The 223,932-nt window shown below is 72.3% G+C and carries 218 protein-coding genes and 3 tRNA genes (1 of these 221 only partly in view); 120 read left to right on the forward strand and 101 right to left on the reverse strand.

All coding sequences use genetic code 11. The features are described from left to right. The 12 genes from dnaA (at position 1) to ACULK4_RS00060 (ending at position 12,321) form a co-directional block, all read left to right on the forward strand. Entirely contained in the window at positions 1-1,485 is a 1,485-nt protein-coding gene (dnaA, locus tag ACULK4_RS00005; RefSeq protein WP_445963872.1) for a chromosomal replication initiator protein DnaA, read from the forward strand. 525 nt (positions 1,486-2,010) lie between these two features. Further along, entirely contained in the window at positions 2,011-3,165 is a 1,155-nt protein-coding gene (gene dnaN, locus ACULK4_RS00010) for a DNA polymerase III subunit beta (RefSeq protein WP_445963873.1), read from the forward strand. Between the two features lie 65 nt (positions 3,166-3,230). Continuing rightward, a complete protein-coding gene (gene recF, locus ACULK4_RS00015; protein ID WP_445963874.1) occupies positions 3,231-4,469 on the forward strand; it encodes a DNA replication/repair protein RecF in 1,239 nt (412 codons plus the stop codon). Next, on the forward strand, positions 4,462-4,941 hold the full coding sequence (locus ACULK4_RS00020; protein ID WP_445963875.1) for a DciA family protein: 480 nt from the start codon (positions 4,462-4,464) through the stop codon (positions 4,939-4,941). The genes recF and ACULK4_RS00020 overlap by 8 nt, the downstream gene beginning before the upstream one ends. A 123-nt stretch (positions 4,942-5,064) precedes the next feature. Further along, positions 5,065-7,059: a DNA topoisomerase (ATP-hydrolyzing) subunit B gene (gene gyrB / locus ACULK4_RS00025; RefSeq protein ID WP_445963876.1), complete on the forward strand. Its 1,995-nt coding sequence runs from the start codon at positions 5,065-5,067 to the stop codon at positions 7,057-7,059. Positions 7,060-7,156: 97 nt separating this feature from the next. After that, positions 7,157-9,754 carry a DNA gyrase subunit A gene (gyrA, locus tag ACULK4_RS00030; RefSeq protein WP_445963877.1) on the forward strand — a complete coding sequence of 866 codons (2,598 nt, stop codon included), beginning with the start codon at positions 7,157-7,159 and terminating at the stop codon, positions 9,752-9,754. Positions 9,755-9,759: 5 nt separating this feature from the next. Beyond that, the gene (locus ACULK4_RS00035; RefSeq protein ID WP_336572385.1) at positions 9,760-10,164 is read left to right on the forward strand and encodes a DUF3566 domain-containing protein; all 405 of its coding nucleotides are present in this window, start codon (positions 9,760-9,762) and stop codon (positions 10,162-10,164) included. Between the two features lie 100 nt (positions 10,165-10,264). After that, positions 10,265-10,338, forward strand: a tRNA-Ile gene (locus ACULK4_RS00040). A 40-nt stretch (positions 10,339-10,378) separates the two neighbouring features. After that, a tRNA-Ala gene (locus ACULK4_RS00045) sits at positions 10,379-10,451 on the forward strand. Between the two features lie 228 nt (positions 10,452-10,679). Continuing rightward, a complete protein-coding gene (locus tag ACULK4_RS00050; protein ID WP_445963878.1) occupies positions 10,680-10,898 on the forward strand; it encodes a hypothetical protein in 219 nt (72 codons plus the stop codon). 163 nt (positions 10,899-11,061) lie between these two features. Then, positions 11,062-11,865 carry a class I SAM-dependent methyltransferase gene (locus ACULK4_RS00055; protein ID WP_445963879.1) on the forward strand — a complete coding sequence of 268 codons (804 nt, stop codon included), beginning with the start codon at positions 11,062-11,064 and terminating at the stop codon, positions 11,863-11,865. A gap of 12 nt (positions 11,866-11,877) precedes the next feature. Further along, complete coding sequence (locus ACULK4_RS00060) at positions 11,878-12,321, forward strand: NUDIX hydrolase (protein ID WP_445963880.1); 444 nt, start codon at positions 11,878-11,880, stop codon at positions 12,319-12,321. A gap of 86 nt (positions 12,322-12,407) precedes the next feature. Here the strand turns inward: ACULK4_RS00060 and ACULK4_RS00065 are convergent, their stop codons facing one another. Both ACULK4_RS00065 and ACULK4_RS00070 read right to left on the reverse strand, forming a co-directional pair. Beyond that, entirely contained in the window at positions 12,408-12,653 is a 246-nt protein-coding gene (locus ACULK4_RS00065; RefSeq protein WP_445963881.1) for a hypothetical protein, read from the reverse strand. 544 nt (positions 12,654-13,197) lie between these two features. Beyond that, positions 13,198-13,743 carry a hypothetical protein gene (locus tag ACULK4_RS00070; protein WP_445963882.1) on the reverse strand — a complete coding sequence of 182 codons (546 nt, stop codon included), beginning with the start codon at positions 13,741-13,743 and terminating at the stop codon, positions 13,198-13,200. A gap of 121 nt (positions 13,744-13,864) precedes the next feature. Between ACULK4_RS00070 and ACULK4_RS00075 the strand changes: the two genes are divergently transcribed. Beyond that, positions 13,865-14,404, forward strand: a complete 540-nt coding sequence (locus ACULK4_RS00075; RefSeq protein WP_445963883.1) for a peptidylprolyl isomerase — start codon at positions 13,865-13,867, stop codon at positions 14,402-14,404. Between the two features lie 10 nt (positions 14,405-14,414). Next, entirely contained in the window at positions 14,415-15,272 is an 858-nt protein-coding gene (locus ACULK4_RS00080; protein ID WP_445963884.1) for a rhomboid family intramembrane serine protease, read from the forward strand. 222 nt (positions 15,273-15,494) lie between these two features. On the opposite strand, the gene ACULK4_RS00085 is transcribed toward ACULK4_RS00080, so the two are convergent. Continuing rightward, the gene (locus ACULK4_RS00085) at positions 15,495-15,734 is read right to left on the reverse strand and encodes a cell division protein CrgA (RefSeq protein ID WP_445963885.1); all 240 of its coding nucleotides are present in this window, start codon (positions 15,732-15,734) and stop codon (positions 15,495-15,497) included. 71 nt (positions 15,735-15,805) lie between these two features. Between ACULK4_RS00085 and ACULK4_RS00090 the strand changes: the two genes are divergently transcribed. The 3 genes from ACULK4_RS00090 to ACULK4_RS00100 are packed head-to-tail and all read left to right on the forward strand — an operon-like array spanning position 15,806 to position 17,438. Then, positions 15,806-16,630, forward strand: coding sequence for a class E sortase (locus ACULK4_RS00090; protein ID WP_445963886.1), 825 nt, complete (start codon positions 15,806-15,808; stop codon positions 16,628-16,630). After that, positions 16,618-16,791, forward strand: coding sequence for a hypothetical protein (locus tag ACULK4_RS00095; RefSeq protein WP_445964157.1), 174 nt, complete (start codon positions 16,618-16,620; stop codon positions 16,789-16,791). Before ACULK4_RS00090 ends, ACULK4_RS00095 begins: the two co-directional genes overlap by 13 nt. Further along, on the forward strand, positions 16,788-17,438 hold the full coding sequence (locus ACULK4_RS00100) for an aminodeoxychorismate/anthranilate synthase component II (RefSeq protein ID WP_445963887.1): 651 nt from the start codon (positions 16,788-16,790) through the stop codon (positions 17,436-17,438). The genes ACULK4_RS00095 and ACULK4_RS00100 overlap by 4 nt, the downstream gene beginning before the upstream one ends. Here ACULK4_RS00100 and pknB read toward each other — a convergent pair. The 9 genes from pknB to ACULK4_RS00145 form a co-directional block, all read right to left on the reverse strand. Next, entirely contained in the window at positions 17,423-19,117 is a 1,695-nt protein-coding gene (pknB, locus tag ACULK4_RS00105) for a Stk1 family PASTA domain-containing Ser/Thr kinase (protein WP_445963888.1), read from the reverse strand. The genes ACULK4_RS00100 and pknB overlap by 16 nt on opposite strands. A gap of 34 nt (positions 19,118-19,151) precedes the next feature. Beyond that, complete coding sequence (locus tag ACULK4_RS00110; protein ID WP_445963889.1) at positions 19,152-20,840, reverse strand: protein kinase domain-containing protein; 1,689 nt, start codon at positions 20,838-20,840, stop codon at positions 19,152-19,154. Beyond that, a complete protein-coding gene (locus tag ACULK4_RS00115; RefSeq protein ID WP_445963890.1) occupies positions 20,837-22,291 on the reverse strand; it encodes a peptidoglycan D,D-transpeptidase FtsI family protein in 1,455 nt (484 codons plus the stop codon). Before ACULK4_RS00115 ends, ACULK4_RS00110 begins: the two co-directional genes overlap by 4 nt. Continuing rightward, a complete protein-coding gene (locus tag ACULK4_RS00120; RefSeq protein WP_445963891.1) occupies positions 22,288-23,685 on the reverse strand; it encodes an FtsW/RodA/SpoVE family cell cycle protein in 1,398 nt (465 codons plus the stop codon). Before ACULK4_RS00120 ends, ACULK4_RS00115 begins: the two co-directional genes overlap by 4 nt. After that, a complete protein-coding gene (locus ACULK4_RS00125) occupies positions 23,678-24,910 on the reverse strand; it encodes a PP2C family protein-serine/threonine phosphatase (protein WP_445963892.1) in 1,233 nt (410 codons plus the stop codon). Before ACULK4_RS00125 ends, ACULK4_RS00120 begins: the two co-directional genes overlap by 8 nt. A 3-nt stretch (positions 24,911-24,913) precedes the next feature. Next, a complete protein-coding gene (locus ACULK4_RS00130) occupies positions 24,914-25,447 on the reverse strand; it encodes an FHA domain-containing protein FhaB/FipA (protein ID WP_445963893.1) in 534 nt (177 codons plus the stop codon). Beyond that, positions 25,444-26,190, reverse strand: coding sequence for an FHA domain-containing protein (locus ACULK4_RS00135; protein ID WP_445963894.1), 747 nt, complete (start codon positions 26,188-26,190; stop codon positions 25,444-25,446). Before ACULK4_RS00135 ends, ACULK4_RS00130 begins: the two co-directional genes overlap by 4 nt. 98 nt (positions 26,191-26,288) lie before the next feature. Beyond that, complete coding sequence (locus ACULK4_RS00140; protein WP_445963895.1) at positions 26,289-28,808, reverse strand: glycoside hydrolase family 65 protein; 2,520 nt, start codon at positions 28,806-28,808, stop codon at positions 26,289-26,291. After that, on the reverse strand, positions 28,805-29,551 hold the full coding sequence (locus ACULK4_RS00145) for an HAD-IA family hydrolase (RefSeq protein WP_501043393.1): 747 nt from the start codon (positions 29,549-29,551) through the stop codon (positions 28,805-28,807). Before ACULK4_RS00145 ends, ACULK4_RS00140 begins: the two co-directional genes overlap by 4 nt. A 338-nt stretch (positions 29,552-29,889) precedes the next feature. Here ACULK4_RS00145 and ACULK4_RS00150 point away from each other — a divergent pair. Beyond that, positions 29,890-29,976 (forward strand) — tRNA-Leu (locus ACULK4_RS00150). Positions 29,977-30,133: 157 nt separating this feature from the next. Continuing rightward, a complete protein-coding gene (locus tag ACULK4_RS00155) occupies positions 30,134-30,808 on the forward strand; it encodes a phosphatase PAP2 family protein (RefSeq protein WP_445963896.1) in 675 nt (224 codons plus the stop codon). 174 nt (positions 30,809-30,982) lie between these two features. Here the strand turns inward: ACULK4_RS00155 and ACULK4_RS00160 are convergent, their stop codons facing one another. From ACULK4_RS00160 to ACULK4_RS00175, 4 genes are all read right to left on the reverse strand, one after another. Beyond that, complete coding sequence (locus tag ACULK4_RS00160) at positions 30,983-31,516, reverse strand: YbaK/EbsC family protein (RefSeq protein WP_445963897.1); 534 nt, start codon at positions 31,514-31,516, stop codon at positions 30,983-30,985. 32 nt (positions 31,517-31,548) lie between these two features. Then, positions 31,549-32,472 carry a gamma-glutamylcyclotransferase family protein gene (locus tag ACULK4_RS00165; protein WP_445963898.1) on the reverse strand — a complete coding sequence of 308 codons (924 nt, stop codon included), beginning with the start codon at positions 32,470-32,472 and terminating at the stop codon, positions 31,549-31,551. A 112-nt stretch (positions 32,473-32,584) separates the two neighbouring features. After that, positions 32,585-32,971: a DUF2255 family protein gene (locus tag ACULK4_RS00170; protein ID WP_445963899.1), complete on the reverse strand. Its 387-nt coding sequence runs from the start codon at positions 32,969-32,971 to the stop codon at positions 32,585-32,587. 114 nt (positions 32,972-33,085) lie between these two features. Then, positions 33,086-33,808 (reverse strand): SOS response-associated peptidase, encoded by a 723-nt coding sequence (locus ACULK4_RS00175; protein WP_445963900.1) that lies wholly within the window; start codon positions 33,806-33,808, stop codon positions 33,086-33,088. Positions 33,809-34,033: 225 nt separating this feature from the next. Between ACULK4_RS00175 and ACULK4_RS00180 the strand changes: the two genes are divergently transcribed. After that, positions 34,034-35,794, forward strand: coding sequence for an LVIVD repeat-containing protein (locus tag ACULK4_RS00180; RefSeq protein WP_445963901.1), 1,761 nt, complete (start codon positions 34,034-34,036; stop codon positions 35,792-35,794). A gap of 51 nt (positions 35,795-35,845) precedes the next feature. On the opposite strand, the gene ACULK4_RS00185 is transcribed toward ACULK4_RS00180, so the two are convergent. Continuing rightward, positions 35,846-36,502 (reverse strand): DUF305 domain-containing protein, encoded by a 657-nt coding sequence (locus tag ACULK4_RS00185; RefSeq protein WP_445963902.1) that lies wholly within the window; start codon positions 36,500-36,502, stop codon positions 35,846-35,848. A 156-nt stretch (positions 36,503-36,658) separates the two neighbouring features. Between ACULK4_RS00185 and ACULK4_RS00190 the strand changes: the two genes are divergently transcribed. Further along, positions 36,659-37,843 carry a low temperature requirement protein A gene (locus ACULK4_RS00190; RefSeq protein WP_445963903.1) on the forward strand — a complete coding sequence of 395 codons (1,185 nt, stop codon included), beginning with the start codon at positions 36,659-36,661 and terminating at the stop codon, positions 37,841-37,843. A gap of 13 nt (positions 37,844-37,856) precedes the next feature. On the opposite strand, the gene ACULK4_RS00195 is transcribed toward ACULK4_RS00190, so the two are convergent. The 5 genes from ACULK4_RS00195 to ACULK4_RS00215 form a co-directional block, all read right to left on the reverse strand. After that, positions 37,857-38,030 carry a hypothetical protein gene (locus tag ACULK4_RS00195; protein WP_445963904.1) on the reverse strand — a complete coding sequence of 58 codons (174 nt, stop codon included), beginning with the start codon at positions 38,028-38,030 and terminating at the stop codon, positions 37,857-37,859. Positions 38,031-38,129: 99 nt separating this feature from the next. Next, positions 38,130-39,140, reverse strand: a complete 1,011-nt coding sequence (locus ACULK4_RS00200; protein ID WP_445963905.1) for an SDR family oxidoreductase — start codon at positions 39,138-39,140, stop codon at positions 38,130-38,132. Next, entirely contained in the window at positions 39,137-40,444 is a 1,308-nt protein-coding gene (locus ACULK4_RS00205) for a DNA polymerase domain-containing protein (protein ID WP_445963906.1), read from the reverse strand. The genes ACULK4_RS00200 and ACULK4_RS00205 overlap by 4 nt, the downstream gene beginning before the upstream one ends. 9 nt (positions 40,445-40,453) lie before the next feature. Next, positions 40,454-41,449 (reverse strand): hypothetical protein, encoded by a 996-nt coding sequence (locus ACULK4_RS00210; RefSeq protein WP_445963907.1) that lies wholly within the window; start codon positions 41,447-41,449, stop codon positions 40,454-40,456. Between the two features lie 63 nt (positions 41,450-41,512). Then, positions 41,513-41,968: a hypothetical protein gene (locus tag ACULK4_RS00215; protein WP_445963908.1), complete on the reverse strand. Its 456-nt coding sequence runs from the start codon at positions 41,966-41,968 to the stop codon at positions 41,513-41,515. 221 nt (positions 41,969-42,189) lie between these two features. Between ACULK4_RS00215 and ACULK4_RS00220 the strand changes: the two genes are divergently transcribed. Together ACULK4_RS00220 and ACULK4_RS00225 are read left to right on the forward strand one after the other, a co-directional pair. Beyond that, the gene (locus ACULK4_RS00220; protein ID WP_445963909.1) at positions 42,190-42,681 is read left to right on the forward strand and encodes an Hsp20/alpha crystallin family protein; all 492 of its coding nucleotides are present in this window, start codon (positions 42,190-42,192) and stop codon (positions 42,679-42,681) included. A gap of 62 nt (positions 42,682-42,743) precedes the next feature. Then, positions 42,744-43,403: a BON domain-containing protein gene (locus ACULK4_RS00225; RefSeq protein ID WP_445963910.1), complete on the forward strand. Its 660-nt coding sequence runs from the start codon at positions 42,744-42,746 to the stop codon at positions 43,401-43,403. Between the two features lie 56 nt (positions 43,404-43,459). Here ACULK4_RS00225 and ACULK4_RS00230 read toward each other — a convergent pair whose 3' ends face one another. From ACULK4_RS00230 to ACULK4_RS00245, 4 genes are all read right to left on the reverse strand, one after another. After that, positions 43,460-44,704: a cytochrome P450 gene (locus ACULK4_RS00230; protein ID WP_445963911.1), complete on the reverse strand. Its 1,245-nt coding sequence runs from the start codon at positions 44,702-44,704 to the stop codon at positions 43,460-43,462. A 71-nt stretch (positions 44,705-44,775) separates the two neighbouring features. After that, positions 44,776-45,093, reverse strand: a complete 318-nt coding sequence (locus ACULK4_RS00235) for a CDGSH iron-sulfur domain-containing protein (protein ID WP_445963912.1) — start codon at positions 45,091-45,093, stop codon at positions 44,776-44,778. Beyond that, positions 45,090-46,202 carry an iron-containing redox enzyme family protein gene (locus ACULK4_RS00240; protein ID WP_445963913.1) on the reverse strand — a complete coding sequence of 371 codons (1,113 nt, stop codon included), beginning with the start codon at positions 46,200-46,202 and terminating at the stop codon, positions 45,090-45,092. The genes ACULK4_RS00235 and ACULK4_RS00240 overlap by 4 nt, the downstream gene beginning before the upstream one ends. A gap of 96 nt (positions 46,203-46,298) precedes the next feature. Beyond that, a complete protein-coding gene (locus ACULK4_RS00245; protein ID WP_445963914.1) occupies positions 46,299-47,390 on the reverse strand; it encodes a trans-sulfuration enzyme family protein in 1,092 nt (363 codons plus the stop codon). 80 nt (positions 47,391-47,470) lie between these two features. Here ACULK4_RS00245 and ACULK4_RS00250 point away from each other — a divergent pair, with 80 nt between their 5' ends. Next, entirely contained in the window at positions 47,471-48,388 is a 918-nt protein-coding gene (locus ACULK4_RS00250) for a DNA-3-methyladenine glycosylase family protein (RefSeq protein WP_445963915.1), read from the forward strand. Between the two features lie 27 nt (positions 48,389-48,415). Here the strand turns inward: ACULK4_RS00250 and ACULK4_RS00255 are convergent, their stop codons facing one another. Then, on the reverse strand, positions 48,416-48,778 hold the full coding sequence (locus ACULK4_RS00255; protein WP_445963916.1) for an ArsR/SmtB family transcription factor: 363 nt from the start codon (positions 48,776-48,778) through the stop codon (positions 48,416-48,418). A 90-nt stretch (positions 48,779-48,868) separates the two neighbouring features. Here ACULK4_RS00255 and ACULK4_RS00260 point away from each other — a divergent pair, with 90 nt between their 5' ends. Continuing rightward, positions 48,869-50,236 (forward strand): NAD(P)-binding domain-containing protein, encoded by a 1,368-nt coding sequence (locus ACULK4_RS00260; RefSeq protein ID WP_445963917.1) that lies wholly within the window; start codon positions 48,869-48,871, stop codon positions 50,234-50,236. 253 nt (positions 50,237-50,489) lie between these two features. On the opposite strand, the gene ACULK4_RS00265 is transcribed toward ACULK4_RS00260, so the two are convergent. Both ACULK4_RS00265 and ACULK4_RS00270 read right to left on the reverse strand, forming a co-directional pair. Beyond that, positions 50,490-50,906, reverse strand: a complete 417-nt coding sequence (locus ACULK4_RS00265) for an arsenate reductase ArsC (RefSeq protein WP_445963918.1) — start codon at positions 50,904-50,906, stop codon at positions 50,490-50,492. A gap of 21 nt (positions 50,907-50,927) precedes the next feature. Continuing rightward, the gene (locus tag ACULK4_RS00270; protein WP_445963919.1) at positions 50,928-51,860 is read right to left on the reverse strand and encodes a metalloregulator ArsR/SmtB family transcription factor; all 933 of its coding nucleotides are present in this window, start codon (positions 51,858-51,860) and stop codon (positions 50,928-50,930) included. A 123-nt stretch (positions 51,861-51,983) separates the two neighbouring features. Here ACULK4_RS00270 and ACULK4_RS00275 point away from each other — a divergent pair, with 123 nt between their 5' ends. From ACULK4_RS00275 to ACULK4_RS00285, 3 genes are read left to right on the forward strand one after another with little or no spacing between them, the layout of a single operon-like run. Beyond that, positions 51,984-52,820: a universal stress protein gene (locus tag ACULK4_RS00275; RefSeq protein WP_445963920.1), complete on the forward strand. Its 837-nt coding sequence runs from the start codon at positions 51,984-51,986 to the stop codon at positions 52,818-52,820. Between the two features lie 2 nt (positions 52,821-52,822). After that, positions 52,823-54,262, forward strand: coding sequence for an MBL fold metallo-hydrolase RNA specificity domain-containing protein (locus ACULK4_RS00280; RefSeq protein WP_445963921.1), 1,440 nt, complete (start codon positions 52,823-52,825; stop codon positions 54,260-54,262). Positions 54,263-54,291: 29 nt separating this feature from the next. Further along, positions 54,292-54,732, forward strand: a complete 441-nt coding sequence (locus ACULK4_RS00285; protein WP_445963922.1) for a pyridoxamine 5'-phosphate oxidase family protein — start codon at positions 54,292-54,294, stop codon at positions 54,730-54,732. Positions 54,733-54,814: 82 nt separating this feature from the next. Here ACULK4_RS00285 and ACULK4_RS00290 read toward each other — a convergent pair whose 3' ends face one another. Next, positions 54,815-55,696, reverse strand: coding sequence for a carbohydrate kinase family protein (locus ACULK4_RS00290; protein WP_445963923.1), 882 nt, complete (start codon positions 55,694-55,696; stop codon positions 54,815-54,817). Positions 55,697-55,803: 107 nt separating this feature from the next. On the opposite strand from ACULK4_RS00290, the gene ACULK4_RS00295 reads away from it, so the two are divergent. Together ACULK4_RS00295 and ACULK4_RS00300 are read left to right on the forward strand one after the other, a co-directional pair. Next, positions 55,804-56,007: a hypothetical protein gene (locus ACULK4_RS00295; protein WP_445963924.1), complete on the forward strand. Its 204-nt coding sequence runs from the start codon at positions 55,804-55,806 to the stop codon at positions 56,005-56,007. Positions 56,008-56,073: 66 nt separating this feature from the next. After that, the gene (locus ACULK4_RS00300) at positions 56,074-57,045 is read left to right on the forward strand and encodes an acetylxylan esterase (protein ID WP_445963925.1); all 972 of its coding nucleotides are present in this window, start codon (positions 56,074-56,076) and stop codon (positions 57,043-57,045) included. Positions 57,046-57,191: 146 nt separating this feature from the next. Here the strand turns inward: ACULK4_RS00300 and ACULK4_RS00305 are convergent, their stop codons facing one another. From ACULK4_RS00305 to ACULK4_RS00315, 3 genes are all read right to left on the reverse strand, one after another. Then, positions 57,192-57,407, reverse strand: a complete 216-nt coding sequence (locus tag ACULK4_RS00305; RefSeq protein ID WP_445963926.1) for a hypothetical protein — start codon at positions 57,405-57,407, stop codon at positions 57,192-57,194. 202 nt (positions 57,408-57,609) lie between these two features. Further along, entirely contained in the window at positions 57,610-58,095 is a 486-nt protein-coding gene (locus ACULK4_RS00310) for an SRPBCC family protein (RefSeq protein WP_445963927.1), read from the reverse strand. Further along, the gene (locus ACULK4_RS00315) at positions 58,092-58,448 is read right to left on the reverse strand and encodes an ArsR/SmtB family transcription factor (protein ID WP_445963928.1); all 357 of its coding nucleotides are present in this window, start codon (positions 58,446-58,448) and stop codon (positions 58,092-58,094) included. Before ACULK4_RS00315 ends, ACULK4_RS00310 begins: the two co-directional genes overlap by 4 nt. Before the next feature lie 160 nt (positions 58,449-58,608). Between ACULK4_RS00315 and ACULK4_RS00320 the strand changes: the two genes are divergently transcribed. Next, positions 58,609-59,715, forward strand: a complete 1,107-nt coding sequence (locus tag ACULK4_RS00320; RefSeq protein WP_445963929.1) for a phospholipase D-like domain-containing protein — start codon at positions 58,609-58,611, stop codon at positions 59,713-59,715. Between the two features lie 144 nt (positions 59,716-59,859). Then, on the forward strand, positions 59,860-60,528 hold the full coding sequence (locus tag ACULK4_RS00325) for a GAP family protein (protein ID WP_445963930.1): 669 nt from the start codon (positions 59,860-59,862) through the stop codon (positions 60,526-60,528). Positions 60,529-60,607: 79 nt separating this feature from the next. Here the strand turns inward: ACULK4_RS00325 and ACULK4_RS00330 are convergent, their stop codons facing one another. Then, a complete protein-coding gene (locus tag ACULK4_RS00330; protein ID WP_445963931.1) occupies positions 60,608-62,347 on the reverse strand; it encodes a molybdopterin-dependent oxidoreductase in 1,740 nt (579 codons plus the stop codon). A 124-nt stretch (positions 62,348-62,471) separates the two neighbouring features. Here ACULK4_RS00330 and ACULK4_RS00335 point away from each other — a divergent pair, with 124 nt between their 5' ends. Together ACULK4_RS00335 and ACULK4_RS00340 are read left to right on the forward strand one after the other, a co-directional pair. Then, positions 62,472-63,308 carry a DNA/RNA non-specific endonuclease gene (locus ACULK4_RS00335; RefSeq protein WP_445963932.1) on the forward strand — a complete coding sequence of 279 codons (837 nt, stop codon included), beginning with the start codon at positions 62,472-62,474 and terminating at the stop codon, positions 63,306-63,308. Positions 63,309-63,358: 50 nt separating this feature from the next. Next, positions 63,359-64,942: an FAD-dependent monooxygenase gene (locus ACULK4_RS00340; RefSeq protein WP_445963933.1), complete on the forward strand. Its 1,584-nt coding sequence runs from the start codon at positions 63,359-63,361 to the stop codon at positions 64,940-64,942. A 15-nt stretch (positions 64,943-64,957) separates the two neighbouring features. On the opposite strand, the gene ACULK4_RS00345 is transcribed toward ACULK4_RS00340, so the two are convergent. After that, complete coding sequence (locus ACULK4_RS00345; protein ID WP_445963934.1) at positions 64,958-65,335, reverse strand: hypothetical protein; 378 nt, start codon at positions 65,333-65,335, stop codon at positions 64,958-64,960. A 95-nt stretch (positions 65,336-65,430) separates the two neighbouring features. Here ACULK4_RS00345 and ACULK4_RS00350 point away from each other — a divergent pair, with 95 nt between their 5' ends. The 6 genes from ACULK4_RS00350 to ACULK4_RS00375 all read left to right on the forward strand — a co-directional run bounded on the left by ACULK4_RS00350 (position 65,431) and on the right by ACULK4_RS00375 (position 72,119). Next, a complete protein-coding gene (locus ACULK4_RS00350) occupies positions 65,431-66,396 on the forward strand; it encodes an EamA family transporter (RefSeq protein ID WP_445963935.1) in 966 nt (321 codons plus the stop codon). A 75-nt stretch (positions 66,397-66,471) separates the two neighbouring features. Next, positions 66,472-67,398 carry an NAD(P)-binding domain-containing protein gene (locus tag ACULK4_RS00355; protein WP_501043346.1) on the forward strand — a complete coding sequence of 309 codons (927 nt, stop codon included), beginning with the start codon at positions 66,472-66,474 and terminating at the stop codon, positions 67,396-67,398. A 67-nt stretch (positions 67,399-67,465) separates the two neighbouring features. Then, on the forward strand, positions 67,466-68,137 hold the full coding sequence (locus ACULK4_RS00360) for a hypothetical protein (protein ID WP_445963937.1): 672 nt from the start codon (positions 67,466-67,468) through the stop codon (positions 68,135-68,137). Positions 68,138-68,206: 69 nt separating this feature from the next. Beyond that, on the forward strand, positions 68,207-68,575 hold the full coding sequence (locus ACULK4_RS00365) for a DUF2834 domain-containing protein (RefSeq protein WP_445963938.1): 369 nt from the start codon (positions 68,207-68,209) through the stop codon (positions 68,573-68,575). A gap of 43 nt (positions 68,576-68,618) precedes the next feature. Further along, positions 68,619-69,284, forward strand: coding sequence for a DUF1349 domain-containing protein (locus tag ACULK4_RS00370; RefSeq protein WP_445963939.1), 666 nt, complete (start codon positions 68,619-68,621; stop codon positions 69,282-69,284). Positions 69,285-69,386: 102 nt separating this feature from the next. Next, positions 69,387-72,119 carry a cation-translocating P-type ATPase gene (locus ACULK4_RS00375; RefSeq protein ID WP_445963940.1) on the forward strand — a complete coding sequence of 911 codons (2,733 nt, stop codon included), beginning with the start codon at positions 69,387-69,389 and terminating at the stop codon, positions 72,117-72,119. Between the two features lie 15 nt (positions 72,120-72,134). Here ACULK4_RS00375 and ACULK4_RS00380 read toward each other — a convergent pair whose 3' ends face one another. The 3 genes from ACULK4_RS00380 to pdxR form a co-directional block, all read right to left on the reverse strand. Continuing rightward, positions 72,135-73,448 carry an FAD-binding oxidoreductase gene (locus ACULK4_RS00380; RefSeq protein ID WP_445963941.1) on the reverse strand — a complete coding sequence of 438 codons (1,314 nt, stop codon included), beginning with the start codon at positions 73,446-73,448 and terminating at the stop codon, positions 72,135-72,137. 135 nt (positions 73,449-73,583) lie between these two features. Continuing rightward, entirely contained in the window at positions 73,584-75,722 is a 2,139-nt protein-coding gene (locus tag ACULK4_RS00385; RefSeq protein WP_445963942.1) for a S9 family peptidase, read from the reverse strand. 167 nt (positions 75,723-75,889) lie between these two features. Further along, positions 75,890-77,389, reverse strand: a complete 1,500-nt coding sequence (gene pdxR / locus ACULK4_RS00390; protein ID WP_445963943.1) for a MocR-like pyridoxine biosynthesis transcription factor PdxR — start codon at positions 77,387-77,389, stop codon at positions 75,890-75,892. Positions 77,390-77,480: 91 nt separating this feature from the next. Between pdxR and ACULK4_RS00395 the strand changes: the two genes are divergently transcribed. The 10 genes from ACULK4_RS00395 (at position 77,481) to ACULK4_RS00440 (ending at position 88,193) form a co-directional block, all read left to right on the forward strand. After that, positions 77,481-78,140 carry a pyridoxamine 5'-phosphate oxidase family protein gene (locus tag ACULK4_RS00395; protein WP_445963944.1) on the forward strand — a complete coding sequence of 220 codons (660 nt, stop codon included), beginning with the start codon at positions 77,481-77,483 and terminating at the stop codon, positions 78,138-78,140. 334 nt (positions 78,141-78,474) lie between these two features. Next, entirely contained in the window at positions 78,475-78,654 is a 180-nt protein-coding gene (locus ACULK4_RS00400; RefSeq protein WP_445963945.1) for a hypothetical protein, read from the forward strand. Between the two features lie 122 nt (positions 78,655-78,776). Further along, positions 78,777-81,734: a helix-turn-helix transcriptional regulator gene (locus ACULK4_RS00405; protein WP_445963946.1), complete on the forward strand. Its 2,958-nt coding sequence runs from the start codon at positions 78,777-78,779 to the stop codon at positions 81,732-81,734. A gap of 93 nt (positions 81,735-81,827) precedes the next feature. After that, a complete protein-coding gene (locus tag ACULK4_RS00410) occupies positions 81,828-82,361 on the forward strand; it encodes a glutathione peroxidase (RefSeq protein WP_445963947.1) in 534 nt (177 codons plus the stop codon). A gap of 8 nt (positions 82,362-82,369) precedes the next feature. Beyond that, positions 82,370-83,020, forward strand: coding sequence for a DUF2461 domain-containing protein (locus ACULK4_RS00415; RefSeq protein ID WP_445963948.1), 651 nt, complete (start codon positions 82,370-82,372; stop codon positions 83,018-83,020). A 166-nt stretch (positions 83,021-83,186) separates the two neighbouring features. After that, a complete protein-coding gene (locus ACULK4_RS00420; RefSeq protein ID WP_445963949.1) occupies positions 83,187-84,167 on the forward strand; it encodes an ABC transporter substrate-binding protein in 981 nt (326 codons plus the stop codon). 38 nt (positions 84,168-84,205) lie between these two features. Beyond that, positions 84,206-85,201 carry an amino acid ABC transporter permease gene (locus tag ACULK4_RS00425; protein WP_445963950.1) on the forward strand — a complete coding sequence of 332 codons (996 nt, stop codon included), beginning with the start codon at positions 84,206-84,208 and terminating at the stop codon, positions 85,199-85,201. Beyond that, on the forward strand, positions 85,198-86,004 hold the full coding sequence (locus tag ACULK4_RS00430) for an amino acid ABC transporter ATP-binding protein (RefSeq protein ID WP_445963951.1): 807 nt from the start codon (positions 85,198-85,200) through the stop codon (positions 86,002-86,004). The genes ACULK4_RS00425 and ACULK4_RS00430 overlap by 4 nt, the downstream gene beginning before the upstream one ends. A 1-nt stretch (position 86,005) precedes the next feature. After that, complete coding sequence (locus ACULK4_RS00435) at positions 86,006-87,256, forward strand: M20 family metallopeptidase (protein ID WP_445963952.1); 1,251 nt, start codon at positions 86,006-86,008, stop codon at positions 87,254-87,256. A gap of 52 nt (positions 87,257-87,308) precedes the next feature. Beyond that, positions 87,309-88,193, forward strand: coding sequence for a MurR/RpiR family transcriptional regulator (locus tag ACULK4_RS00440; protein ID WP_445963953.1), 885 nt, complete (start codon positions 87,309-87,311; stop codon positions 88,191-88,193). Positions 88,194-88,213: 20 nt separating this feature from the next. Here ACULK4_RS00440 and ACULK4_RS00445 read toward each other — a convergent pair whose 3' ends face one another. After that, positions 88,214-89,749: a leucyl aminopeptidase gene (locus ACULK4_RS00445; RefSeq protein ID WP_445963954.1), complete on the reverse strand. Its 1,536-nt coding sequence runs from the start codon at positions 89,747-89,749 to the stop codon at positions 88,214-88,216. Then, on the reverse strand, positions 89,746-91,446 hold the full coding sequence (locus ACULK4_RS00450; RefSeq protein WP_445963955.1) for an MFS transporter: 1,701 nt from the start codon (positions 91,444-91,446) through the stop codon (positions 89,746-89,748). The genes ACULK4_RS00445 and ACULK4_RS00450 overlap by 4 nt, the downstream gene beginning before the upstream one ends. A 130-nt stretch (positions 91,447-91,576) precedes the next feature. On the opposite strand from ACULK4_RS00450, the gene ACULK4_RS00455 reads away from it, so the two are divergent. From ACULK4_RS00455 to ACULK4_RS00465, 3 genes are read left to right on the forward strand one after another with little or no spacing between them, the layout of a single operon-like run. After that, the gene (locus tag ACULK4_RS00455) at positions 91,577-93,142 is read left to right on the forward strand and encodes an SLC13 family permease (RefSeq protein WP_445963956.1); all 1,566 of its coding nucleotides are present in this window, start codon (positions 91,577-91,579) and stop codon (positions 93,140-93,142) included. 34 nt (positions 93,143-93,176) lie between these two features. Continuing rightward, complete coding sequence (locus tag ACULK4_RS00460) at positions 93,177-94,133, forward strand: cation efflux transmembrane domain-containing protein (protein WP_445963957.1); 957 nt, start codon at positions 93,177-93,179, stop codon at positions 94,131-94,133. 46 nt (positions 94,134-94,179) lie between these two features. Then, positions 94,180-94,707: a DedA family protein gene (locus ACULK4_RS00465; protein WP_445963958.1), complete on the forward strand. Its 528-nt coding sequence runs from the start codon at positions 94,180-94,182 to the stop codon at positions 94,705-94,707. On the opposite strand, the gene ACULK4_RS00470 is transcribed toward ACULK4_RS00465, so the two are convergent. From ACULK4_RS00470 to ACULK4_RS00480, 3 genes are all read right to left on the reverse strand, one after another. Beyond that, a complete protein-coding gene (locus tag ACULK4_RS00470) occupies positions 94,695-95,864 on the reverse strand; it encodes a hypothetical protein (RefSeq protein WP_445963959.1) in 1,170 nt (389 codons plus the stop codon). The genes ACULK4_RS00465 and ACULK4_RS00470 overlap by 13 nt on opposite strands. A gap of 85 nt (positions 95,865-95,949) precedes the next feature. Then, positions 95,950-97,686, reverse strand: a complete 1,737-nt coding sequence (locus tag ACULK4_RS00475) for an RNA polymerase sigma factor (RefSeq protein WP_445963960.1) — start codon at positions 97,684-97,686, stop codon at positions 95,950-95,952. A gap of 256 nt (positions 97,687-97,942) precedes the next feature. After that, entirely contained in the window at positions 97,943-98,893 is a 951-nt protein-coding gene (locus ACULK4_RS00480) for a carbohydrate kinase family protein (RefSeq protein WP_445963961.1), read from the reverse strand. 142 nt (positions 98,894-99,035) lie between these two features. Between ACULK4_RS00480 and ACULK4_RS00485 the strand changes: the two genes are divergently transcribed. Continuing rightward, positions 99,036-99,737 (forward strand): TetR/AcrR family transcriptional regulator, encoded by a 702-nt coding sequence (locus ACULK4_RS00485; protein ID WP_445963962.1) that lies wholly within the window; start codon positions 99,036-99,038, stop codon positions 99,735-99,737. A 126-nt stretch (positions 99,738-99,863) separates the two neighbouring features. On the opposite strand, the gene ACULK4_RS00490 is transcribed toward ACULK4_RS00485, so the two are convergent. The 3 genes from ACULK4_RS00490 to nucS form a co-directional block, all read right to left on the reverse strand. Next, a complete protein-coding gene (locus ACULK4_RS00490; RefSeq protein ID WP_445963963.1) occupies positions 99,864-102,656 on the reverse strand; it encodes an immune inhibitor A domain-containing protein in 2,793 nt (930 codons plus the stop codon). A gap of 217 nt (positions 102,657-102,873) precedes the next feature. Next, positions 102,874-103,566 carry an HAD hydrolase-like protein gene (locus ACULK4_RS00495; RefSeq protein ID WP_445963964.1) on the reverse strand — a complete coding sequence of 231 codons (693 nt, stop codon included), beginning with the start codon at positions 103,564-103,566 and terminating at the stop codon, positions 102,874-102,876. Positions 103,567-103,657: 91 nt separating this feature from the next. Next, a complete protein-coding gene (gene nucS, locus ACULK4_RS00500) occupies positions 103,658-104,353 on the reverse strand; it encodes an endonuclease NucS (protein WP_445963965.1) in 696 nt (231 codons plus the stop codon). Between the two features lie 70 nt (positions 104,354-104,423). Here nucS and ACULK4_RS00505 point away from each other — a divergent pair, with 70 nt between their 5' ends. Continuing rightward, the gene (locus tag ACULK4_RS00505) at positions 104,424-104,981 is read left to right on the forward strand and encodes a dihydrofolate reductase family protein (RefSeq protein ID WP_445963966.1); all 558 of its coding nucleotides are present in this window, start codon (positions 104,424-104,426) and stop codon (positions 104,979-104,981) included. 24 nt (positions 104,982-105,005) lie between these two features. On the opposite strand, the gene ACULK4_RS00510 is transcribed toward ACULK4_RS00505, so the two are convergent. Together ACULK4_RS00510 and ACULK4_RS00515 are read right to left on the reverse strand one after the other, a co-directional pair. Further along, complete coding sequence (locus ACULK4_RS00510; protein WP_445963967.1) at positions 105,006-105,488, reverse strand: hypothetical protein; 483 nt, start codon at positions 105,486-105,488, stop codon at positions 105,006-105,008. A gap of 59 nt (positions 105,489-105,547) precedes the next feature. After that, the gene (locus ACULK4_RS00515) at positions 105,548-106,858 is read right to left on the reverse strand and encodes an MFS transporter (protein WP_445963968.1); all 1,311 of its coding nucleotides are present in this window, start codon (positions 106,856-106,858) and stop codon (positions 105,548-105,550) included. Positions 106,859-107,267: 409 nt separating this feature from the next. Here ACULK4_RS00515 and tdh point away from each other — a divergent pair, with 409 nt between their 5' ends. From tdh to ACULK4_RS00530, 3 genes are all read left to right on the forward strand, one after another. Next, positions 107,268-108,311 carry an L-threonine 3-dehydrogenase gene (tdh, locus tag ACULK4_RS00520; protein ID WP_445963969.1) on the forward strand — a complete coding sequence of 348 codons (1,044 nt, stop codon included), beginning with the start codon at positions 107,268-107,270 and terminating at the stop codon, positions 108,309-108,311. Between the two features lie 2 nt (positions 108,312-108,313). After that, positions 108,314-109,507, forward strand: a complete 1,194-nt coding sequence (locus tag ACULK4_RS00525) for a glycine C-acetyltransferase (RefSeq protein WP_445963970.1) — start codon at positions 108,314-108,316, stop codon at positions 109,505-109,507. Between the two features lie 97 nt (positions 109,508-109,604). Continuing rightward, on the forward strand, positions 109,605-110,678 hold the full coding sequence (locus tag ACULK4_RS00530; protein WP_445963971.1) for a LacI family DNA-binding transcriptional regulator: 1,074 nt from the start codon (positions 109,605-109,607) through the stop codon (positions 110,676-110,678). Between the two features lie 27 nt (positions 110,679-110,705). Here the strand turns inward: ACULK4_RS00530 and ACULK4_RS00535 are convergent, their stop codons facing one another. The 3 genes from ACULK4_RS00535 to ACULK4_RS00545 all read right to left on the reverse strand — a co-directional run bounded on the left by ACULK4_RS00535 (position 110,706) and on the right by ACULK4_RS00545 (position 113,399). Beyond that, entirely contained in the window at positions 110,706-111,428 is a 723-nt protein-coding gene (locus ACULK4_RS00535; RefSeq protein WP_445963972.1) for a head GIN domain-containing protein, read from the reverse strand. A gap of 116 nt (positions 111,429-111,544) precedes the next feature. Next, the gene (locus ACULK4_RS00540) at positions 111,545-112,954 is read right to left on the reverse strand and encodes an MATE family efflux transporter (protein ID WP_445963973.1); all 1,410 of its coding nucleotides are present in this window, start codon (positions 112,952-112,954) and stop codon (positions 111,545-111,547) included. A gap of 70 nt (positions 112,955-113,024) precedes the next feature. After that, positions 113,025-113,399 carry a YccF domain-containing protein gene (locus ACULK4_RS00545; RefSeq protein WP_445963974.1) on the reverse strand — a complete coding sequence of 125 codons (375 nt, stop codon included), beginning with the start codon at positions 113,397-113,399 and terminating at the stop codon, positions 113,025-113,027. A gap of 100 nt (positions 113,400-113,499) precedes the next feature. On the opposite strand from ACULK4_RS00545, the gene ACULK4_RS00550 reads away from it, so the two are divergent. The 5 genes from ACULK4_RS00550 (at position 113,500) to ACULK4_RS00570 (ending at position 120,948) form a co-directional block, all read left to right on the forward strand. Further along, a complete protein-coding gene (locus ACULK4_RS00550) occupies positions 113,500-114,879 on the forward strand; it encodes a TrkH family potassium uptake protein (RefSeq protein WP_445963975.1) in 1,380 nt (459 codons plus the stop codon). Beyond that, positions 114,872-115,579 (forward strand): potassium channel family protein, encoded by a 708-nt coding sequence (locus ACULK4_RS00555; RefSeq protein ID WP_445963976.1) that lies wholly within the window; start codon positions 114,872-114,874, stop codon positions 115,577-115,579. The genes ACULK4_RS00550 and ACULK4_RS00555 overlap by 8 nt, the downstream gene beginning before the upstream one ends. Positions 115,580-115,648: 69 nt before the next feature. Then, entirely contained in the window at positions 115,649-117,664 is a 2,016-nt protein-coding gene (locus ACULK4_RS00560; protein ID WP_445963977.1) for a M13 family metallopeptidase, read from the forward strand. A 94-nt stretch (positions 117,665-117,758) separates the two neighbouring features. Further along, positions 117,759-118,667, forward strand: coding sequence for a serine hydrolase (locus ACULK4_RS00565; RefSeq protein ID WP_445963978.1), 909 nt, complete (start codon positions 117,759-117,761; stop codon positions 118,665-118,667). Between the two features lie 169 nt (positions 118,668-118,836). Further along, positions 118,837-120,948, forward strand: coding sequence for a multicopper oxidase family protein (locus ACULK4_RS00570; protein ID WP_445963979.1), 2,112 nt, complete (start codon positions 118,837-118,839; stop codon positions 120,946-120,948). Between the two features lie 73 nt (positions 120,949-121,021). Here ACULK4_RS00570 and ACULK4_RS00575 read toward each other — a convergent pair whose 3' ends face one another. From ACULK4_RS00575 to ACULK4_RS00590, 4 genes are read right to left on the reverse strand one after another with little or no spacing between them, the layout of a single operon-like run. Continuing rightward, positions 121,022-121,939 carry a carbohydrate ABC transporter permease gene (locus ACULK4_RS00575; protein WP_445963980.1) on the reverse strand — a complete coding sequence of 306 codons (918 nt, stop codon included), beginning with the start codon at positions 121,937-121,939 and terminating at the stop codon, positions 121,022-121,024. Positions 121,940-121,941: 2 nt separating this feature from the next. Beyond that, positions 121,942-123,153, reverse strand: coding sequence for a carbohydrate ABC transporter permease (locus tag ACULK4_RS00580; RefSeq protein ID WP_445963981.1), 1,212 nt, complete (start codon positions 123,151-123,153; stop codon positions 121,942-121,944). Positions 123,154-123,155: 2 nt separating this feature from the next. After that, positions 123,156-124,391: a sugar ABC transporter substrate-binding protein gene (locus tag ACULK4_RS00585; RefSeq protein WP_445963982.1), complete on the reverse strand. Its 1,236-nt coding sequence runs from the start codon at positions 124,389-124,391 to the stop codon at positions 123,156-123,158. 27 nt (positions 124,392-124,418) lie between these two features. Further along, positions 124,419-125,465 carry a LacI family DNA-binding transcriptional regulator gene (locus tag ACULK4_RS00590; RefSeq protein WP_445964151.1) on the reverse strand — a complete coding sequence of 349 codons (1,047 nt, stop codon included), beginning with the start codon at positions 125,463-125,465 and terminating at the stop codon, positions 124,419-124,421. 173 nt (positions 125,466-125,638) lie between these two features. Between ACULK4_RS00590 and ACULK4_RS00595 the strand changes: the two genes are divergently transcribed. Continuing rightward, on the forward strand, positions 125,639-127,621 hold the full coding sequence (locus tag ACULK4_RS00595) for a glycogen debranching N-terminal domain-containing protein (protein ID WP_445963983.1): 1,983 nt from the start codon (positions 125,639-125,641) through the stop codon (positions 127,619-127,621). 150 nt (positions 127,622-127,771) lie between these two features. On the opposite strand, the gene ACULK4_RS00600 is transcribed toward ACULK4_RS00595, so the two are convergent. From ACULK4_RS00600 to ACULK4_RS00610, 3 genes are read right to left on the reverse strand one after another with little or no spacing between them, the layout of a single operon-like run. Beyond that, on the reverse strand, positions 127,772-128,404 hold the full coding sequence (locus ACULK4_RS00600) for a TetR/AcrR family transcriptional regulator (RefSeq protein ID WP_445963984.1): 633 nt from the start codon (positions 128,402-128,404) through the stop codon (positions 127,772-127,774). Between the two features lie 15 nt (positions 128,405-128,419). Next, a complete protein-coding gene (locus tag ACULK4_RS00605) occupies positions 128,420-129,724 on the reverse strand; it encodes an ABC transporter permease (protein ID WP_445963985.1) in 1,305 nt (434 codons plus the stop codon). Then, complete coding sequence (locus tag ACULK4_RS00610) at positions 129,721-130,464, reverse strand: ABC transporter ATP-binding protein (RefSeq protein WP_445963986.1); 744 nt, start codon at positions 130,462-130,464, stop codon at positions 129,721-129,723. Before ACULK4_RS00610 ends, ACULK4_RS00605 begins: the two co-directional genes overlap by 4 nt. A 210-nt stretch (positions 130,465-130,674) precedes the next feature. On the opposite strand from ACULK4_RS00610, the gene ACULK4_RS00615 reads away from it, so the two are divergent. Then, positions 130,675-133,578, forward strand: coding sequence for an arylsulfatase (locus ACULK4_RS00615; protein ID WP_445963987.1), 2,904 nt, complete (start codon positions 130,675-130,677; stop codon positions 133,576-133,578). On the opposite strand, the gene ACULK4_RS00620 is transcribed toward ACULK4_RS00615, so the two are convergent. The 5 genes from ACULK4_RS00620 to ACULK4_RS00640 form a co-directional block, all read right to left on the reverse strand. Next, positions 133,575-134,240 carry a hypothetical protein gene (locus ACULK4_RS00620; protein WP_445963988.1) on the reverse strand — a complete coding sequence of 222 codons (666 nt, stop codon included), beginning with the start codon at positions 134,238-134,240 and terminating at the stop codon, positions 133,575-133,577. The two genes, ACULK4_RS00615 and ACULK4_RS00620, sit on opposite strands and share 4 nt — an antisense overlap. Positions 134,241-134,250: 10 nt before the next feature. Then, entirely contained in the window at positions 134,251-135,555 is a 1,305-nt protein-coding gene (locus ACULK4_RS00625) for a cation:proton antiporter domain-containing protein (RefSeq protein WP_445963989.1), read from the reverse strand. 176 nt (positions 135,556-135,731) lie between these two features. Beyond that, positions 135,732-137,267, reverse strand: coding sequence for an alpha/beta hydrolase (locus ACULK4_RS00630; RefSeq protein ID WP_445963990.1), 1,536 nt, complete (start codon positions 137,265-137,267; stop codon positions 135,732-135,734). A 172-nt stretch (positions 137,268-137,439) separates the two neighbouring features. Beyond that, a complete protein-coding gene (locus ACULK4_RS00635) occupies positions 137,440-137,847 on the reverse strand; it encodes an NUDIX domain-containing protein (RefSeq protein WP_445963991.1) in 408 nt (135 codons plus the stop codon). A gap of 48 nt (positions 137,848-137,895) precedes the next feature. Further along, the gene (locus ACULK4_RS00640) at positions 137,896-138,690 is read right to left on the reverse strand and encodes a polysaccharide deacetylase family protein (RefSeq protein WP_445963992.1); all 795 of its coding nucleotides are present in this window, start codon (positions 138,688-138,690) and stop codon (positions 137,896-137,898) included. 234 nt (positions 138,691-138,924) lie between these two features. Between ACULK4_RS00640 and ACULK4_RS00645 the strand changes: the two genes are divergently transcribed. From ACULK4_RS00645 to ACULK4_RS00675, 7 genes are all read left to right on the forward strand, one after another. After that, positions 138,925-140,310 (forward strand): glycine--tRNA ligase, encoded by a 1,386-nt coding sequence (locus ACULK4_RS00645; protein ID WP_445963993.1) that lies wholly within the window; start codon positions 138,925-138,927, stop codon positions 140,308-140,310. A 174-nt stretch (positions 140,311-140,484) separates the two neighbouring features. Next, a complete protein-coding gene (locus tag ACULK4_RS00650; protein ID WP_445963994.1) occupies positions 140,485-141,096 on the forward strand; it encodes a hypothetical protein in 612 nt (203 codons plus the stop codon). Positions 141,097-141,201: 105 nt separating this feature from the next. Then, a complete protein-coding gene (locus ACULK4_RS00655; protein ID WP_445963995.1) occupies positions 141,202-141,732 on the forward strand; it encodes a thioredoxin family protein in 531 nt (176 codons plus the stop codon). Continuing rightward, positions 141,729-142,469 carry a cytochrome c biogenesis CcdA family protein gene (locus tag ACULK4_RS00660; protein WP_445963996.1) on the forward strand — a complete coding sequence of 247 codons (741 nt, stop codon included), beginning with the start codon at positions 141,729-141,731 and terminating at the stop codon, positions 142,467-142,469. The genes ACULK4_RS00655 and ACULK4_RS00660 overlap by 4 nt, the downstream gene beginning before the upstream one ends. Continuing rightward, entirely contained in the window at positions 142,459-143,202 is a 744-nt protein-coding gene (locus ACULK4_RS00665) for a response regulator (RefSeq protein WP_445963997.1), read from the forward strand. The genes ACULK4_RS00660 and ACULK4_RS00665 overlap by 11 nt, the downstream gene beginning before the upstream one ends. Continuing rightward, positions 143,199-144,329: a sensor histidine kinase gene (locus ACULK4_RS00670; protein ID WP_445963998.1), complete on the forward strand. Its 1,131-nt coding sequence runs from the start codon at positions 143,199-143,201 to the stop codon at positions 144,327-144,329. Before ACULK4_RS00665 ends, ACULK4_RS00670 begins: the two co-directional genes overlap by 4 nt. A 104-nt stretch (positions 144,330-144,433) precedes the next feature. Then, positions 144,434-145,438, forward strand: a complete 1,005-nt coding sequence (locus ACULK4_RS00675; protein WP_445963999.1) for a DUF4190 domain-containing protein — start codon at positions 144,434-144,436, stop codon at positions 145,436-145,438. On the opposite strand, the gene ACULK4_RS00680 is transcribed toward ACULK4_RS00675, so the two are convergent. From ACULK4_RS00680 to ACULK4_RS00690, 3 genes are all read right to left on the reverse strand, one after another. Next, complete coding sequence (locus ACULK4_RS00680; RefSeq protein ID WP_445964152.1) at positions 145,435-146,115, reverse strand: GNAT family N-acetyltransferase; 681 nt, start codon at positions 146,113-146,115, stop codon at positions 145,435-145,437. The two genes, ACULK4_RS00675 and ACULK4_RS00680, sit on opposite strands and share 4 nt — an antisense overlap. Before the next feature lie 34 nt (positions 146,116-146,149). Continuing rightward, a complete protein-coding gene (locus ACULK4_RS00685; RefSeq protein WP_445964000.1) occupies positions 146,150-147,565 on the reverse strand; it encodes a glutamyl-tRNA reductase in 1,416 nt (471 codons plus the stop codon). Positions 147,566-147,633: 68 nt separating this feature from the next. Then, positions 147,634-148,347 (reverse strand): hypothetical protein, encoded by a 714-nt coding sequence (locus ACULK4_RS00690; protein ID WP_445964001.1) that lies wholly within the window; start codon positions 148,345-148,347, stop codon positions 147,634-147,636. A 176-nt stretch (positions 148,348-148,523) separates the two neighbouring features. Here ACULK4_RS00690 and hemE point away from each other — a divergent pair, with 176 nt between their 5' ends. The 14 genes from hemE (at position 148,524) to ACULK4_RS00760 (ending at position 160,748) form a co-directional block, all read left to right on the forward strand. After that, positions 148,524-149,684 carry a uroporphyrinogen decarboxylase gene (gene hemE, locus ACULK4_RS00695; RefSeq protein WP_445964002.1) on the forward strand — a complete coding sequence of 387 codons (1,161 nt, stop codon included), beginning with the start codon at positions 148,524-148,526 and terminating at the stop codon, positions 149,682-149,684. Then, entirely contained in the window at positions 149,681-151,192 is a 1,512-nt protein-coding gene (hemG, locus tag ACULK4_RS00700) for a protoporphyrinogen oxidase (RefSeq protein WP_445964003.1), read from the forward strand. The genes hemE and hemG overlap by 4 nt, the downstream gene beginning before the upstream one ends. Positions 151,193-151,305: 113 nt before the next feature. Beyond that, the gene (locus ACULK4_RS00705; RefSeq protein ID WP_445964004.1) at positions 151,306-151,788 is read left to right on the forward strand and encodes a YtxH domain-containing protein; all 483 of its coding nucleotides are present in this window, start codon (positions 151,306-151,308) and stop codon (positions 151,786-151,788) included. A gap of 19 nt (positions 151,789-151,807) precedes the next feature. Continuing rightward, positions 151,808-152,215: a phage holin family protein gene (locus tag ACULK4_RS00710; protein ID WP_445964005.1), complete on the forward strand. Its 408-nt coding sequence runs from the start codon at positions 151,808-151,810 to the stop codon at positions 152,213-152,215. Beyond that, positions 152,199-152,495 (forward strand): DUF3618 domain-containing protein, encoded by a 297-nt coding sequence (locus tag ACULK4_RS00715; protein WP_445964006.1) that lies wholly within the window; start codon positions 152,199-152,201, stop codon positions 152,493-152,495. The genes ACULK4_RS00710 and ACULK4_RS00715 overlap by 17 nt, the downstream gene beginning before the upstream one ends. Next, positions 152,476-153,195, forward strand: a complete 720-nt coding sequence (locus tag ACULK4_RS00720) for a GntR family transcriptional regulator (RefSeq protein ID WP_445964007.1) — start codon at positions 152,476-152,478, stop codon at positions 153,193-153,195. The genes ACULK4_RS00715 and ACULK4_RS00720 overlap by 20 nt, the downstream gene beginning before the upstream one ends. Before the next feature lie 26 nt (positions 153,196-153,221). Beyond that, on the forward strand, positions 153,222-153,731 hold the full coding sequence (locus ACULK4_RS00725) for an OsmC family protein (protein ID WP_445964008.1): 510 nt from the start codon (positions 153,222-153,224) through the stop codon (positions 153,729-153,731). A gap of 57 nt (positions 153,732-153,788) precedes the next feature. Continuing rightward, the gene (gene hemQ / locus ACULK4_RS00730) at positions 153,789-154,526 is read left to right on the forward strand and encodes a hydrogen peroxide-dependent heme synthase (RefSeq protein WP_445964009.1); all 738 of its coding nucleotides are present in this window, start codon (positions 153,789-153,791) and stop codon (positions 154,524-154,526) included. Next, positions 154,526-155,749: a ferrochelatase gene (locus ACULK4_RS00735; RefSeq protein ID WP_445964010.1), complete on the forward strand. Its 1,224-nt coding sequence runs from the start codon at positions 154,526-154,528 to the stop codon at positions 155,747-155,749. Before hemQ ends, ACULK4_RS00735 begins: the two co-directional genes overlap by 1 nt. Further along, positions 155,692-156,732, forward strand: coding sequence for a hydroxymethylbilane synthase (gene hemC, locus ACULK4_RS00740; RefSeq protein ID WP_445964011.1), 1,041 nt, complete (start codon positions 155,692-155,694; stop codon positions 156,730-156,732). The genes ACULK4_RS00735 and hemC overlap by 58 nt, the downstream gene beginning before the upstream one ends. A 14-nt stretch (positions 156,733-156,746) precedes the next feature. Next, on the forward strand, positions 156,747-157,544 hold the full coding sequence (locus ACULK4_RS00745; protein WP_445964153.1) for a uroporphyrinogen-III synthase: 798 nt from the start codon (positions 156,747-156,749) through the stop codon (positions 157,542-157,544). 161 nt (positions 157,545-157,705) lie between these two features. Further along, the gene (gene hemB / locus ACULK4_RS00750; RefSeq protein ID WP_445964012.1) at positions 157,706-158,701 is read left to right on the forward strand and encodes a porphobilinogen synthase; all 996 of its coding nucleotides are present in this window, start codon (positions 157,706-157,708) and stop codon (positions 158,699-158,701) included. After that, positions 158,701-160,098 carry a glutamate-1-semialdehyde 2,1-aminomutase gene (hemL, locus tag ACULK4_RS00755; protein ID WP_445964013.1) on the forward strand — a complete coding sequence of 466 codons (1,398 nt, stop codon included), beginning with the start codon at positions 158,701-158,703 and terminating at the stop codon, positions 160,096-160,098. Before hemB ends, hemL begins: the two co-directional genes overlap by 1 nt. Positions 160,099-160,283: 185 nt before the next feature. Beyond that, positions 160,284-160,748: a hypothetical protein gene (locus tag ACULK4_RS00760; protein ID WP_445964014.1), complete on the forward strand. Its 465-nt coding sequence runs from the start codon at positions 160,284-160,286 to the stop codon at positions 160,746-160,748. An 18-nt stretch (positions 160,749-160,766) separates the two neighbouring features. Here ACULK4_RS00760 and ACULK4_RS00765 read toward each other — a convergent pair whose 3' ends face one another. From ACULK4_RS00765 to ACULK4_RS00780, 4 genes are all read right to left on the reverse strand, one after another. Beyond that, positions 160,767-161,153: a DUF1304 domain-containing protein gene (locus ACULK4_RS00765; RefSeq protein WP_445964015.1), complete on the reverse strand. Its 387-nt coding sequence runs from the start codon at positions 161,151-161,153 to the stop codon at positions 160,767-160,769. Between the two features lie 75 nt (positions 161,154-161,228). Beyond that, a complete protein-coding gene (locus ACULK4_RS00770) occupies positions 161,229-162,062 on the reverse strand; it encodes an ABC transporter permease (protein WP_445964016.1) in 834 nt (277 codons plus the stop codon). Beyond that, on the reverse strand, positions 162,062-162,958 hold the full coding sequence (locus ACULK4_RS00775) for an ATP-binding cassette domain-containing protein (protein WP_445964017.1): 897 nt from the start codon (positions 162,956-162,958) through the stop codon (positions 162,062-162,064). The genes ACULK4_RS00770 and ACULK4_RS00775 overlap by 1 nt, the downstream gene beginning before the upstream one ends. A 97-nt stretch (positions 162,959-163,055) precedes the next feature. Then, entirely contained in the window at positions 163,056-163,829 is a 774-nt protein-coding gene (locus tag ACULK4_RS00780; RefSeq protein ID WP_445964018.1) for an isocitrate lyase/PEP mutase family protein, read from the reverse strand. Between the two features lie 72 nt (positions 163,830-163,901). Here ACULK4_RS00780 and ACULK4_RS00785 point away from each other — a divergent pair, with 72 nt between their 5' ends. Beyond that, positions 163,902-164,996: a serine hydrolase domain-containing protein gene (locus tag ACULK4_RS00785; RefSeq protein WP_445964019.1), complete on the forward strand. Its 1,095-nt coding sequence runs from the start codon at positions 163,902-163,904 to the stop codon at positions 164,994-164,996. A 19-nt stretch (positions 164,997-165,015) separates the two neighbouring features. Here ACULK4_RS00785 and ACULK4_RS00790 read toward each other — a convergent pair whose 3' ends face one another. After that, the gene (locus ACULK4_RS00790; RefSeq protein ID WP_445964020.1) at positions 165,016-166,227 is read right to left on the reverse strand and encodes a cysteine desulfurase-like protein; all 1,212 of its coding nucleotides are present in this window, start codon (positions 166,225-166,227) and stop codon (positions 165,016-165,018) included. 49 nt (positions 166,228-166,276) lie between these two features. On the opposite strand from ACULK4_RS00790, the gene ACULK4_RS00795 reads away from it, so the two are divergent. From ACULK4_RS00795 to ACULK4_RS00805, 3 genes are read left to right on the forward strand one after another with little or no spacing between them, the layout of a single operon-like run. Beyond that, a complete protein-coding gene (locus tag ACULK4_RS00795) occupies positions 166,277-167,209 on the forward strand; it encodes an LssY C-terminal domain-containing protein (protein ID WP_445964021.1) in 933 nt (310 codons plus the stop codon). Beyond that, positions 167,206-167,817 carry a hypothetical protein gene (locus ACULK4_RS00800; RefSeq protein WP_445964022.1) on the forward strand — a complete coding sequence of 204 codons (612 nt, stop codon included), beginning with the start codon at positions 167,206-167,208 and terminating at the stop codon, positions 167,815-167,817. Before ACULK4_RS00795 ends, ACULK4_RS00800 begins: the two co-directional genes overlap by 4 nt. A gap of 48 nt (positions 167,818-167,865) precedes the next feature. Continuing rightward, the gene (locus ACULK4_RS00805; RefSeq protein ID WP_445964154.1) at positions 167,866-168,939 is read left to right on the forward strand and encodes a serine hydrolase domain-containing protein; all 1,074 of its coding nucleotides are present in this window, start codon (positions 167,866-167,868) and stop codon (positions 168,937-168,939) included. Between the two features lie 29 nt (positions 168,940-168,968). On the opposite strand, the gene ACULK4_RS00810 is transcribed toward ACULK4_RS00805, so the two are convergent. Next, the gene (locus ACULK4_RS00810; protein WP_445964023.1) at positions 168,969-169,361 is read right to left on the reverse strand and encodes a hypothetical protein; all 393 of its coding nucleotides are present in this window, start codon (positions 169,359-169,361) and stop codon (positions 168,969-168,971) included. A gap of 46 nt (positions 169,362-169,407) precedes the next feature. On the opposite strand from ACULK4_RS00810, the gene ACULK4_RS00815 reads away from it, so the two are divergent. Next, positions 169,408-169,722: an aldehyde dehydrogenase family protein gene (locus ACULK4_RS00815; RefSeq protein ID WP_501043347.1), complete on the forward strand. Its 315-nt coding sequence runs from the start codon at positions 169,408-169,410 to the stop codon at positions 169,720-169,722. A gap of 13 nt (positions 169,723-169,735) precedes the next feature. Here the strand turns inward: ACULK4_RS00815 and trhO are convergent, their stop codons facing one another. Next, positions 169,736-170,635: an oxygen-dependent tRNA uridine(34) hydroxylase TrhO gene (trhO, locus tag ACULK4_RS00820; protein ID WP_445964025.1), complete on the reverse strand. Its 900-nt coding sequence runs from the start codon at positions 170,633-170,635 to the stop codon at positions 169,736-169,738. Positions 170,636-170,755: 120 nt separating this feature from the next. On the opposite strand from trhO, the gene ACULK4_RS00825 reads away from it, so the two are divergent. Beyond that, complete coding sequence (locus ACULK4_RS00825; RefSeq protein WP_445964026.1) at positions 170,756-171,292, forward strand: YbhB/YbcL family Raf kinase inhibitor-like protein; 537 nt, start codon at positions 170,756-170,758, stop codon at positions 171,290-171,292. 23 nt (positions 171,293-171,315) lie between these two features. Here the strand turns inward: ACULK4_RS00825 and ACULK4_RS00830 are convergent, their stop codons facing one another. The 3 genes from ACULK4_RS00830 to ACULK4_RS00840 are packed head-to-tail and all read right to left on the reverse strand — an operon-like array spanning position 171,316 to position 172,627. Further along, a complete protein-coding gene (locus ACULK4_RS00830; protein WP_445964027.1) occupies positions 171,316-171,537 on the reverse strand; it encodes a PLD nuclease N-terminal domain-containing protein in 222 nt (73 codons plus the stop codon). 32 nt (positions 171,538-171,569) lie between these two features. Beyond that, the gene (locus tag ACULK4_RS00835; RefSeq protein ID WP_445964028.1) at positions 171,570-172,208 is read right to left on the reverse strand and encodes a LysE family translocator; all 639 of its coding nucleotides are present in this window, start codon (positions 172,206-172,208) and stop codon (positions 171,570-171,572) included. Positions 172,209-172,243: 35 nt separating this feature from the next. Continuing rightward, a complete protein-coding gene (locus ACULK4_RS00840; protein ID WP_445964029.1) occupies positions 172,244-172,627 on the reverse strand; it encodes a VOC family protein in 384 nt (127 codons plus the stop codon). A 57-nt stretch (positions 172,628-172,684) separates the two neighbouring features. Here ACULK4_RS00840 and ACULK4_RS00845 point away from each other — a divergent pair, with 57 nt between their 5' ends. Then, complete coding sequence (locus ACULK4_RS00845; protein WP_445964030.1) at positions 172,685-173,788, forward strand: enoyl-CoA hydratase/isomerase family protein; 1,104 nt, start codon at positions 172,685-172,687, stop codon at positions 173,786-173,788. 80 nt (positions 173,789-173,868) lie between these two features. On the opposite strand, the gene sufU is transcribed toward ACULK4_RS00845, so the two are convergent. Next, positions 173,869-174,309: a Fe-S cluster assembly sulfur transfer protein SufU gene (sufU, locus tag ACULK4_RS00850; protein ID WP_445964031.1), complete on the reverse strand. Its 441-nt coding sequence runs from the start codon at positions 174,307-174,309 to the stop codon at positions 173,869-173,871. Further along, positions 174,309-175,613, reverse strand: a complete 1,305-nt coding sequence (locus ACULK4_RS00855) for an aminotransferase class V-fold PLP-dependent enzyme (RefSeq protein WP_445964032.1) — start codon at positions 175,611-175,613, stop codon at positions 174,309-174,311. Before ACULK4_RS00855 ends, sufU begins: the two co-directional genes overlap by 1 nt. A gap of 82 nt (positions 175,614-175,695) precedes the next feature. On the opposite strand from ACULK4_RS00855, the gene ACULK4_RS00860 reads away from it, so the two are divergent. From ACULK4_RS00860 to ACULK4_RS00870, 3 genes are all read left to right on the forward strand, one after another. Further along, entirely contained in the window at positions 175,696-177,234 is a 1,539-nt protein-coding gene (locus ACULK4_RS00860; RefSeq protein ID WP_445964033.1) for an MmgE/PrpD family protein, read from the forward strand. Between the two features lie 198 nt (positions 177,235-177,432). Next, positions 177,433-178,629: a bifunctional 2-methylcitrate synthase/citrate synthase gene (locus ACULK4_RS00865; protein ID WP_445964034.1), complete on the forward strand. Its 1,197-nt coding sequence runs from the start codon at positions 177,433-177,435 to the stop codon at positions 178,627-178,629. 115 nt (positions 178,630-178,744) lie between these two features. Then, the gene (locus tag ACULK4_RS00870) at positions 178,745-179,311 is read left to right on the forward strand and encodes an acyl-CoA thioesterase (protein WP_445964035.1); all 567 of its coding nucleotides are present in this window, start codon (positions 178,745-178,747) and stop codon (positions 179,309-179,311) included. Positions 179,312-179,338: 27 nt separating this feature from the next. Here ACULK4_RS00870 and ACULK4_RS00875 read toward each other — a convergent pair whose 3' ends face one another. Together ACULK4_RS00875 and ACULK4_RS00880 are read right to left on the reverse strand one after the other, a co-directional pair. Then, positions 179,339-180,499, reverse strand: a complete 1,161-nt coding sequence (locus ACULK4_RS00875) for an AI-2E family transporter (RefSeq protein ID WP_445964036.1) — start codon at positions 180,497-180,499, stop codon at positions 179,339-179,341. Between the two features lie 6 nt (positions 180,500-180,505). Further along, on the reverse strand, positions 180,506-181,024 hold the full coding sequence (locus tag ACULK4_RS00880; protein WP_445964037.1) for an SRPBCC domain-containing protein: 519 nt from the start codon (positions 181,022-181,024) through the stop codon (positions 180,506-180,508). 69 nt (positions 181,025-181,093) lie between these two features. On the opposite strand from ACULK4_RS00880, the gene ACULK4_RS00885 reads away from it, so the two are divergent. Next, a complete protein-coding gene (locus ACULK4_RS00885) occupies positions 181,094-181,489 on the forward strand; it encodes a hypothetical protein (protein WP_445964038.1) in 396 nt (131 codons plus the stop codon). A gap of 62 nt (positions 181,490-181,551) precedes the next feature. Beyond that, positions 181,552-181,911: a TfoX/Sxy family protein gene (locus ACULK4_RS00890; RefSeq protein WP_445964039.1), complete on the forward strand. Its 360-nt coding sequence runs from the start codon at positions 181,552-181,554 to the stop codon at positions 181,909-181,911. A 22-nt stretch (positions 181,912-181,933) separates the two neighbouring features. On the opposite strand, the gene ACULK4_RS00895 is transcribed toward ACULK4_RS00890, so the two are convergent. From ACULK4_RS00895 to ACULK4_RS00905, 3 genes are all read right to left on the reverse strand, one after another. Further along, positions 181,934-183,715, reverse strand: a complete 1,782-nt coding sequence (locus ACULK4_RS00895; RefSeq protein WP_445964040.1) for a phytoene desaturase family protein — start codon at positions 183,713-183,715, stop codon at positions 181,934-181,936. A 174-nt stretch (positions 183,716-183,889) separates the two neighbouring features. Further along, complete coding sequence (locus ACULK4_RS00900; protein WP_445964041.1) at positions 183,890-184,720, reverse strand: ABC transporter permease; 831 nt, start codon at positions 184,718-184,720, stop codon at positions 183,890-183,892. A gap of 170 nt (positions 184,721-184,890) precedes the next feature. Continuing rightward, entirely contained in the window at positions 184,891-185,871 is a 981-nt protein-coding gene (locus tag ACULK4_RS00905) for an ATP-binding cassette domain-containing protein (protein WP_445964042.1), read from the reverse strand. A 61-nt stretch (positions 185,872-185,932) separates the two neighbouring features. Here ACULK4_RS00905 and ACULK4_RS00910 point away from each other — a divergent pair, with 61 nt between their 5' ends. Together ACULK4_RS00910 and ACULK4_RS00915 are read left to right on the forward strand one after the other, a co-directional pair. After that, positions 185,933-186,973 (forward strand): helix-turn-helix transcriptional regulator, encoded by a 1,041-nt coding sequence (locus ACULK4_RS00910; RefSeq protein WP_445964043.1) that lies wholly within the window; start codon positions 185,933-185,935, stop codon positions 186,971-186,973. Positions 186,974-187,108: 135 nt separating this feature from the next. Continuing rightward, positions 187,109-187,528, forward strand: a complete 420-nt coding sequence (locus ACULK4_RS00915) for a VOC family protein (RefSeq protein WP_445964044.1) — start codon at positions 187,109-187,111, stop codon at positions 187,526-187,528. Between the two features lie 12 nt (positions 187,529-187,540). Here ACULK4_RS00915 and ACULK4_RS00920 read toward each other — a convergent pair whose 3' ends face one another. After that, on the reverse strand, positions 187,541-188,551 hold the full coding sequence (locus tag ACULK4_RS00920) for a LysR family transcriptional regulator (protein ID WP_445964045.1): 1,011 nt from the start codon (positions 188,549-188,551) through the stop codon (positions 187,541-187,543). Between the two features lie 195 nt (positions 188,552-188,746). On the opposite strand from ACULK4_RS00920, the gene ACULK4_RS00925 reads away from it, so the two are divergent. Then, positions 188,747-192,364: a proline dehydrogenase family protein gene (locus tag ACULK4_RS00925; protein WP_445964046.1), complete on the forward strand. Its 3,618-nt coding sequence runs from the start codon at positions 188,747-188,749 to the stop codon at positions 192,362-192,364. Positions 192,365-192,613: 249 nt separating this feature from the next. Then, positions 192,614-193,555 (forward strand): 1-phosphofructokinase family hexose kinase, encoded by a 942-nt coding sequence (locus tag ACULK4_RS00930; protein WP_445964047.1) that lies wholly within the window; start codon positions 192,614-192,616, stop codon positions 193,553-193,555. A 116-nt stretch (positions 193,556-193,671) separates the two neighbouring features. On the opposite strand, the gene ACULK4_RS00935 is transcribed toward ACULK4_RS00930, so the two are convergent. Next, a complete protein-coding gene (locus ACULK4_RS00935) occupies positions 193,672-194,154 on the reverse strand; it encodes an ATP-dependent zinc protease family protein (RefSeq protein ID WP_445964048.1) in 483 nt (160 codons plus the stop codon). 26 nt (positions 194,155-194,180) lie between these two features. Between ACULK4_RS00935 and ACULK4_RS00940 the strand changes: the two genes are divergently transcribed. Beyond that, positions 194,181-195,386: a RimK family alpha-L-glutamate ligase gene (locus ACULK4_RS00940; protein WP_445964049.1), complete on the forward strand. Its 1,206-nt coding sequence runs from the start codon at positions 194,181-194,183 to the stop codon at positions 195,384-195,386. A 14-nt stretch (positions 195,387-195,400) separates the two neighbouring features. On the opposite strand, the gene ACULK4_RS00945 is transcribed toward ACULK4_RS00940, so the two are convergent. From ACULK4_RS00945 to ACULK4_RS00955, 3 genes are all read right to left on the reverse strand, one after another. After that, positions 195,401-195,760 (reverse strand): GntR family transcriptional regulator, encoded by a 360-nt coding sequence (locus ACULK4_RS00945; protein ID WP_445964050.1) that lies wholly within the window; start codon positions 195,758-195,760, stop codon positions 195,401-195,403. 13 nt (positions 195,761-195,773) lie between these two features. Next, positions 195,774-196,211: an Lrp/AsnC family transcriptional regulator gene (locus ACULK4_RS00950; RefSeq protein WP_445964051.1), complete on the reverse strand. Its 438-nt coding sequence runs from the start codon at positions 196,209-196,211 to the stop codon at positions 195,774-195,776. Positions 196,212-196,317: 106 nt separating this feature from the next. After that, positions 196,318-196,935 carry a TetR/AcrR family transcriptional regulator C-terminal domain-containing protein gene (locus ACULK4_RS00955; protein ID WP_445964052.1) on the reverse strand — a complete coding sequence of 206 codons (618 nt, stop codon included), beginning with the start codon at positions 196,933-196,935 and terminating at the stop codon, positions 196,318-196,320. A gap of 132 nt (positions 196,936-197,067) precedes the next feature. Here ACULK4_RS00955 and ACULK4_RS00960 point away from each other — a divergent pair, with 132 nt between their 5' ends. The 3 genes from ACULK4_RS00960 to ACULK4_RS00970 all read left to right on the forward strand — a co-directional run bounded on the left by ACULK4_RS00960 (position 197,068) and on the right by ACULK4_RS00970 (position 201,437). Next, complete coding sequence (locus ACULK4_RS00960) at positions 197,068-198,774, forward strand: amidohydrolase (protein ID WP_445964053.1); 1,707 nt, start codon at positions 197,068-197,070, stop codon at positions 198,772-198,774. A 16-nt stretch (positions 198,775-198,790) separates the two neighbouring features. Beyond that, the gene (locus ACULK4_RS00965) at positions 198,791-200,245 is read left to right on the forward strand and encodes an APC family permease (RefSeq protein WP_445964054.1); all 1,455 of its coding nucleotides are present in this window, start codon (positions 198,791-198,793) and stop codon (positions 200,243-200,245) included. A gap of 373 nt (positions 200,246-200,618) precedes the next feature. Beyond that, positions 200,619-201,437, forward strand: coding sequence for an LLM class F420-dependent oxidoreductase (locus tag ACULK4_RS00970; protein WP_445964055.1), 819 nt, complete (start codon positions 200,619-200,621; stop codon positions 201,435-201,437). 43 nt (positions 201,438-201,480) lie between these two features. On the opposite strand, the gene ACULK4_RS00975 is transcribed toward ACULK4_RS00970, so the two are convergent. The 4 genes from ACULK4_RS00975 to ACULK4_RS00990 all read right to left on the reverse strand — a co-directional run bounded on the left by ACULK4_RS00975 (position 201,481) and on the right by ACULK4_RS00990 (position 204,174). Beyond that, positions 201,481-202,206, reverse strand: coding sequence for a hypothetical protein (locus tag ACULK4_RS00975; protein ID WP_445964056.1), 726 nt, complete (start codon positions 202,204-202,206; stop codon positions 201,481-201,483). 35 nt (positions 202,207-202,241) lie between these two features. Next, positions 202,242-202,967 (reverse strand): hypothetical protein, encoded by a 726-nt coding sequence (locus tag ACULK4_RS00980; protein WP_445964057.1) that lies wholly within the window; start codon positions 202,965-202,967, stop codon positions 202,242-202,244. Positions 202,968-203,041: 74 nt separating this feature from the next. Then, on the reverse strand, positions 203,042-203,773 hold the full coding sequence (locus tag ACULK4_RS00985) for a hypothetical protein (RefSeq protein ID WP_445964058.1): 732 nt from the start codon (positions 203,771-203,773) through the stop codon (positions 203,042-203,044). Between the two features lie 215 nt (positions 203,774-203,988). Then, complete coding sequence (locus tag ACULK4_RS00990; protein ID WP_445964059.1) at positions 203,989-204,174, reverse strand: hypothetical protein; 186 nt, start codon at positions 204,172-204,174, stop codon at positions 203,989-203,991. Positions 204,175-204,850: 676 nt separating this feature from the next. Between ACULK4_RS00990 and ddaH the strand changes: the two genes are divergently transcribed. After that, on the forward strand, positions 204,851-205,708 hold the full coding sequence (ddaH, locus tag ACULK4_RS00995) for a dimethylargininase (protein WP_445964060.1): 858 nt from the start codon (positions 204,851-204,853) through the stop codon (positions 205,706-205,708). 154 nt (positions 205,709-205,862) lie between these two features. Then, the gene (locus tag ACULK4_RS01000) at positions 205,863-206,480 is read left to right on the forward strand and encodes a Rho termination factor N-terminal domain-containing protein (RefSeq protein ID WP_445964061.1); all 618 of its coding nucleotides are present in this window, start codon (positions 205,863-205,865) and stop codon (positions 206,478-206,480) included. Positions 206,481-206,498: 18 nt separating this feature from the next. On the opposite strand, the gene ACULK4_RS01005 is transcribed toward ACULK4_RS01000, so the two are convergent. After that, positions 206,499-207,329: an alpha/beta fold hydrolase gene (locus ACULK4_RS01005; RefSeq protein WP_445964062.1), complete on the reverse strand. Its 831-nt coding sequence runs from the start codon at positions 207,327-207,329 to the stop codon at positions 206,499-206,501. A 221-nt stretch (positions 207,330-207,550) separates the two neighbouring features. On the opposite strand from ACULK4_RS01005, the gene ACULK4_RS01010 reads away from it, so the two are divergent. Then, entirely contained in the window at positions 207,551-208,321 is a 771-nt protein-coding gene (locus ACULK4_RS01010; protein ID WP_445964063.1) for a polyprenol monophosphomannose synthase, read from the forward strand. Positions 208,322-208,323: 2 nt separating this feature from the next. Here the strand turns inward: ACULK4_RS01010 and ACULK4_RS01015 are convergent, their stop codons facing one another. Further along, positions 208,324-209,109, reverse strand: a complete 786-nt coding sequence (locus ACULK4_RS01015) for an SDR family NAD(P)-dependent oxidoreductase (RefSeq protein WP_445964064.1) — start codon at positions 209,107-209,109, stop codon at positions 208,324-208,326. Positions 209,110-209,326: 217 nt separating this feature from the next. Between ACULK4_RS01015 and ACULK4_RS01020 the strand changes: the two genes are divergently transcribed. The 7 genes from ACULK4_RS01020 (at position 209,327) to ACULK4_RS01050 (ending at position 214,333) form a co-directional block, all read left to right on the forward strand. Continuing rightward, entirely contained in the window at positions 209,327-209,800 is a 474-nt protein-coding gene (locus ACULK4_RS01020; protein WP_445964065.1) for a hypothetical protein, read from the forward strand. 1 nt (position 209,801) lies between these two features. Beyond that, positions 209,802-210,152, forward strand: a complete 351-nt coding sequence (locus ACULK4_RS01025; protein ID WP_445964066.1) for a hypothetical protein — start codon at positions 209,802-209,804, stop codon at positions 210,150-210,152. 82 nt (positions 210,153-210,234) lie between these two features. Beyond that, positions 210,235-211,026, forward strand: a complete 792-nt coding sequence (locus tag ACULK4_RS01030; protein WP_445964067.1) for an MTAP family purine nucleoside phosphorylase — start codon at positions 210,235-210,237, stop codon at positions 211,024-211,026. Then, complete coding sequence (locus ACULK4_RS01035) at positions 211,023-212,144, forward strand: NAD-dependent epimerase/dehydratase family protein (RefSeq protein WP_445964068.1); 1,122 nt, start codon at positions 211,023-211,025, stop codon at positions 212,142-212,144. Before ACULK4_RS01030 ends, ACULK4_RS01035 begins: the two co-directional genes overlap by 4 nt. Beyond that, complete coding sequence (locus ACULK4_RS01040) at positions 212,141-212,824, forward strand: glycosyltransferase family 2 protein (protein WP_445964069.1); 684 nt, start codon at positions 212,141-212,143, stop codon at positions 212,822-212,824. The genes ACULK4_RS01035 and ACULK4_RS01040 overlap by 4 nt, the downstream gene beginning before the upstream one ends. Before the next feature lie 76 nt (positions 212,825-212,900). Next, positions 212,901-213,533 (forward strand): TIGR04282 family arsenosugar biosynthesis glycosyltransferase, encoded by a 633-nt coding sequence (locus ACULK4_RS01045; RefSeq protein WP_445964070.1) that lies wholly within the window; start codon positions 212,901-212,903, stop codon positions 213,531-213,533. Continuing rightward, positions 213,530-214,333 (forward strand): class I SAM-dependent methyltransferase, encoded by an 804-nt coding sequence (locus ACULK4_RS01050; RefSeq protein ID WP_445964071.1) that lies wholly within the window; start codon positions 213,530-213,532, stop codon positions 214,331-214,333. Before ACULK4_RS01045 ends, ACULK4_RS01050 begins: the two co-directional genes overlap by 4 nt. On the opposite strand, the gene ACULK4_RS01055 is transcribed toward ACULK4_RS01050, so the two are convergent. Both ACULK4_RS01055 and ACULK4_RS01060 read right to left on the reverse strand, forming a co-directional pair. Then, positions 214,228-214,668, reverse strand: a complete 441-nt coding sequence (locus tag ACULK4_RS01055) for a hypothetical protein (protein ID WP_445964072.1) — start codon at positions 214,666-214,668, stop codon at positions 214,228-214,230. The genes ACULK4_RS01050 and ACULK4_RS01055 overlap by 106 nt on opposite strands. Next, a complete protein-coding gene (locus ACULK4_RS01060) occupies positions 214,665-215,852 on the reverse strand; it encodes a molybdopterin-dependent oxidoreductase (protein WP_445964073.1) in 1,188 nt (395 codons plus the stop codon). The genes ACULK4_RS01055 and ACULK4_RS01060 overlap by 4 nt, the downstream gene beginning before the upstream one ends. 146 nt (positions 215,853-215,998) lie before the next feature. On the opposite strand from ACULK4_RS01060, the gene ACULK4_RS01065 reads away from it, so the two are divergent. Together ACULK4_RS01065 and ACULK4_RS01070 are read left to right on the forward strand one after the other, a co-directional pair. After that, entirely contained in the window at positions 215,999-217,438 is a 1,440-nt protein-coding gene (locus tag ACULK4_RS01065) for a hypothetical protein (protein WP_445964074.1), read from the forward strand. 193 nt (positions 217,439-217,631) lie between these two features. Continuing rightward, entirely contained in the window at positions 217,632-218,162 is a 531-nt protein-coding gene (locus ACULK4_RS01070; RefSeq protein ID WP_445964075.1) for a methyltransferase family protein, read from the forward strand. Here the strand turns inward: ACULK4_RS01070 and ACULK4_RS01075 are convergent. From ACULK4_RS01075 to ACULK4_RS01085, 3 genes are read right to left on the reverse strand one after another with little or no spacing between them, the layout of a single operon-like run. Then, a complete protein-coding gene (locus ACULK4_RS01075; RefSeq protein WP_445964076.1) occupies positions 218,128-219,231 on the reverse strand; it encodes a lactonase family protein in 1,104 nt (367 codons plus the stop codon). The two genes, ACULK4_RS01070 and ACULK4_RS01075, sit on opposite strands and share 35 nt — an antisense overlap. Continuing rightward, a complete protein-coding gene (locus ACULK4_RS01080) occupies positions 219,228-220,514 on the reverse strand; it encodes an alpha-hydroxy acid oxidase (RefSeq protein ID WP_445964077.1) in 1,287 nt (428 codons plus the stop codon). The genes ACULK4_RS01075 and ACULK4_RS01080 overlap by 4 nt, the downstream gene beginning before the upstream one ends. Further along, on the reverse strand, positions 220,508-221,284 hold the full coding sequence (locus ACULK4_RS01085) for a FadR/GntR family transcriptional regulator (protein WP_445964078.1): 777 nt from the start codon (positions 221,282-221,284) through the stop codon (positions 220,508-220,510). The genes ACULK4_RS01080 and ACULK4_RS01085 overlap by 7 nt, the downstream gene beginning before the upstream one ends. A gap of 181 nt (positions 221,285-221,465) precedes the next feature. On the opposite strand from ACULK4_RS01085, the gene ACULK4_RS01090 reads away from it, so the two are divergent. Further along, complete coding sequence (locus tag ACULK4_RS01090) at positions 221,466-221,678, forward strand: hypothetical protein (protein ID WP_445964079.1); 213 nt, start codon at positions 221,466-221,468, stop codon at positions 221,676-221,678. A 49-nt stretch (positions 221,679-221,727) separates the two neighbouring features. Next, the gene (locus ACULK4_RS01095) at positions 221,728-222,243 is read left to right on the forward strand and encodes a DUF1707 SHOCT-like domain-containing protein (RefSeq protein WP_445964080.1); all 516 of its coding nucleotides are present in this window, start codon (positions 221,728-221,730) and stop codon (positions 222,241-222,243) included. Between the two features lie 30 nt (positions 222,244-222,273). Here ACULK4_RS01095 and ACULK4_RS01100 read toward each other — a convergent pair whose 3' ends face one another. Next, a complete protein-coding gene (locus ACULK4_RS01100; protein WP_445964081.1) occupies positions 222,274-223,389 on the reverse strand; it encodes an NYN domain-containing protein in 1,116 nt (371 codons plus the stop codon). Positions 223,390-223,509: 120 nt separating this feature from the next. After that, on the reverse strand, positions 223,510-223,932 hold the 3' portion of the coding sequence (locus tag ACULK4_RS01105; RefSeq protein WP_445964082.1) for a DJ-1/PfpI family protein. 171 nt of this gene lie beyond the right edge of the window; the window shows 423 of its 594 coding nt (coding positions 172-594); its start codon lies beyond the right edge, outside the window; its stop codon occupies positions 223,510-223,512.

The following is a 223,932-nucleotide window of genomic DNA, read 5'->3' on the forward strand; positions in this document are numbered from 1 at the left end:
ATGACAGAACAGCCCATTTCCGACACGTGGGCCACGGTCCTCGAACGGTTGTCGGAAGATGAGGCGATCACGCCGATGCTCCAGGGGTTCCTGAACCTGGTCGAGCCGAAGGGCATCGCGGCGGGGACGTTCTACCTCGAGGTCCCGAACGACTTCACGGCGAGCATGCTCAACCAGCGCATGCGGGTCTCCCTCCTCTCCGCGATGAGCGCGATCGACGCGCCGTCGCCCGTGACCTCCTTCTACGTGGTCGTCAACCCCGAGCTCGAGGACACGCGCCAGGCGGAGGCGCAGACCGGGCTCGGCGCGGCGACCGGCTTCGGCGACGGAGTGGGCGTGGGAGTGGGCGGCCCCGGCATCGCGGCCGTCGACGGCGCACTCGACCCGGTGGAGATGCCGGCCTCGCATCAGTCGGTGTTCGAGACCGCCAACCCCGACCGACCGCGCGACGCGCGACTGAACCCGAAGTACTCGTTCGACAGCTTCGTGATCGGGCAGTCGAACCGCTTCGCGCACGCCGCCGCGGTGGCCGTGGCCGAAGCTCCGGCGAAGGCGTACAACCCGTTGTTCATCTACGGCGACTCGGGCCTCGGCAAGACGCACCTGCTCCACGCGATCGGCCACTACGCGATGAGCCTCTACCCGGGCATCCGCGTTCGATACGTCTCCTCCGAGGAGTTCACGAACGACTTCATCAACTCGATCGCGAACAACCGCGGATCGCTGTTCCAGCAGCGCTACCGAAACATCGACATCCTGCTCATCGACGACATCCAGTTCCTGCAGGGCAAGGCGGAGACGCAGGAGGCGTTCTTCCACACCTTCAACACGCTGCACGATCACAACAAGCAGGTCGTGATCACGAGCGACGTGCCGCCGAAGCACCTCACCGGCTTCGAGGACCGCATGCGCAGCCGCTTCGAGTGGGGCCTCATCACCGACGTCCAGGCGCCCGACCTCGAGACGCGGATCGCGATCCTCCGCAAGAAGGCGCAGAACGAGCGCCTCCAGGTGCCCGACGACATCCTCGAGTACATGGCCTCGAAGGTCTCGAGCAACATCCGCGAGCTCGAGGGCACCCTGATCCGGGTGACGGCGTTCGCGAGCCTGAACCGGACGCCGGTCGACATGCCGCTCGTGCAGACCGTGCTGAAGGACCTGATCACGGATGACACGGACAACGTCGTCGCGCCGGTCGACATCATCACGGTGACGGCCGACTACTTCAAGCTCACCGTCGACGACCTGTACGGGTCGAGCCGGTCGCAGGCGGTCGCGACCGCGCGCCAGATCGCGATGTACCTGTGCCGCGAGCTGACGAGCCTCAGCCTGCCGAAGATCGGCCAGCTGTTCGGGAACCGCGACCACACGACCGTCATGTACGCGAACAAGAAGATCTCCGAGCTCATGAAGGAGCGCCGCTCGATCTACAACCAGGTCACGGAGCTCACCGCGCGCATCAAGCAGCGGTCCCGCTACCGCTGATCGCCGTCGAGCGCCGAGGACGACCTCGGGAGTCGAGCAGCGGTGGAGCCGCGTCTCGAGACCCGGGCGGAACGAGACTCTCGATACGCGCTCGGCGCTACCCGACCAGCGGTTCGGCAGGGGTCCCGTTCGGCGTACCTGCGACCGCCCGAGCCGATTCCGCACAGGTGTGGAGAATCTGTGGATTGTTAACGAGCAACCGCGCCAGGCCTGTTGAGATCGGCGACCGGCCTGTGCACAACTCCGTACGCCCGTCGATGTCGGGATGCCGCATCCGCACGTGTCTCCACACCCCGTGCACAACCCCGAGGGCCCGGTTCGCCCGCCGTTGCAGGGATCACCGCACGCCATCCACAGTTTCCACACCGGTTAACACCGTTAAGAGATAGATGGTTAATCCGGGGAGCTCGACAACCTGGACGACGGCGCTGCGCTCGGACCCGGGTGGAGCCCGAAAAGCCCGACGACCCGGGTGACCGTGCGGATAGCATGGGACCCACCCAGCACCTCCACGACGGGAGAACCGTGAAGTTCCAGGTCAATCGCGACGTCTTCAGTGAGGCCGTGTCCTTCGCCGTCAAGCTGCTGCCGCAGCGCACGACCCTGCCGATCCTCTCGGGGGTGCTGATCCAGGCGAACGACGACGGCCTCGTCCTCTCCTCGTTCGACTACGAGGTGTCGTCGCGCACCGAGATCCAGGCCGACGTCGAGGAGCCCGGCACCGTGCTCGTGTCCGGCCGGCTGCTCGCCGAGATCGCGGGCCGACTGCCGAACGCACCGGTGAAGGTCTCGACCGAGGAGTCGCGCATCTCGGTCACGTGCGGTTCGGCGAGCTTCACCCTCCTCTCGATGCCGGTCGAGGAGTACCCCTCCATCCCGGAGATCGGCGAGCAGACGGGCGTCGTTCCGGCCGAGGAGTTCGCCTCGGCCGTCGCCCAGGTCGCGGTCGCAGCGTCGCGCGACGACGTGACCCCCGTCATCACGGGCGTGCAGCTCGAGGTGCGCGAGAACAACGTGAGCCTCGTCGCGACCGACCGCTACCGCGTCGCGATCCGCGAGATCGAGTGGGACGGCGGGGGCGTCGCCGGTGAGGGCGTGGAGTCGCTCGCCGCGCTCGTGCCCGCGCGCACGCTGCAGGAGGTCGGCAAGACGTTCGGCCACTCCGGCAACATCGCCATCGCGATCACCAGCCGCGACGACCGCGAGCTCATCGCGTTCTCCGCCGATCGGAAGACGGTCACGAGCCTGCTCATCAAGGGCAACTTCCCGCCCGTGCGCCGGCTCTTCCCCGAGACCGTCGACAACTACGCGGTCATGAACACGGCCGAGCTCATCGAGGCGACCCGGCGCGTGTCGCTCGTGCTCGAGCGCGAGGCGGCGCTCCGGTTCACGTTCACCGCCGACGGCCTGACGCTCGAGGCGATCGGCAGCGAGCAGGCGCAGGCGTCCGAGTCGGTCGACGCGATCCTCACGGGCGACGACACCGTCGTCTCGCTCAAGCCGCAGTTCCTGCTCGACGGCCTCCAGGCCGTTCCGAGCGAGTTCGTGCGCATCTCGTTCACGAAGACCGAGAATCCCAACAAGCCGGGTCCGGTGCTCATCACGAGCCAGACCTCGCGCGAGCAGGCCGGTTCCGACAGCTACCGTTACCTGCTGCAGCCGAACCTCCTGCTGCGCTGAACGGGCGCGCCACCGCTGTCGGCGGCGGCGGGTAGCGTGGGGGTTCGCAGGAAGGGAGCCGCACCGTGCACGTCGCCAGGCTCTCGCTCACCGACTACCGCAACTACCGCACGGCCGAGCTCGCCTTCGAGCGGGGCGCGACGGTCATCGTCGGGCGCAACGGCCAGGGCAAGACGAACCTCGTCGAGTCGATCGGGTACCTCGCCACGCTCGGCTCGCACCGGGTCTCGAGCGATCAGGCGCTGATCCGCTCCGGTGCCGACGCCGCGGTGATCCGGGCGGTGCTCGCGCACGGCGGCCGCGAAGTGCTCCTCGAACTCCAGCTCAACCGCCAGGGTGCGAACCGGGCGCAGGTGAACCGCGCGGCCGCGAAGCCACGCGACCTGCCGCGCTACGCGCACAGCGTGCTGTTCGCACCCGAAGACCTCGCGATCGTGCGGGGCGAGCCCTCCGTTCGTCGTCGCCTGCTCGACGAACTGCTGGTCCAGCGGTCGCCGCGGCTCGGCGGCGTCATGGCCGACTACGATCGCGTCCTCAAGCAGCGGAACTCCCTCTTGAAGAGCGCACGGGCACGCGGGCTCGGCGCGGCGCAGCTCACGACCCTCGACATCTGGGACGAACGGCTCGTCCAGCTCGGCGCCGAGCTCATCGACCGCCGCCTCGAACTCATCGACGAGCTCCGCGACCCGCTCGCGTCGGCCTACCGGTCGATCGTCGACGCCGACCACCGACCGGAGCTGCGTCCCGTGCTCTCGATCGACGGCGCCGATCCCGACGACGAGACCCCGACCGATGCCGCGAGCGACGCCGACGGCGAGGAGCCCGCCGCGCCGGCCGGTCGTGCCGTGACGGCCGAGCGCTTCGCCGCAGCCCTCACCGCGCTGCGACGCAAGGAGCTCGAGCGCGGCGTCACCCTCGCCGGACCGCACCGCGACGACGTGCTCCTGCTGCTCAACGGCCTGCCGGCCAAGGGGTACGCGAGCCACGGCGAATCGTGGTCGTTCGCGCTGTCGTTGCGGCTCGCGTCGGCCGAGCTGCTGCGCCGCGACTCGACGACCGGCGACCCGGTCCTGGTGCTCGACGACGTGTTCGCCGAGCTCGATCGACGTCGGCGCGAGCGCCTGGCCGCGGCGATCGGCGAGTACGAGCAGGTGCTCATCACCGCGGCGGTCCTCGAAGACGTGCCCGAGCAGCTCGCCGGCCGCGTCGTGCACATCGACGGCGGCCGGGTGCTCGATCCGCCGGGCGACGGCGGCGGGACGCGCGGTGCCGGCGCGCGCGAGACGGAGGCATCCGGTGTCTGAAGCCGCCCGCACCTATCAGCACTTCCGCGAGATATTCGGCGGCGAGCCCCGGATCCGCCCCGGCCGGGCGCGGACCCGCACGCGCGAGGCCACGGGCAGCGAGCCGTTCAGTCCCGGCCGCGACCCGAAGCCGCTCGGTGCGACGATCGACGCGCTCACCGCCCAGCTGGGGTGGACCGGCCCGCTCTCGCAGCACGAACTGCTCGCCACCTGGCCCGAAATCGCCGGCGACGAGATCGCCCAGCACTCCGAGCCGATCGGCATCGAGGGCGGCGTGCTGCAGGTGCGCTGCGAGTCGACCGCGTGGGCGACGCAGCTCCGGATGATGCGGTCCGAGCTGCTCCGGGCGATCGCCGATCGCCACCCGCACGCCGGCGTCGAGACCATCCGCTTCCAAGGCCCGGATGCCCCCACCTGGAAAAGGGGTCCCAGATCGGTTCCAGGGCGCGGTCCGCGCGACACCTACGGCTGACAGGGCAAAATCGGTCACTCGTGCTCTCTCGGGCCCGCAGATCGGCGCGGAGCGCCTTGGATCGTCCCCGTTGTTGATAGGATCAAGGGTCGCCAGTACGACGGTTTGGAGCCCGATTCACCCATGACAGCGGAACCGACGAAGGCCCAGCAGACGCCGGAATACGGCGCCGACGCGATCCAGGTTCTCGAGGGCCTCGAAGCGGTCCGCAAGCGGCCGGGAATGTACATCGGCTCGACGGGCCCGCGCGGCCTGCACCACCTCGTGTACGAGATCGTCGACAACTCGGTCGACGAGGCGCTCGCCGGCCACTGCGACACGATCGACGTGACGATCCTCGCCGACGGCGCCGTGCGCGTGGTCGACAACGGCCGCGGCATCCCGGTCGACATCCACAAGGCCGAGGGCCGCTCGACGGTCGAGGTCGTCCTCACGGTGCTGCATGCAGGCGGCAAGTTCGGCGGCGGCGGGTACGCGGTCTCCGGCGGCCTGCACGGCGTCGGCTCGTCGGTCGTCAACGCGCTCTCCTCGCGCCTCGAGGTCGAGGTCAAGCGCCAGGGTCACGTCTACCGGCAGTCGTATACGGTCGGCGTCCCCGATGCGCCGCTCGAGCAGGGCGAGGCGACGGATGCCACGGGCACCTCGATCACCTTCTGGCCCAGCGAGGAGATCTTCGAGACGGTCGAGTTCGACTACGAGACCCTTCGCGCGCGCTTCCAGCAGTACGCGTTCCTCAACAAGGGGCTGCGCATCAACCTGACCGACCTCCGCGAGATCTCGCAGATCTCCGACGGCGAGGAGGACGATCAGGGCCACCGCCACGACAGCTTCCTCTACGAGCGCGGCCTCGTCGACTACGTCGAGTACCTCAACCGCTCCAAGAAGACCGACCTCGTGAACGACGAGATCATCTCGTTCGAGGCGGAGGACACCGACCGGCACATCGCGCTCGAGGTCGCGATGCAGTGGACCACGGCCTACACCGAGTCGGTGCACACCTACGCGAACACGATCAACACCCACGAGGGCGGCACGCACGAGGAGGGGTTCCGCGCAGCGCTGACCACGCTCGTCAACCGGTACGCCCGTGAGAAGGGCCTGCTGAAGGAGAAGGACGCGAACTTCTCCGGCGAAGACGTGCGCGAGGGCCTGACGGCCGTCATCTCGGTGAAGCTCTCCGAGCCGCAGTTCGAGGGTCAGACCAAGACGAAGCTCGGCAACACCGAGGCGAAGTCCTACGTGCAGCGCGTCACGAGCGAGCAGCTCGGCGACTGGTTCGACCGGAACCCGAACCAGGCCAAGGAAGTCATCCGCAAGGCGCTGCAGGCGGCCACTGCCCGTCTCGCGGCCCGCAAGGCGCGCGAGGCCACCCGACGCAAGGGACTGCTCGAATCCGGTGGCATGCCCGGCAAGCTCAAGGACTGCCAGTCGAAGGACCCGTCGATCTCCGAGATCTTCATCGTCGAAGGCGACTCGGCCGGCGGTTCGGCCGTGCAGGGGCGGAATCCCGAGACGCAGGCGATCCTCCCCATCCGCGGCAAGATCCTGAACGTCGAGCGCGCGCGCCTCGACCGGGCGCTCGCCAACGCCGAGGTGCAGGCGATGATCACGGCATTCGGGGCCGGCCTCGGCGAGGACTTCGATCCCGAGAAGGTCCGGTACCACAAGATCGTGCTCATGGCCGACGCCGACGTCGACGGCCAGCACATCACGACGCTGCTGCTCACGCTGCTGTTCCGCTACATGCGCCCGCTCATCGAGCTCGGCTACGTGTACCTGGCCCAGCCGCCGCTGTACCGCATCAAGTGGTCGAACGCCGACCACGAGTACGTGTTCTCCGACCGCGAGCGCGACGCGCTCCTGACCGACGGCCTCGCGCAGGGCAAGCGCATCCCGAAGGACAACGCGGTGCAGCGCTACAAGGGCCTCGGCGAGATGAACCACCAGGAACTGTGGGACACGACCATGAACCCCGAGAGCCGCACGCTCCTGCAGGTGACCATGGACGACGCCGCCGCGGCCGACGAGATCTTCTCGACGCTGATGGGCGACGACGTGGAGTCGCGCCGCAGCTTCATCCAGAAGAACGCGAAGGACGTGCGCTTCCTTGACATCTGATCGCACGAGTCGCGGCGGCGGCTCGATCACGGTCGAGTAGCCGGCAGTTCCGGCCGGCGTATCGAGACCCACACAGGCAGAAACGAGATCCACGAGAATGACAGACGAGATCGGGACCGGCGAGGGCCACGGCATCCACGGCCGCATCGACCAGGTCGACCTGCAGCTCGAGATGCAGCGGTCGTACCTCGACTACGCGATGAGCGTCATCGTCGGGCGCGCCCTGCCCGACGTCCGCGACGGCCTGAAGCCCGTGCACCGCCGCGTGATCTACGCGATGTACGACGGCGGCTACCGGCCCGACCGGGCGTTCTCGAAGTGCTCGCGCGTCGTCGGCGACGTCATGGGCCAGTTCCACCCGCACGGCGATACCGCCATCTACGACGCGCTGGTGCGCCTGGTGCAGCCGTGGTCGATGCGATACCCCCTCGCGCTCGGCCAGGGCAACTTCGGCTCTCCCGGCAACGACGGCGCCGCCGCGCCCCGGTACACCGAGACGAAGATGGCCCCCCTCGCGCTCGAGATGGTGCGCGACATCGATGAAGACACCGTCGACTTCGGCGACAACTACGACGGCCGAACGCAGGAGCCGACCATCCTGCCGGCCCGCTTCCCGAACCTCCTCGTCAACGGCTCGGTGGGCATCGCGGTCGGCATGGCCACCAACATCCCACCACACAACCTCCGCGAGGTCGCGGCGGGCGCGCAGTGGTACCTCGAGCACCCGGATGCCACGCGCGAGGAGCTCCAGGAGGCGCTGATCCAGCGCATCAAGGGGCCGGACTTCCCGACCGGCGCGCAGATCCTCGGCACCAAGGGCGTCCTCGACGCGTACCGCACCGGTCGCGGGTCGATCACCATGCGTGCGGTCGTCAACGTGGAGGAGATCCAGGGCCGGACCTGCCTCGTCGTCACCGAGCTGCCCTACCAGGTCAACCCCGACAACCTCGCGATCAAGATCGCCGACCTCGTCAAGGACGGCAAGCTCGGCGGCATCGCCGACATCCGCGACGAGTCGTCGGGCCGCACGGGCCAGCGCCTCGTGATCGTGCTGAAGCGCGACGCGGTCGCGAAGGTCGTGCTGAACAACCTGTACAAGCACACGCAGCTGCAGGACAACTTCGGCGCGAACATGCTCGCCATCGTCGACGGCGTGCCGCGCACCCTGCCCATCGACGGCTTCATCGCGCACTGGGTCGACCACCAGATCGAGGTCATCGTCCGGCGCACGCGGTTCCGCCTGAACAAGGCGGAGGCCGACGCGCACATCCAGCGCGGCTACGTGAAGGCCCTCGACATGCTCGACGAGGTCATCGCGCTCATCCGCCGCTCGCCCGACGTCGAGCAGGCACGCAACGGGCTCATGGAGCTCCTCGGCGTCGACCAGCTCCAGGCCGATGCGATCCTCACGATGCAGCTGCGCCGTCTCGCGGCCCTCGAGCGGCAGAAGATCATCGACCGCCTCGCCGAGCTCGAGCGCGAGATCGCCGAGTACCGGGCGATCCTCGCCGACGAGTCGCGCCAGCGCGGCATCGTCTCGGAGGAACTCGCCGAGATCGTCGACAAGTTCGGCGACGAGCGCCGCACCCACATCCTGCACGGCTTCGACGGCGACATGTCGATGGAGGACCTGATCCCCGAGGAGGAGATGGTCGTCACGGTGACCCGCGGCGGCTACGTGAAGCGGACGCGCAGCGACAACTACCGCTCCCAGCACCGCGGCGGCAAGGGCGTCAAGGGCGCCCAGCTCCGGGCGGACGACGTCGTCGACCACTTCTTCGTCACGACGACCCATCACTGGCTGCTGTTCTTCACGAACCAGGGGCGCGTGTATCGCGCGAAGGCGTACGAGATCCAGGAGGGCGGCCGCGACGCGAAGGGCCAGCACCTCGCCAACCTGCTCGAGCTGCAGCCCGACGAGCAGGTCGCCGAGATCCTCGACATCCGCGACTACGAGGTCGCCAGGTACCTCGTCCTCGCCACCCGCGACGGCCTCGTCAAGAAGACCGAGCTCACCGCCTACGACACGAACCGCTCGCGCGGCGTCATCGCGATCAACCTCCGCGAGGGCGACGAGCTCGTGTCGGCGATGTTGGTCGACGAGCACGACGAGATCCTCCTCGTGTCGAGGAAGGGCATGTCCCTGCGGTTCGAGGCGACGGATGACGCGCTCCGCCCGATGGGCCGCGCGACGTCGGGCGTCAAGGGCATGAGCTTCCGCGCCGGCGACGAACTGCTGGCGGCATCCGTCGTACCCGGATCGACCGAGGCGGAGGCGGCCGAGGCCGTCGCCGCGCCCGCGGACGAGACCGGCCAGAAGGCGAGCCCGGCGGACACCTACGTGTTCGTGGTCACCGAGGGCGGCTACGCGAAGCGCACGCGCATCGAGGAGTACCGCAAGCAGCAGCGCGGCGGCCTGGGCATCAAGGTGGCCAAGCTCAACGAGGACCGCGGCACGCTCGCGGGTGCCCTCATCGTCTCGCGCGGCGACGAGGTCCTCGTGGTTCTTGCCAGCGGCAAGGTGGTACGCTCTGACGTCGCCGAGGTCCCGGCCAAGGGCAGGGACACGATGGGCGTGGTCTTCGCGAAGTTCGTCGCCGACGATCGCATCATCGCCATCGCGAAGAATTCCGAGCGGAATCTCGCGGTCGAGGCCGTCGAGACCGATGCGGCCGAGACCGCGGGAGAGGAGTGACCGTCATGAGCAGCGTCGCAGACAAGCTGGCCAAGAAGACCAACCGCAAGCCCCCGGGCAAGCAGGTGCGCCTGCGGCTGGTGTACATCGACTTCTGGTCGGCAGTGAAGCTGTCCTTCCTCGTGGCCGTGTGCCTCGCGGTCGTGAACATCGTGGCGTCGTTCCTCGTGTTCACGGTGCTCAGCTCGACCGGCATCTTCGAACAGGTCAACAGCCTCGTGCAGGACGTCGCGGGCGCCGGAACCGACCTGCGCACCTTCTTCTCGCTCGGCAACGTCATGGGCTTCGCGGTCATCGTCTCGCTGCTGAACCTGGTCGTGACGACCGCGCTCGGTGCCGTCATCGCAGTCCTGTACAACCTCAGCGTGAAGATCACCGGCGGCATCCTGGTCGGCTTCACGAACAGCTGACCAGGTGGTCGAGGAGGCGGGCCGGAGGGCCGCCGGCCGGGACCCGGCCCGATTCGGAGATTCTCGCAGCGTCGGGTAGTCTTTCCTTCGGCCGAAATTCGGGGATATAGCTCAGGCGGTTAGAGCGCTTCGCTGATAACGAAGAGGTCCGAGGTTCAAGTCCTCGTATCCCCACTCCGATAACTCCACAACCGGATGCCGCGGCATCCGCCCCGGGGCCTTAGCTCAGTTGGTAGAGCGCCTGCTTTGCAAGCAGGATGTCAGGAGTTCGAATCTCCTAGGCTCCACATCTCGTGACCCCCAGGTGAACGGCATCGTGATCGAGCCGGCGCCGACGCGCTGTCCGCGCCTGGTCTCGCCGCCCTCCCGCCCGCGCATGGCCTGAGATGCGGCCGGGCGGGAATCCGGCCTTCGCCTCGGAAAAAAATCTGTCGGCAGTGCATCCGTACGCGTGCTCGGAGCAGAAGCAATTGGTGAAGGGTGAACACCCACCCGCCGATAGAAGGAGAAGTCCAATGAAGCGCATCCTCGCCACCGGATTCATCGCCGGTCTCGCCACGTTCGGCTTCGCCGGCGCCGCCCACGCTGCGCCCGCCGACGCTGCCTGCTTCGGCCAGGTGCACAAGACCATCAACACCGAAGGCGCCCTCGGATTCACGGGGGTCGGTGAGGTCGTCAAGGCGGTCGGCGGCCAGCTCAAGAACGAGACCGCCCGCGGCATCTGCGGCGACTGAGCGGTTCGACGCTTCTCAGACCGTCGTCGGCGGCTCGGAACCCTCGTTTCCGAGCCGCTGACTCGTCTTCCGACGTCGTCGTCGATTCCCATCGGCATGCACCGTGTCCCGCGTGGATGGCTGCGCGTTCCGGCGATCGGCGCCGGTTGATACGGTCATGGCCATGGCTTCCGCCCCGCAGTCGCCCGGAATCGATTCGGAGATCGCCGACATCGCCGCCCGCCTCCGCGCGGCCGGCAGCGTCTTCGCCGCGGACGAGGCCGCCGTCCTGCTCGAGGCGGCGACGGATGACGCCGAGCTCGACTCGCTGCTGAAGCGCCGCATCGCCGGCGAGCCGCTCGAGCCACTCGTGGGCTGGGTCCGGTTCGGTCGCCTCCGGCTCACGGTCGGACCGGGCGTGTTCGTCCCACGACAGCGTTCGCTCATGCTGGCGCGCGCCGCGGCCCGGATCGCCCGGGCCCAGGCCGATCCGGTCGTGCTCGAACCCTTCTGCGGGGTCGCCCCGATCGCCGCCTCGGTCGCCGTCGCGGAGCCCGACGCCGAGATCCACGTCGCGGACGTCGATCCCGTTCCGCTCCGGTTCGCGCGCCGGAACCTGCCGGCCGATGCGAACGTGCACGTGGGAGCTGGGCTCACCCGGCTTCCCGTCGCGCTCCGCGGGCGCGTGTCCCTCGTGGCATCCGTGCCCCCGTACGTGCCCGACGGCGAACGACGCTTCGTCCCGCGGGAGGCGCTCGAGCACGAGCCGCCCAGCACCCTCTTCGCCGGTGCCGACGGCCTCGACCACGTCCGAGCGCTCGTGACCGACCTCGTCGGGTGGCTGCGTCCGGACGGGAGGGCGCTCATCGAGCTGCATCGGACGCAGTGGAGCGCTGCGGCGGAGCATGCGGCGGCCTGCGGTTGGCGGCCGTCGCGCCGGAACGGCTCCGACGGCCAGACGGTGCTGCTGGGGCTCGCGCCGGGGTAATACAGTGGCGGGATGGACATCCGCATCGCCGCGTACGGGGTCATCATCCGAGACGGCGCGATCCTGCTGTCCCACTGGAACGAGCACGGCCGGTCCGCCTGGACGCTTCCCGGCGGAGGCATCGAGGGCGCCGAGCACCCCTTCGACGCGGCGGTCCGCGAGATCCGCGAGGAGACCGGGTACGACGCCGAGATCGAGCGGCTCCTCGGAATCGACACCATGGTGGTCCCGGCGTCGAAGCGGCACCACGGCAAGGCACCGCTCTACGCCATGCGCATCGTCTACCGCGCCCGCGTCTCCGGCGGCGAACTCCGCAACGAGGTCGGCGGCTCGAGCGACGAGGCGCGCTGGTTCCCGCTCGACGCGATCCACGACCTCACGCGCGTGAGCCTGCTCGACATCGCGCTCCGCATGAACGCGGAGCCGCCCGCGACGGGCGTGCTGCCCAGGCGCTGACCGCACCGGTCCCGCAGACGGCGACGGCCCCGTCCGGCGAGCGGACGGGGCCGTGGCGATCGGGTCCAGCACGGCGGCCATGACGATCAGAGCGTCCGGGCCAGCAGTGCCAGTGCGGTGAAGTTCGAGTCGCGGAGGCGGTCGGCCTCGCGCTGCAGCTCGGCTCGGCGGCGCGGGTCCTCGCGCAGGCGTCGCGCCTCGGCGGCACGGCTCCACGCGAGCAGCGCGAGTCCGGCGCGGCGGGCGAGGCGCTCCTGGAGGCGGCCGGCGCCGGCGCGCACGGCCTCCGCCTGTTGAGCGGTCGAACGGGTGGCGGTGAGTGTCGTGTTCACGATGGTTCCTTCGTCGGATGTGGTGCGAACGGATGGCACGCGCGGGCGCGCGCGCCGGGAGGAGACGAGCGGGACCCATGTCGCCGCGCGCAGCCGACGGTCGCCCGTCGAGGGCGCCGATGCCGCGCGCACCGCGTCATGGGAGGAGAGGCCGGCGGCTCGGGTGCGTCGTCGACGCGGTCAGGCGAGCGGATGCCGGTGGGACGGGGGCCGGCTCGGAAGCGAGCGGGCGAGCGTCGTCAGGCGGGCGGGATTCCTGCGATCAGCGCTGGATGCGCGACGTCAGCAGGCCGCGAAGGGGGCGCCGAGGAAGGCGACCTCTGTGCGGATCGGGGTGTGAATGTGCCGGATCATCATCGTGGTCTCGCCTCCTCTCCTGTGCCATCGTGGCTGGCCGAGAAATGACACTAGCGGCATCCTTTCGGCTACCGCAAGAGGGAATTCGGAATCGGTCGAAGATCAGTGCCGGCCCTGAGCTCCGGGCGGCATGGCGACGGCCCCCGTCCGAATCATCGGGCAGGGGCCGTCGAGAAACCGTGGTGCGTCAGATCACCGGCGACGGGCTCGCGTTCGAACCGGACGACGTCGAGGACGCCGCCGGCTCGTCGTCGGCGACCCAGAGCTCGTCGTCGGCGCGGAACGTCTGCCAGACCGCGTAGGCCACCCCCGCGGCCGCGACGATGCCCGCCCCGATCGCGAGGTAGGTGCCCACGCCGGGACCCTGCTTCTGCTTCACGACCGCCGCCGCACGGGGCGACACGCGTTCGAGCGCACGCCGGACCCGCGTGTCGTTGGCGATGTCGCCGATCGACATCAGCGAGCCCAGTGCGGAGCCGAATGCGCGCTCCGCGGTCTCACCCGCTCCGCGGGCGACCGAACGCGCTTGCAGCAGGCCCGGACGGACGTAGCTCTCATATCCCGTGCGCACGCGCGGGGTGACCTCTTCCTGCGTCAGCAGGCCGAGCTGGTGACTCGCCTCGCGGGCTACCTTCGCAGCCCGATCGAGGACTTCCTGCTGGCCCCCCCACAGTTCCTCTGCACTGCTGCGCAGCCGCTTGAGTTCCTTCCGGCGCTTGCGTGACAGGCTCATCTCGACCTCCATCGTTGTGCAGCGAACTCCTCCATCCTGCCACCGAACCGGCTGGATGTGGGGTGGGAGTGCGGGGGGTTGCATACCGTGCCCCGAATCCCCACGTGAGAGAATCGTCGCTATGCCGAATCCCACCGCAGTCGCGACGATGACCACCAACCACGGCGACATCAAGGTCGACCTCTACGGGCACCACGCGCCGAAGACCGTCGAGAACTTCATCGGACTCGCGACGGGCGAGATCGAATGGACCCACCCCGCCACCGGCCAGAAGTCCACCGACCCGCTGTACGACGGAGTCGTCTTCCACCGCATCATCCCCGGCTTCATGATCCAGGGCGGCGACCCGCTCGGCCAGGGCGTCGGCGGGCCGGGCTACCGGTTCGACGACGAGATCAACCCCGAACTCGACTTCACCGAGCCGTACATGCTGGCGATGGCGAACGCCGGCATCCAGGGCGGCCGCGGCACGAACGGGTCGCAGTTCTTCATCACCGTCGGCCCGACGACGTGGCTGCAGGGCAAGCACACGATCTTCGGCAAGGTGACGGACGCCGCGAGCCAGGCCGTCGTCGACAAGCTCGCCGCAATCCCGACCGACGGCCGCGACCGTCCGCTCGACGACGTCGTGATCGAGAAGATCACGGTCGAGCGCCGCTGAGACGCCGGCGGTGAGCGAACCCGCGCCCGGGCGCGAGAGCTTCTGCTACCGGCATCCGGATCGGCAGAGCTTCGTGCTCTGCCAGCGGTGCGGCCGCACCATCTGCGGGGAATGCCAGACGCCGGCACCGGTCGGCGTGATCTGCCCGGAGTGCATGCGGGAGCAGCGCGCGACCGCCCCCCGCACGAAACCCGCAGTGCTGACCCGTGCCCGCGCCGCTGCCGAACGCGGCGCACCAGTCGTGACGTACTCGATCATCGGGGTGACGCTCGCGGTGTTCGTGCTGCAGCTCATTCCGGGACTCGCGCTGACCGACCGCCTGCTCTATGCCGGCGTGTACTCGCTGCCGTTCAACTTCGAGCCGTGGCGCATGATGACCGCGCTGTTCGTGCACTCGACGCAGCTGCTCTTCCATGTCGCGCTGAACATGTACACGCTGTGGATCTTCGGGCAGTTGCTGGAGGGGCTGCTCGGTCGGTGGCGCTTCCTTGCGCTCTACCTGATCTCGGGTCTCGCGGGCTCGGTGGCGGTGCTGTGGCTCGCCGATCCCCGCACGGGAGTGGTCGGCGCGTCGGGCGCGATCTTCGGCCTCATGGGCGCGTTCCTGGTCATCCAACGTCGTCTCGGCGGGAGGGCGACGCAGCTGCTCGTGCTCGTGGGCATCAACCTGGTGATCGGGTTCGTCCCGGGATTCAACATCTCGTGGCAGGCGCACCTCGGCGGCCTGATCGGCGGCGCGCTCGTCGGGCTGATCTACGTCGAGACGCGCAAGCGCGACCAGAAGGGCCTGCAGATCGGGCTGCTCGCGGCACTCGTGGCGGTGCTCGTCGTGCTGTCGTTGCGGTTCTTCTACCTGCCCCTGTTCTGACCTCGAGGCACAGCGCGGCGGAGTTATCCACAACGTTGTGCACAGTTGGGGAGAGTTACACGGGTGTGATTCCGCACGATGTCGGGAATTCCGCGCTTTCCCGTCGTCCACAGGGTGTGGATGGTGTGGAGAAACCTGTGGAAGGTGTGGATAACCCTGTGCATAGACATGAACGAAGCGGGGCGGATGCCGCAGCATCCGCCCCGCTCACGTCGTCGCCGGTCAGCGCCAGCGTGTGGTCATGAGGAAGCCGATGAAGGCGATGCCGAATCCCACCAGGATGTTCCACGAGCCGAGTTCTGCGACGGGGAGCGCACCCTGGCTGACGTAGAACACGATGATCCAGATCAGCCCGAGCAGCATGAAGCCGAACATCACGGGCTTGAACCAGACGGGGTTCGGCGCGTCCTCGCCGCTCGGCTGCTCCGCGCGAGCGGGCTTCGATGAATTCGTGCGTGCCATGCGGGAGATTCTAGTCGATCCGGCTGGAGCACTCGGAGACCGCACAACCGCGGGCGAATAGAATCGCCGGTATGCCCGGGCGCCTGATCGAGGACCGGGCCGATCCCGTCGAGACCGAGGAACGGCCCGCAGCGTCCGACGCGCCCGACGGGTCCGTCCGCCCGCGCGCCAGCATCGTCGGCATCGCCGGCGAACTCCTGGTCACCGCGGGCGTGCTCATCCTGCTCTTCCTGGGCTGGCAGCTCTGGTGGAACGACGCGATCATGGCCTCGCAGCAGTCCGACGCGGCATCCGACCTCTCGACGGAGTGGGTCGAGCAGGCCAGGGCCCAGCAGGCCGACGCACCGCTGCCCGCGGCAGAGGGCTTCGGCGACCCCGTCGTCGACACCACGGCGTACGGCAACGGCGAGGCCTTCGCCGTCATGTACGTGCCCAGGTTCGGCGAGGGCTCGCAGCGGGGCATCGCGGAGGGCATCGGCCTCGACGTGCTCAACAGCTACCAGCTCGGCGTCGGCCACTACCCCGACACGCAGATGCCCGGCGAGGTCGGCAACTTCGCGATCGCGTCGCACCGCAGTGCCTACGGCGGCGGCATGCACGAGATCGAGCAGCTGCAGCTCGGCGACGGCATCTTCATCCAGACGCGCGACGGCTGGTACACCTACCGGTTCCGCGACTTCGAGTACGTCACGCCCGACACCGTCGACGTGCTCGCCCCCGTGCCGCACCGCCCCGACCTCGCGCCGGCCGACCGCATCATCACGCTCACCAGCTGCAACCCGCTGTACTCGACGGCGGAGCGCATCGTCGCCTACGGCGTGCTGGAGTCCTGGCAGCCCGTCAGCGCCGGGCCGCCCGACGAGATCGCCGCGCAGGTCGCGGCGTGGGGGGAGTGATCGTGTACGCGGCGCTCTGGCGCATCCTTCCCGGACCCGTCTGGGTCCGCATCCTGCTGCTCGCGGTGATCGCCGCCGCAGCGCTGTTCGCGCTGTTCGCCTGGGTCTTCCCGTGGCTGGACGGCATCGTCAACCCAATCGACGTCACGGTGGAGCAATGACCCGGATCCTCGTCATCGACAACTACGACAGCTTCGTCTACACGCTGAACGGCTACCTGCAGGAGCTCGGCGCCGAGACCGAGGTCGTCCGCAACGACGACATCGCCGTCGCGGACGTGCCCGGGCGCATCGCCGAGTACGACGGCGTGCTCATCTCGCCCGGGCCCGGCAAGCCCGCCGACGCCGGCGTGTCGATCCCGGTCGTCGAGGCCGCGCTCGAGTCGGGTCAGCCGCTGCTCGGTGTGTGCCTCGGGCACCAGGCCATCGCCGAGGCGTTCGGCGCGACCGTCACCAACGCCGAGGAGCTCATGCACGGCAAGACGTCGCGCATCGTGCACGACGACAGCGCGTTCTACGAAGGCGTGCCGCAGCCGTTCACCGCGACCAGGTACCACTCGCTCGCGGTGGTCGACGGCACCGTGCCCGAAGAGCTCGTGGTCACGAGCCGCACCCAGGGCGGAGTGATCATGGGTCTCCGGCACGAGTCGGCGCCGATCCACGGCGTCCAGTTCCACCCCGAGTCGGTGCTGACCGAGGGCGGCTACCGGATGCTGGGGAACTGGCTCGCGGAGACCGGGCTCGCCGGGGCATCCGAACGCGCCCGCTCGCTGAACCCGTTGGTGCGGGTGTCTCAGCCGGCGCAGTAGACGAGTTCGACCTCGGACTTCTGCGGCACGTCGCCCGGCGCGAGGGACTGTCGCACGACCGGCGAACCGGGCTGCGACGGGCAGCTGCCGTCGGGCACGGGCACGGGCGTGAGCTGGAGCGTCGACGATCCGAGGTACGACGAGGCCGCCTGCAGCGACTGCCCGGTGAGATCGGGCAGCGTCACGTTCCCGCTCGAGACGACGAAGTTCACGGTCGACCCCGTCTCGACCGAGGAGCCCGACTCGGGATCGGTGGCGAGCACCGTTCCCGCCGCGACGGTCGGCGAGTTCTGGCGGGTCTCGCTGCCGGCGACGAGGCCGACCGCCTCGACGTCGGCCTTCGCCTGCTCGAGCGTCTTGTTGACCAGGTTGGGCACTGCGACGGCCTCTCGGCCCGTCGAGATGAACACCCGGATGGGCGTGCCCGTGTCGACGATCTCGCCCTCTCTCGGCTCGGTGCGGATCACCTCGCCGGCGGGCACGGTGTCGTTCGTCTCGTCGATCCGCGTGGCCGGCAGCGTGAGGGCCTGAAGCTCGTTCGCGGCCTCCTCCCACGTCGAGCCGGTGAGAGCGGGGACCTGTCTCGCATTGGACGGCAGGTCGTCGGCGGGCTGGAGGTTGAAGGCCCAGTACATCACCGCGACCACGATCACGACGACCGCGATGATGCCCGACCAGATCCAGATCGCCGGCGGACGGCGCTGGGTGCGCGTCATGGTGTCGTCCTCGGCGAGCTGGCGCAGGGCGAGTTCCGAAGTCGAGAGCGAGCCGGTGTCGGTGCCGAAGAAGAGGGCGGTCTCGTCGACCCTGCGCTTGGTCGGCACCCGCCCGGACGCCGCCTCCTCGACGTCGGCGCGGAACTCCGCCGCCGTCTGGTAGCGGATGTCGCGGTCCTTCGCGAGCGAGTGCAGGACGACGGTGTCGAGCGCGGGCGAGACCTTGGGGTTGATGACGCTCGGCTTGACCGGGCGTTCGCTGACGTGCTGGTAGGCGACGGCGACGGGGGTGTCGCCGCGGAACGGCGGACGGCCCGTGAGCATCTCGAAGAGCACGACGCCCGTGCTGTACAGGTCGGTGCGCGCGTCGACGATCTCGCCCTTCGCCTGCTCGGGAGAGAAGTACGACGCGGTGCCGAGGATGGCGGTGGTCTGCGCCACGGTGGTGGCGGAGTCGGAGACCGCGCGCGCGATGCCGAAGTCCATGACCTTCACCTGGCCGCCGGTGGTGATCATGATGTTGCCGGGCTTGATGTCGCGGTGCACGACGCCGGCGCGGTGCGAGTACTCGAGCGCCGTGAGCACGCCCTCGATGACCCGGGCCGCGGCGAGCGGCTCGAGGGGACCCTCGTGGATGATGTCCTTGAGCAGCCGGCCCTCGACGTACTCCATGACGATGAAGGGGAGCTGGACCTCGTGCCCCGAGTCGTCGCGGACGGTCTCCTCGCCGGCGTCGAAGACGCGCACGATCGTCGGATGCGCCATCCGGGCGGCGGACTGCGCCTCCTGCCGGAAGCGCATGCGGAACGACGGATCGGTCGCGAGTTGCGGCTTCAGGAGCTTGATCGCCACCTGGCGTCCGAGCCGGCTGTCGGTGCCGACGTGCACATCGGACATGCCACCGCGGCCGATGAGGGCACCCACGCGGTAGCGACCCGCGAGAATGCGACCTTCATCGTTCACGGTTCCTCCGATCGGTAGGGCTCTCGGGAGCGGACTAGGGCGTGACGGTGACCGGCGCGGCCGGGGAGAACGGAGAGTCGAGCTGACCGCAGAAGTAGCGGTAGGTCGCCTCGAACGACTGGCTGCCCGCCTGCACGTTGACGCTGGTCGTGCCGGGGCCGACGGGGCTCGGCGCGGTCGCGTCGCCGGTCACGGCGACCTCGTAGCCGCTGAGCTCCTGGCCGGAGGGACAGGTCGCCGCAGGCCAGCTCACCTGCACGATTCCGCCGGCTTCGACCTCGGTGGGGTTCACCGTCGGGGCGTTCGCCGGTGCGCTGGGCGTCTCGGGGGCGCCGAGGAAGGTGACCGTGATCGCGGAACCGACGGCGAGGGTGCCGCTGGGGTTCACGTCGGAGACGGTGTTCGCCTGCTCGGGCGAGGTCGCCGCCGCGCCCTCCTGCGTGGTCACGGCGAAGCCGGCCTGCTCGAGCTCGGCGCGGACCTCGTCGACGTTGCGGCCGATGTACGCGGCGCGGTCCACGACCACGGTCTGCGGCGCCTCCGTCGTCGGCGGGGGCGCCTCCGTCGTGGTCGGCGGGGCCGAGGTCGGCGTGGAGGCCGCCGGCGTGCTGCGGGTGGGTTCGGGCTCCTCGCCATTGTTGAGGGCGAGCGCGATCAGCGTGCCGATGAGCACCAGGGCGAGCAGGATGATGAGCACGATGAGCGGCCACGTCCACGGGCTGCGCTTCTTCTCGGGCTCGGTCTCCTCCTCCACGGTCTCGGTCGTGGTGACCGCTCCGCCGGCGGGGAGCACGGTCGTCGCCGCGGTTCCCGGACCGGCCTGCTGCGGCAGGAGCGCCGTGGCGGCGGTGGCTCCCGCCGCGGCGCCCAGGATCGCGGGCACCGCGGCCGCGGCGCCACGCACGTCGCCGCGACGCAGGGCGTTCGCCGCGCGCGACAGGTGGGCGGCCGTCTGCGGACGGTCGGCCGGGTTCTTCGCGATGCAGGAGTAGACGAGGTTGCGGACGGGCTCCGACACGGTGACGGGCAGGTCGGGCGGCGTCTCGTTGATCTGCGCCATGGCGATCGCGACCTGCGACTCGCCGGTGAACGGCCGGCGACCGGCCAGCGCCTCGTAGGCGACGATGCCGAGCGAGTAGATGTCGGTGGTCGGCGACGCCGGGTGACCGGACGCCTGCTCGGGGGACAGGTACTGGACGGTGCCCATGACCTGGCCGGTGGCGGTCAGGGGAACCTGGTCGGCGATCCGCGCGATGCCGAAGTCGGTGATCTTGACGCGCCCGTCGGGCGTGATGAGCAGGTTTCCCGGCTTGATGTCGCGGTGCACGAGCCCGGCCGCATGGGCGGCCTGGAGCGCCGCCGCGGTCTGGGCGACGATGTCGAGGACCTTGTCGGTCGGCAGGACGTGCTCGCGCTCGAGGATCGTGGACAGCGCCTCACCGGGCACGAGCTCCATGACGAGGTAGGCGCTGCCGTCCTCCTCGCCGTAGTCGAAGACGTTCGCGATGCCCTCGTGGTTCACGAGGGCGGCGTGCCGTGCCTCCGCGCGGAAGCGCTCGAGGAAACCGGGGTCGCCGAGATATTCGTCCTTGAGGATCTTGATGGCGACCTGCCGCCCGATGACGAGGTCGGTGGCCTGCCACACCTCGCCCATACCGCCGATGGCGATCCGGGACTGCAGTTCGTAGCGCCCACCGAAGGTGAGCCCTGCGCTCGGTCTCATTTGTTCAGCACCGCCTCTAGTACCTGTTTCGCAACCGGCGCGGCAATCGCGTTGCCGAACCCTTCCTGACCTAGTCCCCCGCCGTCTTCCACGAGGACCGTGATCGCATACTGAGGGTCGTCTGCGGGGGCGAACCCGGTGAACCAGAGGGTGTATGGATCGTCCTCGCCGTTCTCCGCGGTCCCGGTCTTACCGGCCACGCTGACGCCGTCTATTCTTGCATTACTCGCGGCGCCGTTCTCGACGCCCTGGACCATCATCTCGGTCATCGTGCGCGCCGTCTCCGCGCTGATCGCGCGGCCGAACTCCGCGGCCGAGAACTCCTCGATGGTGCGGAAGTCCGGAGCGGTGATCGCGTCGACCAGGTCGGGGTTCATGACGATGCCGTCGTTCGCGATCGCGGCCGAGACCATCGCCATCTGCAGCGGCGTCGCGCGGACGTCGCCCTGGCCGAATCCGGTGAGCGCGGTCTGGGGCTCGTCGGGGTCGGCGGGGTACGTGCTCATCGCCGTCGGGTTGGGAGTCGTGAAGTCCGAGTTGAAGCCGAACTTCTCCGCCTGGGCGCGGATGGCGTCGTCGCCCAGCTCGAGGGCCAGCTCGGCGAACGGGATGTTGCAGGACAGCCGGAGCGCGGTCGCGAGGGTGACCTCGGAGCCGCCGCCGCAGGTGCCGCCGCTCGAGTTGCGGACGACCGAGCTCGTGCCCGGGAGCGTGAACTCCGCCGGGTTGGGGAAGGTGCTGTCGGGCGTGTACTGCCCGGACTCGAGCGCCGCCGCGGTCATGACGAGCTTGAAGACCGATCCGGGAGGATTCATGTCGCCGCCGGTCGCTCGGTTGAAGAGCGGGTCGGCCGGGTCCTCGACGAGCGCCTGGTAGGTCTCCTCGACCTGCTCGCCGTTGTGGACGGCGAGGCTGTTCGGGTCGAACGTCGGCTTGGTCACCATCGCGATGATCCGGCCGGTCGCCGGCTCGGTCACGATCACGGCGCCGGTGTAGTCCCCGAGCGCGTCCCACGCCGCCTGCTGCGCGACGGGGTCGATGGCGACCTCGACCGAGGCGCCCATCGGATCCTGCCCGGAGATCAGACGGTTGAGCGAGTCGAAGAACTGCGAGTCGGACTGCCCGCTGAGCTCCGCGTTGAGCGAGAGCTCGAGGCCGGTCGCCTCGCCGTTCACGGGGATGAAGCCCGTCACGGGCGCGTAGAGCGGTCCGTTCGCGTAGATGCGCTGGAACTTGTAGTCGTCGTCGCTCGGCTCCGAGTACGCGATCGGATCGCCGCCGACGAGGATCGGGCCCCGCTCGACGGAGTAGCTCTCGTAGAGCGTCCGCGCGTTCCGCGGGTCGGCGGCGAGGTTCTCGGACTGCACGTACTGGATGACCGTCGTCGCGACGAACAGCGTGAGGAACATGAGGAGGGCGACGATGGTCACCCGCTTGAGTTCGCGGTTCATCCGTCGATCACCAGCCTCGGGTGGTTGCGGACCGTGTCGGAGAGTCGGAGGAGGAGGGCGACGATGATCCAGTTCGCGACGAGGGACGAGCCGCCGGCGGCCAGGAACGGCGTGGTGAGTCCGGTCAGCGGGATGACGCGCGTGACGCCGCCGACGACGATGAACACCTGCAGTGCGACGACGAACGAGAGGCCCACGCCGAGCAGCTTGCCGAAGTCGTCCTGGCCCGCGAAGCCGATGCGGAAGCCGCGTGCGACGAACAGCACGTACAGGGCGAGGATGATGAACACGCCGGCGAGGCCGAGCTCCTCGCCCAGGCTCGCGATGATGTAGTCGCTCTGCGGCACAGGGGTGAGGTCGGGCCTGCCCTGGCCGAGCCCGGTGCCGATGAGCCCGCCGTTGGCGAGGCCGAACAGGCCCTGCACGAGCTGGTACGACCCGCCCGCGGCGTCGTACACCTCGGGGTTGAAGGCGTCCAGCCAGTTGCGGAACCGGCCGTTGACGTACTCGAGGGTCTGGCTGGCGATGATGGCGCCGCCGAAGAACAGGGCGAGTCCCAGCACGACCCACGACAGCCTGCTGGTCGCGACGTACAGCATGACGAGGAACAGCCCGAAGTACAGCAATGCGGTGCCGAGGTCGCGCTGGAAGACGATGACCGACATCGACAGCGCCCACACGACGAGGAGCGGCCCGAGGTCGCGGGCGCGCGGGAACTTCATGCCGAGGAACTTGCGGCCGACCATCGACAGGGAGTCGCGGTTGCGCACGAGGTAGCCGGCGAAGAAGACCGCGAGGGCGATCTTGGCGATCTCGCCGGGCTGGAAGGTCGCGATGTCGCCGACCCCGATCCACACCCGCGCACCGCTCACCTCGCGCCCGAGGCCGGGCACGAGGGGCAGCAGGAGCAGGACGATGGCGATCAGGCCCGACAGGTACGTGTAGCGGAACAGCGTGCGGTGGTTGCGGAGCAGGAGGATCGTCGCGAGGCCCGCGATGATCGCGATCGCGCTCCACACGATCTGGCGGACCGCCGCGCTCTCCCACCCGCTGTCGCCGTACGCGATGTCGATGCGGTAGATCATCGCGATGCCCAGGCCGTTCAGCACCGTCGCGATGGGCAGCAGGAAGGGATCGGCGTCGCGGGCCACGAAGCGCATCGCGATGTGCAGGCCGAAGACGAGCGCCGACAGGCCCGCGCCGAGCAGGACCAGCTGGGTGTCCACCCTCCCCATGGCGCCCAGCTGCACGAGCACGATCGCTCCGGCGTTGATGATGCACGCGACGAGGAGGAGGCCGAACTCGAGGTTCCGCAGCTTCTGCGGCAGGCGGATGCGGCGCACGCTCTCGGTCGCGGGTGCGCGGTCGGCGGGACGGGTCGCTCGGTCAGTCAACGGATTCCTCCAGTCGCGACACGATCCGCACCGCCTCCTCGAGGCTGCCGGCGCTGATGGTCTGCTCGACCCGCTGCTGGTCGTAGGTCCGCAGCTCGGCGATGTCGACCGGCGTCTCGGAGTGCAGGCGGCTCAGCGAGATCGGGCCGAGGTCCTGCTGGATGCCCTGGTAGATCGCGACGCGCCCGTTGTACTCGCCCACGTAGTAGCGCGTCTGCGTCCACTGGTAGCCGACGAGGAACGCGGTGACGATCGCGCCGACGAGCAGGAAGATCCACAGTCCCCAGAACATCCGGCGCCGACGGCGGCGCCGCTCGTCCTCTTCGATCAGCTCGTCGAAGTACTCCTCGGAGTCGGGCTCGAAGTGCGTCTCCTGCACCGGGTGCGGACGGAACGGGGTGAGGCGGATGCCGGGCCGGCGCGCGGGCTCGGGCGTGCCGAACGCGAGCGGCGCCGCGGCGGATCCGACGACGAGCGGCGGCGTGTCGGGCGCGGGCGGGTCGCCGATGTCGACGACCACGACGGTGACGTTGTCGGGCGCGCCCCCGTCGAGCGACGCCTTCACGAGCCGGTCGGCGACCTGCTTCGCGCCTGCGTCGGACGAGAGCATCTCGTGGATCTCGTCGAACGGGACGACGCCCGACAGGCCGTCGGAGCACAGCATCCACCGGTCGCCGGGGTGGGTGTCGATGACGAGCGTGTCGACCTCGGGGGAGGACTCGACGTCGCCGAGCACTCGCATGAGCACGGAACGGCGCGGGTGCACCATCGCCTCCTCGGCGGTGATGCGGCCGGCGTCGACGAGTCGCTGCACGAACGTGTGGTCGGTCGACACCTGGCTGAGTTCGCCCGAACGGAGCAGGTAGACGCGAGAGTCGCCGATGTGGGCGATCACGACGCGGTCCTGCTGCACGAGCATGGCGCTGACCGTGGTGCCCATGCCGGTGAGCTCCGAGTGGTCGGCGACGGTCTCTTCGAGCGTGCGGTTCGCCGACAGGAGGGCAGCCTCGAGGGCGGCCCCCGCGTCGGCGGATGACGCGTAGTCGGTGTCGGCGACCTCGGAGATGCGGCGCGTGGCGATCGCGCTCGCGACGTCGCCGCCGGCGTGGCCGCCCATGCCGTCGGCGACGAGGAACAGGCGTCGACCCGCGTAGCCGGAGTCCTGGTTGTTGGAGCGGACCCGGCCGACGTGCGAGACCGCCGCGCTCGCCTTGACGCTGGCCATCGGCTACCGCCGCAGCTCGAACGTCGTCGCTCCGACCTTGACGGTGGCTCCGAGCGGAATGGGCGTGGGCACGGTGACTCGGGAGCCGTTGAGGAACGTGCCGTTGGTGGAGTCGAGGTCCTGGATCATCCACCGGCCGTTCCAGAGCATGAGCCGGGCGTGGTGCGTCGACGTGTAGTCGTCGCGGATGATGATCGCGGAGTCGCTCGACCGACCGATCGTGATCTCGTCGCGACCGAGGGGGAATTCGGCGCCGGCCTTCGCCCCCGATGTGATCACCAGGCGCGTCGCGTTCTCGGTGGTGGCGTCGCCGCCGTCCGGGGGCGCCGACGGGCGGTTCACTGCCGCGGTCGGGGCACCGGGACCCGCCGCGGCGGCGGGGGCCGGTGCAGCGCCGGCGGCCGCGGCATCCGGTTGCAGCTTCCGGACGCGCTGGCCGAACAGGTCGCTGCGCAGGGCGTACACGATGGCGAACACGAACACCCAGAGCAGCACCAGGAAGCCGAGCTGCAGGACGAGGAGGGTCAGTTCACTCATTCGGTCGGCCCCCAGAAGCCATCCGCGTTGCGGCGCTGGCTGGGGTCGACTCGGCGACCGACGGCGGTGTCGGAGGGATCGGCTTGGGCGAGCACCCGGAACACGATACGCGAGCGCCCGATGGTGATCACGGAGTCCGGCTCGAGCACGGCGTCCTTCACGGGGGCGCCGTTCAACTGCGTGCCATTCGTGGATCCGAGGTCTCGGACGCGGGCGCGCTGGCCGTCCCACTGCACCTCTGCGTGACGGCGTGAGGCGCCGGCGTCGTCGAGCGTGACGTCCGCCTCACTGCCGCGGCCGATGACCGTGCGGCCCTTCAGGAGCGGGAAGCGGCGGCCGTCGACGTCGAGCACCGGGGTCCAGGCGACGCGGCCCTTCACGTTCTGCGAGTCGACCTGCACCATCCCCTCGGCGAGGCCCGCGTCGGCCTGCAGGTCGATGCGGATGCCGCCGGCGAACTGGAAGCGCTGGCTCGCGGCGTGCTTCTGCACCAGGTCGACGAGCTCGTCGATCAGCGCCGGGCCGAGCGAGGTCATGCGCTCGTGGTCGGCCGGGGACATGCGCACCGCGAACCGGTTGGGCACGAGCACGCGGTCGCGCGACACGACCGCCGCCTTCGTGTCGATCTCGCGCTTCAGCGCGGCCGTGATCTCCACAGGCTGCAGCCCCGAGCGGAAGGTCTTCGCGAACGCGCCGTTGACGGCGCGTTCGAGACCCTTCTCGAAGTTGTCCAGTAGGCCCACAGGTCTCCCGTCCGGTCCGTGCTCGACTGACATGCTAGCCCGAGCGCATGCGATCGCGCCGGGGACGGCGCGGAACGATGCCGTTCCGCGACCTCCCGTCAGTCGAAGACGGACGCGGCCTCCTCCTCGTCGACGTCCAGCGACAGCGTCGGGATCGACGCCGTGAGCAGCGTGCCGTCGGCGCGTCGCGCGCCGCGCACGTTCTGCATGGTCGGTGCGCCGACGCGACGCGCGCCGTGCCCGTCGAGGGCGACCACCAGCGGGGCGCCGGGGGTGACGACGACACGCTCGCCACGCACCTCGAGGGGCACCGCGGCATCCGCTTCGCCCACCTCGATGGTGAACCGGACGGCCTCGGCCGTGAGGTCGACGCGGATGCGCGTGCCGCGCAGCGTGAGCCGGAACGAGAGCCGCTCCCAGCCGTCGGGAAGGCGTGGATCGAACGAGAACCGGCCGTTGTGGTCGCGGAACCCGCCGAAACCGGACACGAGGCCGGCCCAGACGCCGCCGGTCGATGCGACGTGCACGCCGTCGGCGGCGTTGTGGTGCAGGTCGGCGAGATCGACGAACAGCGCCGAGCGGAAGTAGCGCAGCGCGAGCTCGTGGTACCCGACCTCGGCGGCGATGATCGACTGCACGACCGCCGAGAGGGTGGAGTCGCCGGTGGTCAGCGGGTCGTAGTACTCGAAGTCGGCGAGCTTCTGCTCGGTGCTGAAGCGGTCGCCCTGGAGGTAGAGCGCGAGCACGACGTCGGCCTGCTTGAGCACCTGGAACCGGTAGATGACGAGCGGGTGGTAGTGCAGGAGGAGGGGAAGGCGGTTGTCGGGCGTGTGCTCGAGGTCCCACAGCTCCTTCTCGAGGAACGCCGAGTCCTGCGGGTGCACGCCGAGCTGCGCATCGAACGGGATGTGCATGTGCGCCGCGGCGCGACGCCAGCTCGCGACCTCGGCCGGTGTCACGCCGAGCCGCTCGACGAGCCGCTTGTGGCCTTCCGGGTCGTGCACCTGCAGGTTGTCGACGGCGGCGGCCGCAGCGGCGAGGTTCGCGCGGGCCATCACGTTCGTGTACAGGTTGTCGTTCACGACGGTGGTGTACTCGTCCGGCCCGGTGACGCCGTGGATGTGGAACACGTCGTCGGTGTTGGTGCGCCAGAAGCCCAGGTCCTCCCACATGCGCGCGGTCTCGACGAGGATGTCGATCGCGCCGCGCGCGAGGAAGTCCTCGTCGCCCGTGGCGGCCACGTACTGGCACAGCGCATAGGAGACGTCGGCGTCGATGTGGTACTGCGCGGTCCCCGCGGCGTAGTACGCGGACGACTCGAGGCCGTTGATGGTGCGCCAGGGGAACAGGGCCCCGCGCTGGTTGAGCTCGAGCGCACGGGCGCGGGCGGCGTTCAGCATCCGCTGACGGAACCGCAGCACGTTGCGGGCCACGATCGGCGCCGTGTAGCTGAGGAACGGCATCACGTAGATCTCGGAGTCCCAGAAGTAGTGGCCGCCGTAGCCGGAGCCCGAGACGCCCTTCGCGGCGACACCGCCGCCGTCGGTGCGCGCGGTCGCCTGCGCGAGCTGGAACAGGTTCCAGCGGGTGGCCTGCTGCAGCTCGGGCTGCCCGGCGATCTCGACGTCGGAGCGGGCCCAGTAGTCGTCGAGCCAGGTGCGCTGCTGTTCGAACAGCTCGGCGATGCCGATCTCGGCGCCGCGGTCGAGGGTGCGATCGCAGCGGTCGACGAGTTCGCGCGCGGGCACCTTGCGGGCCGTGTGGTAGCTGATCAGCTTGGTGATGCGGATCGGCACGCCCTTCTCGGCGCGGACCCGGTAGGTGTGCTTGGCGAGGTCGTCGCCGACCGAGCCGGTCTCGGTGTACTCGTTGTCGGTCGCGATCGAGTGCCGGGCGCCGACCGAGATCGCCATCTTGGAGTTCGTGCACTGGTACCCGAGGACGTAGTGCCCGCCCTGGCGGTGCTGCACGCGAGGCTGCAGCACGCGCTCCGTGAACGTCTCGGCCTTGCGCGGGTCGAATGCGCCGGGGGCCTCGGTCACCCCGGCGCGGTACTCGTCGCGGCCGTCCTGGCGGTTGAGGATCTGGCTGGAGATCGTCACCGCGGCGTCGGCGTCGAGCATCTCGACCTCGTAGTCGATGACGCCGAGGTGGCGGTCGGTGAAGCTCGTCATCCGGCGGCTCGTGATGAGCACGCGCTTGCCCGACGGGGTGCGCCACTCGATGCGACGGCTGAGCACGCCCAGCCGGAAGTCGAGCCGGCGCTCGTAGGCCATGATCTCGGCCTCGGTGATCACGAGCGGCTCGTCGTCGACGTACAGGCGGATGATCTTGGCATCCGGCGCGTTCACGATGGTCTGGCCGACGCGCGCGAAGCCGAAGGCCTCTTCGGCGTGGCGGATCGGCCACGTCTCGTGGAAGCCGTTGATGAACGTGCCGTGCATGTGGCCGTCGCGGCCCTCCTCCACGTTGCCGCGGAGGCCGAGGTAGCCGTTGCCCACCGCGAAGAGCGTCTCGGTGCGGCCCATGTCGTCGACGCCGAACTCGGTCTCGACGAGCGCCCACTCGTCGGTCGGGAAGATCGTGCGGTTCAGGGGATCGGTGTCGGCGAACCTCATGCGCGGTCCTCTCCGGTCTGCGGGTCGTGGAGCGGCGCAGCCGCGTCTCGTGACCCGGGGATCTCTTCGTTGCGTGCAGCGGATGCCGCGCCGGCGCGCTCGAGCGCCGGGAGGAGCTCGTCGAGCTCGTCGACGATCACGTCGGCGCCGAGCTCGGTCAGCGCGTCGCGCCCGACGCCGCGGTCGACGCCGATCACGAGTGCGAACGGGCCGGTGGCGCCGGCCTTCACGCCGGACTCCGCGTCTTCGATCACCGCGCACTCCTCCGGCGCCAGGCCGAGGAGCTCTGCGGCGCGCAGGAACATGTCGGGCGCCGGCTTGCCCGGGATGCCCTCGCGCGCGGCGACCGCGCCGTCGACGACGACCTCGAATCGGCCGTCGATGCCGGCGGCCGCGAGCACCGCGGGCGCGTTCTTCGAGCTCGACACCACGGCGACCTCGCCGCCGGCGCGCTCGATCGCGTCGAGCAGCGCGACGCTCGCCGGGTAGGGCCGCACCCCCTCTTCGGCGAGGGTCTCGTTGAACGCGTCGTTCTTGCGGTTGCCGAGGCCGTGCACGGTCTCGGCGCTCGCGGCATCCGTCACCTCGCCCTCGGGCAGCACGATGCCGCGGCTCGCCAGGAGCGACCGCACCCCGTCGTACCGCGGCTTGCCGTCGATGTACGCGTAGTAGTCGGCGTCGCGGTAGGGCTCGGCGCCGCGCTGTTCGAGGAACGGCGCGAACAGGCGCGCCCACGCGTGCATGTGCACGACCGCGGTCGGCGTGAGCACCCCGTCGAGGTCGAACAGCCAGCCGCGGATGCCGCCGAGGTCGACGTCGGCGGGGTCGACGGGCGCGCTGTCGCGCAGGCTCGCGCGATCGTCGCGGGGGTGGGTCACGGGCGATCCTTTCGATCGGGGGAACTGGTCGGGCGCCGGTGCCGGTAGTCAAGGCTATGCCCGCGCTCGGGGGCGGCGCGAGAGGCTCGGGCGACTCGGAGCGGTTGCCGAGGTCGTGCTGGTGTGGAGGGGGCGTGGCCGGACGCCACGCGGAGGTATGTTAGTCTCGGTTGGCTGGTTCGCGCCTGTGTACGAGTCGGTATGCGCAAGTGGCGGAATAGGCAGACGCGCACGGTTCAGGTCCGTGTGCCCGAAAGGGCGTGGGGGTTCAACTCCCCCCTTGCGCACCAGCGTCGGGAACGGCCCGGGTCATCGACCCGGGCCGTTCCCGTACTCCCGACACGTTCGACGTGATGGTCGGCATCAGGCACGTGCGAGTTCAGGAGTGCCCCGGGCGGCCCGGTCCGTGCTTCGGAGGCCGACCGCGGGGCGGCTAGGCTGCCGGGCATGCACCGGGTCCTCCGCTCGTTCGTCCTGCCGGGGCTGGGAGCGATCGCGGCGCTCGCCGCAGCCGGACGGGCCGCACGGCTCGTCGGCGGCGATGACCCGTGCGAGGACCGGGCGGTGCGCGCGCTCCAGGACGCCTTCGGCCACCGGCCCGACGACGATGACGGCGCGTCGGTCGACCCGCTCGAGCCTCGTGAGCTGCTCGATCGGGTCACCGGTCCGCTCTCGTGGTACTCGGGTGTGCCGCAGACGATCGCGAATGGGGCGTTCTGGTGCGGCGTGACGTGGTGGCTTACGCGCGACCGGCGCGGCGCCATCGCCCCCGGTGCGGCACTCGCGCTCGAGACCGCCTGCTTCGTCGGATCTGCGGCCCTCGTGGGAAGGCCGCGACCCGGTGGGGTGTGGCGGCCGGAGCGGCCCCACGCGACGTCGTCCTTCCCGTCCGGGCACACGGCGGCGGCCGTCGCGCTCCACACCACGCTCGCCGACCTGCTCGACCGGCACGGGGTCCGCGGGGCGCGAGTCCTCGGACCCCTGCTGCGGTACGTGATTCCCGGCGGCATCGCGTTCTCGCGGATCTACCGCGGGCAGCACCACATCTCGGACGTGCTCGCGGGGGTCCTGCTGGGGCGTTGGAGCGCCGCAGTGGTCCGGCGGGAGTCGCTCTCGCCATAGGGAACGGGCGCACTGCGGCCCTCGGACGGACGCGGGCGGATCCGCCCTCCAGCCTGCTCGGGTACCCGTGGCGCGCCGCGTGCGGGCCGCCTTGGACGCCGACCCCGCCCGGTAGTCGCCGCCGTCTGACCGACGAGGGGATCCGCGAGCCACGGGCGCCTCCCCGTCCCGGCGTCACCGTGCGAGCGCCAGCACCTCCGCGTTCGGCAGGGATGCGAGGTACGCGCCGGTCACGAGCAGCTTCGAGCCGCGGATGCCGCTGCCGATGATGAGCCGCTCGTGCGCCGCGACGGACTCGTCGACCAGGATCGCCCAGTCGTCGGGAAGGCCGATCGGCGTGATGCCGCCGTACTGCATGCCCGTGAGCCGCACGGCCTCGTCCATCGACGCGAACGACAGCTTCCGTGCGTCGAGGTGCCGTCGCACCACGCCGTTGATGTCGGCGCGATCCGAGCCCCGCACGAGCACGGCCGCGTACCACGTGCGGTCGCCGCGCCGAGCCTGCACGACGACGCAGTTCGCGCCGTCTGCCATGGCGATCCCGTAGTGCTCGCAGAACGCGGCGGTGTCGGCCAGGCCGGGATCGATCGCGGCGACGAGCACCGGGTTCGCCGCGGCATCCGTCGCACTGATCGCCGTGGCGGTGGGCGCCGAGAGGAGCTCGGGCGAATGGGCGGCGGGCGTGAAGTCGAGCGTTCCGAAGCGCATGCGGCGAGCGTACGACGGATGCCGCCGCGCGATCACCCGCGCTCGAGAGTTCCGACCATGAGCGAATCGGGCTCGAAGACGGCGCAGAGGACGACCCGATCGCCCGAGTCCCACTCGTCCTTCGACGGGACGAATCGCTCGACGGCCAGTACGGCTGCAGCTGGCGACTCGCCGACCGAATCCTCGAACGCCTGATCGCAGCGCTCCGTGGCGGCCGCCTCGATCGCGTCGGCCGAGTACGTCGCCGTCGGCAGCGATTCGACGTGGAGCACCTCGTACCCGTGCGGAGCCTCGCACCATGCGGTCAGCGCCACCCGGCCGTCGGAGTTGCTGAAGCAGTCGCCGACGGCGAGTTCGCGGATGAACACGGATTGCCCGAACGCGGCGGTCGAACCGTCCCACGCATCGATCCGTGGCATCCCGTCGGTCGCGCCGATCCACTCCCACGCGGTGGCCGTCACGCCGGAATGGGTCTGCACGTCCACCGGCACGAACAGGCCGGACTCGAGTGCGGTCTGCTCGCGGACGAACGCGTCCGCCGTCGAGGCCTCGAGGGTCAGGAGGAAGCCCGGGACCTCGCCGCCGGGCTCGAACTTCGCGGCGGGATAGCCGAGGCCCGAGTCGTACAGCAGGCCGTCGACGACGGCCCGGGTCGACGACTCGACATACTCCTTGATCTCGGCGTATCGCGACTCTCCGGGCATCGACGACCCGTATACGAACACGTGCACCGCATCGGTCGCGTTCGGCGAGGCCGCGTCAGGGGCGGCGGAGTCGCGAGGGAGACCGACGAACACGCTGACCAGGGCGACAGCGACGGCCGCGACGCCGGCCAGCGCGGACACCCCGGCCGGAGTCCACCACCTGCGATGCTCGGGATGCGCGGGGTTCTCGGGATCCGGCGGGCTCGCTGGCGCAGCGGCGTGCGCGGAGTCCGGCGGATCGGGGATCGACATGATGCACCTCGCGCACTGTTCGGACGTCGCACTCGGCGGTGGGTTCGTCGCTGCGGCGTAGGCCGGATGCGGTCATGATACGCCCGCGGCTGCCGCAGTCGCGTGAGCCGGGTCAGCCGCGCGGTTCGAGTCGCAGGGTCGTGGCGGCCGCGTCCGGGCCGACGACCGTCGCGACGATGCGCGGCGGGTGCGCGGCGTACTTCGCCCGGTACGCGGCATCCAGTGCCTCATGCGTCGCCGCCTCGGCTGCGGGGACGTCGACGAACGCCACGTCGTGCTCGACGCCGCCGGCTCGCACCCGGCCGGAGCCGCTCGCCTTCGCACGGCGGAACCAGCCGTTGTCGGGACCGTAGGCCGAGCGGACGAACAGTTCGTCGCCGACCCGGGCCGACCAGATGATCACGTACTTCCGCAGCGAGCCGTCGCCGCGGTGCGAGGACACCTCGATCTCCTCGGCGTCGCCGATGCGGGCAAGCTGCTCAGTGCCCCATGTCGTCATCGTCGCCCCTTCCCACCATCCGATTCTCGGCGCCCGGGTGCCGCGAGGCAACGGGAGCGGCTCGGCCCCGTCCCCGGCGCGCGCCACCGCCGTCGATGTCGCGCTGCGGGCCCCTCAGATCAGGGTCGGGTCGTCGCCGAGCGGCTCGATCAGGGTCGGGTCGTGCGGGTCGATGCGGCGGTGGTTGTTCACGCGCGGGTCGACCTCGTATTCGGTGATGGTCGGCGCGACCCGGTCGGACTGCGCGAGGAGGAAGTCGACCATCGCCTGCGCGTCGGCGGGCGTGAGCTTGGCGGGATCGAGGTAGTGGTCGATCGCGTCGAGGGGGAGGTACACCGGCATCCGGTCGTGGATCTCGCCGGAGGCGTCACGGGCCTCGCGCGTGATGATCGAGGTCGACACCTCCCACGTGTCGTCGTCGAGCTTCCGCGCCGTCGAGATGCCGGCCGCAGCGAGCAGCTCGTCGGGGCCGTGCAGGTAGTGGGCGCGCTTCCTGCCGGGCTCGCCCGTCCACTCGTAGTAGCCGCGCATGGGCACGATGCACCGGCCGGAGGCGAACGCACCCTTCCACAGCCCGTTGGTCGCGACCGTCTCGATGCGGCTGTTGAACTGCGGCCGCTTCGACTCCTTCATGAACGCCGGATGGAAGTTCCACCGGGCCGGCTCGAGGCGCCGCACGAACTCGCCGGTGTCGGACTTCGCACGTTCGCGCACGATGGGGATCGTGTCGGTCGGCGCGAGGCTGTACGACGGGCGCCAGTCGGCGAAGTCGTTCTCGGCGTCGAACACCGCGGTGAGGTCGTCGGCCTGCTGGGAGACCACGAATCGTCCGCACATGAGGGTCCTCCGATCGGGATGACGCGAGCCTACGCCGCGCCGCCGACGACCCGTCGAGTCAACATGAGCAATCCTCGGACAACGCTTGCTGACATCACGCGGATTCCTAGCTACGTTTGGACCAGAGATCGGCTCCCCGGGGCCGCGTGCCGCACGACGACGTGCGGCCCGTCCGTGTCATCGGGGGCCTTCGATCACGCAATGGAGCGAGAGAAGAGGGAACTGATGACCATCACCTCACGACGACCCGCCAGATGGCGCAGACGCGCCATCGCGGCATCCGGAGCGCTGATACTCGGCGCCTCGCTGATGACCGCCACGGCGGCCTCGGCAGGAGACGACCCGCGCGTCGACCTGCCCGCGGGATTCGACGACGCCGGGATCGCCGCAAGCGGCGTCGAACTCCTGGACAGCCTGCCGGTGCCGGCCGGGTTCGTCATCAACTCCGACCTGGCCTTCACGGGCGACAAGGCCATCGTGGGCAGCTTCTCGGGCTTCCAGGTCTTCGACATCTCCGACCCGGCGGCACCGGCCCTCGAGACGGCGTTCGTGTGCCCGGGCGGCCAGGGCGACGTCTCGGTCTACGGCGACCTGCTCTTCATGTCGGTCGAGGCGACCAACGGCCGTATCGACTGCGGCACCGCCCCGATCACGGATCCGGCTGCCGAGCGGTTCCGCGGCGTGCGCATCTTCGACATCAGCGATCTCAGCAATCCCGTGCAGCTGCCGGGCGTGCAGACCTGTCGCGGATCGCACACGCACACCGTCGTGACCGACCCGGATGACGCGGCCAACGTGTACATCTACAACTCGGGCACCTCGAGTGTGCGCTCGGCGCTCGAGCTCGAGGGCTGCGAGAACGCCGCGCTGACGACCGACCCGGTGACCGAGGGCGACCCGACGCAGTGGCGCATCGACGTCATCAAGGTGCCGCTCGCGGCGCCCGAGACGGCCGAGATCGTCAGCCAGCCGCGCATCTTCACCGATGTCGACACGGGCGCGTACAACGGCCTGCAGAACACGCTGCCGGGCAGCGCACAGCACCCGAGCGGCAGCACCTACTCGCCGACGCCGAACACCAACACGTGCCACGACGTGACGGCGTTCCCCGAGATCGGGCTCCTCGCGGGCGCGTGCCAGGGCAACGGCATCCTCGTCGACATCAGCGACCCGGTGAACCCGGTGCGCATCGACGCCGTCGCCGACACGAACTTCTCGTACTGGCACTCGGCGACGTTCAACAACGATGGCACGAAGGTCGTCTTCACCGACGAGTGGGGCGGCGGCACGGGGGCCCGCTGCCTGGAGACCCACCAGCCCGAGTGGGGCGCGAACGCGCTGTTCGACATCGTCGACGGCAAGCTCGAGTTCGCGAGCTACTACAAGCTGCCGGCTCCGCAGACGGCGCAGGAGAACTGCGTGGCGCACAACGGCTCGATCATCCCCGTGCCGGGCCGCGACATCATGGTGCAGGCGTGGTACCAGGGCGGCATGTCCATCCTCGACTTCACCGACACCGAGAACCCGGTCGAGATCGCGTACCTCGATCGCGGTCCGATCAGCGACACCGCCCTGACCCTCGGGGGCTACTGGTCGACCTACTGGTACAACGGCAACGTGCTCGGCAGCGAGATCGCACGCGGCTTCGACACGATGGAGCTCGTCGAGAGCGACATGATGTCGGCGAACGAGATCGCTGCGGCCGGTGAGATCGAGCTCGCCGAGTTCAACGCGCAGCTGCAGTCGATGCTCGAGCACGACCCGAGCTTCGCCGTCGCCCGGTCGTACGTCGACCAGGCCGAGCGAGCCGGCACCCTCTCGGGCGCACAGCTCGACAAGGTGAACAAGTTGATCGACAAGGCTGAGTCGACCAAGGCAGGTAGGTCGGCCTCCGGGCTGCTCACCGCCGCTGCGAGCGAGTCCGGCTTCCCGGCGGACTCCGACCTGGTGCAGGGGCTGAAGGCGCTCGCCGCCAGCCTCCGCTGATCCGACGGCGGGGAGGTCGGTGACCCGGCCTCCCCGCCACCGCACGACGCCCTAAGACGCGCGCTCGGCGAGCATGGACTGCATGCGCGCGATCTCGATGGCCTGATCGCCCTCGACGTGGCGTGCGAACTGCCCGATGGCCTGCTCCTGCCCGCCGTCCGAGGCCCAGAGGTCGGCGACCATCTCGAGGGCGCCCTGGTGGTGCTGGATCATGTACTCGAGGAAGAGCCGTTCGAACTCCTCGCCGTCGGCGGCCTCGAGTCGCTCGAGCTGCTCGTCGGTCAGCATGCCCGGCATGTCATGGGCGCCGCCGTGGCCGCCGTGCTCGTCCCGCAGCGGGGTGCCGCGCTCCTGCAGCCAGCCCGCCATGAGATCCATCTCGCCCTCCTGGCTGATGCGCATGCGCTCCGCCAGCAGTCGGATGTCGCGATCCGTCGTGCGCTCCTCGACCCACTCGGTCATCGTGATGGCCTGGTCGTGGTGCACGATCATCATCTGCATGAACTCGACATCCGCCTCGGTGTGGGCGGGCTCCTCGATGCCGGCGGCCTCCTCGGGCGACATCGTCCGGTTCGGCTCACCCGGCGCGCCGAGCTGCACGGTCGGGTTCGTGGCCTCCGGCGCCGCGGACCCGGCCGTGCAGCCGCTCAGGGCGACGCCGAGGACCAGCACTGCCCCGATGCGGATGGGTCGCTCGAATGCCGTCATGCCACTCCTTCGTGTGCGCGCCCGGCCGGGCGCCACGTCCATATAACGCGAAAACTCCCGCACATGCCAGCGGTGCGAGCGCCCGGCGGCGATGCGAGCCGACGGCCCTCGACGCGGCATCCGTCGCCGCCGGTCGGCAGGGTGCAGGATGGCGGCATGGCCTTCGGACTGCGTGCGGACGTGCTGCGCCCGGCCGACACGGATCGCGCGGAGCGCGTCACGTACGTCGAGCTCTTCTTCGACCTCGTCTTCGTGTTCGGCCTCAACCAGGTCGCGGCGTCCCTGGCGGAGAACCAGACGCCGCTCGGTGCGCTCGAGGGTGTGATCATGGTGTGCGCGCTGTGGTGGGTGTGGGTCTCGACGACGTGGGTCACGAACTGGCTCGACCCCGTGAAGCTGCCCGTTCGCGTGACGGTGATCGTGCTCGCCTTCATCGCGTTCGTCATGAGCACGTCGATCTCAGAGGCGTTCGGCGAACGCGCGTGGGTGTTCGCCCTGGCCTACGTCGTGCTGAAGCTCGGGCGCGCCGGGTTCATGGTCTGGGCCACCCGCCGGCACGACGAGCGGGTCGCCGACGACTTCACCAACGTGCTCGTCTGGGCGCTTGCGAGCTCCGCGTTCTGGATCGCCGGAGCCCTGCTGCCGCAGCCCCTGCAGCTGCCGCTCTGGGCCGCGGCCCTCGGGGTGGAGTTGACGGGAAGCCTCCGCGGATACCCGGTGCCCGGTCGCGGTCGCATGGAGATCGACCGGTGGGACGTCTCGGGCGGGCACCTCGCCGAACGGAGCGCGCTGTTCGTGCTCATCGCGCTCGGCGAGGGACTGCTCGTGACCGGGTTCGAGTTCGTCGGCGAGGACGCGACGCCCGACCGGGTCATCGCCGTGGCCATCGCGTTCGTCGCCGCCGCCTCGTGCTGGTGGATCTACTTCGACCACGGCGAGCGGATCGGCGCGGAGGCGCTGCAGGCGGCCGGTGCCCCGGGCCGGATGGCGCGCACAGCCTACGTCTGGGTGCACCTGCTCATCGTCGCCGGCATCGTGCTGCTCGGCGTCGGCGACAAGGAACTGCTCGGCAATCCGCACGAGCAGAGCGTCCCGGCGACCGTGGCGGTGCTCGGCGGTCCGATGCTGTTCCTGGTCGGGACCATGTTGTTCCGGCGGGTCCTCGAGCGGCGCTGGATGCGGGCGCAGCTCGCCGGGATCGTCGGGCTGGTCGTCGTGCTCGCCGCGGCGCCGTGGCTCGAGCCGCTGTCGACCGGGGCGCTCGCCGCCCTCGTGCTGGTGCCCACCGCGGCGGGCGAGACGATCGAGCGCTACCGTCGGCGCGCGCCCGAGGGCGGCTGAGCCGAGTGGGCGCTCAGCGCCCCCCGAACTCCTCCTGGTCGTCCTCGGGGTCGGCGACGTCCTCCATCACGTACTCGGCGTCGTCCTCGCCGACGCCCTCGGCCTCGAGCTCCTCCTCGTACTCGACCTCGGCCTCGCGGCCCTTGTCGTACCCGTGCCCGAACGGGTTGTCCATGTTGATGCTCATCGGCTTCCCTCCGTCATCGCGGACCGCGCCGGTCGTCGGGCGACCCGCGTGCAGACAGGCTAGTCCGGTGTACCGCGCGGTGGAACGGGTTGACCGGGATCAGCGTCGCGGCAGCGCGAGGATGCGCTCGAACGCGGCATCCGTCGCCGGGTCGACGACCTGCAGCTCGGGGCGCGCATCGTGGAACGCGATGATCTGCCGGGCGCCCTCGTCGAACGTGATCGTCGTGCGGAACTCCGGCACGAGCGCCTTCACCTTGCTGTTGTCGAAGACCATCGAGTGCGCCTTGTCGCCGAGCAGGCCCGGTCCCCACTCGGGGTGCACGGCGGCGATGGTCGCGGATGCCACGTGCACGAGCTCGGGATCGGGGACGCCCGCGGCATCCGCGAGCCAGCCGTAGATCTGGTTCCAGGTGGGCGCGTGGTCCCCGGTGATGTGGAAGCTGTCGCCCACGGCCATCGGGTTGCCGAGGAGGCCGACGAACGCGACGGCGAAGTCGGCGTGGTGGGTGATGGTCCAGAGGCTCGTACCGTCGCCGTGCACGACGACCGGCTTGCCCGCGCGCATTCGGGCGATATCGGTCCAGTGGCCGGCGGTGGGCAGCAGGGTGCGGTCGTAGGTGTGCGAAGGGCGAACGATGGTGGCGGGGAAGCCGCGCTCGCGGACGGCCGCGACGAGGAGGTCCTCGCACGCGATCTTGTCGCGCGAGTACTGCCAGACGGGGTTCACGAGCGGCGTGGACTCGGTCACCGGCAGCCGGCTCGGCGGGGTCTGGTACGCGGAGGCGGAGCTGATGAAGACGTACTGTCCGATGCGCCCCTCGAAGAGGTCGACGTCGGCCTGCACGTGATCGGGCGTGAACGCGGTGAACTCGCACACGACGTCGAACTCGAGCGGGTCGCCGCCGCCGTGCCCGAGGGCTTCGCGCACCGAGTCGGGGTCGCGGATGTCGCCGACCACCTGTCGCACGTCGGCCGGGAGCGGCCTCAGGCTCGACGACCCGCCGCGGTTGAGGACGGTCACGTCGTGCCCGACCGCCACGGCACGGGCGACGCACGCCGAGCTGATGACGCCGCTGCCGCCGATGAAGAGGATCCGCTTCGCGGTCATCCGCCCATGTTCCCACTTCGCACACCGTCTTCCGGTGGTGCGGCTTCGCGTCCTACTCGACCCGCGGGGGGGCCCGCGCGACCCGCCCAGGGGTCGTAGTCGACGAGGAGCGGCTCCTGCTCGGGACGTTCGCCCTCGGGGACGTGCTGCAGGTTGACGCGCACGCGGTACCAGAGCGAGCTCGACCCGCGCATGCCGTCGAGCATGACGTCGGCGGGGGAGAGGTGCGGGACCACGTCGGGATGCGCGGCCTTCCAGCGCTCGAGCGCGTCGACTGCCTCGGGCTTCGTCTCGGTGCGCGCGACCTCGATGAGCGGCATCCGGGACTCGCGTCGACCGGAGCCGCCCGAGCCGCCCGACCCGCGCGGTGCCTTCTCGGCGGGCCCGAGCTCGTCGGCGAGGCGCAGCAGTCCCTCGAGGCCGCCCGCCGCATCGTCGATGCCGGCATGCGGGTCGCCCCGCTCGGCGAACCGCTCGAGCACCGTCGCGACCGTGAACTCCTCCGGCCGCCGGGTGCGCACCTCGCTCCAGTCGAGCGGCGTCGACACCCGGGCGTCCGGCAACGGCCGGATCGAGTAGGCGGATGCCACGGTGCGGTCCTTCGCGTTCTGGTTGAAGTCGACGAACACGCTCTCGCCGCGCTCCTCCTTCCACCAGCGGGCGGTCGCCAGCCCGGGTGCGCGCCGCTCGACCTCGCGCGCGAGCGCCTCGGCGGCGAGCCGCACCTCCGGATACTCCCACTCGGGACGGATGCGCACGAGCAGGTGCATGCCGCGTGACCCGGACGTCTTCGGCCAGCCGACGAGTCCGTGGTCGTCGAGCACGTCGCGCGCGACCATCGCCACGTCGACGATCTGCGACCAGTCGACGCCGGGCATGGGATCGAGGTCGACGCGCAGCTCGTCGGGATGGTCGAGGTCCTCCGCTCGCACCGGGTGGGGGTTGAGGTCGAGGCAGCCGAGGTTCACGACCCATGCGAGGCCCGCGGCATCCCGCACCACCGCCTCCTCAGCCGACGTGCCCGACGCGTATCGGAGCGTGGCGGTGTCGATGAAGTCGGGGTGGTTCTCGGGCACGCGCTTCTGGAAGAACGGCTCCTTCGCGATGCCCTTCACGAAGCGCTTCAGCACCATCGGGCGCCCGCCGGCGCCACGGAGCGCGCCCTCGGCGACGGCCACGTAGTACTCGACGAGGTCGAGCTTGGTGAGGCCGGGCTCGGGGAAGACCAGCTTGCCCGGATGGCTCACGCGGACGTCGTGGCCCTCGACGTCGAGGACCACCGCGTCATCCTTCGCGGCCGCCACGACACCACACTATGAGGTGACGGATGCCGGAGCGAGGGGCACCCCGCCGTCGCCGCCGTGATCGGCGGGCCCGTCGCCCTCCCCGTCGGCGTCGCGGTCCGCGGCATCGGCCTCATCGTCGACCGGGACCGCCGCCGGAAGCAACTGGATCAGGATCGCCGCGGCGAGGCAGGACGCCCCCGCCAGGGCGATGAGGGACCCGGCCGGCGATGCGTCGCCAGCAGACCCGCCGAACGCGGCCGCGAGGTCCTCGCCGATCCCGATGCCCGCCCACCACAGGAAGAAGCTCGTGGCGTGGATCAGGAGCAGCCCGCCCGTGACCACGAGGTGCGCGTTCACCGTCCCGCGCCGTGCGCCGACGAAGGCGGATACGGCGGCCGCGACGGTGGCCAGCGTCGAGACGATCGCCCACGCGACCGGGCCGCCGTCGACGCCGCCCGGCCCCTCGCCGAGCACGAGGTAGATCTGCGAGGCGTCCAGCGCGGGCACGCGCGCGAGCGGGTTCCACAACAGCAGATGCAGAGTGCCGAGCGCGATGACGACGAGGTTCGCTGCGGCGAGCACCGCGATCGCGGTCGTCGTACGACCCGGCAGGGAGTCGTCGCGGCGATGCTCGGTCAGGCCGAAGACGATGAGCGCGTAGCCGCCGACCGCGGCAGCCAGCGCGATCAGGATGAGGAACGGCGAGCGCGCGGCACCCGAGAGCTGCACCGCGATGGGCGCCGCGACGGCCGCGGCCACTGCCACCGCCCGTCGCCATCCCGCCGGCTCCCCGGCAGTGAAGAGGAGGGCGACCCCGAGCGGCAGCGCGACCCACACCGCGGCGAACTCGAGCGCGTGCGACGCCGTCGCGACGATCGTGCGCCATTCCGCCGAGGCGAAACCGAGGACGCTGAGGTCGACCGACACGCTCGTCGCCGCGAGGATCACCGCCACGGCGAGGAACGACACGCCCGCGCGCGCGTGCCGACCCGCGAAGGGGGAGCGTCGCGGCAACCGGGCCATGGCGACCTCATCTCGTGCTCGACGGCGTGTGCCGCCGCTCCCAGACTGGCATGGATGCCGGCGTCAGGGAACCGTGCCCCGGTCGCGCGTCGTGCGCGCGTGGACCCACGGGTGAAGCACGTCGAGCTGGACCAGCACCGCCCCGAGCTCGACGAAGCCGAGCGCGAAGTACACGGCCTGCAGCGGACTGAACGGGATGTAGACCATCTGCACGAAGATCCAGGTCAGGATGCCGAAGCCCGCGATCGCCGACGCGACCATCGCCCAACGCATCCGCCGGGCGACCATCACGAACGCGACGGCCTGCGTGCCGCCGACGACGAGCGCGAGCGCGAGTCCGGGAACGAGCGTCGACGCGAACGGCGACCCCTCGAGGTAGGAGTCCGGGATCGCGATCGGCGACTCGCCGAGGTCGGCCAGCGACCCGGCGACCAGCATCGCGCCGCCCAGCATCGACGTGACGGCCGTGAACGCCAGCGCGGCCAGCAGAACGATCCGCGCGACACGCTGCAGCGACATCCGGCACCCCCTCGATGGGTTCGCTCGCCAGCATCCCGTCTCCGCACCCCGTCCGGGGGGACCAAAGCCCCGGCATCATCGGGCCTGCGCGCGCACCATGGAAGCAGCGGCCGGGCGCGGTGCGCGCGCGTCCACCTCGTGATCACCGACCGAGCCGACCGCATCCCACGAGCCGACCGCGGCGGCGACGGACGCCGCCGCACACCGAAGGAGGAGGGACCATGGCCCGAAATGTCATCCGCTTCGACCCGATCGCCGAGCTGGACGCCCTGCAGCGACAGCTGTTCTCGGGGAGCTGGCTGAACCAGACGCGGCGATCCGCGCCGACGACCGACATCTACACCGAGGACGACCAGAAGCTCACGGTCGAGGCGCACCTGCCCGGCTTCAGCGAAGGCGACATCGACGTGGACGTCGACCAGGGCGCACTCGTCATCCAGGCCGAGAAGCGCGAGAAGCAAGAGGACAAGGACAAGAAGAAGTACGTCGTCCGCGAGAGCAGCACGAGCTACTACCGGCGCATCGAACTGCCCGAGCTCGCCGACGAGGAGGCCGTCAGCGCCCACTTCGAGAACGGAGTGCTCCGTGTGACGGTGCCGTATCGTGCCCTGCCCAGCCCGCGCAAGGTCTCGATCACGTCCACGGGCGGCGAGTCCGCGGGCGGCGAGTCCCGCGGCGGTGAGCCTGGCGGCGGCGAGACGGCGACCGCCTGAGCACGGCACCACCGCGCGCCGCATCCGCACGGCACCACGACCGAGACGAGGGGGAGCACGACATGGCCGACCGGTACACCGACGACGAAGTGAAGATGTGGGTCGAGGAGGAACTCGACTGGACCCCCGGGCTCGACTGGGCCGGCATCGGCGTCTCCGTCGACGACGGCGCGGTGCGACTGACCGGGAGCGTCGCGAACCTCTGGGAGCACGCCGAGGCCGTGCGAGCCGCCGAACGCGTCCGCGGGGTGACGACGGTGGTCGACGATCTCGCCGTGAAGGAGGACCGCGACCGGGAGCCCGACGAGGACCTCGTCGCCCGTGCGGTGAAGCACGAGATCGCCGCGGCCGGACCGGGCGCCGCGTCGGTGCACGCCGAGGTGCGCGGTCGCACGGTGCTCCTGACCGGCGAGGTCGAGTTCAACGCGCAGCGGGAGCGCCTTCGCGGAGCGGTGAGCCGCATCCCCGGCGTGCACTCCGTCGAGAGCCGGATCGCCCTCCAGCGGAAGCCGTCCGCGGACGACACCGCGGAGCGGATCCGCAGGGCGCTCGTCCGGCACGCGGTGATCGACGCGAACCACGTCGACGTCGCCGCCGAGGGCACGACCGTGAAGCTCACCGGATGGGTGTCGTCGTACCTCGAGCGGGCGCAGGCGGAGGAGGCGGCGTGGGCGTCGCCGCACGTCGAGCACGTCGAGAACCACATCGCGGTGGTGCCGTAGCCGCGTCCGGACCAGCGGCGGCCCGGTCGCTCGGGGGACCGGCCGGGCCGTTCCGCTCAGGGGCGCATCTCGACGCGCATGCGGTCCATCGGCAGCGCCGGGATGTGCCGCAGGCTGATGCGGAGGTCCTGGTCGGGCACCGAGAACGGGCGCCTCGCGGCGAGTTGCGCGAACCGGGCGGTGAGCGCGATCGTGGCCGCTTCGCCCGGGCAGCGGTGACCCGTCGCGGCATCCCCGCCGCCCTGCGGCACGAGCGTGTTGGGGTCGCCGTCCCACCCCTCGAACCGCTCGGGGAGGAAGCGCCCGGGCTCGTCCCAGCTGCGGGGGTCGTGGTTGGTCGCGTAGAGGTCGAGGATGGCGCGCTCGCCGGGTTCGAACTCGCGCCCGCGCCACTCGAACGGCCGCCGCACGGTGCCCGCGATGACGGGGAAGAAGGGGTAGTGCCGGCGCACCTCGTTCGTGACGCGCGTCGCGGCGTCCGCATCGGACTCGACGACGGCGTGCCACTGCGGGTGCGTGTGCATGGCGTGCACCGTGAACACCAGGAACCGGCTGACCGCCACGATGGGGCGCAGCAGGTTGAGCACCTCGACTGCCGCGACCTCCTCGGGCAGCGGCGCGCCGTGGTCGTCGGAGCCGTCGGCGATGGTGCGGATCGCGGACGCGGGATCGGCGTGGACATGGGCGGCACGCACGTCGGCCACGAGTTCGGCGGCCCAGTCCTCCGCCCGGCGCCGTCGCACGCGCGCGGCCCAGTTGACCGGACCGATCGTGCTCGCGGCATCCACCATCGCGGCCAGCCGGCCCGCGAGCTCGCGGTCGTCGACGCGTTGGGCCGGCACGCCCGACCACGCGAGCGCGGCCCTCGTGAGCACGAGGTTGCCGACGTCGTAGAGCGGCACCTCGTGGCCGGCGTGCTCGGCTCGAACCCGGGCCCACTCGCGTTCGAACGCCTCGACGAGCCGCGCGACGCTCGCCTCGTCGAGCATGCGCATGAACATCGACTTGCGGTGCCGGTGCGGTTCGCCCTCGAGGGTCTGCATGCTGCCCTCGTCCTGCAGCAGGTGCTGCACCGACGACGGCATCGCGCGCTCGCGCGAGAAGCGGTCGTCCTCGTAGAAGACGGATGCCGCCTCGCGGCCGTGCATCACGACGGCTCGGGTCCCGGCCAGCCGTGCCTCGAACGCGTCGCCGTCGAGCTTCCGGAACCGGCGGGTGCCGTACAGGTACCCGTCCTTCAGGAACGCCAGCGTGTCGTCGGGGGCGGGTGAGCGGGGGATCACGGTAGGGGTGTCGCTCATCGTTCCACGGTAGGCCGGATCGACCCGGACGCGGCAAGGGGGTTGACGCGTGTCCGCCCGTGGACCCGGCTTCAGCGGGGTGCGTCGAGGGCGTCCCGCTCGGCGCGCTGCGCGGCCTCGACGGGCGTGAGCGGGTCCGCGAGCGTCACGGCGGGCGTGCGGGCGGGCGGCTCGGTGCGGAATCCGATCGTCCGATGGGAGCCGTCGCAGAACGGGCGGATCGCAGACGCACCGCACCGGCACAGGGCGATCGTCCGCCGCGGCGCCTCGACGGGGTCGCCGCGCTCGTCCACGAGGTCCACGTCGCCGCGCACGATGAGCGGCCCGTTCGCACAGGCCGTGACCGTGACCGGTCGAGCGGATGCCGCGCCGCGGGCCGCGCGGCTCATGGCAGGGGCATCCGCAGCGCCGATTCGCCGCGCTCGAACGCGTCGCGAATGCCGCCCCACAGCCGGCCGTCGATCGTCAGGCACGCCGACGCGCCGAAGAGGATGTCGTCGACGAGGGCCGGCTCGGTCTCGGCCAGGCCGCCTGCGAGGTCGTTCGCGGCGAGCTGCTCGTGCACGGCGTCGGCCTCGACGTGCTCGTCGAAGTAGTCGACCACGTCGTCGCCGAACCCGAGTCGCCGCAGTCCGCGCGCGTACGCCCGGCAGGGGATGGTCGAGGTCATCTCGTAGGCCGCGAGGTGCCCGACGATCGCACCGCGCCAGCGCCGGTGCAGGCCGAAGTACGACATGAGGTTCATCGACGTGTAGACCCGTGCGGGCACGTGGTCGGCGTACGCGCCGTACCGGTCGTCGAGTCCGGCGCCGCGAAGCGCCTTCGCGAAGATCGCCGCATGCTGCCGTTCGGGGCGACCATCGCCGTACTCGTCGGCCTGGATCTCGACGAGCGCGACCTTCGCCGGGCCGTGCAGGCGCGGGATCGCCCAGGAGTGCGGGTCGGCCTCCTTGAGCGTGTAGATCGAGCGGCACGCGAGCACCTCGAGCACCTGGTCGGCGGTCGCGTCGCGTTCGACGTAGGCGGACAGGCCCGGGCTGTCGTCGAGCGACACGAGCTCGGCGAGCGCCTCGGGCACGCCGCGAGTCGCAGCCGGCTGGGGCACGGCGCCCCGGAGCGCGATCTCGAACGCCCGCTCGAGGTCGCCTCGCACCTGCAGCAGCCTCGGCTCCCACTCCCAGCTGTCGGGCACTCCCTCGATGCCCCCGTAGTGCAGTTCGTAGAGGAGGAACAGCGCGAGCTGGATGTCGTCGTCGTCGAGCACGTCGCGCGTGCGCGCGAGGGCACCGGTGGCGCTCGCATCGACGAGGTCGAGGCCGGCGAGGCGCTGGTGGGTCATGGTGCGCAGCAGGGCGGCGCTGAGAGGGCCGCGCGGCGCGGGGGGCGCCATGGGGCGCATGGGGTCGGCCGCGACCGGGATCGCCTCGTCGGGCGTCTCCGGCTTCGGAATGCCGGTCCCGTTCGGCTCGATGGGCGTCGGCGCGTTCGTCAGTGTCACGCGGTCCCTCCTCGCCTTCGTCCCCCGTGTTCAACGTTACGACCGGCCCCTGAAGGCACGCAGGGGGTTGACCGCGTTTCCGCGCAGGTCTACCCCTCAGTCGACCGCGACGGGCGGGGCGGCGGCGTCGAGCGCGCGGCGCAGGTCGCGCACGAGGTCGCCGGGGTGCTCGAGCCCGACCGAGAGGCGCACGAGCCCCTCGGGGATCGTCTCGGCCTCCGACGGCCAACGCCGGCGGCGCTCGAGCGTGGACTCGACGCCGCCGAGGCTCGTGGCGTGCACCCAGACGCGCGTCGACTCGGCGACGCGCTCAGCGGCATCCGCCCCGCCTCGGACGACGATCGACACGATGGTGCCGAAGCCGGGGTAGCGCACCTCCTCGAGCGCGGGATGCCCCTCGAGCGCGTCGACGATCGCCCTCGCGGTCGACTGCATGCGCTCGAGCCGCACCGGGAGGGTGCGCAGCCCGCGCAGCGCGAGGAACGCCTCGAACGCGCCCGGGATCGCGCCGTTGAGCCGCCTCCGCTGCTCGATGCGGGCGAGCAGTTCGTCGTCGCGCCCGATCACGGCGCCCATGAGGACGTCGCTGTGTCCGGCGATCGACTTCGTGGCCGAGTGCACCGACAGGTGCGCGCCCGAGTCGAGCGGATGCTGCAGCAGCGGCCCCGCGAACGTGTTGTCGACCGCGAACAGGGCTCCGGCGTCGTGCGCGGCACGGCCGATCGCGTCGAGGTCGCCGACCTCGAGGGCCGGGTTCGTGGGGGACTCGATCCAGACGAGGTCGGCGCCGGCCGCGGCATCCGTCACCGCCTGGGTCTCGCGCACGTCGACGTAGCGGACCTCGACCTCGCGGGCGGCGGCCAGGTCGTCGAGCTGCCCGATGGTGCCCGTGTAGGAGTGGCGCGGGGCGACGACCACGCCGCGGGTCGGAACGAGGTCGAAGACCGCGGCGATCGCGGCGATGCCCGACGCGAACGACACGCAGCGGCCGCCCTCGAGTGCGCCGAGCGCCTCCTCGAACGCCGTCCACGACGGGTTGCCGTAGCGGCCGTAGGCGACGGGGCCGCCTGCCGAGTAGGTCGACGTGAGGTGCACGGGCGTGTTGAGCGGTCCGTCGGGCGTGCGCTCGGGGCGGCCGGCGTGCACCGCGAGCGTCTCGGGGTGGAGGGTGTCGTCGTCGTGGGTCATCGGGCTCCTCGGGTGGGTGCGTGCTGCAATCCTCGCCCATCGCCGGGTCGTGCGTCGGCGGGAGGGCGCAGACTGGAGTGGTGACCCCCGACCTCGCGCTCGACTGGCGGGCGCCGCACGAGACCGACGTGATGCAGACGCTCGGGTCGCTGCGGCGCGGGCCGGGCGATCCGACGTTCGCGCTCGGGCCCGACGGGTCGGTGTGGCGCACGTCGCTCACGGATGCCGGTGCGGCGACGCTGCGCGTGCGGCAGGTCGGTCGCGACCTCATGCGCGTCGAGGCGTGGGGTCCGGGTGCCTCGGCAGCGCTCGCGCTCGCGCCGTCGATGCTGGGGGAGCGCGACGACACGTCGGCGTTCGCGCCCGGGCTCGCGCTGCTCGCCGACGCGCACCGCCGCAATCCGGGCCTGCGAGTGCCGCGCACTGCGCGCGTCATGGAGGCGCTCGTGCCGGCGATCCTCGAGCAGAAGGTGATCTCGCTGCAGGCGCACATGTCGTGGCGTCGGCTGCTCGAGCGGTTCGGGTCGACGGCGCCCGGCCCGACGCCGCGGCCCATGCGGGTGGTGCCGTCGGCGAGCGGATGGCGCGCCATCCCGTCGTGGGAATGGCACCGGGCGGGCGTCGACCCGCGGCGCGCGGCGACCGTCCAGCGCGTCGCCGCGTACGCGGCCCGCATCGAGGAGGCCGCCGAGTTGTCGCCCGCCGAGGCGACGGCGCGGCTCACGCACTTCGCCGGCATCGGCGTGTGGACGGCCGCCGAGGTCGCGCAGCGCGCGTTCGGCGACGCCGACGCGGTGTCGGTCGGCGACTACCACATCTCCGACTACGTGGGCCACGCGCTCCACGGGCGCGACATGACCGACGACGAGATGCTCGAGGCGCTCGCGCCGTGGGCGGGGCAGCGGTACCGCGTCATCCGCCTGTTGATGGCGGCTGGGGTGCCGGGCCGGCCGCGGCGCGGGCCGCGCATGGCGTTCGTCGACCACCGCGCCTACTGAGCGGCGAGCGGATGCCGCGGGCCGGGCTCAGCGGGAGGCGGTCACGTCGAGCAGCTGCGAGAGCTCACCGAGCGCGCCCGGCACGAGCTTGTAGTACGCCCAGGTGCCGCGCTTGCTGCGCGTGAGGAATCCGGCTTCCATCAGGATCTTCAGGTGGTGCGACACCGTCGGCTGGCTGAGGCCGATCGGCTCGTTGAGGTCGCACACGCACGCCTCTTCGCCCTCGGACGCGGCGACCATGGAGATGAGTCGCAGCCGGGTCGGGTCGGCGAGGGCCTTGAGCTTGCGGGCGAGCAGGTCGGCCTGTTCGGGTTCGATGGTCTCCCGGGTGAGGGGCGCGCAGCACACCGTCGCCTCGGGCTCGACCATCGGGAGCAGGTTCACCGTCATGCGAGCCATCCTATCCTGAATATTGACAAACTTCGATGTATGGGCCAGTCTCAATATCGAAGTTCATCGATGCATAGGAGCGACCCGACCATGACCCTGATCGACCTCACCGCCAGCAGCCTGCAGGAGCGTCGGCTCGACACCCTGCCCGTCGCCATCATCGGCGCCGGACCCGTCGGGCTCGCCGCCGCCGCGAACCTCGTCGAGCGCGGCCTCGACTTCGTGATCTACGAGGCGGGCGATGAGATCGCCAGCAGCATCCGCAAGTGGGGTCACACGCGGCTCTTCTCGCCCTGGAAGCTCGTCGTCGACCCGGCGTCGCGTCGCCTGCTTCAGGCCACCGGGTGGGAGCTGCCGTCACCCGAGTCGCTGCCGACCGGTGCGGAGCTCGTCGAGCGGTACCTCGAGCCGCTCGCTGCACTCGAGTCGATCGCGTCGCGGATCCGCACGGGCGTGACGGTCGACGCGGTGACCCGGCAGGGCATGGACCGGACCCGCACGGCGAACCGGGCGGCGACGCCGTTCCTCCTCCGCGTGCGGTCCTCCGACGGCGTCGAGGAGTTCACGGCGCGCGCGGTGATCGACGCGTCGGGCACGTACGACCAGCCGAACTCGCTCGCGTCGTCCGGGCTCGACCCGCTGGGGCTGCCCGAGGTCGCCGACCGGGTGACGCACGCGCTGCCCGACGTGCTGGGTCGCGACCGCGCTCGCTTCGCCGGGCGGCGCACGACCGTCGTGGGCGCGGGTCACTCGGCAGCGAACACCCTGCTCGCGCTCGCCGAGCTGGCCGAGCAGGAGCCGGGTACGCGCATCACGTGGCTGATCCGGAACGCGAGCGCGGTGCGCGTCACCTCGTCGGACGACGACGAGCTCGTCGCGCGCGCCACGATCGGGCGTCGCGTCGACCGGCTGGTCGGGGCCGGCCGGATCGAGGTCGTGGACCGGTTCGAGACGGTGCGGCTGGGTCGCACGGATGCGGGCGTGCGCCTGTACGGCCTGCGCGGCGACGACCTGGTCGAGCACGAGACCGACCTCGTGGTCAACGCGACCGGGTTCCGCCCGAACCTCGACATGCTCCGCGAGGTGCGCCTCGAGCTCGACGAGATCGTGCAGGCGCCTCGGCGGCTGGCCCCGCTCATCGACCCGAACGTGCACACCTGCGGCACGGTCGAGCCCCACGGCTTCGCCGAGCTCGAGCACCCCGAGCCCGGCTTCTTCCTCGCCGGCATGAAGAGCTACGGACGCGCGCCGACCTTCCTCCTGGCCACCGGGTACGAGCAGGTCCGCTCGATCACCGCCTGGATCGCGGGCGACGAGGCCGCGGCCCGCAACGTCGACCTCGTGCTGCCCGCGACGGGCGTGTGCTCGACGAGCCTGCCCGCGGACGGCGGGGCCGCGGCATCCTGCGCCGCCGAGCCCGTGGCCGCCGCCACCGGGCAGTCGAGCTGCTGCAGCTGACGCCGCTCGCCTGACCCGGGAAGTCGGGTGCAGTCGAGTACCGTCTGCAGGATCCCACCGCGCCGGGCTGACATGACGATTCCACCCGGGCGGCGGGGAAACGCTCGTGGGCCGCGCACGGTCGATAGCGTGGCCCGACGACACGACCTGTGGGGAGCGCATCTCCGATCGACCGCGACGATGGCGCTTCCCACCGCCTGAGGAGGAGCAGGCGGCCGCGCGGCGCTGAACCGCCTCGTTCCCGCCTGACGCCTCAGGCGGTCGCGGCCTCCGGGAGGATCTCGCCGATGAGCTCCTCGATGCGGCGGCGGATCTCGTCGCGGATCGGACGCACGGACTCGATGCCCTGGCCGGCCGGGTCGTCGAGCTCCCAGTCCTCGTAGCGCTTGCCCGGGAAGATCGGGCACGCGTCGCCGCAGCCCATGGTGATCACGACATCCGACTCGCGAACCGCCTCGGTCGTCAGCACCTTCGGCGTGTTGCCGGCGATGTCGATGCCCTCCTCGGCCATCGCCTCGACCGCGACCGGGTTGATCTCGTTCTTCGGCGCGGACCCCGCCGAGAGCACCTCGACGCGGTCGCCGCCGAGGGCCCGCAGGTAGCCGGCGGCCATCTGCGAACGACCCGCGTTGTGGACGCAGACGAAGAGGACGGTGGGCTTCGAAGTCATGACAGAAGCATAGACCAGGATCTATGCGATGTCGAGCGAGCCCAGCAGCCCTCGGACATGGGCTTCGATGCGATCACGGATGTCGCGCACGCGCTCGAGCGGCAGCCCCACCGGATCGTCCAGCTCCCAGTCGAGGTAGCGCCGCCCCGGATAGATCGGGCACGCGTCGCCGCAGCCCATCGTCACGACCACGTCGGCCGCGCGGACGACCTCGTCGGTGAGCGGCTTCGGGAACTCGCCGCCGATCGGCACGCCGATCTCGTCGAGCGCGCCGACGACTGCCGGCCGCACCGCATCGGCTGGCGCCGACCCAGCCGTGCGCACGTGCACGCGATCGCCCGCCAGGTGCCGCAGGATCGCCGCGGCCATCTGCGACCGTCCGGCGTTCTGCACGCACACGAACAGCACCTCCGGCACCCCGCCCGTCGCAGCCGACCCCTCCGGCGCCGCGGCCGCCAATGCGGTCAGCCGCTCGGCCGCGAACTGCGCCGTGAGCGACGGCAGCCGACGCGTGATCCCCGACCGCTCGGCGAGCAGCTCGTGGCTCTCGCGCACGTACCGCGACACCGTCTCGGGCCCGAACACGCCGGCGAAGCGCGCGGCCAGGTCTCGCGCGATCCGCTCGAGCACCGCGGCATCCGTCACCGCAGCGCCCGCGGCGCCGGCGCCGGAAACGGACGCACCGAGCAGGTCGGCGACCCGCTCGACCTCGTCGGGCGCGACCGAGTACCAGGCCCGTCGCCCCTCGGGTGTGCGCACGAGCACGCCCTCGTCGTGCAGCGCCTTCGCGTGGTGCGACACGGTCGGCTGCCGGAGCCCCAGCTCCGCGGCGAGCTCGGTCACGGTCGCGCGCCCGTCCGGCCTCGCGAGGATCAGCGACAGCATGCGGGCGCGGGTCGGATCGGCGATCAGCGCGAGGCCGCTCACCGCGGCATCCGCTCGCCCCGAGACCATAGATCACAGTCTATGCAAGCGACGGATGCCGCGGCCGAGTGACCTTCGGCCCACCCCGGCGACCCCCCGCCCGGAAGGCTGAAGACAGGACGCACCGAGGCGACCGGCGAAGGGGTGGTGCAGGTGTTCACGAAGATCGTGGTCGCATGGGACGGATCGCCCCACGCCGAGGCCGCGCTGCGCTGGAGCCTCGCGCGCGAGGGCGACGCGGTGCTCGAGCTCGTGCACGTCATCCCGGGCAGCGACCAGTCGAGTGAGTACCTGCGCGCCACCGGCGACCTCTCCGAGCAGCGCATCGACCTGATGGATCGCGCCGAGGCCCTCCGTGCCGAGCACCCCGGCCGCACGATCACGACCGAGACCGTGCACGGCCGCCCCGACAGGGAGCTCGCCACGCGCCTCGGACACGACGTGCTCGTCGTCGTCGGCACCTCGTCGCACGGCCGCGAGACCGCCTGGACGCTCGGTGCGCGCCTCGCCGCGAGCCGCGCGCTCGGCAGCGTCGCGGTCATCCCGGTCGACTGGGACGCCATCGAACGACGCAACGTCGTCGTCGGCGTCGACGGCTCCGTCGAGTCGATGGCCGCCGTCCGCGTCGGGGTCGAGGAGGCCCGCCGCACCGGCGACGAGCTCGAACTCGTGCACTCGTGGGTCGTGCCGACCAGCTGGAACTCCGCCTACGTCGAGTACCTCGGCGACGTGCAGCTGATGGAGGACATGCGCCGCGACGTGCTCGACGAGGCGCTCGACTACGCCCGCTCCCTCGGCGGCGCTCCCGCCGGCCGGCTCGAGCAGGGCGGCGCCGCGCCGATCCTCGCCGAGCGCACCCGCACCGCCCGGGTCGTCATCGTCGGCAGCCACGCCAGCGGCGGCATGACCCGGTTCCTGCTCGGCTCGGTGAGCCACGACGTGCTGCTCGAGGCCGTCGGGCCCGTCATCGTCGTCAGCGACAACGAGTAGCCATGGCCGTCACCCTCCGGTTCCTCGGCGCCGCCGACACCGTGACCGGCTCGCGCTACCTCGTCGAAGCGGATGGCGCGCGCGTGCTGGTCGACTGCGGACTGTTCCAGGGCTACAAGGTGCTCCGCGAACGCAACCGCCACCCGTTCCCCGTGGCGCCCGAGTCGATCGACGCGGTCGTGCTCACCCACGCCCACCTCGACCACTCCGGATACCTGCCCGCGCTGGTGCGCGACGGGTTCGCCGGCCGCATCATCGCGACGCCCGGCACCATCGAGCTGTGCCGCGTCATGCTCGCCGACAGCGCCTACCTCATGGAGGAGGAGGCGCGTCATGCGGCGAAGCGCGGATGGTCGCGGCACCGCGATCCGCGGCCCCTCTACACGTCCGCCGACGTGAAGGCGACGATCCCGCGGTTCGCCGAGCTCGACTTCGGCGGGTCCCACGCCGCGGCGCGCGGCATCGACGTACGGTTCGTGCACGCCGGGCACATCCTCGGCGCCGCGCAGGTGCGCCTCGAGGCCGGCGGCCGCATGCTGCACTTCACCGGCGACCTCGGCCGCCGTCGCGACCCGCTCATGCGGGCGCCCGCCGACCTCGAACCGTGCGACGTGCTCGTCACCGAGTCGACCTACGGCGACCGCCGCCACTCGTCCGAGGACCCGGCCGACCGGCTCGGCGAGGTCATCACGCGCGTCACCGGGCGCGGCGGCGTCGTGCTCATTCCCGCGTTCGCGGTCGGCCGCACCGAGACCGTGCTCCTCCACCTCTCGCGCCTCGCCGACCGCGGCGAGTTGCCCGACGTGCCGATCTACCTGAACAGCCCGATGGCCGTCGACGTGGCATCCATCTACGAGCGCTACCCCGAGGAGCACCGCCTCGGCCACGACGAGCTGACGCGCATGTACCGCCTCGCCACGCGCATCACCACCGTCGACGACTCGAAACTGCTCAACCTGCGCGGCGGGCCGATGATCATCGTGTCGGCGAGCGGCATGCTCACCGGCGGCCGCATCCTGCATCACATCCGGGCCTACGGGCCCGACAAGCACAACGCGATCGTCCTGACCGGTTTCCAGGCGGGTGGCACGCGCGGCGCCGCGCTCGTCGCGGGCGAGCGCAGCCTTCGCATGTTCGGCGAGGAGGTCCCGATCCGCGCCGAGGTCGTCATGATCGAGGGCATGTCGGCCCACCCGGATGCCGACGAGATCATGCAGTGGCTGCGCGGCGCGGCATCCGCCCCCGGCGAGACGTTCGTGACCCACGGCGAGGCGCACGCCGCCGACGCGTTGCGCGCGCGCATCAAGCACGAGCTCGGCTGGCCCGCGCGCGTGCCCGAGCACGGCGAACGCGTGACCGTTGGCGCCCCGGACGAGAGAATCGGGACGGATGCCGCGGCCGCGGCCGCCGGCTCCGTCACCGCGATCGACGCCTCGATCTGACCACCGACCGACACCACCGAGGAGGACACATGGACGAGCAGGACGACGACCGTCCCCCCACCCGCCATCTGGAGGAGGACGAGTGCTGGCGGCTCATCGAGGCCGCGCCGTTCGGCCGCGTCGCCGCGTCGGCCGCGGGCGAGGTCGACATCTTCCCCGTGAACCACAAGGTCGACCGTGAGGGCGTCGACGGTCCCGCGATCGTGTTCCGCACCGCGCCGGGCACGAAGCTGATCGAGCTCACCATCCACGCGAACGTCGCGTTCCAGGTCGACGGGTACGACGACGAGGAGGCGTACAGCGTCGTCGTCAAGGGCGAGGCCCGCCAGCTCGAGCGATCGACCGAGATCGAGCACGCCGAGACGCTCGGCGTCACGCCGTGGGCGCCGGAGGAGAAGCCCCGCTGGGTCCGCATCCAGCCGACCGACGTGCACGGTCGCGCGTTCCTGCGCCGCCGCACCGCGGGGTAGGCGGCCCGAGGGCGAGGCGGATGCCGCGGTGCGGGGGTGCGCCGCGGCATCCGTCGCCTCGGTCGTCTCGTGCGACCGCGCCTCAGTCGTCGATGAGTGCGTCGAGCGACGAGTGCAGGTGCCGGCTGACGATGGCGGATGCCGCGTGCTCGGCGCCGACCTCGAGCGCCCGGTCGACGTCGGCGCCGTCGAGCGTCGCGTGCAGCACGCCCGACATGAACGCGTCGCCCGCGCCGTTCACGTCGACGACCTCGACGGGCACCGCGTCGACGCGATGCTCGCGGACCGGGCCGTCCTTCGCGTCGCGCGACACCGCCACCGCACCCTGCGCGCCGAGCGTGCACACGACCAGCCGCGCGCCGCCCTCCACCAGGCCGCGCATGAACGGCAGCGGGTCGGGGCCGATGCGGTCGCCGTTCATGAACACGACCTGCGCGGCGTCGATGAAGTCGCGGTGGAACTCGGTCGTGCCGTCGTAGTCGTGGACGTCGGTCCAGATCGGCCGGCCCGACGCGCGTGCGTCGGGGATCATGCGCCGCGACCGTTCCGACAGGTCGAGCACGATCGCCTCGGCATCCTCCATGGCGGTCGTGAGCCGGTGATCCTCGGGGCCGGGGCGGTCGTCGGGCGTCGACAGGTAGATCGAGACGCGCCCGCCGAGCGGCGTCATCAGGTTGAGGTGCCGTTCGGTGCGGTTGCCGTCGACCGCGTGCAGCTCGAGGTTCGGCACGCGCTCGAGGATGCCGCGCAGGCGCTCGCCGTCGGCATCCGTGCCGATGAGCGTGTGCAACTCGACCTCGCGGCCGAACGCGGCGAGGCCGAGCGCCTTGCCCGCCCCGGTGCCGCCGACGGTCTCGTGGTCGCCGAGCGCGAACTGCATGTGCGGCGTGGGCTCGGGCAGGTGCTCGAGCAGGACGATCTCGTTCCATGACGCCGGCCCCGAGATGATGACCCTGCCGCTCACGTGATGCTCCCGTCCGCGCCGCGCGCGTCGCGGCACCCGGTCCATCCTGCCGTGACGGATGCCGCGGCGCGACCGTCGGCACGGCAGGGGTCCGCTAGCGTCGGGGGATGCCCGACTCCTTCTTCTGGTTCAACCTCGTCGCCGTCGGGATGTACGGCGTCCTCATCGCCCTCGCGATCGCGCTGTTCCTGCTCGTGCTCGCCGGCATCCGCGCCCTGAACGCGTACACGCGGGCGACGACGCTGCGAACCGAGCTCGCGCTCGCCGAGGCCGGCGCGATCGACCCCGAGCTCGAGCCGCTCCGGGGCTGAGCTGCGCGCGTCGGGTCCACTACGCTGACGTGCACCCCGGAAGCCGCACCTCGAGGAGTCCCCCGCATGCCCCGTTTCGACATGCCCGTCGACGACCTCCGCGCCTACCGCCCCGAGGTCGCCGAGCCGGCCGACTTCGACGCGTTCTGGGCCGACACGCTCGCCGCGTCGCGCGCCGTCGCCGAACCTCCGCGCCTGAGGGGCGTCGACTCGCCGCTCACCCTCGTCGATGTGCATGACGTCGAGTTCTCCGGGTATGCCGGCGACCCGATCAAGGGCTGGCTGACGGTGCCGGCGGGCGCCACGGGGCCGCTGCCCGCGGTGGTCGAGTACAACGGCTACGGCGGCGGCCGGGGTCTCCCGCACGAGCGGCTGCAGTGGGCGGCATCCGGGTACGCGCACTTCTTCATGGACACCCGCGGGCAGGGCAGCGCGTGGGGGACCGGCGGCGGCACGCCCGACCCGCACGGCACCGGGCCGTCGCACCCCGGGTTCATGACGCGCGGCATCCACGACCCGGCCGAGTACTACTACCGGCGCGTGTTCGCCGATGCGGTGCTCGCGATCGACGCCGTGCGCTCGCTCGACGTGGTCGACGCGTCGCGCGTCGCGGTCGCCGGCGGGTCGCAGGGCGGCGGCATCGCGCTCGCCGCCGCGGGACTCGTCGACGGTCTCGTCGGCGCCATGCCCGACGTGCCGTTCCTGTGCTGCTTCGAGCGCGCGGTCGGGCTCACCGACCGCGACCCGTACGACGAGATCGTGCGGTTCCTTTCGGTGCACCGGGATGCCGCGCCGACCGTGTTCCGGACGCTCTCGTACTTCGACGGCGTGCACTTCGCCAGGCGGGCCACGGCGCCCGCGCTCGTGTCGGTCGCGCTCATGGACCTCACCTGCCCGCCGTCGACCGTCTACGCCGCCGCGAACCACCATGCCGTGGGCGCCGAGGTCGTCGAGTACGCGTTCAACGACCACGAGGGCGGGCAGGGCGTGCACTGGCAGCGGCAGGTGGCGTGGCTCGCCGAGCGGCTGGCCGCCTGACGCCCCGGTCGACAGGAGATCCCGCGGTGCACAAGGCGCGATCGCGGGCTTGGTCCGGTGACTCGACGGGACTCCTGTAGACGGACCGGGGGCAGCGGGACGGGCGGCCGACGGGCGCGCCGGGCCGGCTCGGGAGCTCGTCCGGACTACTCGTGCGCGACGTAGCGCTCGATCTCGTCGTCGGACACCGAGATGCCCGCGTCGGCGAGCCGCTGCCGGAGCAGCGCCGCCTCGTCGTGGGCGTGGCCCATCTTCACGTCTTCGCGGACCTGAACGAGGATGCCGCGGATCTGCTCGCTACGGCTCGCGTCGCCGGCGCCGTCCTCGATGGGTGCGTCCTGGAAGCCGGGGTGCTCGGCCATGGGGTGGTCCTCCCTCCGCGCGGCACGTGCGCGCCGCCACCGTCGATGCTGCCCCACGCCGCGGCATCCGTCGAGGCGTTGACAGGCGACGGATGCCACGACGCGAGGCCGCGGCATCCGTGCCCGCGCGCTCGGCGACGCCGAACGGTCGCGGATGCACGGAGCTGCGCGCCATCCGCGACCGTTCGACGGCCCGCGAGCCTCAGCGACGCGTGAGGTACGCCTCGATGCGGTCGAACGCGCCGACCCACGCCTCCGAGGCGAAGAAGTCGCGGATCTCGGGCGTCGGGAACCCGGACTGCACGACGCTCATGAGCGTGCCGCCCTCGACGGGCTCGAACGTGACGACGACGCGCGTGGTCATGGTCGCACCGCTCGGGTCGCTGCCGGTCGACTCGGTCACGAGCCGGTGCGGGCGGTCGATCTCGAGGAAGACCTGCTCCTCGCGGAACAGCGTGTCGCGGTCGGGGCCCCACACGGCGACCTGGGTGCCGCCCACGCGCAGGTCGACCGTGATCTCGACGACCCCCGGCTCCTCATCGAGGATCGAGAACCAGACCTTCTGCTTCTCGGCGTCGGTGTAGGCGTCGAAGACCTCCTCGGGGGTTGCGGGAAGCGTGCGCGAGGCGCGCAGCTCGAGGGTCTCGGTGCTCGTGTCGGCGGCGCCGCCGCCCGTGTGCTCGGTCATGATGCATCCTTTCCGGTGTCGTCCTGATTGCCGTTGCGGAGGGTGAAGTAGGCCTCGAGACCGTCGAGACGGCGCTCCCAGAGGCGCTGGTAGAAGGAGATCCACGCCATGGCGTCGTCCAATCGCTCGGCGCCCAGCCGGCACTGCCGGGTGCGTCCGACCTTCTCGGTGGTGGCGAGCCCCGCGTCGACGAGCACGTCGACGTGCTTGCGGATGCCGGTGAGCGTCATGCCCGCGGACTCGGCCAGTTCGCTGATCGTGGCGGGCCCGTCGCCGAGCCGTACCAGGATGTCGCGTCTGGTGGTGTCGGCGAGGGCGGCGAACGCCCGGTCGAGCACCTCATGGTGAACCATGAGGTTCAGTGTACTTCACTGAACCGAAAAGTTCAACATCTTCTCCGGATGCCGCGCGGCGGGGGTTTTCCGGGCGCGCCCTGACGTGGCGCGGCATCCGTTCACCCACACTGAGGATGACTCGGGTTCGCGGGAGCCCGCTCGTCGCGGGGGTGATCGCATGGTGCTGCGCATCGGCGGAGTGGAACTGCACATGGGCCCGACCTCGGTCGGCGGGCCCGACGACCTCGACGCGGCCATCCGCGACTTCATCGACGATGCGCGGCACACGCTCGCGATCGCCGTGCAGGAGATCGACTCGCGCCGCATCGCCGAGGCGATCGTCGCCGCGCGCGCACGCGGGGTGCGGGTGCGCGTCATCCTCGAGGGCGACTACCTCACCGAGGTGCGCGCCGTCGCCGACCCGTGGAACGGACCCGGCGCGCACGATGAGAACCGGCTGATCTCGAGCGCACTGCTGAAGTCGAGGGTCGACCTCATCACCGACCTCAACCCCAAGATCTTCCACCAGAAGTTCATCGTGCGAGACTCCGGGAAGCCGCGGGCCGCGGTGCTCACGGGCTCGACCAACTTCACGCTCACCGACACGGGCACCAACGCGACGACCGGCCGCGGCAGCGGGCAGAACCTCAACCACGTCGTCGTGCTGCACGGGCAGCGCGCGGCATCCGCCTACCAGCGCGAGTTCGACCGCATGCGTTCGGGGACGTTCGGTGCGCTGCGCGAGCGCGTCGAGGCGCGTCCCTCGGAGTTCGGCCTGCCCAAGGTGCGGGTGAAGCCGCTGTTCGCTCCGCGGCACGGCCCCGAGATGGAGATCATGAAGCAGATGCTGAAGGCCGAGCGCACCGTGGACTTCGCGATGTTCACGTTCGCGCAGTCGTCGGGCATCGACGACACGATGATCCGGCTGCGGCCGCAGCTCGACCGCATGCGGGGCGTGCTCGACCGCGACCAGGGGGCGGCCGCGTGGGCCGCGACGAAGGGCCTCACGGGCGGGGCGATCGAGCTGCACGCCAACCGGCGCGGCACGGGCGTGCGCAAGCTGCACCACAAGCTCATGGTCATCGACGAGCGACTGCTCATCGTCGGCAGCTTCAACTACACGGAGCCGGCCAACAACCTCAACGACGAGAACATCATCGTGATCGGCGACCTCGAGGAGCCCGCCGGGACGCCCGCCGACGACGCGCAGCGCGAGCTCGCGCGGTACGCGCTCGACGAGATCGAGCGGATCATCCGCGACCTGGCGGCGCCGATCGCGGCATAGTCGTCCGAGACGGCTCGTCGACCGCCGTTCGCCGCGACAGGTGCCAGGGGACGCGACACGCCGCGCGGAGCCCGGCGACGGCGGCGTGTCGCGTCCCCTCGCGCACGCACGGCGGGCGCAGCAGCGCGGGGATAGGCTCGCGCCATGACTCAGGTGATCGGCGACGTCGTCCCGTTCGCGATCGGGGTCGCGCTCAGCCCGCTGCCGATCATCGCGGTGCTGCTCCTGCTCCTCGCCCCCGTGGGGGTGCGCGGCGGGCTCGCGTTCCTCGCGGCGCGGCTGCTCGCGTTCGCGGTGCTCGTCGCCGTGTTCGCGTGGGCGGCCGACCTGATCGACGACGCGGCCGGCTCGTCGACCCCGGCGGCGGTGCTGCGCCTGGCCGTGGGCGCGGGCCTGATCGTCGGCGCGGTCGTCAAGTGGCATCGGCGCCCGCGCGGCGACGCCGAGCCGAAGCTGCCGGGATGGATGCGTGCGATCGACGGCATGGGAGCGGGTGCAGCGTTCCGCCTGGGGGTCGTGCTGAGCGTCGCGAACCCGAAGGAACTCGCGTTCGCCGCCGGCGCAGGGTTCACCGTCGGCGGCGCATTCCTGGCCGTGGGGCAGCTCGTCGCGGCGGGCGCGGTGTTCGTCGTGCTCGCATGCACGAGCGTCGCGATCCCGGTGGTGGCGGTACTCGTCGGCGGCGAGCGGATGTCGCCGGTGCTCGCCGAGCTCGGCGACTGGCTCCGCCGCAACAACGCGATCGTGATGGCGCTCGTGCTGCTCGTCGTCGGCGCGATGCTCATCGGGAGCGGGCTCTCGGGGCTGGGGTAGCCGTCCGCGCCTGACTCGCGAGGGGACGCAACAGGCCGCATCGCGCTGGAGGCCGGCGCCGGCCGCGCGGCATCCGTCGTCAGGTCACGGTGACGAGCACGCGCTGCCAGCCGGTGGAGCCGTCGGGCGCGATGGGCGCGCGCTCCTCGACCTGCAGAGCGCCGGCGCGGTTCACGGCACGCGCCGTGACGTAGTGCGTGCCGGGCGCGGCATCCCACTCGAGGAACCACTGCACCCACGTGTCGGCGTTCACGGGCGTCGAGAGCGTCGCCGCCTGCCAGTCGCCGTCGTCGATGCGCACCTCGACGCGCTCGATGCCGACGGTCTGCGCCCAGGCCATGCCCGCGATCACCGACGTGCCCGCGGTGACCGGCGTGCCCGAGCGGGGCGTGTCGATGCGCGACGAGAACTTGATCGGCGCCTCGGCGCTGTAGCCGCGCGGGGTCCAGTACGCCTCGTCGGCGGCGAACGTCGTGACCTTCAGTTCCGTGAGCCACTTGGTCGCCGACACGTACCCGTAGAGCCCGGGCACGACCATCCGCACCGGGAAGCCGTGCTCGAGCGGCAGCGGCTCGCCGTTCATTCCGACCGCGAGGATCGCGTCGAGCCGCGGGTCGGTCAGTGCATCGAGCGGCGTCGACGCGGTGAAGCCGTCGACGCTGCGGGAGAGCACCATGTCGGCGCCGGCCTGCGGGCCCGCCAGGGCGAGGATGTCGCGTACGGGCACGCCGATCCACTTCGCGGTGCCGAGCAGGTCGCCGCCGACCTCGTTCGACACGCACGTGAGCGTGATCGAGTACTCGTCGAGGCCCATTCCGACGAGCTGGTCGAACGTGAGCTCGACGCGGCGGCCGACCATGCCGCCGACCACGAGCCGCCACGTCGACGGGTCGACCTCGGGCACGGTCAGCGCGGTGTCGACGCGGTAGAAGTCGGCGTTCGGCGTGTACAGCGGGCTGAGACCGGGCAGGTCGAGCTCGGCGCCCGCAGGCACGGCGACCACGCTTCGCGGTGCGGGCAGCCGGAGCGCCTCCCGGATCGCGTCGATCGACGACGTCGCGGCGCTCACGACGCGCGCGCCGACGCCGACGACGAAGGCGGATGCCGCGGCGATGCCCGCCATCGCGAAGAACCCGCGACGGTCGACACCGGCTCGGGCGGTGGCGTCCCCGGCGGCGACACCGGTCTGCCCGGTTGCGCCGGCGGCGGCTGGTGCGGTGACGGATGCCGCGGCCTGCGCCATCACGACCCCGAGCTCGACCGCCTCGCGATCCTCGATGGCGGCGACGGATGCCGCGGCATCCGCTGCCCGCGCGCTCGCCTGCCATGCCCGCAGACGCCGCACCAGGAGCTCGAGCACGGCGATGCCCGCGATCGTGCCGACCACCGGCGGCACCCAGGCCAGCGGCGTCGCACCCGCGCGCGTGACGATGGCAGCGAGCGACAGCGCCCCCGCGAGGCCGAGTGCGACCGCGCCGAGCGGCGGCCGCGCGAGCTGCAGCACGCCTGCGATCGCGCTCGCGACGACGACCGCGATGCCGAGGCTCGCGAGCAGCACGACCTTGTCGTAGGCGCCGAACGCGGCGATCGCGAGCTCCTTCACCGGCTGCGGCACGATGTCGATCACGAACGCCCCGATCGCGAGGATCGGGCTCCCGTCGCGCGCGACGAGCAGCGCCGCGAGCTCGGCCGCCGCGAGGAACGCGCCTGCCGCGATGACGCCGGAGACCGCCGCCCACGACCGCGCTCGGTGTGGGTCTCTGCGATCGGGGCGGCGGTCGCCGCCGCCGTCGTGATGTCGGCGTGCCGTGTTCGCCATGCGCGGGCCTCCCTTCGCGGGGCGCGGGCCGTCCCCGGTACGCGAGTGGTTCGTCGCGGTGCCGCGTCCGGTTTGCCCGGCGCGGCCGACGCTTGCTGTCGGCGGCTCGTGATCGGGTGGGCGCATGGGGTTCGATGCACGGTTCCTGGGGGTCGACGCGGCGATGCCCTCGGTGCCCGAGACGGATGCCGCGGCATCCGTCGTCCTCGACTACCTGCACTTCACGGTCGTGCTCGACACCGGCCGCCGGTTCGCGCGTGCGACCGGGGTGAACGTCGACGGCGCCCGGATCGTCGAGGTGCCGCGGGGCGACGACTGGCGATTCGACGAGCGCATCCCCGAGGCGTGGCAGGCGGGGCCCGACGTGTACGCACGCAACGACCTCGACCGCGGTCACCTCGTGCGGCGGCGCGATCCTGTGTGGGGTCCGCCCGAGGTCGCGGCCCGCGCGAACGCCGACACCTTCCGCTACCCGAACGCGGCGCCGCAGCAGGCGCAGTTCAACCAGTCGCTCGAGCTGTGGAACGGGCTCGAGGACCACGTGCTCGCCTTCGCGACCGTGCACGCGCAGCGGCTGAGCGTCTTCACCGCGCCGGTGCTGGCGCCCGACGACCCCGAGTACCGCGGCATCCGCGTGCCGCTGCGGTTCTTCAAGGTCGTCGCCTGGCGCTCGGGCGACGAACTCGCGACCGCCGGGTTCGTGCTCGACCAGTCGCCGCTCGTCGACCTCTCCGATGCCGCGGCGCTCGCCGAGCGCGAGCACGCGCGCCTCGCCGCAGGCGCGACGGCCGTGCCCGACCTCGGACCGTTCCGCACGTTCCAGGTGCCGGTGGCGGACGTCGCCACGCTGTCCGGCCTCGAGATGCCGTCGTTGACCGCAGCCGACCGGATGCCGCGCGCGGTCGCCGTCGAGGGGTGGCGCGCGGTCACGCGGCCCGACGAGCTCCTGTTCGGCGGATGATGGTGCGGGTCCCCCTCCCGCGCGACGCGCGTCGGTGACAGGCTGGGGTCATGGCGGAGTCCGAGACCCTGCGGACCGACGTGCTCGTCGTCGGGGCCGGCCCGAGCGGCCTGATGGCCGCGAACGTCCTCGCGAAGCTCGGCGTCGACGCGATCATCGCCGACGGCAAGCACGGGCCGACGCGCGAGTCGCGCGCGCTCGTCGTACAGGCGCGATCCATGGAGCTGTACGACCAGCTCGGCCTCGCGGAGCGGGTCGTCGCGCAGCGCGGCGAGGCGATCGGCGCCGTGCTCGCGTTCCGTCACCGCGTGCTCGGTCGGGTCCCGCTCCGGGAGTTCGGACGCGGTACGACGCCGTTCCCCGAGATCACGGTGCTCGAGCAGAGCCGCAACGAGCGCATCCTCGTCGACGCGCTCGCCGAGCGCGGCCGCGACGTGCTCTGGGGACTGCGGCTCGTCGCCCTCGAGCGAACCGGGGCGTGCGTCACCGCCGTGTTCGAGCGGAACGAACCGGGCGAAGGGCAGCATGCGGCGGGCGGGCCCGGCGAGACCGTGCGCGTCGAGGCGCGCTACGTGATCGGCGCCGACGGCGCGCACTCCGCGGTGCGCGAGCTCAGCGGCATCCGCTTCGAGGGCGCGACGAACGAGCACACGTTCTTCGTCGCCGACGCGATCGGCGCGACCGGGCTCGTCGAGGGGCACGTGAACATCCGGATGGCGCCCGACGACATCCTGCTGTCCTTCCCGATGGGGGAGGCCGGTCACGCCCGCATCATCGGGCTCGTGCGCGACGCCGATCTCGGCGACGGGGGAACGCTGCCGGAGGGCCTGGTGCGCTCGCGCATCGCCCGCGGCTTCACGGTCGGCTACCGGTCGTCGACGTGGTTCGCGACGTACCGGCTGCACCACCGGGTCGCAGAGCGGTTCCGCGAGGGCCGCTGCTTCGTGGTCGGCGACGCCGCCCACATCCACTCGCCCGTCGGCGGGCAGGGCATGAACACCGGCCTGCAGGACGCGCACAACCTCGCGTGCGCGCTCGCCGACGTGCTCGTCGGCCGCATGCCCGACCGCCGTCTCGACCGGTACGAGGCCGAGCGTCGGCCCGTCGCCCGGAAGCTCGTCACGACGACGGATCGTCTCTTCGGCTTCGTCACCTCGGAATCCGGGCTCTCGCACTTCATCCGCGGGCGGGCGGTGCCCGCGATGGGGCCGGCCGCGGTGCGCGTGCTGCCGCGTCTCATCGGCGGCCGCAAGCTGTTCGGGTTCCTCTCGCAGACGCGCATCAGGTACCGGATGTCGCCGGAGCCCCCGTCGCGCTCGCAGGTGCGCGACGACGTGGTCGGCAAGCGACTGCGGTACACGGGCGACGACGCGCCGAACTTCGCGGCGCTGCGGTCCATGCGCTGGCAGGTGCACGGGTACGGGGCGCCCGATGACCTGGTGACGCGCGTCGCCGACCGGCTCGGCCTCGAGCACCACGTCCTCCCACCCGCGTCGGACGGGCGCCTCAGGTCGGACCGCCTCTACCTCGTGCGGCCCGACGGGTTCGTCGCCGCCGAGGCGAGCGTCGCCGCGGGGCGCCGAGCGCCGGCCGGAACCGTGCCCGCGAGCTTCCGCGAGCAGCTCGACGGCTGACGACCTCGGACCGGGTCAGCTGCCCGCGGCGGGCGCGCCGGGGGTCTCCGCGGCGCCCGCACCTTCGCTCGACGCGGCGACGGGCACGACCGCGACGCGCGCCGACCAGCTGGTTGCGTCGCGCGACATTGTCCACGGCTCGACCCGGCGCAGCCCGTGGCATCCCAGCACGACCTTGGCCACCCCGTCGGCGAGGTCGCGCGACGACGGCGGGTTGGTCCGGTTGAGTTCGTCGAGGCTGAACGCGTCGGCCGCGATCGGCTCGAGGCCACCGGCCGGGTACAGCAGCAGGTCCCACGACTCGACGTCGTCGGTCACGACGACCCGGCGCAACTCCACCCGCCCCGCGTGCTGCACCTCGTCGTCGGTCAGGCTTCCGAATGGCTTCGTCATGCGTGCACCCCTGATCACAGCCGACCACAGTCGCGTCCGTGTGCGGTGCAGGTTCGGGGGCGAGTCGTGGCTCGTGGCGGGCGTATCGTCGAGTGGTGACCCACGAGACCGCGCCGACGCCGGTGATGACGGATGCCGCGCTGCGCCGCCGCCGGTTCGCCGGCGCGTCGACGCAGCTGGGCACCGAGGTGTCGATCAACTTCGGCTCGTCGCTCGCCGGCCTCGTGATCCCGGTCGTCGGATCGTTCGTCGTCGTCGCGGTGCGCCAGCTCGTGATGGCGATCGCCGTGCTGCCGTTCTACCGGCCGAAGCGCGCCGAGCTCACCTGGCGGCGGCTGCGGCCGGCGCTCGCGCTCGGCGTCGTGCTCGCGGTGATGAACGTGACGTTCTACGAGTCGATCGACCGACTCGGGCTCGGCATCGCCGCGACGATCGAGTTCCTCGGCCCGCTGGCGATCGCACTCTTCACCTCGCGACGCCTGCTCGACGTCGGGTGCGCGGTGGCCGCCGGGGTCGGCGTGATCCTGCTGATCGGCCCGTGGGCGGGCGGGTCCGGTGGCGCGACGGACGCCGCGGCATCCGCTTCGGGCGTCGACCCGATCGGCGTGCTGCTCGCCCTCACGGCCGCGGCGAGCTGGGCCGCCTACATCCTGCTCACGCGTCGCGTCGCCACGAGGCTGCCCGGGCTCGAGGGCCTCACGGTCGCGAGCCTCGTCTCCCTCGCCCTGCTCGTGCCGTTCGCCGTCGCCACGCTCGACGTCGGCGCGCTCGACTGGCGCGTGATCGGGCTGCTGCTCGGCGTCGGCGTGCTGTCGTCGGCGCTGCCGTACAGCCTCGACACGTACATCTTGCGGCGCATCACCCCGCGCCTCTACGCGATCATCACGAGCTTCGGACCGGTGATCGCGGCGATCTTCGGCGCGCTGGTGCTCGGCGAGCGGTTCACCGTGGTCGAGGCGGTCGCGATCGTCGTGGTGTGCGGAGCCGCGGGCCTGGCGCTCGCGACCCAGCGGGATCGGCCCGTCACCGACCTCGAGGCGACCGCGAAGGCGATCCCGTAGCGCGCTGCCGGGCGTAGCGTTGGGGTGGGGCGCACGGCAGCGGAGCCGGGCGACACGACGTCGAGGAGGACGCGGATGGCCGTCATCGGGTGGATCGGGCTCGGGCACATGGGCGGGCCCATGGCCGCGCACCTCGTCGAGGCCGGGCACGAGGTCGTCGGCTTCGACATCGACGCGCGCATGGACGAGCAGGCCCAGGCCTCAGGCATCCGGACCGTGACGGATGCCGCGACGGCCGCGCGCGACGCCGACGCCGTATTCACGTCCCTGCCCCGGTCCGAGCACTCGCGGCAGGTGCTCATCGGCGACGCCGAACGGCCGGGGCTGTTCGACATCGTGCGGCCCGGCACCCTCGTGCTGGACACGTCGACCGTCGACGTCGACACGTCGCGCGCGTGCCACGAGGCGGCGTCCGCCCGCGGCGTCCGCTTCGTCGACGCGCCCGTCTCGGGCGGCATCGCGGGCGCGCACGCCGGCACGCTCACGTTCATGCTCGGCGGTGACGCGGATGCCGCCGCCGAGGCGGCGACCCTCGTCGAGCCCATGGCCGGGCACGTCTTCACGGTCGGCGGGCCCACCTCGGGCATCGCGGCGAAGCTCGCCAACAACCTCATGCTCTTCATCACGCTGCAGGCGTCGTCCGAGGGGGCGCGGCTCGCGGAGTCGCTCGGGCTCGACCCGAGGGTGTTCCACGACATCGCGACGGTGTCGTCGGGCGACTCGTGGCCGCTGCGCACCTGGTACCCGGTGCCGGGCGTCGTCGAGACCAGCCCTGCGAACCGCAACTTCGAGGCGACGTTCACGACCCAGCTCGCCGAGAAGGACCTCTCGTACGCGCTCGCCGCGGGCGAGGCGGCCGGGCTCGACCTCGCGGCGGGCCGCCTCGCGATGGAGCGGTTCGCGCGGCTCGTCGACGAGGGCTACGGCGACAGGGACTGCAGCCTCGTCGTGAAGTACGTCGGCCGCGACGGTCGCACGCCCGGGTTCGACCCCGGCGCCTGAGCCCGCCGGGTCGGCGAGGGCGGCGCCACGCGGCATCCGTTCACCGACGGTCGGTACGCTCGAACGGGTGCGATTCGAGGAGGTGCGCATGGGCCGGTTCCGGCTGCCGTGGCAGCGGCGTCGAACGCGCGTGAAGATGGCGCCGTTCGACCGTTCGAGGCTGCCCGCGGTCGCGACCGCGACGTTCGACGAGATGCTCGAGGAAGGCCTGCTCATGGCCGAGTCGGCCGGGCGGATGGCGCTGAAGAACCGCCTCATCGTCGACGCCCTCCGTGCCGATGAACCGTACTCCGAGGAGCGGGCGGCGGAACGCGCACGCGCCGTGCTGTACGAGCTCGTGCAGGAGGCCGACGAGGCCGCCGAGCACGTCGCCGAGGAGCGCGACGCCGCCGCCAAGCGCGAGGGCCGCTCGCAGCACCAGCACGACTACCACCGCGACGACCTGCTCAACCTGCGCCGCCGCGAGAAGGTGCACTCGGCGATCGCGAAGGAGCTCTGGACCCGGCGCTCGGACGACGAGTTCATCGCCGGACTCGTCGAACGCGCCCGTGACGACGCATGGCACGAGCTCGGCACGGCCATCGAGCAGGAACTCGACCGGCGCTGGCCGCGCTACGACGAGGAGCCCGACTACGCCGAGCACCGCTCCGAGCGCATGGCCGACGTGGGCGACGACCTGCTGCGCGACCTCGCCCGGCTCGAGGCGCAGCGCGCGGTCGAGGCGATCCCGGAGTACTGACCGGGGTTCCGGGCCGCGCCCGGGCGCGGCATCCGTCGACTCGCGCCCGCGCCGCGCCACACTGGGCGCATGACGCGCAACTGGACCCCGCTCGCGGTCGTGTACCTCGTGCTCGCCGTCGCCGGCCTCGTCGGCACGTGGACGTACAACATCATCGCCATCAGCGAGGGGAACGACTTCATCGGCGACCTCGTCTCGAGCGGGCCGGCGGTGTCGTCGATCACGACCGACCTGCTCGTCGTGGCGATCGCGGGCAGCGTCCTCATCGCGGTCGAGTCTCGGCGCCTCGGCATGCGGTTCGCGTGGGCGTACATCCTCGGGTCGGCCCTCACGGCGTTCGCATTCACGTTCCCGCTGTGGCTCGCGATGCGGGAGCGCCGGCTCACCGCGCTGAAAGCCGAGGGCCCGGCGACGGATGCCGCGGCGCAACTCGAGTAGCGCCGGCCCCGCCGTTGTGCGGCGTCGCGGCTAGCGTGGGATCATGACCGACGCCGACCGCGGCCCTGCCGCCGATTCCGCCGACTCCGGCTCAGCCGACCGCGGCCCCGCCGCCCCATGGAGCGCCGGACGCTGGACCCGAGAGCCCGTCGCCGTGCGAACGGAAGCCGACGCGATCATCGTCGAAGCTGCTGAGGGCAGCGACTTCTGGCGCACCACCCACTACGGCTTCGTGCACGACGACGGGCACGCCCTGCTCGCCCCCTGGCCGACGGATGCCGCGGTCGAGGTGTCGTTCGACAGCTCGACGCTCACCGGACTCTACGACCAGGCCGGGCTCATGCTGCAGCTCGACGCCGAGAACTGGGTCAAGGCGGGCATCGAGTCGAGCGACGGGATTCCGCACGTCGGCGCCGTTGTCACGAACCGGATGTCGGACTGGTCGCTGTCGCCCGTGCCGGAGTGGGCCGGGCAGGTCGTCACGATCCGCGCCAGCCGGTCGGGCGTCGAGGCCGACGCGATCACCCTGCGTGCCCGGGCGGGCGACGGGGAGTGGCGCACCATCCGGGTCGCGCCGTTCGACGCGAACGCGGCCACAGCAGGACCGATGGTGTGCGCGCCGACGCGAGCAGGTCTCGAGGTGCGCTTCACGGGCTGGGCGTTCGTGCCCGCCGACGTCGACCTCCACGAGGATCCGCCCGTCGCCTGAGCGACCGCGCGAAGCGTGCGTCCCCCCTCACGCGGCCGCGGGACCGATGGCCCGCTCGGGCGCGCCCGCGCATCCCTACGCTGGCCGGGTCGGGAGGGAAGCATGGCGGTGCTCGACACGGCCGGGCTCACCTCCGCCGAGGCGGCGGAGCGGCTCGCGCACGAGGGCGGCAACACGCTGCCGAGGGCGAAGCGCCCGTCGGTGCTGCGCCGCCTGCTCGGCGAGCTGACGCACTTCTTCGCGCTGCTGCTCTGGGCGGCGGCCGTGCTCGCGATCTTCGCCGACCTGCCCGCGCTCAGCGTCGCGATCGTGGGCGTGATCGTCCTCAACGCGGTGTTCGCGGTGATCCAGCAGGCGCGCGCCGACCGGGCGGCCGACCGGCTGAGCGAGATGCTCCCCACCCGGGTCACGGTGCGGCGCGACGGACGCCGACGCGTCGTGGAGGCCGCCGACGTGGTGGTCGGCGACATCCTGCTGCTCGAGAGCGGCGACCGGGTGCCGGCCGACGCGACCGCGATCGCCGCGAACCGGCTGCTCGTCGACACGTCGATGCTCACCGGGGAGAGCGTCGCGGCATCCGTCGCCGAGGGCGACCCGCTGTTCGCCGGCACGTTCGTCGTCGAGGGCGACGCGAGCGCGCGCGTCACCGCCACGGGCGGGCGCACCCGACTGGCCGGGATCGCACGCCTGTCGACCGGCGCGACCCCTGACACGCCGCTCACCCGCGGACTGCGCGGCGTGGTGCGGCTCACGGCGACGATCGCCGTCGGCACCGGGATCGCGTTCATGCTCGTGTCGGTGCTCGTGGGGAACCCCATCGAGGATGCGTTCGTCTTCGCGATCGGCGTGACGGTCGCGCTCGTGCCCGAGGGCCTGCTGCCGACCGTCACCCTGTCGCTCGCGCTCGGGTCCGAGCGGATGGCGCGCCGGCGCATCCTCGTGCGCAACCTCGAGGCCGTCGAGACGCTCGGCTCGACCACGTTCATCTGCACCGACAAGACGGGCACGCTCACGCGCAACGAGATGAACGTGGTCGAGGCGTGGGTGCCGGCCGGCGCGTCCCTCGCGATCGAGGGCGAGGGGTACGGGCCGGATGCCGTGTTCCGGCGGCCGTCGGCGGGGGAGTCAGGGGCCGCGGCACCGGTCGGCGACGCGGCGTCCGTCGGCGAAGCGGCACCCGCGGACGACGCGGCACCCGTCGGCCGCATGGCATCCGTCGACCCCGCGGCATCCGTCGACCCGGACCCGGCGGTGCGCGCGCTCGCGCTCGCCGCGATGCGCTGCTCGACGGGCTACGCCGAGCACGTCGGCGGCGCCTGGCGGGCCCACGGCGATCCGATGGAGGCGGCGATCGACGCGCTCGCCCGGCGGCTGGGGGTCGACACCGACACCGACCGGCGGACGAACCATCCCGAGTTGCGCTTCCCGTTCGACCCGCGGCTGCGGCGCATGGCGGTCGTGCTCGCCGACGAGGTGATCGTCAAGGGCGCGCCGGACGCGGTGCTCGCGCGCTGCGGCGACGACCCCGCGGCGCACGCAGAGGTCGACGCGCTCACCGCGCGCGGGTTGCGGGTGCTCGCGGTCGCCGCGGCGCCACGCGTGGGCCGGACGCCGCGGGCGCTCCCCGAGTGCGACGACGGCCTCACCCTGCTCGGACTGCTCGCGCTCGAGGATCCGCCGCGCGAGGGCATCGCCGACGCCCTGCGCGCCTGCCGCGGCGCGGGCATCCACGTGGCGATGATCACGGGGGACCACCCGGCGACCGCACGCGCGATCGCCGACGAGGTGGGGCTGCGCACCGAGCACGCGCCCGTGCTCGTCGGCGCCGACCTGCCGCCCGACGACCGCCACCTCGCGGCCGTGCTCGACCATGACGGGGTCGTCGTCGCGCGCGTCTCGCCCGAGGACAAGCTGCGCATAGCGCGTGCCCTGCGCTCGCGCGGGCACGTGGTCGCCATGACCGGAGACGGCGTCAACGACGCCCCGGCGCTGCACGAGGCCGACATCGGCGTGGCCATGGGCCGGTCGGGCACGGATGTCGCGCGCGAGGCGGCAGACCTGGTGCTGCTCGACGACTCGTTCGAGGGCATCGTCGCCGGGGTCGAGCAGGGTCGCGCGACCTACGTCAACATCCGCCGCTTCCTCACCTACCACCTGACCGACAACGTCGCCGAGCTCAGCCCGTTCCTCGTCTGGGCGCTGTCGGGCGGGCAGTTCCCGCTCGCGATCGGCGTGCTGCAGATCATCGCCCTCGACCTCGGCACCGACACGCTCTCGGCCGTCGCGCTCGGTGCCGAGCCGCCCGCGAAGCACCTGCTGCAGGGCCCGCCCGTGCGAGGGCGCCTGATGAACGGCACCGTGCTGCGCCGTGCGTTCGGGGTGCTCGGTCCGCTCGAGGCGCTGCTCACGCTCACGGCATTCGTCATCTCGCTCGTCGCGCTCGGCTGGCGACCCGGCGAACCGTTCCCGACTGGGTCGGACCTCATGGCGGCCTCGGGTGCGGCCTTCATGACCGTCGTGTTCGCGCAGACCGCGAACGCCTTCGCGTGCCGCTCCTCGACCAGGTGGCCGGGCGCGCTCGGTTGGACCACGAACCGACTGCTCGTCATCGCGGTGGTCGTCGAACTGGCGTTCTCGCTCCTCGTGCTGTGGTGGCCGGCCGTCGCCGACATCCTGGGGCACGCGAATCCGCCCCTCGCGGGGTGGGCGGTCGCGCTCGCGTCGATGCCGATCCTCATCGCAGTGGATGCCGCGGACAAGGCGCTCCGCGCCCGCCGCCCGCCGCTCCCGCACGAGGGTGCTCGGAAGCGGGTTGCGCGCCGGGCCCTCGCCTGACGTTTCCGCAGGTGACTACGGCGCGATGTGATGCGTCGCGCGGAACACGTCACCGGGATCGTACTGGGCCTTCACCCGCCGCAGGCGCTCAAGGGTCTCCGGCGGGAACACCCGCGCGAGGACCTGGTCGTCGTGCTCGTGCGAGAAGTTCGAGTACACCCCGCGGGTGAATTCCACCGTCGATTCGAGCGGGACCTTCGCCGCGGCGACCTGCGCGGCGTCGGCGTCGGCGGGCAGCAATGTGGTGGCCACCGCCAAGGCGACGCTGTCGCGGTACGCGATCGGGGTCGCATCGGATGGCACCCGCGAGAACGCCCCGCCGAGCGCGCGCATGATGAGCATGGTTGGCAGCTCACCCTCGACCGTGCGGGCGAAGGCGTCGAGGGCCTCGTCGGTGAGCTCGGGTACGAAGCCGCCGTCGGCGACCATCACGAACGGGGGCATACCGGGCGGCGCCTCCTCGAGCAGGTCGGGGTAGTCGACGGGGGCGAGCGCGACCGCGGTGACGGACGGCAGCGACAGGAGTGGCTCGAGCAGACGCCGGAGCTCTGCCTCCGAGCCGAGCAGCGCAACCTGCAGCATGGGTCCGGCAGGCATCTCGGGCATCAACGGCGGCATCACCGCGAGCGTCGAGTTGAGTTCGTCGGGCGCGTCGACCATCACGTCGCGCCAGGCGCGCAGCACGGACGGCAGGTCGGATTGGTCGAACAGCACGTGGCCGCCGACCAGCCCGTCGACGGGCGCGGCCCGGAAGGTGAACCGCGTCGCCACGCCGAAGTTGCCGCCGCCGCCCCGGAGCGCCCAGAACAGCTCGGGATGGGAGTCGGCGTCGACCGTGAGCACTGAGCCGTCGGCGGTGACGAGCTCGACTTCGGTGAGGATGTCGATCGTGAGCCCGTGGAGGCGGACGAGCCAGCCGGCGCCGCCGCCGAGCGCGAGACCGCCGACGCCGACGTCGCGCGTGTCACCGGACGTGATCCCGAGCGCGTGCGGCGCGAGCGCATCGGCCACGCCTCCCCAGTGCGCGCCGCCTCCGACGTGCACGAGTCCACCCTCGCCGACCTCGACGTGCGCGAGTTCGCCGAGGTCGATGACGACCCCGCCCGACACGGGATCGGATCCGTGCCCGCCGCTCCGGACGGAGAGGGGAACGCCGGCGGTGACGGCGGCGCGGACCGCCTCCCCCACCTCGGCGGCCGAGGTGGGGCGTACGACCGCGTCGGGCGTGCCCTGTCCGATGAACACGGTGGCGCCGGCCTCGTACTCGGGGGTGCCGGGCGCGTGCACGCGCTGCGGCATCCGTTCACTCAGTTCTGCGATGAACGACATGCCGCACAGTCTGCTCCCGTCCGCCGACATCCGGCGAGCCCCGATCAGGGCACGTATCGTGCACTTCCCGCCAGCCCCCCTCCTCCCGCGCCGGGTCTCCTGTAATGGGCGGGAGGCGGATGGCGGTGGCGTCGGTCACTCGCCGCTCGGGTGCGCGCCCGCCGCGTCGATGATCCACGCGCTCGCGAACGAGCGCTCGCGCCACGCCGCGTACCGCCCCGAGACGCCGCCGTGCCCGGCCGCCATCTCGATCTTCAGCAGCGGGTCGGCGCCGACCTCGCGCAGGCGCGCCACCCATTTCGCCGGCTCGACGTAGAGCACACGCGTGTCGTTCAGCGAGGTGATGGCGAGGATCCGCGGGTACGTGACCGGGTGCACGTTCTCGTAGGGCGCGTACGACCGCATGTACGCGTACACCTCGGGGTCGTCGAGCGGGTTGCCCCACTCGTCCCACTCGATGACGGTGAGCGGCAGCGACGGGTCGAGGATCGACGTGAGCGGGTCGACGAACGGCACCTCCGCGACGATCCCGGCGAACAGGCGCGGAGCCAGGTTCGCGACCGCGCCCATGAGCAGGCCGCCGGCCGAGCCGCCCTGCGCGACGAGGTGGTCGGGTGTGGTGATGTCGATGTCGACGAGGTGCTCGGCCGCCGCGATGAAGTCGCTGAACGTGTGCTTCTTGTGCAGCTTCTTGCCGTGCTCATACCAGAGTCGGCCCATCTCGCCGCCGCCGCGCACGTGCGCGACCGCGAACACCATGCCCCGGTCGAGCAGCGACAGCCGGGGGATGCCGAATCCGGGGTCGATCGCGTGCTCGTACGAGCCGTACCCGTAGAGGAGCGTCGGCGCGGGCTCGCCCAGGGTCACGAGGTCGTGCCGGTACACGAGCGAGATCGGCACCTTCGTGCCATCCGGCGCCGTCGCCCATTCGCGCTTCTGGGCGTACCGCTCGGGGTGGTAGTCGCCGAGCACCGGCTGCTGCTTGCGCACGGTACGGGTGCCGGATGCCACGTCGACGTCGATCACCATCGACGGCGTCACGAACGAGCCGTAGCCGATGCGCAGCGACGGCTGCTCCCACGCGGGGTTGCCGCTGACGCCGACGGAGAAGAGCTCCTCGTCGAAGGGGAGCTCGTGCAGCGTGTCGTCGGGGGTCGCGTCGGCGGGCAGCCCGTTCGCCGGCACCTTCGCGATGGCGACGCGGGGCAGCCCGTCGCGACGGTACTCGAGCGCGACGAAGTCGCGGAACGCGTGCGCCGCCTCGATGCGCATGCGCGCGTCGTGGGGCAGCAGCATCCGCCGCGGCCCCTGCGGGTCGTCGGCCGACACGCTCACGAGCTCGAAGTTCACCGCCTCGCCCTCGTTGTGCACGATGAGCAGCCGGTCGCGCCCGCCGGCGATCACGTGGTCGACGTCGTACTCGACCCCGTCGCGTCGCGGCCACACCACGCGGAACTCGCCCGTCGGATCGGCGGCGTCGAGCAGCCACGACTCGCTCGTGACGTGGGATCCGGCCTCGAGCACGAGGTACCTGCGGCTGCGGGTGAGGCCGACGCCGAGCCAGAACCGCTCGTCGGGTTCGTGGAAGACCTTCACGTCGGATGCCGCGGGCGTGCCGACCTCGTGCCGCCAGATCGTGTCGGGCCGCCAGGCGTCGTCGACGGTCGCATAGAAAAGGTACCGGCCCGACGGCTCGAAGACGGCGCCCGCGGCCGTGCCGGGGATCTCGTCGTCGAACACGCGCCCGGCGCCGCTCACGTCGCGCAGCTTGATCGTGTACCGCTCGTCGCCCTCGACGTCCGCGGCGTAGAGCATGGTCGATCCGTCGGCGGTGAGGTCGAAGCTGCCGAGCGAGAAGAACTCATGACCCCTGGCCTCGACGTTGTCGTCGAGCAGCACCTGCTCGCCGGGCAGCGGCGACCCGTCGTCGGGGATCGCGGGCGGCTCCCAGTCGTCGGCGCCGCGCACGGCGACTCGGCAGTGGATGCCGTACTGCAGGCCCTCGACCGTCCGCGAGTAGTACCACCACTCGCCCTCGCGCGTCGGCACGCTGAGGTCCGTCTCCTTGGTGCGGCGCTTGATCTCCTCGAACACCTGCTCCTGCAGCACCGCGAGGTGCTTGGTCTTCGCGCGGGTGTAGGCGTTCTCCTCCTCGAGGTGGGCGATCACCGCCGGGTCGTCCTTGTCGCGCAACCACTCGTAGTGGTCGATCACCACGTCGCCGTGGTGGGTGCGTTCGGTCGGTCGCTTCTCGGTCACCGGGGGAGTCAGCACGGGTCCCACGCTACGCCGCCCGTCCGGCTCCCGGCATCCGCTCGCAGCGATCTTCGGTCGAACGGATGCCGCGGCCCGGCCCTACTCGATGCCCGCCCTCTGCCAGTCGGCCGATGCAGATGGGTCGAGTGTTACAGGTCGCGCCGAGTGATGCCGTTCCCGCGGTATCACTCGGCGGGAACCTCGACACTCGACGCGAGCTCGCGCTCGACGGCGGCGCGCACGCGCGCGAGGGCGTCGGCGAGCTCGGTGTCACTCGGCGACCCGTAGCCGAGGATGAGCCCGGACGGGCCTTCGCCGGGGATCGCCGAGTACTCGGCGAGCGACGAGATCGCGACGCCGTCCGTGGCGAGCCGTGCGACCACACGCGCGGCGACCTCGTGCGACGGCAGCCGCACGACCGCGTGGAGTCCGCCGTCGAGCCCGGTGAGCGGCGCCCCGTCGATGCCCGAGAGCGCGTCGATCACGAGCGCGCGCCGGTGTGCGTAGTCACGACGAGCGGCGGCGATGTGCCGCCGCACCGCGCCCGAGGCGAGCAGCTCGGCCATCGCCTCCTGTGCGATTCCCGGCACCGGGCAGGTCTCGTCGTCGCGCACGGCCGCCACGGCGCCGCGCAGCGCCGGATCCGCCGGCAGCACGAGGTAGCCGAGCCGCAGCCACGGCGTGAGCACCTTCGAGAAGCTTCCGACGAGGACGGCCCGCCCTGCGCGGTCGAGCGAGGCGAGCGCGGGCAGCGGCGCGCCGACGTGGCGGAACTCGCTGTCGTAGTCGTCCTCGATGACGACGGCACCGGATGCCGCGGCCCACTCGAGCAGCTCGAGCCGCGCCGCCACCGGAAGGCGCCCGCCGAGCGGGTACTGGTGGTGCGGCGTGACCATCACGGCGTGGGGGGCGGGGTGGATGGCGCGGAGCGCCGCGACGTCGATGCCGTCGGCGTCCACCGGCACGGGGACCGTCTCGAGCGCGCCGCGTCGCTCGATCACTCGTCGTGCGGACGGGTATCCGGGATGCTCGACCGCGACCCGCGGCATCCCGTCGACCATGATCCGGAGCGCCGACGCGAGCAGCGCGACCGCGTCGCTCGTGCCCGCTGTGACCACGACGTCGTCGGGCGAGCACGCCAGGCCGCGCGCGTGCCGCAGGTGGTCGCCGATCTCGGCGCGCAGGCGCGTCGATCCGAAGTCGGGCGGGATGTCGCCCGGCACGGCGAGGCGCGACGCGTGCCGCCAGGCAGCGCGCCACGCGCGTTCGTCGAGCCGCGCCGTCGACGGCAACCCGGGTCGCAGCTCGAGCGGCGCCGCCTCGTGCGGGTCGAGGAGCCGCACAGCGGCGTCTCGAGACCCTGGCGGTTCGTGGGGATCTCGAGACGCGCGCTGCGCGCGCTGCTCGACCCGTACGGGCGCGCGCTCCTCGACCTGGACGAGCGGGGCCACGCGCGTGGGCGCGCCCTGCCGCACCTCGAGGTACCCCTCGCCGGCGAGCTGGTCGTACGCGGCGACGACCGAGCTGCGGGCAACGCCGAGCTCAGTCGCGAGCGACCGCGTCGACGGCACCGGGTCGCCGGAGCGCAGCCGTCCGTCGAGGATGCCGCGGCGGAGTCCGTCCACGAGCTGCGCGCCGAGCGGGCGCGCGTCGTCGCGGTCGATGACGAGGAGCGGTCCGTCCACGGCGGCCTCCCATGACGCGGCGCACTGGACTGACCGAATGCGCGAGAACTGGTCTGCACACCATACCAGCGAGCTGAGCACACTGAACAGCATGACCACGATCACGCCCCCCGCCCGCCGCATCCGTCGCCTGCCCGACCGGCAGACCACCGACCGGTTCGCCCTGTACGACCTGCTCGACACCGAGCTCGTCGGGCACCTCGCGGTCGCGGTCGACGGCGTGCCGGTGATCGTGCCGATGGGCTACGCCCGAGTGGGCGGGCACCTGCTGCTGCACGGCTCGACCGGCGGCGGATTCGCCCTGCGCGCGGCATCCGTTCGCACGCCCGTGGCCTTCTCGGTCACCGCGCTCGACGGCCTCGTCTACGCGCGCAGCCTCTTCGACAGCTCGATGAACTACCGCAGCGCGACCGTGCAGGGCGTGCTCGAGCCGGTTCCGGCCGACGAGACGGATGCCGCGCTGCTCGCGCTCTCGGAGCGACTCATGCCCGGTCGCCCGGCCGAGGTGCGCGGCACGCCCCGCAAGGAGGTCGCGGCGACGCGCGTCCTCCGCCTCGCCCTCGACGACGTCGTGATGAAGCAGCGCTCCGGCGGCCCGTCGGAGGAGCCCGACGACGGCGAGGACCACTCGACCTGGGCGGGCGTGCTTCCGCTCGAGCGTCGCTGGGGCGCGCCGATCCCCTCAGGGCTCACCCCTGCTGGAACGCCCGTCCCGGATTCGGTGATCGCTCTGGCGACGCTGAGCCGCTGAAGCCCGAACCTGTACAGGTCGTAGAGAAACGGAAAGGAGGTGCGTGATGTTCGCCACGATGCTGGTGCTCGCCCTCATCTCGGCGTGGGCAGTGACCGCCGCGATGGTCGAGTTCCGCAACGACGGATACCGCCGCACGCCCACCCTCGCCCACTGAGGCCGGATCGACCCGAACATCCGCATCCGCCCCTTCTCCGAGGCCCGACCGGGGCGCATCTGAGGCCTGTCTGAGGCCCCCTCACCGCCCGGGCCCCCCGAAATACGCACATCTCCCGATGAACCGCCGCTGCCTCAGGGAGCACGCTCGGATCATCGCCAAGACCAGGAGGACACCATGGACTACGCCGCAGGCTTCGTCGCAATGCAGGTGCACGACGTGAACGTGCGTCGCGCCGAGGAGCGCATCGCGATCGAGCGCGCCGCGGCCGAACGCGCCGAGGGTGCGGAGCGCACCGCGCGGCGCACCCCGCGCCGCCACCGCGTCCGTCGCCACGAGCCGCTGCTCGCACGGTGACCGACGCAGGAGACGCGGTCGCCGCGGACTCCGCGGACGCCTCGAACGACACCACCGAAGCGCATCGGCGCCGGGTCCCGGGACCCGGCGCCGATGTCGTCGGTCGGTGGGAACATGGGACCGTGACCAGCTCCCCGTCGAGCCCCGCCATGATCGGCCGCGACGCCGAACTCGACTGGCTCCGCAGCCTCCTCGAGACCGTGCGCGCCGGCACGCCGGCGACCGCCGTGATCGGCGGCGAAGCCGGCATCGGCAAGAGCCGGCTGGTGGCCGAGTTCACCGCGGGGCTCGGCGCAGACGTGCGACTGGTCCGCGGCCAGTGCGTCGACCTCGGCGACGTCGCCGCCCCGTACGCGCCCGTGAAGGGCGCCCTCCGCCAGCTCGTCGCCCAAGTCGGCGCCGAGCGCGCGCTCGACGCGGTCGGTCCCGGGCGTGCTGCGCTCGTGGCGCTGCTGCCCGAGCTCGCGGCATCCGAGGCATCGACGACCGGCGAGATCGTCATCACGCCCGGCGGCGCGGGCAGCGGCCAGCTGCACGAGGCCGTGGCGGTGCTGCTCGAGACCCTCTCGCGCGACCAGCCCATCGCGCTGGTCATCGAAGACCTGCACTGGGTCGACGCCGCGAGCCTCGCGATGCTGCGGTTCCTCCTCCGATCGCTCGGCTCCAGCCGCCTGCTCGTCATCCTCACCTACCGCACCGACGACGTCACGCGCGGCCACCCCCTGCGCGGCTTCCTCTCCGAGGCCGAGCGCGACCGGTGGGTGGAGCGCCGCGAGCTCGCCCGGCTCGGCGAGGCCGACGTGCGCGCGATGGTCGCCTCGCTCACCGGCGACGGGGGCCCCGGCGAACCGGCGCTCGAGACGGTGATCCGACGCAGCGACGGCGTGCCGTTCTTCGTCGAGGAGCTCGTGGGCATCGACGGGTGCACCGACGAGGGGCTCGTCCCCGACACCCTCCGCGACCTGCTCCTCGCCCGGTACGAACGACTCTCCGACGAGGCGCAGGAACTCCTGCGCCTGCTCTCGACCGGCGGGGTCCGCGTCTCGCACGACCTGCTCTCGGCGGTGTTCCGCGGCAGCGACGATGCGCTCGAGTCTGCAGCGCGCGAGAGCGTGCTGTCGGGCGTGCTCATGATCGACGGCGACGACTACGCGTTCCGGCACGCCCTCGTGCGCGAGGCGATCCTCGCCGACCTCCTGCCCGGCGAGCGTGCCAGGTACCACGGCCGCTACGCCGAGGCCTACGAGGCCAAGGCTGCGGCGGGCGGTCGCCGGCTCGCGGCCGAGATCTCGTACCACTGGCTCGGCGCTCGCGATCCGGTTCGCGCGTTCCCGGCGACGATCCAGGCCATGCGCGAGGCGCGCTCGGCGGTCGCCTACGCCTCGGCGGCGCAGCTCGGCGAACGCGCGCTCGAGCTGTGGAGCCTGGTGCCCGATCCGGAGCGCGTCACGGGCATGACGAGGCTCGAGCTGATGGGCCGCACCGCGTCGCACCTCCGGCACGCGGGCGAGGGGGAGCGGGGCCTCGCGCTCGTGAAGGCCGCGCTCGCCGAGTGTCCGCGCGACGACCCGCAGTACCCGCGACTGCTCCGCGACAAGGCGCTGTACCTCGCGACCGTGGGGCGGGGCGGGTCGATCCCCGTGCTCGAGGAGGCACTCGCGGCGATACCGGCCGAGGGCGCCCACGAACTGCGCGTGACCGTTCTCACGGGCCTCGCGGGCCGGCTCATGATCGAGGCCCGCGTCGACGACGCCGTGCGCATCGCCGACGAGGCGTTCGAGCTCGCGCAGGCGATCGGCTACCCGCGCTACGCGTCGGTCGCGATGAACATCGCCGCCGTCAGCCGGGCCGCGCGCGGCGAGGTCGAGCGCGGGCTCGCCGACCTCGAGCGCGCACGCGAGCTCGCCGAAGGCGACGGCGCCGCGCTCCTGCGGTACTGGGTCAACGCGTCCGACATGCACCACCTCATCGGCGCCCACCGCGAGGCCGTCCGCCTCGCGGAGGAGGGCCTCGCACGAGCGCGCCGACAGGGCGTGGAACGCAGCTCGGGCGTCATCCTCGCGTCGAACGCCGTCGACCCCCTGTTCGCGCTCGGGGAGTGGGACCGCGCCGGGGCGCTCATCGACCGCGCGCTCGCGCTCGACCCCTCGGCGCCGTTCCGGGTCTACCTGCAGCGGGCGAAGATCTGGGCCCTCGTGTGGCGGGGCGAGCCCGAGCGCGCCGCCGAACTGCTCCGCGCCTACCGGGCGACGATGGCCCCGATCATGGAGGTCGAGATGCAGACGCGTCTCGGGGTGGGCCGCGTCGCGGTCGAGGTCGGGCTCGCCGTCGGCGACCTCTCGCAGGCGTGGCGCGACGGGCGCGCCGTGCTGCACGAGCGCGAGCTGCCGCTCGCCGGCTACGCCGAGCCGCTGCTGTGGGCGCTCGCCCGGGTGATCGCCGCGGTCCGCGCCGATCCAGCCAGGGTCTCCGAGGCCGAGGCGGCCGAGATCCTCGCGGCCGAGCCCGACGTGCGCGAGGTGATGCGCCGGCTCGAGTTCTGGCCGACGCATCCGCTCTGGTCGGCGTTCGTCGAAGCCGAACTGCGGTCGACGGATGACGCGTGGCGGGCCGCCGTCGAGGCAGCCTCCGCCGACACGGCGCCCGGCTTCCTCCGCCCGTACGCGCTGCTGCGGCTCGGCGAGGCCCTGCTCGACGACGGCGACCGTCAGGGCGCCCGCGACGCGCTGCAGGAGTCGTTCGACGCCGCGGTCGCGGGCGGCGTCACCGCCGTGCAGTCGCGCGCCGCACGAGTGGCGATGCAGGCGGGTCTCGCGCTCGACGGTGCGACGCGGGGCGACACGTCGCGCGGCGCGGCCGGGGTCGCGGGCGCCGACGACCCGACCGACGCGGTGGCCGAACTCACCGCGCGCGAGCGGCAGGTGCTCGAGCTCATCGCCGAGGGCCTCAGCAACCGGCAGATCGGCGAGCGGCTCTACATCAGCGGCAAGACCGCGAGCGTGCACGTCTCGGCGATCCTCCGCAAGCTCGGCGCCGCGAGCCGGACCGAGGCGGTGTACCGGGCGCGGGCGTTGCACTGAGTCGCAGTCGATCCGAAGCGGCCTCCCAGCACGCCCGGGTACGGTGGCATCCGTTGCCGACGCCGACGACGGCCGACGAAGGAGTACAGCGGCATGACCTCGCTCGAGACGATCCCGTTCCAGACCATGACCGGTGAAACGCGCACCCTCGGCGATTGGGGTGGTCAGGTGCGTCTCGTCGTGAACGTCGCCTCGCGGTGCGGGCTGTCGCCGCAGTACGCCAAACTCGAGGAACTGCAGCGCACCTACGGCGATCAGGGCTTCACCGTGCTCGGGTTCCCGAGCAACCAGTTCTTCCAGGAGCTGTCGTCGAACGAGGCGATCACCGAGTACTGCGCCGCAACCTGGGGCGTGACGTTCCCGATCTTCGACCGGGTGCGCGTCAACGGCCGCCGGGCGCATCCGTTGTTCATCGAGCTGAAGCACTCGCGCGACTCGGCAGGCCTCGCCGGCCCCGTCGTCTGGAACTTCGAGAAGTTCCTCGTGCTGCCTTCGGGCGAGGTGCGGCGCTTCCGTCCGCCGGTCGAGCCCGACGATGCGGCGATCGTCGCTGCGATCGAGTCCGCGCTCTCCGACGGCGACGGTCGAGCGGATGCCGCGGCCGGCGGCTCCGGCGCGCTCGCCTGAGGTCGGTCATGCCGGGCGAGCTTCGCGATCCGCCGTCGGGTCCGCTGTTCGCACCTCGGGCGTTCGGGTTCTACGCCGAACTCGCCGAGCACAACGACCGCGAGTGGTTCGCCGCGCATCGCGGCGAGTACGAGGAGTTCGTACGCGTGCCGCTCGAGCGGCTGGCGGAGCGAGCGGAGCCGCGATACGGAGCCGCCAAGGTGTTCCGTCCCAATCGCGACGTCCGGTTCACTGCCGACAAGGCGCCGTACAAGCTGAACGGGGCCATGACCGCCGGACGCGTCGGCGGCGTCTACGTCTCCGTCTCGGTCGATGGGCTGGTCGCCGGCGGCGGCCTCTACGAACCGTCCCGCGATCAACTGGCTCGGGCCCGCGAGGTCATCGCCGACGACGGCCCGCCCGCCGCCGAGCTGGCCGCGATCATCGACGAGCTCGAGCGCGACGGATTCGAGCTCGCGGGGCCCTTCCTCAAGACCGCCCCGCGCGGTGTCGATCGCGACCATCCGCGGCTCGGCCTGCTGCGGATGCTCCACTACGCCGCGCTTCGGCCGTTGCCGCGCGAGGCGACCGCCGCCGAGGTCGAGGCGGCGTGGGGCTCGCTTGAACCGCTGCTGGGCTGGGTGGAGCGTCTCGTGGGGCCCGCGCAGTCGAGCCGCTGACCGCCGTCACGGTGCGTGCGTCCTCCCACGTAGACTCGGACCTGCGCTTTGCTCAGCTTGTGTCGATTGTTACAAGTTGATGAAGCACTGGTAATCCTGAAACATCTGTTACATACTCGTGCGCAGACGTCGCTCACGGACGAGCGACCCGCACGAAGGGCTCGACATGACTGCACTCCCCCCGCGTTCCCCCGCCCGCCGCGCGATGGCCGCCTCCGCGCTCGCCGCCGGCTCGCTCCTCGTCCTCGCCGGATGCGCCACCGCCTCCGATGCCGACTCCGGCGATGCCGCATCCGACGCCGCCGTCGAGGTCGCCGGCATCGAGATCAGCGTCGACGAGGCCGCCGCCGAGCTGCTGCCCGCCGACATCGCCGATGCCGGCTCGGTCAAGGTGGCCACCGATGCGCCCTACGCGCCGTTCGAGATGTTCGAGGAGGAGGGCTCGGACGAGCTCACGGGCGTCGACGTCGACCTCGGCCACGCGATCGGCGCGAAGCTCGGCATCGACTTCGAGTTCGAGCAGCAGGCGTTCGACGGCATCATCCCCGCGCTGCAGGCCGGCAACTTCGACGTCACGATCACCGCGATGACCTCCAGCGTCGAGCGCATGGAGGTGCTCACGTTCGTCGACTACTCGGCATCGGGCACCGGCATCCTCACGACGGTCGGCAACCCCGAGGGCATCGAGAGCTACCTCGACCTCTGCGGCACGTCGGTCGCCGTCCAGGCCGCGACGAGCCAGGTCGACCTCGTGAACGACGTCTGGCAGGGCGAGTGCGAGGCCGAGGGCCTCGACCCGATCAAGCTGTCCGAGTTCCCGTCCGACGCCGACGCCCAGCTCGCGATCACGAGCGGCAAGGCCGTCGCGTCGCTGCTCACCAAGCCGAGCGCCGGCTACGTCGCGAAGACGACGAACGACGGTGAGACCTTCGAGGTCGTCGAGGACCCCGAAGCCCCCAACGGCTACGACGCCACGCTCAACGGCATCGGCGTGCTGAAGGAGAACGAGGAGTTCGCGACGGCGATCCAGGCCGCACTGCAGTCGCTGATCGACGACGGCACGTACGAGGCGATCCTCGACCAGTACGGCGTCACCGGCATCGGCATCGACGAGGCCACGATCAACGGCGCCGCAGAAGCCAAGTGACCCTCGCGGGCACGACCGGAACGGAAAGCACCATCCCCATGACCGCAACGCAGCCGTCAGCCACGGCGGCGCCCGCAGGGCCCTCGGGTCCCTCGGGCGCCGCCCACCCCGGGCCCATCGAGGCCGTGCCCGTCCGCCACCCGGGACGGTGGATCGCCGCCGTCCTCGTCCTGGCCATCGGGATCGGGTCGATGTACTCGATCCTGCAGAATCCCAACCTCGACCTGGCCACGGTGGGCGAGTACCTCTTCAAGCCGCTCACGCTCAACGGCGTGCTCATCACCATCTGGCTGACGGCCGCGTCGATGGTCATGGGCGTCTTCGGCGGCATCGTCGTCGCGGTCATGCGGCTCTCGCCGAACCCGGTGCTGTCGGTCGCCGCGATGCTCTTCATCTGGGTGTTCCGCGGCACGCCGCTGCTGCTGCAGCTCATCTTCTGGGGCTTCATCGGCGCGTTCATCCCGAAGATCGTGGTCGGCGTCCCGTTCACCTCGATCGAGTTCTGGTCGTTCACGACGAGCGACCTGATCCCCGCCACCGTCGCCGCGCTGCTCGCGCTCGGCCTCAACGAGATGGCCTACGCCGCCGAGATCGTCCGCGCCGGCATCCAGTCGGTCGACCACGGCCAGACCGAGGCGGCGCACTCGCTCGGGATGTCGCCCGCGAGGACCCTGCGCCGCATCGTGCTCCCGCAGGCGATGCGCGTGATCATCCCGCCGATGGGCAACGAGACGATCACGATGCTGAAGAGCACGTCGCTCGTGGCGATCGTGGCCGGCGACGACCTCATGTCGAACATCCGCGAGGCGTACACGCAGAACTACAAGATCATCCCGCTGCTCATCGTCGCGGCGATCTGGTACCTCGCGCTGACGTCCATCCTGTCCATCCCGCAGATGTGGCTCGAGCGGCGCTACGGCCGCGGCTTCGACGGCGCGCGGCCCACGATCGGCTCGCGGGTGTCGACGTTCACCCAGAGCATCACCCTGCCGGCGCGCACGTCGCGCGCGTCGAAGAAGGAGTCGGCGTCATGACCGCCACCATCCCCCAGGCCGCGCCGCTCGCGGCCGTCTCCGAGCGCCCCATGGTCGAGGCCGTCGAGGTGCACAAGCGCTTCGGGAACCTCGAGGTGCTGAAGGGCATCACGATGTCCGTCGAGCGCGGGCAGGTCGTGTGCCTGCTCGGCCCGTCGGGCTCGGGCAAGTCGACGTTCCTGCGCTGCATCAACCATCTCGAGCAGATCGACGCGGGAATGATCCGCGTCGCCGGTGAGACGGTGGGCTACCGCGAGAAGAACGGCAAGCTGTACGAGCTCCGCGAGAAGGAGGTCGCCGCCCAGCGTCGCAAGGTCGGCATGGTCTTCCAGCGGTTCAACCTGTTCCCGCACATGACCGCGCTCGAGAACGTGATCGAGGCGCCCACGCAGGTCGCGCGACGTTCGAAGGCGGATGCCAGGGAGCACGGCCTCCACCTGCTGGCCCAGGTCGGACTGGCGGAGAAGGCCGACACCTACCCGGCGCAGCTCTCGGGCGGCCAGCAGCAGCGCGTCGCGATCGCCCGCGCCCTCGCGATGGAGCCCGAGGTGATGCTCTTCGACGAGCCCACCTCGGCGCTCGACCCCGAGCTCGTCGGCGACGTGCTCGACGTGATGCGCGGCCTCGCCGAGAGCGGCATGACGATGATCGTCGTGACCCACGAGATCGGCTTCGCGCGCGAGGTCGGCGACGTGGCCGTGTTCATGGATGGCGGCGTGGTCGTCGAAGCCGGCGACCCGGCGCAGGTGCTCGGCGACCCGCGGGAGGAGCGCACGCGCTCGTTCCTGTCGAAGGTGCTCTGACGTGGCGGGGACGTTCGTCGACCCCCACGCCGCCGCATCCGCCACCACCGAGCCCGGCGCCGTCGTGCGCCCGGTGCCGACCGCCGAGTCGCTGCGTCGTGCCGCGCACGCCGTAGACGGCCGCTACCGCGAGGAGCTCGCGCACCTGGTGGGCATCGACTCGGGTTCGCACGATGCCGACGGCGTGGGCCGGGTGGCCGAGTGGGCCGCGGCGACGCTCGCCGCCGACGGCTTCGACGTCGAGACCGTGCCGACGCCCGAGCGCGACGGCCGGCGCTACGGCCCGGTCGTGATCGCCCGACGTCGCGGCGCGGGCACGGCCCGCGTGGTGCTGTTCGCCCACATGGACACGGTGTTCCCGGCGGGCACGGCCGCGGAGCGGCCGTTCCGCGTCGACGAGGGCATCGCCTCCGGCCCGGGCGTCTGCGACGACATCGCGGGCATCGCGGCGGGACTCGCCGCGGCACGCGTGCTCGACCGGCTCGGCTACGACGGGTACGGCGAACTGGTGCTGGCGCTCACGCCCGACGAGGAGGTCGGCTCGCCCGCGAGTCGCGAGATCCTCGCCGAGGTCGTGGGCGGGGCGGATGCCGCGCTGTGCCTCGAGTGCGCTCGTGAGAACGGCGACCTGGTCGGCGCGCGCAAGGGCGTCGCCGACGTGCTCGTCTCCATCCGCGGGCGGGCGGCGCACTCGGGCGTCGAGCCGGAGCGCGGCATCAACGCGGCCATCGAGGCGGCGCGGCTGCTGCTCGACGTGCAGGCGCTCTCGGGCGGCGCGCCCGGACTCACGGTGAACGTCGGCAAGGTGGCATCCGGATCGCGAGCGAACATCGTGCCCGAGCAGGCAGAGCTGCACGTCGAGGTGCGCGCGACGGCCCTCGTCGACCTGGTCGGCACGCTCGACGCGATCGACGAGCGCGCGCGGAATCCGTTCGTCGACGGTGCGCGCATCGAGGTCACGCGGCTCGACGTGTGCCCGCCGCTCGAGCGCACCGCGACCGACGACCTCGCGTCGCTCGCCCGGGAGGTCGGCGACCGGCTGGGGCTCGCGTTCGACGTGGCCGCGACCGGTGGCGCGTCCGACGCGAACTTCGTCGCCGCGCTCGGGGTGCCGACGCTCGACGGGCTCGGCCCCGTGGGCGGCGGCGACCACGGCGTCGACGAGTGGCTCGACCTCGCGAGCGTGCCCGACCGGGTCGCGCTGCTCGCCGGACTGGTCGCGGCGATCGCCGAGGCTCCGGCCCCGGAATGACCGACGCGAGCCGGGGGAGGGCAGTACGGTGAGAGGCGGAAGGGGGTCGCTGATGGCGGTGGACGCAGGCGCCGATGCACGGCCGGCGTCGGTCGCGGAGGCGATCCGGCGTGGCATGGCCGACTGTTCGCCCGCCGAGCGCAAGGTCGCCCGCGTGCTGCTTTCGTCGTACCCCTCGGCCGGCTTCGAGACCGTCGCGAAGCTCGCCGCCCGGGCTGGCGTCAGCGGCCCGACCGTGCTGCGCTTCGCGAACCGCATGGGGTATCGGGGCTTCCCCGAGTTCCAGCAGGCGCTGCGTGACGACCTCGACGAGCGCTCCGCATCACCGCTCGCGCTGTACGACCGCGGTCAGGGCACCGCGCTCGGCGGCGACGGCACGCGCCTCGAGCAGGCCGGTGCGATCATGCGCGCCACGCTCGAACGCACCTTCGCCAACCTCGCGCCCGACGAGTTCGAGCGTTGCGTCGAGGCGCTCACGACCGCGAAGGGGCAGGTGCTCATCGCGGGCGGCCGCTTCAGCGGGCTGCTCGCGCGGTTCCTCGCGCAGCACCTCCAGCTCATGCGCGCGGGCGTGTCGATGCTGCCGGATGACGCGGGCGGCCGTGCCGAGGCGATCGCCGGGCTCGGCCGCGGCGACGTGGTCGTGCTGTTCGACTACCGCCGCTACGAGGAGCGCACGCTGCAGGTCGCGACCGTCGCACGCGAGCACCGCGCCCAGGTGGTCCTGTTCACCGACTCGTGGCTGTCGCCGATCGCGTCCGACGCCGATGTCGTGCTCCCGAGCGAGACCGGCTCCCCCTCGGCGTTCGACGCGATGACGCCCGTGCTCGCGCTCGTCGAGTCGGTCATCGCCGGCTGCCTCGAGCGGCTCGGCGACGACGCGTCAGAGCGGATGCGGCGCATCGAGGCCGCTGGCGCGGAACTCGGCCTCTACTGACGCGGCTCGACGCGCGCCGCTCAGTCGATCGGCGTGAACCCCCGCGCCACCTCGGCGAGGATGCGCGCGCCGTAGCCCGTCGCACCCTTCGAGCGCCACGCGTCGTCGCCGTCGGACTGCATGGTGCCGGCGATGTCGAGGTGCGCCCACGGGGTGTCGCCGACGAACTCGGCGAGGAACAGGGCCGCGGTCGTAGCGCCGGCATCCGCCCCGCCGAGGTTGGCGATGTCGGCCACGTCGGAGTCGAGCTGCTTGCGGTACTTCCGCTCGAGCGGGAACTGCCAGGCCGGCTCGTCGACGATGACCGACGCGTCGCGCACGCGGTCGACGAGCGGCTGGCTCGTGCCGAGCAGCACCGACGTGCGAGAGCCCAGCGCGCGCAGCGCGGCGCCGGTGAGCGTGGCGATGTCGACGATCGCGTCGACGCCCTCTTCCGTCGCCAGCACGAGGCCGTCCATCATGACGAGGCGACCCTCGGCGTCGGTGTTCTTCACCTCGACGGTCTTGCCGCCGCGCGCGGTGAGCACGTCGCCGAGCTTGTAGGCCGAGCCCGACGGCATGTTGTCGGTGCACATCAGCCAGCCCGTGACCTTCGCGGTCGCTCCGAGCGCGCGCAGCGCCGTGAACGCGCCGAGCACGGCCGCCGCGCCGCCCATGTCCATCTTCATGAGCAGGTGCATGGGGTCGCTCGGCTTCAAGCTGATGCCGCCCGAGTCGTACATGATGCCCTTGCCGACGAGGCCGAGGTGCCCGGTGGGCTCGCTCTCGGGCTCGTAGCGCAGCACGATCATGCGCGGTTCCTCCGCGCTCCCGGCGTTCACGCCCAGCAGGCCGCCGCAGCCGAGCTCGACGAGCTGCTGCCTGTCGAACACGTCGACGTGGAAGCCGAACCGCCCGCCGAGCATCTCGGCGACGTTCGCCATGTCGGTCGCGGTGAGGTGGCTGGGGGGCGTGTTCGCGAGGTCGCGTGCGACGGCCGTGGCGCGCGCGGCGACGAGTCCGGTGGCGATGCCGGCGGATGCCGCGTCGCGGTCGGCGTCGTCGATGCGCAGCTCCACCCGGGTCAGGCGCGCCTCGCGCGGCTCGCCCTTGAGCGCGTCGTAGCGGTACCGCGCAAGCGTGGCGCCCTCGGCGAGGGCTCGGCCGGCCGATTCGACGTCGATCGAGCCGAGCGGCGGCACGCGGAGGCCGACCGCGGCGGCCTTGGGCACGGCGCGGACGAACGCGGCGGCGGCATCGCGCAGCGCGGCATCCGTCATCTCATCGGCCGGCCCGCCGCCGACGACGATGATCAGGGTGCGCCCGGCCTGCGGGATCAGCAGGGTCTGGCCGGGCTTCGATTCGAAGCCGGCCCGCCCGAGCGCCTCGCGGTCGAGCCCGACGCCCTCGGGCAGGGGCCCGTCGTCGTGGACGAGCACGCCGATCGCGTCGAGCTCGGCGCCGCCGGTGCCGCCGCCGAACTCGTCGACCGCGACGACCTCGACCCCGTCGAACGCGGCGAGCGACGGCACGGGCGAGAAGTCGTCGGGAATGAGCTTGTGCGGGCTGCGGGTCACGGTTGCGCCTCCAGGTGGTCGGGATCGACGACCTCGTCGATCGGGTCGTCGTCGTCGGGCTCGAGCTTCTCGGGAAGCTCGCCTTCACGATAGTTCGGCATGCGCATGGCCGGCACGATCGCGAGCAGCGAGAGCAGGGCCAGTCCGAGCAGTGAGATCTGGAGCGCGCGCAGTCGCGCGTCCTCGTTGATCTCGATCGCCGCGGCCACTTCGGCCTCGCTCGCCGAGGTGCCGCCGAGGACCTGCTCGAGCTGCTCGTTCGTGAGGAAGTCGGCGTCGTCGAAGTTGACCTCGCTGATGAGCTCGTCGCCGATCTCCGGGTTCTCGACCGCGGACGTGGCGAGGGTCGTGGCGAGCACGCCGACGGCGAACGCGGTCGCGACCGCGATGCCGACCGAGCCCGAGAGGTTGTGCACGAGCCCGCGCCAGGCGCCGACGTCGCCCGCGAGCTGCTTCGGCGCGGCCGAGAGCAGCGTGTTGAACACGAGCGCCACGATCGAGCCCTGGCCGAGCCCGAGCAGGATCAGCCCGGCCACGATGAACCACTGGCCCCAGTCGCCGCGGACCGTGAACGCCAGCAGCGTCAGCGCCGCCGCCACGACGACGAACCCGCCCGCGCCGAGCACGCGCGGCGTGAACCGTCCGTAGAGGACGGCGATGAACGTCGACGAGAGGAAGATCGAGAGCGTGTACGGGATGATCGAGAACGATGTCTCGATGCCCGAGAGGCCCTGCACGACCTGCATGTAGAGCGGGATCAGGAAGTTCGCGGCCGTGCCGACGAACAGCATCGTCGCCATGCAGGCGGTGACCGCGCGCTCGGCGCCCGTCGCGAGCACTCTCAGGTCGAAGATGCGCGGTTCGCCCGCGGCGCCGCGTCGCCGGAGCCACAGGAAGAAGCCCTGGCCCACGACGAGGCCGAGCACGATGAGGATCGGTGCGGGCGAGACCCCGAGCACCTCGAACGGCGCCTGCTCGGTCGCGTTCCACACGCCCCACGTGTTGAGCCCCGAGAAGCCGAAGCTGAGGAGGATGATCGCGACCGCCGCGAGCATCGCGCCCGTCCAGTCGATCGTGAGGCCCGGCTGCGCCGGCACGGGCTTGAGCCGGAAGCTCAGGAACAGGTTGACCGCGCCCAAGGCCACCATGAGCCAGAACGACCACCGCCAGCCGATCGTCGTCGCGAACTGCCCGGCGATGAGCAGCGCCAGCACGCCCGCCGCCGGGATCGCCGCGGCGAGCAGCCCGATCGCGCGGGCCTGCTGCGCGCCGTGGTAGTTCGTGGCGATGAACACCGTGAGCGCGGGGGCGATGAGCGCGATCACCGCACCCGAGGAGGCCTGCGCGATGAAGAGCACCGCGGGCGTCGGTGCGAGGGCGACGCCCGCCATGGCCAGCGCGTGGACCGCGACCGCGAGTTGGAACACCCGGCGCGTGCCGTACCTCGCGCCGACCTTCGCGCCGAGCAGGATGAACGCCGCCATCGAGAACGTGCCCGCCGTGATCGCGGTGCCGACCGACGACGCGGCCGTGTCGAGGTCTTCGGTGATCGGCGCCATCGACACCGTCAGCGCGTTGACCGCGAACGACGCCTGGATCTGCGTCAGCACGACGACGATGAGCGGAAGCCACGACGCCGCCGGCGTGGCATCCGTCGCCTGCTGGGTGGAACCGGCCGACTGCGGGCTGGAACTCATGTGGACCCCCGGGAACCGGCCCGGCGCGGGGAGCCGGGCATCGATCCGACAGTAACCCGGCGCGCGGCCGAACGATAGAGCACCGAACGGGGGGCGTGGCGAACGGATGCCGCCGGGCTAACCTGTGCGAATGGACCCCGTGGCGACGACGCTCGTCATCCTGGCGCTCGCGGTCGTGGCGTTCCTGTCGAACCGGATCCCGCTCGGCGTCGTCGCGATCGGGGTGTCCGTGGCGCTGTGGGCGACCGGCGTGCTCGAACTGGGCCCGGCGCTCGCCGGGTTCGGCGACCCGACGGTCATCTTCATCGCCACGCTGTTCGTGGTGAGCGAGGCGCTCGACTCGACCGGCGTCACGGCATGGGCCGGACAGCAGGTCGTCGGTCGCGCCGGCACGGGCCGCACGTCGCTGCTCGTGGTGGTCTGCCTGCTCGTCGCGGCGGTCACGGCGCTCATCAGCGTCAACGGGGCCGTCGCCGCGCTGATCCCGCTGGTGGTCGTCGTCGCGACCCGCGCCGGCATCCCGCCGTCGCAGATGCTGATGCCGCTGGCCTTCGCGGCGCACGCGGGCGCGCTGCTCGCCCTCACCGGCACGCCCGTGAACATCATCGTCAGCGATGCGGCAGCGGATGCCGGGGCCCGGCCGTTCGCGTTCTTCGAGTTCGGCCTCGTCGGCGTGCCCCTCGTCGCGGGCACCGTGCTCATCGTCGCTCTCTTCGGCCGTCGCCTGCTGCCGGACCGGGTCCCGACGACGCTCCCGCAGGACCTCGCGACGCGCACGCGCGTGCTGCGCGAGCAGTATGCCGTCCCGGACGGCACCGAGCTCATCGGCGTGAGCCGCGGGGTGGCGGAGGTCGTCGTCGCGCCCCGGTCCGAGCTCATCGGACTCCACCTGTTCCCGGGCATGACGACGCCGAGCGGCGACCTCGTGGTGCTCGCCGTGCAACGCGGCGGGGACCCGCTGCACGGTCCTGAGCACACGCTGCGGGCGGGCGACACGATCCTCGTCTCGGGGCCGTGGGAACAGCTCGAGCGCAACACCGGCGGTCCCGATGTGCTCGTCGTTGATCGCCCCGCCGACGTGCGGCGCGCGGTGCCGCTCGGCGCGGGCGCGAAGCGGGCGATCGTCGTGCTCGTCGCGATGGTGCTCCTGCTCGCGACGGGCATCGTGCCGCCGGCGATCGCGGGCCTGCTCGCGGCATCCGCCCTGGTGCTCTCGCGCGTGCTCACGCCGAAGCAGGCGTACCGCAGCGTCTCCTGGACGACCGTGCTGCTCGTCGGCGGGATGATCCCGCTCTCGACCGCGTTCGTGACGACCGGGACCGCCGACCTCATCGCGACGGCGCTGCTCGACGTCGTGGGCGACGCGTCGCCGTACACGGCGCTGCTCGCGATCTGCGTGCTCACGATGGTGCTCGGCCAGCTCATCTCGAACACCGCGACCGTGCTCATCGTCGCGCCGATCGCCGTGGTCGTCGCCGGGGACCTGGGCGTGTCGGTGCTGCCGTTCATGATGGCGTTGTCGGTGTCGGGCGCCGCGTCGTTCCTGACGCCGGTGGCGACGCCGGCCAACACAATGGTGCTCGAACCGGGCGGATACCGGTTCGGCGACTACTGGAAGTCGGGACTCCCGCTCCTGCTGCTGTTCCTGGTGGTCGCGGTGCTGTACGTTCCGCTGGTGTGGCCGTTCCGACCGTGATCGGCACCGAGCGGATGAGGAGAGGGTCGGGTCGATGACGACAGGACCGGAGACGGGCGGACGCAGCGGCGCATCGCGGGCCGCGAGATCCGCCGACATCGCGCTCGCCGAGGAGCGCGGGCTCACGGCGTCCATGTGGCTGGCGATCGTGATGTCGGTCGCGGCCATCGCGCTCGGCGTCTGGGCGAGTTCGCGCGTGCTCGTGCTCGTCGCCGCCGTCGGCGTCATCGGCATCGGGATGTCGTGGCTCGCCTTGCGCGCCTCGCGCGCAGCCGACCTCGGGCCGACCGAACGGTACCCGTACGGCCGCGACGGCCTCACGCCGATCATCGTCGCCCTGCAGGGCCTCGCGGTCGCCGCGACGATCGTCTTCGCCGCGACCGATGCGGTCATCGTGATCCTGGAGGGCGGCGAGCGGGTGGCCGCCCTGACCGTCGCGCTGTACGCGCTCGTCGCGGCCGCGGCATCCGTCGCCCTGGCGCTCTGGTTGCGCCGCACCGGCGCCGGCAGCGACCTCATCGCCGCCGAGGCGAGGCAGTGGAACGCGGCCGCCGTGCGCCGGTTCGTCATCGCCGCGGGGGCCGCGCTCGCCGTCGTGCTGTCCCTCGCCGGCATCGACTGGCCTCTCGACTACATCGACCCGGTGCTCGTGCTCGTCGCATGCGCGCTCATCGCGCCGGCTCCGGTCCGGATGCTGCGCCGCGGGCTCAGCGAACTGCTCGAAGGCCAGCCCGACGGGCACACCCTCCTGGCCATCGAGCGCGCGGTCGACGGCGTGACCGCCCGCTTCGACCTGCCCGGAGCGGAGGTGCGCTCGACGAAACTCGGCGCGAAGCTCTACGTCGACGTCGTGTACCTGCTGGCCGATGCGACCGCCACGATCGGCCAGGAGGACGAGGTGCGCCGGGCGATCATCGCGGCGCTCTCCCCGCTGCCCTTCGACGTCTGGGCGACCGTCGAGCTCACGGCCGACCCGGCGCTGGCGGACTAGCCGCGATTAGACTCGCCGGTGACCCACGAGGCGACAGGCGGGTGAGGTGGAGATCTTCGAGGGCTGGCCCCTTCCGGCCGCGATCGGCGTGCTCTTCGTGATCGTCCTGCTGCGCGCGGGCGGCACCTATGCGCTCGGCCGTGGATCGCGGGCGGGTGTGAAGCGGCTGATGGAGCGCCGGGGCCGGATGGCGCCGCAGCTCGCGCGGGCCGAGACCGTGATCGAGCGCTTCGGTGCACCGGTCGTGGCACTGTCGTTCCTCACGGTCGGCTTCCAGACGGCGGTCAACCTCGCCGCGGGCGTGCTCCGGATGCCGCTGATCAGGTACCTGCCCGCGCTCGTCGTCGGCGGGGCGATGTGGGCCACGCTGTACGGCGTGCTCGGCCTCGCGACGGTGAACGCGATCATCCAGGCCGCGCAACGCGACCCGGTGGCGGCGATCCTCAGCGCGCTCGCGGTCGCCGGGCTCCTCGTGCTCATCGAGTTCGCCACCCGCCGGGCTCGCGCGTTCGCCGCGGTGCAGGCGGGTGCCGCCGGGCCCCGACTTCCGGAGGACGCGGGTCAGACCGAGTAGCCGCCGTCCGGGGCGGGCACGGCCGCTGCCGCGGCCTCGCCTCGCTCGGCGATCGCGTCGATGAAGCGGATGAAGACCGAGATCCAGCCGAAGATGGTCGCGAACGCGAGCAGTTCGAACGCGGTGAGGCTGTAGTAGCCGACCGGCTCGAACAGCAGCGCGCCGCCGAGCAGCAGGGCCGCGGCGCCGGTGCAGAACCAGAAGAACCTCGACGGCATGCCTCTGAGCGTCCATGGCGCCGAGAGCAGCATTCCCAGGAAGGTCAGCGACATCCCGATCGCCGAGAGGTTGTGCAGCCAGAAGCTCACGTCGAGCGGGAAGATCCCCACGCACGCGAGCAGCACGCCCATCACGACGAACACGGTCGAGACGAACCGCGGCGCCCACGCGTGCGCGAGCACCCCCTGCCGCACGAGCGTCGTGAGGTCGCGGTGCACGTAGAGGGCGAAGGTCGTGACGAAGGCGCCGCCGATGATCACCGCGAGGTTGAAGAGCCTGCTCGAGATGTCGTCGGCGGTCCCGAGCTGGCTGAAGTGGTACTCCCACCACGCCGGGTCCTGGGCCGTGGCCATGCTCGCGAGGACCGATGAGCCCATGAAGACGACCAGGAGCGTGGCGAGGCGGTTCGTCGTGATGGCCGACACCGACAACGAGATCCAGTAGGCGGCGAGCCCGGCGGACGCCGCGGTCGCCGCGGCCGACGTGAAGGCGTCGACGATGATGCCCTCGAAGGAGCGCTGCAGGACCACGAACGTGGTCACGGTGAGGATGCCGGCGATGATCGCGTGCACGGCCGCGACCGTCGCGACGTCGAGCGCGGTCTTCCACGGGCGGAGCCGGCGGCGCCACTCCTGGCCCGGGAGGTCGCGCGACCGCCGGTACCCGACGGCGCCGATCACGATGCCCGTGATGACGACGCTGATCGCCGCGACCGCGCCGACGGACCACTTGCCCCAGAGCGGCCAGACGAGCCCGCGGAAGAACACCCAGCCGACGAGTCCGCTGGTCGTCGCGGCGATGACGCTGCCGACGAGCGCCTCGGTCTCGACCGCGAGTCGACGACGGGCGGATGCCACGTCCGTCGTCGGCGGCCGCCGGAGGGCGCGTCGCGGCGCCTCCAGGCCTGCGCCCTCCACGGGCGCCGTCGATGTTGCCATGACGTCAGGGTAGGGCGGCCACGACGGCCCGGACCGGACCAAGGTCCCCACGCGGGTTCCGAAGCCCTGTGCGCCCGGGGGACGATCAGGGGGCGGGCTCGGGAGACGCGGTACGACCTCGGCGCGCAGTCTCCTGGGACGGCGCGGGCTCGGTCGTCGCCGCCGCATACGACGTGTCGCCCGCGGTGCCGTAGGCCAGGGCGAGCGACTCGACGTCGCCGCCGGTGCCGCGCACCTGCAACTCGGCACTCCCGCTCGAATCGAGCACGCCCGTGTAGAGCACGTCTCCGCCGCTCGCGACGGTGAAGGGCTCGTTCGGCTCGCCGGTCACGGTGAGCGTGCGCCATCCATTCGCGCCGGGACGGCCGAGCTCGGCGTCGAGCGGCGCCCGATCGTCGCCGGCCGCGGGCGGTCGCGGAGCGTCGATCGACTGCGGGCCGTCGCTCGAGCTGGGCGAGCTGCCGGGCCGCGGTGCCGCATCGCCGGAGGAGGCGTCACCCGTGCCGTCGACGCTGCCGCCCTCGTCACCCGGCGCAGGCGCGGGCTCGCGGTCGGCGCCATCGGATTCGGGGTCGGCGTCCGGCGAGGCGTCGGGTGCGGCGGTCGGCGGGTTCGTCTCGGCGTCATCGGGCAGGTCGGTGGCCATGACCTCGGGTGGGAGCAGGTGCGGTGCCGCCTCGGCGACGTCGGACGTCGCCCCCGGGTCGGCGAGGAGGGCCGACGGGTCGTCCGCGCCGCCGTTCCAGGCGGCCAGCGAGGTCACGAACGCGGTCGCGGCGGCGATGCCGGCGAGTGCCGCGCCTGCCGTGACGACGCGTCGGCGCGGCGCACTCCTGATCGCGACGGCCAGCGTCGCGGCCAGTGCGACCAGCCCGCTCGAGGGCTGCGGGACGGCGGGGTCGGCCGCTGCTGCATCGGCCGCCGCGGCCTCGGCAACGGCCGCAGCCGTCTCGGAGACGGATGGCACGGGCTCCGTCGCGGCCGCGGAGGCGCCCTTCCGCAGCGACTCGAGGAAGGCGATGCCCCCGCCTGCGCCGAGCAGCAGCAGGGGCATGGTCGCCATGGCGCGCCCCGAGACCGACTCGGGCGGAGCGGCGAGGGCGCGGCATCCGTCGCACTCGTCGAGGTGGGCGCGGGTCCGGCGGCCCTGCTGCGGGACGGCGGCTGCAGTGCGGCACGGCGCGTCCTCCGGGAGGGCGGCCAGGCGCAGCGACGACCATTCGGTGCGGAGTGCCGAGCGGGCGTCGGCGAGCATCGACTGGACCGCCTCGGCCGTGAGGCCGAGCTCGGCCGCGACCTCGGCCGTCGGGAGCCCATCGACCTCGGCGAGCCAGAGCGCCTCCTGCCAGCGCGTCGGGAGGGACGTGTACGAGGCCGCCAGTGCGGTGCCGTCGCCGATGGCGTCGGGCAGGATGTCGCGGTAGGTCTCGACCGGCGCACGTTCGAGCGCCGGAGCCGGGCCCGCGGCGGGGTCGCGATCCGTTGCGCCGTTCGCGGACGGGTCGGCGGCGCCCTCGGCGTCGGCGACCGCACGCCGGACCAGCGCGAGCAGGTGCGGCCGGACGGCGCCGGACGGCCCGCGGCCGTCGCGGAGCTCGGCGATGAGCAGCTCGGCCGTGCGCACGACGACCGGCTCGGCGTCGGGTCGGCCGCTGGCCGCGCGGGCCGCGGTCCACGCCACGGAGAGGTGGCGCTGCCAGAGGAGGGTGATCGCGAAGGAGTCCCCGGTACGTGCGGCCTCGACGAGCTCGGCGTCGCTCGCGTTCTCGATCACCGGGGGTGGGTCGAGGAGTGACGGTGCGCGGTCGGCCGCGTCGTCCACATCCACTCCTCTCCACCCGCCGGGGCACGGGTGGCGTGTCGCTGCCCGTCCGGGGGATGCGCCGGGTCGCGGCGCGATTCGGGGTTGCTCGCCGTCGAGGCCCGGTTCGGCGTATGAGGGCGGCGCCTCGGGGCAGGCGTTGCGCTCCTCCGCTGCACGTCGTGTGCGGCTTCGACGGATGCGCCCGAGTCTACGACCACTCACCGGTCGCCCCGCAAGACCCCGTTCGCTCCGCCGGGGTCGCGGGGCGCGCCGGTCAGCTGCCGAGCTGCGGCGAGACGACGCCGGTGCGCAGCAGCGCCCCCTCGTGCCGCACCGTGGCCGCGGCGATGGTCATCGCCTCCCGGAGCGCCGCGGACCAGCCCTCCACCGAGGTCGGCACGCCGTCCTGCGCGATGCGGTGGACGACCGACGACAGGGTCGCGTCGCCCGCGCCCATGGTGTCCACGACCGCCCCCGGGAGGGCGACGATATCGGCCTGCACCTCGAGGTCGCCGTGGTGGATCGACGCGCCGTTCCGTCCGGCGGTCGCGAGCACGGCCGGACCCCGGGCGGGCGTCGCGGCATCCGCTGCACCGGCACCGGACCGCAGGCGGCGCACGAACTCGGCCAGCGGTGCGCCGAGCAGCAGCTCGGCGTCTTCGTCGCCGACCTTGACGAGCAGCGATCGTGCGGCGACGCGCTCGAAGTTCGCGAGGAAGCGATCGCGGTCGTGCAGCATGCCGGACCGGGGATTGCCGTCGACGATCAGCCGGCGCTCGGGATCGTCGATCGCGTCGAGCAGCAGGCCGACCTGCTCGTCGTCGTCGAACGGGTAGCAGCTCACCACGACGAGATCGGCGCCGGCGAGGGCGGCGCGCGTGTCGTCGTCGAAGCGCAGGCAGCGGTTCTGCGCGGCCTCGTTGAACTCGTAGCGGGGTTCGCCGTCGGTGCGGATCGACACCGCTCGCGACGAGCCGTGCTCCGACGGGCTGGCGACGAGCCGCACGTCGTAGTCGTCGAGGAACGCGCGGATGCGCCCGGCCGGCTCGTCGTCGCCGACCATGGCGAGGAGGGTGGCGTCGTCGCCGAGCAGGGCGAGTCCGACGGCGACGTTGAGCGCCGCGCCGCCGACGAACTCACGCGAACCCTCGGGGTCGCGCAGCTCGTCGATGAGGGCGTCGCCGACGACGGTGATGCGTTTCCCGGAGTCGCTGCGCTGCGTCATCCGCTCGACCTTCCTGTCGTGGCCCCGCACGGGCGGCTCGCCGCGTGCCCGACCAGCGTGCCACGAGGGTGCGCGCCCGTCCATGGCGAACGCGTGCACGGAACGCTGTACGGTGTGTCGAGTCGCCCCGCAGGAAGGCCCCATGAGACCCGGACCCAGACGCAGCCTCACCCACCCCGAGATCCTCGACGCCGCGTTCGAACTCCTCGAGACCAAGGGCTTCGACGCCGTCTCGGTGCGCGGCGTGGCCGGCGCCCTCGGCCTCACGCCGACGGCCATGTACACCTACTACCCGAACAAGCAGGCCCTGCTCGCGGGCATGGTCGAGCAGGTGCTCGGCCGCCTGCACGCCGGAGAGACCGATGCGACGACGGATGCCTCCGGCGCGCCCGTCGACGCGGCCGCCGCCGATCCGCGCACCCGAGTGCGCGCGCTCGCCCGAGACCTGCGCGCACTGCTCGTCGAGCACCCCGGCGCGGTCGGACTCCTGCTCGCCACGCCCCTCGATGGCCCGAACGCCACCCGGATGGACGAGCAGCTGCTCGACGCCTTCACCGGGGCGGGGCTCGACCTCGTCGGCGCGGGCCGCGCTGCGCACGCGGTGCGCGTGCACGTGCTCGGCGCGGTCGCGTTCGACGCCGCCGACGCGGCGCGCGCCGAGGCGGACCTCGAGCCCGGTGCCCGCACGATCACGTCGGTCGGCCGCGTCGCGGCATCCGACACGCTCTGGGACGACCTCGAGTCGTTCCCGCTCAGCGAGCGCAGCCGCAGGCTCGACGACGACCCCGCCGAACGGTTCGCGTGGGGGCTGGACCGGCTGCTCGACGGGCTGCTCGGGGGATGACCCGAATCTCGCGATGCGGCCTTCGGTCGCTTCTCGACCCGCAGGGACGGGCTGCTCCTCGACCCGCGGACGCGACGAGGCGCCGACCCCCGAGGGGGCCGGCGCCTCGCCGGTGTCAGGATCCGATCAGCCCGCGGTCGGCGGGGTGATGGCGATCAGGGCGGCCCGGTTGCCGTCCAGCGCCTTCTTGACCTCGACGACCGTGCCGTAGCCCACGCCCGAGTCGGCGGGGTTGCCGGTGCCGAACACGGTCCAGCCCAGGTCGTAGCCGAACAGCGCCTCGACCGGGTTGCCGTCCGGGTCGACGATCCGGGTCGTGTACGGCTGGTTGTCCACCGAGGGCACGACGGCCGAGCCGTCGATGTGCCGCCAGAAGAGGCCGCCGTCGCGGTACTCGATGCCCGGCGTCCAGCCCTGGTCGTCGGTGAAGGTGCTCACCGCGGGAAGGGCCGGGATGTCGGTGCAGTACTCGGTGAACTCCGCGTCGACGATGCACTCGGTGAAGGGGTACGTGTCCTGCAGGCCGAAGGCCGCGTTCGACGACTGAGCGCGCGAGGGCAGGTTCTTCAGCGTCGACGGGTCGTTCGCCGCCGCCTCGCCGGTGCGGCGCAGCGGGTCGAAGTGACTGTCGACGATCAGCAGGCCGCCCTTGGCGCCCGCGCTCGGCATCGCGGTGGAGCTCGACGTGACGTGGTTCGTGTTGCCGTAGGTCGTGTCGCGGTACCAGACCAGCGCGCCGGGCGCGTTGTACTTGATCTTGTCGACCTTCCACGCGTCGGTGCTGTACACGGTGTCGTACGCGTACTTCAGGCCCTCGTCGAACCCGTCGAAGTTGCGCCACTCCACGAGGTAGTAGTGCGCCTTCGACGACGTGCCCGAGTCGGTGCGCCATCCGGGGCCGGTCGTGTCGACGAACGTCGAGACCGCGGGGGTCCAGCCGTTGTCGCCCGACTCGACGTCGTCGGACCAGACCGTCTCGGTGCCGCTCGTCAGCGTGAAGTCGTCCGCGAACCAGCCGCGGTCGAGGTAGGCGGCATCCGTCGTCTGGCGCAGGCGCAGGTCGACCGTCTGGCCGGAGTACGCGCCGAGGTCGACGTAGTGGTGCTGCCAGCCGTGCGAGTCGCCGGTCAGGCCGTACTGCTTGCCGCCGAAGGTGGCCATGTTGCCGTTGGGGTCGGCGTAGCCGTCGGGCGTGGTGACCTCGGCACCGGCCTCGTCGTAGACCTTGAGCTCGGTCCACGAGTCGCCGCCGTCGGTCGAGACCTCGACGAAGCCGTAGTCCCAGTCGAGTTCGATGACGTAGTCGTTCCACATCCAGAACTTCGCGTCGGCGGGAACCTCGAGGCTGCGCGTCAGCGTGATGTCGGCCCAGTCCTGGTCGGCGCCCGTGTACCAGGCGTTGTCGCCGCTGTGGGGCGTCGTGAGCGTCACGACCTTGTCGGGCAGGTTGATCTTGACGCCGTCCTCGGTGCCCTTGAGGGGCCGCGAGTTCTGGCCGACCTTGACGGTGAGCTCGTCATCGCCCGGGTTCACCTGCTTCGGGTTCGCCCAGCCGAGGACCCACTTGTCCCAGAGGCCCATGTGCGTGGGCATCGACTGGAAGATCGGGCCGGAGTGCGAGCCCGACGACATGAGGTCCCAGAAGTCGACGTCGGAGTTGCCGGCGCCCGACGTGTCGTACAGGTCGGGTAGGCCGAGGTCGTGGCCGTACTCGTGTGCGAACACGCCCACGCCCGAGTCCTCGGGCTGCACGATGTAGTTCGACAGCTTGAGGTCGGTGCCGGGGATGTCGGCGCCGCCGGCGACCGCCGACGAGTGCGCCCAGAGGGCGTAGGTGCCCTCGGCGCCGCCGCCGCCGGACTTGTCCTCGCCGGCGTGCACGAGCACCACGTGGTCGATCACGCCGTCGGGCTCGAAGAAGTTGCCGTCGCCGTCGCGGTCGCCCTGGTCCTCGATGTCGTAGTCGGCGAAGGGGAAGTCGGGCTGCTGCGAGGCGAGCGCGTCGACGGCGTCGATCGCGAGCTGGCCCGCGCCGAGCGGGTTGTCGGGGTGACCCTGCATGTCCTGGATCGCGCCGGCCTCGTAGACGCCCTCCTCGTTGAGGTGGCAGACGCTCGCGCCGTAGTACGCCTCCGAGTGCGGCACCATGACCCACTCGGTGGTCTTGCCGGTCACCGTGTAGGCGCCGCGCGACATCTCCTCGTACATGTTCTTCATCGTGTAGCCGGAGATGTCGAAGCCGGGCTGGCCGTCGGGGCCGGTGAGGTCCGTCCGCACGCGATCCGTGATGCCCTCGTCGCTGAACAGCATCGCGTCGAAGTGCTCGGGGGAGAAGTCCGGGACCCACATCGTGTTGTTGTCGGGCATCGACGCGCCGGCGGGGTCCGGGATGTTGTTGTGCAGCGGGCCGTTCTGGACGCTGCCCGGCTTGCAGTCGCTCGCGCCGAACGCGGTCGGCACCTGCACGCCCGTGAAATCGTCGTTCGCCTGGTCGTTGAACTCGACGAGGATGGTGAGGAGCTTCGCCTCCTGCGTCGACTTCGAGCCCTTGAAGCGGTCCTTCAGCTCCTTCGGGCTCTTGCCGGTCTCGATCGACTTCGCCTCGAGCTTGGCGAGGCCGCGCGCGGCGACCGGGTTGCCCGACGCGAACTTCTCGTCGACCGCCGTCGCCTTGGCGATGGCCGCCTTCTGCGCCTCGACGCCCTTGACGACCTCGACGTCGGTCCCGAACGCGTCTTCGACGTGCGGTTCGGCGTAGTTGATGTAGTACTCCGAGGCGTCGATCGACGTCTCGCCTCCCTGCGGTGCCGCCGTCGCCATCCCGCCCGCGCCCGTGGCCGCGAGTCCGGATGCGACGAGGGCGAGCGCCGGCAGGGCTGCCGCGGCGCGCTTCCGCGCGCGCGAGCTGGTTCCAGCCATGGTTCTCCCTCCGAGTGCACGCGGCGGTGGCCGCGGACACGATCGTCGTCCGCCGGTAGGCGGACGTAGGGGGAATCCTGCCCCCCGTCCGGGGGCGCTGTGAAGTCCCCCGGAGGGAAGCGAGCCGAATCGTTGCTATCGAGGCATCCTCACGGAATCGGGAGATGACTCGACCCTCGTGCGACGAACGGCAACGGGTGCCGCAGCATCTGCGGAATCAGCCGAGGAGGAGCCCGCGCAGCTGGTCGGCGGAATGGACCACGGCCAGGGCGTCGCCGGCCTCCTCGGGTGAACCGTAGCCCCACTCGACGAGGACCGTCGGCACGCCGTGCGCGCCCGCGCCGAGGATGTCGTAGCCGCGGTCGCCCACCATGACGGCATCCGTCGTGTCGATGCCGCGCGCCTGCAGCCGGCGCAGCGCCTCGGCGACCACGTCGGCCTTGGTGCTGCGGGTCTCATCGTCGCTCGCGCCGGCGATCTCGTCGAAGTACTTCGCCAGCCCGTTGTGCTCGAGCACGTCGCGCGCCATCGACTCGGGCTTGCTCGTCGCGATCGCGATCGGGATGCCCGCGGCCTGCACGCGCTGCAGCACGCCCTCCACGCCGGGGAAGACGGGGGAGCGGAGCAGGTGCTCGTCGTAGTGGTCGCGGTAGACGTTCAACGCCTCCCACGCCTCGACGTCCGTGAAGCCGGCGGTCATCTGCAGGCTGTCGAGCAGCGGCGGTCCGACGTAGGAACGAAGCGTGTCTGCGTCGGGCACCGGGACGCCCATCTCGGTGAACATGTGCGCGAGCGAGTCCATGATCTCGCTCGCCGAGTCGACGATCGTGCCGTCGAGGTCGAACAGCACGGCGGACCATACGCGCGGGGGAGCGCTCGTGGTCGTGGGCGTGGAAATCGGGGAAGTCACCGCGCCATCCTAGGGCGCGAAGTTTCGAGGAACACTCAGGAAACGTCCGGCCGCGTGTGCCGATCCCGCGATTCCGCGCCGTCGAAGGGGGTCAGAACAGCCGCGCGTGGCCGCTGTCGACTCCGCGCATGGCGTCGTAGTCGAGCACGACGCAGCGGATGCCGCGGTCCTCCGCCAGGGTGCGGGCCTGCGGCTTGATCTCCTGGGCGGCGAACACGCCCGACACGGGCGCGAGGCGCGGGTCGCGGTTCATCAGCTCGAGGTACCGGGTGAGCTGCTCGACGCCGTCGATGTCGCCGCGGCGCTTCAGCTCGACCGCGACCGAGCGGCCCGCGGCATCCGTCGCCAGGATGTCGACCGGGCCGATCGCGGTCATGTACTCGCGGCGCACCAGCCGGTAGCCGTCGCCGAGCACCTGGATCTGCTCGGCGAGCAATTGCTGGAGGTGCGACTCGACGCCGTCCTTCTGCAGCCCCGGGTCGACGCCCAGGTCGTGCACGGTCTCGTGCAGCACCTCGTGGATCGACACGATCAGGCGGTCGGCGGTCTTGCGGTGCGTGACGGTCCACACCTCGGCGACGCCCGCGGCGCGCTGGTCGTCGTCGGGCTCGGCGGTGTCGAGCGAGCACGGCGGGCTCATCCAGTTGAGAGGCTTGTAGCTGCCGCCGTCGGAGTGCACGAGCAGGCTGCCGTCGCCCTTCACCATGAGCAGGCGGGTGGCGAGCGGGAGGTGCGCCGACAGCCGGCCGGCGTAGTCGACGGAGCAGCGGGCGATGACGAGGCGCACCCTGCGAGTCTACGGTGGAGGTCGGACGTGATCGGGTGCGCGGCGCCGGGCGGGGTCCGGAGGAGGACCGATGGGCCGCTTGATCTACTCCACGCTCGCGTCGCTCGACGGGTACATCGCCGACCGCGACGGCGCGTTCGACTGGGCGGTGCCGGGCGACGACCTGCACGAGGCCGTCAACGAGGCGTTGCACGGCGTCGGCACGTTCCTGCTCGGACGACGGATGTACGAGGTCATGCGGGCGTGGGACACGTTCGACCTCGACGGACAGCCCCCGACCATCACCGGGTTCGCCCGGATCTGGCGCGCCGCCGACAAGGTCGTGTACTCGCGCACGCTGCCGGGCGTCGACGCCCCGCGGACACGGCTCGAACGACACTTCGACGTCGACGAGGCCAGGCGCTTCGTGGCGTCCGCCGGCCGCGACGTGGCGATCGGCGGTCCCGACCTCGCCGGTCCCGCATTCCGGGCCGGGGTCGTCGACGAGGTGCTCGTCCACGTCTTCCCGGTGCTCATCGGCGGCGGAACCGCGGCGTTCCCCGAAGTGCGGCTCGACCTCGACCTCGTCGAGGAGCGGAGTTTCGAGCGCGGCGTGGTGCGACTCGCGTACCGGCGCGCCGGCGCCTGAGCCGGCGGCCCGCTCGGCGCCGGGTCAGCCCTGCGGCGGGCCGTCGTGCGGGCGCGCCTCGTGGTGGCGCAGACCGTGCGTGCGGTTGCGCTCCTTCATCTCAGACTCGTAGACGTGGCGGCGGCCCGCGATGAGCTCGTCGCGCGCGGCGCGCTCCGACGCCTTCACGGTCGCGTAGTAGCCGTCGTCGTACTCCTCGACGATCTGGAACGTCCAGCGCCCCTCGAGCACGTTGCGCCCGATCACGTGCCGGTCGATGTCGTCGGCGAGCTCGCCGTGGCCGGCCTCGCGGAGCAGCTCGACCGCCTCGCCGATCTTCATGTCGGCCATGCCCGTGAGCCGGTGCCAGCGGTAGAGCGACCCGCGTGCGTCCTCGATCACCTCGAGTGCCTCGGAGTACTTGCCGAGCGCCTCCACCGTGGCATCCGTCACGCCCTCGGGTCGCGTGTGCTCGGGCAGCGGCTGGTCGTCGGCGTCGGTCGGTGGCGTCTGGTCGCGTTCGCTCATGACGGCATCATGCCGAGCGGATGCCGCAACCGGTAGGCCTTGCGGCCCGCGGAGCCCGGTCAGCGGCGAGGGCGCGTTCGCTCTCGCGCGGCCGGCGCGGCGAGCCCCGCGACGACCATCAGCCCGAGCAGCAGCAGCAGCCCGTTGAGGATGCCGAACTGCTCGCCGAGGAAGCCGATGAGCGGCGGGCCGACGAGGAACGCGCAGTAGCCGATCATCGCGACCGCGGAGACGCGGGCCGCGGCATCCGCTCGGTCGGGTACGTCTGCGGCGGCCGACATGCCGACGGGGAATGCGAGCGAGCAGCCGATGCCCCAGAGGAGGGTGCCGATGACGAGCACCCACGGGTCGGAGCCGAAGATGAACAGGGCGAGCCCGACCACGCCGATCGCGGCCATCGACTGCAGCATCGCGACACGTCCGAAGCGGTCGATGAAGGGACCGCCCGCCACGCGCGCGCCGGTGATCGCGACGGTGAAGACGGTGAAGATCACCGCGGCCGTGGTCTCGTCGAACCCGTGTCCGTCGACGACCGCGAGCGCGAGCCAGTCGTTCGCGCTGCCCTCGGCGAACGCCATCCCGAGCAGGACCACGCCGACGAGGAGCAGGCGGACGTCGGTCCAGACGGACAGGCTCCGCTTCAGGCGCACGGACCAGGGGTCGCGGGGCGCGGCGGGGTCCGCGACGTCGCCGAGCTCCTCGCGGACGGGCACGAACCGCACGGCGACGATCACGCCGACGGCGACGAGCGCGGCGATGACGCCCAGGTGCACTGCCACGATGAGTCCGAGAGCGGAGGCCGCGGCCGCGAGCGCGGCGCCGGCGACCGTGCCGAAGCTGAAGAACGCGTGCATGAGCGGCATGACCGTCTTGTCGAGCTCGCGCTCGGCCTCGGCTCCCTCGACGTTCATCATTACGTCGACCGCACCGTTTCCGAAGCCGAACAGGACGAGCCCGATCGCGACGAGCGGCACGCTCGGCAGCACCGATCCGCCGATGCCGACGAGCGCGAGGCCGACCGCCACCGTGATGAGCACGCCGGACATGCCGAGGCGCGCGCCGAACCGCGCCATGAGCGGAGGCGCCGCGATGAGGCCGACGATCGAGCCGATCGACCCGGCGAGGATCACGAGCCCGACGCCCTGGGTGCTCAGCCCGACGTCGTCGCGGATCGCGGGCAGGCGGGCGACCCAGCTCGCGAGGCTGAGGCCCGAGAGGAAGAAGATCGCGAAGATCGCGTTGCGCCAGGCGACGAGCTCGCGCCGCGGGCGGGCGGGTGCCGCGGCGGCGGTCGAGCCGTCGCCCGCGCCCGGCGGTTGGTCGGTTCCGTGCTCGGTCATCGTCTCTGCGGGGTCTCGGTGCTGCGACATTACTGCCTCGTGGTCGGACGGGCATCGGGCCCGTGATGCGGTGAACGCGTCGAATCGATTCGAGTCGAATCGATTCGACCACGATATCGGGGCTCGATCCGCCGAGCAACCGGTGGGCCGCGCCGGGCGGTCCTCGTTCGGTCGGGGCGCAGATCGCGCGCTCGTCAAGTCCGCGAAAAGGAGGCCTGGCGGGGCCCCGCCGCGCGTGTGATGATCGCCCCAATCGAGGACGGCGGCAACGTGCATCGCTGCCGTCCTCGTCCACTCCCCGGCGAGTGCGCCCCGCGTCATCCGCTCTCGCCCTGCGGCTACGATGGGGCGGGTCACCTCGACGATGCGCCGTGACCCTCGGCGCACGAAGCCGGCGCCGGCCCACCCCGCGGGCGCCCGTACGCAGAAGGCACCGCCGATGAAGGCCCTCTACAAGTCCGCGCCCGGCGCAGGATTCGAGTTCGTCGACCGCCCCGAGCCGGAGCCCGGGCCCGCAGACGTGAAGATCCGCGTGCTCCGCACGGGCATCTGCGGCACCGACCTGCACATCGATCAGTGGGACGACTGGTGCTCCTCCGAGATCCGCACCCCCCTGATCGCCGGCCATGAGTTCTACGGCGAGGTCGTCGAGGTGGGCGAGCTCGTGCACGACGTGGCCGTCGGCGACCGCGTCTCCGGCGAGGGGCACATCGTGTGCGGCATGTGCCGCAACTGCCGTGCCGGCCGTCGCCAGATGTGCATCCGCACCAAGGGCATCGGCCTGCACCGCGACGGCGCCTTCGCCGAGTACGTCGTGATCCCCGGCGAGAACGTGTGGGTGCACCACGCGGATGTCACGCCCGAGGTCGGCGCGATCTTCGACCCGTTCGGCAATGCCGTGCACACCGCACTCGCGTTCTCGGTCGTCGGCGAGGACGTGCTCGTCACCGGCTGCGGCCCGATCGGGCTCATGTCGATCGCCGTCGCCCGCCACGTCGGCGCGCGGTTCATCGTCGCGTCCGACGTCAGTCCGGCCCGCCTCGAGCTGGCGATGAAGATGGGGGCGGATGCCACGGTCGACGTGTCGCACGAGCGCATCCGCGACCTGCAGCCGCGCCTCGGCATGCGCGAGGGCTTCGACGTCGGCTTCGAGATGTCGGGCTCGGCGAAGGCGCTGCCCGAGATGATCGACAACATGAACCACGGCGGCCGCATCGCGCTGCTCGGCCTGCCCAGCGAGCCCTTCGCCGTCGACTGGGGCAAGGTCGTGACGCACATGCTGACGCTCAAGGGCATCTACGGCCGCGAGATGTTCGAGACGTGGAACTCGATGAGCGCGATGCTGCAGACGAGTGCCGAGCTGCGCGAGCGCGTGGCATCGATCATCAGCGACCGGTACCCGGCCCGCGACTGGCGGGCGGCGTTCGACGCGGCGGCGTCGGGCGGCGAGGGCAAGGTCATCCTCGACTGGACGGAGGTCTGAGCATGTACGGATCGGTGAAGGCGCAGCTGCGCGCCGAGCTCGACGAGATCGAGGCCGCGGGCCTCACCAAGCGCGAGCGCGGCATCCACGGCCCGCAGTCGGCCGAGATCGAGGTCGCCGGGCGGTCCGAGCTCAACTTCTGCGCGAACAACTACCTGGGGCTCGCGAACGACCCGCGGATCGTGGCCGCCGCGCACCGGGGCCTCGACGAGTGGGGCTACGGCATGGCGAGCGTGCGGTTCATCTGCGGCACGCAGGAGCTGCACCTCGAGCTCGAGCGGCGCGTCTCCGAGTTCCTCGGCTACGACGACACGATCCTGTTCTCGTCGTGCTTCGACGCGAACGGCGGGGTCTTCGAGGTGCTGTTCGGCCCGGACGACGCGATCATCTCCGACGAGCTCAACCACGCGTCGATCATCGACGGCATCCGGCTGTCGAAGGCGCAGCGGTTCCGGTACCGGAACCGCGACATGGGCGACCTCGAGGCGCAGCTGCAGGCGGCATCCGCTGCCCGACGCCGCGTCATCGTGACCGACGGCGTGTTCTCGATGGACGGCTACATCGCTCCCCTGCGGGAGATCTGCGACCTGGCCGAGCAGTACGACGCGCTGGTGTTCGTCGACGACTCGCACGCCGTCGGCTTCGTCGGTTCGCACGGGCGGGGCACGCCCGAGCTGTGCGGTGTCGAGGGTCGCGTCGACATCACGACGGGCACGTTCGGCAAGGCGCTCGGCGGGGCTTCGGGCGGCTACGTCGCCGCCAGGCAGGAGATCGTCGACCTGCTCCGCCAGCGCGCGCGGCCCTACCTGTTCTCGAACACGCTCGCGCCGATGATCGTCGCCGGCACGCTCGAGGCGCTTCGCCTCGTCGGCGAGTCGGGCGAGCTGCGGCAGCGGCTGGTCGCGAACTCGGCGCTCTTCCGTGAGCTGATGACGGATGCCGGCTTCGACCTGCTGCCCGGCGAGCACCCCATCGTCCCGGTGATGTTCGGCGACGCGGCGCTGACCGCGCGCATGGCGGCGGCGCTCAACGAGCGCGGCGTCTACGTCACGGCGTTCTCGTACCCGGTCGTGCCGAAGGGGCGCGCGCGCATCCGCGTGCAGCTGTCGGCGGCCCACACCGAGCACGAGATCCGTCGCTGCGTGGCGGCCTTCGCCGAGGCCCGCGACGCGGTGCTCGCCGGCGCGTCCGCCTGACCAGCGCCGTCGCATCCGCTCGCCGTCTCGTGTCGTCTCTCCGCAGGCACGGACGGGGGCGGCGCGCTCGAATCGATTCGACCGTAGAATCGTAGGCGTGACCCCCGAATCCGCCACGACCGGCGCCGTCCCGCGTCCGACGCTCGCCGACGTCGCCGCACGCGCCGGCGTGTCCGCGTCGACGGCCTCGCTCGCGTTCAGCGGCTCGGGCCCCGTGTCGGATGCCACGAAGGAGCGCGTGCTCGCCGCGGCATCCGAGCTCGGCTACGCCGGTCCCGACCCCCGCGCGCGCTCGCTTCGGCGCGGTCGCTCGGGCATCGTCGGCGTCGTCCTCGAGGAGCGGGTCCGCGCAGCGTTCCTCGACCCCGTGAAGATCCAGACGCTCGACGGACTCGCAGAGGGCATCGCGCCGCTCGGCGCCGGCCTGCTGCTCCTCACCGACTCCGGCGACCCCGCGGCGCCCGTGAGCCTCGACACCGCGCCGCTCGACGCGGTCGTGCTCATCGGGTGCAGCCCGAAGTTCTGGAAGCAGATGGAGACGCTGCAGCGGCGCGGCATCCCGATGGTCGCCATCGAGGGCGCGCCGGGCGGCGGCATCCCCGAGATCACGATCGACAACCGCGAGGCCACCCGGCTCGGCGCCGAGCACCTGCGAGAGCTCGGCCACACCGAGGTCGCGACCGTCACACTGCCCTTCGAGCCGACGCGTGCGCGCGGCCCGCTCACGCCCGAGATCGAGGCCGCGGCCACGGTCGACACATCCGTCGCGCGACTGCGCGGCGCGCGCGACGTCTACCCCGGCGTGCGCGTGCAGGTCGCCGGCGCGAGCTCGATCGAGGAGGGCCTCGAGTCGGGCCGGGCCCTGCTGGCGGATGCCGCGACCCGCCCCACCGCGGTGATCGCGCAGTCCGACCTGCTCGCCGCCGGCGTCATCCAGGCCGCCGAGGAGCTCGGCCTCGACGTGCCCCGCGACCTCAGCGTGGTCGGCTTCGACGGCATCCGCGTCGACGGCCTCCAGCACGACCTCACGACGCTCGTGCAGCCCTCGGTCGCGAAGGGACGCGCGGCCGGTGAGGCGATCGTGCACATGCTCTCCGGCGCGGACGCCGCGGGCACCGCCTTCACGAGCACCCTGCACATCGGCGACACCACCGCGCCGCCGCGCGCCTAGGCCACGCCGGCTGCGACGCGGCCGCGCTCACTCGGGGGCGAGATCGCCCGAGCCCGAGATGCTGCTGCGGATCTGCGGCCGGCCCGAGTACCGCACGTCGCCGCTGCCCGAGATGGTGACGTCGAGTTCGTCGCTCGCGTTCACGGAGACGTTGCCCGAGCCCGAGACGACGATCTGGGCGGTCGAGGCGTCGAGGTCGCCCACGTCGATGTCGCCGGAGCCGCTGACCTCGGCCACGACCGAGTCGGTGCGTCCGGTCAGCTCGATGTTCCCGGACCCGCTGATCCCCGCGCGCACGGAGGAGGCGTCGAGGCCGTCCGCCTCGATCTCGCCAGAGCCGCTGATCTCGACCGATACGTCGTCGGCGTCCCCGAAGTCGGCGGTCACGTCGCCGGAGCCGTTGATGACGACGCGCTCGAGGGACGTCACCGTCACGTCGATCCGAAGGCCTCGCTCGCCGACGATGATCGGCCCACGGCGGATCTCGATGACGAGGCGGCCGTCGTCGACCTCGGTGACGAGCCGTTCGAGCAGGTTCTCGCCGCCGGTCACCGTCAGGGCGGGTTCGTCGCCGAGGCGGATGTCGACATCGCCGCCGGTACGCAGGAACACCGCCGACGCGTCCTCGATGTCCCGATCCTCGGTGCGGGTCTCGCCCGCCGTGACGAACGGCGCGCACGCGGTGAGCGTGGCGAGCAGAATCGCGCCGACCGCCGCGACGGCGAGTCGACGCACGGATGCGCGATGCATGGCTTCGGCCCCTCTCGGCCCCCGTCCTGCCGGGGGCACCTCGCCGAGGCTACTCCGACGGAACCCCCGCCCGTGGGCCGTTGGTCACTCGCCCGCGAGTCGCGCGACGGTCGCGGTCAGCCCGGCGCCCCCGTCACCATCCACGCCTGCCCGCGCGCGCGCAGCGACAGCGTGACGGCGCGCGCCGCGAGGTACGCGAGGACGAAGGCGCCCGTCACGAAGGCGAGGGCGACGGATGCCGCGACCGGCGCATCCGCGACGGCGCCCGCCCCCGCGGCATCCGCCCCGCCGGCCGCCCACCAGACGACGGCGAAGGCGATGGGCGCGTAGACCGCGAGGTTCACGAGGCCCGTCCAGGCGAGGTAGCGGGCGTCGCCGGCGCCGATGAGCACGCCGTCGAGCACGAACACCACGCCGGCGAGCGGCGTGGAGACGCCGAGCACGACGAGTGAGAGCGGCAGCAGCTCGCGGACGTCGGTCGACGAGGTGAAGAGCACGGGCAGCGCCCAGGCCCCGGCCACCACGAGCGCGCCGAGCACGACACCGGCCCCGACGCCCCACTCGAGGCAGCGACGAAGCACCGCGCGCACCTGCGCGACGTCGCCCGCGCCGAGGCCCTTGCCGACGAGCGCCTGCGCCGCGATGGCGAGCGCGTCGAGGGCGAAGGCGAGCGTCGCGTAGAGGGTCATCGTGACCTGGAACGCCGCGAGTTCGTCGGAGCCGAGCGAGGTCGCGGACCAGGTCGCGACGAGCAGGGCCGCCCGCAGGCTGACCGTGCGCAGGAACAGCCAGCCGCCCGACGCCGCTCCGCGCAGCACACCCGCGTGATGCGGCCACGGGTTCGCGCCGACGCGCCGGGCGTGCCGGGCCACGACGACGAGGTACACCGCGACCATGGCCCACTGGGCGATCACGGTGCCGATCGCGGACCCCGCGATGCCGAGCCCGAACCCGTAGATGAAGAGCGCGTTGAGCGCGATGTTCGCCCCGAACCCGAGCCCCGCGACGTACAGGGGGGTGCGCGTGTCCTGCAGGCCTCGCAGCAGGCCGGTCGCGGCGAACACGACGAGCATGGCGGGCAGCCCGATCATCGAGATCGAGAGGTAGACGACCGCCTGGCCGGTCACCTCGGCCGACGCGCCGAACACCCCCGCGAGCCACGGCGCGGCGGCCCATCCGCCGAGCGCGAGCAGGGTGCCGAGGCCGAGCGCGAGCCACAGTCCGTCGATGCCGGATGCCACGGCGCCGCGCTCGTCGCCCGAGCCGAGCCGCCGCGCGACCGACGGCGTCGTCGCGTACGCGAGGAACACCATGAGCCCGACGATGGTCTGCAGGATGGCGCTCGCGAGCCCGAGCCCGGCGAGCGGCGTCGCGCCGAGGTGGCCGACCATCGCCGTGTCGGCGAGCAGGAACAGCGGTTCGGCGACGAGTGCGCCGAGCGCGGGCACGGCGAGGCGCAGGATGTCGCGGTCGACGGCGCGGCGGATCCCGAATTCAGGAGGCGACGGCGTCGGCGCGCCGGTCACGACCGCATTCCGGTGTGATCGCCGCGCCCGGCGGGCGCGCGCTCCTGAATTCTGCACGAATCGACGTGGTTCAGCGCGACTCGACGATCTCCTTGCCGAGCGGCGCGAGCGACACCGGGATCAGCTTGAAGTTCGCGATGCCGAGCGGGATGCCGATGATCGTGATGCACATGATCACGCCCGTGATCAGGTGCTCGAGGGCGAGCCACCAGCCGGCGAGGATGACCCAGATCACGTTGCCGAGGAACGACCACGTGCCCGAGCGCGGGTTCGAGACCACCTCGCGGCCGAAGGGCCACACCGCGTAGTTGCCGATGCGGAACGACGCGAGCCCCCACGGGATGGTGACGATGAGGATGCACATGAGCACCCCGGCCAGCATGTACCCGATCCAGAGCCAGACGCCCGCGAGCACGAACCAGATGACGTTGAGGAGTGTGTTCATGATGGCTCGATCATCCCACCGCGGGGAGGCGCACGGGAGGGGGTGGACGGACGCCGTGGCATCCGCCTGACGAGGGCCGCCGCAGGCGTATGATCACGCGGTGACCTTTCGCGAGTCGGCGGTCCGCATCCCGCGGCGCCTCCGCATCCGACGGGGGCTCCGACTCCATCCGGCGCAGGCCGTGGTGGCGGGGTTCGCCACCGCCGTCCTGGTCGGCACCCTCCTGCTGTGGCTGCCGCCGATGACCGTCGAACCCGGCGGCACCACGTTCATCGACGCACTGTTCACGGCGACGAGCGCGGTGTGCGTGACCGGCCTCACCGTCGTCGACACCGCCGTGCACTGGAGTCCGCTCGGCCACGCCGTCATCCTGCTGCTCATCCAGGCGGGCGGCCTGGGCATCATGATCTTCGCCTCGCTCATCGGCCTCGTGCTCGCCCGCAGGCTGTCGGTGCGGGCGCGCCTGAACACCGCGACCGAGGCCAAGGCGGTCGGCTTCGACGACGTGCGCGGACTCGTGCGCGGCATCGTGCTCATCTCGTTCGCGATCGAGGGCGCGACGTGGGCATTCCTGTTCCCGCGCTTCCTGTTCGGGTACGGCTACAGCCCGGGGGATGCCGCGTGGCACGCGCTCTTCCACTCGGTGTCGTCGTTCAACAACGCCGGCTTCGCGCTGTATTCGAACAACATGATGGACTTCGTCGCCGACCCGCTCATCTGCCTGCCGATGGCCGTGGCGATCATCCTCGGCGGGCTCGGCTTCCCCGTGATCATGCAGCTCCGCAAGGAGTTCACGCGACCCCTGCACTGGACGATGAACACGAGGCTCGTGCTGTGGGGCACGGTCGTGCTGCTCGCCGGCGGATGGCTCTACCTGACCGTCGTCGAGTGGGACAACCCCGACACCTTCGGGCCCCTCGACCCGGCCGCGAAGCTGCTCGCCGGATTCTTCGCGTCGGTGCAGACCCGCACCGCCGGCTTCAACAGCGTCGACATCGGGCTCATGCACGACGAGAGCTGGATCGCGATGGACGCGCTCATGTTCATCGGCGGCGGACCCGCGGGCACCGCCGGAGGCATCAAGGTGACCACGTTCGCGGTGCTCTTCTTCATCATGATGACCGAGTTCCGCGGCGAGGGCGCGGTGAACATCTTCGGCAAGCGGCTCTCGCGAGCGGTGCACCGCCAGGCGATCACGGTCGTGCTCGTCGCGGTCGGCGCGGTCGTGGTCGCGACCGTGGTGCTGATGCACCTCACGGGGCTCGGGCTCGACCGGGTCCTGTTCGAGGCCGTCTCCGCGTTCGGCACCGTCGGGCTCTCGACCGGCATCACGGGCGACCTGCCCCCTGCTGCCGAGGTCGTGCTGGTGCTGCTGATGTTCCTCGGCCGCATCGGCCCGCTCACGCTCGGCTCGGCGATCGCACTCCGCGAGCGCCGCATCCTCTACGAACTCCCCAAGGAAAGGCCCGCCATTGGCTAGGTTCTCGCTCTTCGGCGGCGGTGCCGCCGACACGTCCCGGCGGATCGCCGAGGCGGACTCCGTCGCCGTCATCGGCCTCGGCCGGTTCGGCAGTTCGCTCGCGCTCGAGCTCATGCGCGCCGGCACCGAGGTGCTCGGCATCGACGCCGACGAGGAGATCGTGCAGGCGCTGAACGGCGTGCTCACCCAGGTCGTCCGCGCCGACTCCACGAAGGCGGAGGCACTGAAGCAGCTCGCCGTCGACGAGTTCGACCGCGTCGTCGTCGCGATCGGCTCCGACATCACCGCGTCGATCCTCACGTGCTCGGTGCTCCTCGGCATGAAGACGCCGATCATCTGGGCGAAGGCGGTGACCGAGCAGCACGCGCTGATCCTCGAGCAGCTCGGCGTGCACCACGTCATCCGGCCGGAGGCCGAGATGGGCAAGCGCGTCGCGCACCTGGTCCGCGGGGCGGCACTCGACTACATCGAGATCGAGCCCGGCTACGCGATCGTGAAGTCCGCACCGCCCGCGCGCCTGCACGGCGTGCCCCTCGGGCAGACCGGGCTCCGCAGGGAGTACGGGGTGACGGTCGCCGCCTACAAGCACCCGGGCCAGGAGTGGCACAACGCCGACGCCGACACCGTGCTCGCCGAGGGCGACACGATCCTCATCGTCGGGCCCACGCGCAAGGCCGAGGGGTTCGCCCAGCTGCGTTGAGCGCTGCGCCGAGCGGATGCCGCGGCATCCGCTGACCGCTCACCGATGGCGCCCGCTTAGGGTGGGAGGATGACCGACGCGACGAAGCCCTCCGGCATCATCCTCGACGAGCTCGACCCCGAGGTGCGCCCGCAGGACGACCTGTTCCGGCACGTCAACGGCAGGTGGATGGACCGCACCGAGATCCCCGCCGACAAGGCCCGCTACGGCAGCTTCATCGTGCTGTACGAGGAGGCCGAGCAGGCCGTGCGCGAGATCATCGAGGAGGCCCGGGGCGCCGAGCCGGGCACCGAGGCGCGCAAGGTCGGCGACCTCTCCGCGTCGTTCATGAACGAGGAGCGCGCCGAACTGCTCGGCGCCACCCCGATCGCCGGCCAGCTGGTCGAGACGTCGCTGCCCGGCACGATCGACGAGCTGCTCGAGACGGTCGGCCGGCTCGAGCGGCAGGGCGTCTCCGGGTTCGCGCAGCTGTTCGTCGACAACGACCCCGGCGACCCCGAGCGCTACCTCGTGTTCGTCGAGCAGGGCGGCATCGGCCTGCCCGACGAGAGCTACTACCGCGAAGAGCGCTTCGCGGGTATCCGCGACAAGTACCGGGCGCACCTCGAGCGCATGTTCGGCCTCGCGCAGCTCGATGACCCCGCCGCCCGCGCGAAGCGCGTCTTCGACCTGGAGACCGAGATCGCGGCGACCCACTGGACCAACGTCGAGTCGCGCGACAGCCAGAAGACCTACAACCTCCGGCGGTGGTCGGATGTCGCGGCATCCGTCGCCGGCGCCGGCGACCTCGTGCGCCGCGTCGACCTCGACCTGTGGCGCGACGCGATGGGCGTGCCCGCGCACGCGTTCGACGAGCTCGTCGTGCGCCAGCCGAGCTTCCTCGAGGGGCTCGGGAAGCTCCTCACCGACCACCGCCTGCCGGCGTGGCGCGACTGGCTGGCCTGGCAGGTCATCCGCTCGAGCGCCGCGTACCTCTCGAAGGACTTCGTCGACGCGAACTTCGACTTCTACGGCCGCACGCTCTCGGGCACGCCCGAGCTGCGCGAGCGGTGGAAGCGCGGCGTCTCGTTCGTCGAGGGCGCGATGGGCGAGGCCGTCGGCCGCATCTACGTCGAACGGCACTTCCCGCCGGCGGCGAAGGAGGCCATGGACGAGCTCGTCGCGAACCTCGTCGAGGCGTACCGGCAGTCGATCGCCGGCCTCGACTGGATGGGCGAGGAGACCCGCGCGAAGGCCCTCGACAAGCTCGAGAAGTTCACGCCCAAGATCGGCTACCCCGTGAAGTGGCGCGACTACTCCACGCTCGAGGTCGACCCCGACGACCTGATCGCGAACGTGCGCGCCGCGGCCGAGTTCGAGTTCCAGCGTCAGCTCGGCAAGATCGGCAACCCGATCGACCGCGACGAGTGGTTCATGACCCCGCAGACGATCAACGCCTACTACAACCCCGGGTTCAACGAGATCGTGTTCCCGGCCGCGATCCTGCAGTACCCCTTCTTCGACGCCGAGCGGGATGCCGCGGCGAACTACGGCGCGATCGGTGCCGTGATCGGCCACGAGATCGGCCACGGGTTCGACGACCAGGGCTCGCGCTTCGACGGTGACGGGCGCCTCGTCGACTGGTGGACCGAGGCCGACCGGACCGCGTTCGAGGAGCGCACCAAGGCCCTCATCGACCAGTACGACGTGCTCGTGCCGCTGCAACTCGACGGCGGCGCGACCGAGGGCGAGGGCGGCGCGCCGCACCACGTCAACGGGGCGCTCACGATCGGCGAGAACATCGGCGACCTCGGCGGCCTCGCGATCGCGTGGAAGGCCTACATGCTCTCGCTCGGCGGTGCCGAGCCGCCCGTGATCGACGGGCTGACGGGCGCGCAGCGGTTCTTCCTGTCGTGGGCGCAGGCGTGGCAGCTGAAAGGACGCGACGAGGAGGTCATGCGCCTCCTCGCGATCGACCCGCACTCGCCGAACGAATTCCGGTGCAATCAGATCGTCCGCAACATCGACGAGTTCTACACTGGCTTCGAGGTCACTCCCGATGACGCGCTCTGGCTCGACCCGGCCGAGCGCGTCCGAATCTGGTAGCACCTCCACCCGACCCCGTCCGATCCCGTCGAGCGCACCGCGATGCCGCGGTGGGGGAGCGCCCGGCCCGCACAGGAAGTCCGTCAACGCCACCGTGGTGACCTCGTCGCAGGGTTCCGAGCGCCGTGCTCGGCACGCCTCCTTCCGACGCGGCCGCCACCGCACCGACGAGCACATCGAGGACTTCTCGCGCGGCTTCGACGCGCTCGGCGAACTCGCCCTCGCCGGTGTCCAGGTCTCGGCGCGGGCCACCGATCTCGCCACGGGACGCGTGCTGTTCTCGGTCGACGACCACGTGGTCATGGCGACGGCGTCGATTGGCAAGGTGCTGCTGCTCGTCGAGGTTGCGGCTCGGCTCGGCACGACGAGCCCCGAGGCCTTCACGGTCCTCGACCGCGACCCGCGGGACGCGGTCGGCGACTCCGGAATCTGGCAGCACCTGCAGACGCCGTCGCTGCCCATGGCCGACCTCGCGGCGCTCGTCGGCGCGACCAGTGACAACCTTGCCACGAACGTCCTCATCCGCCACATCGGCCTCGAGGCGGTGCGCGCCCGCACCGAGACGCTCGGCCTCACGCGCACGGCGCTGCTCGACCTCGTGCGCGACCATCGTGGTCCGGATGACGCGCCGCAGCTGTCGATCGGCTCGGCGAAGGAGCTCACCTGGCTGTTCGCGGCGCTCGCCCGCGGCGAGATCGTGAGTCCCGAGGTGTCGCAGCGCGTCGTCGGCTGGCTCTCGCTGAACGCCGACCTCTCGATGGTCGCGTCGGCGTTCGGCCTCGACCCGCTCGCGCACCGCATGCCCGACCACGGCCTGCTGCTCATGAACAAGACCGGCACCGACGGCGGAGTGCGCAGCGAGGTCGGCGTGCTGCGCGGGCCGCGCGCGAGCGTCGCGTACGCGGTGTCGATGTACTACGCCGACACGCAGCTCGCCACGCGCCTCGCGGTGCTCGACGGCATGCGCCAGGTCGGCGCCGACCTGCTCGAGTACGTGCACTGAGCGGATGCCGCGACTCTCGTGCGGCATCCACGCTGCAGCATCCGCTCGGCGCGGCCCTCGGCCGGGGGCTTGACTGCGCCGCCGCGACCGGAGGAACGTGAGGTTCATTCACCGGCGGCAACCCGACGCAACGGTGCACCGGGCGCACGCCGGATGCGGGGGTGGCGACATGCATCAGGTACCCGGACTGCAGCGGCCGATCAGCCGGCGCGCGTTCATCGCGGCGGCGGGAGCCGCGGGCGTGGGGTTCGTGCTCTATGCGACCGGGCCGGGCGGGGAGCGCGTCGCCCTCGCTCAGATCCCCGGCGGCACGCTCGCGCCCGGCGACGTGACGAAGTTCCAGACGCCGCTGCTCATTCCGCCGGTCATGCCACGCGCCGACACGCTTCCCGCTCGGGGCGGCAAGAACATCGACTACTACGAGATCTCGATGCGGCAGTTCGCGCAGCAGATCCTGCCGGCCGGCCTGCCCGCCACGACCGTGTGGGGGTACGGGGCCGTCGCATCGGCGAAGAAGCAGGGACTCCTCCTGCACAACGCGCCCTCGCTCACGATCGAGGCGCGATGGAACCGCCCGGTGCGCGTCAAGTGGATCAACGAACTTGTCGACGAGGCCGGGAACCACCTTCCGCACCTGCTGCCCGTGGACCCGACGCTGCACTGGGCCAACCCGCCGGGCGGGCTCGACCACCGCGACTCACGGCCGGACTTCGACGGCGAGCCGGAACCGTACGACGGACCCGTGCCGATCGTGACCCACGTGCACGGCGCCGTCGGCGTCGGCGACGAGAGCGACGGCTACGCCGAGGCGTGGTACCTGCCGGACGCCCAGGACATCCCCGGTGGCTACGCGACCGAGGGCACCTGGTACGACTTCTTCGCCGGCAAGGCGGAGGCCGGCTTCGGCGCCGAGTGGGGGCCCGGGTTCGCGACGTTCCAGTACCCGAACGACCAGCGCGCCTCCACGATCTGGTACCACGACCACACGCTCGGGATGACGCGCCTGAACGTGTACGCCGGCCCGGCCGGATTCTTCCTCATCCGCGGCGGACCTCATGGCGACGACGCGGTGATCGACGACCGGTCCGGCACGACCGCGGTGCTCCCGGGGCCGGCGCCGAAGGAGAACGACAAGTTCCCGCCGAACAAGACCTACTACGAGATCCCCATCGCCGTGCAGGACCGCTCGTTCAACGACGACGGGTCGCTCTTCTACCCGGACACCCGGGAGTTCTTCGACGGGATCGTCGGGCCGTACATCCCCGATGGCGAGTTCTCGCCGATCTGGAACCCCGAGTTCTTCGGCAACATGCTCATCGCCAACGGCAACACCTGGCCGTTCCAGGTCGTCGAGCAGCGCCGGTACCGGCTGCGCTTCCTCAACGGATGCCAGTCCCGATTCCTCATCCTCGACTTCAGCGGCATCCCGGGCGTCGAGGTGTGGCAGATCGGCAACGAGGGCGGCTTCCTCGCGGCCCCGGTCAACCTGTCCGCGGACCACGCCGGGCAGGTCCTGCTCGGCCTCGCGGAACGGGCCGACCTCATCGTCGACTTCACGAACGTGCCGCTGGGCAACCACGTCCTCGGCAACCTCGGTCCCGACGAGCCGTTCGGAGGCGGCGTGCCCGGCGTCGACTTCGATGCCGCCGACCCCGAGTCGACCGGCCAGGTGCTCGAGTTCCGCGTCGTGCCCGCGGTCGGCCCGGATCCGACGACGCCGCCGCAGCACCTGGTGCTTCCGGCGCTCGCGCCGCTTCCGGCTGAGACGGTCACGCGCCCGCTCGCGCTCATCGAGAAGATGGGCATGGGCGTCGACGCGAACGGAGACCCCCTGGAGGGCCCGGTCGAGGCGCTGCTCGGCACCGTCGAGGGCGGCGTCCTCGCCGAGCGGCTGTGGATGGACGAGGTGTCCGAGAACCCCGCCGTCGGCGCGACCGAGGTGTGGGAGTTCGTCAACGCGACGGGCGACGCCCACCCGATGCACGTGCATGAGGTCGCGTTCGAGGTCGTCAACCGTGAGGGCCTCGTGCTCGCGGACGACGACGAGATCGCCGAGCCCGTGCAGCCCGATGGCGTCGTGACGCCGCCGGAGCCCTGGGAGACCGGCGTCAAGGACACGGTCATCGCCTACCCGGGCCAGGTCACGCGGGTTCGGGCGACCTTCGCCCATCCCGGCCAGTACGTGTGGCACTGCCACATCGTCGAGCACGAGGACAACGAGATGATGCGGCCCTACCGCATCGGCCCCGAGCAGCCGGGACAGCCGAGCGGGAGCCCGTGACCCGCGCCTGATCGAACGAGCGGATGCCGCGGGCACACGCCCGCGGCATCCGTCGCCCCTGCACCGGGTCTCGTCAACCCTTCTCGGCCCCCGCCGTCGTGTTCATGATGCGGCGCTGGAAGATGAAGAACAGCACCGCGACCGGGATCGTCATGAGCACCGCCGCCGCCAGCTGCAGCGGGAACTGGTTGCCCGAGCCGAGCTGCCCCGACACGAGCGAGGCGACACCTGTCGTGAGCGTGTTCAGGTCGGGGCTCTGCCGCGACACGATGAAGTGCTGCAGCTCGTTCCACGAGCCCTGGAAGCTCAGGATGATGAGCGTGACCAACGCGGGGCGCGCCATCGGCAGCACGACCGACCAGAACGTGCGGAACTGGCCCGCGCCGTCGATGCGCGCCGCTTCCTCGATCGACACGGGGATCGAGTCGAAGAACTGCTTCATGATGAACACCCCGGCCGCCGTCGACAACAGCGGGATGATCATGCCCGCGTACGAGTCGTACAGGCCGAGTTGCTGCAGGATCAGGAACCGGGGGATCAGCAGCACCACGCCCGGCACCGCGAGCACGCCGATGAAGAACAGGAACACGAACGCGCGTCCCCGGAACTTCAGCCGCGACAGCGCGTAGCCGGCGAGCGAATCGAAGAACACGCGCCCGAGCGTCACGACCACCGTGACGAGCAGCGTGTTGCCGAACCAGAGCGGGAACGGCACGTCGGTGAAGAGCCGCTCGTACGCCGCGAACGTCACCGTCTCGGGGAGGAGCGAGAGGCCGTTCCGGGTGGCATCCGCGTCGGTCTTGAAGCTGCCCGCGACCGACAGGATGAACGGGTAGATGTAGATGAGCGCCAGGCCGATCAGGATCAGGTAGCTCGTCCAGAGTCCTGCACGCACCTTGGCCGGTGTGCGGCGGCGCCGCGGCGTGGGGCGAGCGGATGCCGCGCCCCCTTCACCGTCGGCCGTGACCGCTCGCGTGCTGAGATCGGTCATGATCAGCTCCTCTTGCGGTGGTCGTCATGCTCGGCGGCGTCGGCCCCCGAGACGAGCGCGCGGTCGGTGGCGTCGGCGCCCACGACTGCCGACGCGGCGTCGGGCTCGTGGCGGCGGAGCTCCTCGCTGCCCGCCGCTCCGCGGGCGCGCCGTGCCGGCCCGCCCATGCCCTTCGGATCGCGCTCGCGAAGCCACCACCGCTGCAGGAGCGTGAGCAGGATGATGAAGACGAACAGGATGAACGCGATCGCCGCGCCCTGGCCCCACTGGAGCTCGTTGAACGACGTCTCGTAGGCGAGGAACGCGGGCGTCGTGATGGTGCCGCCCCCGGTCGATCCCCCGAGCACGTAGATCTGGTCGAACACCTGCCACGAGCCGATGAGTCCGAGCGTGAGCACCGTGAACAGCGTCGGCCGGAGCATGGGCACGGTGACGGAGAAGAAGGTGCGGACGGGGCCGGCGCCGTCCATGCGCGCGGCCTCGTCGATCTCGCCGCCGATGGCCTGCAGCCCCGCGAGGAACAGCAGCATGAAGGTCCCGGAGGTCGTGAAGATCGCGAGCGCGATCAGCGTGCTCATCGCGACTGAGGGGCCGGCGAGCCACTCCCACCACGTGATGCCGAGCGGACCGTCTTGGGCCAGGGCCTCCGGGGGACTCGTGAGGCCGAAGACGGCGAGCAGGTTGTGGAACACCCCGCTCGCGTCGTTCAGCCAGTTCGGGCCGTCGATCCCGAAGAATCCCAGCACCGCGTTGACCGCACCCGACGCGGTGAACAGGAACTGGAACACGATGACGATCGCGACCGTCGAGGTGACCGACGGGAAGTAGAACGCGGTGCGGAAGAAGCCTCGCCCGCGCAACACCGCACGGTTGACCTGCACCGCGAGCAGCAGCGCCACGATGGTCTGCAGCGGCACCACGAACACGACGTACCAGAGGTTGTTCCGCACGGCCCGGCCGAAGTTCTGCTGGTCGAGCCCCGGCTCGGTGGTGATGGCGGCGTAGTTCTCGAGGCCGACGAAGTTCACGTTCGGGTTCAGCGGCGACCGGAAGCCGTTCCAGTCGCTGAAACTGACCCAGAGGGCGAGCAGGATCGGGACGGCGAGGAACACCACCACGATGACGACGGCGGGCGTGACGAAGAGCCAGCCCGCCCGGGCCTCGCCGCGGCGGAGACCTCCGCCGCGACGAGACCCGGAAACGGTGCCGGTCATGATCAGCCGTTCGCCTCGGCGGCGGCCGCCTCGAGATTCTCCTGGAACGGTCCGAGCACTGCGGCCGGGTCGGCGAGTCCCTGCGACTCGAGCGACGTGTTGAATTCGGCCACCGCGGCCGCGGCGCCCGAGAAGGCGACGGGGCTCTGCGCGTACTCGACGCCGGCCACGAAGGCCGCGTTCTCGGGGAACTGCTCGGCGTAGGCCGCCGAACCCGATTCGGTCGACGGGATCACGCCGAACGCCTCGGCGAACGCGAGTTGCTGCTCGTCGGCGGTGAGGTACTCGACCAGGTCGACTGCGGCGTCGCGCGTGTCGGACTCGATCGGGATACCCCAGCAGTTGCTGAACGCGAAGGTCGACGGGCCACCGGGACCCTCGGGCAGCTCGACGCTGATGAACTCGCGGTCCGGGAAGTCGTTCGCCATCGCGCCGTTGATCCACGGACCCTCGATCACCATCGCGGCCCGGCCGAGGCCGAACGCCTCGCCGGCCCAGCCGGCTTCGAGGTCCTGCGGGTACGCGAGCGCGCCCGCGTCGATCAGGCCCTGCAGGTACTCCAGTGCCTCGGCGTTCTCCGGGGAATCGGCGGTGACCTCGCCGTCCTCGTAGACGCCGCCGCCGGCCTGTCCCATGAACGTGCCGACGCGCTGGTACTCGCGGCCCATGGAGAGCCCGACCTGGTCCCCGGTGGTCAGCTGCTCCGCCACGGACTGCAGGCCCTCCCAATCGGTCGGCACGTCGGCGTCAGTGAGGCCGGCGGCCTCCCACGCGGCCGTGTTGATCTGCAGTCCGAGCGTCGAGAAGTCCTTCGGGGCGCAGTAGAACTGGTCCTCGTAGCTGAACTGCTCGCGCAGCGCGGGCAGGAACTGGTCGGCGTTCTCGAGGTCCTCGGCGTACGGCTCGATGAAGCCCTGGGCGGCGTAGGTCTGGAACTGGTCCCACGGCATGTAGAACAGGTCGGGCGGGTTGTTGCCCGAGAAGCCCTGACCGAGCTGCTGCACGAGGTCGTTCGCAGCGATGACCTCGACGGTGTTGCCGGATTCCTCCGCCCACGCCTCGGCGGCCTCGGTGACGGCGGTGGTCTCGGCGTCGCCGGACGAGCCGATCAGGATGCTGAGTTCCTGTCCGCTCGCCTCGCCGTCGCCGTCGCCGCCGTTCCCGCCCGGGGAGCAGGCGGCTAGGGTGATGACGAGTCCCGCCGCCACGGCGACGGCGCTCCATTGTGATGTCCTCACGATGTATCCCTTCTGTGATTGCCGGCCTCAGGTGCCGGGGATCGCGTCGAGCGCCAGGTGTCCAGGCCGTCGCTCGACGAGATGGGGCGCGAGGAGCCGGTCTGCCGGCTCCTCGTTGCTGCTCGGATTCGGGCGCACGTCGTCGCCCTCGGGCCCGAACAGCAGGTCGAGTGCGGCGGCCACCACGTCGTCGAGGGGCTGCTCCACGCTGGAGAGCCCGACGGCGGCGGCCACCGGGGTGTCGTCGAACCCGACGACGGGGAGCGCGGGGCGCCCGGCGGTGCGGGCGGCGATCATCGCCCCGAGCGCGAGCGAGTCGCTCGCGCACACGATCGCGTCGGGAGGCTCCGGCAGGGCGAGGAGCTCCGCGGCGGCGCGCGAGCCCTCGGTGACGCCGTCCACGGCGTGCCGGGCGAGTCGCTCGCGCACGTCGGCCTCGAGGCCGCACTCGGCCTCCCACCCCGCGCGGCGCTCGTCGCCCGTGCCGGAGCCGTGGGGCCAGCCGATCCAGCCGACGCGCTCTGCGCCCTGCCGGCGCAGATGGCTCACGGTGTCGGCCACCCCGGCGCGGCCGTCGACGTCGACCCAGCGGTGGGGCACGGCGCGCGTCTCCGGGTCCCAGGGTCGGCCGAACGCGACGAACGGGACGCCCTGCTCGGTGAGCGCGCGGATGCGCTCGTCGCCGTGGGTCGTCGCGGTGAGGACGAACGCGTCGACGTCGGACCCCTCGCGGAGGCGGCGGATGCGGGCGAGCTCGTCAGCGGGGCTGTCGGCCGAGAAGACCATGACGCGGAGCCCGCGCGCGTCGGCGTGCTCGGTGAGCTTGTGGAGGAAGCGGTCGAGCACGGCGCCGGAGATGCCGTCGCGCCACGGGTCGATGCGGACGCCGATCGTGGCCGACTTCCGTGTGCGGAGACGCCGTGCCGAGGCGTGCGGACGGTAGCCCAGACGATCGATGGCCTCGAGCACGCGTTCGCGAGTGGCTTCGCGCACGATGCCGGGGCTGTTCAGCACGTTCGACACCGTCTGGCGCGAGACGCCGGCGGCCTGCGCGACGTCCTCGACGGTCGGCATCCGTGACACTGCGCCTCCTTTGGCTCGTGCGGGTCGTCTTCGGCGACGATCTGTCGATCCGCGGAATCCACCGGTTTGATCGATCAAATCTTTGCTAATGTTGCCCACAATCCGACAGCGGTGTCAACCCATGCGGCGTCACCGTTCCATCACGAACCGGAAGCGAGCACACCGTGACCGCATCTCTCCAGCCACTGCTGCACGACGCGCTGGCGGTCCTGCGGGCGCCCACCCAGGCCTGGTCGTCGCCCGACGGCGACATGGGCCGCGCGCCCGTCCACGGCATCTACAGCGCCGACGTCCGGCTCGTGCGCGGCCTGCGCCTCACGGTCGACGGGCACGCGCCCGAGCACCTCGCCACGGGCGGCGACCGAAGCGATCGCGTGCGCATCGACGCACTCGTGCGCACCCTCGACGACCCCACGCCCGATCCCGGCGTTCGGCTCGTGCTCGACCGCGCCGTCGACGCCGACGGCGTCGCCGACACCGTGACCCTGCGCAATCGGCGGCACGTCGAGGTGCGCGCCCGCATCGAGATCGAGCTCGAGCCCGACGCGAGCCCCGTCGACCACGTCAAGCTCGGCGCTGCGACGGCATCCGGCCCGCAGCCCGCTCTCGACGGCGACGTCGCCGAGTGGGGCGGTGATCAGGTCACCGCGCGTCTCTCGGCAGACGGGCTCGACGTGCACGTCGACGCCCGCGGCATCCGCCTCACCGCCGATGTCGTCGTGCCCGCAGCCGGCGAGGCGACCGTCGGCTGGCGACTCGACACCGTCGACGACGCCGCCGTCGTGCGCGGCGTCGGCACGCCCGCGCCGTGGAGCACGCCCGCAGTCACCGCCGCCGACGACCGTCTCGCGCGCTGGATCGCACAGGGCCTCGCCGACCTCGACGCCCTCCGCATGACCACCGTGCGGCAGCCCGGCGCCGAGTTCATCGCCGCCGGCGCCCCTTGGTTCTTCACGCTCTTCGGACGCGACTCCATCTGGACCGCGCGCATGCTGCTCCCGCTCGGCACGAAGCTCGCGGGCGACACCCTCCGTGTGCTCGCCGGCCTGCAGGGCGCGCGGGTCGACGACGTCACCGCCGAGGAGCCCGGCAAGATCATGCACGAGCTGCGCCGCGCGGCACTCGCGCTCGACGGCGACGAGGGCGAGCTCCCGCCGCTGTACTACGGCACGGTCGACGCGACCGCCCTCTGGATCGCGCTGCTGCACGACGCGTGGCGCTGGGGCCTGCCCGACGACGAGGTGCGCGCCCTGCTGCCGAACCTGCAGGCCGCGCTCGCGTGGATGCGCGATCACGGCGACGCCGACGGCGACGGCCTGCTCGAGTACGTCGACCGGTCGGGTCGCGGCCTGGCGAACCAGGGCTGGAAGGACTCCGGCGACTCGGTGCAGTGGCGCGACGGCTCCCTCGCCGAGGGCCCGATCGCGCTGTGCGAGGTGCAGGCGTACGCCTACGAGGCGGCAGTGCGCGGCGCCGACGTGCTCGACGCGTTCGGCGTCGAGGGCGGCGTCGAGTGGCGCGCGTGGGCCGCGCGCCTGCGTGAGCGCTTCCACGCCGGTTTCTGGATCGACGATCCCGCGGGCGCGTACCCCGCGATCGCGCTCGACGCCGACAAGCGCCCAGTCGACACGGTCACGTCGAACATCGGGCACCTGCTCGGCACGGGTCTCCTCGACGCCGACCAGGTCGACCTCGTCGTGCGCCGACTGACCGACCCGACGCTCGACTCCGGGTACGGCCTGCGCACCATGTCGACCGACTCGGACGGCTACTGGCCGCTCAGCTACCACGGTGGCACCGTCTGGGCGCACGACACCGCGATCGCCGTGCTCGGCCTCGCCCGCGAAGGTCGTGGGGCGGATGCCGCGGGGCTCGTCGAGGGCCTCCTGCGCGCAGCCGCGGGGTTCGGGTACCGGATGCCCGAGCTCCACTCCGGCGACCCGGCGAGCGAGGTCGCGGTGCCCGTGCCGTACCCGGCAGCGTGCCGCCCGCAGGCGTGGTCGGCCGCGGCATCCGTCGCCGTGCTCACCGCCGTGCTCGGGCTCGAGCCCGACGGCGACGAGGTGCGCACGAGCCCGATCGGGTCGTTCGGTGCGGTTGCGATCGACGGCGTGCGCGTCGCCGGCAGGGAGGTGCGCGTCGGGTAGGCCCTCCACATCGCCGGGTGATACACCTGCCCGCGAGTGATACGGCCGTATCGGTATCACTCGACGGGACCTGTATCACTCGGCGGGCGAGCACCGCGTCACCGACGCCGCCCGCGAGCAGCGCGATGGGGTCGGCTGAGCCGGCCGCCGTCAGGCGAGCTTGCGGAGGACCCGGCTCAGCGTCGCGGCGAACTCAGCGGGGTCGGGCGGCGGCGCGCCCGCGTCGGCGCTCCGCGACCAGGCCAGGCCCATGTAGCGCATCACGCCCGCGAGCAGGTGCGTGACGAGCTCGGCCTCCTCGGGAACCTCGGCGAGTTCGGCCTCGCCCGCGCCCGCCCGCAGCGCCTGCTGGCGCAGCCGCAGCTCGAGGATCTCGCGCAGCTCGCCCTCGATCCGGGTGAGGCGTTCCATCTGGCGCGCCATGAGCGTGGGGTTGCCCGAGATCGCGCGGATGCGCCGCGACAGCAGCGCGGCGTCGCCGGGCAGGCGGGCGGGATCGACGCGCACGAGCCCGGTCGCCTCGGCGAGCAGCGGGCCGTCCGAGACGATGAACGCACGGGCGGCCCGCTCGTCGACCTCGGGCAGCTCGGTGCCGAGCAGTGCCGCGTCCTTCGTCTTGAAGTGGTTGAAGAACGTGCGCTGGCTGACGCCGGCCTCGTGGCAGATCATGTCGACCGTGACCCCGTCGTAGCCGTGCTCGAGCACGAGGTCGACGGCGGCGCGCTCGATCGCGGCGGTGGTCTCCGCGACGCCGCGACGGCGCGATCCGGGCTCGGTCGACATGATCTGCTCCTCGGTCTACTCGTACCGTAGCGAGTCGATCGGGTCCTGCCGCGCCGCGCGCCGGGCGGGCAGCACGCCCGAGAGGAACGCGACGAGCATGATCACGAGGATCACCGTCGCCACGGTGGCCGGCTCGAACAGCAGCAGCGTCAGGCCCGGCAGGTCGGCGAGGACGGTCGTCGAGGCGCCCGCCGAGATCGCCGAACCGACGCCGATCGCCGCGAGCGCGCCGACCGCCGAGCCGAGGAGGCCGATGACGACCGCCTCGAGGCTGAACAGGCCGAACACCCGCCCGTTCGACATGCCCATGGCCTTCATCAGGCCGATCTCGCGCGTGCGTTCCTGCACGCTCATCAGCAGCGTGTTGACGATGCCGAAGGATGCCGCGACGAGGGCGACGATCGCGAAGGCGCTGAGCACGCCGATGATGCCGGTGATGATCGTCTGGATGACGCCCAGCTGGTCCTCCACGGTCTGGCCGGCCAGGTCGGCGTCGCCGAGGTCGGCCTTGACCGCGTCGATGTCGGCGGCCGTGACCGCGCCGTCGGCGCCCGAGCCCTCGAGGTAGGCGACCGCGACGGCGTAGGCGTTCGCCTGGCCGGGCACGGCCTGCGCGTCGGCGACCTCGTCGGTGAGCGCCTGGTTCACCCCGGATCCCGCGGCGAGCAGGCTCGTGCGCGCGACACCGACGACCTCGGCCTCGAGCGTCTGCTCGGCCATCGCCGCGTCGGTGTAGCCGAGCGTGACGGTCTCGCCGATCGCGGACTCGGCGTCGTCGAAGCCGAGGGGGTCGACGTAGTCCTCGGGGAGCAGGATCTGCAGGTTCTCGGCCTCCTGGTCGAGCTGCGCGCCCGCGACGAGGTCGCTGCGGCCGATCGACGAGGTGGGGTTCACGTCGAGCTCGAACCGCGCGACGTCACTCGCGCTCGCGTCACCGGCGACCCAGTCGACCGTGATCTGGCGCACGGGCTCGACGCGGTCGACGCCGTCGATGGCGCGCGTGGCGTCGAGGTCGTCGTCGTTCAGCAGGGTTCCGGCGCCGAGCGGATTCGCCTGGCCGGACTGCTGCCGGCCGTCGGGGTCGTACGCGTTCGGCCCCTCGGTGGTGTCGGTCGAGGCGGCGGGCGTGACGAGCAGCACGTCGCCGGTGCTGAGCGCCTCGACCTGCGTGGTGACGTAGTCGTTCACGCCCGCGCCGAGTGCGGTGGTGAGCGTGAGGGTGAACGCGCCGACGAACAGGCTGAGGGCCGTGAGGGTCGTGCGCAGCTTGCTGCGGAACGCGTTGCGCGTCGCGGTGGTGATGACGTCGGCGGCCCTCATCGACCCGCTCCTTCCGTGACGACGGATGCCGCGGCATCCGCTCGGGCGATGATGCGGCCGTCGGCGATCGTGATGCGCCGGTCGCAGCGCGCGGCGAGCTCGTCGTCGTGGGTGACCACCACGAGCGTGAGGCCGCGGTCGCGCTGCAGGCCGAAGAGGAGGTCCTCGACCTGGCGCCCGGTGGCGGAGTCGAGGTTGCCGGTGGGCTCGTCGGCGAAGATCACATCGGGCTCGTTGACGAGGGCGCGGGCGATGACGACGCGCTGCTTCTGCCCGCCCGAGAGGTCGGTCGCGCGGTTGCGGGCCTTGTCGGCGAGGCCGAGCGACTCGAGCACGGCCATGCCGCGACGGGCGCGCTCCCGCGGCGGCACGCCGGCGACGAGCAGCGGAAGCGTCACGTTCTCGAGGACGCTCTGCTGGGCGGTGAGGAAGAACTGCTGGAACACGAAGCCGAAGCGCTCGTTGCGCAGGCGGTCGAGGTCGCGGGTCGCGGCGTCGGCGACGTCGTCGCCGTCGACCTCGATGCGACCGGCGTTCGGGCGGTCGAGCAGCGCGAGCAGGTGCATCAGCGTCGACTTGCCCGAGCCCGACCGGCCGACGATGGCGAGCGATTCGCCGCGGTGCACGTCGAGGCTGACCCCCTTCAGCGCGTCGAAGCGGGTCTCTCCGGATCCGTAGGTCTTGGCGAGGTCGACGGCCCGAAGCACGGGGGCGCCTCTGGGCGGGGCGGCGGGGATCATGACGGATGTCCTTTCAGTCGCTACATCAATAGTATGCAGTAACTGTAATCCTGGGTGCGCTTGCTGCAATGAACCTCGGAGAAGGCTGTGTCGCGGCTATGGTCACGGGCCGAACGTCCCATGCGGTGCCGGGCCGTCGGCGTACGCTCGGCCGGGTCGCACGACGGCGGGTGGCGCAGCGCTCCTCGATGCGCTTGAGGGAGATTCGACATGGACGAGCGGACGACGGACGTGCTGGTCGCGGGATACCAGGACATCGAGACGGCACAGCACGACTTCGACGAGCTCGTGGCACTCGTGCGCGCCAAGACCGTGAAGATCGAGGGTGCGATCCTCGTGAAGCACGACCTCGACGGCGAGGTGACCATCGCCGACACGGGTGACCACTTGGGCCGCAAGGGCGCGGGCTGGGGTGCCGGGGTGGGGCTCGCCGTCGGCCTGTTCGCCCCCGCGCTCATCCCGGCGATCGCCGTCGGTGCGGCGGGCGGAGCGCTCGTGGGCGTGTTCGCCGACAAGCGGATGAAGAGCGGCATCGCCGACCACATCGGCGCGAACCTCCCGCCCGGCCGAGCGGGGATCATCGTCGTGTTCGACGACGAGTACCGGCTCGCGGTCGAGCAGGCGCTGCCGGGTTCGCCCGCGAAGTCCATCGCCCAGTCGGACGGGCACGGCATCGCCCGGCTGAAGGAGTCGCTCGCGGAGGCGGCCGGCAAGTTCGCGCCCGACCGCACGGTGCTCCCGCTGAAGGACCCGACGTTCGGCGGCACGGCCGGACGCACCATCGACCAGTCCGTGCCCGACTGGACCGTCGTCATGACGCCCAAGCCGCCCGCTGGTGCGCCCAACGTGCTCGTGGTGCTCATCGACGACGCCGGATTCGGCAACCCGAGCACCTTCGGCGGGCCCATCGACACGCCGAGCATGACCCGCGTGCAGCAGATGGGCCTGGCCTACAACCGCTTCCACGTCACCGCGATCTGCTCGCCGACGCGAGCTGCGCTCCTCACGGGACGCAATCAGCACCGAGTCGGCTTCGGCTCGATCGCGGAGTACCCCGGCCCGTTCCCGGGCTACACCGCCGCCGTGCCGAGGAGCTGCGCGCCGGTCGCGCGCATCCTCCGGGACAACGGCTACGTCACCGGCGGCTTCGGCAAGTGGCACCTCACGCCCGACAACCTGCAGGGCGCCGCCGGTCCCTTCGACCGGTGGCCGAGCGGCTGGGGCTTCGACCACTGGTGGGGCTTCCTGAGCGGCGCCGCCGGACAGTACGACCCGATCATCACGCAGGACAACGCCACGCTGGGCGTTCCGCAGGGCAAGGACGGGACGCAGTACTACCTCCCGGACGACATCACCGACAAGGCCGTGGAGTGGCTCCACGCGGTGCGCGCTCAGGACCTTGCGAAGCCGTGGTTCATGTACTACTCGACCGGGTGCTCCCACGCCCCGCACCACGTCGCCTCCGAGTGGGCCGACAAGTACAAGGGCCGGTTCGACGCCGGCTGGGACGAGTACCGGAAGACCGTGTTCGCGCGCCAGAAGGAGCTCGGCATCGTGCCTCCGGACGCCGAGCTCACCGAGCGGCCCGACCTGTTCCCGGCGTGGGACTCCCTCTCCGACGCGGAGAAGACGCTCTACGTGCGCCAGATGGAGGTCTTCGCCGGATACTCCGAGAACGCCGACTGGAACGTCGGGCGCCTCCTCGACTCCATCGAGGAGATGGGCGACCTCGACAACACGCTCATCTTCTACATCTGGGGCGACAACGGTGCGAGCATGGAGGGCACCATCACGGGCTCCTTCAACGAGCTCACCTTCCTCAACGGCATCCCGCTCACCCCCGAGCAGCAGCTCGCGCTCATCGAGGAGCACGGCGGCATCGAGGAGCTCGGCGGCATCGACACCGCGCCGCACTACGCCGCCGCATGGGCATGGGCCGGGAACACCCCGTTCCAGTGGGGCAAGCAGACCGGAAGCCACCTCGGCGGCACGCGCGACCCGATGGTCGTCGCCTGGCCCGACCGGATCCCGGGGGGCGGCGAGATGCGCTCGCAGTTCACGCACTGCATCGACATCGGCCCGACGATCCTCGAGGCGGTCGGGCTGCCCGAGCCGACGCGCGTCGACGGCATCCAGCAGGAGCCGATGGACGGCACGAGCTTCGTCCACACCTTCGATGACGCGGCCGCGGAGGAGCGCCACACGGTGCAGTACTTCGAGTCGATGGGCAACCGGGCGATCTACAAGGACGGCTGGTGGGCCTGCGCCCGACTCGACCGGATCCCGTGGGACTTCTCGCCCCCCACGATCGCGAAGCTCGCGCCCGGCGTCTACGACCCCGAGCAGGACATCTGGGAGCTCTACTACCTGCCCGACGACTTCCCCCAAGCGCACGACCTCGCCGCCGAGCAGCCGGAGAAGCTGGCCGAGTTGAAGGAGCTCTTCTGGCAGGAGGCCGAACGCAATAGGGTCCTGCCGCTGCTGGGTGGCATGTCGGTCTTCTTCGGCATCCTCCCGCCGCTGCCCACGACGACCCGCTTCACCTTCCATGGCGACGTCCAGAACGTGCAGCGGGGCATGATCCCGCGCATCTACGGCCGCTCGTACGCGATCGAGGGCGATCTCGTCGTCCCCGACGGCGGTGCCGAAGGCGTGATCGTCGCGAACGCCGACGAGATCGGCGGCTTCGCGCTGTGGGTCGACGGCGACGGGCTCCTCCACCACACCTACTCGATGCTCGGCGTCGAGCAGTACCGACAGGTGTCGACCGAGCCGCTTCCCACGGGCCGGGTCGCGGTCCGCATGCAGTTCGACGCCGACGAGGTGAAGCCCGGCACGGGCGGGACGGCGTCGCTCTGGGCGAACGGAGCGAAGATCGGCGAGGGCCGCATCGACCGCACCGTCCCCATCGCGTTCTCGTCGTACTCCGGCATGGACATCGGGCGCGACAACGGCCTCGTCGTCGACGCCGCGTACAAGGATCGGGCGCCGTACGCGTTCACGGGCACGGTGAACGCCGTGGTGTTCGACCTGAAGCCCGCACCGGTCAGCGTGGAGCAGCAGCTGCATCACGCCTCCGGGGCGACGCGGATCGGCGCCGGTGCCGCGGGTTAGCGCGATCGCGCCTCCGGCCGGGCGAACAACAGCATGACGCTGAGCACCAGCACCCATGCCGGGAAGAGCAGCGGGGTCCATTGGCGCTCGCCGGAGGCGACGAGCAGGACCAGGGCGACGAGGTAGCCGAGGTAGTACACCCAGCGGGGCACCGATGAGGTCCGCAGTCCGACGGTGCTCACCGAGAGGGTGAAGACCGCCGCCATCCGCATCGCATAGACCGAGATGAGCGTCTCGGTGCTGGTCCGGCCGAACGCCCAGAGGTCGGCGTCGGCGTTCACGCTCGACACCATCTCGAGCATGCTCGCCGACGTCACGGCGGCCATGAACAGCGTGGCGAGGAACAGCAGTCCGCTGCCGAGGAAGACGGTGGAGAACAGCCGGTCCTCGATCTCGGCCAGCCGTTCGCGCACCACGCCGATGAACCAGAGGAACGCGATGCCGGCGAACGGCACCAGCCCGAGGCCCCAGGCGAGCAGCGTTCTCCGCTGCGAATCCGACCGGAGCGCTTCGAAGCCGTCCTCGGACGCCGCGAGACGCATCAGCGTCATCGCCGCGACGAGCAGGATGGCGAACGCGATCCCCGCGACCGCGGCACCACGCCTACTCCGCCAGAAGGGCGGGGTCGGCTCCGCCGTCGTCGAATTCTCGTCGCCGGGCATGGTTCCGGCCTCACCGATCCCCGGGATCCTGGGCCGGGCCACTGCCCGGCCGGGACGTCCGGTGACCACGACGCGGGAGACCGCGGACGGCGAGGTCGGCGACCGCGCCGTCCGGTTCCGGCCCCCGCGCCGCCTCGGCCCTGCCGTACCGGACCGCGAGCGGCGCCGCGCTGGCCCCGTGCGCGACGACGCTCAGGGACACCGTCGCCGCGATGACGGTAACGGCGAGGTCGGCATCCGATTCGCCGAGTTCTTCCAGTGCCAGCAGGGCGAACACGAGGGACGCCAGACCCCGGGGCCCGAACCAGCCGACGAACAGGACCGTGTTCCGATCGAGGCCCGACCCGATCAGAGCGATCGCAACGGGGAGCATCCGCGCGATCGTGAGGCTCAGGATCGCGTAGAGCACCAGCATCGGGGTGAGGCGGTCGAGGAGGAGCGGAACAGCGATCGCGCCGAACGCGAGCCACACGAGCAGCGAGACGAGGCCGCTGGCCTGCTCCAGGAACACCAGCTCCGCGCGCCCGCGACGCCCCGCGGTCGCGCCGAATGCCATGCCACCGCAGAACGCCGCCACGAACCCGTTGCCGCCGACGACGAGCGCCGCCAGGTAGGCGACGAGCGCGAGTGCCAGGACGGCGATCCCGGCGAAGTCCTCGGCGACCCAGCCCTTCCGGCGAGTGAGGCGCAGCAGGGCGCCGCCCGCCGCTCCGATCACGACCCCGATGAGCGAACCGGTCGCCAGCTGGGCGAGCGCCGGTCCGAGGCCCGAGGCGCCCGCCACGCCTTCGGCCGCTGCCGCACCGGCGATGGCGAACATCACGACCGGGGTGGCGATGCCGTCGTTCAGCCCGCTCTCGACCGTGAGCAGTCGCCGTACCCGCGAGGGCACCGCCGGGTTCGCCACGACGGGCACGCCGAGCGCCGCGTCGGTCGGGGCGAGCGCCGCGGCGACCAGCAATGCGAGCCATCCGTCGAGGTCCGGGAAGAACCACTTCGCGAGGCCCCACCCGGCCAGGATCGTCAGGGGCAGCCCGATGCCGAGAAGCCGGGAGTACCGGCCGAGGTCGGCTCGGAGGTCTTGGACACGCACCCGTGCGGCATCGGAGAAGAGCACCCAGACCAGGGCGAGTTCCGCCAGCGGCTTCAGGGTCTCCGGAGCCCCTGCGGCCTCGACCAGGCCGAGGGCGACCAATCCCGCCCCGAGCAGCGTGAAGACGATCGGGGCGGCGAGGTCAGCGCGCTCCAGTCGTGACGCGACGGCTCCCCAGAGGAAGACCGCCGCCGCCACGAGCAGCACCACCAACTCATCCATGTCCCGCCTCGCCGGCCCGAACGGCTGCTCGAGCCGTACCGTGCCGTGCCGTACCGCGATGCCGCGGGACTCGCCGCTCGCGGGCCGGCCGCCGGCATCCGGGACCAGCATCTCAGCACGTGTCCGGGGGCCCGGGGCCCTTGGTCCTGCAACCGGCGCGCGGCGCCGGCCGGCACTCAGGGCGTGCGCGCCGGGTCGGCCAGCAGCGCGACCCCGTCGATCACCGCGCGATGCGTCTCGGGCGCGCCGAGGATGCGGAAGTGCCCGGGCACGGGCACCCGGATGTTCGTCGCCCCGTCGAGCACGCTCCCGCCGGGGATGTGCGGGTCATAGCGGCCGAACACCGACACGATGCGGGCGTTGACGGATGCCGCGCGCCCGAGCATCACGATCGTCTCGTCGCTCGGCAGCAGCGCCCGCACGCTCGGGTCGATGATGAGCCGTGCCATCCGCGAGCCGGCGAACGGCGTGCAGATCGCGACGACGCCGAGCAGCCCGCGCGCGCCCGCGGGGACCCCGGCCCCGTCGTCGACGGACGCCGAGCCCGCGGCATCCGCTTCGGCCACCAGCAACTGCTTGGCGATGAGCCCGCCCTTGCTGTGCGCGACGATCACGCGGCCCGCGGGCGGCACGGGCACCTTCGCGAGCGCCCTCTCGAGCTTCTTCGCGGTGTCGGCGACGCCGCGCCGGTTGGTTCCCATGCCGTGCACGACCCGCACCCGGTGCCCGGCCGCCGAGAGCGCGTCGCCGAGCGGCCGCATGAACGACCAGTGCTCGTAGATGCCGGGCAGCAGCACCACCTCGGGCATCGACGGGTCGCCCGACCGCCAGGTCGCGGGCGGACGCCACCCCTCTTTCACCGCGGCGACCTGCCGCCAGCCGGCGTAGACGTAGTCGCCGGCCCACCACCAGCCGCGTTCGAGCGGCGACGGCGGCGCGGGCTCCGAGACCCGGTCGATCTCGCGCCCGACGACTTCGCCGCGCGCGTGCCGGGCGATGAGGTCGGCGACCCGGTCGCCCGCGGTGACCATGGTCTCGTGTCCGCGGTCGGGCACCTCGACGTAGCGGCCGTGCGGCAGCATCATCGCGACCTGCTCGGCCCACGGCCGGGGCGCGAGGTGGTCGTGCTCGCCGCGGATCACGAGCGTGGGCGCGGCGACATCCGGCAGCACCAGCTCGATGCGGTGGTCGAGCATCTGACCGAGCTTCTTGAAGTACCAGCGCGGCCCGGCCTGCAGGTACGAGCGGACGGCGAGCGCCACGACCTTCGGGCGCGTGAGCGACGGGTCGCCGAGCAGCCTGACCCCCTGGATCACGGCCGAGCGCTCGCGTGGGTTCACGGTCGGCGCGATGAGCACGACGGATGCCACGAGGTCGGGTCGCTGCACGGCGGTCTCGGCGACGATCTGCGTGCCCATCGAGTGCCCGACGAGCACGACGGGCGCATCGAGGCCCTCCGCGGCGATGAGCTCGGCGAGGTACTCGCCCGCCTCCGACATGGTCTGCGGACGCTCGGGCTCGGGCGCCTCGCCGAACCCGGGCAGGTCGAGCGCGAGCACGCGCCCGGTGCGCGCGAGCGAGTCGGCGAGGTCCGACCAGTACCGGTGCCCCATGCCGATGCCGTGCACGAGCACGAAGCTGGGACCGCCCGTGCCGGACTCGGTGATCACGGTCACCTTGTCGCCGCGGCGGAACTCGCGCGTCCGCGACATCCGCACCCCCTCGCCGGCCGCGCAGCCTCCCGATTCAGGAGATCGGAGGCTGCTCAGGACCGAATCGGCGGATCCATCCTGATCCGCGCACCTTCTCCTGCATCGATCATGCCGGATGCCCTCGCCACACGTGCATCGGCGGGCGGGCCGGGGAGGAGCCCGCCGCGTTCGATCAGTCGATGAGGCCGGATGCCGCGAGCCGGCGCAGCACCTCGACCCCAGCGGGCGGGCAGCGGTGCGCGTCGGCCGTGCCGACCCAGTGCACGGCGTCGATCTCGCCGGCCGGCGCAGGCGCGGCATCCGTTTCGGCGAGGAAGACGTGCATCAGCACGTGACGACCCTCGCCCTGCCCGTGCGCGAGTTCGCGCACCGTGAACGACTCGGTGAGCGACGCCGGGTCGAGCGCGAGCCCGACCTCCTCGAGCGCCTCGCGCGCCGCGGCCTCGGCGGGCGTCTCGCCGGGATCGATCTTGCCGCCGGGCATGTAGTGCACCTCACGCCCGCGCGCCGTGACCATGAGCACGCGGCGGTCGCGCACGAGCGCGACGGCGGCGACGTGCAGGTCGGGCAGGGGCGGCATCCGTTCAGCCTACGGTCGCCCGGACGGCGCGGCCGGACCGGCCGGCGATCACGGATGCTGCTCGGTGATGAACACGTCGTTCAGCGTGACGGTCGTGAGCCCGCGCTCGTCGAGCAGGTCGGCGAGCTGCCCGAAGACGCGCGTGGCGGGGTCGTGGTTGAGGTGCCCGATGACGATGCGTCCGGCCGTGAACCACTCGGTCGCGGCCGCCAGGATCTCGCCCTCGGATGCGGCAGGCGGGCCGAGGTCGCCGTACCAGCGGGTGGGCACCGTGTACCCGATCGCCGCCGCGGCGGCGTCGACGCGTGCGTCGTGCGCGCCGTACGGCGGCCGGAAGTAGGGCCGCGCGTCGACGCCGTACACCTCGGCGAGGAAGTCGTGGTTGCGCTGGAGCTCCGCCTGGATGCCGGCGTCGTCGAGCGTGGTGAGGTCGGGGTGCGACCACGTGTGGTTCGCGAGCTGGATGCGGCTGCTCGCGACGTGCGGGCGGAGCGTCTCGGCGTTGTCGGTCCACGACCGGTAGGTGCCGTTGACGAAGTAGGTGAGCCGCAGGTCGCGCTCGACGGCGAACGCCGTGAACGCGCCGACCACGGCCGAGTCGGTGCCGTCGTCGAGGGTGATGGCGATCACGTCGCCGGCCTCGGGCGGCAGCCCCGTCAGCGTGCCGGGCGGCACGGCGGCTCGGGGCACGTCGGGCGCGGGGGCGACCGGCGTCGCCGGTGCGGCCGCGGCCTCCGGCGAGGCGCCGCCGCCGTCGCGCGCGTCGGCCGCGAACTTGGCGAACAGGAGCACCGTCCCGATGCCGAGGGATGCCACGACGGTGCGCCGCGTCACGTCTCCCATCGGGCGCTCCCGTCCGGCGCCGTCCGGGCGGCGCCCACGGCTGTTCTACACCCGCGCCCGGACGCCCGGGCGTCGTCGCACCCGCGTGGTGCGATCCCGCGCCGCCCCGGCGAGGTGACGGATGCGGAACGCGTGCGCGTTTCGGGGCGGCATCCGCTCGACCGTAGGATAAGGACACCGACTTGCGGGCGTCTCGCCCGATTCCCTCTTTCGCTTTGGACCATTGGAGCCACCGTGGCCGCACCCAGCCGTCTCGATTCCGTCATCACGCTCGCCCAGCATCGGGGCTTCGTCTTCCAGGCGGGTGAGATCTACGGCGGATCCCGGTCGGCGTGGGACTACGGCCCCCTCGGCGTGGAGCTGAAGGAGAACATCAAGCGACAGTGGTGGCGGTCGATGGTGCAGGGCCGCGACGACGTCGTCGGCCTCGATTCGAGCGTCATCCTGCCCACGCCGGTGTGGGAGGCGTCGGGCCATGTCGCGGTGTTCACCGACCCGCTCATCGAGTGCCTGCACTGCCACAAGCGGTTCCGCGAAGACCACCTCGTCGAGGCGTACGAGGAGAAGAAGGGCCGCGAGCCCGAGAACGGCCTGCTCGACATCGCCTGCCCGAACTGCGGCACCCGCGGCCAGTGGACCGAGCCGCGCGCATTCTCGGGCCTGCTGAAGACGTTCCTCGGCGTCGTCGACGACGAGTCGGGCCTGCACTACCTGCGCCCCGAGACCGCGCAGGGCATCTTCGTGAACTTCGCCAACGTGCTGCAGGCGGCGCGCATGAAGCCGCCGTTCGGCATCGGCCAGATCGGCAAGTCGTTCCGCAACGAGATCACGCCCGGCAACTTCATCTTCCGCACGCGCGAGTTCGAGCAGATGGAGATGGAGTTCTTCGTCGAGCCCGGCACCGACGAGGAATGGCACCAGTACTGGATCGACGCCCGCTTCCAGTGGTACGTCGACCTCGGCATCGACCCCGGCAACCTGCGCCTGTTCGAGCACCCGAAGGACAAGCTCAGCCACTACTCCAAGCGCACCGTCGACATCGAGTACAAGTTCGGCTTCACGGGCGGCGAGTGGGGCGAGCTCGAGGGCGTCGCGAACCGCACCGACTTCGACCTGTCGACGCACGCGCAGCACTCGGGCAAGGACCTGTCGTTCTTCGACCAGTCGAAGAACGAGCGCTGGACCCCGTTCGTGATCGAGCCCGCGGCGGGCCTCACGCGCTCGCTCATGGCGTTCCTCGTCGACGCGTACCACGTCGAGGAGGTGCCGAACGCGAAGGGCGGCACCGACACCCGCACGGTGCTGAAGCTCGACCCGCGCCTCGCACCGGTCAAGGCCGCGGTGCTGCCGCTCTCGCGCAACGAGCGGCTCTCGCCGCTCGCGCGCGACGTCGCCGCACGCCTGCGCACGCTGTGGAACGTCGAGTTCGACGACGCCGGCGCCATCGGCCGCCGCTACCGCCGCCAGGACGAGATCGGCACGCCGTTCTGCGTCACGGTCGACTTCGACTCGCTCGACGACGACGCCGTGACGGTGCGCGACCGCGACACGATGGGGCAGGAGCGCGTGCCGCTCGCCGAGCTCGAGTCGTACCTCGGCGCGCGCCTCGTCGGCGCCTGAGCCGAGCCTCCGCCCGTCGCCTGGCGGCACCCACGGTGTACAGGAGATCCGCCGATCCACAGGACGGTCCGCGCCGATCCGTCCTGTGAATCGCGGGTCCTCCTGTTGACGGGGTTGGGTGATGGTGTGCAGAGCGGATGCCGCTGACGCCGCCGCGTCGCTAGGGTGAGCCGCATGCACGCGGCATCCGGTGGTGGCTTCTTCGACGTCGACCCGCCCGAGCCGCCTCCCGAGCCGGAGGTGCCGCCCGTCCCGCCATGGATCCAGCCGCCGCGCGACGAAGTTCCCGGCCGAGTTCTGCTCGACGAGGTGCTGTTCCGGAGCGATCGCGTCGTGCTCCTGCTGCGGGAGCTTCGCCGCTTCTCCACCGGCGTCGAGATCCGGCTCGGATGGATCGCACGCTCGGCGGGCATGCCGCACCGTGAGTGGGACCAGCTCATGCAGGAGGTCATGGGGTGGCACGGGTACCAGGACGGCGACCGGGCGCTCCGCGCCGGTCTCGTGCTTCCGGACGGCCGTCCGCTCCGGCCGCTGCATCTCACGCGGGCCTGGGACGCCGGCGAAGCGACCGAGCCACCGACTCTCGTCGTGAACCAGGGCGGCAGCGGTGGCGGGCCGGACCACTACGACGGCCGCCATTCGGCGTGGCTGTGGTGGCCTGAACTCCCTGACGGTGACCTCGAGCTCGTGTATGAATGCCGGGGCTTCGGCATTCCGCAGGGCACCCGCCGCATCCCGGCGAGCGTGCTCGCCGCCGCTCCTGCGCCCCGCCCGCTCTGGGATTGAGCGCCGTCAGCTTTCCGTAACCGTTCGCCCGGGTCGCCGCGCGCCCGCCGCGCGTACCGTGAGAAGACGGAGCGGGCCGAGGGCGCCCGCGGAACGAGGACCACGATGCGCGCACGACCCGACCGGCCGGTACGACCCCTCGGTGTGATCGCGCTGCTCGTCGGCGCGCTCGCGCTCGCCGGGTGCGCGACGACGGATGCCACGGGCGCGGGCGCCGACTCCGCAGCCACTGCGGAGCCGGACGCGATGACGTCCGAGCCGATGGACGACGCGAGCGAGACGCCCGAGGCATCCGCCGACACGATGGACGACGCCGAGGCCGCACCCGCCGAGGGCGCCTACCTCGACTACGAGGACGGCGCGATCGAGGCGACCGCCGGGCCGAAGGCGCTGTTCTTCCACGCGAGCTGGTGCCCGAAGTGCCGCGCGCTCGACGACGACCTGAAGGCGCAGGGCGCGCCCGACGGGCTGACGGTGTTCAAGGTCGACTACGACTCGCGCACCGACCTGCGCCAGCAGTACGGCGTGACGATCCAGACGACGATCGTGTTCGTCGACGACGCGGGCGAGAAGATCTCGAGCGTGGTGCTCTACGACGACCCGTCGGTCGAGTCGCTCGTCGCCGCGATCCCGTGACCGCGTCGCTCACCCTCGCGCTCGCCGCGGGCGTGCTCACGGTCGCCGCGCCATGCGTGCTGCCGCTGCTGCCCGTGATCGTCGGCGGCTCGATCGTGCGCGACGGCGACGAGCGCCGCGCCAGGTGGCGGCCGTACGTGATCGCGGGGTCGCTCGCGGCATCCGTCGTCATCTTCACGCTGCTGCTCAAGGCGACCACCGCGCTGCTCGGCATCCCGCCGCAGGTGTGGCAGGTGATCGCCGGGGGCATCGTGATCCTGCTCGGCGTCGACCTGCTGTTCCCGCAGCTGTGGGACCGCGTGTCGACCGCGCTCGGACTCGGCGCGCGCAGCGGCGCGATGCTCGACCGGTCGGTGCGTCGCCAGAGCGTGGGCGGCGACATCCTGACCGGTGCGGCCCTCGGCCCGGTGTTCTCGAGCTGCAGTCCGACCTACGCGCTCATCGTCGCGGCCGTGCTGCCGGTGTCGTTCGCGGAGGGCGTCGCCTATGTGTTCGCCTACGCGATCGGCCTGGCCGGGATGCTGCTGCTCATCGCGCTGCTGGGTCGCCGGCTCGTGCGCCGCCTCGGCTGGCTTGCGAACCCCGACGGATGGTTCCGCCGCGCGATCGGCGGGGTCTTCGTCGTCGTCGGGATCATCGTCGTCACGGGCTTCGACAAGCAGCTGCAGACGTGGATCCTCGACGCGGGGCTGTACGATCCGATCGCACGCCTCGAGGAGGTGATCGGTGGCGGCTGACGCGGACCTGCTGCTCGACGGGCGCCTCGTGCTGCTCGTCGACGACGACCCGACCGTGCTCGAGGTGTGCCGCAGCTACCTCGAGCAGGCGGGCTTCCGCGTGCTCGCCGCCGCCGACGCGTTCGCCGCGCTCGACCGCGTCGCGCGCGACCGCCCCGACCTCGTGGTGCTCGACCGCATGCTGCCCGGGCTCGACGGGATCGAGGTGTGCCGCCGCATCCGCTCGACATCGACCGTGCCCGTGATCATGCTCACCGCGCTGGGTGAGGAGGCCGACCGCATCGCGGGACTCGAGGCGGGCGTGGACGACTACCTCGCCAAGCCGTTCTCACCGCGGGAACTCACGCTGCGCGTGCGGTCGGTGCTGCGGCGGGCGCTGGCCGTGGAGGCCGTGGCCGCCTCGACGGCCGGCTCGCCGGCGGCCGTGATCGAGCGCGGACCGCTGCGCATCGACACGGCCGCGCACACCGTCGACCTCGACGATCGGCGGGTCAACCTCACGCAGCGCGAGTTCGAGCTGCTCGCCTTCCTCGCGCGACGGCCCGGCACCGTGTTCTCGCGTGAGGACCTGCTGTCCGGCGTGTGGGGCTGGACCCACGGCGACCTGTCGACCGTGACCGTGCACGTGCGGCGGCTGCGCGAGAAGATCGAGGCGGATGCCGCGAACCCGCGCCTGCTCGTGACGGTGTGGGGTTACGGTTACCGGTTCGACGACCCCGGCGAGGCGACATGAGCGGAACCGAGCTCCTCACGGTCATCGGGGTGTCGGCGGGCATCGCCGCGATCGTCGGCGTGGCGGCCTGGCTGCTGCTGCGGCGCTTCGCCCGCGCCCCGATCACGGTGCACCTCGTGACGGTGGTCGTCGCAGCGGTCGCCTCGGTGGTCGGCGGCGTCATGGTCGCGACGCAGGCGATGTACCTCACCGACCGCGACGCGCGCATCGCGCTCGTCATCGCGGTCACGAGCGGCGCGGTCGCGGTCGTCACGGCCTCGCTGCTCGGGCTCGAGATCGCGCGCGCCGCCCGGGTCCTGCGCGCCGCCGCCGAGGGCCTCGGCCGGGGCGTGCCGGTGGAGCGGCAGCCCCTGCCGGTCGGCGAGTTCCGGGCCGTGCTCGACGAGCTCGCGGCATCCGACGCCCGCCTTCGCGCCGCGCGTGACGAGATCGACCGGCAGGAGCACGCGCGGCGCGAGCTCGTGACGCGCATCGCGCACGACCTCCGGGTGCCGCTGGCCGGCATCCGCGCGCAGGCCGAGGCGCTGCAGGACGGCCTCGCGCCCGACCCCGACCGCTACCTCGCGCAGATCGGCGCGCAGGTCGGCCGGGTGGACGCGCTCGTGGCCGACCTGTTCGCCGTGTCGCAGATCGACGCGGGCACGCTCCGCCTGCGCCGCGAGCGGGTGTCGCTGGCGGACGTCGCGAGCGACGCCGTCGCCGAGCTGCGCGGTCTCGCCGACGGTGCGGGCGTGACGTTCGAGTTCGCGGCGACCGGCGCGGGCACGGTCGACGGTGACGCCGTCCAGCTCGGGCGAGCCGTGACCAACCTGCTGGCGAACGCCCTCCAGCACACGCCGAGCGGCGGTCGCGTCGCCGTCGCGGTCGACGAGATCGGCGAGCACGTGCGCCTCACGGTGGCCGACGGCGGCCCCGGCTTCGCGGCCGTCGACCTCGAGCACGCGTTCGAGGCCGGGTGGCGCGGCTCGGACGCCCGATCGCCGCACCGGCTCGACCTGACCGGCGGCGCCGGGCTGGGCCTCGCGATCGTCCGTGGGATCGCCCGCGCCCATGGCGGCGACGCGTCGGCAGCCAACGCCCCCGGCGGCGGTGCGGTGCTCACGCTCTCGCTGCCTGCCGCCGCCTGATCCGCACGAGATCGACCCGCGACCCGCGGGCGGGTCGTTGCCGCCCGCGGGTCCGGCTGCGATCATGACGCGCAAGCGCACGTCCGAGCGATCCCATTGGGGGAATGATGTCGAACGCATCCGGAGCGAACCCGCCCGACGACCGCACCGCGGTGATCGGGCCGGACGGGTCTCCGCCGGAACAGGGGCAGCGCAACGGGCTCGGCATCGCGTCCCTCGTCGTCGGCATCGTCGCAGCGGTGTTCGCGGTGCTGCCGATCGACTGGGCATGGATCGCCGGGGTCGTGCTCGCCGTCATCGGCCTCGTGCTCGGCATCGTCGGCCTCACCAGGGCCGACCGGCCCAAGGGCGTCGCGACGGCCGGCACCGTCGTGTCGGCCGCGGCGCTCGTGCTCGCGGTGATCGTGGGCATCCTGTACGGCACCGGCGTGCTCGGGGGCGGCCGGGCCGCGCCCATCGCCTCGCCCACCCCGTCCGCCTCGGTTCCGGCGTCGCCGACCGAGACCCCCACGCCGACGCCGACCGAGACGCCGACGGCGACCGTGCAGGAGTGGGCGGACGAGACGTGGGGCACGTTCTCGGCGGTCGACCAGGACGGTTCGGGCGATGCCGTCATCGCCATCCCCGCAGGCGCCACGGGCGGCATCGTCACCGCCACCTCCGACGGTGACGGCTTCACGCTCACGCTGCTCGACACCTCGAACTCGCCGTCCGGCGCGCCGCTCGTCGACGCTGCCGACGACTACGACGGCGTCACTGCGTGGGGCGTGTCCGACGCCACGTCGGCCACGAGCCTCCAGATCACCGCGAGCGGTTCCTGGACGGTGCGGATCGACCCCATGTCGGAGGCGCCCGAGTTGCCGAATGCCGCGAACGGCGACGGTGACGTCGTGTACCTGTACGGCGGCGACGCCGCGACGCTCGACGCGACGCACTCGGGGGACGACGCGGAGGACCCGTTCGTCGTCGCCCAGCAGGCGGCGCAGGCGTTCGGCGGCGCGAGGCTCATCGACGTGACCGGCCCCTACGACGGCAGCGTGCCGCTCGCCGCGGGACCGTCGGTGCTGACGGTGCAAGCCGACGAGGACTGGACGCTCTCGGTGGGCTAGGCGAGGGGCGCGGCGCGCAGCGCCCGCCATTCGCGGCGCAGTATCCCGTACACCGCGCTGTCCTCCCACGCGCCGTCGTTCCACTCCTCCTCGAGGAGGGTCGCCTCGTGCCGCATGCCGAGCCGCTCGCAGAGCCGGGCGGATGCCGCGTTGCGCGCGTCGAGATGCGCCTCCACGCGGTGCGCGACGAGCCGCCCGAATCCCAGGTCGAGCCCGGCGGCGGCGGCCTCCGTGGCGAGCCCGCGCCCCTGGAAGGCCGGATGCACGACCCAGCCGATCTCGAGCCGTGCATGATCGGCGGCCACGAGCCGGAGCATGACGTCGCCGATCACGCGGTCGGGTCGCGGGCCGTCGGGTCCGGCGTCCGTCGGCGAGGGCTCGCCGATCAGGACCATCGCGAGGAACACCGCGTCGCCGTCGGCCGCGAGGCGTCGCGAGGCCGCACGGTTCGCGGTGTGCTCGCGCGCCTCGTCGCGGTCGCGCTCGGGCCAGGGGATGTACCGCAGCACCTCGGGCAGGCGCTGGTACTCCCACACGTCGTCGGCATCGGCGGCGGCGAGCGGGCGCAGTCGCATCCGTTCGGTGCGGATCGGCCGGTGCTCGAGCTCGGCCATGTCGAACGGCAGGCGCAGCGCGGGCGGGCCGGCGTCGGCGGCCTCGTCGGGGCGGTCGAGCATGCTCACGGACCGAAAGCGTAGCGCCCGTGGAGCGTCAGCGGCCGCCGTCGGCGCGGCGCTCGGCGTCCGACTCCGGGTGCGACGCGTCGGTGCCGGCGGATGCCGCGGCCCCGGCCTCGGGGCGGATGCCGAACAGCGCCTCGAGCCCGTCGAGCCAGGCCTGGTGCTCGCCGGCGCGCGCGTACTCGCGCGACCGGGCCATGGGAGTGTGCAGCAGCACGCCGGCCATGTGGCGGAGCGCCGCCTCGGTGCGTCCGTCGTCGTCGCCGCGGACGCGTGCGCGACGGATCTCGCCGTCGAGCACGTCGAACACGTGCCTGCGGAGGGCGACGACGGCGGGCGCGAGGTCGAGCTCCTCGCCGACGCGGCTGAACTTGCGCGCGGCCCGCTCGACGAGCTCGCGAGCTGCATCGGTCGCGCCGAACTCCTCGAGCGGAGCGTGGATCTTGATGGTCTCGAGGTCGAGCAGGTCGACGCCCGCGAGGCCGGCGACGTCGGGGTCGACGTTGCGCGGCAGGCCGAGGTCGATCACGAGTTGCCGCGGCGCATCGGCCGTCGCGGCATCCGCCTCGCCTGCGTCGTCGCCGGCGCCCTCGCGCCCCGGGATCAGCGCCACGGGTGCGGGCAGATCGGCCGCGGCCAGCTCGACACGGCCGAGCTCGATGAGGGCACGGTCGACGACGTGGTGCTCGACCAGGGTGCAGGTCACGATGAGGTCGGCGCCGGCGGCGGCCATGGCGTAATCGCCCTGGGCCACGGCCGCGATGTCGTGGCTCGCGGCGAACTTCGCACCGCGGCCGGTGGGCGAGTACACGGCGACATCGGTGACGCCGCGGTCGCGGAGCGCCGCGAGCGACGCGCCCGCGTACCGGCCGGTGCCGACGAGCAGCACGCGCACGGCCGCCCAGTCGGTGACGCGGCTCTCCGCGAGGTCGAGCGCGAGGCGCACGAGCGAGCGGCCCTCGGTGCCGATGCCGGTGGCGTTCTTGACGCGCCGCGACGTCTGCGACGCGCGCTGGAACAGCCGTTCGAGCTCGGGGGTCGTGGTGCCCTCCCTGCGGGCTCGCTCGAGCGAGCGGCGCACCTGCCCGGCGATCTCGCCCTCGCCGACGACGACCGACTCGAGGCCGGATGCCACGGAGAACAGGTGCCCGGCGACCGCGTTGCCGTGCACGAAGCCGAACGTGCCGCGCAGCTCGTCGGGCTGGAGCTCGGCCACGTCGCCGACCGCGCGGATCGCGTCGTGCACGGCGTCGACGGGCGAGTCGCCCTCGGGGGTGTCGAGGTCGAGGTACGCCTCGAATCGGTTGCACGTGGCCACGACGACGGCGCCCTGCACGGCCGCGTGCCCGTCGAGGATGCGGGGTGCGGCGTGCTCGGCGGTCGCCGAAAGCCGTTCGAGCATGTCGAACCCGGCGTTCTTGTGACTCGCGGTGAGACAGATGAGCACCTGACGATTCTACCGGTGGTCGAAAGGTGCTCCGACCGGCGGTGTCACATCCGCCGGCCCGCGCGGCGTCAGGCCACGGCGTGAGGCCGGACGACCGGGATGGCGCCCGTCAGCGGCGGCAGCTCGAGGCCCTCTGCGGCGAGGGCGGCGCGGTGCCTGGCCTTCCATGCGCGCACGGTGGCGAAGAAGGGCCCGTCGGTGAGCGCGTACCGGCCCGGCCTCGGGTCGCTCAGCATGACGGGCAGCTCGATGCTGGTCCCGCCGCGGCGGATGCGGATGACCGCGACGGGCACGCTGGCGCTGCCCGCGACGGTGCTGTCGGAGCGGATGTTGCGCACCTCGCGCCATGGGAACGACGCGACGCGGCTCGGTCGGCGACCGCCGCCCCAGAACGAGATGCCGGCGTCGTCGGCGAGGATCGAGAACCGGCCCGGCAGCGTGCCGCCGCGGCTGCCGGGCTGACGCAGTTCGGCGAGGCGCGCGACGAGCTCGCGGTTGCGGATGCCGCAGGCGACCGCGCCGCCGTCGACCGACTCGAGCGCGCGGGCCCGGGCGCCGGCGCGAGTCGCGGCCGCCGCGCGCCGGAGTGCCGCGATGAGCGCCACGACCGCGGTCGCGGCGCCCAGGCCGACGACGAACTCGGTCGCCGGGACGTCGGGCAGGCTCGGCACGAGCCGGTCGATCGAGGAGCGGCCGAGGACGAGGCCGGCGACGAGGAGGGCTGCGGCCAGCGCGACCAGGACGATCAGTCCGGTGCGATGCCGCGTTGCAGTGCTGGACATGGGGACTCCGTCGGTGGCGGAGGCGCGTCGTCGTCGGGTGAGGCGTCCGGCGCGTCGTCATGCTCGGGGGTGCACGACCCGTCCGACTGTAGCGCCGTGGGAGCGCGCCCACCAGCCCCCGTTCTCCGGCGGGACAACATGACGGCGCAGGACGCGCCCAGCCGCGATGGGGGAGGATGTCGGTCGTGATCCTCTCCCCGCAGCATCCGCTCGCCTCAGGCCAGACCCATGACTCGCGCCTCGTACGTGCCTACCGTGCGGAGCGCAGCGACACCACGCCCGTGTGGTTCATGCGCCAGGCGGGGCGGTCGCTGCCCGAGTACCGCGAGCTGCGCGTCGGCACGCGCATGCTCGACGCGTGCCTCGACCCGGCCATGGCGGCCGAGATCACGCTGCAGCCCGTGCGCCGCCACGGCGTCGACGCGGGCATCTTCTTCAGCGACATCGTCGTGCCGTTGAAGCTCGTCGGCGTCGACGTCGAGATCCAGCCCGGCCGCGGACCCGTCTTCGCCAAGGCGTACGGGGATGCCGCGGGCGTCGCCGAGCTCACCGCGATCGACCCCGCGCGCCTCGACGAGGCCGCCGCGCCGATCACCGATGCCGTCCGGCGCACGGTCGCCGAGCTCGCCGGCCTCACCGCGCCCGGCGCCCCGACCTCGACGCCGCTCATCGGCTTCGCCGGCGCTCCGTTCACGCTCGCCGCCTACCTGACCGAGGGCGGGCCGTCGAAGGACCACCTCGCGGCCCGCACGCTCATGCACGCCGACCCCGGTGCGTGGCGCGCCCTCATGGAGTGGACCGCCGAGCTCACGGGCCGCTTCCTGCGCACGCAGGTGCTCGCCGGCGCCTCGGCAGCGCAGCTCTTCGATTCCTGGGCCGGCGCCCTGTCGCTCGCCGACTACGAGACCCACGTGGCGCCCGCCTCGGCGGCGGCGCTCACGCACGTGCACGACCTCGAGTACGACGTGCCGGGGGCGGCGGATGCCGCGGCCGAGCCGGCCCGCCGGGCCGTGCCCGTCGTGCACTTCGGCGTCGGCACAGGCGAACTGCTCGGCGCCATGAAGTCGGTCGGCGTCGACGTGGTCGGCGTGGACTACCGCGTGCCGCTCGACGTCGCGTCCGCCCGCATCGGCGCCGACGTGCCGTTGCAGGGCAACCTCGACCCCGCCCTGCTCGCGGCACCCTGGCCCGTGCTCGAGCGGGCCGTGCGCGACGTGCTCGCCCGCGGCCGGGTCGCCCCCGCGCACGTCTTCAACCTCGGCCACGGCGTGCCGCCCGAGACCGATCCGTCGGTGCTCACGCGCGTGGTCGAGCTGGTGCACGAGGCCGGGCGATGACGGATGCCGCCGACGCCCTCGCGGGCGCGGAGCACCGCACGACCGACGTGGTCGTGGTCGGCGGCGGCGTCGCCGGGCTGGTCGCGGCGCTCGAGTGCGCCCGGCTCGGGCTCGGCGTCACGGTGCTCGAGCGGGCCGAGCGCCCCGGCGGATGCGTCGGCCGCATCGACCTCGACGGCCTCGCGCTCGACAGCGGGGCGGAGTCGTTCGCGACGCGGAACGGCTCCGTCGCGGCGCTCGCCGAGCGACTCGGCCTCGCCGACCACGTCGAGAAGCCGAATCCGTCGGGTGCCTGGCTCGTGTGGGGTGAGGGCGACACACCGAAGGCGGCGCCACTGCCGCGGACGGGCGTGCTCGGCATCCCGGCGAACCCGCTCGGCGACGACGTGCGCGCCATCATCGGCTGGGGCGGTGCGTGGCGGGCCTGGCTCGACCGCATCCGCCCGATCCTCAAGATCGGCCGCGCCGAGCGGCTCGGCCCGCTCGTGCGGGAGCGCATGGGACAGGCGGTGCTCGACCGACTCGTCACGCCGATCTCGGCGGGCGTCTACTCGACCGACCCGAATGACCTCGACGTCGACGTGGTCGCACCCGGCCTGAACGAGGCGATGACCCGCGCCGGCTCGCTCTCGGGCGGCGTCGCGCAGCTCGTGGGCGAGCGCAGGGCCGGCACCGCGGTGCTCGGGCTCCGCGGCGGCATGCACACCCTCGTGGATGCCCTGCTGGCCGAGCTCTCGCGCTTCGGCGCCGACGTCCGCACGGGCGTGCGCGTCACGGTTCTCGAACGTCGCGACCCGAACCCGTCCGACGTCCAGGCCGTGCCGTCGTCGTGGCGCGCCGTCGGCGACCTGGCGGCAGCGGACGAGGACGCCGCCATCGTGGTGGACGCGCGCTTCGCGATCGTCGCGACCCCGGCGCACGTGTCACGGGAGCTGCTCGCCGGCATCGCGACCGAGGCGGCGCTCGCGGAGGAGTGGCCGGACGCGGCATCCGTCGAACTCGTCACGCTCGTGCTCGATGCGCCCGCGCTCGATGCCGCACCGCGCGGGACGGGCGTGCTCGTGGCCGCCGGAACGCCCGGCGTGACCGCGAAGGCGCTCACGCACTCGAGCGCCAAGTGGCCCTGGCTCGCGGATGCCGCGGGGGGCCGCCACGTCGTCCGGCTCTCGTACGGCCGCGCCGGGAGCGCCGGCCCGCTCACCGGGCTCGACGACGACGCCGTGACCGGACTCGCGGTGCGCGACGCGTCGGCGCTGCTCGGCGTGCCGCTCGACGCGACGCACGTCCGCGCGTCCGGTCGCAGCGCCTGGCGCGACGCGCTCTCCCAGGCCGCCGTGGGCCAGCGCGACCGCGTCCGCGCGCTCGAGGCGTCGATCGACGACGAGCCCGGGCTGGCGATCACCGGGTCGTGGGTGGCCGGAACCGGACTCGCGTCCGTCGTGCCGCACGCGATCGAGGCGGCGGGCCGCATCCGTCATCTCGCGCTCCACATCGCCGACGACGCATAGCCCCAGCGGAATACGAGGGGCGTCCGGAGCCCGCAACCCCCTTGCGCCGCTCGGAGCGGGGTCTACGCTGGAGGGACTGCTGTCTTCCAACCGCAGCGGGGGATGAGGTGCACATGAAGGGCAAGTTCCTCTTCGTCGTCGGCCTCGGTGTCGGCTACGTGCTCGGCGCGCGAGCCGGCCGCGAGCGCTACGAGCAGATCCGCAAGGCCGCTGAAGACGTCTGGAACCGACCGCAGGTCCAGGAGGGCGTCGGCACGGTCAAGGAGTTCGCCATGAGCCGGGTCAGCGACGTGAGCGATGCGGTGCTCGACGGCGCCAAGAAGCTCGTCAAGCAGGTCTCGAGCACGCAGGGCTCCACGACGCGCTCCTCGAGCTCGTCGTCCGGATCGAAGTCCTCTGGTTCGAAGTCATCTGGCTCGAAGTCCTCTGGCTCGAAGTCCTCGGGATCGACGTCGTCGGGCTCGAAGTCCTCGGGCTCGTCGAGTCGCGGTTCGGCGTCGAAGTCGGGTTCCAGCGGATCGTCGGCTTCGTCGAAGTCGGGTACGACGTCGTCCAAGTCGACCGGAACCGGGTCGGGCTCATCGAGTTCGTCCTGACCACGGAGGTGGAACCCCGATGACCGCACCACTGAACGACGAGCGCTCGCTGTTCACGCTGCTCGGCGAGCTGCCCGATCGCGTCTCCACGCTCGTCCGTGCCGAGATCGACCAGGTCAAGGCCGAGCTGTCCTACAAGGCGAAGCACTTCGGCATCGGCGCGGGCCTCGTGGTCGGCGCCGCCTTCGTCGGCATCTTCCTGCTCGGCACGCTGATCGCCACCGGCATCCTCGCGCTCTCGCTTGTGATGCCCGGCTGGGCCGCGGCGCTCGTCGTCTCCGGCGTGCTGCTGCTCATCATCCTGATCCTGCTCGGCATCGCCATGCTCAACTTCAAGCGCGGCAGCGAGCCGCTCGAGTCGATCGAGAGCGTCCGGCAGGACATCGACGCGATCACCGGGAGGGGGGCGTATGGCGGCCGGGACTGACGTCGCGACGCTCGACAAGAAGACGCAGCGCAACCTCACGCGCCTGCAGGCGCACGACAACGCCCGTGCGGCGCGCGACGAACTCGCGATGACGCTGAGCGAGCTGGAGGAGCGGCTCAACGTGCCCAAGCGGGTCGCGCGGGCCACGACTCGCGCGAAGCGTCGCATGCAGCGCTTCGCCGACGAGCAGCCCGGCACGGCGATCGCCGTGGCGGCCTCCGTCGCGGTGGCGGTGGGGGTCGGCGTCTGGCTCGTGGTGCGTGCGAACCTCGAACGGTGACGAACCGGTGACGGATGCCGCGGCGCCGGTCGTCGCGGCGGGTCCCGGAGTTGCACCGACCGCGGTCGAGCGCGTCACGTCGGTGCTGCGCGACGAGATCCTGAGCGGTCGGCTGGGTCCCGACGCCCCGCTCCGCGAGGAGTCGTGCGCGGCCCGGCTCGGCGTCTCGCGCCACACCATCCGCGCGGCGTTCCAGCGCCTGGTCGCGGAGCGGCTCGCCGTCGCCGAGCCCTACCGCGGCGTTCGGGTCACGAGCTTCGACGACGCGCAGCTGACGGCCCTCCAGCAGTTGCGGGCGGCGCTCGAGGTCGAGGCGGTCCGAATCGCGTTCCGTCGGCACGGGGGCACGCTCCCCGAGTCGGTGCTCGCCCCGGCGCGCGCCGCGATCGACGCCATGGAACGACTGGGCACCGGCGACGACGCGCCTGGCGCGGCGACGGATGACGCATGGCTGGAGGTCGAGCGCCTGCACGCCGAGTTCCACGCGGTGCTCGTCGCGGCCTCCGCGAGCCCGCGCATCATCGAGACGCACACGGCGCTGGGCAGCGAGCTGCTGCTGTTCATCCTGCATGCGCGCACGCACTACAGCGTGGCCTCGGTCGTCGCGGAGCACCGGCGCCTGCTCGACGAACTCCCCGAGCGCGGCCCCGATGCCCTGCGCGCCCACCTCGAGCACTCGACGAGGCTGCTCCTCGACTGATCGGCCGGAACCCTGAGGACAGGAAAATGGACAGGACCGAACTGCGCGCCCTGCAGGCCCCGCTCAAGGAGCGCTACCGCGAGGATCCCGACTCCGCGGTGACCCCCGTGACCGCGCGCGGCTCGTTCGCGGAGCCCGGCATCTCCGCGACGATCGACACGTGGGCCGGCCCGATCCGAACCGGCCTCCACCCCTCGACGGGCGGCCACGGCGCCGACGCGTGCTCGGGCGACTTCCTCCTGCAGGCGCTCCTCGGCTGCGCGGGCGTCACGCTGCGATCGGTGGCGACCGCCATGGGCGTCGAGATCCGCTCGGCCGAACTGCGGGCCGAGGGCGTGTTCGACGCGCGCGGCACGCTCGGCATCGACCGCACCGTTCCCGTCGGCGTGATGGACGTGGTCGTGACCGCCGTGATCGACACCGACGCCGACGACGCGGCCCTCGAGCGGCTCCGTACGGGCACCGAGCGATTCTGCGTGGTGGCGCAGTCGCTCGCCGAGCCGCCGGAATTCGTGATCGAGCGCGCCACGCGATGACCACGCGACATCCGTCGTCGCTTTGGACCTTTCAGGTTGCGGGGGGAGGATAGAGCCATGTCTTCCCCCGCTGCCGAAGGGGCAGCCGACGCGCGCCCGACCGAAACCGACGTGGAGCAGACGTACGAGGGCTACACGCTCTTCGCCGTGCTCCGGAAGGACCCCGCACGCCCGGACGACCTCGACGGGCGCGACGTCCCGCGTTTCGTCGACGAGCTCGACGGCCTGATCAACGTCGTGGCCGACGAGGGTGTCACCGTCCGCGGCATCTACGACGTGTCGGGCCTGCGGGCCGATTCCGACGTCATGCTGTGGCTGCACGGCCCGACCGCCGAGGGGCTGCAGTGGGCGCTGCGCGAGCTGCGCCGGTCACGGCTGTTCCGTGCGCTCCTGCCGACCTGGAACGCCATGGGCGTGCACCGCGACGCCGAGTTCAACAAGGCCCACGTGCCCGGCTTCCTCCGCGGTGTCGAGCCGAAGTCGTGGCTTACGATCTACCCGTTCGTGCGCAGCTACGAGTGGTACCTGCTGCCGCCCGAGGAGCGGGGCCGCATGCTCGCCGAGCACGGCCGCAAGGGCGCCGCGTTCCGGGGCGTCGTCGCGAACACGGTGTCGGCGTTCTCGCTCGGCGACTACGAGTGGCTGCTGCCCATGGAGGCCGATGAGCTGACCGACCTGGTCGACATGATGCGCGACCTGCGCGCCACCGACGCCCGTCGCCACGTGCGCGACGAACTGCCGTTCTACACCGGTCGCCGCATCTCGACCGCCGAGCTCGTGGAGGTGCTGCAGTAATGGCCGCGACGAACATCGGCCGCAAGCCGGCGCCCGCCACCACGGCGTACTGCGCACCCGGCGCCGTCGTGCCCGGCGCGACGGAGCCGGCGCAGTCCGGCCCCGAGCACGTCGAGGAGCCGGTCGCGTACGACGCGATCCTGCTCGCCGGCTTCGGCGGGCCGGAGGGCCAGGACGACGTCATCCCGTTCCTCCGGAACGTCACCCGCGGCCGCGGCATCCCCGACGAGCGTCTCGAGGAGGTCGCGCACCACTACCGCCACTTCGGCGGCGTGAGCCCCATCAACGAGCACAACCGCCAGCTCAAGGCCGCCCTCGAGGCCGAGCTGGCCCGGCGCGGCGTCGACCTCCCGGTCATCTGGGGCAATCGCAACTGGGACCCGTACCTGAACGACGCCGTGCGCGAGGCGAACGACCGCGGCCTCACGACGCTCATCGCGATCGCCACGAGCGCCTACAGCTCGTACTCGAGCTGCCGCCAGTACCGCGAGGACTATGCGGACGCCCTCGAGGACGCGGGGCTCTCCGAGGTGATCCGGATCGACAAGGTCCGCCAGTTCTTCGACCACCCCGGCTTCGTGACGCCGTTCGTCGACGGCCTGCGCGACGCACTCGCCAAGCTCGAGGCGGAGCACGCCGGCCTGGACCGCACGACCGACGTCGAGGTCCTGTTCGCGACGCACTCGATCCCCACGGCGGATGCCGCGAAGTCGGGCCCCGCCGAGCGCGGGTTCGGCGAGGGCGGCGCCTACGCCGCGCAGCACCTCGCTGTCGCCGAGGTCGTCATGCGCGAGGCCGGCGCGTCCGACGTGCCGTGGCAGCTGGTCTACCAGTCGCGCTCGGGACCGCCCTCGCAGCCGTGGCTCGAGCCCGACGTGAACGACGCGATCGCCGAACTGCCCGCCGCGGGCCGCAAGGCCGTCGTCATCGTGCCGCTCGGCTTCGTGAGCGACCACATGGAGGTCATGTGGGACCTCGACGAGGAGGCCATGGAGACCGCGCAGGAGCACGGCCTCGCCGCGGTCCGCGTCCCGACGCCCGGCGTGCACCCGGCGTACGTCGCGGGCCTCGTCGACCTCGTGATGGAGCGCGTGAACGGCACGCCAGCCGTCGATCGGCCGCACCTGACCGACCTCGGGCCGTGGTACGACACGTGCCGCCCGGGATGCTGCGAGAACGTGCGCCTCGGCTTCAAGCCTGCGCTGGCGGGGATCGCGCCGTGACCGCTTCCCGGGAGGTCATCCGCGTCGGAACGCGCGGCAGTGCACTCGCGCTCGCGCAGACGACGCAGGTCGCCGAGCGCCTCGGGGCGGCCGCCGACGCCGACATCGAGATCGTCACGGTCACCACGCAGGGCGACACGTCGCGCGCGTCGCTGCAGCAGATCGGCGGGACGGGCGTGTTCGCGGCGGCGCTGCGGGAGGCCCTCGTCGCGGGGGAGTGCGACGTGGTCGTCCACTCGTTGAAGGACCTCCCCACCGGCGAGCACCCCGACCTGCGGCTCGGTGCGGTGCCGAAGCGCGCCGACGCCCGAGACGCGCTGTGCGCCCGCGACGGCCTGACGCTCGCCGAACTGCCCGAGGGCGCCCGCATCGGCACCGGTTCGCCGCGCCGCATCGCACAGCTCGGGCGGGTCCGGCCGGATGTCGTCGCGGTCGACGTGCGCGGCAACATCGACACCCGGCTCGGGTTCGTCGGGGCGGACGACGCCTCGACGGGCTCGGGACAGCGCCTCGACGCGGTCCTGCTCGCGTCGGCCGGGCTCACGCGACTGGGCCGGGCGGATGCCGCAACCGAGCGCTTCGAGCTCGCCGACTGGCCGACGGCGCCGGGCCAGGGGGCGCTCGCCCTCGAGGTGCGACGCGAGCGCGGGGCGCGCCATGTCGAGCGCGGACTCGAGGCCGTCGACCACGCGACGACCCGCGCGACGGTGCTCGCCGAGCGGCTCGTGCTCGCGGAGCTCGAAGCCGGGTGCGCGGCCCCCATCGGGGCCACCGCCTTCATCGAGGACGAACTTCTGTTCCTCACGGCGACCGTGTACAGTGCCGACGGGACGCGGTGGTTGACGAGTTCGCACGCCGCGACCCCCGACAGCCGCTCGGCCGCCGACCTGGCGGGCGCGGCTCGCGACGTCGCCGAACGCGTCGTCGCGGAACTCCTCGGCAACGGCGCCGCCGACCTCGCACCTGCCCTGGAGTCGCCGTGACCGAATTCGAACCGATGACCGGCCCCCTCCACCTGCCCGGCGCGAGCGGGTCCAAGCCGCTCGCCGGCTGGCGTGTGCTGGTCCCTCGCGGCGGCCCGTGGGGCGATGCCGTCGCCGGATCGCTGCGCGCGCGCGGCGCCTCGCCGATCATCGCGCCGATGATCAACTTCGCGCCCACCGACGACCAGTCGGCACTCGAGGCCGCGCTCGCGAAGCTCGCCGCCGGCGGCTTCGACTGGGTCACGGTCACGAGCGCGACGACGGTCGACGTGCTGTCGACGTACGGCGCGGTCATCCCGGAGTCGACGAAGGTCGCCGCGGTGGGCGAGACCACCGCGGCCGCCCTCGTCGCGGCCGGCTACCGTGCCGACATCGTCCCCAGCGAAGACAACTCGGCCAAGGGCCTGCTGGAGGAGTGGGATGCCGCCACGAACGGCGAGAAGCCGCTGCGCGTGCTCGCGCTCCGCTCGGCCATCGCCAAGCAGGTGCTGTCGATCGGCCTCGAGCGCATCGGCCACCACGTCGAGGCCGTCGTCGCCTATCGCACCGTCGGCGTTCCCGTCGCGCAGAAGGTCGTCGACGACGTGCGCGCGGGCAAGGTCGACGCGATCCTCGTGACGTCGGGCAGCGTCGCCGAGCAGGTCCAGGCGCAACTCGGTCCCGTCCCCGAGCGCACCCTGGTCGCCGCGATCGGCCCGCAGACGCAGCAGGACGCCGCGAAGGTCGGCCTCCGCATCGACGTCGTCGCCGCCGAGCGCAGCGCCGAGTCGCTCATCGAGGCGGTCGTGAACTCGGCCCTCGCCCGCGCCTGACCGCTCCGCGGCATCCGCTCGCCCGCGGGCCCGACCGTCGAGTGCATCCGTTCGCGGTGGATGCGCCGGTCCGAACGGCGCCGCTCGCGCCGAACGGAAGCAGTCGGCACGAGGGTTCGGCGCCCACCCGGCGCCCAGCCGCGCGCGCGTAGGCTGGTCGGGTGACTTCCGCACCCGCCCCCCGCGTGCGGCCCCGGCGCCTGCGTGAGACGCCGGCCCTGCGCCGCCTCGTGTCCGAGACCCGCCTCGACGCCGCCGAGCTCGTGCTGCCCGTGTTCGTGCGCGAGGGGGTCGACGAGCCCCTGCCGATCGCGTCGATGCCGGGCGTCGTGCAGCACTCGCTCGACTCGGTGAAGCAGGCGGTGACGGATGCCGCGGCCGCGGGCGTCGGCGGCGTGATGCTGTTCGGGGTCCCCGAGACCCGCGACGCGACCGGCACGTGCGGCGTCGACCCCGACGGCATCCTCAACGTCGCGACGCGCGTCGTCGCCGAGGAGGTCGGCGACGCGCTCGTCGTGCAGACCGACCTGTGCCTCGACGAGTTCACCGACCACGGACACTGCGGCGTGCTCGACGAGCGCGGCCGCGTCGACAACGACGCGACGCTCGAGCGCTACCGCGAGATGGCGCTCGCGCAGGCCGAGGCGGGCTCGCAGCTGCTCGGGCTCTCGGGCATGATGGACGGCCAGGTCGCCGCGGTGCGCGACGCGCTCGACGCCGCCGGCCGCAGCGACGTCGCCCTGCTGGCCTACTCGGCGAAGTACGCCTCGGCGTTCTACGGCCCGTTCCGCGATGCCGTCGAGTCGACCCTCGAGGGCGACCGGCGCACGTACCAGCTCGACCCGGGCAACCGGCGCGAGGGCCTCCGCGAGGCGATGATCGACATCGACGAGGGCGCCGACATCGTGATGGTCAAGCCCGCAGGGTCCTACCTCGACGTGCTGGCGGATGTCGCCGCCGCGAGCGACATCCCCGTCTGGGCGTACCAGGTGTCGGGCGAGTACGCGATGATCGAGGCCGCCGCCATGCACGGCTGGATCGACCGTCGCCGCGCCGTGATCGAGTCCGTGCGCGGCATCCGTCGGGCCGGCGCCGACGCCGTGCTCACCTACTGGGCGACCGAGCTCGCCGGATGGATCCGGGAGGGGATCGACTGATGACCAGCGCACGGGATCTCGAGACGCCTTCGGCTCCTCGATCCGCACAGGCGGTGACGCCTTCGGCTCCTCGATCCGCACAGACCAACGCCGACCTGTTCGCTCGCGCGCAGGCCGCGATCCCGGGCGGCGTGAACTCGCCCGTGCGCGCGTTCCGCTCGGTCGGCGGCACGCCGCGCTTCCTCGTCTCGGCGCGCGGCCCGTACGTGACCGACGCCGAAGGGCGTGAGTACGTCGACCTCGTCGCTGGCTGGGGTCCGGCGATCCTCGGCCACGCGCACCCCGAGGTGATCGCCGCGGTGCAGGACGCCGCGGCGCGCGGCCTCTCGTTCGGTGCGTCCACGCCCGTCGAGACCGAGCTCGCCGAACTCATCGAGCAGCGCGTGGCGCCCGTCGAGAAGCTCCGCCTCGTGTCGACCGGCACCGAGGCCACGATGAGCGCCATCCGTCTCGCCCGCGGCTTCACCGGACGCGACCTGCTCGTGAAGTTCGCCGGCCACTACCACGGTCACTCCGACGGCCTGCTCGCCGAGGCGGGCTCGGGACTCGCGACGTTCGCGCTGCCCGGCTCGGCCGGCGTGCCCGCCGAGGTCGCCGCGCTCACGCTCGTCGTGCCCTACAACGACCTCGACGCGCTGCGCGCCGTGTTCGCCGAGCACGGCGACCGCATCGCGGCCGTGATCACCGAGGCGGCTGCGGCGAACATGGGCGTCGTGCCGCCGGTTCCCGGGTTCAACCGCGCGCTCGTCGAGCTCGCGCATGCGCACGGCGCGCTCGTCATCAGCGACGAGGTGCTCACGGGCTTCCGCGTCTCGGAGTCCGGCTGGTGGGGGCTCGAGGCGGGCACCGACGACCAGTCGACACCCGACCTGCTCACCTTCGGCAAGGTCGTCGGCGGCGGCATGCCCGTCGCCGCGCTCGGCGGCCGTGCCGACGTCATGGAGCGGCTCGCCCCGCTCGGCCCGGTCTACCAGGCCGGCACGCTCTCGGGGAACCCGGTCGCGGTCACCGCGGGTGTCACGACGCTCAGGCTCGCGGATGCCGCGGTGTACGCGAGGCTCGACGAGACCGCCGCGCTGCTCCAGGGCGAGGTGTCGGCGGCGCTCGCCGCCGAGGGCGTCGCCCACGTCGTGCAGACCGCCGGCAGCCTCTTCAGCTTCATGTTCGGCGAGACCGTCGCCGGCGGGGCCCACGACTACGCGACCGTGCTCGCCCAGGAGTCCTGGCGCTACCCGCCGTTCTTCCACGCGATGCTCGACGCGGGCGTCTCGCTCCCGCCGAGCGTGTTCGAGGCGTGGTTCGTCACGGCCGCGCACGACCACGGTGCGATCGCGCGGATCCTCGACGCCCTGCCGGCGGCGGCCCGCGCCGCGGCATCCGCTCGCCCCCCGGCCTGATCACGTTCTCCAGGAGTCATCCGGCGGGTTGCTGCCGCGTACGGCGTGTCGTCCTGAGACATCCCGTTCGCGGCCGGCCCTCCTGAGAAACGGATGTCGATGGTCGGATTCGTGCACGGATCGGATGTCGCGTTTGTGGAGCGTCGACGGGGCGACCCCGCGACGGGTCGGGCAGGATGGGAGATATGGCCAACCTCCGCGTGCACAACGACCGGCTCGAGGTCCACCTCACGCCGGCCGAGAAGTCGCTCGCGCTGCGTTCGGCCGACGTCATCGTCCAGCGCGACGACATCCGCTCGGCGACCATCACCGACGACCCGTGGATCTGGATCCGCGGCATCCGTCGCCGTGGCACCGAAGTGCCGCTCGTCGTCGCCGCCGGCGTCTGGAAGACCCACGGCGGCAGCGACTTCGTGCTCGTCAAGCGCAAGCGGCAGGCGGTCGTGCTCGAACTCTCCGGCGGCGAATTCGCCCGTCTCGTGCTCAGCACCAGCCGAGCGTCCGAGCTCATCGACCGACTGAAGGTGGGCGCCCCCGTCGAGGGCGAGGGCGAGCCCGAGTCCGACCCGGATGACACGGAGCAGGGCGGCGAGTCCGCGCACCACGTCCCGAGCGACGTGTTCGCCGAGGAGGAGACCAGCGGCGACTGACCCGGTCCACGGCCGCGGTCAGAACAGGAACAGCACGAAGCCCAGCAGCGGCAGCGTGCCCTGGATGAGCGCGGGCCGCAGGTAGCCCGGACCGCTCGTCGTCAGCACCACCGCGGCCGCGGTCATCGCCGCCGTCGTGAACAGCACGAGCGCGCGCCCGGCGTACGGGAGGCCGAGCGCCAGCAGCGCGAGGCCCGCGAACGCCCCGACCGCGAGGAAGAGGTTGTAGAACCCCTGGTTGTACGCCATGGGCCGCAGCACCTCGGCCTGCTCGTGGCTGCGGACGCCGAACACCCGCCAGGTGGCGGGCTGCATCCAGCGGATGCTCTCGAGCACGAAGATCCAGACGTGCAGGAGTGCGGCCAGCGCGACGACGACGATGGCGGCGATCTGGAGGAAGCCCATGGCCGGATGCTACGCGGCGGGGCGGCCGCGTGGCATCCGCCCCGAACGTGGGGGTGCGTCAGCGCGTGGGATGTGTCAGGACACGTCGCGGCGCCAGGTCGTCGCACCGCCGAGGACCGTCGCCACGACCGCGATCCCGAGGAGCACGAGCCCGCCCTGCCACCATTCGAGCACCTCGACCGCGCCGCCGATGCCGGCGATGCTGTAGAACGAGGCACCCACGAGCGCATCGCTCGCGGCACCGGGCAGGAACCGCCCGATGTCGGCCGTCACCTCGTTCAGCGAGGCCACGAGTCGCAGCACGGGCTCGACGAACTGCGTGAACGCGATCACGATCACGATCGCCGCGACCTGGTTGGGCACGAGCGCGCCGAGGCCCACGCCGATCGCGCCCCAGAGCGCCATCGCGAGGATGCCGCGTCCGACGAGTGCCCAGGTGTCGGAGGAGTCGAGGCCCGTCTCGAGGTCGAAGGCGGCGAGGGCCGCGGCGCCGGTGCCGACCGAGGTGGCGAAGCCGATCACGCCGAGCACCGCGCCCATGACGAGCTGCGACGTGAACTTGCCGCCGAGCACGGTCGTGCGGTGCGGCTCGGCGAGGAAGGTGGTCGTCAGCGTGCGGTGCCGGAACTCCGTCGTCACCGCGAGCGCACCGAGCAGGACCGGGAAGACGTACCCGACCGACGTCGCGAAGCTGTACAGGAGCGGCGCGAGCTCGAGACCCGGCGGGATGGCAGTCGCGTTGCCGGTCTGCGCTGCGGCATCCGGGTTCTGCACCGTCCACCCGAGGAACGCGCCGAAGCCGCCGGACATCACCGCCACGTAGGCGACGAGGATGAGCGAGAGCAGCCACCACATGCGCGTGGTGAACACCTTGCGGAACTCCGCGCCGATCGATCGCACGAACGACATCACTCCTCACCTCCGCCGACGAGCGCGAGGAAGGAGTCCTCGAGGCCCGATGTCATCCGATGCAGTGCACTCAGCTCGACCCCGCCCACGAACGCCGCATGCCCGACCACGCCCGGCTCGGGCTCCGCGACGACCATCCCGTCCGGGCCCTCCGAGTACTCCAGTCCGGCCTGGTGGAGCGCTGCCGCGAGCCGCAGCCGGTCGGGCGAATCGACGACGGTGCGCGGAGCGATGTCGCGCTCGAGGCTCGACAGCGGTCCCGACTTCACCAGGCGGCCGCGCGAGATGATCACGACGTCGTCGACCGACTGCTGCACCTCGCTCAGCAGGTGGGAGCTCACGAGCACCGTGCGCCCCTCGCGCGCGAGTCCCTGCAGGAAGCCGCGGATCCACTTGATGCCCTCGGGATCGAGGCCGTTGATGGGTTCGTCGAGCACGAGCACGCGCGGATCGCCGAGGAGGGTCGTCGCGAGCGCGAGGCGCTGCCGCATGCCCATCGAGTACCCGCCGACGCGCCGGTCGGCGAACTCGGCCAGCCCGACCTGGGCGAGCACCTCGTCGACCCGGTTCGAACGGATGCCGCCGGCGCCGGTCATGACGCGGAGGTGGTTGCGGGCGGTGCGCCCCGGGTGGAACGCCGCGTCGAGGGCCGCACCCACGGTCTCGAGGGGTCGCTCGAGGTCGCGGTAGCGGCGGCCCGCGAACGTCGCGGTGCCCTCGGTCGGGCGCACGAGGCCGAGGAGCGCACGCAGCGTCGTGGTCTTGCCGGCGCCGTTCGGTCCGAGGAATCCGGTCACCCGGCCCGGTTCGACCCGGAACGAGAGGTCCTGGACCGCGGTCACCCGGCCGAAGCGCTTGGTGAGGCCGCTGATCTCGATGGGGATGCCGTCCGCCATGCATGCTCCTCGGGTAGGGTCCGGGGCCGCGCGACGCCGCGGGCCCCGGCCAGACTATCGACTCGTCGGCGACCTCGGCGCGGGTGCGCGGGGCGGGTCAGGTGAGAGGGCGGATGTCGCGGGGCAGCACGCCGCCGCGGTACAGGTACGCCGCGGCATCCTGCAATGCGGTGAGGGCGAGTCGCTGCGGGTACGGACCGTACGAGATGCGGGCGACGCCGAGGTCCTCGAGCCGTGCGGGCGGCGGGACCGACGGCAGGCCGATGACGCTGAGCCGTCGTTCCCCGAGGCCGGCCACGAGCTCGACGATGACGTCCTCGCCGAAGTCGCCCGGCACGAACACGCACGTCGCGCCGGCGTCGAGGTAGGCGCGGCCGCGCTCGATCGCGTCGCCGACTCGGGCATCGCGCGGACGATCGCGGTCGCGCAGCCACGCGTCGGTGCGGGCGTTCAGGGCGAACGGGACCCCCTCGGCCTCGGCCGCCGCGACGGCCGCGCGAACGGCGCCGACCGAGTCGGCGAGCGGCCGCAGCTCGTCCTCGAGGTTCGCACCCGCGACCCCGAGCCCGATCGCGCGTCGGACGGTCTCGCCGGGGTCGCCGTAGCCGGCCTCGAGGTCGGCGCTCACGGGCACGTCGACCGCGGCCGCGATCCGACCCACCATGTCGAGCATCAGGTCGACGGGGATGCGTTCGCCGTCCGGGTACCCGAACGTCGCGGCGATCCCGTGGCTCGCGGTCGCGAGCGCCCGGGTGTCGGGAAGCGCGGCGACGGCGCGAGCGCTCGCGACGTCCCACACGTTCACGACCTGGAGCAGTTGCGTGTCGGAATGCAGGCGCTGGAGCTCGGCAGCGGACGCGGCGGGGGTCATGCGCACAGACTAGGGCCGGACGGGTGGCTCCCGTCCGCTGGCGCGCGCACGTCGCGGGAGTACCCTGCGCTCATGGCCACGCACCGCGTGGCGACGCGTCACGCGCTCACCGGCATCGCCCTCGTCGCGGTGATGCTCGCAGGATGCAGCGCGTCCGAGGAGGTCACCTACGAGTTCGACCGCTCCGACCCCGACGTGCGCGGCACGGGCGACCCGGCGATCCTCTCGCAGCTCGAGCGCAGGTACCCCGGCGACCACCACAGCGTCGCTGCAGCGGTCGTCGCAGGCGACGAGATCCGGACGGCCTTCCTCTCCGCGGACGGATCCACGATGTTCGAGATCGCGTCGGTCACGACGACGCTGACGGGACTGCTCCTCGCCTCCGCCCTCGAACGCGGAGAGGTGCGCCTCGAGGACCGGCTCGGGCAGTACCTCGACCTGGGCGATTCGGACGCGGCATCCGTCACGCTCGAGCAGCTCGCGACCCACCGGGCCGGGATGCCGCCCATCTCACCGGACCCGGAGTTCGTCCGCGAGTTCGACCGGCAGGCCGCAGCCGGGCAGGACCCCGACGAGGGCGACGTCGCGCAGCTGCTCGCGCACGCCGCGTCCGTGGAGATCCCCGAGGACCCGCCGTACCGGTACTCGGACATGGGTGCGGCCCTGCTCGGCCATGCACTCGCCGCCGCCGCGGGCGCCGACTACGGAGCCGTGCTGCGCGAGCGGGTGCTGGATCCCGCGGGGATGGAGAGCGCGGTGGTGGTCGAGACGGCGGAGCAGGTGCCGGCGGCGCTCGCCCTCGGGCACTCGGCATCCAACCGGCCCATCGTGCCGTGGTCGTTCGAGGCGTACACGCCCGCGACCGGGGTCGACGCCGCCCTCGACGACCTCGTCGCGCTCGCCGCGGCCGTGCTGTCGGGAGCGTTCAGCGAGAGCCCCGCGCTCGACCCCGTCTCCGAGGTCGACGCGGGTACGAGCGTGGGCTACCTCTGGTTCATCGACGAGCACGCCGATCGGACGCTGACCGGCCACGACGGTCGCAGCGGCGGGTTCGGCAGCACGATCCTGATCGACCGCGATGCGGGAACGGCGTCGATCGTGCTGCGGAACTCCGCGGGCGACACGCGAGGGACCGCGCTGGGCCTGATCCAGCTGGCCGGCGGGTGAGCCGCGGCCGGCCGTCCGTTCAGCGCAGCGCCGCGGTCAGGCCCGCGAGCAGCCGGTCGACGTCGGATCGGTCGGTATAGGGCGCGAGGCCGACCCGGAGACCTCCGTCGTCGCCGAGACCGAGGTGCCTCGACGCCTCGAGCGCGTAGAAGCTGCCGCTCGGAGCGAGGACGCGGTCGGCCGCGAGCCGCTTCGCGACGTCGGAAGTCGCAGCCCCGTCGAAGGTCATGAGCACCGTCGGCGTGCGCCGCTCGGCCCGCGACCACACGGTCACGCCGTCGAGCTCGTCGAGTCCGGCGCGAAGCCGGTCGGCGAGGGCGCGCTCGTGCTCGTGCAGGGCGGCGTACGACGCGGCCAGTCGCGCGCGGCGAGAGGCCGCGGCATCCTCGGTGTCGGTGTCGAGCGAGGCGAGCACGTCGACCGCGGCCGTGACGCCCGCGAGCAGCTCGTAGGGCAGCGTGCCGAACTCGAAGCGCTCGGGCACGGCGTTGGTCGAGGGGAGCAGCTTCTCGGGCTCGATCGTCTCGAGCAGCTCGGGGCGGGCGACGAGCACGCCGCAGTGCGGGCCGAGGAACTTGTAGGGCGAGCACGTGAAGAAGTCGGCGCCGAGGGTCGCGACGTCGGGCAGCTCATGGGCGGCGTAGTGCACCCCGTCGACGAAGAGCAGCGCCCCGGCGGCGTGCACGGCAGCGGCGATGGACGGGAGGTCGGGCATCGTGCCGATGAGGTTCGACGCCGCGGTCACCGCGACGAGCCGGGTGCGGCCGCCGAGCAGCGACGTGACGGCCTCGACGGGCAGTTCGCCGGTCTCGGGGTCGAAGTCCGCCCAGCGCACGGTCGCGCCCGTCCGCTCGGCCGCCTGCACCCATGGGCGCACGTTCGAGTCGTGGTCCAGGCGGGTGACGACGATCTCGTCGCCGGCGCCCCAGTCGCGCGAGAGGTGGCGGGAGAAGTCGTAGATGAGCTGCGTCGTGCTGCGACCGTGCACCACGCCGCGGGGGTGGGCGTTCACGAGGTCGGCGACCGCGAGGCGGAAGCTCGTCACGGCCTCCTCGGCGCGCACCTCGGACTCGCCCATCACGCCGCGGTTCGACAGCGGCCCGGTGAGCACGGATGCCACGGCCTCCCCGACCTGCCGCGGGGTCTGCGTGCCGCCGGGCCCGTCGAACTGCGCCCACCCGTAGTCGAGCGCGGGGAACCAGGACCGGATGCGGACGACGTCGTAGGCCATGGGCGAGAGCCTAGGTCACGTCACCGCCCTCGGGGGTTAGCATGCAGGCATGCAGGGGGCAGCGGAGTCGCCCGGACCGCGCGACGAGCGCCCGCCGCCCGACCTGCCGCCCCGGATGTCGTTCACGGCCCTCCTCGACGGCTTCTTCTTCATCTTCGCGGGCCTCGCGACGGTGTGGCTGGCGTGGCTGCTGTTCGAGCAGTCCTTCGAGTTCGGATGGTGGGGCATCGCGTTCTTCGTCGTGTTCTGGCTCGTGCTCGCGTACCTCGCACTGCCGCGCCTGCACCGCATCCTCACGACCGTCTACGTGCCCGACTACTTCATCGGCCGCACCCGGACGAGCGACGGATTGCTCGGCGACCCCGTGAACCTCGCCTTCGACGGCCCCGAGGACGCCGTGCACGCGGCGATGCGCGCCGCCGGCTGGACGCGCGCCGACGACGTCACGCTCGCCTCGGGCTGGCGCATCGTGACGTCGACGCTCACGCGCCGCAGCTACCACGAGGCGCCCGTGAGCCCGCTCTTCCTGTTCGGTCGCCAGCAGGACTTCGCGTACCAGCAGGAGGTCGAGGGCAATCCCGCCAAGCGCCATCACGTCAGGTTCTGGCGCACGCCCGACGGCTGGCTGCTGCCGGGCGGACATCGCGTCGACTGGCTCGCTGCGGGCACGTTCGACCGCGCGGTCGGATTCTCGCTGTTCACCCTGCAGGTCACCCACAAGATCGACGCCGACATCGACATCGAGCGCGACCACATCGTCGCGACGCTCACGGCCGCCGAGGTGGGCGTGCGCGTCCGCGTGCTGCACGACTTCTCCACCGGGTATCACTCGCGCAACGGCGGCGGCGACACGATCCGCACCGACGGCGACCTCCCGGTGGTCGACGTCGGCGGGGTGCGGGTGACGGATGCCGCGGGCGGAGCCCGCGCGGAGGCGACCGACGGCCCGGAGGCATCCGTCATCGAGGGGGCGGCGCCGTGACCGCCGCGGCCGGCCCCGACCTCCCCGTCGAGAAGCGCGCCGCCTTCGAGCCGCCCACGCGCCTCGCCGAGCACGAGCCGCTGCGCCGGCGGATGCACCGGCCCGCCGCGACCGCGTTCGGGTCGGTCCTCGTCATGCTGCGGGTGCTCGCCGGCATCGTGTGGCTCATCGCGCTCTCCGCGAACTGGGGTCTGGTCGAGGAGGAGTTCGACGTGCGCCTCGGCGGCGGGTCGGCCGCGGCGTCCGATGCGGCGCTGACGGTCGTCCTCGTCATCGGCGGCACCGTCCTCGCGATCGACCTGGTGCTCGCGGTGCTCGTCTGGTTCGGCAGCAACTGGGCGCGGATCACCGTCATGCTCTTCGCGACGATCAACATCAGCATCGCCGCGATCGACTCGTTCACGGGCGACGTCGAGGTGACCGTGCGGACGACGTTCGTCACCGTCGCGCTCGACATCCTCATCCTGCTCGCCCTGTCGAGCCGCAACGCGCGCGCCTGGGCGCGGCTGCCGCGCACCGGCCGGCACGCGGCCTCAGGCCGGGGCCGGGGCCGGACGGGCCGCACCCTCCGGGACACCCCTGATGACGTCGTCGGAACGACGCCGTAGGTTCTCCGGGTGCCGACCGACTCCTCCACCCGCCGCCACCTGCGCCGCATGGCCGCCGTCGTGCTCGCGCTGGCCACCACGGCCGCACTCGCAGGATGCACGCCAGGCGCCGTCGCCGGTTCCCCGGGCCCGGCGGCATCGCCGAACGCCGGGAGCGACGAGGAGTTGCTGCGCGCCATCCGGCCGACCTTCACCGACCCGGATGACCGGGCCGCGGTGGCGGTGGTGGAGGGCGACGACGTGCGGGTCGCCTTCGTCGGCGCGGACGACGACACCGCGTTCGAGATCGGGTCGGTCACCAAGACCTTCACCGGGCTGCTGCTGGCCGATGCGGTCGAGCGCGGCGAGGTCGCGCTCGACGACCCGATCGGCGAGTACCTCGACCTGGGTGATGCCGCCGTGGCATCCGCCACCTTGGGAGAGCTCGCGACGCACCGCTCGGGCCTGCCGACGTTCCCGAGCGACCCGGAGTGGATCGCCGCCGTCGAGGACGGCTTCCACTCGGGCGAGGACGTGCTCGACGAGACCGTGCCCGAGCTGCTCGCCCTCGCCCGGGCCGAACCGCTCGCGCCGGACGCGAGGCCGCAGTACTCGAACCTGGGCGCCGCACTCACGGGTCATGCGCTGGCCGCCGCCGCCGGTACGGATTATCCGACCCTGCTCGAGGAGCGGATCCTCGATCCACTCGACCTCGACGGCGCGTCCCTGCCGGTCGAGGACGACGAGGTCCCCGCGTCGCTCGCCCCCGGTTTCCTCGCCGACGGGCGCCCGGCGGAACCGTCGACGCTCGGAGCGTTCGCGCCCGCGGGCGGCATCGTCGCGACGATCGACGACCTCGCGGCCTATGCTCGCGCGGTCATCGACGGGCCGTTCGCCGACAGCGCCGCACTCGAGCCGCTCGCGGAGTGGGAGGGGTCGCGGATCGGCTGCTTCTGGAGCCTGTCGACCGGGTACGCAGGCCACGACGTGGCCTCGCACGGAGGTCTCACCGCCGGCTTCGGCGCGAGCCTCGTCGTCGACCGCACAGCCGGGCGTGCCGTGATCGTACTGGCGAACTCGGGAGAGCCGGTCGACGCGCTCGCCGAGGACATCATGATCCGGGTCTCCCGCGACGACGGCTGAGTGCTCGGCCCTGTCGAGCCGCAACGGGTTCAGCCCGAGCGCAGCCAGTGGTCGGCGACGAGTTCGCCGACGAGCGGCTCGACGAGCGCCGAGACGTCCCACGCGCTGCCGGCGAACACCAGCGCGCGGTAGTCCTGCGTCTTGGTCAGGTACACCTCGACGTGCGACCAGTCGCCGGTCTCGGACGCGTAGGCCGCGCGTCTGGGCACTTCGCGCAGCATGAGCGCCGACTGCTGTGCGCTGGAGGCCCGTTCGACCGGGGCGAGCAGCCAGGTGTCCATCGGTCCGGCGAGCAGGTCGGCCATCGGGGCGAGCCAGTCGACGGATGCCGCGAGCAGCTCGTCGGTCGCGGCCGACGCCGCGCGCAGCGCCCCGGCGTCGAACCGGGTGTCGGGGGCGGTGCCGAGCGGTTCCTCGAGCACGACGTCGAGCGCGGCGAAGATCGTGCAGGGGGAGGTGTTCGGGCCCGTGCTGGTCGTTCTGCCGTTCGACGGTGAGGCCGAGGGGATCGCGCTCGCGAACGACAGCGCCTACGGACTCGCCTCATCGGTATGGACCTCCGACGTCGCCCGGGCGCTGCGGGCGAGCCAGTCGCTCGACGTCGGCGTGACCTGGGTCAACGACCACCTCCCGATCGCCTCCGAGGCGCCGCACGGCGGCGTGAAGGGCTCCGGCTTCGGCAAGGACATGTCCATCGAGCCGCTGCTCGACTACTCGGTCACCCGGCACCTCATGATCCGGCACGCGGCGCCGCCCGAGACGACGGGGTTCCGCCCGGCCTGATCGGGCGTCGCGATCAGGCGACGGACGCCGCGTGGCGGGCGCACCGCGCGGGCCCGCACGACGCGCATCGCACCAGCTGCGTGCGGCACGCGGCATCCGTGCAGTCCACCGTCTGCTTCGTCGGCGACCCGCAGCCCTCGCACACGCCGATGACCGCGGCGTGGTCGCTGAAGTCGACCGAGCCGCGCCCGTCGAACACGTACAGCGAGCCCTCCCACAGGCCGTCGTCGCCGTAGCGCTCGCCGTAGCGCACGATGCCGCCCTCGAGCTGGTACACCTCGCCGAAGCCGCGACTCGCCATGAGGCTCGAGAGCACCTCGCAGCGGATGCCGCCCGTGCAGTAGGTCACGACCGGCCGGCCCTTGAGGTCGTCGTACTTCCCCGACTCGAGTTCGGCGACGAAGTCGCGCGTGGTCTCGACGTCGGGCACGACCGCGTCGCGGAACCGCCCGATCGCGGCCTCGAGCGCGTTGCGGCCGTCGAAGAACACGACGTCGTCGCCGCGCTCCGCCACGAGCTGGTGCAGCGCCTCGGGGGTGAGCCGTGTGCCGCCGCCGACCACGCCGCCGCCGTCGACGCGCAGCTCGCCGGGCGCGCCGAACGACACGATCTCGTCGCGCACCTTCACGCTGAGGCGCGGGAAGTCGAGGCTGCGGCCGTCGTCATCGAGTCCGGTGCCCTCGCTCCACTTGACGTCGACGGGCTTGAACGCGGCGTAGTCGCGGATCTTGCGCACATAGCGCTTGAGCGCGCCCATCTCGCCGCCGAGGGTGCCGTTCAGCCCGTGCTCCGAGATGAGGATGCGCCCCCGCAGGCCCAGCGACTCGGCGAGGTCGCGCTGCCACAGCCGGATCGCGTCGGGGTCGGCGAGCGGCGTGAACACGTAGAACAGCAGGATCTTGGCGAGCGGCACCGGCCGATCATAGGTCGATTCGCTGGGCGGATGCCGCGTCGCGGCGCGTGCACGACGGCGTTCGCGATCGCGGTCGTATCCTGACCGCGACGCCGCCCGCCCCGAACGAGGAGGATCGCGATGCTCGACGTGGACCCCTACGACGCGTTGCAGAAGCTTCGGCCCGTGGGCTCGTTCGCGGTCACGAGCACCGACTTCGCCGACGGCGGGCCGCTCGCCCGCCCGCAGTGGAGCGCCGCGGCGGGCGGGGTCGACCGCTCGCCGCAGCTGTCGTGGTCGGGCTTCCCCGAGCGCACGCGCAGCTTCGTCGTGACGTGCCTCGACCCCGACGCGCCGTCGGGTTCCGGATGGTGGCACTGGGCGGTCCTGAACCTCCCCGTGAGCACGACGAGCCTCGATGCCGGCGCCGGAGGGCCGGGTGGGCCGCCGCTGCCCGAGGGCTCGCTGGTGCTCCGCAACGAGGACGGCGACCGCGGTTTCGGCGGGGTCGGGCCACCGCGCGGCACCGGCCTGCATCGGTACCTCTTCGTGGTGCACGCGCTCGACGTGCCGAGCCTCGACCTCGACCCGGACACGTCGCCGGCGATCCTCGGCATCCGCTGCTTCTTCCACAGCCTCGCGCGCGGCATCCTCACCGGCACCGTCAACCGCGACTGACGCCGCGGTCGGTCGTCGCCCGGTCAGTCCCGGCGACGGCCGAAGAGGAAGTACGACAGCGGGCCGATGAAGTTGACCAGGATGATGACCGCCCACATCGGCTTCGGTCCGTTGACCTCCTCGGCGGGGCGCTTCGCGAGGTCGGTCCACGCGATCGCCGCGAGGACGAGCTGGATCGTGGCCGAGACGATTCCCCCGGCCTGCTGCTGCGGCGTCAGGTCGCCCCACCGCTTCTTCGTCGCCATCGGATTCCTCCGCTTCCGGATCGTGCCGATCCCTAGTGCTTGTTCCCCGACAGGGCGAGCACGCCGCCGAGGCCGATCATCATCACGCCGCCCGTCGCGGCGAGGTGCGACGCCCGCTGCGGCGACCGCCCGAACCAGTCGCGCGCCCAGCCGGCCGCGAGCGCCCACACGGAGTCGCACGCGAGCGCGAGCACCACGAACGCGGTGCCGAGCATCGCCATCTGGAGCGGGATCGCGCCCGCCTCGAATGCCACGAACTGCGGCAGCACCGCGACGAAGAACGCGATCGTCTTCGGGTTGGTGACGCCGACGACGAATCCCTCGCCGAGCAGTCGCCACGGCGATCGAGCGGCGATGACGCCGGTGACGGATGCCGCGGCATCCGCCCGATGACGGATGGCCTGCACCCCGAGGTAGACGAGGTAGAGCGCGCCCGCGATCTTGATTCCCGTGAACAGCAGCACCGACTGGGCGACGACGACGCCCACGCCGAGCGCGACGGCGGCAACGAGCGGCAGCATGCCGAGCGCGTTGCCGAGCACGCTGAGCAGCCCGCCGGCGCGCCCGAGCGCGAGCGAGCGGCCGATGACGAACAGCACGCTGGGCCCCGGGATGACGATGAGCACCACCGAGGCGAGCACGAACGCCCACAGGTTCGACGCAGGGATCACGAGCGGATGCTACTCCGCCCGGCTGCGCGCCGCCGCTACTCCTCCTCGGGCTGCGGCGCGATCGCCCGTGCCAGCCGCACGCGCGTGCCGAACGGGTCGGCGACCATCGAGACGCGCTCGCCCCACGGAGTGTCCTCGGGCTCCTCCACCACGAGGTAGCCGGCGCTCCCGATCGCCGTCGTGGTCTCGTCGACGTCGTCGACGTAGAACCAGAGCAGCATGCCCGCGCCCTCGCCCGCCGTGCCGTTCTCGGCCAGGCCCAGTCCGAGCTGCGACGACCCGGCCTGCAGGGTCACGTAGAGCGGGTCGCCGTCGGTGGGGTAGCGGTACACCACGGTCGTGCCGAGCGCGTCGTGGTAGAAGCGCATCGCGGCATCCATGTCGGGCACCTCGACGATGGGGAACGCGGATTCGATCATGGCCCCTCCCTCCTCCCGACGCTACGCGGCGCCGACCGTTGCCGCTACCGTTGCAGCGTGAGCGAGCACATCTCCACGGGCGTGGCCGACGGCGTCGGCCGGCTGACGCTGCAGCGCCCCCAGGCGCTGAACGCGCTGAGCTACGAGATGATCCGCTCCATCACCTCCGTGTTCGAGGCGTGGCGGCACGACCCCGAGGTGTCGTTGGTCGTGCTCGACGGGGCCGGCGAGCGCGGCTTCTGCGCGGGCGGCGACGTGCGCGAACTGTACGGCTACACGACCGGCGGGCACGCGGCCGAGGCGCTGCGCTTCTTCCGCGACGAGTACCGCCTCAACGCGATGATCGCGCGGTACCCGAAGCCCGTCGTCGCGATCATGGACGGCATCACCATGGGCGGCGGCATCGGCCTGGCAGGCCACGCGTCCATCCGCGTCGTCACCGAGCGCTCGCGCGTCGCGATGCCCGAGACGCGCATCGGCTTCACGCCCGACGTCGGCGGCACCTGGCTGCTCGGCCGTGCGCCGGGCGAGCTCGGCGTGCACCTCGCGCTCAACTCGCGCACGATGGACGCCGCCGACGCCATGCACGCGGGCTTCGCCGACGCGTACGTGCCGTCTGAGCGCATCCCGCACCTGCTGCAGGCGCTCGCCGAGCGCGCCGATCCCGGCACGCCGTGGGAGATCGTGATGCTCTTCGACGAGACGCCCGGCCCGTCCGCGCTCGCCGCCTCGCGTCCGTGGGTCGACGCCTGCTACTCGGCGCCGACCGTCGCCGACATCATCGCGCGCCTGCGGGGCTTCGCCGAGGGGCGAGCGGATGCCGCGGAGCGGGCAGGGGCCGCGGCCGCGGCCTACGCGGCCGGCGCCGCGGACGAGCTCGAGACGCTCTCGCCGACCGCGCTCACGATCACGCTCGAAGCCGTGCGACGCGCGCGAACCCTGCCGTCCCTCGAGGACGCGCTCGAGCAGGAGTTCCGGGCCGTGTCGTGGTTCATCGGCGAGCACGACCTGCACGAGGGCATCCGCGCCCAGGTCATCGACAAGGACCGCAACCCGAAGTGGGATCCGCCAACGCTCGACGACGTGCCCGCCGGACTCGCCGAACGCGTGCTCGTCGAGCAGCTGCACGACCCCGTCTGGCCTGCGGCGTCTGCGGGTTGAGGAGCGCCGGAGGCGCGTCTCGAAACCCCGGACACGAGGTCTCGACGCCGCTGCGCGGCTCCTCGATCCGCAGAGGCGCGTCAGCGCGCCTTCGCGACCGCCGCCTCGAGCGCGACCCAGCCGAGCATCGCGCACTTGATGCGCATGACGTACTTCGCGACGCCGTGGAACGCGATCGCGTCGCCGAGCACCTCTTCGTCGGGCTCGCCCTCGCCCTTCGAGCGGAGCATCTCGCGGAACGTCTCGGCCGTGGCGAGCGCCTCGTCGACCGGGCGCCCCTGCACGAGGTCGGTGAGCACCGACGCCGACGCCATCGAGATGCTGCATCCGTCGCCCTCCCAGGCGACCGCCTCGATGCGGTCGTGCGCGGCGTCGAGCTTCACCCGCAGCGTGATCTCGTCGCCGCACGTCGGGTTGTACTCGTGGTGCTCGGCATCGGCCCCGTCGAGCGGGCCGGCGCCGTGGCGCTCCTTCGCGTGGTCGAGGATGATCTGCTGGTAGAGGCCCTCGAGACCGGCCATCAGGACACCTTCCGTCCGAGTCCGAAGAAGCCGCGGACCTCGCCCATGGCTGCGACGAATCGGTCGGCCTCTTCCGCGGTCGTGTAGACGTGCGCGCTCGCCCGCGTCGTCGCCGTGATTCCCAGCGCGCGGTGCAGCGGCTGCGCGCAGTGATGACCGACCCGGACCACGAGGCCGGCGTCGTCCAGGAACTGGCCGACGTCGTGCGCGTGCACGCCGTCGACCGCGACGCTCACGAGGCCGGCACGGCGCTCGCCCGGCTGCGGACCCACGATGCGGATGCCCGGGATCGCGGCGAGGCCGTCGACGACGCGCTCGGCGAACGACTCCTCGTGCGCCGCGACCGCGTCCATGCCGATCGACTCGAGGTAGCGGACGGCCGCCCCGAGTCCGACGGCCTGCGACACGGGCTGCGTGCCCGCCTCGAAGCGGTGCGGCGCGGGGAGGAAGTGCGCCTCCTCCAACGTCACCTTCGTGATCGTCGAACCGCCCGTGCGGGCCGGCGGCAGCGCGTCGAGCAGGTCCTCGCGGCCGTAGAGCACGCCGATGCCGTTCGGGCCGAGCATCTTGTGCGCCGAGAACGCGGCGAAGTCGACCCCGTAGGCGGCGAGGTCGACGTGGCGGTGCGGCACCGACTGGCACGCGTCGAGCACGACGAACGCGCCGTGCCGGTGCGCGAGCTCGGCGACCTCGGCGACGGGAGCGATCTGCCCGGTCACGTTCGAGACCTCCGGGAACGCCACGATTCGCGTGCGCTCGGTGAGCAGCGCGGCGACGTCGTCGACCGTCCAGCGACCGTGCTCGTCGACGCGCACGGGCACGATCCGGGCGCCCGTCCGCTGCGCGACGCGCTGCCACGGCAGCAGGTTCGCGTGGTGCTCGGCCTCGGTGAGCACGATCTCGTCGCCCGGACGGAGCGCGAAGCGCGCGGCATCCGCACCCCCGATGCCGGCGCTCGCGTCGGCGATGCCGAGCGCGACCATGTTCAGCGCGTCGGTCGCGTTCTGCGACCACACGACCTCGCGCTCGCCGGCGCCGACGAAGCGCGCGACGTCGGCACGGGCCTCCTCGAAGAGGGTCGTCGACGCACCGGTCGCCGCGCTCGCGCCGCGGTGCACCGCGGCGAGGTGGTGCTCGAGGTAGTCGCGTTCGGCGTCGAGCACCGCGGACGGTCGCTGCGAGGTCGCCGCGGAGTCGAGGTACGCGGTCGGCCGGTCGTCGCCGGTCGTGGCGAAGGCGGCGAAGTCGCGGCGGATGTCGCGGAGCGTGCGTGCGCCCAGGGTCTCCGAGTCGGTGTGGGTCATCACCTCAATGGTCCCATGCCCGAGCCGCATGACCGCCGTCAAGCTCAGGCGCATCACGGGTCCGGTTCGATAGCGTGGCCACGTGAAGACCCACCACCTGCGTACCCACCGGAGCGACGAGAACCTCGCACGAGAGGGCCAGCTCGCCTGGCAGCTCGCGGCCGTCGCGATCGACCCCGTCGACGTGGAGGACGACGTCGTCGACATGGTCGTGAACCGGGTCATCGACAACGCGGCGGTCGCCGCGGCATCCCTCGCCCGCAGGCCCGTCGTCGCGGCCCGCAGCCAGGCCCTCGCCCACCCGGTCTCGATCGGCGGCGACGGCGCCACCGTCTTCGGGGCGGATGCCGCTCGGAGGACCTCGCCCGAATGGGCCGCCTGGGCCAACGGGGTCGCGGTGCGCGAGCTCGACTTCCACGACACGTTCCTCGCCGCCGACTACTCGCACCCCGGCGACAACATCCCGCCGATCGTCGCGGTCGCGCAGCACCTCGCCGCGGCCCGCGGCCTGACCGGGCGCGAGGTGGTTCGCGGGATCGCCACCGGGTACGAGATCCAGATCGACCTGGTCAAGGCGATCACGCTGCACGCGCACAAGATCGACCACGTCGCCCACCTCGGGCCGTCGGCCGCGGCCGGCATCGGCACGCTGCTCGGGCTCGACCAGGAGACGATCTTCCAGTCGATCGGTCAGGCGCTGCACACCACGACCGCCACGCGCCAGTCGCGCAAGGGCGAGATCTCCACGTGGAAGGCGCATGCGCCGGCGTTCGCGGGGAAGATGGCCGTCGAGGCGGTCGACCGTGCGATGCGGGGCGAGACCAGTCCCGTGCCCATCTACGAGGGCGAGGACGGCGTGATCGCGTGGCTCCTCGGCGGCCCCGAGGCCAACTACGAGGTGCCGCTGCCCGAGGAGGGCGAGGCGAAGCGCGCCATCCTCGACTCGTACACCAAGGAGCACTCGGCCGAGTACCAGGCGCAGGCGCTCATCGACCTCGCGCGACGCATCCACGAGGCCTACCCGATCATCCTCGACGACCCCGACCGCATCGAGTCGATCACCATCCACACGTCCCACCACACCCACTACGTGATCGGCTCGGGTGCCAACGACCCGCAGAAGTACGACCCGGATGCCTCGCGCGAGACGCTCGACCACTCCATCCCGTACATCTTCACCGTCGCGCTGCAGGACGGCACCTGGCACCACGCCGACTCGTACGCGCCCGAGCGCGCCCACCGGCCCGACACCGTCGCGCTCTGGCGCAAGGTGTCGACCGTGGAGGACCCGGAGTGGACCCGCCGCTACCACTCGCTCGACATCGCCGAGAAGGCGTTCGGCGGCCGCGTCGTCATCCGCCTCGCCGACGGCAACGAGATCGTCGAGGAGATCGCGGTCGCCGACGCGCACCCGCTCGGCGCGCGCCCCTTCGGGCGGGAGCAGTACGTGCAGAAGTTCCGCACGCTGGCCGCGTGGGTGCTCGAGGAGGCCGAGATCGAGCGGTTCCTGGACGTCGCCCAGCGTCTGCCGGAGCTCGGCCCCGACGAGCTCGGCCAGCTGACCATCACCGCGGCGCCGGGCGCCCTCAACCACGTGCAGATCCCCACCGGACTCTTCTGAGGCCGAGCCGCCGCCTCGCCGCCCACACGTCCGCCGCCACCCGCGGTTCACAGGAGACCCGACGATCCACAGGACCTCTCGGCCGGATCCGGCCTGCGAATCGTCGGATCTCCGGTGATCGCGCGGCGGGCGCGGTCACCCGTAGGCTGGGGAGGCGTCCGCGACGCGGCGGGCGCCCGAGATCCCACGAGGAGCAGGATGAGCGAGCAGACGTCGCAGGACACCCCCCCGGCCGCGGCCTTCCAGCCGCAGATCTTCAAGGGGCTCGCCGGGGTCCCCGTCGACTACACCGCGATCTCGAAGGTGAACCCGGAGTCGAACTCGCTGCTCTACCGCGGGTACCCGGTGCAGGAGCTCGCGGCATCCGTCACCTTCGAGGAGGTCGCCTACCTGCTCTGGAACGGCGAGCTTCCGGATGATACGCAGCTCGCCGAGTTCGAGGAGCTCGAGCGCAGTCACCGCGGCCTCGACCACGAGGTGAAGCGCATCGTCGACGAGCTGCCGCTCACGGCCCACCCGATGGACGTCGTCCGCACCGCCGTCAGCGTCATCGGCGCCAGCGACCCGGCGACGCCCGACGACTCCCACGAGGCGAACCTCGAGAAGGCCATCCGCCTCTTCGCGAAGCTGCCGTCGATCGTCACCTACGACCAGCGCCGCCGGCACGAGCTCGAGTTCGTCGAGCCGCGCGCCGACCTCGGCTACTCGGCGAACTTCCTCTGGCAGGCCTTCGGCGAGGCCCCCGAGCTCGAGGTCGTCAACGCGTTCGACGTGTCGATGATCCTGTACGCCGAGCACTCGTTCAACGCCTCGACGTTCACGGCCAGGGTGATCACGTCGACCCTCGCCGACCTGTACTCGGCGGTCGTCGGCGCGATCGGCGCGCTCAAGGGCCCGCTCCACGGCGGCGCCAACGAGGCCGTGATGCACGCGTTCGAGGAGATCGGCCTCGGCGACGGCTCGGGCGAGCGGGCCGTCGCCTGGCTCGACGCAGCGCTCGCCGAGAAGCGCAAGATCATGGGCTTCGGCCACCGCGTCTACAAGAACGGCGACTCGCGCGTACCGACCATGCGCGATGCGCTCGAGCGGATGACCGAGCACTACGGCCGCCCCGACATGATCGAGCTGTACGCGGCGCTCGAGCAGGCGATGGAGGAGCGCAAGGGCATCAAGCCGAACCTCGACTACCCGGCCGGCCCGACCTACCACCTCATGGGCTGGGACACGGAGTCGTTCACGCCGCTGTTCGTCGCGAGTCGCGTCACCGGCTGGACCGCGCACATCATGGAGCAGAACGCGGCCAACGCGCTCATCCGCCCGCTGTCGGTGTACAACGGGCCCGACGAGCGGCACGTGCCGCCGAAGGGCAACGCGTCGGGCGAGCCGGCGGCCTGAGCCGAGCCGGGTTCGCGGCTGTGCACAACGGCGCGGCGCGGCATCCGTCGTCGAACTGTGCCCACCGCACGAAGGTGGAGACATCCACCACGGATCGGGCATACAGTCGTCGACTATGCACATGTTGTTCCGCACGCTACTGCACGTGCTCTTCCTCTCGCGCCGCAAGCCCGACCTCGACCACTACGACGTCGCGCGCACCCGCTTCATCACGCTGCCCACCGACCTCGACGTCAACCGGCACATGAACAACGGCGTGTACTTCTCGATCATGGATGTCGCGCGGTTCGACATGCTCGTGCGGAACGGCGTCTTCGGCATCATGCGTGCGAAGGACTGGTACCCGGTCGTCGCGAGCGAGACGATCACGTTCCGCAAGTCGCTGAGCCTCTGGCAGCGGTTCACGATCGAGTCGCGCCTCGTCGGCTACGACGAGAAGGCCGTGTACCTCGAGCAGCGATTCGTGCGACCCGGGCCCGACGGGCGCGACGAGATCTACGCGCAGGGGTTCATCCGCGCGCGGTTCCTGCGGAAGGCGGGCGGCACCGTGCCCGTCTCCGAGCTCGTCGAGGCGTTCGGCGCCCCGCCGGCCGAGGACGAGCTTCCGGAGTGGATCGAGCGGTGGGGTGCGGATGTCGCGCTGCCCCCGACGCGTGCGGCCGCGCCGTCCGTCTGGCGCTGACCGGCCGGATCGCCCGCACCGTCTGGACTAGGACACCGCCTGCCTCGGCACCACGATCTCGCGGAGGATCAGGAGGATGCCCGCCGAGATCGGGATCGCGACGAGCGCGCCGAGCAGGCCCAGGAGCGTGCCGCCCGCGAGCGCCGAGATCAGCACGATCGTGCCCGGCACCTGCACGGCCTTGCCCATCACGCGCGGCGTGAGGATGTACGCCTCGACCTGCATGTAGACGAGCATCGCGATGAACACGATGAGCGCCGCGGTCGGCGACACGAACAGCGAGACCACGGTCATCAGCACGGTCGTGAGCACGGTGCCGATGAGGGGGATGAGCGTCACGAACAGCGCGATCACGCCCAGGATCAGCGCGTACGGGTTGCCCGTGAGCACGAGCAGGATCGTCGAGTACAGCGCGTTCAGGAACGCGAGCACGACCATCCCGCTCAGGTACTTGCCGACCGACTGCATGATGCGCTCGGCGAGCGGCACCACCACGGCCCGGTCGGATGCCGCGACGAGCGTGTAGATCGCGCGCTTCGAGCTGTCGAGCGTGGCGATGAAGTAGATCGAGAGCACGACGACGAAGAACCCGGTCGAGACCGCGTTGAGCACGCTCGCACCGAAGGCGAGCGCGCCCCCGCCGATGGTCGCCCACGTGTTCGGGTCGCTGAGGATGTCGCCGATGCCGGTCGCCAGGGTCGCCGCGAGGCCGTTCGTGGTCTGGTTCACCTGCTCGAACCAGCCCGAGTCCTCGAGCCCCGCGACCTGGGCCGGCAGGTTCGTGATGAGCGAGGTCGCCTGCTCGACGACGGGCGGGACCAGGATCCACACGATGCCGACCACGACGACGATGAACAGGATCAGGACCGTCACGATCGCCGAGGGCCGCGACATCCCGCGCCGTTCGAACCAGCGGATGAGCGGGTCGAGCCCGAGCGCCACGAACGCCGCGATGAACACCGAAAGCAGCACGTCGCTGAGGTTCACCACGACGAGCGCGAGGAGGACCGCCGCCAGCAGGCCGAGCGCGACCCGGAAGCCCCACAGCACGGGGTGCTCGACGAAGAGTCCGGTGCGGTCGGGCCGCCGGGTGCCGGGCGTGCCGGGCGTGCCGGTGCTGCCGGAGCGCGTGCGAGCGACGGCGCGAGCGGAGCGGCCGCCGCCGGGCGGCCGTCGGTCGATGCTCACCGGGGCCTACGCGGCCGGGATCCGGAGTTCGCGGTAATGGGGCCCGAGCGTGTCGAGGTAGCCGTCGCGTTCCCAGTCGGGCATCGCGTCGCCCGCGCGAACCGCCGTCAACCGGTCGAGGTAGTAGTCCCAGCCGGCGCCGAGGCTGCCGACATCCTCGCCCGGCGGGAGGCGGTGCGCGAGCGTGAGGGTCGTGAGGCCGCTGCCCTCGTTGAGGTGCACGAGCAACCGCCACGGCGGGGCGTCGTCGGGCTGCTCGACGTCGAGGTGCACACGGTGCGGCGGCGCGCACTCGAGGATGCTCACGTCCTCCCACGGCGCGTCGGCGCCCTCGGCCGTCATGCGGAAGCGCACCGCACCCGTCGAGGGGCTCCCCTTGTAGGTGCCGATCCAGCCGTTCAGCGCCGTCGGGTTCGTCAGCGAGAACCAGACCTCCTCGATCGGGGCACGGAACAGGCGGTCGAACTGCAGGTACAGTCCGTCCGCCTTCTGCGTGTAGTGGCCGGTCGGTCGGATGCTGGTCATCTTCGCCCCCCGCGTGTCGTCCTGAGTTCAGGCTAATCCCGGCGTGCGTGCAGGGCTAGAGTGACGCGCATGGGCAGTTCGGGTTCGAAGCCCCGGGTGAAGCACACCCCGGCGCAGGCGCAGCATGACGACGAGACGCTCCGCATGGGCGGACGGCATCCGGACATGTGGGGGTGGTTCGTCGGCCTCATCGTCTTCGCGCTGCTCGCGGTGCCGCTCAGCGCCGCGTTCGCGTTCGCGACGAACCCGGCCACGCAGCAGCTGTTCGCCGGTCGCCTGTCGGATGCGACCTCTGCCGGGTACCAGGCGTTCTGGTGGGTCGTGACGCTCCTGCTGCTCGCGCTGCCCGTGCTCGTCGGCTACGGCATCGCGCGCATGTCGGCCCGAGCGCTGGCGATCGTGGGCGGCGTGGTGGCGGTGTTCTTCATCGCCATCCTGATCCTCGGGCAGCTGTTCGTCTTCTGATCCCGTCCCCGGCCACCGCTGCCGGGCCGGTTCGCTCGCTCGGCCGATCTGCGAGGTGGATGATGCAGGTCCCCAAGCCCTCGGATGACACGAAGGCGATGTTCGCGTCGGTCATGCCCGACGACCCTCGCGTCGTCGTCAAGCCGATGTTCGGCAACCTCGGCGCGTTCGTGAACGGCAACATGTTCGCCGGGCTCTTCGGCGACCGCGTGGGCGTGCGCGTGCTCGACGAGCAGACTCGCGCCCGACTGGCGGCGACGGATGGCGCGGGGCCGTACGGACCCGAGGGGCGGCCGATGGGCGGCTACGTGTCGGCGCCCGCCGCGTGGGCCGACGAGCCGGAGCGCATCGCGGCGTGGGTCGCCCGGGCGTTCGACGACGTGGCGGCACTGCCGCCCAAGGCGCCGAAGTCCCGCAGGTAGCGCCGGGCCGCGGTCGTGCGGGTCAGGGCAGTTCGCCCTCGAGCACGGCCATCGCGGCGTTGTGCCCGCCGAGGCCGCTGACCGCACCGCCGCGCACCGCGCCGGAACCGCACATGAGCACGCGTGCGTGCGCGGTCGCGACGCCCCAGCGCTCGGCCGGCGTCGCGAGCGGCGCGTCGGGCTCCGCCCACGGCCACGACAGGGGTCCGTGGAAGATGTTCCCGCCGGGCATGCCGAGCGCGTGCTCGAGGTCGCGGGTGGTCTTCACCTCGATGCACGGGCGGCCTGCGGCATCCGTCGCGATGACGTCGGCGATCGGCTCGGCGAGGACCGAGTCGAGCGAAGCGAGCACCGCGTCGCGGAGGAGGTCGCGCAGCTCGTCGTTGCCGTACCGGTCGACCAGCCGGTCGGGCACGTGCAGGCCGAACACCGTGAGCGTCTGCGCCTCGGAGCCGGCGAGCTCGGGGCCGAGGATGCTGCGGTCGCTGAGCGTGTGGCAGTAGATCTCGCAGGGGAGCGGGTCGGGCAGCACGCCGCCGGACGCGCTCGCGTACGCGTCGGCGAGCTGCGAGCCGAGCTCGTTGATGTGGAACGTGCCCGCGAACGCGTGCTCGGGCGCAACCGACTCGTCGCGGAGCCGGGGGAGCCGGGTGAGCAGCAGGTTCACCTTCACCTGGGCGCCCTCGGGGATGCCGAGTCGCTCGACGCGGCGGCGCGCGTACTCGTCGAGGGGGACCTCGGGGTCGGTCGCGAACGGGGGCTCGTCGCGCGGGGCGACGGCGGGGGTCCGCTCGGAGTCGGGTCTCGAGACGGCGTCGGGGGCGCCTCCTCGACCCGCGGGTGCGGCGCCTCCTCGGCCGTCGGGGAGCAGTCGGTCGAGGACGTACGGCGCGACGTTCGCGAGCACGACGTGCGCGCGCGCCATCCGCTCGCTGCCCGCCTCGACCCAGCGGACCTCGCCGCTCTCGGGGTCGACCGAGGTGACCTCGGCCTCCGTGCGAAGGCTCGCACCCGCCTCGCGCGCGGCCCGCGCGAGCTCGCCCGAGACCGCGCCCATGCCGCCGACGGGCACGTCCCAGTCGCCCGTGCCGCCGCCGATGACGTGGTACAGGAAGCAACGGTTGGCCTCGAGCGACTCGTCGGCGGCGTCGGCGAACGTGCCGATGAGCCCGTCGGTCGCGACGACGCCACGCACGAGGTCGTCGCCGAAGCGCGCGTCGATCGTGGTGCCGAGGGGCTGCTCGACGAACTCGCGCCAGGCGCGGTCGTCGCCGACGAGGGCGCGCGCCTCGTCGCGGGTCGGCAGCGGTTCCGTGAGGGTCGGGAACAGCGCCTCGGCGACGCGGGCGGTGTCGGCGTAGAACTCGCGCCACGCGTCGGCGTCATCGGCCGCGCCGACCCGGGCGAACGCGTCGCGGGCCGCCGCGGCATCCGCTTCGACGTCGACGAGCAGGCCGCGGCTCGGATCGCGCGGGTCGGGCGTGTACGACGAGAACCGCCGGCGCACGAGCCGGATGTCGAGCCCGAGGTCGTCGATGATGCGCCGCGGCAGCAGGCTCACGAGGTACGAGTAGCGGCTGAGCCGCGCCTCGACGCCGTCGAACGCCTGCGCCGAGACGGCGGCGCCGCCGAGATGGTCGTCGCGCTCGAGGAGCAGCACGCGCCTGCCGGCCCGGGCGAGGTACGCGGCGGCGGTGAGTCCGTTGTGGCCGCCGCCGACGATGACGACGTCGTGGTCGGGCGCGGGGCTTGGGTGGGCCTCGGCGGGCCGAGGGTCGTCGGCGGGGTGCGCGTCGGTGGGCATCTTCCCGAGCGTAGACGAGCGGATGCCGCTCCCGGCGCGCCGCTCGACCGGGGTCATGTGCAGGATTCAGGAGCGGCATGCGCGACACGCGGCGCGCACCGGCGTGTCGATGGTGACACGCCGGTGCGGCTCCTGAATCCTGCTCGAGGTGGCGCTGTGAGCTGGGCGGGAGGATCAGCGGGCGCGGCGCATGGCGCGCACGCCGAGGACGAGCCCCACCGAGCAGGTCACGACGGCGGCGACCGCGCCGCCGAGGATCGCTGGGTCGGTGAAGTCCCCCGCGGGCAGGGCGCGCTCGGCGTCGACGAGGTAGCTGAGCGGGTTGACCGCCGCCGCGACCTGCATCCAGTCGGGGCCGTCGTCGAGCGGCAGCAGCATGCCCGAGAGGATCATGAGCGGGAACAACACGGTCTGGTGCACCATCCAGAACATCCAGTCGCGGTTGCGGCACGCGAGCGCGAGCGTGTAGCTCAATGCGCCGAGCCCGACGCCGAACACCGCGAGCGCGACGAGCCCGACGACGAGGCCGGGCGCGTCGAGGCGGAATCCGAACGGCACGGCGACGAGCACCACGAGGGTGCCCTGGACGACGAGGGGCACGACATCCTTCAGCGCGCGTCCGACGAGCAGCGCGCCGCGCGAGAGCGGTGCCACGAGGGTGCGCTCGTGCGAACCGGTCTGCATCTCGAAGAGCAGGTTCGCGCCCGTCGAGCCCGTGCCGAACAGTGCGACCATCACGAGGATGCCGGGCACGAACCACTGGAGCGTGCCCGCGACGTCGCCGCCGGCCGCGCCGACGAGCAGCGGCCCGAACAGCCCGAGGAACACGAGCGGCTGCACGAGCGAGAACACGACGCTGAACGGGTCGCGGACCAGCGGGCGCGATTCCCGCACGAAGACGGCGGCGGTGTCGCGGGCGAATCCGGTGGGGCGGGCGACGGATGCCGCGGCGCGGGCGTCCGCCGGGCGGGCCGCGGTCGCGGCCTCGGTGGTGAGGGTGTTCATCGTGTTTCCTCCAATGTCGTTCTCTCCCCGACTCACGCGAAAACGCCCCAGTGAGGGCCGTTTCGCGTGAGTCGAGGTGGTGGGGTGGTGGTTCTCTGCCCGACTCACGCGAAAACGCCCTTGTATGGGCCGTTTGGCGTGAGTCGGTTTGTTCGAGGGGATGGGCGCGGTCAGGCGGCGGTCGCGGCGGCCGGGTGGTCGGCGGCGGCGCCCTCCTCGCGGAGGCTCCGGCCGGTGAGGGCGAGGAACACGTCGTCGAGCGTGGGCGGGCGGTGCGTCGCCGCGCGCACCTCGAGTCCGTCGCCCCCGAGGTCGCGGATCCAGCGGGGGAGCGCCCGGTCGCCGTCCGGTGCCGTGACGGTCACGACGGCCCCGCGCGACTCGCCGCCGATGCGCGCCGCCGCGGCTGCGGCATCCGTCGCCGACCCGAACGTGAGCGTCACGCGGTCGCCCGCGAGCTGCTGCTTGAGCGCCGGCGCGGTGTCATCGGCGATGACCCGGCCGTGGTCCATGACCATGACGCGCTCGGCGAGCTGGTCGGCCTCGTCGAGGTAGTGCGTCGTGAGGAAGATCGTCGTGCCCGTCGTGCGGCGCAGGTCGACGATGTGCTCCCACAGGTTGGCGCGGCTGTGCGGGTCGAGGCCGGTCGACGGCTCGTCGAGGAACAGCAGCTCGGGCCGGTGGATGAGGCCGAGCGCGATGTCGACCCGCCGCTTCTGCCCGCCCGACAGCGACTGCACCGGCCGGTTCGCGACCTGGCCGAGCTCGAGCGACTCGAGGAGTTCAGCCGCCCGCGCGCGAGCCTCACGGCGGCCCATGCCGTAGAACGCGCCCTGCGCGTGCAGCTCGTCGCGTACCCGCTGGGTGTGACCGCCCGAGTCGCCCTGGCCGACGTAGCCGATGCGCCGACGCACCCCGGCGGGGTCGTGACGGATGTCGCTTCCCGCGACGATCGCCTCGCCGGCCGTCGGTGGCAGCAGCGTCGTGAGCATCCGTACGGTCGTCGACTTGCCGGCGCCGTTCGGGCCGAGGAACGCCACGAGCTCGCCCTCCCCGACGGAGAGGTCGACGCCCTGCACGGCCGCCACCTCCTCTCCCTTCGCGCGGAACGTCTTGGCGAGGCCCCGCGCCGTGATCATCTGGTTCGTCATGCATCGAGGTTCTCGCGGCATCCGGTCATGTTCTGACCTCAATTCGAGGAGAATCGGGAACATGGCCGCCACCACCACCCGCACCCTCGAACTGCTCTCGCTGCTGCAGAGCCATCGGCACTGGACGGCGCGCGAGCTCGTCGACCGGCTCGAGGTCAGCGAGCGAACGCTGCGGCGCGATGTCGAGCGGCTGCGCGAGCTCGGCTACTCGATCGAATCGACCCGCGGCGTCGCGGGCGGGTACCGGCTCGAGGCCGGCACGGGCCTGCCGCCGCTGCTGCTCACCGACGACGAGGGCGTCGCGATCGCGGTCGGCCTGCGCTCGCAGGCCGCCGCCGGGTTGCGCGGTGCCGAGCACACGACCCTCAGCGCGCTCGCGAAGCTCGAGCAGGTGCTGCCGCCCGCGTTGCGGCGCCGGATCGGGGCGCTGCAAGCGGTCGCGGCGCCGATGGGCGCGGGCGCGGCGGGGTCCGGGCCGGGCGGCTCGGGCGGCGCGCCATCCGTCGACAGCGACCTGCTCGGCACGCTCGCGTTGTGCTGCCGCGACAGCGAGCGGGTGCGCATGCGGTACACGGATGCCACGGGCGCGGCATCCGCTCGCTCGATCGAGCCGCACCGGCTCGTTCCGCTGGGCCGCCGTTGGTACCTGCTCGCGTGGGATCGCGATCGCGAGGACTGGCGGACGTTCCGCCTGGACCGCATCGACGACGTGTTCCCGACGCGCGTGCGGTTCGCGCCGCATCCGCTCTCGGACGAGGAGGCGCTCGAGCGCGTGCAGCGGGCGGTGCGGTGGCGCGAGCAGACGGTGCGTGCGACGGTGCACGTGGCGATGCCCGTCGACGAGCTGCGGGCGCGGCTCGGCTGGTGGGTGCGCGACGCGGTCGCGTCGGCCGACGGCGTCGGGTCGGTCTGGCCGGTCGAGGGTGAGTCGGTCGCTGGTGTCGCGGCGGCGCTGCTCTGGGTGCCCGAGGGTGTCGGATGCCGCGCCGAGGGGCCGCCCGAGCTGCACGCGTACCTGCGGGCGCAGGCCGCCCGATTCGCCGACGCGGCGGGCCCGGTCGACGTGGCTCCTGCCGCCCCGCCCGCTGCTTCGCCCGCCTGACCTCGAATCGACTCACGCGAAACGGCCCCGCGAGGGGCCGATTCGCGTGAGTCGGTGGCGGGCGGGCCGGGGTTGAGTCGGGGGACGAGCGTCGCGGGAGTGGACGGCGTCGGTGGGGCGCGGTCGAATGGGCGCATGGACATCGCCTTCATCGCCGGCTTCGGGCCGATCGGCACCGTGGGCTCCGCTTCGCACGACTTCTGGGCCGGCGCGCTCGGCATCCCGTTCCACGAGAACGCGCCGCGCTACTTCCATACCGAGGAGGTCGCGGGCGCGAAGGCGTTCGCCATCTGGCCGCTCGACCAGGCCGCCGAGGCCACGTTCGGCACGACCGAGTGGCCGGCCGACCGGACCGTTCCCCAGGCGTGGATCGAGTTCGACGTCGCCTCGCCCGAGGCCGTCGCCCCCGCGGTCGAGGAGCTGCGCGCGAAGGGGCTCGAGATCCTCGTCGAGGCGCACGAGGAGCCGTGGGGGCAGACCACCTCGCGCCTCATGAGTCCCGAAGGACTGCTCGTCGGCGTGAGCTACACGCCGTGGATGCACCGGGCGGGCTGACCGGCGTCGAGATCAGGCGCCGGCATCCGGGCGGTCGCTGCGCGCCGCCGCTCGCGCGAGTGCGTCGCGCGCCGCGACGACCGCGGGACGCCGGGCCGACGCGCGCCGGGTCGACGAGAACACCTCGCGCTCGGGGTCGCCCGGCAGCGGCGCGAGATGCACGCTCGGCGGCTCGCCCGCCCACACGAGGTCCGGCAGCAGCCCCACGGCGTTGCCCGACCTGACGAGGCGGATGTGCGCCATGAGGTCGGCGGTCTCGAAGCGCACGTCGGGCTCGAACCCGGCCTCGCGGCAGAGCTGCTCGGCGAAACGGCGGGCCGCGGTCCCGTGCGGTTCCATGACCCACGGCATGTCCGAGGCGGCGGCGAGCCCGTCGTCGGAGACCAGGCGCAGCAGCTCGGGTGCGGGCGATGGTCGCAGCACCGTGCCCGCAGCGAGCGGCGCCGCAGCGGGGTCCACGCGCCGCGCCGCACGGTGCCGCGCTGACGGGTGCGGCGGCAGCGCCAACCGGATCGCGTCGCGCGCGAGCGGCACCCGGTCGAGCTCGGGATGCAGCGGCCGAGTGGTGCCCGGGTACTGCTCGGCGACCACGAGGTCGAAGTCGCGCGCGGCCACGTCGAACAGGGCGAGCTCGGGCTCGCGCTCGGTGATCTCCACGCGCAGGTCGGGGTGCTCGGCGGCGAGCAGCGTGAGCGCCTGCGGCACGACGGCGTGCGCGGCCGACTGGAACACGGCGATGCGCACCGTGCCGCTCACCGTGGTGAGCGAGCGCGCGACATCCGCTTCGGCCTCTTCGAGCCGTTCGAGCACGGCCTGCGCGTGTCCGACGAGCAGTTCGGCCTGGGGCGTGAGCTGCACGCGCCGGCCGACCTGCACGAGCAGGGGCACGCCGACCTCCTTCTCGAGCTGGCTGAGCTGCTGCGAGACCGACGACGGGCTGTACGCGAGCGCCTCGGCGACGGCGGCGAGCGTGCCGCGGCGGCTCAGTTCGACCAGGAGGCGCAGGCGGCGCACATCGAGCATCGCGTGGCACCTCCTCGTGCGGCATCCGTCGGGGTACGTTCGGCGTGCCGGATGCCACGGCACCGAACGATCGGGAAACATGAACAGTATGCATCGGATTCATTCGCTGTACTGAACGGATGTCGCGGCGCACACTGAGAAGTGCCGGGCGTGCACCACCCCCGCGCGCCCTCCGAGACAAAGGACATCGCCGTCGTGACCACTCAGCACACGCTCGCGGACGTCGTTCCGAGCACCGACCACGTCGTCGCCCTCGTCGAGCGCTGGCTCGCCGAGAGCCGCAACCACCCCGTCGACCCCGCCGCCCAGCGCCTCGCGGGCGTGCTCAAGGACCCGAGGGGGCTCGCGTTCACCGTCGGCTTCGTCGACGGCGTCATGCGACCCGAAGACCTGGGCGTCGCCGGCCGCAACCTCGCCGAGGTCGCGAAGCTCACGCCGAAGTTCCTGCCGGCCCATCTCAAGGCCGCGATCCGGCTGGGCGGGGCGATGGCACCTGCCTTCCCGTGGATCGTCATCCCGATCGCGCGCCGCGTGCTGCGTGCGATGGTGGGCCACCTCGTGCTCGACGCCACGCCGGCGAAGCTCGGGCCGGCGATCGCGAAGCTGCGCGAGTCGGGCAACGGCCTGAACCTCAACCTCCTGGGCGAGGCGGTGCTCGGCGAGCACGAGGCCGACCGCCGACTGCAGGGCACCTACGACTTCCTCGCGCGCGACGACGTCGACTACGTCTCGATCAAGGTCTCGAGCGTCGTCAGCCAGCTGTCGATGTGGTCGTTCGACGAGGCCGTCGAGAAGGTCGTCGCGAAGCTCACTCCGCTGTACGAGCTCGCCGCGAACAGCCCCACGGCGAAGTTCATCAACCTCGACATGGAGGAGTACCGCGATCTCGACCTCACGATCGCGGTCTTCAAGAAGCTGCTCGAGCAGCCGCAGCTGCAGGGTCTCGAGGCCGGCATCGTGCTGCAGACCTACCTGCCCGACGCGCTCGGCGCCATGCAGGACCTCACCGAGTGGGCGCAGGCCCGACGTGCCGCGGGCGGCGCCGCGATCAAGGTGCGCGTCGTCAAGGGCGCGAACCTCGCCATGGAGCAGGTCGACGCCGCGATCCACGACTGGCCGCTCGCGACCTACTCGACCAAGCAGGACTCCGACACCAACTACAAGCGCGTCCTGCACTGGTCGATGACGCCCGACCGCATCGACGCGGTGAAGCTCGGCATCGCCGGCCACAACCTCTTCGACGTCGCCCACGCGTGGCTCACCGCCAAGGAGCGCGGGGTCGAGCAGGGCGTCGAGTTCGAGATGCTGCTCGGCATGGCGACCGGCCAGGCCGCGGCGGTGCGCGGCGACGTCGGCAACCTGCTGCTGTACACGCCGGTGGTGAACCCCTCGGAATTCGACGTCGCGATCGCGTACCTCATCCGCCGCCTCGAGGAGAACGCGAGCCAGGACAACTTCATGTCGGCCGTGTTCGAGCTGAGCGAGAACCGCGCCCTGTTCGAGCGCGAGCGCGACCGCTACCTCGGGTCGCTCGCCGCGCTCGAGAGCGAGGGTGCCGCGGCGCCTGCTCCGGCCCCGAACCGCACGCAGAACCGCCGCACCGAGTGGGACGAGAAGGATGCCGCAGATCTCGGCATCCCCGTCGCAGCGCCCGCCCCCGGCGACCAGCACGAGGGTTCGCTCACGAGCGTCGTGCTCGGCATCACGCGCGGCTCCGACGGGGAGCCCGTCCTGGGCTACGCCGACGAGGCTGCCGCGCTCGTCGGCCCAGGGATCACCCCGGGATTCCGCAACGAGCCCGACACCGACCCGGCGCTCGCCGCGAACCGCGACTGGGGCCGCCGCATCCTCGAGCGCGTGCCCGGCTCGACGCTGGGCATCGACACCCTGAAGGCGAACCGGATCGAGACCGCCGACGAGCTCGAGCGGCTCATGTCGACCGTCGCCGCGAACGGCGCCGAGTGGGGCCGGATGTCGGGCGACGAGCGCGCCGCCGTGCTGCACCGTGCGGGCCTCGCGCTCGCCGCGAACCGCGACCGCCTCATCGAGGTCATGGCCGCCGAGACCGGCAAGACCATCGCCGAGTCCGACCCCGAGATCAGCGAGGCCATCGACTTCGCGCACTACTACGCCGAGCGCGCCCGCGAGCTCGACCACGTGCAGGGCGCTCGCTTCGTGCCGTCGAAGCTCACCGTCGTCACGCCGCCGTGGAACTTCCCGGTCGCGATTCCGGCGGGCGGTGTGCTCGCCGCGCTCGCCGCGGGTTCGGGCGTGATCATCAAGCCCGCGAAGCTCTCGCAGCGCTCGGGTGCGGTCATGGTCGAGGCCCTGTGGGAGGCCGGCATCCCGAAGGACCTGCTCGCGCTCGTCGACCTCGGCTCGCGCGACCTCGGCACGAAGCTGGTGTCCGACGAGAAGGTCGACCGCGTCGTCCTGACGGGCGCCTACGAGACGGCCGAGCTGTTCCGCTCGTTCCGCCAGGACCTACCCCTGCTCGCCGAGACGAGCGGCAAGAACGCGATCATCGTGACGCCGTCGGCCGACCTCGACCTCGCGGCATCCGATGTCGTCAAGAGCGCGTTCGGCCACGCCGGGCAGAAGTGCTCGGCCGCGTCGCTCGTGATCCTCGTCGGCTCGGTGGCGAAGTCCGAGCGGTTCCGCCGCCAGCTGGTGGATGCCGCGACGAGCCTGCGTGTCGGCTGGCCCGAGCACCCGTCGAGCCAGATGGGCCCGATCGTCGAGCCCGCGAACGGCAAGCTGCTGCATGCGCTCACGACCCTCGGCGCAGATGAGGAGTGGCTCGTCGAGCCGAAGCAGCTGGATGACACGGGCCGCCTGTGGTCGCCGGGAATCCGGGCGAACGTGAAGCCCGGATCCTACTTCCACCTCACCGAGTTCTTCGGTCCGGTGCTCGGCGTCATGCACGCCAAGGACCTCGACGAGGCCATTCGGTTCCAGAACGCGGTCGACTTCGGCCTGACCGCGGGCCTCCACTCGCTCGACTCCGACGAGCTCGCGACGTGGCTCGCGAACGTCGAGGCCGGCAACCTGTACGTCAACCGCGGCATCACGGGTGCGATCGTGCAGCGCCAGCCCTTCGGCGGCTGGAAGCGCTCGTCGGTCGGCGCGGGTGCCAAGGCGGGCGGCCCGAACTACCTGTTCGGCCTCGGCGACTGGGAGCCGGACCACGGTGCCGGCAGCCGCTCCCTGCACCTGCGCGGACTCGAGAAGCGCGTCACCGAGCTCATCGAGGCGTCGCAGTCGTCGCTCGACTACGAGTCGTACGAGGTGCTGCGCCGCGGCGCGCTCTCCGACGAGGTCGCCTGGGCCGAGGAGTACGGCACGGTCAAGGACGTCTCCGGCGTCGGAGTGGAGCGCAACCTGTTCCGCTACCTCCCGCTTCCGGTGACCATCCGCGTGAGCGAGGACGCCACGCTCGCCGACGGCCTCCGCGTCATCGCAGCGGGCCTGCTCGCCAAGTCGAAGCTGTCGATCTCGACCGCGCACGAGCTGCCCAAGGGCGTCCGCGCGATCCTCGCGGCCCGCGACATCCGCGTGGTCCGCGAGGGCGACGGGGGCTGGCTGGCACGCGCCGCGAAGGGCGAGATCACGACGTCTCGGGTGCGCCTCGTGGGCGGGTCGGCGACCGCGCTCGCCGAGGCGACGAACGGCACGCCCGACCTCGCGGTGTGGTCGCACCCGGTCACCCCGTCGGGTCGCGTCGAGCTGCTGCCCTTCCTGCACGAGCAGGCGGTGTCGATCACCAACCACCGCTTCGGCAACCCGACGACGATCTCCGACGACGTCATCTAGCTGCTGCGGGTCGAGAAGCGCGCTCACCGCGCGTCTCGAGACCCGAACGGATGCCACGAGGGGCGGTCGCACGAGCGGCCGCCCTCTCGCGCGCGCTCGGTCACGACGGATCCGACGGATGTTCTCTGGATCGCTCAGGTCAGATCCGCCTCATGTGAGGCGGCGTCGACACGAGCCATCCGGAGACGGTCGCCCGCCGCTGCTCGCAACCACCCGTCCCGGCGCGGGCTGTCGCCGTAGGCTCAGGACATGTCCGCGCACGCGCCGATCGTCACGCTGACCATGAACCCCGCGCTCGACGTGTCGAGCACGGTCGACCGGGTCGTCTCCGAGCACAAGCTCCGGTGCGGCCCGAGCCGATTCGACCCGGGCGGGGGCGGCGTGAACGTGAGCCGCGCCATCCGGAACCTCGGCGGCGACTCGATCGCGATCTATCCGCTGGGCGGGCCCACCGGCCAGGCGTACCGCGGGTTCATCGAGTCGGCGGGCATCGTCGGGCGCGTCGTCACCATCGCGGGGAGCACGCGCGAGAGCTTCACGGTCGACGAGACCTCGACCGGCGAGCAGTACCGGTTCGTGCTCCAGGGGCCGACGTTCCGCGAGCCGGAATGGCGCGCCTGCCTCTCGGTGGTCGGCGATCACCTTCCGGTCGGCGGATACCTCGTGGCGAGCGGCAGCCTGCCGCCGGGCGTGCCGACGGACTTCTACGCACTGCTCGCGCGGATCGCCCACCAGCACGCGATCCGGGTCGTGGTGGATGCCTCGGGGCCGGCGCTCGCGGCGGCGCTCGACGAGGGCGTGTTCCTCATCAAGCCGAGCCGCGACGAGCTCGCCGGCCTGGTGGGTGCAGACGGAGATCTGGGGCTCGACGAGCAGGTCGATGCGGCTCGCGCGATCGTGCACGGCGGCCGCGCCGAGGTTGTCGCGCTCACGCTCGGCGGCGCCGGCGCGGTGCTCGTCACGGCGGAGGGCGTGTTGCGGCTCCCGACCCCACGCGTCGAGGTCGCGAGCGCGGTCGGCGCGGGGGACGCGTTCCTGGCCGGGCTGATCCTGCGGCTCGCCGAGGGGCGACCGATCGCCGACGCGTTCCGCACCGCGGTCGCGGCCGGATCGGCGACCGCGATGATGCCCGCGACCGAGCTGTGCCGGGCTGAGGATGTGGCCCGCCTCGAACGGGAGCTCGCGGCCTGACGGTCTCGATACGCGCGCTTCGCCTGCTCGTCGACCAGGGGTCTCGCGCGCTTCGCCTGCTCCTCGACCACCGGTCTCGCGCGCGTCGGATCCTCCTCGACCAGCGGGCTGCGGGCTCAGGCGCGACCGCGATTGCGGCGACGGATGGCGCGCGGCGCCCGGCCGCCCACGAACGAACGGCCGGCGTCGACGAGGAACCCGTTGCGGAGCGCCTCGCGGCCGATGAGCATGCGGAACCCCATCTCGTCGCGGTTCGTGAGGGTCACCTCGGCGGTCACCTCGCGGCCGAGGAGCACGAGGTCCATGAGCACCACGAGCCGCTCCTGAGTGTGTCCGGTCGAACTGCGGACGACGCGGCGGTCGTGCACGGGCAGCTCGACGGTCGCGGCGTCCTCATCGGTGTCCTGCCAGGGATGGATGCCGAACCGCACCCGGTCCACGCCGGCCTCCGTGAACTCCTCGACGTCGAACGCGTGCAGCGCCGACGTGCGGGCGCCCGTGTCGAGCTTGGCCTTGATCCACTCGACCTCGGCTTGCGGCAGGCGCACCCATTCGCGCCATCCGGCGATGGTGTTTGAATGGGTTGGCTCCACCGTCACCCGATCATCTTCGCAGGGACTCCCGCATGAAACTCGCGATCCTCTCGCGCGCGCCGCAGGCGTACTCCACCCAGCGCCTCCGCACTGCAGCGCAGCAGCGCGGGCACGACGTGAAGGTCCTCAACACGCTCCGGTTCGGCATCGACCTGTCCGGGCCCGAACCCGACCTGCAGTACCGCGGCCGGCAGTTGTCGGACTACGACGCGATCCTTCCGCGGATCGGCAACTCGATCACGTACTTCGGCACGGCCGTGGTCCGCCAGTTCGAGCAGATGGACGTCTACACGCCCAACACCGCGAACGGCATCACGAACGCACGTGACAAGCTCCGCGCGACGCAGATCCTCTCGCGGCACAACATCGGCATGCCCGCGACGACGTTCGTGCGCAACCGGGCCGACCTGCGACCGGCGATCGAACGCGTCGGCGGTGCGCCCGTCGTGATCAAGCTGCTCGAGGGCACGCAGGGCATCGGGGTGATCCTCGCCCCCGAGGTGAAGGTCGCCGAGGCGATCATCGAGACGCTGCACTCGACGAAGCAGAACGTGCTGATCCAGAGCTTCATCAAGGAGAGCCGCGGGCGCGACATCCGTGCGCTCGTCGTCGGCGACCGGGTCGTCGCAGCCATGCGGCGCAGCGCGGCGGGCGACGAGTTCCGGTCGAACGTGCATCGCGGCGGCACGGTCGCGGCCGTCGAGCTCACCCCCGAGTACGAGCAGGCGGCCGTGCGGTCGGCGCAGATCATGGGGCTCAAGGTCGCGGGCGTCGACATGCTCGAGGGCAACGAGGGTCCGCTCGTGATGGAGGTCAACTCGTCGCCCGGCCTGCAGGGCATCGAGACGGCGACGAAGCTGGATGTCGCGGGCGCCATCATCGACTACATCGCCAACCAGGTCGCGTTCCCCGAGATCGACGTGCGCCAGCGCCTGACGGTCTCGACCGGGTACGGCGTCGCGGAGCTGCTCGTGCACGGCGCCGCCGACCTCGTCGGCACGACGCTCGGCGAATCCGGCCTGTGGGACCGCGACATCACGGTGCTGACGCTGCACCGCGGCACCACGGTCATCCCCAACCCGCGCAAGGGCGTCGTGCTCGAGGCCGAGGATCGCCTGCTCTGCTTCGGCAGGCTCGAGGAGATGCGCTCGATGATCCCCGAGCGTCGCCGTCGTCGCCAGAAGGTGCGCAAGCTGCCGAAGGAGCCGATCCCGGCGCCGGTCGAGGCGGCGAGCTGAGCGCACCGCAGGCGTCAGCGCGAGCGCAGGGCGCGTTCGACGGCTTCCAGCGCGGCATCCGTCGGCACCCCGAGGCGACCGACCGCATCGGCGTAGGCGGATGCCGCGACCTGCAGCGCCCGCTCGACCGGGTCGCCCGCTGCGCTGACGAACGTGCCGCTGCGCCCGCGGCCCTCGACGACGCCGTCGGCCTCGAGCTGCTTGTAGGCCTTCGCGACGGTGTTCACGGCGAGACCGAGCTCGTCGGCGAGGGCGCGCACGGTCGGGAGCTTCGCGCCCGCCGCGAGCCGTCCGTCGCGCACCGCGTCGACGACCTGCATCCGCAGCTGCTCGAACGGCGGGGTGCCGGAACCCGCATCGACCGTGAAGCGCATCGTGCGGTCGCCGTCAGTCGCGGTTGCGGTTGACGAGCCGCGAGAGCACGATCGCGCTGCGCGTGTGGTCGACGTTGGGGGCGATGCGCACGCGCTCGAGGGCGTCCTCGAGCGAGGTGATGTCGCGGGCGCGCATGTGCACGATCGCGTCCGCGCTGCCGGTGACCGTGCCCGCGTACACGATCTCGGGCACGCCCTGCAGGATGCGCTGCAGTTCGTCGGGCGCGACCGTGCCGCGGCAGAACAGTTCGACGTACGCCTCGGTCGACATGCCGTCGACGGCGGGGTCGACCTGGATCGTGAACGACTTGATGACGCCGTCGGCGACGAGCTTGTCGACGCGACGCTTCACTGCGGAGGCGGAGAGCCCGACCGAGGACCCGATGTCGCCGTACCCGGCGCGGGAGTTCTGCCGCAGCAGGTCGAGGATCGCGCGGTCGAGGTTGTCCATGGGGCGAGTGTAGGACTGTCCATTGCGTCGCGATATGGGCCGACGCGGATTTCGTGCGCGCTGTTGCGGTTTCGTGATCGGGGGAGCGTTTCAGCCGTCGACGGCCTCAGCCGCGGGGGAGGGCGGCGTGCCGCACCCGCAGGCCGTGCATGAGCGCCTCGAGGCCGAGGCGGAACGCCCGCCCGGCGCCCGACGCGTCGGCGTGCTCGGGGTCGAGGGCTGAGCGCAGCGCGTCGAGTTCGGCGGGCACGGTCGCCTGCGCGAGCAGGTCGCCGGGCGCGACGATGTCGAGCGCCGAGCCCAGCACGTGCGCCTCGACGGTGCGCATGACGGCGACGGCGTCGCGAGTCGGCCATCCGCCGGCGAGCAGCGAGCCGACGACGGTCTCGTACATCTCGAGTGTCGATCGATCGCGGATCGGCGTGGTCGCGAGCAGCGGGATCACGTTGGGGTGCGCCGCGAAGGCCGTGAGGTACGAGCGCGCCCACGCCTCGAGCGCGGCATCCCACGGGTGCACGCCGAACGCCGAGACGTCGATGTCCTCGACGATGCGAGCCCGCACGAGTTCGATGAGCTCGGCGCGGCTGCCGACGTGGTTGTAGAGCGACGACACCTGTCGGTCGACGCGCGCGGCGAGCGAGCGCATCGTGAGGGCGCTGCCGCCCTCCTCGTCGACGAGGTCGAGTGCGGCGCTGACGAGCTGCTCGCGTTTCAGCCGGGTCACGAATCTCCTCGTGGGTCTTCCGTCGTCGTGATCCGGAGTGTAACGTGCACCGCACACAAACACGAACAGTGTTCGTAAACGGATGCCGCGGGCGCGATGCCCCGGGCAGACGAACCCGATGAGGCAGGTGCGGTGACGACGACGTTCTTCCACGGCGGCACGGTGTGGACCGGTGCCGGAGGCGGTGACGCGCGCGCGCTCCTCGTGCGCGACGGCGTGGTCGAGGCGGTGGGCGCGGCGGCCGAGGCCGCGGCATCCGCTGCGCCGATCGGCGTGATCGAGACCGTCGACCTGCAGGGCGGGTTCCTCATGCCGTCGTTCGGCGACGGCCACGCGCACCCGATGTTCGGCGGTCTCGAGGCCCAGGGGCCCGACGTGCGCGCCTGCCGTTCGGTCGACGACATCGTCGCCGAGGTGCGCCGCTTCGCCGTCGCGCACCCCGAACTCGAGTGGATCACGGGCGCGTCGTACGACGGCAGCCTCGCCGAAGCCGGCCTGTTCGACGCCCGCTGGCTCGACGAGGCGGTGCGCGACCGGCCGGTCATGCTCCGCGCCTGGGACTACCACACCGTCTGGGTCAACTCGAAGGCGCTCGAGCTCGCGGACATCGACGCGTCGACGCCCGATCCCGAACTCGGCGAGATCCCGCGCCGCGACGACGGCACGCCGCTCGGCACGTTGCGCGAGTGGGGCGCCGTCGACCTCGTGACCGCCGTCATGCCGCCGCGCCCGGTCGCGAGCGGCGTCCGTGCGCTCCAGCGCGCCGGGCGCTACTACCTCGAGCGCGGCGTGACGTGGGTGCAGGACGCCTGGGTCGAACCCGCCGATGTCGACGTCTACCTCGCCGCCGCGGCATCCGGCGCCCTGCCCCTGCGGTTCAACCTCGCGCTCTACGCCGACCCGCGACACTTCGCCCGCGACCTGCCTGCGATGGCCATGGCGCGCGACCGCGTGGTGGCGGCCGGATCGCCGTGGCTCACCGCGAACACGATCAAGTTCTTCGCCGACGGCGTCGTCGAGAACGAGACCGGCGCGCTGCTCGAGCCCTACTGCTCGGGCCTGCACTCGCACGGGATGTCGGTCTGGGGCGCCGAGCGCCTCGCCGAGGCGGTGCGGGCAGCGGATGCCGCGGGCTTCCAGGTGCACGTCCACGCCATCGGCGACGCGGCGGTGCGCCAGGCGCTCGACGCGATCGAGCAGGCGATCGAGGCGAACGGCCCGCGCGACCGGCGCCCCGTGATCGCGCATGCGCAGCTCGTCGACGACGCCGACCTCGCGCGCTTCGCCGCCCTCGGCGTCATCGCGAACATGCAGCCGCTGTGGGCGCAGCTCGACGCGCTCATGACGGTGCTGACCGTGCCGCGACTCGGACCCGAGCGCGCCGACCGCCAGTACCGCATGCGCTCGCTCGCGGGCACCGGCGCGACGCTCGCGTTCGGCTCCGACTGGCCGGTCTCGTCGGGCGACCCGCGCGACGGGCTCGCGATCGCCGCGTCCCGCCGCACGGCCGACGGCGAGCCGGCGGGCGGCTGGACCCCGCACGAGATCGTGCCGATGGAGGCCGCACTCGGCGCCTACACCGCGGCGGTCGCCCACCAGGCGTTCGCCGACCGCGCCGCCGCGCCATGGGGACGCATCGTCCCCGGCGCGAGCGCCGACCTCGTCTGGCTCGCGCGCGATCCGCGCACCGTCGAGCCCCACGAGCTGCCCGCCGTCGAGGTGCGGCAGACGTACCTCGCGGGCGAGGCCCGCCTCGCGGCATCCGCCCACCCGGACCCCACCCCCGAAACCGCGGACACCTCCGCCGAACCCGAGCGCAGCGTCGCGCTCCGCCCCTGAAAGGACCCACCCCACGATGTCCCAGACCACCGTCGCCGGCACGCCCGGCCACGCGGCATCCGCTGCCGAGGGCACGCACCTTCGCCGCGTGCTCGGCGTCCCCTCGCTCGTGCTGTTCGGGCTCGTCTACATGGTGCCGCTCACCGTGTTCACGACCTACGGCATCGTCACGGAGCTCACCGGCGGCCGCGTGCCGCTCGCCTACGCGATCACGCTCGTCGCCATGTTCTTCACCGCGCGGTCGTACGCGCGGATGGCCGCCGCCTACCCGTACGCCGGATCCGCCTACGTGTACGCGCAGCGGAGCTTCGGGCCCGGCGTCGGGTTCCTCGCGGGCTGGTCGCTCATGCTCGACTACCTGTTCCTGCCGATGATCAACTACCTCGTGATCGGCATCTACCTGAACGCCGCGTTCCCGGCCGTGCCGCAATGGGTCTTCATCCTCGTGGCGATCGCGCTGGTCACGGTGCTCAACGTCGTCGGCATCCTGTCGGTCGCCCGCGCGAACTTCGTCATCATCGCCGTGCAGGCGCTGTTCATCGTCGCGTTCGTCGCGCTCAGCCTCGTCTCGATCGGCGGTACCGGCCAGGTCGACCTGCTGGCTCCCTTCGCCGGGGACGGCTCGGTCGAGGGCACGGGCGTGCTGTTCGCCGGGGCCGCGGTGCTGTGCCTGTCGTTCCTCGGCTTCGACGCCGTCTCGACGCTCGCCGAGGAGGCCAAGGAGCCGACCCGCTCCGTGCCGCGCGCGATCATGATCACGACCATCGCCGCCGGTGTCATCTTCATCGGGCTCTCGTTCCTGTCGCAGCTCGCCTTCCCGTCGAACGCGTTCACCGACGTGGACTCCGCCGCGCTCGACGTGATGGGCGCCGCGGGCGGGCAGTTCCTCGCGATCTTCTTCACGGCGGCGTACATCGCCGGCGCGACCGGCTCCGCACTCACGTCGCAGGCCTCGGTCGCGCGAATCCTCTACGCGATGGGCCGAGACCGGGTGCTGCCGCGCGCGATGTTCGGCCGCCTGTCGGAGCGGTTCCGCACGCCGGTCGTCGCGATCCTCGTCGTCTCCGCGGTGTCCCTGTTCGCGATCGTGATCGACCTCGGGCTCCTCGTCGAGATGATCAGCTTCGGCGCCCTCATCGCGTTCTCGGTCGTGAACCTCAGCGTCCTGAAGCACTACTTCGTCGACCGGCGCGAGCGCAACGGCGCTGCCGCGGTGGTGAACAACCTGGTGCTGCCGCTCATCGGCTTCGGCCTCACCGTGTGGCTGTGGACGAGCCTGTCGCCGCGCACGTTCGTCGTCGGGCTCATCTGGCTCGCCCTCGGGCTCGTGCTCCTCGGCATCGTCACGCGGGGGTTCCGTCGTCCGGTGCCCATGCTCGACCTCCGCGAGGACGGATCGGTCGACGACGGCGACGACCACGACTCGGCGACCGCTGCGGCGGCGCCGTCCGGCGGGCGCGTGCAGGGGTAGCGCGTTCCCCACGCCGCCCGCCGTGCCGAGCGCGGCGGGCGGCGCTGCGCCCGCCCGGCCCACCCGCACGCCGCCCGCCTCGACTCACGCGATTCGGCCCCGGCGGGGACCGATTGGCGTGAGTCGCGCGAGCATGCGTGCGGGAGGGCGGATGCCGCCGCCACGCGGTGCCGCGGTTGCCTTCGGGTCCTCGACTCACGCGATTCGGCCCCGGTAGGCGCCGATCGGCGTGAGTCGAGGCGGGCGGGCCGGGCCGGCCTGCAGGTCGGCATGCGGGCGTGCGGATCGGCCGCATGCGGGGAGGCGCGCGGCATCCGTTCGCCCACGGCTGACACGGGTGGGAAACCGCTCGCCCCCGACCTAGGGTCGAAGCATGACCCCGAACGCACCCGCCCGCCTCGGCATCCAGCTGCAGCCCCAGCATGCGACGTACCCGCAGATCCGTGACGCCGTGCGCCGCATGGAGGACCTCGGCGTCGACGTCGTCTTCAACTGGGACCACTTCTTCCCGCTCTCGGGCGACCGCGACGGCCTCCACTTCGAGGCGTGGACCATGCTCGGCGCCTGGGCCGAGCAGACCGAGCGCATCGAGTTCGGCACGCTCGTCAACTGCAACTCCTATCGGAACGCCGACCTGCAGGCCGACATGGCCCGCACGCTCGACCACATCAGCGCCAAGGGCGGCGACCGCGGGCGGTTCATCTTCGGTACCGGGTCGGGCTGGTTCGAGCGCGACTACGACGAGTACGGCTACGAGTTCGGTACGGTCGGCTCGCGGCTCGACGACCTCGCCGAGGCGCTCCCGCGCGTGAAGGCGCGCTGGTCGAAGCTGAACCCGGGGCCGACGCGCGACATCCCGATCATGATCGGCGGCAAGGGCGAGCGGAAGACGCTGCGCCTGGTCGCCGAGCACGCCGACATCTGGCACTCGTTCGTGCCGCCCACCGACCTCGCGCACAAGCTCGACGTGCTGAAGCGGTGGGGCGAGAAGGTCGGCCGTGACGTCTCGGAGATCACGATCTCGAACGAGCTCTCGCGCCGCGCGCTCGACGACGACCACGCCGATGCGCTGTACGACGCGGGCGTGCGGCTGTTCACGCTCGGCATCTCGGGGCCGGCGTACGACGATGCGGCCGTGAGGCACTGGCTCGCGTGGCGCGATCGCCGCAACGAGGGCGCGAGCGCCGCGTAGTCCTCCGTCGGGTCGGCGGCGAGCGGATGCCGCGGGGCGGGCGTCAGTCCAGCAGCGGCGGGTCGAGCGAGATCCGGCCCGTCGCGTCCCAGGTGGCGCGGTAGGAGCCGGAGCCCCCGTCCTCGGTCTCCGCCACGAGGCCCTCGATCGGGAAGCGGCCGTCCTCGGTGCACGCCGCCGCAGGCGAGCCCGCCGGGGAGATCAGGATGAGGCATCCGTCTCGACGGTCGACGGTGCGCACCGCCATCAGCCGCACGCCGTCCCATCGCGCAGCGAGCAGGCGCCGGCTGTCGCGGTCGAGGTTCAGGTCGACCGGGGGCATGGGGTAGCGGACGCGGTCCCCGTGGGGCGGCGACAGTTCGAAGATCCGCCACGCCTCGCTCTCCGACGCCCGGACCGCGCGGGCCTCATCGGCCTCCGAGCCGACGCCGCCGAGCGCCCACCCCGCGGTGAGGCCCGCGAGGCCCGCGAGGACCGCGATCGTGGCCGCCGCGACCAGGCTGGTCTGCGCCGCTCGGCCGCCGGGAAGCTCGCTCGTTCCGGTCGTGGAGTCGACGTCGCCGAGCGCGGGCTCATCCGTCGGCGCGTCCGCAGTGGCGGCGTCGGGTGCGCCGGCGCCGCCCCGTCCGGCGGCGCTCCGCCCGCCCGGGGAACGCAGCGCGGCGAGTTCGCTCGCGGCCGCCTCGCGTTCCTCATCGGGCACGTCGGCGCCGTACGCCGCGCGCTGCAGCCGCGCGATCCGCTCGTCGAGGTCGAGGTGGTCGTGCATCTGGGCTCCGTCGTCCGGCCGTCGGGTTCCGCGGCTCATCCGGAGGGCACGGCCGCCGCGTTGACCGTGACCCGCCCGTCGGCGTACCAGACGGCGACGTACTCGCCGACGGCCCGCGCCGACACCTCGGCTCGGAGGCCGCCGGCCGGGAACCGGCTCATCTCCGTGCAGGCGATGCCGGGCCGGCCGACGGGCAGCACGAGGATGAGGCACGCGTTCCCGCCGTCGGCCGTCCGGGCGGCGACGAGTCGCACGCCATCCGACCGGGTGACGAGCAGGCGACGGCTCGACTCGTCGATCTCCGCCGCGCCATCGTGCGGCGGATGGCGCACGAGGTCGCCGTCGCCCGCGCGGCGGTCGAACACCTGCCAGGCCTGCGTCCACTCGATCGGCGCGTCGTCGCCGGCGCCCACCGACGGGTCGGTCGCGCTGCCGAGCACCCAGCCGGTCGCCGCGCCGACGAGCAGGGCCGCGACCGCGGAGACCACCGCGACGCGGATTCCGATGCGCCGATCCCGGGTGCCGGTTCCGGAGCCGGCGCCTCCGGCGGCTGCGTCACCCGTCGGGGCCGCCCGCTCCTCGACGGCGGGCGGTTCCGCGGCGACGTCGGAGTGCTCGTGCGCGGTGCCGTCCGTCGAGTTCCGCAGCGACGCCAGCTCCTCGAGTGCCGCCGCGCGGGCCTCCGCGGTCGCGTCGGCCCCGTACGCGATCCGCTGCAGCCGCGCGATCCGCTCATCGAGGTCGTCTTGGTGGTCGGGCATGGGAACTCCGTCGTCCTGCCGGTCGAGTCGACCAGTCCAGCATGCGACCGGACCTTGGGAATCGGGTGTGACGCCTACCCGGTCGACGCCGACGCCGTGTTGATGTCCGCCTGCCCGTCCGGCTTCCAGCCGGCGAGGTAGACCCCCACCCCCTGCACCGAGATCTCGGCGCGGAGGCCCTCGCGGGGGAACCGTCCGTCCTCGGTGCAGGCGGTGGCGGGCCGTCCCACCGGCAGGGCCAGGATGAGGCACGCGTTCTCGCCGTCCTTCGTCTGGACGGCGATGAGGCGTACGCCGTCGGATCGGGTGAGGAGCAGGCGCCGCGTCGAGTCGTCGGTGCCCATGTCGACGAGCGGGCCCGGGTGGCGCACGAAGTCGCCGTCGGTCGCCGGGCGCTCGAACACCTCCCAGGCCGTGGTCTCGGCGACCGGCACGCCCACGTCGGACCCTTCCGACGGCGCGATGCCGCTGCCGACCGCCCACCCGATCACCGCGCCGGCGACGAGCGCGGCCGCGGAGTAGGCCAGCACCGCACGGCGGCCGGAGCGCTGCGAACGAAGCGGTCGTGCGTCGGCTGGGACGACCGATGCGGATGCCGCATCCGAGGCCGACGGCGCGGGGCCCTCTGCCCGGCCGTCTCGTGCGGTGGCGTCTCCGGGGGCATGCTCACGCGCATCCTTCGACGCGCGAAGCGCGACCAGCTCGGCCTCGGCCGCCGCGCGTTCGGCCTCGGTCGCGTCGGCGCCGTACGCCACCCGCTGCAGTCGCGCGACGCGCTTCTCGAGGGCGTCGTCAGGTTGGGGCATGGGAACTCCGTCGTCCGGCCGGTCGTGCCGACGCGAACAGCATGCGACCCGACCTTGGGAATCGGGTGTGACGGGCTCACCCGCACGGCCGCACCTTCGGGACTGGGCATCACCCGGGCGCCCGAGTCGGATTCCCCTCCGCGATGCGGTCGCAGCCACCCCGGGATCTTCAGGATCCGGCGGAGACGCCGACGCCTTCCACGCGAATCCGCAGGTCACCGCTCGGCTCGAGCGGCGACGCGCGGCTCGGCGGCGAGCGGGAGCGCGAGCTCATCGGCGGGGTCTCCGGCCGAACCTTCCCGCTCTGCGATGAGCTCCGCGGTGGCCATCGAGCCGCTGAGCCAGCCGACTCCGAACCCGATCGCGAGGGCGATCGCACCGACGAGCACCGCCAATCGCATCGCCGCGGTCGCGCCGGACCGCTCGTTCGCCGAGTCCGTGTCCGGTACCCCGAGACCGAGCGGATCCGCGTCGGCGTGCCCCGGCTCGGCGCCACCCCCCGTGACGGCGTCTCCGCGCAGCGCAGGAGATCCGTCCTCCGACGTGTCGGCGTCGGTGGGGTGGCCGTCCGCTCGTGTCGGAGCGTCGCCAGTTCATCGGCCGCGGCACGGCGCTCGTCGTCGCTCGCTCCCGCGCCGAACACGACCCGCTGCAGTTCGGCGATGCGCTCGGCGTTCGGCATCCGGGTCTCCTCGCTGGGCCGGCGCGGGGACCGGACTGCGCCCAGCCTGCCGGACGGATCGCCGGGCAGGCAAGCGACATCGCCGCGGCCGGGCGCCCGGCGAACGGCGCAGGATCGGTGCGCGCACGAACGCCGTCATGGCGGCGGAAACGCGCGGACGCGGCATCCGTCACGCACGAATCGTTGCGAATCGCTGGCGAACGCGCACGGATCGTGTGCACGATGCCGAGAAGTCCCGCGGGTTTCCCTTCACACTGGAGATGGCGTCTCGCCGCCGGTGGCATCCGATCACCGCCGTCGAGGCTCGAGAGAGCGACCTGGTCCGCCGACACCCCACCGGCCGAGCCGGCGGCGCGCCGCCACGCTCGGCTGATCAGACCCACTTGAGGAGTGAGATGTCGACTGTGATCGAGACCGAGACCCGTACCGCCGCCACCGAGCGCACCCCGTCGAAGAAGACCGTGCTGATGTGCCGTCCCGAGCACTTCGACGTGGTGTACCAGATCAACCCGTGGATGGACCCGGCCAAGCCCACGAACACCGAACTCGCCGTGCGGCAGTGGCAGGTGCTGCACGACACCTACGTCGGGCTCGGCTTCGACGTGCACCTGATCGACCCGGTCGACGGCCTGCCCGACATGGTCTACGCGGCCAACGGCGGCACCGTCATCGACGGCATCGCCTACGGCGCGAAGTTCACGCACGAGCAGCGCGCCGCCGAGGGCCCCGCGTACATGGAGTGGTTCCGCGCCGCTGGATTCGACGTGCGCGAGCCCGTCGAGGTCAACGAGGGCGAGGGCGACTTCCTGCTCGTCGGCGACGTGATCCTCGCCGGCACCGGCTTCCGCAGCGACTCGTCGAGCCACGACGAGCTGCGCCGCATCACCGGCCGCGAGGTCGTGTCGCTCACGCTCGTGAACCCGAGCTTCTACCACCTCGACACCGCGATCGCCGTGCTCGACTCCCGCCCCGGGCAGGAGCACATCGCCTACCTGCCGAGCGCGTTCGACGAGCCGTCGCTCGAGATCCTGCGCGAGCGCTATCCCGACGCGATCCTGGCCTCCGAGGAGGACGCCGCGGTGCTCGGCCTCAACTCCTACAGCGACGGCCGCAACGTGGTCATCGCCGCGCGGGCCACGGGCTTCGAGCAGCAGCTGCGCGACGCCGGCTACAACCCGATCGGCGTCGACCTGTCCGAGCTGCTGCTCGGCGGCGGCGGCGTGAAGTGCTGCACGCTCGAGCTGCGTCGCTGAGCGGGTCGCCCGCCCCGGAGCGATCGAGGGCGGATGCCACGGGCTGCGGCCTGCGGCATCCGCCCTCGCTCATGGCCGGCCGCGCACGCGCGGCCGCGAACCTGCGCGCTACGATGCAGCGAGACGCAGGACCGTGATGACCGGAGGTGCGACGATGGCGCGCAAGAAGTCCGAGAAGAAGGCCAAGGCCGCGAAGCAGGATGCCGCTGCCGAGGCCGAGTCGGCCGCGAAGGCCGCCCGGAAGGCTGCCGCCAAGGCGCTCGATGCGGCGAAGGCCGCCGTCGCCGAGGCGGCGCGACTCGCCAAGAAGGCCGACAAGGCCGCACGCGCGAAGGCACGCGACCTCGAGCAGAGCCTCGCGAAGCTGCGCAAGCGCGGCGCCCCCGAGGTCGACGGCGAGCCGACGCGGGCCGAGCCCGCCGACATCTCGCCCGAGGCCGCGACCGAAGCGGCCCGCGAGGCGGCGGACGACGCGGGCAAGCCCGCGCCGGCGAGCAGGCCCGCGCCCGCGGCGAAGAAGCCCGCAGCGCAGAAGCCCGCGCCCGCGAAGAAGCCCGCAGCGCAGAAGCCCGGGCCCGCGAAGAAGCCCGCGCCGCAGAAGCCCGCAACCGCGAAGAAGCCCGCGCCCGCGAAGAAGTCCGCCGCCGCGGCATCCGCCGACGAGCTCTCGAAGAAGACCGTCGCCGAGCTGCGCGCGCTCGCCAAGGAGCGAGGCGTCGCCGGCTACTCGCGAATGCCGAAGGCGCAGCTCATCGACGCGCTGCAGCGCTGACGGTCGAGTCGGCGCCCGTCACGAGCCGAGGAATGCCAGCAGCGCCGCGTTGACCTCGTCGGCGTGCGTCCAGAGCAGGCCGTGGGGTGCGCCATCGATCTCGACGTACTGCGCGTCGGGCAGCCGCTTGGTGAACTCGCGCGCGGTCGCGTCGATGGGCAGGATCCGGTCGGCGGTGCCGTGCAGGATCAGCGTCGGCACGTCGATCCGCTCGATGTCGCCGCGGAAGTCGGTGAGCCAGGTGTCGACGCACGCCGACGCCGCGTACCACGACGCCTGCGCGGCGGTCGCCCAGCTGCCGCGCACGGCCGCCTCCGAGATGCGCGAGCCGAGGTTCTCGTCGAGGTTGTAGAAGTTCTCGAAGAAGCCGTCGTACCAGGCGAATCGGTCCGCCTCGGCCTGCGACCTCAGCCCGTCGAACTCGGGCGCGGCGCCGGCCGGGTTGTCCTCGGTCTGCCGAAGGTACGGCTGCAGCGAGCCGAGGAACGCGGCCCTCGCGATGCGATCGCTGCCGTGGGCGCCCAGGTAGCGGGCGACCTCGCCCGTGCCCATCGAGAAGCCGACCAGCGTCACGTCGGTCAGCTCGAGCGCGTCGAGCAGCGTCTTGAGGTCGCCGGCGAACGTGTCGTAGTCGTACCCGGTGGTCGGCTTGCCCGACCGCCCGAACCCGCGGCGATCGTAGGTGACGACCCGGCGCCCGGCGGTCAGCAGCGCGCGCTGCTGCTTCTCCCACGACTGCCCGTCGAGCGGGTAGCCGTGGATGAGCACGACCGGCCGGCCGGACCCGTGGTCCTCGTAGTAGAGCTCGATCGGTGCGGAATTCTCGGTTCCCACTTCGATGTACGGCATGCGTTCCCCCCTGGTCGCTCGTCACGTGTCGGGCAAGTCCACCATCCGGCGGATGCCGCGGCAAGGCCCGGCACGGGCGGGTGCCATCCACAGGAGGACCTGCTAGGAGCGGGCGCGTCGTCCCCGGATCCGGGTGCATCCGCCCGCTCCCCGCGCATTCGGCCCGAAGCGGGAGCGCCGGTACGATTCCACTCGTGCCGTCGCGACCTGAGGAGCAGCGCATGACCGGGCCGCTGGTGGTGATCCCGACCTACAACGAGCGCGACAACCTCGCGGAGATCGTCGCGCGCGTCCGTGCGGCGGTGCCGGCGGCATCCGTGCTCGTGGTCGACGACAACTCGCCCGACGGCACCGGCGACCTGGCCGACGAGCTGGCGCGAGCGGATGCCGCGGTGCACGTGCTGCACCGCGCCGGCAAGGCGGGCCTCGGCGCCGCGTACCTCGCCGCGTTCGACTGGGCGCTGTCGCGCGGCCACGACCCGGTCGTGCAGCTCGACGCCGACGGGTCGCACCTGCCCGAGCAGCTGCCGCAGCTGCTCGAGGGCCTCGAGTCGACGGATGCCGCGGGCCGGCCCGCCGACGTCGTCATCGGGTCGCGCTGGGTGCCGGGCGGCGCGGTGGTGAACTGGCCCGCGCGACGCATCTGGCTGTCGCGGGCCGGCAGCGCCTATTCGAGGTGGATGCTGCGGCTGCCGGTGCGGGATGCGACAGCGGGGTACCGGGTCTTCCGCGCGGAGGCGTTGCGCGCGCTGCACCTCGAGGAGGTGCACACGCGCGGCTACGTCTTCCAGGTCGACATGACGTGGCACGCGGCGATCGCCGGCCTGCGCATCGTCGAGGTGCCGATCACGTTCGTCGAGCGCGAGCGCGGGCGATCGAAGATGAGCGCGGCGATCGTGCTCGAGGCGATGCTGCGCGTGACGCGGTGGGGCCTGGCGCTGCGCTTCGGGCGCCGCGTCGGCGCCTCGCGATCTCCCAGCCGCGCCGCGTAGCGTCAGCGCCGCTCTTCGGCGACCGTGTTCCCGCCGTCGACGGTGACCAGTTGCCCGGTCACGTACGACGCGCCCGGGCTCGCGAGCCACGCGATCGCCGACGCGACCTCGTCCGGCCGGCCGCTCCGGGCGACGGGCACGAGCATCCCCTCCTCGGCCTCGCTGGGCAGCTGGCTCGCGGTCGCGATCCAGCCGGGTGCGACGGCGTTCGCGGTGATGCCCGAGAGGGCCTCGTCGACGGCGAGTGCGCGCACGTACCCGAGCATGCCGGCCTTCGCGGTCGCGTAGCCGACATCGCCCTTGGAGGCCATGAGCGGACCGGACACGCTCGAGACGCAGATCACCCGGCCCCAGCCGAGATCGCGCATGCCGGGCAGCATGGCGCGCGTGAGGAGGAACGCGGTGGTGAGGTTCATCGCGAGGCCGGCGTTCCAGTCGGCGAGCGTCATCGTGCCGTCGCCGTGCAGCATCTCGGGGTCGCCCGTGACGACCATGCCCGCGTTGTTGACGACGATGGAGGGGCGGATGCGGGCCCTCGCGAGCTTCGCCGCCAGGTCGTCGACCTGCTGCTCGTCGTCGAGCCGCGCCACGAACGCGGTCGCGGTGATGCCGTCGCGGCGGAGCTCCTCCGCCCGCTCGTGCACGCGATCGCTCGTCGCGGTGAGGACGATCCCGGCGCCCAGTTCGCCGAGCGCCCGCGCCGCGGCGAACCCGATGCCCTGTGCGCTGCCGGCGCCGCTCACGATGGCGACGCGTCCGTCGAGGTTCCACATCGAGGGGAGGTTCATGGCGTCATCGTAGGCATGCGAGCGGCTCGTGCGGCAGGTCCGATCGTCGGGAATCGGCTTCGTGGCGATCACGCGGCGGCGGCGAACGCAAGGGGTTGGGCACGGATCGCTGCCCGGCGTAGCCTCATCGCGAGGGGGCGGCCGGCACGGCCGTCGTCCGCGTGAGCCGCCCGCACGCCGTCCGCACCATGGGTGCTGAAGAAGGAGGAGGGACCGCATGACGAAGACCCGGACCGACCGCGACGCCCGCCGCGACGCCAAACGCGCCGTCAAGCAGGCCGAGAAGGCCGGCAAGGAGACGAGCAAGCTCGCCTCGTCGCTGCCGGAGCCGGCGAAGTCGAAGGTGAAGGCCGCCGCCAAGGTCGAGCAGGCCCGCATCGGCGACGCGAAGAAGGCGGCATCGCACCGCCCGTACGCAGCGAAGCGAGTCGCTCGACGCTCGTCGGCACGGCTCGAGCGCGTGTCCGTCCGCTACGGCACTGCCGGGGGGAGGGCGTCGTCGACCGGCTCGCCGAAGAAGGGCTCGAAGGCGAGCACGATCAAGCAGCAGCGCGCGCAGGTGAAGCAGCCGTCGAAGATGGCGATCTTCAGCGGGTTCCGCACCCTCTTCACCTCGATCACCACGCCCACCGACCAGGAGCGCGCGCGCAAGACCGCCAAGGAGCGGGTGCGCCGGATGAAGCGAGCCTGACATGGCCACACGACTGAACGAGACCGCGCTGCGGCACGCGCGTTCGCTCGTGCGCGACGGCAAGGTCGTGCGCGACGAACGCGACGATTGGAGCGAGCACGCGCCGAGCGCCGACGACGAGAACCGGTTCGTCGACGAGGAGGGCTGGACGGAGTTCCGCCACTGGCACCTCGGGATCGACGACGACGAGAACGACGAGACGAAGGGCGCCTACTCGTTCCCGTACGGCGACTTCTCGAAGGTGCACCGCTGCGCGGTCATCTCGCTCGAGAGTCGCGCCGGCCAGTACGACCACGACGAGATCCGCGACGCCGCGCGGAAGCTCCTGGAGCTGATCGACGAGGGCGACTGACCCCGACGCAGCGATCGTCGCGTCACCGGATCGTAAGGAACCTCCTCGATCCGGCGCAGCGGGGGACGGGCAGGGTTGAGCCATGGAGACGGTGGGGGTCATCGGCGGCACCGGGCTGGCCGCGCTGATCGACGGTGCGCCGCGCGAGCACGCGACGCCGTTCGGCGCGGCGACGGTGACGACGGGCGAGCTCGGGGGCCGCGCCGTGGCCTTCCTCGCCCGGCACGGCGACGGGCACACCATCCCGCCGCACCGGATCAACGCACGCGCCAACGCGTGGGCGCTCGCCGACCTCGGCGTGCGGGCCGTCGTCTCGACCGCGGCCGTGGGGTCGCTCCGCGCCGAGTTCCCGACCCAGTCGTGGGCGATTCCGGATCAGCTGCTCGACCGCACCTGGGGGCGCGCCGACACCTTCTACGACGGATCCCTCGTGCGGCACCTGCCGTTCGCCGAGCCGTTCTGTCCCGAGCTGCGTCGCTTCGCGGTCGAGGCGGTGACGGATGCCGCGCCGCGTGCCACCGTCGCCGTGATCCAGGGTCCGAGGTTCTCCACGCGCGCCGAGGCATCCGTGCTGCGAGACGCCGGAGCCGACCTCGTGAACATGACGCTCTGCCCCGAGGTCGCGCTCGCCGCCGAGCTCGGCATGGGCACGGTGACGCTGTGCCTCGTGACCGACACCGACACCGGGCACGTCGACGACGACCCCGACGCGGTCACCGCCGAACTCGTGTTCCGCCGCCTCGCCGAGGCGCGGCCGCGCGTGCTCGCGTCCCTCGAGCGCATCGTCGCCGCGATCCCGTCGGACTACGCGCCGCGGCCGCTCATCGACGATGAGGCGATCGCGCACGTGCTCGCCCTCCCGGTGGCGCGATGACGATCCTCGTCACGGGCGGCGCCGGGTTCATCGGCGGGGAGGTCGTGCGGCTCGCGCTCGAGCGGGGCGAGCCGGTGCGGGTGCTCGACTCGCTGCGGCCCGACGTGCACGCGGCATCCGCTTCCGAGCCGGAACGACTGCCGGACGGGCTGCCGGACGGCGTCGAGCTCGTGCGCGGCGACGTCCGCGATCCGGCGCTGGTCGACCTCGCACTCGCCGGCGTCGGCGTCGTGTTCCATGAGGCGGCCAAGGTCGGCCTGGGCGTCGACCTGCAGGACGCGCCCGATTACGCGGCGACGAACGTGCACGGCACGGCCGAGCTCGTCGCGGCGATGGCGCGCGCGGGCGTCGGCCGGCTGGTGCTCGCGTCGTCGATGGTCGTCTACGGCGAGGGTGCCTATCGCGATGCGGAGGGGCGGCGTCGCCGGCCGGCTCCGCGCACGGTCGCCGACCTCGACGCCGGGCGGTTCGAGCCGCGCGACCCCGAGACGGGACATCCGCTCGCCCCGGACGTCGTCCACGAGGACGACGCGCTCGACCCGCGCAACGTGTACGCGCTGACCAAGCTCGCGCAGGAGCACCTCGCCGCGGCCTGGGCGCGCTCGACCGGCGGTCGGGCGGCGCTGCTGCGGTACCACAACGTCTACGGGCCGCGGATGCCGCGCGACACTCCCTATGCCGGTGTCGCGGCGATCTTCCGCTCGTCGCTGGCCCGCGGCGAGGCGCCCCGCGTCTTCGAGGACGGCGCACAGCGCCGCGACTTCGTGCACGTGACGGACGTCGCGGCCGCCAACCTCGCCGTGGCCGCCGCGCTCGACGACCTGCCCGCCGGTACGGCACGCGCGTTCAACGTCGGCTCCGGCACCGTCACGACGGTCGGCGAGCTCGCGCACGAACTCGCCCGCGCGATGGACGGCCCCGACCCGGTCGTCACGGGGGAGTACCGGCTCGGCGACGTGCGCCACATCACCGCGTCATCCGCCCGAGCGCGCACCGAGCTCGACTGGGCGCCGCGCGTGCCGCTCGCCGACGGGCTCGCGGAGTTCGCGGCCGCGGGTGCGGGTGCGGGCGACCGCGCGGGCGCCGCCGGCACGGGTCCGGCGGAGGTGCCGCGATGACGGGCGGGCGGATGCCGCAGGTGCACGTCGACCTCGTGCTGCCGTGCCTCGACGAGGAGCGCGCGCTGCCGTGGGTGCTCGATCGACTGCCCGACGGCGTGCGCGCGATCGTGGTCGACAACGGCTCGACGGACCGTTCGGCCGACGTCGCGCGCGAACACGGGGCGACCGTCGTCACCGAGCCGCGCCGGGGGTTCGGTGCCGCCGCCAACGCCGGTCTCGAGGCGGCGACCGCGCCGTTCGTCGCGTTCTGCGACGCCGACGCGTCGCTCGACCCCGCCGAACTGCCGCGGCTGCTCGGTCCAGTCGAACGCGGCGAGGCCGACCTGGTGCTCGGCCGACGACGGCCGACGGCCGGGTCGGCGTGGCCCGTGCACGCGCGGTTCGCCAACCGCGTCCTCGCAGCCCGGATGTCGCGCCGCACCGGCACGCGCCTGCACGACCTCGGGCCGATGCGCGTCGCCGAGACCGCGCGCCTGCAGGCCCTCGGCATCCGCGACCGGCGGAGCGGCTTCCCGCTCGAGATGGTGCTGCGAGCCGCGGCCGACGGATGGCGCATCCTCGAGCTGGACGTGCCGTACCTGCCCCGCGAGGGTCGGTCGAAGGTGACCGGCACCGTGCGCGGCACGTTCACGGCGATCGCCGACATGTCGCGCATCTTCGCGGAGGTGCGTCCGTGAGCGGCGAGATCCGGCCGGCCGGCGCGGTGGCCCGGGCGGTGGCCGTGGCCGTGGCCTCGGCGGCAGGGGGCCGCCGATGACCGCCGTCGCCGTGATCGCCAAGGAGTGCCGCCCGGGTCGCGTGAAGACACGGCTGACCCCGCCGTTCACGCCCGAGGAGGCCGCCGCACTCGCTTCGGCAGCGCTCGACGACACGCTCGAGGCCGTCGCGGCGCTGCCCGTCGACCACCGCGTGCTCTACTACGACGGCGACGCGGTACCCGAGGCCGCGCTGGGCTTCGAGGTGCTCGCGCAGTCGCCCGGCGAGCTCGACGAGCGGCTCGCACGCCTCTTCGACGCGATGGACGAGCCGACGCTGCTCGTCGGCATGGACACCCCGCAGCTGACGGCCGGTCATGTCGCCGCGGCGCTCGGCGTCGGCGACCCGGATGCCGCCGTCGAAGCCTGGATCGGGCCTGCCGCCGACGGCGGCTTCTGGGCGCTCGCGATGCGCGAGCCCGACGGTGCGCCGATCCGCGGCGTGCCGATGTCACGCGACGACACCGGGCGGCGGCAGCTCGAGCGGCTCGAGGCGGCCGGCCTCGCCGTCGGACTGCTCGGCGAGCTCACCGACGTGGACACGGTCGCCTCAGCGGCATCCGTCGCCTCGGTCGCACCGGGCACCCGGTTCGCCCGGCTGCATCGCGAGCTCACCGGGGGCCTGCGATGACCGGCCCGGGCGCAACCGCGCACGTCGGAGTGCCGCGCGAGCACGCCGGCTTCGGTGCCGGTCGGGGCGAGCCGTACGTGCGACTCCTCGAGGGCCGGGCCGAGGCGGCCCTGTCGCTCCGCAGCGCGGACGGCTCCTCGCACCGGCTCGACGCCGCGAGCTGGGTGGGTCCCGCCGGCGACGCCGACCTGACCGTGCTCGACCGGGCAACGGGTCCCCTGCTCGACGTCGGCTGCGGGCCAGGGCGGATGCTGCACGCCGCCGACGCCCGATCGCTGCCCGCGCTCGGCATCGACGTCATGCCGCACGCGGTCGAACGGGCGCGACTGACAGGCGGGCTCGCCCTGCAGCGCTCGGTGTTCGACCGGCTCCCGCTCGAGGGACGCTGGCAGAGCGTGCTGCTCATGGACGGCAACATCGGCATCGGCGGAGACCCGCGCGCGCTGCTCCGTCGCTGCGCCGAGCTCATCACCGGCCGCGGACAGGTGCTCGTCGAGGTCGACGCCGACCCCGAGCTCACGGTGGTGGACCACCACTGCACGCTCGTCGATGCGGACGGCCGCGAGAGCTCGCCGTTCCCCTGGGCGCGCGTCGGCCGGTCGGCGATCGTGTCGCTCGCCGCCGGCGCGGGCCTCGCCGTCGCGGAGCACTGGGATGCCGCGGGGCGTCACTTCGTGCGGGCGACGCGCTCAGCTCACGCGGCTCGCTCCGCGCGGCGCACCGCCGTGCGCGAGACGCGCAGCGCGATCCCGGCGACCACGATCAGCACCGCCCAGATGACGGCGAGCGCGATGCCGTAGGACCCGACGAGGATCGTCGGGTTCGGATTGCCGAGCGTCGACGCGACGAGCGCCGGCACCGCGACCGCCGTGAGGATCGCGCCGACGAGCAGCGCGCCCTGCGCCACCGCGACACCGCGATCGCCCAATCCGAACCGCTCGCGCACCTGCGCCGCGCCGAGGCCGACGGCCACGACCACCGGCGCGACCACGCCGTCGTGCAGCAGGATCGCCGCGCCCACCCACACCGCGACGCCGAGCCAGCGCGACGGCGCGACCTCGGTGAGCAGCAGGAACCCGCCGAACGCGGCGAGCCCCAGCCCGGCCGCGATCAGGATGCCGCGCGCCGCCCTCATGCCGTCACCTCGATCCGTCGCAGCCACTTCGTCTGCATCACGCCCGGGCGTGCGGGAGCGATCACGCGCGCCGGGTAGCCGTGGTCGACGTGCAGCGTGCCGCCGTTCAGCTCGAGCGCGATGAGGGTGAGCGGGTCGCGCGCGTACTCCGGCGGCATCTCGGTCCGCGCGAACGCGCCGCGCTCCTGCAGGCTCTCGAAGCGCAGCGGCGTCGTCGGCTCGGCGGCATCCACCTCGGCGAGCAGGTCGACGAGGCGCACGCCGCGCCAGGTCGCCGACTGGCTCCAGCCCTCCACGCAGGCGATCGGCAGCACCTCCTCCGACTGCGGGAGCGCTCGCAGGTCGTCGAGCGTGAAGTCCCGCGAGCCCGCCGGCGTCGCGACCGTGAGCACCCAGTCGGGCGCGACGGCCGTCTCGGTCACACCGGCCTGCGCGGCCGTCCGGTTGATCGGCAGCCCCTGCGGGCCGACGCCCATGCGGCGCGGCGCGAGCACGTTGAGCGGTGCGAGCGCGGGCACCGACTGGCCCGCGGTCAGGGCGACGGCGGATGCCGCGGCCGCGCCGACCGCGCCGAGGAATCCGCGCCGCGACACGAACCGCCCCGCGGCATCCGCTCGGTCGCCGGGCTGTCGTCGCCACACGCGGACGATGACCGGCAGCTTCACGCCGAGGTGGATCGCGAGCGCGCCGATCAGCACCCACGCGAGGGCGAAGTGCGTCGCGCGGAACGGGAACGGGAACACGTACCACTGCACGAGGTTCAGCAGGCCGATCGTGACCTCGACGAGCGAGACGCCGACGAGCACCGCGATCGACGCGCGCTCGAGGAAGTGCCCCACCGACCGCACCGGCGGCCAAGTGAACAGGCGCGGGTACACCGTCCACAGCTTGGCGAGCAGCAGCGGGACGGCGATCGTGCCGCTGATCACGTGGGCGCCCTGCGTGACCCGGTAGAGCTCCACCGGCCGGGTGGGCAGGGGTACCCCCGGGATCGGGTCCTGCAGCACATGGCTGAACAGTCCGGTCGCGAAGCACACGAGGAACGCCGCGCCGAGGAGCCGGCCGACGACGACGGTCGTGCGCGGCGACTTCACGGGATCCGATGCGGTCGAGCCCGCGCTGCGCGCGAGCGGCTCGAGGCGCTCGGCGATCCGCGCTGACGCGCGTTCCGTGAAGCCGGCCATGCCTCCAGTGGAGCACGACCCGCCGGCCGGCGGGAGTGCCCGGACCTTACGGTTCGGCGACGCGCACCGAGCGCTCGGCCCGCGTTCCGCGTTCCGTAACCTGTCCACCCCTACGCTCGCTCGCCCGTGCTCCGTAGTCTCGGAGGGTGCCCACCGAACCCGTTCGATCGTCCGACGATGCCGCCGCCGAGGCATCCGGATCGGCGCGTCACGATGCCGGGCTCCGGGTCTCGGACGGAGAGACCCGCGGGCGGCGCGGGCGGATCCTCGCTGCGGCGGTGCCGTGGATCGGGCTCGGCATCGCGCTCGGCCTGATCCCGCTCGCGATCATCGTGCCGCCGCTGCTCGGGCAGGACATGAATATCCGCTCGTTCCCGCCGCTGCATGCCGAGTGGATGCCGCGGCTCGGCCCGGGCTCGGCGCCCGCGCTCCTGCTGGCGGTGCTCGCTGCGGCGTACGGCCCGGCGCTCGCGCGTCGCCTGCGTTGGGGGGCACTGCTGGCGGTCGCCTACGCGGCCGGGGTCGCGTGGATGGTGAGCCTGGCGACGGTCGACGGGTGGGACGGCATCGGCGCCGTCCTCGAGCACCCCTACGAATATCTCGGCACTGCACGGGAGGTCACCGACTTCCCGGCGACGCTGCGCGACTACATCGCGCACATCCCCCTCGACTCCGAGGACAACTGGCCCGTGCACATCGCCGGGCACCCGCCGGGGGCGCTGCTGTTCTTCGTGGTGCTCGTCCGCCTCGGCCTCGGCGGCGGCCTGGCCGCCGGCCTCGTCGTCCTGCTGCTGGGTGCGACCGCCGCGATCGCCGTCCTCGTGCTCTTGCGGCGACTCGGCGCCGAGGAGATGGCGCGGCGCGCTGCGCCGTTCCTCGCCATGGGACCCGCGGCGATCTGGTTCGCGGTCTCGGCCGACGGCATGTTCGCCGCCGTCGCCGCGTGGGGCCTGTGCGCGCTCGGGTTCGCCGCCACCGCCCGGACGACGGCGCCGATGGCGGGATGGAGCCTCCTCGCCGGCCTGCTGCTCGGCTACTGCGTGATGCTGTCGTACGGGCTGCCGCTGCTCGGCATCCTCGCGGTGACGGTGCTCGTGATCGGCCGGGACTGGCGGCCGATGCCGATCGCGGCAGCGGCAGCGCTCGCCGTGGTGCTCGGGTTCTGGGCATTCGGCTTCGCGTGGTGGGAGGCGTTCCCGGTGCTCGTCGAACGCTACTGGGACGGCGTCGCGAGCCGCCGGCAGTTCACGTACTGGTGGTGGGCGAACCTCGCGGCGCTGGCGATCAGTGCCGGACCGATGGTGGGCGCGTCCGTCGCGATGGCAGGTCGCGGGGCGGCGTCATGGCGATCCCTCGGCGCGGGCGAGCGCGTGATCGTGCTGCTCGCACTCGGCGCCGTGCTGACGATCGCCGCAGCCGACTCGTCCCAGATGAGCAAGGCCGAGGTCGAGCGCATCTGGTTGCCCTTCGTCCCGTGGCTGCTGCTCGGCACGGCACTGCTCTCCGAGCGGTGGCGGCGGTACGGCTTCGCCGGGCAACTCGGGTTCGCGCTCGTCGTGCAGCACCTGCTGGTCACGAGCTGGTGAGTCGACGCCGGCGCGGAGTCCGGCCCGCTCCCGAACCCCGCATCGGCGGTCGCGCGTCGCGGGTCGCGGTCGCGTGTGAATGGGTGATTCTCCCGATGCCGCGGCCGGACGCGGTCGCTAGCATCGGGCTCATGGGCATCGCAGTGCTCGGCGCAGTGGCGGGGTCGCTCCCGCGGGAACCGGCGCGCGCGTCATGAGGTGGAACCTCGCCCGGCGGGCCCTGGCGGCCTACGAGAACCTCCCGCTCCCCGCAGGGTCGGCGATCGGCGCGGTCCTCGTGCTCGTGCTCGAGCACGCGCGTCCTGCGCCGATTCCCGGCCGGCCGGCGGTCCACCGAGCGGCAGGATCCGCGGCGCTCGCCGCGGGCTGCGCACTGAACGCGTGGGCGCTCGCCGAACGTCGCCGTCGGACCGCCGGCGCGTTCCAGCTCGAGCAGCCCGAGTCGATCGTCGCCACCGGGCCGTATGCGTTCAGCCGTCACCCGATGTACTTCGGATGGTGGCTCATCCACCTCGGCATCGGCCTGCTGCGCGGGTCCCGGTGGATCGCCGCCACGCTGCCGGTGGCCGTGCTCCTCGAGCACTTCGGCGGCTCGATGGTGGAGGAACGCGAGCTCCGGCACCGGTTCGGGGCGGAGTACGCGCGGTACGCCGAGCGGGTGCCGCGCTACGCGGGCCTTCCGCGACGGGTCAGTCGAGCGGCAGCACGCACGTCGGCGACGTGAGCTCGAGCACCCGGCGCGCCGCGCCCGTGACGAGGTCGACCTCGACGAGCGCGTTCCCCTCCTGCGCGGCGATCACGACCGTGCGGTCGTCGAGGTGCGCGTGGTGGCGTGGCCACGCAGCGCCGATCGGGTGCTCGGATGCCAGGCGCGGGCGCGCGGCATCGGCGCCGCCCTGAGGCCCTCGAAGGGTCGCGTCGAACACGCTCACCGAGTCGCGGCCGCGGATCAGCGCCGTGAGCAGCCGGCCGGACGGGCTCGCGTCGAGGTGCGACGGCTGCACGACGTCGTCGGCCCTCGCGGGCGGCCGCACGACCGCCGGTTCGGTGCCGGCCGCGCGGGCGGTGGCCGCATCGACCTCGAACGTGTGCAGCAGCCCGTCGAGTTCGCCGATGACGTGCAGCAGCCCGCCGCGCACGAGCATGTGGCGCGGCCCGGTGCCCGGGGCGACGTCGATCGTGCGGGTGATGCGGAGCGCCGGCGCCGCGGCATCCGCGCCGCCCTGAGCCTCTCGACGGGTCGCCGTGCCCGCCGTACCCGCCGACTCGGCGACGAGCTCGTGGATCGCGTCGCCGCCGAGGTCGCTCACGAGGTGCGTGCCCCACGGGGTGGGCACGAGCTGGTGCGCGTGCGGGGCGTCCTGCCGGTCGGCGACCGGCCCCGTGCGGTGGGGCAGTGGCAGGGTGACCGGCCGCCCGAGCGCGCCCGCCGCGTCGAACGGCACCGCCGTGACCGACCCGCCGCCGTAGTTCGCGACCAGCAGCACGCCGGATGCCGCGTCGACCGTCACATGGCACGGGTGCGCCTCGCCGTGCTCGACCGAGTCGACCAGTTCGAGCGCGTCGCCGTCGATGCGGAAGCTCGCGACCGACCCCGACGCGTCCTCGGCGACGGCGAAGATCAGGTCGCCCGAGCGCGCGACGAACGACGGGTTCGACGTCGTCGCCGACGCGACGATGCGCCACTCGCCCGCCTCCGAACGTTCCGCGAGGTGCAGGCCGGGTGCCGGTCCGTCGGGAGTGTACGACCCGAGGGCGAACCGTCGCGTCGCGCCGGCGGCGGCCGCGGTCACAGCTGCACCGGCATCCGCTCGGCCACCGCCTCGGCCGCCAGCGCCGTCGGCCGGGCGACCGGCACGAGACGGGTCAGCTGCGTCACGTGCTTCGGGGTGAGCTCGTCGAGCGTGGCGACCTCGAGCAGCTTCATGGTGCGCACGATCTCGCTGCGCAGGATGTCGATCGTCCGGTCGACGCCGCGGCGGCCGCCTGCCATGAGGCCGTAGAGGTAGGCACGGCCCACGAGCGTGAAGCGGGCGCCGAGGGCGACGGATGCCACGATGTCGGCGCCCGACATGATGCCCGTGTCGAGGTGCACCTCGAGGTCGCTCCCGACTTCGCGGACGACGTCGGGCAGCAGCAGGAACGGCACGGGCGCGCGGTCGAGCTGGCGGCCGCCGTGGTTCGAGAGGACGATGCCATCGACGCCGGTGCCCGCGAGGAGCCTGGCGTCCTCGACGGTCTGCACGCCCTTGACCACGATCTTGCCCGGCCAGATCTCGCGGATCACGTCGAGGTCGGCGAACGAGATCGTGGGGTCCATCGCCGAGTCGAGCAGCTCGCCGACGGTGCCGCCCGTCGACGAGAGCGACGCGAACTCGAGCTTCGGCGTCGTGAGGAAGTTGATCCACCACGCCGGCCGCGGGAGCGCGTTGACCACGGTGCCGAGCGTGAGCTGCGGCGGGATCGAGAAGCCGTTGCGCTTGTCGCGCAGGCGCGCGCCCGCGACGGGCGTGTCGACCGTGAAGAAGAGGGTGTCGAATCCGGCAGCGGCGGCGCGCTCGGCGAGGCCGTACGAGATCTCGCGCTGCTTCATGACGTACAGCTGGAACCAGTTGCGGCCGTTCGGGTTCGCGGACTTCACGCCCTCGATCGAGGTCGTGCCGAGCGTCGACAGCGTGAACGGGATGCCGGCCGCGCCCGCGGCGGCGGCTCCGGCCTCCTCGCCCTCCGTCTGCATCATGCGGGTGAAGCCGGTCGGGGCGATGCCGAAGGGCAGCGCGCTCGTGCCGCCGAGCACCTCGCGGGTCGTGTCGACCTCGGGGACGTTCCGCAGGATCGACGGGTGGAACTCGATGTCGAGGAACGCCTGGCGCGCCCGCGCGAGCGAGATCTCGGCCTCGGCCGACCCCTCGGTGTAGTCGAACGGCGCCTTGGGCGTGCGGCGCTTGGCGATGTCGCGCAGGTCGGCGATCGTGAGCGCCTTCTCGAGTCGACGGTCGGTGGGGTTCAGGGTCGGGCGCTTGAACTTCATGAGCTCGGCGAGCTCGCGCGGGTCGGGGAACTGGCGCTTCACCATCGTGGGTGCTCCTCGGGGGTGCTCGGCGCGGCCATGGCGCCATCTGGGGCGGTCTCGGCGTAGTACGCCGAGATGTGGTCGTGGATGCGGCTTCGGGCCGCCGCGGCATCCGCTGCCCTGATGGCCTCGACGACGCCGCGGTGCTCGGAGCGGAGTCGTGCGGACGTGACGGGCCAGTCGGCGATGCGATCGAGGCCCGCGAGCGCGTACCCCTCGATGCCGCTGCGCAGTCCGGCCATGGTCGCGGTGACGACCTGGTTGCCGGATGCCTCGGCCAGGGCCAGGTGGAAGGCGGCGTCGAGCGCGAGGAACTCGGCAGGGCTCAACGCGGGGTCGTCCATCGCGTCGAGCAGCCGCTCGGCGGTGCCGAGATCGGGTCGTGGGTCGCGAGCGGATGCCGCCGCGAGGGCACCCGCGACGTGCGCCTCGAGCACGAGCCTGGTCGCGACGATGTCGGCGACGGGGAACCCGGCCGCGGCGACCTGCAGGCGCATGAGCGCGCTCATGCCGCCGCCGGGCGTGGCGATGATGATCGCACCCGCGTTGGGGCCCGAGCCCGCGTGGGTGCGGATGAGGCCGAGCACCTCGAGGACCCGCAGCGCCTCGCGCACGCTCGAGCGGCCGACGCCCAGGTCGGCGGCGAGCTGGCGCTCGCCCGGGAGACGGTCGCCGGGCGAGAGCTCACCGTCGAGGAGCTGCCGCTCGACGTGCTCGAGCACCGCCTGCCAGGCGCGGGGCTCGATCGAGCGGGCGGATGCGTCGTCGCCCATGCCGTCTCCTCGTCACGCCACTGTGGTCTGACCACAGGGTACCAGATGTGGTCAGACCACAGCGCGGTGAGCGGATGCCGCTACCGGCCGCCGCACGCCGCCGCAAGCCCCTGCCGTCGCGCCGGCTGCTGGAACAGACTGAGGCCACGGCGCACCAGGGCGCCGGGAAGCGGAGGCCGCCATGTCCGACATCAACACGCCCCACCCGGGAGAGGATGCCGACCTCCCGCGCGAAGGCGACCGGGACACCCCGCCCGAGGAGATGTCCTCGTACGACATCGAGCCCCCGCCCACCGAGGAGGGCCGGGTCCCCGGCGTCCCCGACGAGAGCAGCGCGCTCGATGACGGCACGGAGGACGAGCCCGGCGCGAACGCCACCGGCGTCGGGAGCTGACGGGCCGTTCGGCCTTCCGCACCGCGCCCGAATCAGGCACGCTGGGCGCATGAGCGGATACGCGAACCCGGACCGGCCCGAGGAGCGACTCAGCACCTCCGAACGCGAGGAGGCCGTGACGCGCCTCTCGGAGTTCCACGTCGAGGGCAGGCTCACCTCTGCGGAATACGACGAGCGCGCCGCCGCGGCCCGCGCCGCCGTGACCCGCGGCGACCTCGCCCCGCTCTTCACCGACCTCCCCTCGGCCGGGCCGTCATGGGAGTCCGAACCCTGGGCCGCGAGCCCGACCGCCTCGGCGGCGACCGGGACGCCGGGTTCGACCTTGGCGCCGCCGCCGGCACCCGGCTGGTCGCCGGCCGATGCCCGACCGGCCCGCACCTCGCGCGCCCTCGGCGGCCGCGCCGGCGACACCGTCATGGCGCTCACGCCGTTCCTCGCGGTCGCCCTGTTCTTCCTGTTCGGCTTCGCGGGCGGGTTCGCCTGGTCGTGGCTGTGGTTCCTGATCATCCCGATCGCGGCGATCATCATCTACGGGCCGTCGGGCAAGCCGGACTCCGATCGCTGACGGGCATCCCGCGCCGACGGCCTGCCCAGCTCAGCCCTTCTTCGGGCGGATCCGCACGCGGTTCTGGCCGGCCGTCTCGTCGAGTTCGACCACGCCGCCACGCGACTTCAGGAAGTCGGTGAACGACGCGAACCCGAGCCGTCGCTCCTGGAACGACGGGTCCATGCGCAGCATCTGGTTCTTCACCGAGCCCGACGACTGCCACTCCTCGTCGTTCTTCGCGCGCAGCAGCTCGAGGGCCTTGAGCAGCAGCCGGCCCGGATTGCGCGTGGTGCCGGCCGCGGCTTCGTCCGCGGCGCCGGGCTCGACCGGGGCCACGAACTGCACGGCCTTGGTCGACGTCCTGGGTGCGGCGGATTCCTTCGACGCGGGGGCCTCTGCCGCAGCGTCGGCAGAGGCCGCCTCCGTCACGGACTTCGACGAGGCGCGCCGGCGCCGCGCGGGTGCCGCCGGCTCCGCGACCGGCTCGGCCGCGCGATCGACCGGCTCGGCCGCCCGCTCCGTGACCGGCGGCGCACCGCGCGCCGACGACTTCGCGTCGACGGCGCGCGACGCGGCCTCGTCCTCGTCCTCGCGCACCGCGGCATCCGTCGCCAGCAGCGCATCGTAGTCGGCGTACTCGTCGCAGGCGGCGGTGAGCGCGCGGCTCGTGCCGCCCGCGACGCCGATGCCGACGACGTACCGGCCGAGCCGCTTGGCCTTCTGCGCGAGCGCGACGTAGTCGGAGTCGCCCGCGACGACCACGATGTGCGTGAGGTCCTCGATGCGGAACATGTCCTCGACCGCGTCGACCGCGAGGCGGATGTCGGCGCCGTTCTTCGTCGCCGAGAGCGGGAAGAGCTGCACGAGGTCGACCGCGCGGTCGATGAGCTGGCCACGGTAGCTCGCGTTCACGGGCGTCGACCAGTCGGCGTACGCGCGAGCGATGGCGATCGTGCCGAACGTGGCGGCGAAGTCGAGGACGGCGTCGACGTCGACCGTCGCCTCCTTGAGGCGCTCGGCCGCCTTCGTGCCGGGCGACACCGCCTTGCTGCGCGAGGTGTCCTTGCGGTACGAGCTGTCGCCGTGCAGCTGGTCGTACCGGGAGATGACGATGTTGTCGAAGTCGAAGTAGAGCGCGACCCGGGGTTCTGCCGTAGCGGCCATGAGGACCTTCCGTCGTGGGCGTCACCTCGATCGTAGCGACGCCACCGTCGAGCCCGGTGGGAACGGCGAGCGCGGCATCCCCGGCGCGCCGCGCCCGGCCGTTCGCCCGGGTCCGCCGGGTCAGCTCGCCGACGCGCCCGCCAGCTCGGCGTCGGCGCGTACGCCCGCGGCCTCGAGCACCTCGAGGAACGCCTTCATCCAGGTGCCGTTGTCGGGCCACGCGCGGGCCGTGACGAGCCGCCCGTCGACGACGCCGCCGCCGTTCTCGAACACGCCGCCGGCCGTCTCGACGTCGACGGCGAGCTCGGGGTACGCCGACGAGGTGCGGCCCTGCAGCACGCCGGCCGCGGCGAGCAGCAGCGGCCCGTGGCAGGTGGCCGCGACCGGTGCATCCGCCTCGAAGAAGTGGCGCACGATGCGCTTCGCATCCACGTTGTTGCGGATGTACTCGGGCGCGCGCCCGCCGGGCACCACGATCGCGACGTAGTCGGCCGGGTCGACGTCGGCGAACGCGACATCCGCCGGCCAGGTGTGGCCGGGCTT

It is taken from the genome of Agromyces selenitireducens, from assembly GCF_052748465.2.

Coding starts and splice junctions, on each gene's coding strand:
- dnaA (WP_445963872.1), top strand. CDS start 1: ATGACAGAACAGCCCATTTCCGACACGTGGGCCACGGTCCTCGAACGG.
- gyrB (WP_445963876.1), top strand. CDS start 5,065: ATGACAGCGGAACCGACGAAGGCCCAGCAGACGCCGGAATACGGCGCC.
- gyrA (WP_445963877.1), top strand. CDS start 7,157: ATGACAGACGAGATCGGGACCGGCGAGGGCCACGGCATCCACGGCCGC.
- ACULK4_RS00035 (WP_336572385.1), top strand. CDS start 9,760: ATGAGCAGCGTCGCAGACAAGCTGGCCAAGAAGACCAACCGCAAGCCC.
- ACULK4_RS00050 (WP_445963878.1), top strand. CDS start 10,680: ATGAAGCGCATCCTCGCCACCGGATTCATCGCCGGTCTCGCCACGTTC.
- ACULK4_RS00055 (WP_445963879.1), top strand. CDS start 11,062: ATGGCTTCCGCCCCGCAGTCGCCCGGAATCGATTCGGAGATCGCCGAC.
- ACULK4_RS00060 (WP_445963880.1), top strand. CDS start 11,878: ATGGACATCCGCATCGCCGCGTACGGGGTCATCATCCGAGACGGCGCG.
- ACULK4_RS00070 (WP_445963882.1), bottom strand. CDS start 13,743: ATGAGCCTGTCACGCAAGCGCCGGAAGGAACTCAAGCGGCTGCGCAGC.
- ACULK4_RS00075 (WP_445963883.1), top strand. CDS start 13,865: ATGCCGAATCCCACCGCAGTCGCGACGATGACCACCAACCACGGCGAC.
- ACULK4_RS00085 (WP_445963885.1), bottom strand. CDS start 15,734: ATGGCACGCACGAATTCATCGAAGCCCGCTCGCGCGGAGCAGCCGAGC.
- ACULK4_RS00090 (WP_445963886.1), top strand. CDS start 15,806: ATGCCCGGGCGCCTGATCGAGGACCGGGCCGATCCCGTCGAGACCGAG.
- ACULK4_RS00100 (WP_445963887.1), top strand. CDS start 16,788: ATGACCCGGATCCTCGTCATCGACAACTACGACAGCTTCGTCTACACG.
- ACULK4_RS00110 (WP_445963889.1), bottom strand. CDS start 20,840: ATGAGACCGAGCGCAGGGCTCACCTTCGGTGGGCGCTACGAACTGCAG.
- ACULK4_RS00115 (WP_445963890.1), bottom strand. CDS start 22,291: ATGAACCGCGAACTCAAGCGGGTGACCATCGTCGCCCTCCTCATGTTC.
- ACULK4_RS00125 (WP_445963892.1), bottom strand. CDS start 24,910: ATGGCCAGCGTCAAGGCGAGCGCGGCGGTCTCGCACGTCGGCCGGGTC.
- ACULK4_RS00130 (WP_445963893.1), bottom strand. CDS start 25,447: ATGAGTGAACTGACCCTCCTCGTCCTGCAGCTCGGCTTCCTGGTGCTG.
- ACULK4_RS00140 (WP_445963895.1), bottom strand. CDS start 28,808: ATGAGGTTCGCCGACACCGATCCCCTGAACCGCACGATCTTCCCGACC.
- ACULK4_RS00145 (WP_501043393.1), bottom strand. CDS start 29,551: ATGCACGCGTGGGCGCGCCTGTTCGCGCCGTTCCTCGAACAGCGCGGC.
- ACULK4_RS00155 (WP_445963896.1), top strand. CDS start 30,134: ATGCACCGGGTCCTCCGCTCGTTCGTCCTGCCGGGGCTGGGAGCGATC.
- ACULK4_RS00160 (WP_445963897.1), bottom strand. CDS start 31,516: ATGCGCTTCGGAACGCTCGACTTCACGCCCGCCGCCCATTCGCCCGAG.
- ACULK4_RS00165 (WP_445963898.1), bottom strand. CDS start 32,472: ATGTCGATCCCCGATCCGCCGGACTCCGCGCACGCCGCTGCGCCAGCG.
- ACULK4_RS00170 (WP_445963899.1), bottom strand. CDS start 32,971: ATGACGACATGGGGCACTGAGCAGCTTGCCCGCATCGGCGACGCCGAG.
- ACULK4_RS00175 (WP_445963900.1), bottom strand. CDS start 33,808: ATGTGCGGACGATTCGTGGTCTCCCAGCAGGCCGACGACCTCACCGCG.
- ACULK4_RS00180 (WP_445963901.1), top strand. CDS start 34,034: ATGACCATCACCTCACGACGACCCGCCAGATGGCGCAGACGCGCCATC.
- ACULK4_RS00185 (WP_445963902.1), bottom strand. CDS start 36,502: ATGACGGCATTCGAGCGACCCATCCGCATCGGGGCAGTGCTGGTCCTC.
- ACULK4_RS00190 (WP_445963903.1), top strand. CDS start 36,659: ATGGCCTTCGGACTGCGTGCGGACGTGCTGCGCCCGGCCGACACGGAT.
- ACULK4_RS00195 (WP_445963904.1), bottom strand. CDS start 38,030: ATGAGCATCAACATGGACAACCCGTTCGGGCACGGGTACGACAAGGGC.
- ACULK4_RS00200 (WP_445963905.1), bottom strand. CDS start 39,140: ATGACCGCGAAGCGGATCCTCTTCATCGGCGGCAGCGGCGTCATCAGC.
- ACULK4_RS00210 (WP_445963907.1), bottom strand. CDS start 41,449: ATGGCCCGGTTGCCGCGACGCTCCCCCTTCGCGGGTCGGCACGCGCGC.
- ACULK4_RS00215 (WP_445963908.1), bottom strand. CDS start 41,968: ATGTCGCTGCAGCGTGTCGCGCGGATCGTTCTGCTGGCCGCGCTGGCG.
- ACULK4_RS00220 (WP_445963909.1), top strand. CDS start 42,190: ATGGCCCGAAATGTCATCCGCTTCGACCCGATCGCCGAGCTGGACGCC.
- ACULK4_RS00225 (WP_445963910.1), top strand. CDS start 42,744: ATGGCCGACCGGTACACCGACGACGAAGTGAAGATGTGGGTCGAGGAG.
- ACULK4_RS00230 (WP_445963911.1), bottom strand. CDS start 44,704: ATGAGCGACACCCCTACCGTGATCCCCCGCTCACCCGCCCCCGACGAC.
- ACULK4_RS00235 (WP_445963912.1), bottom strand. CDS start 45,093: ATGAGCCGCGCGGCCCGCGGCGCGGCATCCGCTCGACCGGTCACGGTC.
- ACULK4_RS00245 (WP_445963914.1), bottom strand. CDS start 47,390: ATGACCCACGACGACGACACCCTCCACCCCGAGACGCTCGCGGTGCAC.
- ACULK4_RS00255 (WP_445963916.1), bottom strand. CDS start 48,778: ATGACGGTGAACCTGCTCCCGATGGTCGAGCCCGAGGCGACGGTGTGC.
- ACULK4_RS00260 (WP_445963917.1), top strand. CDS start 48,869: ATGACCCTGATCGACCTCACCGCCAGCAGCCTGCAGGAGCGTCGGCTC.
- ACULK4_RS00265 (WP_445963918.1), bottom strand. CDS start 50,906: ATGACTTCGAAGCCCACCGTCCTCTTCGTCTGCGTCCACAACGCGGGT.
- ACULK4_RS00270 (WP_445963919.1), bottom strand. CDS start 51,860: ATGGTCTCGGGGCGAGCGGATGCCGCGGTGAGCGGCCTCGCGCTGATC.
- ACULK4_RS00280 (WP_445963921.1), top strand. CDS start 52,823: ATGGCCGTCACCCTCCGGTTCCTCGGCGCCGCCGACACCGTGACCGGC.
- ACULK4_RS00285 (WP_445963922.1), top strand. CDS start 54,292: ATGGACGAGCAGGACGACGACCGTCCCCCCACCCGCCATCTGGAGGAG.
- ACULK4_RS00295 (WP_445963924.1), top strand. CDS start 55,804: ATGCCCGACTCCTTCTTCTGGTTCAACCTCGTCGCCGTCGGGATGTAC.
- ACULK4_RS00300 (WP_445963925.1), top strand. CDS start 56,074: ATGCCCCGTTTCGACATGCCCGTCGACGACCTCCGCGCCTACCGCCCC.
- ACULK4_RS00305 (WP_445963926.1), bottom strand. CDS start 57,407: ATGGCCGAGCACCCCGGCTTCCAGGACGCACCCATCGAGGACGGCGCC.
- ACULK4_RS00310 (WP_445963927.1), bottom strand. CDS start 58,095: ATGACCGAGCACACGGGCGGCGGCGCCGCCGACACGAGCACCGAGACC.
- ACULK4_RS00315 (WP_445963928.1), bottom strand. CDS start 58,448: ATGGTTCACCATGAGGTGCTCGACCGGGCGTTCGCCGCCCTCGCCGAC.
- ACULK4_RS00320 (WP_445963929.1), top strand. CDS start 58,609: ATGGTGCTGCGCATCGGCGGAGTGGAACTGCACATGGGCCCGACCTCG.
- ACULK4_RS00325 (WP_445963930.1), top strand. CDS start 59,860: ATGACTCAGGTGATCGGCGACGTCGTCCCGTTCGCGATCGGGGTCGCG.
- ACULK4_RS00330 (WP_445963931.1), bottom strand. CDS start 62,347: ATGGCGAACACGGCACGCCGACATCACGACGGCGGCGGCGACCGCCGC.
- ACULK4_RS00335 (WP_445963932.1), top strand. CDS start 62,472: ATGGGGTTCGATGCACGGTTCCTGGGGGTCGACGCGGCGATGCCCTCG.
- ACULK4_RS00340 (WP_445963933.1), top strand. CDS start 63,359: ATGGCGGAGTCCGAGACCCTGCGGACCGACGTGCTCGTCGTCGGGGCC.
- ACULK4_RS00345 (WP_445963934.1), bottom strand. CDS start 65,335: ATGACGAAGCCATTCGGAAGCCTGACCGACGACGAGGTGCAGCACGCG.
- ACULK4_RS00355 (WP_501043346.1), top strand. CDS start 66,472: ATGGCCGTCATCGGGTGGATCGGGCTCGGGCACATGGGCGGGCCCATG.
- ACULK4_RS00365 (WP_445963938.1), top strand. CDS start 68,207: ATGACGCGCAACTGGACCCCGCTCGCGGTCGTGTACCTCGTGCTCGCC.
- ACULK4_RS00370 (WP_445963939.1), top strand. CDS start 68,619: ATGACCGACGCCGACCGCGGCCCTGCCGCCGATTCCGCCGACTCCGGC.
- ACULK4_RS00375 (WP_445963940.1), top strand. CDS start 69,387: ATGGCGGTGCTCGACACGGCCGGGCTCACCTCCGCCGAGGCGGCGGAG.
- ACULK4_RS00380 (WP_445963941.1), bottom strand. CDS start 73,448: ATGTCGTTCATCGCAGAACTGAGTGAACGGATGCCGCAGCGCGTGCAC.
- ACULK4_RS00395 (WP_445963944.1), top strand. CDS start 77,481: ATGACCACGATCACGCCCCCCGCCCGCCGCATCCGTCGCCTGCCCGAC.
- ACULK4_RS00400 (WP_445963945.1), top strand. CDS start 78,475: ATGGACTACGCCGCAGGCTTCGTCGCAATGCAGGTGCACGACGTGAAC.
- ACULK4_RS00410 (WP_445963947.1), top strand. CDS start 81,828: ATGACCTCGCTCGAGACGATCCCGTTCCAGACCATGACCGGTGAAACG.
- ACULK4_RS00415 (WP_445963948.1), top strand. CDS start 82,370: ATGCCGGGCGAGCTTCGCGATCCGCCGTCGGGTCCGCTGTTCGCACCT.
- ACULK4_RS00420 (WP_445963949.1), top strand. CDS start 83,187: ATGACTGCACTCCCCCCGCGTTCCCCCGCCCGCCGCGCGATGGCCGCC.
- ACULK4_RS00425 (WP_445963950.1), top strand. CDS start 84,206: ATGACCGCAACGCAGCCGTCAGCCACGGCGGCGCCCGCAGGGCCCTCG.
- ACULK4_RS00430 (WP_445963951.1), top strand. CDS start 85,198: ATGACCGCCACCATCCCCCAGGCCGCGCCGCTCGCGGCCGTCTCCGAG.
- ACULK4_RS00440 (WP_445963953.1), top strand. CDS start 87,309: ATGGCGGTGGACGCAGGCGCCGATGCACGGCCGGCGTCGGTCGCGGAG.
- ACULK4_RS00450 (WP_445963955.1), bottom strand. CDS start 91,446: ATGAGTTCCAGCCCGCAGTCGGCCGGTTCCACCCAGCAGGCGACGGAT.
- ACULK4_RS00455 (WP_445963956.1), top strand. CDS start 91,577: ATGGACCCCGTGGCGACGACGCTCGTCATCCTGGCGCTCGCGGTCGTG.
- ACULK4_RS00460 (WP_445963957.1), top strand. CDS start 93,177: ATGACGACAGGACCGGAGACGGGCGGACGCAGCGGCGCATCGCGGGCC.
- ACULK4_RS00470 (WP_445963959.1), bottom strand. CDS start 95,864: ATGGCAACATCGACGGCGCCCGTGGAGGGCGCAGGCCTGGAGGCGCCG.
- ACULK4_RS00480 (WP_445963961.1), bottom strand. CDS start 98,893: ATGACGCAGCGCAGCGACTCCGGGAAACGCATCACCGTCGTCGGCGAC.
- ACULK4_RS00485 (WP_445963962.1), top strand. CDS start 99,036: ATGAGACCCGGACCCAGACGCAGCCTCACCCACCCCGAGATCCTCGAC.
- ACULK4_RS00490 (WP_445963963.1), bottom strand. CDS start 102,656: ATGGCTGGAACCAGCTCGCGCGCGCGGAAGCGCGCCGCGGCAGCCCTG.
- ACULK4_RS00505 (WP_445963966.1), top strand. CDS start 104,424: ATGGGCCGCTTGATCTACTCCACGCTCGCGTCGCTCGACGGGTACATC.
- ACULK4_RS00510 (WP_445963967.1), bottom strand. CDS start 105,488: ATGAGCGAACGCGACCAGACGCCACCGACCGACGCCGACGACCAGCCG.
- ACULK4_RS00515 (WP_445963968.1), bottom strand. CDS start 106,858: ATGTCGCAGCACCGAGACCCCGCAGAGACGATGACCGAGCACGGAACC.
- tdh (WP_445963969.1), top strand. CDS start 107,268: ATGAAGGCCCTCTACAAGTCCGCGCCCGGCGCAGGATTCGAGTTCGTC.
- ACULK4_RS00525 (WP_445963970.1), top strand. CDS start 108,314: ATGTACGGATCGGTGAAGGCGCAGCTGCGCGCCGAGCTCGACGAGATC.
- ACULK4_RS00535 (WP_445963972.1), bottom strand. CDS start 111,428: ATGCATCGCGCATCCGTGCGTCGACTCGCCGTCGCGGCGGTCGGCGCG.
- ACULK4_RS00545 (WP_445963974.1), bottom strand. CDS start 113,399: ATGAACACACTCCTCAACGTCATCTGGTTCGTGCTCGCGGGCGTCTGG.
- ACULK4_RS00560 (WP_445963977.1), top strand. CDS start 115,649: ATGACCGACGCGACGAAGCCCTCCGGCATCATCCTCGACGAGCTCGAC.
- ACULK4_RS00570 (WP_445963979.1), top strand. CDS start 118,837: ATGCATCAGGTACCCGGACTGCAGCGGCCGATCAGCCGGCGCGCGTTC.
- ACULK4_RS00575 (WP_445963980.1), bottom strand. CDS start 121,939: ATGACCGATCTCAGCACGCGAGCGGTCACGGCCGACGGTGAAGGGGGC.
- ACULK4_RS00580 (WP_445963981.1), bottom strand. CDS start 123,153: ATGACCGGCACCGTTTCCGGGTCTCGTCGCGGCGGAGGTCTCCGCCGC.
- ACULK4_RS00590 (WP_445964151.1), bottom strand. CDS start 125,465: ATGCCGACCGTCGAGGACGTCGCGCAGGCCGCCGGCGTCTCGCGCCAG.
- ACULK4_RS00600 (WP_445963984.1), bottom strand. CDS start 128,404: ATGTCGACCGAGCCCGGATCGCGCCGTCGCGGCGTCGCGGAGACCACC.
- ACULK4_RS00605 (WP_445963985.1), bottom strand. CDS start 129,724: ATGAGGGCCGCCGACGTCATCACCACCGCGACGCGCAACGCGTTCCGC.
- ACULK4_RS00610 (WP_445963986.1), bottom strand. CDS start 130,464: ATGATCCCCGCCGCCCCGCCCAGAGGCGCCCCCGTGCTTCGGGCCGTC.
- ACULK4_RS00615 (WP_445963987.1), top strand. CDS start 130,675: ATGGACGAGCGGACGACGGACGTGCTGGTCGCGGGATACCAGGACATC.
- ACULK4_RS00620 (WP_445963988.1), bottom strand. CDS start 134,240: ATGCCCGGCGACGAGAATTCGACGACGGCGGAGCCGACCCCGCCCTTC.
- ACULK4_RS00625 (WP_445963989.1), bottom strand. CDS start 135,555: ATGGATGAGTTGGTGGTGCTGCTCGTGGCGGCGGCGGTCTTCCTCTGG.
- ACULK4_RS00630 (WP_445963990.1), bottom strand. CDS start 137,267: ATGTCGCGGACGCGCGAGTTCCGCCGCGGCGACAAGGTGACCGTGATC.
- ACULK4_RS00635 (WP_445963991.1), bottom strand. CDS start 137,847: ATGCCGCCCCTGCCCGACCTGCACGTCGCCGCCGTCGCGCTCGTGCGC.
- ACULK4_RS00640 (WP_445963992.1), bottom strand. CDS start 138,690: ATGGGAGACGTGACGCGGCGCACCGTCGTGGCATCCCTCGGCATCGGG.
- ACULK4_RS00650 (WP_445963994.1), top strand. CDS start 140,485: ATGCACGCGGCATCCGGTGGTGGCTTCTTCGACGTCGACCCGCCCGAG.
- ACULK4_RS00655 (WP_445963995.1), top strand. CDS start 141,202: ATGCGCGCACGACCCGACCGGCCGGTACGACCCCTCGGTGTGATCGCG.
- ACULK4_RS00670 (WP_445963998.1), top strand. CDS start 143,199: ATGAGCGGAACCGAGCTCCTCACGGTCATCGGGGTGTCGGCGGGCATC.
- ACULK4_RS00675 (WP_445963999.1), top strand. CDS start 144,434: ATGATGTCGAACGCATCCGGAGCGAACCCGCCCGACGACCGCACCGCG.
- ACULK4_RS00680 (WP_445964152.1), bottom strand. CDS start 146,115: ATGCTCGACCGCCCCGACGAGGCCGCCGACGCCGGCCCGCCCGCGCTG.
- ACULK4_RS00690 (WP_445964001.1), bottom strand. CDS start 148,347: ATGTCCAGCACTGCAACGCGGCATCGCACCGGACTGATCGTCCTGGTC.
- hemE (WP_445964002.1), top strand. CDS start 148,524: ATGTCGGTCGTGATCCTCTCCCCGCAGCATCCGCTCGCCTCAGGCCAG.
- hemG (WP_445964003.1), top strand. CDS start 149,681: ATGACGGATGCCGCCGACGCCCTCGCGGGCGCGGAGCACCGCACGACC.
- ACULK4_RS00705 (WP_445964004.1), top strand. CDS start 151,306: ATGAAGGGCAAGTTCCTCTTCGTCGTCGGCCTCGGTGTCGGCTACGTG.
- ACULK4_RS00710 (WP_445964005.1), top strand. CDS start 151,808: ATGACCGCACCACTGAACGACGAGCGCTCGCTGTTCACGCTGCTCGGC.
- ACULK4_RS00715 (WP_445964006.1), top strand. CDS start 152,199: ATGGCGGCCGGGACTGACGTCGCGACGCTCGACAAGAAGACGCAGCGC.
- ACULK4_RS00725 (WP_445964008.1), top strand. CDS start 153,222: ATGGACAGGACCGAACTGCGCGCCCTGCAGGCCCCGCTCAAGGAGCGC.
- hemQ (WP_445964009.1), top strand. CDS start 153,789: ATGTCTTCCCCCGCTGCCGAAGGGGCAGCCGACGCGCGCCCGACCGAA.
- ACULK4_RS00735 (WP_445964010.1), top strand. CDS start 154,526: ATGGCCGCGACGAACATCGGCCGCAAGCCGGCGCCCGCCACCACGGCG.
- hemC (WP_445964011.1), top strand. CDS start 155,692: ATGCTGCGAGAACGTGCGCCTCGGCTTCAAGCCTGCGCTGGCGGGGAT.
- ACULK4_RS00745 (WP_445964153.1), top strand. CDS start 156,747: ATGACCGGCCCCCTCCACCTGCCCGGCGCGAGCGGGTCCAAGCCGCTC.
- hemL (WP_445964013.1), top strand. CDS start 158,701: ATGACCAGCGCACGGGATCTCGAGACGCCTTCGGCTCCTCGATCCGCA.
- ACULK4_RS00760 (WP_445964014.1), top strand. CDS start 160,284: ATGGCCAACCTCCGCGTGCACAACGACCGGCTCGAGGTCCACCTCACG.
- ACULK4_RS00765 (WP_445964015.1), bottom strand. CDS start 161,153: ATGGGCTTCCTCCAGATCGCCGCCATCGTCGTCGTCGCGCTGGCCGCA.
- ACULK4_RS00770 (WP_445964016.1), bottom strand. CDS start 162,062: ATGTCGTTCGTGCGATCGATCGGCGCGGAGTTCCGCAAGGTGTTCACC.
- ACULK4_RS00775 (WP_445964017.1), bottom strand. CDS start 162,958: ATGGCGGACGGCATCCCCATCGAGATCAGCGGCCTCACCAAGCGCTTC.
- ACULK4_RS00780 (WP_445964018.1), bottom strand. CDS start 163,829: ATGACCCCCGCCGCGTCCGCTGCCGAGCTCCAGCGCCTGCATTCCGAC.
- ACULK4_RS00785 (WP_445964019.1), top strand. CDS start 163,902: ATGGCCACGCACCGCGTGGCGACGCGTCACGCGCTCACCGGCATCGCC.
- ACULK4_RS00790 (WP_445964020.1), bottom strand. CDS start 166,227: ATGGCCTACGACGTCGTCCGCATCCGGTCCTGGTTCCCCGCGCTCGAC.
- ACULK4_RS00795 (WP_445964021.1), top strand. CDS start 166,277: ATGCAGGGGGCAGCGGAGTCGCCCGGACCGCGCGACGAGCGCCCGCCG.
- ACULK4_RS00805 (WP_445964154.1), top strand. CDS start 167,866: ATGGCCGCCGTCGTGCTCGCGCTGGCCACCACGGCCGCACTCGCAGGA.
- ACULK4_RS00825 (WP_445964026.1), top strand. CDS start 170,756: ATGCTCGACGTGGACCCCTACGACGCGTTGCAGAAGCTTCGGCCCGTG.
- ACULK4_RS00830 (WP_445964027.1), bottom strand. CDS start 171,537: ATGGCGACGAAGAAGCGGTGGGGCGACCTGACGCCGCAGCAGCAGGCC.
- ACULK4_RS00840 (WP_445964029.1), bottom strand. CDS start 172,627: ATGATCGAATCCGCGTTCCCCATCGTCGAGGTGCCCGACATGGATGCC.
- sufU (WP_445964031.1), bottom strand. CDS start 174,309: ATGGCCGGTCTCGAGGGCCTCTACCAGCAGATCATCCTCGACCACGCG.
- ACULK4_RS00855 (WP_445964032.1), bottom strand. CDS start 175,613: ATGACCCACACCGACTCGGAGACCCTGGGCGCACGCACGCTCCGCGAC.
- ACULK4_RS00865 (WP_445964034.1), top strand. CDS start 177,433: ATGAGCGAGCAGACGTCGCAGGACACCCCCCCGGCCGCGGCCTTCCAG.
- ACULK4_RS00870 (WP_445964035.1), top strand. CDS start 178,745: ATGCACATGTTGTTCCGCACGCTACTGCACGTGCTCTTCCTCTCGCGC.
- ACULK4_RS00880 (WP_445964037.1), bottom strand. CDS start 181,024: ATGACCAGCATCCGACCGACCGGCCACTACACGCAGAAGGCGGACGGA.
- ACULK4_RS00885 (WP_445964038.1), top strand. CDS start 181,094: ATGGGCAGTTCGGGTTCGAAGCCCCGGGTGAAGCACACCCCGGCGCAG.
- ACULK4_RS00890 (WP_445964039.1), top strand. CDS start 181,552: ATGCAGGTCCCCAAGCCCTCGGATGACACGAAGGCGATGTTCGCGTCG.
- ACULK4_RS00895 (WP_445964040.1), bottom strand. CDS start 183,715: ATGCCCACCGACGCGCACCCCGCCGACGACCCTCGGCCCGCCGAGGCC.
- ACULK4_RS00900 (WP_445964041.1), bottom strand. CDS start 184,720: ATGAACACCCTCACCACCGAGGCCGCGACCGCGGCCCGCCCGGCGGAC.
- ACULK4_RS00905 (WP_445964042.1), bottom strand. CDS start 185,871: ATGACGAACCAGATGATCACGGCGCGGGGCCTCGCCAAGACGTTCCGC.
- ACULK4_RS00910 (WP_445964043.1), top strand. CDS start 185,933: ATGGCCGCCACCACCACCCGCACCCTCGAACTGCTCTCGCTGCTGCAG.
- ACULK4_RS00915 (WP_445964044.1), top strand. CDS start 187,109: ATGGACATCGCCTTCATCGCCGGCTTCGGGCCGATCGGCACCGTGGGC.
- ACULK4_RS00920 (WP_445964045.1), bottom strand. CDS start 188,551: ATGCTCGATGTGCGCCGCCTGCGCCTCCTGGTCGAACTGAGCCGCCGC.
- ACULK4_RS00930 (WP_445964047.1), top strand. CDS start 192,614: ATGTCCGCGCACGCGCCGATCGTCACGCTGACCATGAACCCCGCGCTC.
- ACULK4_RS00940 (WP_445964049.1), top strand. CDS start 194,181: ATGAAACTCGCGATCCTCTCGCGCGCGCCGCAGGCGTACTCCACCCAG.
- ACULK4_RS00945 (WP_445964050.1), bottom strand. CDS start 195,760: ATGCGCTTCACGGTCGATGCGGGTTCCGGCACCCCGCCGTTCGAGCAG.
- ACULK4_RS00950 (WP_445964051.1), bottom strand. CDS start 196,211: ATGGACAACCTCGACCGCGCGATCCTCGACCTGCTGCGGCAGAACTCC.
- ACULK4_RS00965 (WP_445964054.1), top strand. CDS start 198,791: ATGTCCCAGACCACCGTCGCCGGCACGCCCGGCCACGCGGCATCCGCT.
- ACULK4_RS00970 (WP_445964055.1), top strand. CDS start 200,619: ATGACCCCGAACGCACCCGCCCGCCTCGGCATCCAGCTGCAGCCCCAG.
- ACULK4_RS00975 (WP_445964056.1), bottom strand. CDS start 202,206: ATGCACGACCACCTCGACCTCGACGAGCGGATCGCGCGGCTGCAGCGC.
- ACULK4_RS00980 (WP_445964057.1), bottom strand. CDS start 202,967: ATGCCCGACCACCAAGACGACCTCGATGAGCGGATCGCGCGGCTGCAG.
- ACULK4_RS00985 (WP_445964058.1), bottom strand. CDS start 203,773: ATGCCCCAACCTGACGACGCCCTCGAGAAGCGCGTCGCGCGACTGCAG.
- ACULK4_RS00990 (WP_445964059.1), bottom strand. CDS start 204,174: ATGCGATTGGCGGTGCTCGTCGGTGCGATCGCCCTCGCGATCGGGTTC.
- ddaH (WP_445964060.1), top strand. CDS start 204,851: ATGTCGACTGTGATCGAGACCGAGACCCGTACCGCCGCCACCGAGCGC.
- ACULK4_RS01000 (WP_445964061.1), top strand. CDS start 205,863: ATGGCGCGCAAGAAGTCCGAGAAGAAGGCCAAGGCCGCGAAGCAGGAT.
- ACULK4_RS01005 (WP_445964062.1), bottom strand. CDS start 207,329: ATGCCGTACATCGAAGTGGGAACCGAGAATTCCGCACCGATCGAGCTC.
- ACULK4_RS01010 (WP_445964063.1), top strand. CDS start 207,551: ATGACCGGGCCGCTGGTGGTGATCCCGACCTACAACGAGCGCGACAAC.
- ACULK4_RS01015 (WP_445964064.1), bottom strand. CDS start 209,109: ATGAACCTCCCCTCGATGTGGAACCTCGACGGACGCGTCGCCATCGTG.
- ACULK4_RS01020 (WP_445964065.1), top strand. CDS start 209,327: ATGACGAAGACCCGGACCGACCGCGACGCCCGCCGCGACGCCAAACGC.
- ACULK4_RS01025 (WP_445964066.1), top strand. CDS start 209,802: ATGGCCACACGACTGAACGAGACCGCGCTGCGGCACGCGCGTTCGCTC.
- ACULK4_RS01030 (WP_445964067.1), top strand. CDS start 210,235: ATGGAGACGGTGGGGGTCATCGGCGGCACCGGGCTGGCCGCGCTGATC.
- ACULK4_RS01035 (WP_445964068.1), top strand. CDS start 211,023: ATGACGATCCTCGTCACGGGCGGCGCCGGGTTCATCGGCGGGGAGGTC.
- ACULK4_RS01040 (WP_445964069.1), top strand. CDS start 212,141: ATGACGGGCGGGCGGATGCCGCAGGTGCACGTCGACCTCGTGCTGCCG.
- ACULK4_RS01045 (WP_445964070.1), top strand. CDS start 212,901: ATGACCGCCGTCGCCGTGATCGCCAAGGAGTGCCGCCCGGGTCGCGTG.
- ACULK4_RS01050 (WP_445964071.1), top strand. CDS start 213,530: ATGACCGGCCCGGGCGCAACCGCGCACGTCGGAGTGCCGCGCGAGCAC.
- ACULK4_RS01055 (WP_445964072.1), bottom strand. CDS start 214,668: ATGAGGGCGGCGCGCGGCATCCTGATCGCGGCCGGGCTGGGGCTCGCC.
- ACULK4_RS01060 (WP_445964073.1), bottom strand. CDS start 215,852: ATGGCCGGCTTCACGGAACGCGCGTCAGCGCGGATCGCCGAGCGCCTC.
- ACULK4_RS01070 (WP_445964075.1), top strand. CDS start 217,632: ATGAGGTGGAACCTCGCCCGGCGGGCCCTGGCGGCCTACGAGAACCTC.
- ACULK4_RS01080 (WP_445964077.1), bottom strand. CDS start 220,514: ATGGTGAAGCGCCAGTTCCCCGACCCGCGCGAGCTCGCCGAGCTCATG.
- ACULK4_RS01085 (WP_445964078.1), bottom strand. CDS start 221,284: ATGGGCGACGACGCATCCGCCCGCTCGATCGAGCCCCGCGCCTGGCAG.
- ACULK4_RS01090 (WP_445964079.1), top strand. CDS start 221,466: ATGTCCGACATCAACACGCCCCACCCGGGAGAGGATGCCGACCTCCCG.
- ACULK4_RS01095 (WP_445964080.1), top strand. CDS start 221,728: ATGAGCGGATACGCGAACCCGGACCGGCCCGAGGAGCGACTCAGCACC.
- ACULK4_RS01100 (WP_445964081.1), bottom strand. CDS start 223,389: ATGGCCGCTACGGCAGAACCCCGGGTCGCGCTCTACTTCGACTTCGAC.